The following is a 230,686-nucleotide window of genomic DNA, read 5'->3' as shown; positions in this document are numbered from 1 at the left end:
CGGCCGCACCGCCATCGTGACCGGCGGCTCCACCGGCCTCGGCCTCGCCATCACGCGCTGCCTCGTGGGCGCGGGGGCGCACGTGGCCGTGATCTCCTACGACGAGGAATCGCGCGCCGCGCTGGACGAGTTCGGCGACGCCGCCTCGTTCTACCGCTTCGACATCACGGACACGGACCGCACGCCGGAGGTGACGGAGCGCATCATCGCCGAGCGCGGCCCGGTGACGATCCTGGTGAACAACGCCGGCAACCACTGCAAGAAGCCCATCGAGGAGATGAGCGTGGAGGAGTACGTGGGCGTGCTCAACGTGCATCTGGTGGGCGCGTTCGCGCTGACGAAGGCGCTGTTCGCGCACATGAAGGCCAACGGCGGCGGTTCGGTGATCTTCCAGGCGTCCATGACCAGCTACATCGGCCAGCCCGCCGTGGCCGGGTACGCCACCGCCAAGGCCGGGTATCTGGGGCTCGTGCACACGCTCGCCACCGAGGGCGGTCCGAGCGGCGTGCGCGTGAACGCCATCGCGCCCGGGTGGATCGACACCCCGATGTTCCACAAGGCGACCGACAACGATGCGCCGCGCCTGAACAAGATCCTGGGCCGCATCCCCATGAACCATGTGGGCGACCCGATGGACATCGGCATGGCCGCCGCGTTCCTGTGCTCGGACGCCGCGCGGTACATTACCGGCGTGTGCCTGCCGGTGGACGGCGGCGCGCTGATCGGGTTCTAGCGGGGCGTTCGTTCTTGCGCGGATTGGGCGGAAGTGACTCCGGAGAGGCTGATTTCAGGCTTTCCGAGGTCGCTTCCGCCCAATCGGTGCGGTTTGTGCGTTCGGGCGGAAACGTTTGCGATGCGGCACGGTTGGGCGTCGGTTCCGTTCTCCCGCTTGGGGTGAGGGCGGATGGCGATTGTGGGCGGAATGTGACGCAGGGAACAGTCGAACCCGTTCGATACGGGGTGCTGCGAGGTATGATGGACCGAGCGCGCGGCGGTGCGGCGTGTCGTGGTGGTTTGGCGACACGCTGATCGAACGCGTTCGGCGGGCGGGTGCCCGTAAAACGATTAACATGTGGGATGAAACGTTGCAGAGTGGCTTCCGTTCCGGAGCGGAGGCCTGAGAGGTGTTGCCGACGATGAGCGATCTGACCATGAAGCATCGGGGGGGGTATCCCTTTCTAGGATCCTGACCCGCTGGACCGCAGCAGGCGTGGCGATGGCCGCCGCGCTCACCCTGGCGGTCGGCTCCATCGGCGTCACGTATGCCGCGGGGGACGGCAATACGGGGGATGCTGCGACGCCGGATACCCCGACTCCTGCACCGGTGGCGACCGGATGTGATGCGGTTGTTGATTGGGCTACGCTGAGGGACTGCGTGGAGAAGGGCTCAAGCGTGATGCTGGCCGGCCTGATCGTGGCCGACGGCGATGACGACGTCTCCGGCGAGACGATCACGGTGAAAAGCGGTTCCAACATCGTCATCGGTGTCAAGGACGGTGCGGGCGATAACGCGGCAGGCATCGTCGGAACGAAAAATGGCGACACTGCCGTGCGGATGCGCACAGCTTCGGTATTCACCGTGCCGGGAAGCGCGACATTGACGATTACCGGAGGCACTTACAAGGATCTGAGTGCCGACAAACAGCCGAACGGTACGGATGCCGTTGACGGCACGCTGGTTTATGTGAACGGTTCCGGCAAGTTGCACATCACGGGCGGTACGTTTAGCGGAAACTCCACGCAGTCAGGCAGCGGTGGTGTGCTGAGGGGTGATGGACAATCGACTATCACGTTCGGCAGCACGAATGGCGGCAACGATTCGCCGAAGTTCAAGGACAACACCGCGATCAACGGCGGAGTGATGTACTCTCGCGGTACTGTCGATGTACTTAGTGGCACATTCGACCATAACATCGCAGTTGGCTCGGGGAGCGCGTCTCAAGGCGGCGGAGCGTTGCACGTCAAATATGGATCGCTACTGACAGTTCGTGGGGGACTGTTCAAGAACAATCTCATGACCGGCTCTGGTGGTAGCAACGGTGGCGGAGCGATTTATGCCTTCGATGCAACCGTCCGTGTCTACGGGGGCACGTTCCAAGGGAACGGGCAGGATCCGGCACCCGGGCAGCAGTGCAGAGACAACAACAGCGGTAAGTGTTGGACCTCGGCTTCCGGAGGCGGCGCCATCTACTCGTCGAAAAGCGCTCTGACGGTACAGGGGAATGTCGTATTCGAAGGCAACTATGCCAAGGCGCGTGGATTCAACTCCGGTGGCGGTGCAATCTGGGCTCAGAAGGAACTGTGGATCCGTAATTCCGCCGTCGGCGCAGGCAAGCCGCGGTTCGAGGGCAATTGGGCCTCGATCACGCAGCCTACTGCTGAGACTTCGAACAGCGAGGTGCCAACGATGCTGACGGGTCCCGCTTCGGAGATTGTTGCAGGCGGTGCAGGTGGAGCTGTGTTCCTGAACAACGCGAGTAGTGACAATATGAGCACTAAATCGGTGGCGTACATCACAGGCGGTGAATATATCAATAATGCCTCTGGATATCTGGGTGGTGGTATCTATACCGAAGAGCACACGACGACCTATGTGGGCAAGGCCGTGGCCTTTGATAACACTGCGGGGCATTTTGGCGGTGGCCTGTGGTTCTGTCCATCTGGAGAATCGTCCGCCTCAAAGGGCGGCAATATCGCATTGTTTGAGAATAGCGTCAAGGATTCGTTAGATGCCAATAATCTGAATGATTCGACCCCGGGTACTTCGGACACGATGGCTGGCGATGATCTTGCGATCATGAGCCCGTGGTACAAGAGCCCGTGGGGCATTAGGAACAATACATTCCAGCTCATGGACACGTGGTTCACTGGCCGTTCAGAGAAGACCGTAGATTGGTATTGGGATGGTACGCCGGCCAAGGAGGCTAGTGGCTATAACGATAAGTATCTTGGCGGCAGTCGTGAGGTGTCTGTGCCTGTTCTCACGCAGGCAGGAAGTGATGAGACGAAGTACACGCCGAGATATGAGAATCCCACTGTGTCGGCTGCGAATCGGATCGATATCGATGAGACATCGCATGCGATGATGGTGTGCTCGTACTACACTAGTGGTAGAAATGGTGGTAAGGGTTATGATGCGACAGGAATAGATACTACTGCAGGTTGCAACCAGTATTCAAGCAGTAGTTATGGCAATCAGGGTGTTGCGTTTAAGGCTGTGGTTACGGATAGTGCGGCTATCGGCAAGGCAAAGAACACTGCGCAGATTACCATTTCTGGCAACGGTGCGCGCTTGTCCGGTGGTGGATTTGGCTCTGATGGCCGTGTCATTTTCGATTCTCCGTATTCGATGGAATGGCAGAAGGTTGACGCCGATACCGGTCAGTCGGTGACCACGGCCTCCACATGGACTTTGAGTACCGCCAATAGCAAACTCGACGAGCGAAGCGACGGAGAAGAGAAGTCTCCGTACATGGCATTGGACTTGCGTCCGTCCGAGTGTATCGATCAGCAGGACGCAAAGAACTGCTGGAACAAGCAAATCTCGGGTGATGATGTCACATGGTCGGTGGATATCAGAGATAATGACAAGGATAGGGATAACGACATTCCGACTGACGGTAGCGGCAACGAAATCTTCGGGTCGATCAGCATTGACAACCTTGCACCGGGTACATACACTCTAAAGGAAAAGACCGCACCTACCGGATATGAGCTCAATACCACTGAGTATACTTTCACCATTAAACCAGTGGGTGAAGATGGTAAGCCGCCGACAATGCCGACGCTTTCTCCTACTGCCAATACCGTTGGGAACGATGGGCGCACTATTGGTGACAAGAAGCTCGAAGGCACGCTGGCTTGGTCGAAAACCGGCGTGGGGGGCAATCTGATCTCCGGGGCGACATGGAGTCTCAGCGGTCCTAGTGGATTCACTTCGCTTGAAGTGAAGGATTACTGTACTGTTGATGCCGCGTGTGTGACGCAAGATAAGACAGCCGATGCAGACGATGTTGCCGGCAAATTCGCTCTCGACATCAGAGATACGGGGAAGTTCCCCAACGGGACGTACACACTCACGGAAACCGCTGCTCCTGAAGGGTACTGGCTGCCGGTCAACGTTGCGTACACCGTGACGCTCGGTACGAGTGACACCAACAGTCGTACCGTTACATGGGGGAACGGTGTGCAGAATCTCTCGGTGGCGAACACTCCCGCGCAGGTGTCGTGGACCAAGGTGGAGTCGGGAGGTACTACACCTATCGGCGGTGCTGAGTGGACGTTGACTCAGGTTGGAAGCATCGACTCACGCAACACCATTACGCCGATCGACAAGCAGAAGCAGAAATCTTGGGCTGTCAAGGATTGCGGCATCGATGATTCCGATATCGGCTGCACTGGCAGTGATGTCGATCCTCTCCAATGGGCCGATTCCAACACCTCGAAGGGAGAGTTCCAGCTTACTGGTTTGGCTCCTGGCGAGTACACACTGACGGAGAAGAAGGCTCCTAGCGGATATGTCATGAGTGACAAGACCTATGGCTTTGTCATTCCTTACACCGAGCCGGATTCGGTAAAGATCTGCACGGTCAACGATCAGTTCAGCACCAAGGGTTGTGATTTGAGTGCCGGATACGTCGCCGACAACGCCATTCCGAATGCGAAGGCGATCGCGGTGCTGCCGTTGACGGGCGGGCTGGGCACCGGGTGGGGCCGGCTGCTGTTGGGCGGCGGGTTCGCGGTGGCCGCGGCGCTGGCGGCTGCGGTGACGTACGAGTGGCGTCGCAGGAAGGCGTTCGATGTGTGACGTCGGGTCGTCGCCCGCGGGTCGGATCTCGCCGGAAAGGCGGTCCGGCCCGCGGGGTTGGCGACGCATCAAGGATTTTGCGGATCGCGGGCTGAACGGCCCGGTGGATGCCTAGGCGTTCACGGGCGACGGGCGAGACGGCAGTCGAACCTGGGAAGTCTTCCCTCCGCGGTCGCGCAGGCGACATCAAGGAAACAGAAGGAACACAAGAAAGGATTCATCTCATGAGGATGAAGAAACTATTCGCCGGCCTCGCCGCCGCCGCGACGCTGCTCAGCGGCCTCGCCCTCGGCGCCGCGCCCGCCAGTGCAATCGATAACACGCCGAGTCTTAGTGGCGCATTGCTTGGCATCTATTCTGCGGAAAATGACAAGAATCAGTTCATCATCAACGACAATCCAACTACGCCGCGCGAATTCAAGTATGTGAAGGTTGCTGACTACAAGACGGATACAACCGGTAATCAAACCATAAACAGCAATACATTCCTTATTGTCAATTCAGATACCGGAGTGACTGCTGATGCTGTTCGTACGGCACTGAATGCCGCATTCTCGAATAAGGGAGTTGTAGTTCCGACATCCGGCGATCCAATGACTTGGGTGGGGCAGCTTGATGCAACATCATTTGGTAAGGCCGATTGGAAGGCGTTTAATACAAGCCTGCTTGCTGATGCTTCGGTTCAAACTTGGTTGGGAAACAACAATTCCAATGTTACTCCCACTTTGAATACCACCGGTGACAATGTGTCCTTGGAGTTCAATATGGCAGATAAAGGTGGCGTAGGTCTGTATATTCTTGTTGATCAGAGCGGTGACTATACGGTCGGTGCCACTGGGGAGAATTGTCAGTGGAAGTACGGAAAGATCGATCCAATTCTGATTGGTACCCATCTTGATATGACAACGAACGGTGAAGGCTCCATCGTGATCAAGGGGCTGTCCACTGTCGCGTCCGGCGTGGCCATTCAGAAGCAGACTAAGCAGCCTGACAATTGTACCTCGGGTACGGACATTGAGTTCCAGAAGACTGACTCGAATGGTATCGGTCTGGGCGGTGCTAAGTTCAGGATGTACAAGCAGGGAACCAGTCCTGTGGAATATCTTACCTTCCAGTTTGCTGACGGAAAGTACTCTCACCTAGCCACTACCACAGAGGCCAATGCAGATACTGCCGTCTTGACCTCTTCCGGTACTGATGGAGTTTCTGCTAATGGCAATGGCTCTGTGAAGCTGTCTGGTCTGCCTCTCGGCGAGTATGTTATTGAGGAGATTGCTGCTCCTAGTGGTTACATTGGTGGTATTGGCTCTATGTCGATTCTGCCGAAGTTCAAGCTGACTGTCTCCAATGATAGAACTAGTACTACTGTGACCTACAAGTTCGAGAAGATTGATGGTGGGGATTCTCAGGGTCTTGTCACCATTCCTAATGGTGGTCAGACAGCTACGGTTGTGAATGTGAAGTCCATTACTGAGCTGCCGAAGACCGGTGCTGCCGGTACGGCCATCTTCACGGTGATCGCCGTGCTGATCGCCGGCGCCGCCGTGACGGTCTACCTCAAGTCCCGCGCCACCAAGCGTCAGCTCATGGCGTGAACTGACGTCATTATGTGAATGGGCTTCGGTCGCATCAGGGTTCGATGTGGCCGAAGCTCATTTTCTTAGGGAAGAAACCTCAATGACGGATCTTTACTTGTTGTATGTGCAGAAGAAGTCAGCGTCCCAAGGCGGTTTTCGGCATCAGTTGTCCAGTTATGCCAGCAGCAAGTACGGCGATAATTTAGGTTATGTCCCACCGCAGCAAGGATCTCAAGCTAATCCGAAGTCAAATCCTGAGGCATTGCCGATGCTTTGGCGTCTGCTTGAATTGTATTTCTTGAAGAACTTAAGCTGTGGTAAAGTGTTGGTTTTGGCAGTTGCGTCTGGTTTTCTGGGAAAGACTCTAAAAGCCTTAATTAAGGTGAATAACCAAATTGCATCTCCGGTATTCATCGATAAGGTTGTTGTGTTCAATGCGATGCGTGATGCGAATACTAATCGCCAGGACTATGTGAAGTATCTGCATACAACTCAACAATCAGCTGAGCCAATTAATGGGTCGATCTCAAATATGACGAATTATGATCATAAGAAAATGCTGTTCCTATATGAGAGTGATGCCAATTTCCTTGGGCCATATGACAAGCAACATCTTCTCTCAGGTAATGTCTGCGCAATAGCTCTTGGATCCAGCAACGCCAGCATGAGCACGTATTTCACGATGAATCATGATGAGTCGGATGTGATTCTGTTCACGGATCCGAAGCTTGCCACCTCGTTGCAGCGCTTGATCGATCCGCCGATGAACGGAGTCGTTCTCGCCAAGTCCATGGCACCGGTCAAGGACGACTATCTGCAACAGATCTTCGAGGAGACCGTCAAGTCCTTGGCCTGACAGGTCCTGTACAAGAAACGCATTTTCGGAAGTATCCAGATATCTGGAGGAGGTGAGCCAATGACCAGACGATCGTTCACGGAGACGGAGCGGGCGTATCTGCTGAGTCTGCCGGCGGTGGCCAGCGTGGGGGAGTCGCGGATCACGTATGCGGACGGGTTCGTGCGCGAGAGCCTCACGCGCTATCTGGCGGGGGAGAGTCCGGTCGGGCTGTTCCGCGAGGCGGGGCTGCCTCCGGAGCTGGTGGGACACAAGCGCATCGATCGCGCGTTCGCCCGCTGGAAAGCCGACCGCCTCACCATCCTCGGCCTCGCCGCACCACAGAATACCGCATCCCCGTCCGCCGCCGCATCGGACGCCAGTGCCTCCCCATCGTCGGACGCCTCCGCGTCGTCGCCCTCCGCCCCGCGCGACTCCCGCAACGTCCACGGCTCGCACGGCGTTCGTGACTCGCACGACATCCGCGACCTCATGATCGTGCAGCAGGCGCACTACATCGCCCACCTCGAACGCCGCATCGCCGAACTCGAACGCGAACGCGCCGTCGAACGGACTCGCGCGCAGCAGGAAAGGCCCTCGGTCCCGTCGGCGAGCTGACGCCGGAACCCGCGAATCCTCCAAGCACCTTGCGCATTCGCCCGGCGGTCCGCCTCACCCGTCGCCAACACGCCTGTTTACCTTCCCCGGTCGCATCGGTGGGAACATGGGCGACAGCCGATCGTCACGGACACGGGACGCGGCGGGAGAGCGGACGGAAGACCGGGAGGTACGGGATGAGGACGGTACGGAAGATCACGGCATCGGTGGCGGGCATGTGCATGCTGCTCGGGCTCGCGGCATGCGGCGGCACGAACGGCGCCACGGCAGGAGACGGACAGTCGGCATCGTCGTCCGCCACCTCATCCGCGGGCACGACCACGGCGTCGGGCACGGCGGCGCCGGACGAGCTGGACGGCAACACGCTGGACGAGCCCCTCAAGTGGGACAAGAACGGCGACCTCGCCAAGAAACTCAACTGCCTGACGCGCGACGACTTCGCCGAGAAATACCGAAGCTACGTGGAAGGTCTGACGGGACTATACGCCGACATCAGGTGCGCGGTCGTCATGGACGGCGACTCCGCCACCATCCCCGTCCTCGAACCAGGCAACGGAGACCTCTACTACTACGGCACGGAAACCATCACCGTCACCAGCCTGTCCGCCTCCGCCATCTCCTTCGACGCGGACGCCACGAAATTCAAGGAGATGAAGAACATGGCGCATCCGGACTCGATGGTGGTGCCGAGCACCAAGATCGTCGCCGTCGCCTTCAAGAAGAACCTGACCGTCTCCGAGCAGCACGACTTCACGTACGAGACCGACGGCGCCAAGGTCAAGGCCGGCGAGAAGACGAGCGCCACCCTCCAGCTCATGCCGCAGTACACCGACATGGTGGCGCTGCGCGTCAACACGTACGTGTGGTTGGTCAAGGTGCTGAACTGAGGCGCGTGCGCGTTGCGCGGTGTGTGGTGTGTGTCCGTGCGCGATGTGCGCTTTCGTGCGCGGCGCGGTTCGGCTGTGCGCCGCGCGGCTTGACTGCGCGCAGGGCATGTTGCGCTATATGACGTTCCGTTCCGTGTGGCCGTGCATGGTTCGCGACGAGCGATGCGGGCAGTTATGACCGCTGCGGGCCTGGATGGGCACACTCAGAAGCAGGGACCCAACTTCTGAGTGTCCGTTTCGGGAAGACCGGGGCGAATCTGCTTTCCGTCGATCTCAAGAACGGCGGAATTCCGCGGTTTTCCTGTGGCTCGTCGCGGACGCTTCGGCGTCTCTTCCCGAGGTGGACACTCAGAAGTCGGGTCCCTTGTTCTGAGTGTCCGTCTCGTCCGGTCGTCGGTGCGTGGATAGGGGTCTTGACGGGGTTTCGACGGGGTCTCGACGGGACCTGCGATCGCAGATTGGGCATTTCTGACCATGCGCTTGATGCATCGAAGATGCAGATTTGGCAGAAGTGACCCCGGAGCGCGCTGTAGGACGCTCCCCGGGGTCACTTCTGCCAAATCTGCGTCGCGGCAGGTGAAACGGATGGTCAGTTCTGCCAAATCTACGGAATGCATATAGCACAGTGGTGTGCGGAGGTGTGAGGTGGCATGTGAACAGGTCTGCAGTGGTCCGATGCGGTCCGTTCGTTCCATCCAATCCGCGCTATGCATCGGGGTAGTTGCCGAGGAGGAGATGTTGCTTGTTGCCTTGCTGGGATTCTCGTCGTCCTATGCTGTTTGGGGATTCGTCACTTGTTGTATATGAATTGTGTGCCATAATAATATTGTTTGAATGGTGTTTCGATATTGAATGGTAGGTGAGATCATGGCTACTGCGGTGGTGAACGTTCGCTTGGACGAGCAGACCAAGAAGGACATGACGGCGCTGTGCGATGAGCTTGGACTGAGCATGAGCACCGCGTTCAACATCTTCGCGAAGACGATGGTGCGCGAGCGTCGCATCCCGTTCAGCGTGACCGCCGATCCGTTCTACTCCGCGGAGAACATGCGGCATCTGGAACGTTCGGCGGCGCAGATGGACGCCGGGATGGGCAAGCCTCACGAACTGATCGAGGACTAACGAATGCTCAAGGTATGGACCGACGAGGCGTGGGACGACTATCTGCGCTGGCAGTCCACGGATCGGAAGTTGCTCAAACGCGTCAATCTGCTGATTCGCGACATCGAGCGCAACGGCATGGGTCTTCCCGAGCCGCTGCGGGGTAATCTTTCCGGATACTGGTCTCGCAGGATCGACTCCGCCAACCGGATCGTCTACCGCATTCGGGGCGTCGGCGACGAGCGACGGCTGGAGATCATCTCCTGCCGCACCCATTACGGCGACCGCTGACGGACCGACCGCCCATCTCTCACCGGACTCGGACACAGATTTGGCGGATCTGACCATGCGTTCGGCGTCCGAAAATGCAGATTTGGCAGAAGTGACCCCGGGGAGCGTCCCACAACGCTCCCCGGGGTCACTTCTGCCAAATCTGCGGTGCGGCAGGCAAATCGGATGGTCGGTTTTGCCCAATCTGCGGCACATGGGCGGAGATCTGGAATGGTCTCGATCTTTGGGCGGTCGGGACGCTACTTCAGGATCTGGATAGCGTCGAACGCATCGAACTTGTAGATGACGTATCCTGACTCGTCAGTCAGCTGCGTGTCCTTGAACGAGCTGACGTAAGTCTTCGACTGGTTGGGCATCGGCATGCTGTCGTCATCGTCATCGGGATCGGCACTCCTTCCGGAGGAGGTGCCCTGCTCCGCGTCCTCGTCGAAGAACGCGGTCATCTCGGGGAACTGACCGAACGGCGAACGATCGGTATCGTAGGTGGTGCCGTCGGATGCCTCGGCCTCCTGCTTGGTGGAGATGATGAGAGTCTGCGCCCATTCGCCGTTCGCCTCGTTGTTCGATGACGCAGGTTTGAACGTGTGCGCGACCTTGACGGTCTCCTCGCCCACCCACTTGTCCTTGTGGTCGTACAGCGGGAATGTGAGCGGTTCGCCGTCCTTGAGCAGCACGGCGCACCTGTTTGAGTCCATGTTCTTCACGCGCGTTGCGGCCCTGCTGTTGCCAAGGCTGTCGGCATCCGCGGCGGTGATGCAGTTGCTCTTCATCCAATCTTCGATGGAACCCTTGGCCGCGTCGCCGGCGGAATTGCTGACGTTGCCGGTTCCGGACGCCGCAGCGTTGTTCGACTGGCTCGTCTGACTTCCGCAGGCCGCAACTCCGGCAAGCAGCAGCACGCCGGCGACCGCCGCGGCCGTCTTTTTCCTGATTCCCATGATTTCTCCTCACTGATCGGCCGCCTTCATTCGAGCGGCTGTGGATTGCGTCTGACGGCCAGACGTAGTCTCTCCGCGTCTTTCGGCCGCATCGTATGCAACGTACTCAGCTCACGATAGTTCGGGGGGGGGGAATTGCTCGTCGCTGCAGGGGGTCAGTGCGGATGTGCTGCGGCATCCGACGCTCTGCCGCTATGGGTGATGGGAATGATGGGGCTTCCGCGACGACGAAGCCCCTCGGGACCGCGGGATTCCAACGGTTCCGAGGGGCTTTCTGGTGACCCCGGCCGGGCTCGAACCGGCGACCCTGAGATTAGAAGTCACATGCTCTATCCAGCTGAGCTACGGGGCCAAACCTTGCCTAGTCTAGCGAGCCGGCGGGACGGGCGGAGACGTGCGGGTCGTGCGAATCCTGCAGGTCGTGCGACTCCCGCGGGTCATGCGCGAGTGTGCGGCTCTTGCAGGTCATGCGTGATCATGCCGGGGTCACGCACGATCACGCGGATCCTGTGCGAGCACGCGCCGAGCCTTCTCGATCCGCGCGACGATCGCGTCGCAGGTCAGACCGTAGCGTTCCTCCAGCGCGGCGAGCGGGACGCGATCGGTAAACTCCTTGGCGGCGCCCACGTTGAGGACGATCGGAGCGCGGCCGATGCGTCCGGCGTGACCCGCATCGTCGGCGTGATCCGCGTCGTCAATGCGGCCCGTGTCGGCATCATCGCAATCGTCCCCGTCCCGATGGTTGGCGTAGTACGCGGTGACCTTCTCGCCCCAGCCGCCCTCCAGCTGGCCGTCCTCCAGCGTGACGACGATGCGGTGCGTCGCGCACAGCGACTCCAGCGCGGCCACGTCCAGCGACGAGCACTGACGCGGATCCACGAGCGTGGCGTCGAGACGATCGGCCACGCGACGGCCCAGCGGCAGCGTGTTGCCGAGCGCGAGGATCGCCACGTTGCCGCCGTCCCGATCGGCGTCGGCAAGACGCACGACGGACCAGGTGAGCGGAGCGGTGGTCGGCAGCGGGACCGTCTGAACCCCGGATGTTCCGGACGTCCCGGATGCGGATGCCTCAGAATCCTCGGACGCTCCAGACTCCTTGGCCTCCGAGGATGTCACGCCCGCGGTCCCCGTCTCGTGCATCGCCGCGATGCGCCGCCCGTATGCCGCGCCCGCCTCGAGATCCGGCCCGTCCCCGGCCGAGCCCGCCGCACGCTCGGCCTCAAGGATGCGCTCGCCGGGCATGCGGATCACCACCGGACCGTCCGGGCAACCGGGCGCGCCCGCGGGCATGGTGGCCCACGCCAGATCGTCGAGCATCGCCGCGCCGGACGTGGGGCACAGCATCGTCACGCCGGGGATGTTCGCGAACATCGGCACGTCGTACGCCCCCGAATGCGTGTTGTCCGAACCGGACAGGCCGCCCAGGAAGTCGAGGATCGTCACGCGCGTGCGATTGAGGCTCATCTCCTGGAAGAACTGGTCGTAGGCGCGCTGGAAGAACGACGCCGTGGTGGCCACCACGGGCATGCCGCCCGCCTTGGCGAGCCCGGCCGCATACGCCACCGCGTGCGACTCGGTGATGCCGGTGTCCACGTAGTGCGCACCGGCGCGCTCGCGGAAGTCGTGCGTGATGCCGTTGGATCCGGGCGTGGCGGGCACCACCACGGTGAGTCCCGGTTCGGCGGCGAAGCGCGGTTCGAGCGACGCCATGGCGAGCTTGCCGTAGTACTTGCGCGGATCGTCCGGACGGCCCAGCGCCGCGTCCGGGGTCTGCCAGTGGGACGCCTCGCACTGGCCGGCGTGGGGTGCCGCGTCGGTGAGCGTGCAGTGGTCGGAGTGCCACGGCTCGGCGTGGTCGATGTTGTGGGCGGTGTGATCGTGCGCGGCGTGATCGCGCGCGTCGCGATCGGTGCCCTGCGCGCCGACGCCGTGCGCGTCGCCGTCCTGCGCGGGCTCCGGGAAGCCGAGCCCCTTCATCGTGTGCACGTGCACCACCACGGGATGATCGATGTCCTTCACCGCGCGCAGCGCCTCCACGAGCGCGTTCACGTCGTTGCCGCGCCCCACGTAGCGGTAGTCGAAGCCGAACGCCTCGAACAGGTTGGGCTGCGCGGTGCCGTCCGACGCGCGCAGCCGCGCCAGCGTGGCGTACATGCCGCCGAAGTCGCCGGCGATGGACATCTCGTTGTCGTTCACCACCACGATGAGGTTGCCGCCCTGCTCGGCGGCGTTGTTGAGGCCCTCGAACGCCACGCCGGAGCTGAGCGAGCCGTCGCCGATCACCGCCACCACGTTGCCGATGCCGCTTGCGCCGCCGGCAACGCTTGCTCCGCCTGCAACGCTTGCTCCGCCCGCAACGCTTGCGCCGCCCGCCATGTCGCGCGCCTTGGCGAGCCCGCACGCCAGCGAGATCGACGTGCCGGTGTGGCCCAGCACGAACTGGTCGTGCGCGGACTCGTCCGGGTTCGTGAAGCCCGTCACCTCGCCGAAGCGCGCGGGATCCGTGAACGCGGCGGCGCGACCGGTGAGCATCTTGTGCACGTAGCTCTGGTGCGAGACGTCGAACACGATGCGGTCGCGCGGCGAATCGAACACCGCGTGCAGCGCCACCGTGAGCTCCACCACGCCCAGATTCGAGCCGATGTGCCCGCCGTGCAGATGCCCGTAGCGCAGCAGCGCGCCGCGGATCTCGCCGCACAGCGCGGCGAGCTGGTCGGGGGACAGTCGCTTGAGGTCGTCGGGGGATCCGATCGTGTCCAGCAATCCCAATCCGACGGCCATATGCGGCTCCTTCCCCTCAGCGTTTCTGACTGCACGTCAGTGTAGGCGAAACCGCGCGCCCCGCGACCGAGCCTCGGCAAGCCGTCCCAAAATCTTCGTATCGCCGCGGGGCGTCCGGTCCGCGTCGTCCGGTCCGCGTCGCACGTCGGGGAATGCGGGGACAATGGGAGCCGCGCACGGACGCGCGCGAAGCATACGAACGTGAAGACGAACGTGAAGGAGCGACGATGAAGGCCGTATACGCAGCAGGGGTGAACCGCGAGGATCCGCTGGCGCAGCTCGAGGTGGGGGAGCTGCCCGCGCCGGAGCCGCGCGCCTACTGGTCCCCGATCGAGGTGCGGGCCGTGACGGTCAACCACCACGACCTGTGGAGCCTCATGGGCGTGGGACTCTCCGCCGAGCAGACGCCGATGATCCTGGGTACCGACGCCGCGGGCGTGCTCGCCGAGGACATCCCCGGCAAACACGGGCTCAGGGCCGGCGCCGAGGTGGTGCCGTACACGTTCATCGGTACCGACGGCGCGGGCGTGGCGCCGGGGGAGCGCAGGTCGATCCTCTCCGAGCGCTACCCGGGCACGATGGCCGAGCGCGTGGCAGTGCCGAGCGCCAACGTGTTCCCCAAGCCGGCGAATCTGGACTTCGGCGAGGCCGCGGCGCTCGGCACCAGCTGGCTGACCGCGTACTCGCTGCTGTTCCGCGCGGCGAACGTGCTGCCCGGCGACGCGGTGCTCATCCAGGGCGCGGGCGGCGGCGTGTCCACGGCGGCCATCCAACTGGCGCATGCGGCGGGGCTCGAGGTGTTCGTCACGTCCCGTTCCGAGGCCAAGCGCGAGCGTGCGGTGGCTCTGGGGGCGGATGCGGCGTTCGAGACCGGCGCCCGTCTGCCGCGCAAGGTGGATGCGGTGATCGATTCGGTGGGCGCCGCCACGTGGGGCCATTCGGTGCGGTCCGTGCGCCCCGGCGGCGTGATCGCCACGTGCGGCGCCACGAGCGGCGACCAGCCGGGCGCGGAGCTGACGCGCGTGTTCTTCCAGGACATCCGCGTGCAGGGCGTGACGATGGGCAGCCGCGAGGACTTCGCACGCCTGCTGCGCTTCGTGGAGCACGCCGACCTGCATCCCGCGGTTGATTCGCGCTTCGCGGGGCTCGATGCGGCGCCCGAGGCGTTCGCGCGGCTGGCCGGCGGCGAGGTGTTCGGCAAGGTAGTCGTGGAGCTGTAGCGGGGGCGTGCCGCGTGGCGACGCGGCACGACAATGCGGATGGCCGGATGGACAGATGGCCCGGCACTGTCATTCCTGCCGGTTCCGCCGATCTTGGCGCCGAGTGCGGCGCGTGTGACCGGGAGCATCGTTGTTGCGTCCGTTTTCGTATCGACCAGTACGAAAATGGACGCTGATGGCGTCTGAGCGTCCGTTTTTGTGCCGACCGGTACAGGATCGGACGGTGATGGTGGCTGAGCGTCCGTTTTCGTATCGGATGGTACAGGATCGGACGCTGGACGACCTCGAGCGTCCGCTTTTGTATCGTCTGGTACGGAATCGGACGCTGAGTGGTCACGAGCGTCCATTCTTGTATCGACCAGTACGAAAACGGACGCTGGGCGAGCGTGAGCGTCCGTTTTTGTATCGGCTGGTACAGGATTGGACGCTGGCGGTGGCTGGGCGTCCGCTTTTGTATCGTCTGGTACGGAATCGGACGCGAATGCGGACGGGGGACGGCACCGGCATCCGGTTCGGCCTCGGGACGAGACAACGAACCGCCGGAACCCGCAGCGAGGCGCGTATCGAGCGCTGGGACTACAGTGGTTCTTATTCTCATTAGGTTCTCATCAGTGAGCGGAGGATTGCCGTTATGGCCGAAGACAACAAGCCCGAAGTCGCCGTGATCATGGGGTCGGCGAGCGACTGGGAGACGATGAAGCGCGCGTGCGACGTACTGGATCAGTTCGGCGTCGCCTACCACAAGCAGGTGATCTCCGCGCACCGCACGCCGGAGCTCATGGGCGAATTCGCCCACGCGGCGCGCGGCAACGGCTTCAAGGTCATCATCGCCGGAGCCGGCGGCGCGGCCCACCTGCCCGGCATGGTGGCGGCGCAGACCACGCTGCCCGTGATCGGCGTGCCGGTGCGCTCCCATGCGCTCTCCGGATGGGATTCGCTGCTGTCCATCGTGCAGATGCCCGGCGGCATCCCGGTCGCCACCACCGCCGTGGGCAACTCCGGCGCCACCAACGCCGGTCTGCTCGCCGTGCAGATCCTCTCCACCAACGACGAGCGCCTCGCCAAGGCGCTGCAGGACTACCGTGACGAACTCAAGGAGAAGGTGGCCGAGTCCAATGCCCAGCTTGTCTGAGGAAACCAACGGCGCCGTCACCATGCTGCAGCCGGGCGCCACGATCGGCATCATCGGCGGCGGTCAGCTCGGCCGCATGATGGCGCTGTCCGCCAAGTACATGGGATTCCGCATCGGCGTGCTCGATCCGACTCCCGACTGCCCGACCGCGCAGGTGGCTGACTTCCAGGTCGTCGGCGAATACGACGACAAGACCGCCATCCACGATCTGGCCGAGAAGGCCGACGTGCTCACCTACGAGTTCGAGAACGTGGACGCCGAGGCCATCGACGAGGTGCGTCACCTCGTGGCCGCGCCGCAGGGCACGGATCTGCTGCGCGTGACGCAGGACCGCGTCAACGAGAAGACGTTCATCAACGAGCATGGCACGGCTACCGCGCCGTGGCGTGCCGTCAACAACTTCGACGAGCTGGACGCGGCGATCGACGAACTGCACTACCCGTGCGTGCTCAAGACCCGCTCCGGCGGCTACGACGGCCACGGCCAGCACGTGCTGCGCAACGACTCCGATCTGGAGAAGATCCGCGCGCGCGGCGACCGCGGCGGCGGCTTCCCGTCCTCGATCCTCGAAGGGTTCGTAGACTTCGCGTTCGAGGCGTCCATCCTCGTGTCCGGCAACGGCAAGGACTTCGTGACGTTCCCGATCGTGCGCAACGACCACCGCAACAACATCCTGCACATGACGATCGCCCCCGCCGAGGTGAGCCCCGAGATCGAGCGCGAGGCCCACGAGCTGGCGCTGCGCCTCGCCCGTGGCTTCGAACTGGCGGGCACGCTCGCCATCGAGCTGTTCGTCACCAAGGATGACAAGGTCATCGTCAACGAGCTCGCCCCGCGTCCGCACAATTCCGGCCACTACACCATCGAGGCGTGCTCGATCGACCAGTTCGACGCGCACATCCGCGGCATCGCCGGCTGGCCGCTGCCCCAGCCCAGGCTGCTCAGCCCCGCCGTCATGGTCAACGTCCTCGGCCAGCACGTCATGCCCACGCGCGCGCAGATCGCCACGCACCCCGAGTGGAACGTGCACGACTACGGCAAGGCGCAGGTGCGCCACGACCGCAAGATGGGCCACATCACCGTGCTCACCGACGACACCGCGGCCACCGTGGACGCGCTCGAGGCCACCGGCTGCTGGGACGACCTGAAGAAGTACCGCAGGTAGCGGCCCCATGGCGAACGAACGCATGGAACGCCAGACCAGACAGAAGGAGCACATCCGCGAGGCGCTCAAGGAATGCGACGAGTTCATCTCCGCGCAGGAGCTGCACCGCAAGCTCGAGGACGCCGGACAGCGCATCGGGCTCGCCACCGTGTACCGGCAGCTCAACGCGCTCGCCGACTCGGGCGCGGCGGACACGATCCGTCTGGGCGGGCAGCAGCTGTTCCGCCTGTGCGGCGACGACGTGCACCATCATCATCTGGTGTGCACGCGATGCGGCCACACGGTGGAGATCGAGCCGCCCAGCGAGACGTGGGTGCGCCGGACCGCCTCGAAATACGGGTTCACGGTGTCCAACCACACCGTGGAGGTGTTCGGGCTGTGCCCCGACTGTCAGAAGGCGGAGGAGGGCTCAGCGGGATCGAAGGCCGAATCCGCCGCGTGACTCGGCCTCCCCGCCGTTCCGAGTCGCTTGCTTCCTCGTCAGCTTGGACGGAGGTTGCCGTGGTTGCCTCCTGTCATCCTGGACGGTGTCTGGTGTTTGCCTTCTTGTCGTCCTGAGTGGAGGCGGTTGCGCTTTCCTTCTGTCATCCTGAGCGGAGGCCGTAGGCCGGAGTCGAAGGATCCTTGACGTGCGGTGGTCAGGGGATCCTTCGACTCCGCTGCGCTTCGCTCAGGATGACGGGGGAAGGGCGTTGCGCTCGGGATGGCGGGGGAGAAAAAATGCGCTCCGCTCAGGATGACGGGGGAGGATGCTGCGCTCGGGATGACCGGGGAGGAATGCGCTCCGCTCGGGATGGCGGGACGGCCGCTCGGCTTGCGATTGATGCGCGGGTCGGGCGGCTTTTCGTATTTGCGAAGACCGAAGCACCGCTTTTGCGACACACTAATGATAACCGATATCAATATCATGCTATGGTGGTGTCGCAAGCACAGCAAGGCGGGCGCGGAACGTCCGCCGCAATGGAGAGGAAGCATCCATGTCATCGGGAAACATCATGCGGTTCGTCAGGCGCACCTGCGTGGCGGTCGTGGCCACCGGAATCCTGCTGGTCGCGGGGGCGTGCGGCGCCGCGAACGCGTCGGACGCCGCGAACGCCGCGGGCGCCGCGTCGGGCGCATCGGACGCGGGGAAGATCGAGGCCGTCGCCAGCATCAACCAGTGGGGATCCGTGGCCAAGGACCTCGGCGGCGACCTCGTGGACGTCACCGCCATCATGAGCAACGTCAACGTGGAGGCGCACGACTACGAACCCACCACGCAGGACGTCACGCGATTCGCCGAGGCGCAGGTGGCCGTGGTCAACGGCGCCGACTACGACCCGTGGGCGTCCAAGGCGACAGAAGGCACCAAGGCCACGGTGGTGGATGCCGCCGAGGCCGCGGGGATCAGGGAAGGCGACAATCCGCACGTCTGGTTCTCCGCCAAGGCGCGCGAGGCGACCGCCGACGCCATCACCAAGGCCTACATCGCCGCCGCGCCCTCGCACCAGAGCGAATTCGAGGAACTCAACAAGGCGTGGAAGGACCGCGAGTCGGCGCTGGAGACGAAGATCAGGGACGCCTCCGCCAAGCTCGGGAACCTGCCGTACGCCGCCACCGAATCCGTGGCCAAGTACCTCGCCGACGATCTGGGCATGAAGGACGTCACGCCCACCGGCTACGCGCAGGCCGCCGCCAACGAGAGCGAGCCGACCCCGGCCGACCTCAAGGCGTACACGGGCGCGCTCGCGGCCGGGTCGATCCGCCTGCTGGTGTTCAACACGCAGGAGGCCGATTCCGTCACCGGTCAGATCACCGATGCCGCCAAGGCCGCGAACGTGCCGATCGTGGAGCTGACCGAGCAGATGCCGGCGCAATACGCCGACCTGACCGACTGGATGGACGCGCTCGTGGACCAGTTCGCCGGCGCCGTGCGCTGAGCGGCGTCTGAGTGGGCATCCGAGGGCCGAGTGTCGATCGGATGCCCACGCGAAGGGCCCGCGAACCTTCGCCAGACTACACTGATATGCCATGAAACGCTTCGACTGGAACGAAGGCTGGGAGTTCCGCAGGGTCGCGGACGAGCGGGGCGACCGGGCCGACGGGGCATGGCGGTCGGTGACGCTGCCGCACGACGCGATGGTGCACGAGCGCCGCGATCCGCGCACGCCGAACTCCTACAACACCGGCTACTACCCGGGCGGGGCGTACGAGTACCGGCGGCGGTTCGAGGTTTTCGATGCCACGGTCGGCAATGACTCGAGGAGCGTCGCCGACCCGTGGCTGCTGGAGTTCGAGGGCGTCTATCCGGGGGCGACGGTCGAGGTCAACGGCACGGTCGCGGCCGAGCAGCACTACGGCTACGGCGGGTTCTTCGCGGACGTCGCGCCGCTGCTGCATGCGGGGACGAACGAGATCACGGTGCGCGTGGACAACACGGCCATCCCCAACAGCCGCTGGTATTCCGGCGCCGGCATCTACCGTCCGGTGTGGCTGTGGCGGCGGTGTGCGGGCGTGACGGACGGTGCATCCGACGGTGCATCTGATGGGGCGTCCGACGATGCATCGGGCGGCATCGCATGCCCCGCGGACTGCCCCGTGCTTCGTCCGGCGTCCCGCGCCACAGGTGGCCGTCCGACGGCCCGCCCTGTAACCCGGCCCGTGATTCGCCCCGACGCGGTGCGCATCCGCACGATCGACGTCGCCACGGACGGCACCGCCACGATCGGCGTCGCCGTCGAAGGACTGCCGACCGCCGCCGCGCCCGGCGCCATGCTCGACATCACGGTAACGCCGTGGCGTGCCGACGCGCACGGCCGCGCCGCCGCCCCCATCATCGTCCCGATCACGGCATCCGGCCCCGCCGACCGCGAACTGCGCATCGCCGTGCCGCACGCGCGTCTGTGGTCGCCGGACGCGCCGCACCTGTACGTCGCACGCATCACGCTGCGCGACGCCGCGCCGATCGGAGCGCCGCTGGACACGCACGCGGAACGCTTCGGCATCCGCACGATCGCCTGCGACGCCGCACGCGGATTCACGCTCAACGGACGGCGGATCGTGCTCAACGGCGGCTGCGTGCACCACGACAACGGCATCCTCGCCGCCGCCACGTGGGATCAGGCCGAATTCCGCCGCGCCCGCATCCTCAGGGACGCCGGGTTCAACGCCGTGCGTTCCGCCCACAACCCGCTGTCCAAGGCGTTCCTGGACGCCTGCGACGAGACCGGTCTGCTGGTGATGGACGAGGCGTTCGACATGTGGTGGATGCACAAGACCAGCCACGACTTCGCCGCGCATTTCCGCACCGAATGGGCGCGCGAACTCGGCGCGATGGTGCGCAAGGACCGCAACCACCCGTGCATGGCGCTGTACTCGATCGGCAACGAGATCGCGGACACCAAGTCGCCGCGCGCCGCCGTGCAGGCCCGACGCATGACGCAGACCATCCGCGCGCTCGACGACGCGGTCCCCGTGATCGACTGCGTGAACACCATCTCGCTCATGTTCGCCGCGCGCACCAACGCCGCCCCGGACGAGGCCGATCCCAGGGTGGAGGGTGAGCCGGGACTCAACACCACGCTCGAGCACGCGTCCGGCCCCGCGATGCTCACGCTCATCGACCGGCTCATGCCACTCACGCTGCGCACCGGGATCATGGGCAGGCAGACGCGCCGCGTGTTCGCCGAGACGGACGTGGCCGGACTCAACTACTGCAAGGAAGGGCCCGAGTACTTCCACCGGCGCCACCCGGAGCGCGTGTTCTGCGCGAGCGAGACGTACCCGCAGGACATCATGGCCAACTGGCCGGCGGCGCTGCGGCTGCCGTATCTGATCGGCGACTTCGTGTGGACCGGATGGGACTACATCGGCGAGGCGTCGGTGAGCGCGTGGGCGTACGCAGGCGCGCGCGACGCGGGCGGCTGGCAGCGGCAGTTCGGCGACCGGCTGGGACTCGCTGGCATGCGCACCGCGCCCTACCGCCGCTACCCGGCGCTGCTGGGCGCGAGCGGACTCGTGGACATCACCGGGCGGCCCACCGCGCAGGCGTACTACCGCATGATCGTCACCGGCGCGCGTCGCACGCCGTACGTCACCGTGCGCCCCATGACGCTGCTCTACGGCGGCTCCGTGCGCGGACACAACGTCGTGCAGCGCGCGGTGGACGGCCTGCTCAACACGCTGCGGCTCAGCGGCTACGACCGGCGGCACGGGCTCAACCGGACCATGCGGTTCATCGAGCGTGGGCACGACGGCGTGCACAGCTGGTCGTGGCACGGGTTCGAAGGACGCACCGCGGTGGTGCAGGTGTTCTCCGGCGGGGCACGCGTGCGTCTGGAACTCGACGGCCGGACGGTGGACGAGCAGCCGGTGCGCCGCTGCTGCGCCGAGTTCCTGCTGCCGTACGAGCCGGGGGAGCTGGTCGCCGTGGCGCTGGACCGCGACGGGCGGGAGCTGGGGCGCGACGCGGTCCGATCCGCCGGGGACGACGCGCGACTGGACGTGCGCGTGACGGAACGGCTGGCGTCGCCGTATGGGCGTGACGATGACCGGTTCCGCACGGGGGAGCTGCTCTACGTGGATCTGGCGATCGCCGACGCGCGCGGCGAGGTGCGGTCGGCCGACGATCGCGCGGTGACGGTGACGCTCACCGCGGCGGCGCAGCAGGCGGGCGTGACGCTGGAGGGCGTGGCCAGCGCGAATCCGATCACGCCGGACGAGTTCGCCACCCCGCGATGCACCACGTACTTCGGGCGCGCGCAGGCCGTGTTGCGGGTGCCGTGCGGGACGGCGGCGCTGCCGGCAGACGCGGGGATCACGGTGCGCGCCGACGGACTCGACGCGGTGACCGTTCCGCTGGCAGGCGGGGGTTGTTCCCGGTCATCCTGAGTGGTTTGTTTTCGGTCGGAGTGAGTGGCTTGTCCCCGGTCATCCTGAGCGAAGCGAAGGATCCTTGATGAGCGGTATGCCAAGGATCCTTCGACTCCGCCCTGCGGGCTCCGCTCAGGATGACCGGGGGAGAATGGTCCTGCGATCCGCTCAGGGCGACGGGGGTGTTTTTGGTCATCCTGAGCGAAGCGAAGGATCCTTGATGAGCGGGGAGATCCTTCGACTCCGCCCTGCGGGCTCCGCTCAGGATGACCGGGGAGCTACGCCAGCTTGCCGCGCTCCATGGTGAGCACGCGGCTGGCGTGCGCGAGCACCGCCGGACGATGCGAGACGATCAGGTAGGCGCGACCGTGCTGCTGGTCGATGAGCGCGCGCATCACCTGACCCTCCGTGAGCGCGTCCATGTTGCTGGTCGGCTCGTCGAACAGCATGAACGGCGCGCGGCTCAGGAACGCGCGCGCCACGGCCACGCGCTGCTTCTGCCCGTCGGACAGCTCGGAGCCGTTGCGCTCGAGCATGTGGTCCAGACCGTCCGGGAACTGGTCGATCACCTCGTCCAGGCAGGCGGCGTGCGCGGCGTCCGCGATCTCTTCGCGCGTGGCGTCCGGACGCGCCACGGCGATGTTGCCGGCGAGCGTGTCCGAGAAGATGAACGTGTCCTGGCTCACCAGCGTCTCCGTGGCGCGCAGCGACGGCGTGTTCACGCGGTCGATCGGCTGGTCGGAGACGGTCACCGTGCCGCCGGTCGCGTCGCGGAAGCGCATCAGGATGTCGATGAGCGTGGACTTGCCGGCGCCGTTGTCGCCCTGCACGCCGATCACGTCGCCGGGCGCGATCTCCAGATCCACGCCGCGCAGCACGTTCGTGGAGGTGCCGGGGTAGCGGAAGCACACGTTCGACGCCGTCACTCCGGTGAACTCGCCCAGCTTCACGCCCTCGTCGCCCTCGTGCTCGCGCACGGCCGGCGTCTCGTCCATGAGCGTGAACACGCGGCGCGCCGCGGCGAACGTGGGCTGGATGCCGGAGCCCAGACGCGAGACCGCCACGAGCGGCGGGAAGGAGACCGCGTAGCCGCCGAGCGCCGCCAGCGCGAGCGCCGGATCGGTGATGACGCCGTTGTCCACGAGCAGCCACACGGCGACGGCGAACACCGCGAGGCACGCCAGCACGAGCGTCTCGGTGATGAGCGCGTTCACGCCCGTGACCCTGCGCGTGCGGCGGCGGGCCGACGTCATGGCGCGCGTGTCCGCCTGCAGGCGTTCGCGCGTGTTGGGGCCGGCGCCGAGCGCGATCAGCTCGCGGCGGCCGTCCAGCGCCTCCAGCAGATCGGTGTGCAGACGGCCCTGGCGTTCGCGCTCCTGGAAAGCGGTGCGGAACGTGACGTCCGCGAACGCGAACGGCAGCGCGAGGCCGATGAGCAGATAGGAGACGAACGCGGCGAGCCCCAGCCACGGATCGATGCACGTGAGCACCACGCCGTTGGTCACGCCGCACACCACGGCGATGGCGATGGGGGAGAGCGTGTGCGCGTAGAACAGCTCCAGCAGCTCGATGTCCTCGGTGAGCATCGTCACCAGGTTGCCGCGTCCGCGCTCCTTGAGCTTGGCGGGGGCGAGACGACGCATCGTGTCGAACACCTGCGTGCGGATGTCGCGCAGCAGGCGGAACGCGAGCTCGTGGTTGTTGAACTGTTCGCCGAAAGCGCACGGACCCACCAGCAGCGCGCACACGACCGCCGCCGCGATCCACGCCGCGGCGGGCTCTCCGCGGTACCAGTCCACCGCGCCGACCACGCCCAGCATCACCGCGGCCACGGCGAGCAGATGTCCGAGCGAGCCGCAGACGATGGCCTTGGCCTCCACGCCGGCGAGGGGGCGGATCTGTCGGAACATGCGCGCGATCATCGCGCCGTCCACCTTGGTCTTCGCGTCCATGACGTTCGCCGTGCTCATCGCGCCGCCTCCTCGGTCTCGTTGCGTGCGTCGGTATCGTTCTGCGCGTTCTCGATGCGCTCCTGCTCCTGCCATTCCGCGGCGAACAGGCCGTTGCGCGCCACCAGCGAATAGAAGTCGCCGCGTTCGGCCACGCCGCCGTGGTCCAGGACGATGATCTCGTCCGCGTTGCGGATGCCGGCCAGACGGTGCGTGATGGTGATCACCAGCGCGTTCTGCGCGAGGATGGTCATGAGGTTGGCGAGCGTCTCGTCGTGGTCGCGGTCCACGGCGCTCGTCGCCTCGTCGAAGATGTAGATCGGCGTGTGGCGCAGCAGGCCGCGCGCGATGATGAGCCGCTGCTTCTGGCCACCGGAGAAGTTGCCGCCCTGCGGCGCCACCGGCGCGTCGTAGCCTGCGCGGTCGTCGATCTCGCGGTCCAGGTCCACGCCGCGCAGCACCGTGTCGAACTCCTGCGCGGAGTAGCCGTGCGCCGCCGGATCGAGGTTGTAGCGCAGCGTGCCGCTGAACAGGTGATCGGTGCCCCGGACCACGGTCTCCGCGTCGATGATCTGCGTCTGCGTGAGGTCGCGCAGCTCCACGCCGCCGATCCTCAGGCTGCCGGCGTAGTCGCGGCGCTCGCCGGTGAGCAGGCTCACCAGCGTGCTCTTGCCGGAGCCGGACGGGCCCACCACGGCCACGTGGCCGATCACCGGCAGGTCGAGGTCGATGTCGCTCAGCGCGGTGAAGCCGTTGGGGTAGGTGAAGGTGAGATGCTCGGCCTTGATGCCGTCGTTGATGTTCAGCGTGAGCGGGCGGTCGGCGTCGGTCTGCGCGTCGGCGTTGGCTTCGGCATCGGCGTCCGCGGCGTCGTGCGCGTTCCGGTCGTCGGCCGACGCGATGGCGGCGGCGATGGCCTTGCCCTGCTTCATCGCCACCACGGCCTGATGCGTCAGGTACACGAGCTGGCGTTCAGGCACGAACAGGCGCACGCCGGCCACCAGCACGATCACCGTGACCATGAGCCCCTCCGGACGTCCGGCGCCGGTGAGCGCGGCGGTGACGGCGGCGGCGATCACCGCGAGGTAGATCACCAGATCCGAGGCGATGAGCGAGCGCAGCTGACCGCCCAGCACGGCCATCGTGATGCGGCGGAAGCCTTCGGAATCCTTGTACAGGCGTTCGCTCTCGCGCGCGTCCGCGTCGAAGATCTTCAGCGTGTTCAGGCCGCGCAGCGCCTCCTCGAAGCGCACGCCCACGTGCTCGTACTGCTTGAGCTGCCGGGTCTGCACCGCCACGTCCTTCTTGCGCGAGGCGTTGGCGGCCATCGGCAGCGCGGCCATGCCCACGATGATGATCAGGCCCGCGGCCCAGTTCAGCGGGATCAGCGTGAGCGCGGCCACGAGCATCATGAGCATCGTCTGGACGAAGTTGGGGATGTAGCCGGTGAAGTAGTTGATGATCGCCTTCACGCCCTCCACGGAGAGCATGGCGAGCGACTGGTTGGCCAGCGGCTTCGCCTCGTCGTCGCGCTGCGCGTTGGCGGTCTCGGCGCGGTCGGCGCGGAACATGCCCATGTACATCGCGTCCGCCAGCGCCTTGTTGATGTCGCCGGCCACGGCGGTGGAGATCGCGTTCACGCCGGCGCCCAGCGCGGTGCGCGCCGCGATGAGCAGCAGCATCGCCGCGAACGCCACGCGCACGTCGCCGACCACGGGCAACGTCCATGCGGGGACCGCCAGCCCCAGCAGATCCCCGGCGGTGAGGCACACGACGAACACCATCGCCACCTCGCACAGGGACGCCAGCGCCGCCAGCACGCCCATCCACACCGAACGGCGCATGTCCGCGCCCGGCAAACCCAACAGAACCTTGGAAATCATGCGATACCCGCCTCAAACAACCAGCGATACTCTTCCAGATTCGAAGACTAACAGGGGCGCGAGGCAAGCTCAAGGGTCGGGGACGGCGATTCCGCGCAGGGCGACAGGGCAGGGCGACGCCCGGCCGGACGCGGAACCGCGGGAATTCCGGAGTCCGACCGGGGTTGTTTCCGGTCGGAATGAGTGGGGTTGTTCTCGGGCGCTCTAAGGGGTTGGTCGTTCTCGGTCATCCTGACCAGGTTTGTTCTCAGTCATCCTGACCAGGTTTGTTCTCAGTCATCCTGAGGGGTTGTTTTCGGTCATCCTGAGCGGAGCGAAGGATCCTTGATGAGCGGTATGCCAAGGATCCTTCGACTCCGCCCTGCGGGCTCCGCTCAGGATGACCGAGAGAGCGGTCCTGCGATCCGAGCAGGGCGACAGGGGTTTGTTTCCGGCCAGTATGGGTGGGTTGTTCTCGGGTGCCCTGAGGGGTTGGTTGTTCTCAGCCATCCTGAGTGGTTGTTTTCGGTCATCCTGAGCGGAGCGAAGGATCCTTGATGAGCGGTATGCCAAGGATCCTTCGACTCCGCCCTGCGGGCTCCGCTCAGGATGACGGGGAGGACGACCCTGCGAACTGCTCAGGATGACGGGGAGGACGGCCCTGCGAACTGCTCAGGATGACAGCGGGGCGGCCCTGCGATCCGCGCAGGGCGACGCGCCTACAGGGCGACGTGGGCGGGGCCGGGGACGGTATGGCGTTCGCCGTCGATCTCCACCGTTGCGACGGTGAACGCGGGGACCGTCACCGTGACGGACGTGGCACCGGCGTCGTCTCGGCGCGCCTCGGCGCGGACGGGACCGAACGGCGTGGGCACCGTGGCGGATACCTCGCGCAGGGAACCGAGCTGCGGCGTCACCGCGAACTCGCGGTATCCCGGCTTCGTCGGGCGGATGCCGAGCACGCCCTGCGGCAGCAGGAACGCGGGGGACGCGGCCCACGGGTGCGAGTACGTGGTGTTGCCCTTGATCGAGACGTCCCAGCCTTCGGACGTGCCGCCGGCGCCGGAGCGGATCATGTTCCACCAGCTGCGCGGATGCTCGTGCGAGGCGATCAGACGGTTGGCGAGGTCGCCGAACCCGGCGCGGTACAGACCGTCCAGCAGCACGGCCGCCGCGTAGACGCTGCACGCCATGCCCTTCGCCTCCAGGAACGTGCCGATGCGCCGCACGCGGTCGGCCGGTACCTGGGCGAACGCCAGCGCGAACGCGGAGGCGTGCTCGGAGGCGTGGTTGATGGGGTGGCCGTCCGCGCCCGTGTCCAGACCGTCCAGATACGCGCCCTGGAAGTCGTCGAACAGGCGCTCGTTGATGGCGCGGCGCATGCGCGCGGCCACGTCGGCGAAGCGCGCGGCGTCGTCCGCGCGGCCCAGAGCGTGCGCGAGCTCAGCCATGTCCGCGTAGGCCTGCGAGGCGAGCGCGTTGATCACCGTGTTGACGCGGCCGAACGTGAACCCGTCGCGCTCCGCCGGCGGCCAGTCCACCAGATCGCCGTCCATCACGCTCGAATCGCCCGGATCCTTGACCACGAACCCGGACTCCTCGTCGAGGTAGCGGTCGGGCAGCAGCTCCGTGAGACGGTCGTAGTCGCGGCGCGCCTGCTCGAGCGAGCCGGTGGCCATCCACGCGTCGTGCACGGCGAGGATGAGATACAGCGGCCACTCGGTGGGCCATGTGCGGTTGGCGATGAGATAGTCCACCGAATAGGCGCCAACGCTGGGGGAGTCGTCCAGCGTCAGGTGCGCGCGCCACTGCAGCCAGGCGTCCGCCTCGTAGGCGGCGCGCTCGCGGGTCCAGGAATCGGCGTAGATGGGGCCGTCGAACGCCTCGATGGTGTTGCGGCAGAAGTCCCAGACGCGGTTGAGCGTGGCATCGGAGGACGTGAAGTCGGCGGCGGAGCGGTCGAACGGGTAGACGATCGCGGCGGCGTCCACGGTCTCGGGATGTGCGGCGACGGCGTCCACTGCGGCGCGCGACGCGGCGTCGTCCGCACCGATGAGCTCCACGTAGCGGAACACCTTGAGGCCCCAGGATTCCAGGGCTTGCGCGGATTGCGCGGCCGGGTCCCCCGCGGGGACGTGCCACGTCTCCTCGTACGTGTTGAAGGCGCTCAGCTGGTACTTGACGGTGCCGTCTGGGTTGAGGACCTCGCCGTAGCGGATACGCACGTCGACGTCTTCGCCGCCGTTGTCGCTGATTCCGCCGAGGCTCAGGCGGATGCCGCCCATCCATGCGCGGCCGAAGTCGAGCACCACGTGCCCCTCGCCGATGCGCGTCGCCCTGGCCACGGGCTCGTAGTCCACCGTCACCTTGTCCGCCGGGTTGGGCTCGAGCGCGGCGAACGGCTCGCGCACGGCGGCGGCGGGCCAGCCGGCGCATCCGCCCGCCTCGGCGAGGTCGAACGGGTAGTGCTGCGCCTGCAGGTCCTCGGACGGGGACTCGCAGTACTGGGTGCCGCTGGAGAGGGAGTCGGGGTAGGCGGCGTTGCCGACGATGCCGGTCCAGGAGATCGCCGGGGTGTCCGCGCCGCCGTTGTCGAGGTGCAGCACGCGTCCGTCGGCGAGCCCCAGATCGAGCTGGGCGAGGAAGCGGCGGTCCTCCAGCGTCCACGCGACCACGCCGATCGCGTTGCGCGCGCCGGGGCGGATGAGACCGGTCACGTCGAAGCCGTCGGTGCGCGCCTCGTCGCCGGTGGGGAACGTGGGGCCGAGGCCTACGAACGCGCCGTTGAGCCAGGCGCGGTAGACGAACTGGCGGCCGGGCTTCACGCTGGCGGCGGTCATGTGGAGCGTGGCCCAGAGCACGGGCGCGTCCGGCACGTCGAACTCGCCGTGCAGGAACGCCCAGCCGAGTCCGTTGTGTTCGGTCTGCTTGATGGTGGGACGCTGGAAGAACGCGTCGCCGGCGTCGCTGCTGTCCTCGGTCAGTCCGGGGAACGCGGGGGAGGAGTCGTTCGCGCCGCTGGACGCGGTCGCTTGGTCGGCCCAGATCGGCGTGGCGGTCCAGCCGTCCGCCGCGGGCGCGGTGCCGAAGGTCACGGGTGTGGAGATCGCCGATCCGCCGTCCGCGTCCACGGATTCGACGGCGACCCAGTAGCGTGCGGACGGCGAAGTGACGAGGTTTTCGATCGTCGCGGCGACGCCGTCCACGAGCCCGGAGCGCCACAGCGGCGCCTCGGCGTCGGGACGGTCGGTCACGGTGACGCGGTAGGCGGTCGCGCCCTGCGCCGGCCACCAGCGCACGCGCACCGGCGTTCCCGGAACGAGATCCACCGGTTCGATGCGGTCGTTGATGCGGATGTGCGCCACGGCTTCGGGCGTCTGAACACTCACGGTAATCCCCTTTGATCGGTTCTGTTCATCTTCAATCATTCTACAACCGCGGGGATGGCAGCGCATGGTGTGGGACGGACGCATCTGGGCACATGCCGAACGCGGATACGCGAGGGCCGCCGTCCGATCCAAGTCGGACGGCGGCCCTATGACGCGTTGGCTGCCCGCCGATCACCGAATCCCGGCCACCGGCTGAAGAGCTGACGACGCTCCGCCGATCTACTTCAGGGCCTTGGCGCCGATGTCGTGGCGATAGAACATGCCGGGGATCTCCAGCTTGTCGATGATGCCGTAGACCTTGTCCTGCGCGGCCTTGATGGAGTCGGCGTGCACCTGGACGAAGAGGACGCGGCCGGAGTCGGCGACGAGGGAGCCGGGCTCGGAGCCGGCTTCGACGCCGGCGTAGTAGACGTGGGAGTCCTCGTCGACGGGGATGCTGGGCACATGAGCGCCCTTGATGACGTTGACGGGGTAGCCGTCGGAGGCGAGCACGACGCCGAGCGTGGCGCCCTTGTCGGTCCACGTGAACTCGGGGGTGCGGCCCTCGAGGATGGCGGTGATGCCGGCGTTGAGGTCGGAGGTGAGGCGCGGCAGGACGACCTCGGTCTCCGGGTCGCCGAAGCGGGCGTTGAACTCGATGACCTTGGGGCCGTCGGCGGTGGCGATGAGTCCGGCGTAGAGGATGCCGGTGAACGGCACGCCCTCGGCGACCATGGCCTTGCACATGGGGCGCACGATGGTCTCGATGGCGGTGTCCACCACGTCCTGGCCGATCTGCGGGACCGGGCTGTAGGCGCCCATGCCGCCGGTGTTGGGGCCCTCGTCGTTGTCGTAGGCGCGCTTGTGGTCCTGCGAGATGGGCATGGGCCAGAAGTTCTCGCCGTCCACGAAGCTCATGAGGGAGAATTCCTGACCGTCGAGGAAGTCCTCGATGACGACCTTGGCGCCGGCCGCGCCGAAGCGGTGGTCGACGAAGATGTCCTCGAGCGCCTTGAGCGCGGACTCCACGTCCATGGCGACGGTGACGCCCTTGCCGGCCGCAAGGCCGTCGGCCTTGACGACGATCGGCGCGCCGTGCTCGCGCACGTACGCCTCGGCGGGGGCCAGCTCGTCGAAGGTGCGGTAGGCGGCTGTGGGGATGTCGTACTTCTCCATGAGGCGCTTGGCGAAGTCCTTGGAGCCTTCGATCTGCGCGGCGGCCCTGTTGGGGCCGAACGCCTTGATGCCGGCTGCGGCGAAGTCGTCGACGATGCCTTCCATGAGCGGGACCTCGGGGCCGACGAACACCCAGTCGATGCCGTTGTCCTTGACGTAGTCGTTGAGCGCGGCGTGGTTGGTGACGGACAGCTGCGAGGTCTTGATGCCGTCGCGCTCCATGCCCGGATTGCCGGGGATGACGGTCACTTCGTCCACGGTGGGGGACTTGAGCAGCGTGTAGGCGATGGTGTGCTCGCGCGCGCCGGAACCGATGACCAGAACCTTGGAACCCATTGATTCACGAATCCTTTCCAGATATCCGATGGACGTCACTTGAGGGAGATCTGCGTGCCGTCCGCGTCGGGCACGATGGAGCCGAGCAGGTAGCCCTTCTCGCCGTGCTCCTCGAGCAGGCGCAGCGTCTCGTCGGCGCGGGAGGCGTCCACGGCGAGCACCATGCCGATGCCCATGTTGAAGATGTTGAACATCTCCATGTGGTCGATCTGGCCGGCCTTCTCCAGCACGTCGAAGATCGGCAGCACGGGCCAGGAGCCGAGCTTGATCTCGGCGGCGAGGCCGTCGGGGATCATGCGCGGGATGTTCTCGATGAAGCCGCCGCCGGTGATGTGCGCGACGCCCTTGACCACGCCGGCCGCGAACAGCGGCTTGAGGGTCTTCACGTAGATCTTGGTGGGGGTGAGCAGCACGTCGCCGAGCTTGGCGCCGCCGAGCTCCGGAAGCTCGGTGTCCACGGTGTAGCCGGCCTGCTCGAACAGGGCCTTGCGCACCAGGGAGAAGCCGTTGGAGTGCACGCCGGTGGAGGGCAGGCCGATGAGCGCGTCGCCTTCGGCGATGCCGGAGCCGTCCACGATGGCGGACTTTTCGGCCACGCCCACGGCGAAGCCGGCCAGATCGTACTCGTCCTCGGCGTACATGCCGGGCATCTCGGCGGTCTCGCCGCCGATCAGGCCGGCCTCGGACTCCACGCAGCCGTCGGCCACGCCGGCGACGACCTGCTCGAGCAGCGCCGGGTCGTTCTTGCCGCAGGCGATGTAGTCGAGGAAGAACAGCGGCTGGGCGCCCTGCGCGGCGATGTCGTTGACGCACATGGCGACGCAGTCGATGCCGATGGTGCTGTGCTTGCCGGCCATCTTGGCGACGACGAGCTTGGTGCCCACGCCGTCGGTGCCGGAGATCAGCACCGGCTCCTTGTAGCCGAGGGAGGCGAGGTCGAACAGGCCGCCGAAGCCGCCGATGCCGCCCACCACGCCGGGACGGTTGGTGCGGGCCACGTGCGACTTGATGCGCTTGACGACCTCGTAGCCGGCTTCGACGCTCACGCCGGCGTTCTCATAGGCTTTGGGCATTGATGGATCCTTTCTGGGGGTTCGGTTGACGCGCGGACGCCGGCGCCGCCCTGTCGCGGCACCGGCGGAAACGTCGGAAATTCGGGGATGATGCGGGGTTGGAACGGTCAGTCGGCGTTGTCGGCTTCGCCGGCGGCCTTGCGGACCAGATCTTGCTGGCAGGAGTACTCGTTGCCCTCGTAGCGGCTCTTGTACAGGGCGAACTCGGGCAGGCGCACGCGGTCCTCGGGGGTGAGGGACTTGAGGAAGTCCTGTTCGTAGTCGTCGAGCGCGGTGGGGTAGTCGCCGTTGAAGTAGGCCACGCACAGGCCGCCGTAGGGGGCGTCCGCGTTGAGGCCGATGGACTCCACCAGTCCGTCGAGCGAGAGGAAGGCGAGCGAATCGGCGCCGATGTAGTCGCGGATCTCGTCCACGGTCTTGTATCCGGCGATGAGCTCGCGCGTGGTGGAGATGTCGATGCCGTAGAAGCACGGGTACTTGAGCGGCGGGGAGCTGATGCGCATGTGCACCTCGGCCGCGCCGGCCTCCCTGAGCAGCTGCACGATGCGCTTGGACGTGGTGCCGCGCACGATCGAGTCGTCGATGACGATGACGCGCTTGCCCTTGACCACGCCGCGCACGGCGGACAGCTTCATGCGCACGCCCTGCTCGCGCAGCTCCTGCGTGGGCTGGATGAACGTGCGGGCCACGTACTGGTTCTTGATCAGTCCCATCTCGTTGGGCAGGCCCGCGGCCTCGGCGTAGCCGGACGCAGCGGACAGCGACGAGTTGGGCACGCCGATCACCATGTCCGCGTCCACCGGGGACTCCTTGGCGAGGCGCGCGCCCATGCGCTTGCGTGCCGAGTGCACGTTGACGCCGTAGATGTCCGAGTCGGGGCGGGCGAAGTAGATGAACTCCATCGAGCAGATGGCCAGCTGGGTCTTGTTGGTGTACTGCACGATCTTGTAGCCGTGGTCGCTCACCACCACGATCTCGCCGGGGCGGATGTTGCGCACCAGCTCGGCGCCCACCACGTCGAGCGCGCACGTTTCGGAGGCGAGCACGTAGGCGCCGTTCTTCATCTTGCCGAGGCTCAGGGGGCGGAAGCCGTTCGGGTCGAGCGCGCCGATCATCGCGTCCTCGGTCATGATGAGGTAGGCGAAGCCGCCGTGCACGGTGTTGAGCGACTCCTTGAGCTTGTCCATGAACGTGCGCTGGTTGGAGCGGCGGATGAGGTGCATGAGCACCTCGGTGTCCGAGTTGGAGTGGAAGATGGCGCCCTCGTCCTCGAGGTTGCGGCGCAGCGTGCGGCAGTTCGTGAGGTTGCCGTTGTGGCACAGCGCCATGTCGCCGTCGTGGAAGCGGAAGATGAACGGCTGGATGTTGTCCGTGGAGCCGGAGCCGGCCGTGGCGTAGCGCACGTGGCCGATGGCCCGGTCTCCCTTGAGGCGTTCGATCTCGCGCTCGTCGCCGAACACCTGCGTGAGCAGTCCCAGGCCGCGGTGGCCGATGAGATGCCCGTGGTCGTTGGAGACGATGCCCGCGCCCTCCTGCCCGCGATGCTGCAGCGCATGCAGGCCGAAATACGTCAGGCGGGCGGCATCGGGATGTCCCCATACGCCGAAAACGCCGCACTCCTCATGGATGTCTTCGAGTTCAGCCGACAAGCCAAAGCTCCTTCCAAAACCGCGTAAAACTGGGGGATTTCGCTTACCTGTCAACCTTACCAATCACCGGATACATCGCCGGAGCGCGGTACGACGGGGCGTGCAGGACGCCGGCGTACCGCGCTCCGCACGGATATGATTGCCGGACGTCGCGGGGAGAGGAAGTCCCGCGGCATCCGGCACGTCCGATGCTCTCCGCGTCGGGTCTCGACGCGGAAGAACGTCAGCGCAGCAGCGCGAAGTCGGAATCCACGCGCGTTTCGCTGGTGAAGAGAGTACGACCGTTCCTCACGGAACGCAGGATGCCGGCGCGCTCGTACACCGCGTCGAACACGCTCGAGGCGTCGATCACCACGAAGTTCGCGGGGCGGCCCACCTCCAGGCCGTAGGCGTCGCCCAGATGCATGGTCGTGGCGCCGTTGACGGTGAGGAACTTCAGCGCGTCGTCGATCTCCGGGAAGCTCATCATCTGCGCGAGATGGAGCACGTAGTCGAGGATGATCATCATGTTGCCGTTGCCCAGCGGATACCACGGATCCTGCATGGAGTCCTGTCCCAGCGAGACGTTGACTCCGGCATCGGTGAGCTCCTTGACGCGCGTGATGCCGCGGCGCTTGGGGAACGTGTCCTGACGACCCTGCAGATACAGGTTCTCGGTGGGGGCGCAGGCGAAGTTGATCTTCGCGGCCTTGAGCAGCTTGGTCAGATGGAAGAAGTACGCGTTGTCGGCGGATCCGAGCGAACAGGTGTGGCTGGCGGTGGTCATCTCTCCGATGCCCTCCTGATAGGCGAGGGCGCTGAGCAGTTCCACGAAGCGGGAGTTCGGGTCGTCGGTCTCGTCGCAGTGCACGTCGATGAGCTTGCCGTATTTGGCGGCCAGTTCCACGACCTTGTGCATCGAACGTTCTCCGAACTCGCGGCAGGCTTCGTAGTGGGGGATGCCGCCCACGCAGTCGGCGCCCATGCGGAGGCCCTCCTCCACGAGCTCGTCGCCGCCCTTGTAGGAGTACATGCCCTCCTGGGGGAAGGAGACGATCTGGATGGTGACGATGTCCTTGAGCTCCTCCTTCAGCTCAAGCAGCGCCTTGAGCGAGGTGAGGTTCGGATCGGTCACGTCGGCGTGGGATCGGATGTACTGCACGCCGTGGTGCACCTCCATGGCCACGGCTTTGCGCGCACGTTCCTTGATCTCGTCCACCGTGAGATCGGACTTGGTCTCGCTCCAACGCTGGATGCCCTCGAACAGCGTGCCCGTCTCGTTGACGGCGCCGGGCTTGCGTGCGGTGAAGACGTAGTCGAGGTGCAGGTGCGTGTCGCAGAACGGCGAGCTGACGAGCTTGCCGTTCAGATCCACGGTTTCGAGGTTCGCCACGTCGTATCCCTGCGCAGGCAGGCTCTCGGCGAGGCCCTGTCCGAACGCGGCGAACCTGCCGTCCTCCACGAGGATGTCCTGCGGGGCGTCGCTTCCCGCGAGACGCGCGTTGACGTACAGCGTGGCCTTCTTGGTCTCTTCCTGTGCCATGATGTGCTCCTTTGTTGTTGTCCGAAGTAGTGTCTGAATTGTCGTCCGTATGCCGATCTGCGTCCGTTGCCCGATCGCGTTACCGCTGATCAGTCGCGGATCGGCGCGAGGATCCGTCCGGCGGCGGCGTTGCGCCGTCGCATCCAGTCGGCGCCCTGACGCTGCGCGTCGTCGAGGATCTCCCTCTCGTCCATGCGCGTCAGATGGCCGTGTCGGACCAGCGTTGCGCCGTCGACGATGACCGTGTCGACGAATCCGCCCTGCGTGGCGAACACCAGCGCCCACAGCAGATTCGTTTCGGTGCGGCTCTCGTTCCAGCACACCGGACGCAGGCTTGGATGGTCGAGCGAGATCAGGATGACGTCGGCCTTCTTGCCGGCTTCGAGCGAGCCGATCTCGTGTTCCATGCCCAGCGTGCGCGCGCCGTTGATCGTGGCCATCCGCAGCATCGTCGTCGCATCGAACGCCTTGGCGTCGGCGTAGCGCACCTTCTGCATGAGCGAACCGACCTTCATCTCCTGGAACAGGTCCATGCTGTTGTTGTCGATCGGCCCGTCGCTGCCCAGTGAGACGTTGACGCCGGCTGCCATCATGTCGCGCACGGGTGCGGTGCCGCATCCCAGCTTGGCCGCGGAGATCGGGCAATGACAGATGCTGGCGCCGGCCTCCGCGACGAGATCCATGTCGCTGCGGGAGATCGGCACGCAATGACCGAGCGAGAGGAAGTCGCCCAGGAACCCGCGGCTGCGTAGCAGCTCGATGATCGACATGCCGAAGCGGGAGCGCGCCGTCGCCTCCTCCTCGGCGTGTTCCGGACCGTGGGTGTGGATGCGCACGCCGTAGCGCTCGTGCATGTCCAACGCCCTGCGGTACATGTCCGCGCTGGAGTAGAACACGTCTTCGATGCCGGCCTCCACCTGCACGCGACCGTCGAAGCTGTTGTGCCAGTCGCGGATGAGCCGCTCGTTGGATTCGCTGGTCTCGAAGAAGTCGTACGGCGGCACGTCGGCGGCATACGGAGCCAGAAAGACGCGCAGCCCCATCTCGCCGGCCACCTGCGCGGCCTGGTCCATGAAGCGGTGCATGTCCTGCACGGTGGTGGTGCCGTTGAGCAGGCACTCCATGTAGCCGAGACGGTACGCCTGACGGGCGTCCTCCGGAGTGCAGGTGCGGTGCTCCAGATCGTAGACGGGCAGCCAGTCCACCAGATCGAGGTTCTCGTCCACGCCGCGGATCAGCGAGGAGTGGTTGTGCGTGTCGACGAGTCCCGGCAGCGCGGTGAAGCGTCCCTCGCAGTCGATGACCTCGGCATCGGGCGGCACCGCGACCTCGCCCGTGCGGCCGACGGCCGCGATGCGGTCGCCGTCGATGAGGATCGTCGCGTCGTCGATGACGGTGTTCGCATCGTCCACGGTGAAGACGATGACGTGCTCGATGGCCTGCATGGCGACCTCCTACGATGTGCGATGCCGTATTGTCCGTGGTTCCGACCGCCGCCCCGCATCGGCATCGCGGAACGGCAGCGATCACGGCTGTTAGTATCGGCGTATACGGTTGCGCCCTCGTAACGGAAACGTATGGTCGACACGTATGGAAATGGACGAAATGTCATGTCTGTGACGGTATGGGATGTGTTTCGCGATCCGGTGCTGCGCCAGTGCGACCCGCTGATCGCCGCGGGCAGCCGCGGCATGGACCACGTGGTGCGCTGGGCGTATTCGCACGAACGCTACGACGTGACGCAGTTCCTGTCCGGCGGGGAGCTGCTCATCATCGAGGGCAGCGCCCTGGCGGATCTCGACGACGACGCCCGGCGTGCATACATCGATGCGCTCGCCGAGGCCGGGGTGAGCGGCCTGGCCATTGAGCTGGTGGACTTCTTCCGCAGCACGCCGGACGCCATGGTCCGGCGTGCGGATGAGCGTGCCCTGCCGATCATCGGACTGCGTCGGCGCATGCCGTTCGTGGCGCTGTGTCAGGAGATCAACACGCGGATCGTTCGCGAGCAGATGCTTTCGGGCATGGAAATTGACACAATGTCAACGTCGTTGCGACGAGGCATGACGAAGGCGACCAGTGCCGGGGACGTGGCGGACGTGCTGTTTCGGGTGCTTGGCGAGTCGGTGGTTATCTTCGATGCCGGCGCCGGGGTGGCGGCCCGGGCAGGGCTCGACGGCGTCCCCGCAGAGGCGTGGAAGGCGGAGGCGTTCACGCCCATCCCTGTGCGTGGCGAGGGGACGATCGTGGCGACCGTCGCCATCGGTCAGCGCTTCGGCATCATGGACGCCCCGATGCGTGGCGCGATCGCTGCGGTGCTCGACGCCTGCCTTGCGCCGTTCATGGTGCAGACCATCGAAGGCAAGATCCGGGCGAGACTGCTTTCCGGGGCCGCGGATGGACTGCATGCCGGATCCACCGAGGTAGCCGAGGGTGGCGAGATGATGCGCGCCCTCGGATTCCTCAGAAGCGCGCATGTCTTCGCATTCGCGTTGGTGTTCAATGCGTTGGATGGTTCCGTGCCGCAGGCGGCCGAACGGCTGCGGGGAGTGATGGACCGCAGCGGCGAGTCGGGACGCAGCGGAGTGATCGTCCTGCTCGAAGGCAACGTGCTGTACGGATGCTTTCTGTCGGACGACGCGTTCACTCGCAGCGCCGCGTTCAATGAGGAGTGCCGCACCGCGCTGACCACCTTCCTGTCCATGAACGTGTGGGTGGTGGCCGGCGTCAGCGTGACCGGGGCCTCGGGTTTGCTGGACCATTTCGCCGCGCTGCGCTACGAGGTGGCGCACGGGGAGCCGAACTGGGGGCATATGACGCCGCTGCACGACGGCGCGATCGACCGGATGCTCTCGATTCCCTCCACGTCGGACGCCGTCGATGCGTTCGTCGGCCAGATCGCCGGTGGGCTGCTGCCGGGGGACGCGGATCTCGTGGATACGTTGTGCGCGCTCGCGGAAAGCGCCGGCGGCAAGACCCAGGCATGTGCCCGGCTCGGCATCACACGACAGACGCTGTACAACAGACTTGACAAAGTGACGGAGATCACCGGCATTGAGCAGCAGGACCGGAAGGGTTGGGATTCCTTGCTTATCGCGGCACGAATGATCGTCGCGCGGCGAGGAAGGGGATAGCTGGGGCTGGACGTTCCGTCAAGTTCGTTCATGCTTGGTTTTACCGGCGGTTTATTGGTCCGCAAATCATCGGCGCCACAATCGAGGCCATCCGCGCACGGCAGATGTTGCGCGAACGGACGAAAGGACGGCAACGATGGGCAGTGCAATCGCCATGGGAGAAACGGTCGCGCCGATTCGGCGCGGCGCTTCGGGAGGTCCGGCCCCTTCCGCGACGGATGCCAACTGCGAGGACTTCCTGCAGGCGGTTCCGCAGTCGGCAAAAACCAAGAGCCTGTGGGGCCAGTTCTGGACCTGGTTCGGTGCCAACGTGGCGCCGATCAACTGGCTGCTTGGCGCACTCGGCGTGCAGATGGGATTGGGGCTGTGGGAGACCTTCGCGGTCATCCTCGTCGGCAACGTCATCGGCATGGCGATCTTCGGCTGCATGGTGCTGCTCGGACAGCGCACCGGTCTGAGCGCGATGCTGCTCGGCCGCCGCGTGTTCGGCCGCTACGGCAACTACCTGCCGTCATGCATCCAGGCGATCGTGGTGGTCGGCTGGTGCGCCATCAACACGTGGGTGGTGCTCGACCTCGTCACCGCCCTGCTCATGAAGATCGGCCTGGTGGACTCCATCGAAGGGCACTTCGCCCTCAAGGCCGGCATCGGTGCGGTGGTCATGATCATCCAGGTGGTCGTCTCGCTGTTCGGGTACAAGGCCATCGCCACGTTCGAGAAATGGACCGTGCCGCCCACCGTGGCGATCCTGCTGGCCATGACCATCGCCGCATGGGGCTTCATGGGCATCGACTGGAACTACGCTGGCACCCTGACCGCCGGCGGCACGGACAAGATCGCCGCCATGTCCTCCATCATGACCGCCATCGGCATCGGCTGGGGCTTCACCTGGCTCACCTACGCCTGCGACTACTCGCGCTTCGTCAGCCGCGAGGTGCCCCGCCGCAAGCTCTTCGCCGCCAGCTCGCTGGGGCAGCTCATCCCCGTCGTCTGGCTCGGCCTGCTCGGCGCCACCCTCGCCACCAAGTCCGGCAGCATCGATCCCGGCCAGCTCATCGTGGACAACTTCGGCGCCCTCGCCATCCCGGTCCTGCTGCTCGTGGTGCATGGTCCCATCGCCACGAACATCCTCAACATCTACAGCTTCACCCTGTCCGTGCAGTGCCTCGATCTGAAGATCAACCGCCGCGTCATCAACGTGTTCGTCGGCGTGTTCGCCTGGTTCGGCGTCTGCCTGTTCCTGAGCATCCAGAACATCGGCGACACGCTCGACGGCTGGCTTTCGAGCGTGGCCGGCTGGACCGCGGTGTGGGGCGGCATCATGTTCGTGCACTTCTTCATCCTCGAGCGTCGCCGCGATGACTTCGCCGGCGTGCTCAAGGCCCCCGGCGCCGACGGCGTGCCGGTGGTGCGCTGGCAGCCGCTGGTCGCGTTCTTCGCCGGTCTGTTCATGACCTGGTCCTTCAGCTACGGCAGCCTGCCGTTCTTCCAGGGGCCGTTCGCCGCGGCCATGGGCGGCGTCGATCTCTCCTGGCTGGCGGGCATTCTCACTTCCGGCCTCGTCTATCTGGTGCTGGCCAAGGTCACGGGCATCGATCGCGCGAACGCGGCGCTCGCTTGATGTGACCGCTGGCTGACGTGCCTTCGGGCATGGTTCCTCTTCGTCGGTTCCGGCTTCGGCCACCGATCTTTCGGGATCGGGGGCCGAAGCCGTTCTGCGTCACGGCGTCATGGTGTTCCGTCGTGCAGGGCGTCTTTGGTTGCTTCCGATTTCCGGTGTTTCGAGACAACACGCGCATTCGAACGAATGTTCTAGGGTGCTGGTAGATTGGGGGTTAATCGAACAAGCGTTCTATGCGTGGCGATGGCGAGGAGGTGAGATGCGCGATGGCGGAACGGACATATCTGGCGATCGATCTCAAGTCGTTCTATGCCTCGGCGGAGTGCGCGGCGCTCGGATTGGACCCGCTCACCACCAATCTGGTGGTGGCGGACGTGAACCGGACGGAGAAGACTATCTGTCTGGCGGTTTCGCCGTCGCTCAAGGCGTGCGGACTGCCGGGGCGCGCCCGGCTGTTCGAGGTCGTGGAGCGGATGCGGCTCGTCAACGAGGAACGGCGGCTTCGCGCTCCGGGGCGGCGGCTGTCCGGGACGTCCTGGAACGCCGACGAGCTGGCCGCATCGCCGTCGCTGAAGGCATCGTATCTGGCGGTGAGGCCGCGCATGGCGTACTACATGCAGGTCAGCGCGGACATCTACGGCATCTACCTGCGCTACGCCTCGCCCGAGGACATCCACGTCTATTCGATCGACGAGGTCTTCATCGACGTCACGCGGTACCTGCGCTACTTCGGCGTGACGGCGCACGAGCTGGCGCGCATGATCGTCGGGGAGATTCTGGCGCGGACGGGCATCACCGCCACGGCCGGCATCGGCACCAACCTCTATCTGGCGAAGGTCGCCATGGACATCGTCGCCAAGCACATGCCGGCGGACGCGGACGGCGTGCGCGTCGCCGAACTCGACGAGGAATCCTACAGACGGCTGCTGTGGGCGCATCGGCCGCTCACGGACTTCTGGCGGGTGGGTCGCGGGTACGCGCGCAGGCTGGACGGCTACGGTCTGCGGACGATGGGCGACATCGTCCGATGTTCGCTGGGCGGGGCGAACGACTTCTACAACGCGGACCTGCTGTACCGGCTGTTCGGCGTCAACGCGGAACTGCTCATCGACCACGCGTGGGGGAGGGAACCCTGCACGATGGCAGACATCAAGGCGTACCGGTCCGCCGAGCACTCGGTGAGCTCCGGACAGGTGCTGCACTGCGCCTACCCTCACGCCAAGGCGCGGCTGGTGGTGCGCGAGATGGCCGACGCGTTGGCACTGGATCTGGTGGGACGCGGACTGACCACCGGGCGCATATGCCTGTTCGTAGGGTATGACCGCGATTCGCCGCGCGCGGACGGGGAACCGCGAACGACCGACTGGTACGGGCGCAGCGTGCCCAAACCCGCCGGAGGATACGCGGAGCTGGACACGCGCACCTCCTCCGGGCAGGCCATCGTAGCGGCGACGGCGGCGCTGTACGACCGCATCGTCGATCCGCGCCTGATGGTGCGGCGCATCACCGTGACCGCCGGCGACGTACGCGCCGCGACGGGCATCGGCGAGGACGAAGCCGGGCGATACGAGCAGCCCGACCTGTTCTCCGCCGAAGCCGGAACGGCCGCCGAATCCGACGTCCGCGACGCCGCGCGCGACCACGAGGTGCAGCGGGCCATGCTCGCGGTCAGAGACAAATTCGGCAGGAACGCCGTGCTCAGGGGCATGAACCTCGAGGAGGGCGCCACGGGACGCGACCGCAACGAGCAGATCGGAGGACACGCGGCGGGCGATGCGGGAGACGTGCTCGTGCGTCGCGCCGCGGACGTACGCGACGGGCGCTACCTGCCGGCATGGGTCGACGCGCAACGGCAGATCTGGATGCCGCTGGCGGAACATCCCGGACGTGGGCCGGATCCCGGACGCGGAACGCGGGTGCCGCAAGACCGCGAACCCGCGGATGCGGATCACCCGTCGGGAGAGCCGCCGCGCATCGCAGCGGGAAAACCGCCGTCCGGAACGCTGCATCCGACGGACGACTACCGCGACGTCATGGATGCCGAACGACCACGGACCCCGCGCCATCCACCCATGAGTCGGGACAAGCGGGCCGCGCAGTTCATGCCCTTCGCCGCGCTGACCGGCTACGAATCCGTGCTGGAACGCACCGCGCAGGACGTCGAACGACGGTACCTCGACCAAACGGACCCGATGCGGGATTGAGAACGGGCGGGCCGCGGCCCCACGCGGCGGTGCACAATGCATGAGCGAGCCGGGACACCGGCGGGACACACGGAGAAAGGAACGGAACCATGCTGGAAGCGGGAACGGTCATCGTGTTCTGCGCCGCGCTGTTCGCAAGCGTGATCGTCGGCTGGTCGATCATCCCGGCACTGGGCGCGGGCCTGGTCCTGTTTCTGGGATATGGGCTGGTCAGGCATCGCTCGGCGAAGCGCATGGTCGTCCGGGCGCTGCGCAGCGTCAAAGACGCGGGCGTCATCCTCGTGACGTTCGCACTCATCGGCATCATGACCTCGCTGTGGCGGGCCGGAGGCACCATCGCGTTCATCGTCGTGCACGCCGTGCCGTGGATCCACGGCGCCGCCGTGGTGCCGCTGAGCTTCCTGCTGTGCGCCGGCATGTCGGTGCTGGTCGGATCATCCTTCGCCAGCGCCGCCACGATGGGCACCGTCTGCATGGCGCTCGGCCGGACGATGGGCGCGGACGCGGCGCTGCTCGGCGGCGCGATCCTCGCCGGCGTCTACGTGGGCGACCGCTGCTCGCCGGTCTCCACCAGCGCACTGCTCGTCAAGCAGCTCACCCGCACCAACCTGTTCGACAATCTCGGCCGCATGCTGCGCACCGGGCTGATCCCGTTCGTACTGACCTGCCTGGCGTACGCCGTCGCCGGACTGCCCGGCCTCGGCGTCGGAGCTGGCACGGGAACGGAGGCGGATGCCGCGACGGCCGCGACAGCCGCGCCGCAGGGAACCTCTCCCGGCACGGACGTCGTGACGGCATTCGGCGGGGCCTTCGACCTCCATTGGGCCACCGTGCTGCCGGCCGTATTGGTGATCGTGCTCGCCGCGCTGCGCGTGGACGTGCGCATCACCATGAGCGCGAGCATCATCGCCTCCGCGGCAATATGCGCATGCCTGCAGCACGTGGGATGGCAGGACCTGCTGTCCGTCATGGTCTTCGGCTACGCGTCGTCTGATCCGACGGTCGGCGCGCTGCTCGACGGCGGAGGCATCCTGACCATGGTCACCGTGGGCGCGATCGTATGCATATCCTCCGCATACGCCGGCATCTTCGCCGAAACCGGCATGCTGGCAGGCCTGCAGCAGGGCATCGAAGCCATCGGCGCCCGAGCCGGCGCATACGCCGCCACCCTCGTCACCTCGATCGCCGCGGCGATGGTCGCCTGCAACCAGACGCTCACCATCATGCTCACCCGGCAGCTGTGCGCCGGCGCGTACCGCGAGGAAATCGAAGACGACGCGACGGCGGGGAACGCGACCGGAGAATCCGGGGACGGAAAGGCCGGAACAGACGGAGACAAGACGGGCAGAGGCAGGACGGACAGAGACAAGACGGAAGGGGACGGCCCTGCGAACCGTCGCATGCCTTCGGCGAACGCGCGGCAGGCCATCGATCTGGAGGACTCGGCCGTGATCGTCCCCGCGCTGATCCCATGGTCGATCGCCTGCGCGGTCCCGCTGTCCACCATCGGCGCGCCCGCATCGAGCATCGCCTTCGCATGTTTCCTGTACTTGCTGCCCGTATGCCGTCTCGTCGAGGCCGCGATCCCGCGTCACGCCGGCCGAAGGCACATCGCCCGCGGCGGGAACGGGCGGCGGTGTGACACATCTCATAGCGCCGCGCCGCGTGGCGGACGGGTCGCCGTGCGCACACTGGGGATGTGAACACGGGAGATGTGAACATGCAGGAGAGGGAACACATCGTGAATCAGCACATGAACGACCGGAACGCGAACCAGACCGCGGGCGCGGCGCCCGCAACGGGAACCGGAACCGCCGCATCGTCAGCGCCCGTCGCGGGCGTGGCCGCGGCGCCCGCGCCCGCCATGCACCCGCTGTTCCCCGGACGCACCTTCATCAGCACCGTCCTCGACGCGCTCGACAGCAAGGAGGAGATGACCGGCACGCTGCGCGGCAAGTACATGCAGCGCGCGGTGATGGCCGGATTCTTCGTCGGCATCTTCTTCACCACGTTCTTCGTCATCTCCGCCACCTTCGGCGCCCTCGGCCCGCAGATGGCGCTCGCCGGCAAGGTGCTCGCCTGCCTCACGTTCGGCTGGGCGCTGGTGCTCATCTACTACACCAACTCCGAGCTGCTCACCTCGAACATGATGATCGTGTCCATCGGCGCCTACCACAAGCGCATCGGATGGCTGCACTCGCTGCGCCTGCTCGGTCTGTGCCTGCTCGGCAACCTCGCCGGCGGACTCATCGTCGCCATCCTGCTGCGCTGCTCCAGCATCACCGACGGCGTCACCCTCACCCAGATGATCGCCGCGGCCACCACCAAGACCGCCTACGTCACGCAAGGCGTCGGCGGCATCGCCGACCTGTTCGTGCGCGCCATCTTCTGCAACTTCTGCATCAACATCGGCATGCTCATGGTATACAACGGCAAGCTCGTCAACGACTTCACCAAATGCGTCATCATGGTCGTGGTCGTCTTCGTATTCGCCTACCTCGGCTTCGAGCACTCCATCGCCGACTCCGTCCTGTTCCTCATCGTCGGCCTGCACGGCGCCATCAACCCATGGCTGGCCATCGCCACCATCATCGTCGTGCTGCTCGGCAACTTCGTGGGCGGCGGCCTGCTCATCGGCCTCAACTTCGCCGTCATGAACGACACGCCGCACAACACCCGCCCGCAGGTCTCCGAATTCAACGAGTCCGCGCTCGTCCACCTTGAAGCGCCCCGTCCCGCCGGACTGTGAGCGCGGATTCCCGGAACACCGGTTCCCGGGACACGGGCCCTCACACGCCCGCGCCCGCGGACGGCTTCGACGGGCGCATGGCCGGGGCATCAGGCATCGCGGAGCCGTCCGCCGGACGCCCAGTCCACGGATCGGCCGGCACCAGATCGTACGGCATGCGCCGCGCGAACAGGTAGAACACCGCCAGCGTCAGCACGAACTTGCCCGACCAGCGGACCATGTCCGGGAACGCCACCACCATCAGCGCGCCCGTGCGCAGCGCATAGAACACGGCCCGCCGCCAGCCGGACCGCGGTCGCGTCTCGCAGGTCATATGCGTGAAGCTGCCGCCCAGCGTCGACCCACCGCGACGCGCCGGCACCAGCAGCTCGAACGTCAGCAGCGCCGCCACCGAGATCAGCTGCTGCAGCGGCACGCCGCCCACCATGATCGGCTGCCACGGCGAGCCATCCGGCAGCACGAGCTCGTTGTACGCCAGCGTGGCCAGAATCGACGCCGGCCCCGCCGTGATCGTCACCAGCGTCATGTCGATCACGAACGCGATGAGACGCCGCACCAGCCCCGGATTCATCACCGTCGTCAGATCGGCCTCGCGCACCGGGAACCGGCGGTTGAGCGCCAGCGCCGCAAGGAAGCCGATCACCGCGCCGAGCGTGTTCGTCGCCAGATCATCCACGTCGAACAGCCGGTACGAGCACGGAAACAGCCCCAGCAGACCGGTCAGCTGCATCGTCTCAATCGCCAGACTCGTCAGGAACGCGAACGGCAGCGCCACGCGGAACCGCCAACGGAACACGCGCCCCATGATGAAGCCAAGCGGCAGGAAGAACACGACGTTCAGAGCCAGCTGCATCACCGCGGAAAGGCCGTCCGAACGGATGTCCACCACGAACTGCAGCGGGTCAAGCTGCGGCGAGAAATGATGCGTGGCGCAATAGGCTGCGGGATTCTCCGGCATCGGATACAGCGTGAAGCACACCAGACCGATCGCATACAGCACCGTGCCGTACGCCACCACCGCCTGAGCGAACCGGATGCGGTTGTAGCGGTGATACAGCAGCGCCAGTACCGGCACCGTCAGCGCCGCCGCCGCGAACGGCCACAACGCCAACGCCAGCAGGAACGGCCTGGAAAAATACTCGAGATACCCCATCGCCGCCACTACCTCCCCGAAGATCACGAAACTTCCGAACGCCGGAATACCGGAACGAACGCGGTTCATCCTACCGCCGCAGCCGGCGGCGCGGCATCATTCTCGGGAACGGTTCTGGACGGCTGCGGGACATCCGTCGGAAGGATGCAGGGCATCCGCTGGGAGGAAACGAAACGTCCGGTCCGCGGATCCTGAGATGCGAAAAAGGCATGGATCCGCGAACCGGACATCGTGTCGCGCAGGAGAAGACGCTCAGTCTGCGTGGCTCACAAACCTGCGCGGCTCAACCCGTGCGGCTCAGCCCACGTGGCGCTCGAAGCGCGTGAAGCCGAGAATCGACTCGATCTCGGCCATCGCATCGGCCGGGATCACAAGTCCGGACGCCTTGAGGTTGCTCTCCAGCTGGCTCGGACGGCTCGCGCCGGCGATCACGCAGCTGATCTCCGGATGCTGCAGGATCCATGCCAGCGACAGCACCGCAAGGCTCACGCCCAGCTCGTCGGCCACGGCGCGCAGACGCTCCACCTTGTCGAGGTTCGCGTCGGTGAGCAGGTCGTTGATCTGATGGTCCGACTGCCACGTGGCGCGCGAACCGGCCGGCAGCGGCTGGCCCTTGCGGTACTTGCCGGTGAGCAGGCCCTGCGCCAGCGGCGAGAACGTGGTCAGGCCGATGCCATGGCGGCGGCAGACGCCCATGATCTCATGCTCGATGTAGCGGTCCACCATGTTGTACTGCGGCTGCACCACGGTGATGGGGTAGAGGTTGTAGCGGTCGATGATGCGCTGCGCCTCCTCCAGGCGCGCGCCGCCCCACTCCTCGGACACGCCGTAGTAGAGCACCTTGCCCTGCGCCACGAGGTCGCTCATCGCGCGCAGCGTCTCGGTCAGGTCGCACGACTCGTCGAAGCGGTGGCAGTAGTACAGGTCGACGTAGTCGGTGTCGAGGTTCTTCAGCGTCTGATCGATGCTCTCGAAGATGTGCTTGCGCGACAGGCCACGGTCGTTCACGCCGTCTCCGGTGGGGAAGTACACCTTGCTGGAGATCACGAGCTCGCGGCGCGGGTACTGCTTGAGCACGCGGCCCAGGAACCGCTCGGCGTCGCCGCCCGAGTAGGCGTCGGCGCAGTCGAAGAAGTTGATGCCGGAGTCGAACGCCAGCCGCACGACCTCGGTGGCGCGCTCCACCTGCTCGGCGTCGGTCAGCTGCGTCACCCAGCTGCCCAGCGCGATCTCGCTGACCTTGAGTCCCGACTTGCCTACGTTGCGATACTGCATGCTCCGCTTGCTCCGTTTCCCGCCGCGCGTTGTTCCGCGGCGGTTGTGAAATCGATTTCTTCCGCCCTTACCGTACCGCATTGCGCCGATATGCGCCCGGAAACGCGACTGGCGGGAGAGAACCCCTGAAAGGATCCCCTCCCGCCAGTCAGCGACGGTCAGGCGTCAGACGGATCGCGCGCAGTCGCGCGGCCGCGTCAGGCGGCGAAGTACTCCACGCCAGCCTCGAAGATCGGCTGGACCTTGTCGCCGGGCACGTTCACGTACAGGCCGTTGCCGCTACGCTCCGAGTGGCCCATCTTGCCCAGCACGCGACCGTCGGGGCTGGTGATGCCCTCGATAGCCAGCAGCGAGCCGTTCGGGTTCACGTCGAGATCCAGGCCGGGCACGCCGGCCTCGCTCACGTACTGCGTGGCGATCTGGCCGTTGGCCTTGAGCTGCGCGAGCACGTCGTCGTTGGCCACGAAGCGGCCCTCGCCGTGCGAGATGGCGACCGTGTGGATGTCGCCGACCTCGGTCTTCGCCAGCCACGGCGACAGGTTCGATGCGACGCGCGTGCGCACGAGCCTGCTCTGGTGACGGCCGATCGTGTTGAACGTCAGCGTCGGGCACTCGGCGGTCATCGGCACGATGTCGCCGAACGGCACCAGACCCAGCTTGATGAGCGCCTGGAAGCCGTTGCAGATGCCCAGCATCAGACCGTCGCGGTTCTTGAGCAGGTCACGCACCGCGTCGGTGACCGCGGGAGCGCGGAAGAACGCGGTGATGAACTTCGCGGAGCCGTCCGGCTCGTCGCCGCCGGAGAAGCCGCCGGGGATCATGACGATCTGGCTCCTGCGGATCTCCTCGACCAGCGCCTCGGTGGACCTGGCCACGTCGGCGGGCGTGAGGTTGTTGACGATGAGCGTGGACACGTCCGCGCCGGCGCGCTCGAAGGCGGCGGCCGAATCGTACTCGCAGTTGTTGCCCGGGAACACCGGGATCACCACGTGCGGCTTGGCCACGGGAGCGCCCACGTACACGGTCTTCTTCGCGGCCTCGTAGCTCACCGTCTCCACGACGGCGTCCTTGTCGGCGCCCTTGGAGCGGTACGGGAACACGGACTCGATGCCGGACTCCCAAGCCTCCTGCACGTCGGCGAGGTCCAGGGTCTCGCCGGCCGCCGAGAAGACGTAGTCGGCGGTGGTGGTGCCGATCTCGCTGATCTCGACGCGGTTGGAGACGGCGGGGATCTTCTCGTTGTCCGCGAGCTCCACGATGAACGAACCGTAGGCGGGGGCGAACAGGTCGTCCACGGCGATGCCGTCGTTGAGCGCCACGCCGATGCGGTTGCCCAGCGTCATCTTGAACAGCGATTCGGCGGTGGCACCGTAGCCCGGCGTGGAGACGGCCAGCGCAACGCGGTGCGACGGGTCCGTGAGCTCCTCGATCAGCGAGAACGCTTCGAGCAGCGCATCCTTGTCCGGCGTGATGCCGTCCGCCAGATAGCGCGGCGCAATGCGCACGATGCGGTGGTCGGCGCCCTTGAACTCGGGGGAGGTGGCGCGGCGCATGTCGCCCACGGCCACGGCGAAGGAGATCAGCGTGGGCGGCACGTCGAGATCCTCGAACGAGCCGGACATGGAGTCCTTGCCGCCGATCGCGCCGGCGCCCAGATCGACCTGCGCCATGAGCGCGCCGAGCACGGCGGCCATGGGCTTGCCCCAGCGCTCCGGCTCATCGCGCAGCTTCTCGAAGTACTCCTGGAAGCTCAGATACGCCTTCTCGTGCTCGAAGCCGGCGGCGACGAGCTTGGCGAGCGACTCCACCACCGACAGGTAGGCGCCGGTGAACTGGTTCTTCTCCATGAGGTACGGGTTGAAGCCCCACGCCATGGCGGATGCCGTGGTGGTCTCGCCGAACACCGGCAGCTTGGCCACCATGGCGAGGTTCGGGGTGAGCTGGCGCACACCGCCGAACGGCATGAGCACGGTGCCCGCGCCGATCGTGGAATCGAAGCGTTCGGACAGGCCCTTGTTGGACGCCACGTTGAGGTCGGTGACCAGCGTGTGCATGCGCTCGGCGAGCGTGCCGGACTGCCACGGCGTCTCGTACGTCTGCTGCGCCTCGACGTGCACGGTCTGGTGCTTGGATGCGCCGTTGGAGGCGAGGAACGAGCGCCTGAGGTTCACGATCTCGTCGCCGTTCCACGTCATCACCATGCGCGGGTCCTCGGTCACGGTGGCGATCACCGTGGCTTCGAGGTTCTCCTCGCGGGCGTACCTCATGAACTCGTCCACGTCCTCGGCCGCTACGTCCACGGCCATGCGCTCCTGCGATTCGGAGATGGCCAGCTCGGTGCCGTCAAGGCCCTCGTACTTCTTGGGCACGGTGTTGAGGTCCACGTACAGGCCGTCGGCGAGCTCGCCCACGGCCACGGACACGCCGCCCGCGCCGAAGTCGTTGCAGCGCTTGATCAGACGGCAGGCGTCGCCGCGGCGGAACAGGCGCTGCAGCTTGCGCTCCACGGGCGCGTTGCCCTTCTGCACCTCGGCGCCGTCGAGCTCCAGCGACTCCACGTTGTGCGCCTTGGAGGCGCCGGTGGCGCCGCCGATGCCGTCGCGTCCCGTGCGGCCGCCGAGCAGGATGATCCTGTCGCCGGGAGCCGGGGTCTCGCGGCGCACGTGGTCGGCGGGCGTGGCCGCCACGACGGCGCCCACCTCCATGCGCTTGGCCACGTAGCCGGGGTGGTAGATCTCGTCCACCTGGCCGGTGGCGAGGCCGATCTGGTTGCCGTACGAGCTGTAGCCGGCGGCGGCCGTGGTCACGAGCTTGCGCTGCGGCAGCTTGCCTTCGAGCGTCTGCGAGACCGGCACGGTCGGGTCCGCGGCGCCGGTGACGCGCATGGCCTGGTACACGTAGGAGCGGCCGGACAGGGGGTCGCGGATGCAGCCGCCGATGCAGGTGGCCGCGCCGCCGAACGGCTCGATCTCGGTGGGATGGTTGTGCGTCTCGTTCTTGAACAGGAACAGCCAGTCCTCGTCGTGGCCGTTGACGTCCACCTTCACCTTGACGGTGCAGGCGTTGATCTCCTCGGACTCGTCGAGGTTCTTCAGGATGCCGTTCTTCTTGAGCCACTTCGCGCCGATGGTGCCCATGTCCATCAGGCACACGGGCTTGGCGTCGCGGCCCAGCTCGTGACGGATGGCGAGGTACTTGTCGAACGCGGCCTTCACGGCCTCGTCGTCGATGTGCACGTCGTGCAGCTCGGTGCCGAACGTGGTGTGGCGGCAGTGGTCGGACCAGTAGGTGTCGATCACCTTGATCTCGGTGATCGTGGGCTCGCGGCCCTCCTCGGCGAAGTACTGCTGGCAGAACTTCAGATCGGCGAGGTCCATGGCGAGGCCGCGCTCGTCGATGAAGCGCTGTCCGGCCTCGGCATCCATCTCGTCGAAGCCCGCGATGACCTCCACCTTGCCGGGCGTGGGCACCTGCGCCTTGAGCGTGGTCTTCGGCTCCAGCGAGGCCTCGCGAGCCTCGACCGGGTTGATCACGTAGTGCTTGATCGCCTCCACGTCGGCGTCCGTCAGGTCGCCGTCGAGCGCGTAGAGCTTGGCGGAGCGGACGGTCGGACGTTCGCCCTGCGAGATGAGCTGGATGCATTCGCTGGCCGAGTCGGCGCGCTGGTCGAACTGGCCGGGCAGGAACTCGGTGGCGAGCACCTTCGCGCCGCCGAAGTCAGGCAGGTCGGCGAAGACGTCGTCCACCTGCGGCTCGCTGAACACGGTGGGCGTGGCCTGGCGGAACAGCTCCTCGCTGATGCCTTCCACGTCGTAGCGGTTCACGATGCGCACGGACTTGAGCCCCGCGATGCCGAGGATCGTCCTGAGCTCGCCGGCGAGCTGCTGCGCCTCGACGTCAAAGCCGGGCTTCTTCTCAACATAGATGCGAAAAACCATTGCAGTTTTCCTTTCTCGATTCGTGAGGCTTCCCTCCGGGAAGGGCCTGTCGCCTCTCAATTCGTGAAGCTCCCCTCTAGGAGGGGAGCTGTCGCCACAGGCGACTGAGGGGAGGTCGTCATGATGCAGCGATACCTCCCCTCAGTCAGCTGACACTGACAGCTCCCCTCCCGGAGGGGAGCCACGACCAACGGTTACTTGACCTCGATGCCCTCGGACTTGGCCAGCTCGGCCAGACGGGACTCGATCTCCTCGTAGGCGGGGATGATGGAGCCCAGGCCGCGGCGGAACAGGTCCTTGTCCAGATGCTCGACCTTGCCGGAGTGGTCCTTCTGATCCCACAGGCGGCAGGAGTCGGGGGTGATCTCGTCGGCGAGCAGCAGCGTGCCGTCGGAGGTGCGGCCCATCTCGATCTTGAAGTCGACGAGCTTGACGTCGATCTTCGCGAAGATGTCGATCAGCGCCTCGTTGATGCGGCGGGCCAGCGGGGCGATCTCGGCGAGGTCCTGACGCGTGCACACGCCGAGGGCCACCAGGTCGTCGTCGTTGACGAACGGATCGTGCAGGTCGTCGTTCTTGAGGAAGTACTCGAGCACCGGCTCCTTGAGCGGCAGACCCTCCTCGACGCCGAGGCGCGAGCAGAAGTGGCCGGCGGCGGTGTTGCGCAGCACGATCTCCAGCGGGAACATGTCCATCTTGCGCACCAGCTGAGCGGTGTCGTTCACGCGCTTGACGAGGTGGCTGTCGATGCCGCGCTTCTTGAGCAGATCGAAGATGATGGTGGTGATGAGGTTGTTCAGACGGCCCTTGCCGGTGAAGTCCTCCTTCTTCTCGCCGTCGCCGGCCGTGGCGGTGTTCTTGTACTCGACCCAGAGCACCTCCGGATCGTCGGTCGCGTACAGCTGCTTGGCCTTGCCCTCGTAGAGCTTTTCCAGTTTCTCCATGACTCGCCTTCCAATTGTTCTTGTGGAGTGGAATTCTGGGTGAACTAACGGTAAAAGGCTACCAATCGCCGGCTACAACCGACACTCGTGGCAGCGAGGGGAGCGGCGCCGGCGCCGGCGCGGTGTACGGTGGGACGCGATCGCAGGGGAAGGGGCGCCGCATGGCATCGACGAGCGCATACGAACAGATCGACTCCCGCCCGCTCACCGGGCATCAGCGCAGCGTCATCGCGCTGATGGTGATGAGCAACATCGCCGAGTTCTTCGACATGTTCCTCATCGGGTTCGTCGTCTCCACGCTGACCGCCGCATGGCATCTCACCGGATTCGAGGCCGGCGCCATCCTCGCCTGCTCGGGGCTCGGCACGGTGATCGGGTCCATCGTCTGGGGGCACATGGCCGACCGCTTCGGGCGCAAGCGCGCGCACGCGTGGTGCATCGTGTGCTTCGTCGGATTCACCGTCGTCTCCGTGTTCCTGCCGGACCGCGCATGGCTGCTGCTGGCGCTGCTGCGCGTGGGCGTGGGCATCGGCGTGGGCGGCATGAACATCACGTCCATCCCGTACGTGCAGGAGTTCGTGCCGGCGCGCCACCGCGGCCTGCTGAGCGGACTGGTGTCCGTGTTCATTCCGCTGGGCATGCTGCTCGGCGCTGCGGCGCAGGGCATCGTGGGGGAGAACTGGCGTGCGCTCATGGCGTTCGGCGCGGTTCCCGCGCTGCTGCTGCTCTGGCTGCACGCCGTGCCCGAGTCGCCGCGCTACTGGCAGTCCAAGGGACGCGGCGACAAGGCGCGCGAGGCGCTGGCATGGGCGATGGAGATTCCCGTCGACGAGGTGGGCGCGCTGCCGCCGGCGGAGCGTGCGGCGCAGGTGCGCTACCGCGACGTGATCATGCATCACGGCAGGTCGCTGCTGCTGGTGAGCGTCGGCTCGTTCTGCTTCATGCTCGGCGGATTCGCCGTGCAGTCGTGGGGCCAGACGCTGCTCAAGGACGCCTTCGGCTTCCCGGCGCGCATGGTCGGCGTGCTGTTCATCGGCGTATCGGTCGCGGACATGCTCGGACGCCTCGCCTCGGCATGGCTGGCGGATGCGATCGGCAGACGCGTCACCATGGCCGTCTTCGGCATGATCGGCGCGGCCGGATGCCTGTGGGCGGCGCTGTTCCACGGTTCCGGCTGGGCGTTCTACGCGGCCGTGCTCGTCATCATGACGTTCGGCGACGGCGTGTTCGGCATCCTCAACGCGTTCGGCGGCGAGCAGTTCCCCAACGACGTGCGATCCACCGCGCTGGGGCTCGGCTATGGCATCGGCGCGATCGCCAAGGTCGTGGGTCCCGCGTTCGTGGGCGCGCTCGCCGGCGGCGACTACGTCTCGCAGCACATCAGCCTGAACGTGGTGTCCACGGCGTTCGGGGCCTTCGGCGCCTGCATGGCGCTCGGCGCCGTGGTCTACCTGTTCGCGAAGGAGACGCGCGGCCGTCGGCTCGAATCGCTGTGAGCCGGGCGCGGCGCGCGGTTCTCGCCCATAATGGGAGATGACCATTCGCCACGTCATAAGGAGGTCAACGATGATCGATCATGTGGGACTGTATATGAAGGACGCCGCCGAACGCGCCGGCTTCTACGAGCAGCTGCTGGCGCCGCTGGGCTATGCGAAGAAGCTGGAGTTCCCCGGCGCGATCTGCTTCGAGAACGCTGAGGACGGCAGCAGCATCTGGATCGAATCCCCCAAGAGCGCCGACCAGCGGCTCGTCACGGAGCACATCGCGTTCCGCGCCAAGGACGAGGATGCCGTCAAGGCCTTCCACGCGGCGGGAATCGCCGCCGGCGGCACCGACAACGGCGCGCCGGGACCGCGCCCGAACTACGGGCCGACGTACTACGCGGCGTTCATCCACGATCCCGACGGCAACAACATCGAGGCGATGCTGCAGTAGGGGAGGCCGTTTTCGGTCATCCTGGGCGGAGCCGGCAGACGGAACCGAAGGGTTCCTGGGCCGTGAGTGCGGGGCAAGGATCCTTCGACGCTGGTCAAGGATCCTTCGACTCCGCTGCGCTTCGCTCAGGATGACCGAAAAAAATCTGCTGACGTGGGAAATCAGCGCACGGTGATGGTCAGCGCGTCAGCCACGTGCGCCGCTCTGGCGCGCGCGTCGGATTCGGAGGATCCCACGGCCAGCGCGACCGCCATGCGGCGGTGGCCGTGGACCTCCGGCTTGGCGAAGATGCGCAGGTCGGCGTTCGGATCGGTCAGCGCCTGCGCCACGTTCGTGAACTCGGCCTCGCCGTCGCCTGCCACGACGATGGCATGACTCGCGGCCACCGCGCCCTCCGGGATCGACAGCGCCACGTGCCCCGGCGTGATCGGCAGACCCAGGATCGCGCGCGCATGCAGCGCGAACTCGCTGAAACGCTGCGAGGCCATCGTCACCATACCCGTATCGTGCGGGCGGGGGGAGACCTCGTTGAACAGGATCGAACCGTCCGTGAGCACGAACAGCTCCACACCGAACACGCCCCAGCCGGTCTCGCCGGCGGCGCGCGCCCGGGCCACGAGTCCCTCCACCGCGGCGCGCGCGATGCGGCCCGCCTCCTCCAGCACGCCGCCGGTCGCGGCGGCCGGCTGCCAGGATTCGCGGTAGTCGCCCGACTCCTGACGCTGCCCGATCGGCGCGCACGTGACGATGCCATCCGACGACGAAACGGTGAGCACGGTCAGCTCGTAGTCCAGCGGCGCCAGCGCCTCGACGATCACGCGCGACACGTCGCCCTCGCCGGCGGCGCGGCGGCCCTCCTGCGCTTCCGTCCACGCGGCGTCGATGCCGGACGGATCGCGCACCACGGACTGCCCATGGCCGGACGAGCTCATCACCGGCTTGACGACGCACGGGTAGCCGACCTCCCGGGCGCCGGCGCGCAGCTCGTCGAGCGATCCGGCGAAGCGGTACGGGGTGGTGGGCAGACCAAGATCCTCATGCGCCAGCACGCGCAGCCGCTCGCGATCCATGCAGATGGCGGCGATCTCGGCGCTGGGCACCACCTGAATGCCCTGCGCCGCTGCATCGGCCAGCACCGACGTGGCGATGGCCTCCACCTCCGGCACGACGATGTCCGGCTGCACGTCGTCGAACAGCGCCTTCAGCGCCTCGGCGTCGGCCATGTCCAGCACGCGCGCCTCGTGCGCCACCTGCTGCGCCGGCGCGCCCGCGTAGGAGTCGGCCGCGCACACCCATGCGCCGAGCCGCATCAGCTCGATCGTCACCTCCTTGCCGAGCTCGCCCGCGCCCAGAAACAGCACGCGCGTGGGGCTCTTGCCCAGAGGGGTGCCCAGCGGGCGGTCGCTGGCGGGGAAGGAATGACGTTCGACGGCGCCCGCGTTGGGGGCGGAGGTGCTCTCGGTAGTGCTCATGGGGCCATTGTAACGACCCATAAGGAGCCGCTATAGCCACGCCGTTGTCCGGGAAACGCGGACGTCCTATGGTGGGTATCACCGGACGGGGAACCGGACCGGGCCAACGTACATTTCCAACTGCCAATTGCCAACACCGCTGCCGGCCGACCGCCATACGATCGGCCGGCAGCGTCATGCCTCGGGCCATCCGGGGCACGTCGAACCACACCGAAGAAAGAGGCCGACCCATGACGTCGTCCACATCGCCCATCGCATCGCTCATCTCGAAGAGGGCGCTCGACCTGCCCGGCAACCCGTTCGCCGAGGCCGACGCCCGCGCCGCCGCCGCGATCGCCGCCGGCGAGGACGTCATCGACCTGAGCAAGGGCAACCCGGACGGCGAGCCGCCCGAGTTCATGAAGGACGCGCTCGCCAGGGCCGCCTACGAGCAGATCGACTACCGGTACGCGCCGTTCGACGGCAAGCCGGAGTTCCTGAAGGCCGCCGCCGGCTGGTACGAGCGCCAGCACGGCGTGAAGGTGGACACGGCCACCCAGCTGCTCGCCACGTCGGGCTCCTCGGTGGGCATCTCCATCGTCATCGAGGCGCTCGTCGACGAAGGCGACACCGTGCTCGCCGTGGAACCCTACTACCCGCAGTACGAGGGCTCCACCGCCGTGGCCAAGGGACGGTTCGTCACCATCCCCACCGACGCCGCGCACGGCTTCCTGCCGGACCTCGACGCCGTGGACCCGGCGCTGCTGGACGAGGCGAAGCTGCTCATCCTCAACTATCCGAACAACCCCACCGGGGCCGCCGCCACGCCGGAGCTCTACGCCACGGCCGTGCGGCTCGCGCACGAGCACCACTTCGTGGTGATGAACGACTTCGCCTACGCGGGGCTGGGCTTCGACGAGAACCCCGCGATCAGCCTGCTGGAGACGCCCGGCGCGCTCGACGTGGCCGTGGAGCTGTGCTCGCTGTCCAAGATGTACATGGTGGCCGGCTGGCGCGGCGGGTTCGTGGCGGGCAACGCCGAGGTGCTGGCCGCCGCCAAGGCCGTGCACCGCCAGACCACGGTGCTCGCCTCCACGGTGATCCAGGAGGCCGGCGCCGCCGCGCTCGCGTCCGACCAGTCGTCCGTGCCGCCGCTGGCGCGGCGCTACGCCAGCCGCTACCGCGTGCTGCACGACGGCCTCAACGCGGCCGGATTCCACGTGCTCGACTCGCACGGCGGTCTGTTCGCATGGATGGAGGTGCCGGAGGGCGCCGGCACGTCCGACGAGTTCACCGACCACCTGCTGCACCGGGCCGGCGTGGCCGTGATGCCCGGCTCCTGCTTCGGCGCGTCCGGCGAGGGCTACGTGCGGTTGAGCCTGCTGCGGCCCGAGGAGGATCTGGCCGAGGCGGTGCGGCGCATCGTGGCGGACCGGGACCGCGCCGCCGAGTGACGCCGCGTCACGTGCCGACGTCGTCCCGCCGAGCCCGGCGGTAGCATGGTGCCCATGGCTAAGAACAGGGAGAACGGCGCCGTCGCGGCCGACGGCGGACGCGCGCTGACGATCGTGCTGGTCATGGACACCATCGGCACGCAGGGCAACGGCACCTCCAATTCGGCGCTGCAGTACGCCCGGGAGCTGGAACGCCAGGGACACCGCGTGCGCCTGGTGGGACTGGGCAGCGAGGAGTACCCCGCACGCGAGAACCACGTGCCGCTCGTCTCCTGGGTGGCCGCCAAGCAGCACATGCAGTTCGCCAAGCCGAGCGACACGCTGTTCCGCACCGCGTTCCAGGGCGCGGACGTGGTGCATCTCTACCTGCCGTTCGCGTTCGGGCGCCGCGCATGGAAGGTGGCCCGCGAGATGGGCATCCCCGTGACCGCCGGATTCCACCTGCAGCCCGAGAACGTGAGCTACAACGCCGGGCCCATCAAGGCGATCCCCGGCGTGAACGACTTCATGTACCTGCTGTTCCGGCACTGGCTGTACCGGCACGTCGGGCACATCCACGCGCCCACCGAGATGATCGCCGAACAGCTGCGCGCGCACGGCTACAAGGCCAAGCTGCACGTCATCTCCAACGGATACTCGCCCCGCTTCACGCCCAAGAGCCAGCGCAAGCCCACGGACCGCGAGCCGCTGCCGCTGCGCGTGGTCGCCTCCGGCAGACTCGCTAGGGAGAAGGACCACATCACGCTCATCCGCGCGGTGGCGATGTGCCGCCATGCCGAACGCATCGAACTGCACATCGCCGGCACCGGTCCGCGCCAGCGCTACCTGCGGCGCCGCGCCAAGCGGCTGCTGCCGCGTCCCGCGTCGATCGGATTCCACCGCAACGCCGACATGCCGGCGTTCCTGAAGTCGTGCGACCTGTTCGTGCATCCGTCCATCGTGGACATCGAGTCGCTGAGCGTCATCGAGGGCATGGCGTCCGGACTGGTGCCGGTGATCGCGCAGTCGGAGCTGTCCGCGGCCAGCCAGTTCGCGCTGCTCGACGAATCGCTGTTCCCCGCGCGCGACGCCGCCGCGCTCGCCGAGCGCATCGACTGGTGGCTCGACCACCCGCGCGAGCTCGCCGAATGGGGCGCGCGCTACGCCGAGCACACGCGGGAGCACTATTCGATCGAATCGTGCGTGCGCGCGTTCGTGGCCATGGAGCGGGAGGCCATCGCCGACGCCGCACGGTGAGCGGAACGCCTCCGCACCACGGCTGCCATCGCGATCAGACGGTCGCGATCAGACGGTCGGCGCGGCCTCGTCCCGCGCGAACTCGCGGCGCTTGCGGCGGAGCATGACCGTCACCATCACCATGCAGTACGCCAGCGCGAACGCCCACGCCAGCGGGTTCGCGTAGCAGATCGCCAGATAGCCGAACGCCGCGATCGCCAGCCACGCCCCGAGCGCGCGGCCGGCCAGCTCTCCCACGCCGGAGACGATGGCGTGCGTGGAGTAGCCCATGCCCTGCAGCGTGTTGCGGAAGATCATCAGCGTGCCGTGGATGATGAAGAAGCAGCTGATGAGCCTGAGGTACAACGCCGCGTCGTCCAGGATCGCCGGGTCGGCGTCGCCCAGCACCGTGGCGACCAGCGGGCGGTTGAACAGCGCGATCACCGCGAAGCAGACCACGCAGTACACGCCTTGGATGACCGTGCCGGAAAGCAGGCCGCGCCTGATGCGGTCGAGCCTGCGCGCGCCCAGGTTCTGCCCGGCGTACGTGGCCATCGCCATGCCCACGCTCTCCATCGGCAGCGTGAACAGCTGGCGGATCTTCTCGCCGGCGGTCTGCGCGGTCACGGCGGCCGAGCCGAGCAGGTTGAGCGAGTTCTGCATGAGGATCGCGCCCACGGCGGAGACCGAGTACTCGAACCCCATCGGCAGGCCCACCACGCACAGGCGGCGCACGTGCGGCGCGGAGAGACGCATGTCTGCGCGGGAGGCGGGGGAGAGGGCCTCGCGGAAGATCGGGATGCGCGTGAACGCCCACCAGCAGTTGAGTCCGGCGCTGAGCGTCTGCCCGATCAGGTTGCCCAGCGCGGAGCCCACCACGCCCATGTGGCACACCACGATGAAGAACACGTCGAAGCACACGTTGACGGCGCAGGAGACCATGAGGAAGTAGAACGGGTGTCTGGAGTCGCCCACCGCGCGCAACAGCGCGGCCGAATGGTTGTACAGCACCGCCGAGGGGATGCCCAGGAAGATCGTCACGATGTAGGACCACGCCATGTCCATGAGGTCCGCGGGCGTGTTGATGAGCTCGAGCAGCGGACGGGCGAGCAGCGTGAACGCCACGGTGAAGACCAGGCTCAGCGCCACGCACATCCACGCGCCGTTCCACACGTACCGGCGGAACTCGGCGTGGTCCTTCGCGCCGAACGCCTGCGAGGCGGGGATGGAGAAGCCGATGCACGCGCCCTGCACGAACCCGAGCGTCAGGAAGTTGAGCGAATACGTGGTGCCCACCGCGCCCAGCGCCGCGTCGGAGATGAGGCGTCCCACCACCACCGAGTCGGCGAAGCTGTAGACCTGCTGGAACAGCGTGCCGAGCACGAGCGGGATGGAGAAGAGGAGGATCTGGACGATCGGGCGTCCCGTGGTGAGGTCACGGGTGGAGGCGTCCTTGCCGTTGCCGTGGGTCATGGTCGTGGTGTCCTTACGGTGGGTTTCCGCTGGCGTGCGGGTGGTCGGGTCGGATTGCTGTGGCGCGGACGGCCGGGCTGCGGCGCGCGGCCGCCCGCATGGCGGCGTCTACGCCGCGGCGCCGGCGTCGGTACCGGCGGCATCGGTGTCGACGCCGGCGGTGGAATCGGCGGCGGAGTCGACGTCAGCGTCGGCGTCGCGCGCATCGCCGTTCTCCGCGTCCCCGTCGCCGTCCCTGGCGCCCCGGCGGAAGTTGCGGATGAGGTCGATGGTCCGGCGAGCGCGTTCGGGGAGCCTGCCGCCCTCGCCCATCTCGTCGATGAACTCGTTGATGCGCGCGCGGTAGCGGCGCTGGGAGTCCGGGTCCAGCTTGAGCCCGTACAGCAGGCTCTGGCGGATGATCTCCGGCTCGATGTTGCCTAGGAACATGAGCGTCTGCCACGCCATGAAGCCGATGAGGTCGGGGTGGCGCGTGCTGATGTAGTCGGCGCGGTCGTGCGCGGCCTCCAGCCAGTCGCCCAGCATCTCGGTGTTCCAGCTGCGCATGATCGATCCCGAGCGCAGACGGTAGTGGTAGAGCCTGCGCGGGATGCGCACGATGCGACGCGCCTCGCCGATGACGTTGCAGATGCGCGCCAGATCCTCGATCTTGCGGCCCTCCGGGAACGAGAATCCGTGGTCGCGGTAGATGGGCGTCGCCGCCATGAACGCCCAGAAGTAGCCCTCGATCTCGAACTGCAGCTGCATCCTCAGCGTCTGGTCGCAGGTCAGCTGCTGCACGTCGTCGTACTCGTTCTGGCGGTACTGGGACTTGAGCGGCTGGCCCAGCTCGCCGATCGTGTCGAACTGGAACATCACCAGGTCGGCGCCGTACTCCACGGCGGTGTCCACGCAGGCCTGCACGAGGTCGGGCTCGATCACGTCGTCCGAATCCATGAAGTAGACGAAGTCGCCGGTGGCCGCGGCGAGCCCGGTGTTGCGCGCCGCGGACAGTCCGCCGTTGGGACGGTGGATCACGCGGATGCGGTCGTCCTTCGCCGCCCATGCGTCGCACATCGCGGGGCATCGGTCCTTCGAGCCGTCGTCCACGAGGATGATCTCGATGTTGCGGTAGGTCTGCGCAGTCACGCTGGCGACGGCTTCGTCGAGATAGCGTTCCACGCCGTAGACGGGCAGGATGACGCTGACCACGGGTTCGCTGGAGGAGGTGCTCATGCCCCCGACTCTACGCGATGCGGTCGCCCGCGGAACCGGTCGCGACACACGTGCGACACACGGTGCGACACGCGGATTTTGCTTCCGTGGAAATTCATGTATAGTTTTCACCTGTTGCGCTAAAGCGCCGCAACGATGGTGGATATAGCTCAGCAGGTAGAGCAGCTGATTGTGGTTCAGCAGGTCGCGCGTTCGAGCCGCGTTATCCACCCCATCGCCCCGGGCCGGAAGGTCCGGGGCTTTTTCGTTCCCCGACGCCGTCGGTCGCATGGTGACGCCGCCGCGATAGACTGCACATGACCCATCCGGCTCCACGGCCGCCGTGCCGCGCATCCGACGCTTCACCTGACGAAGGGGCATCATGCTGTCATTCGAGAACGACTACTCCGAAGGCGCGCATCCGCGCATCCTCGCGCGCATCGCCGCCGCGAACATGGACCAGTACCCGGGATACGGCTCGGACGAGGTCTGCGAATCCGCCAAGGCGAGGATCCGCGGGGCCTGCGGTGACGAGGACGCCGAGATCTTCTTCCTCGTGGGCGGCACGCAGACCAATCAGATCGTCATCGATGCGATGACCGCCGAATACGAGGGCGTCGTCGCGGTGGAGACCGGCCACGTCAACGTCCACGAGGCCGGCGCCATCGAGGCGACCGGGCGCAAGGTGCTCGCGCTGCCCGCGCACGACGGCAAGATGGACGCCGACGAGCTGGACGCCTACTGCGCGGCGTTCCTCGCGGACGCCAACCGCGACCACATGGTCTGGCCCGGCATCGTCTATGTCTCGCACCCCACCGAGTACGGCACGCTGTACACGAAGGCCGAGCTCGAGGCGATCTCCGACGTGTGCCGCAGGCGCGGCATCCCGCTGTTCGTGGATGGCGCGCGGCTGGGCTACGGCCTGACCGCGCGCGGCACCGACGTGACGCTGGAGGATCTGGCGCGCCTCGCCGACGTGTTCTACATCGGCGGCACCAAGGTGGGCGCGCTCATGGGCGAGGCCGTGGTCTTCACGCACCGCAACATGCCGAAGCACTTCCTGACCATCGTCAAGCGCCACGGCGCGCTGCTGGCCAAGGGATTCCTGCTGGGACTGCAGTTCGACGAGCTGTTCACCGACGACCTGTACACGCGCATCGCGCGCAACGCCAACGTGCAGGCCGACCGCATCCGCGCGGCGCTCGCCGCCGGCGGCTACGAGATGCCGCTGGTCAACGCCACCAACCAGATCTTCGTCACGCTGCCGAACGCGCGCTACGCACAGCTGAGCCGCAGGGTGAGGCTGAGCTTCTGGGAGCGGGCGGACGCCTCGCACACCACCGTGCGCATCGCCACGAGCTGGGCCACCACCGACGAGCACGTGGACCGGCTCGTCGCGCTGCTGCGCGACACGCTCACCGCCGACGACCTGCTCTAGGCGCGTCCGGACGTGCCGCGGGCGCCGGATGCAGCGCGGTCACTGGTCACAACGCCGGCACCGCGACGATGACGGCGACGAGCATCACGAGACTCGTCGCCAGCTCGCTGGGCGCCGCAGCCAGAGGCGGCAGCTTGCCCCGCGCCACCAGCGCCGGCAGCACGGCCGCACGCGCCAGCAGCACGAGCCCCGCCGCGCCCAGCACCGGATGAAGGACGAATCCGCCCGCCGCCAGCACGGCGCTGAACGCCGTCGAGGCCGCGTACAGGCGCCGCCGCGCGTCGTCCCGCCGGACCATCATGCTCGGCACGAACAGCACCTGCCCGATCTCGAACAGCGCGAAGACCACGCCCACGGTCAGCGCCTCCCGGGAAAGCGGCCGGTCCGGGTAGAAGCGCGACCCCATCGAGACGGTCACCGCGCCGATCGCGCCGGCGGCCAGACACGCCACCGTCTGGCTGGCGAATCCGCGGTCCCGGCGCATCCATGCCAGCGCGAACGACGCCGCGGCCAGCGGCACGTAGACGACCGCCCACCACAGCAGCCCCGGCGTCAGGATCAGCAGCGGCAGGCCGATCGCGCAGGTGATCGCCGCGTACGTCAGAGCCGGGGCGAGATAGCGCCGGCGGCAGTGCGACACGAACCACCGCGCGCCGGCGAACTGCGTGCAGTAGCAGGCGAGCCACGCCGCGGCCACCCAGGCGCCCCGCCACGTGGGACCTCCCACCGCGATGCCGGCGAGCGCCGGCGTGAGCACCATCACCCATGCGCCGGGCTGGTTGGGGATCCACAGGCGCGCACGCGCGGAACGCCGGGAACGAGGTCGGCGGGGATTCGCGGAGCCCGGTGAGCGCGGGGCATCCGTCTCGGGAGAGGCATCGGTCATGGGGATTCAGCTTACGGACGGCCCGTGCGACATGCCAGAGCGTTCCGCGGGCGGACGCGGCACCGCGTCGTGCAGCGCCGCGTCGGTGAGATGGTAGTAGCGCTGCGGCTGCACCTGCACGGTCTCGGATTCCACCAGACCCTTGTTCTTGAGCGCGCGCAGCCCCGTCGCCACCTCGATGGGCGACATGCCGAGCTCCGTCATGAGATCGCGCACCCCGGCCCGCGCATGGCGTTCCAGGAACGTCATGATGCGCTGCGCGAAGTTGCGCTCGCCGGCGTCGTCCGGGCCCGTGCGGCGCCGCGGGATGACGATGGTGAACCGGTCGATGGCGTTGTCGATGCGCGCCGGCTCGCGCCCCTCGCGGCGCAGCGCAGCCTCGATGCTCCGGTAGCCGGTGCCGTCGCTGTCGGTCACCGCGCCGCCGTCCGGATAGGGCGTGGACTGCAGGAGCGCGAACAGGAACGGGTTGCGGGTGGAGGCGTTGGCCGGTCTGGCGAGCGTGCGGCTGGTCACCGCGCCGAACAGGCCGCCCGGGTTGGTCACCTCGATGCGGTCGGTAAACACGCACACCTGCACCGGGGTGCCCTGCGCGTCGGGGGAGTAGTCGCGGTGCATCAGGGCGTTGGCCACGACCTCGCGCAGCACGTCGCACGGATAGTCCGGCTCGGTGTGCGGCGCGCCGGCGGTCCAGTCCGTCAGCGACTCGACCGTGTTGTCGATCATCACCGGGATCGGGCCGGTGATCGTCTCCGCGGTCACCAGCTGCGCGCCCTCGACGAACACCTCCTCGCGCGAGGTGCCGGGGAACACCGCGAGCGTCACCGCCAGCCGGGGATAGAACTTCTGGGGGTACCGGCCGAGGGCCATCAGGCCCGCCAGCGTGGGGCGCAGGACCGGTGCCGCGTCATCGCCGCCGTCGGTGCGGCCGCCCGCGTTCCCACTGTCCGCGTTCCCTCCGTCGGCCGTGTCCGCGTCCTTCGCGCCGCCGTGCGCGTCGGGATGCCGCGCACGCGCCTCGTCCTCGCCGATGAGCACGCGCAGGTCGCGCAGCATGTCCACGTCGCCGCGTCCCTCGAAGACGCGCGGGTGCCGTTCGCGTTCACGTTCGAGCAGTCCGTAGACCAGCGCGGGGTTCAGGTCCTCGATCGTCGCCCCGGGCACGATGCCCAGGTCGTAGTCGGGCTGCCGCTGCTCCTCCATGAGCCGGTCCACCTCGTAGGCGGTCATGCGCCGGTCGCCGTCGCCGGTGCGGATGTAGGAGCCGGCGTAGGGGCCCGCCGCGGTGAGGAAGCACGGCTTGTCGCGCGGCAGCATCTCGTCCACCACGGCGAACACCAGGTTCGTCCCCTCGAACGGGCAGGTCACGATCACCGGGCGCACCACGGGCGTCATCTTCTCGCACGCCTGGCTGAGCGCCTCCTGCATGGAGCGCGCGTTGAAGCCCTCCACCGGCGTGAATCCGCGCTTCTCCGAGAGCCCCAGGATGATGTACCCGCCGTTGCCGTTGGAGAACGCGGACAGCGTGTCCGTGATGGTGGAGCTGATGCGGCGGCCGCATTCCTTGACCTCGCACTGCTGCGTGTCGTTGCCGATCAGGCGCATGAGCTCGATGAGCTCGGTCATCCTGGCCGTGTAGTCGCCGTCGTCCATGATCAGCCGGTCCCGCATCCGTCAGGCGCGGCCGCGGCGCGGCGCGGGGACCGGATCGCGCGGGTCGATGCCGATGCCGGCCTCGTCGTCCTCGTCGTCCTCGTTCCGGTCGGCGTCGTCGGCGTCGAGATCGTCGTCGTACGTCCCGGCGATCCGGTCGTCGTAGAGCGAGAGCAGCAGCCCGTAGGCGTCGGGCAGGGCGGCGACGATGTCGCCGGCGATGACCGGGCGCCCGAGGGGACCCGCGGGGGAGACCCGTTCGTCGGAGAGGGCGGGGAACAGCGTCCGCTCGAACGCGTCGTCGTCCTCGTCGTACACGGCCGGACGGGTCAGCGCGGACTGCAACGAACGGGACACGAGACGTCCTGCGAGACCATGGACGAACGCGCCCGCGGCCACGATGCGCGCCATGTCCTGCGGCAGCGGCACCGCGCCGCCGGCCGAACGCTGGGCGAGCAGGGCGCCGAGCGATCCGGCCAGCACGTCGCCGGAGCCGGCCGTGGACATCCACGCCGGGGCCTCGCCGCAGACCATCACCTGCGGCACGTCCCGCGCGACCGTGCCCACCACGATGGTCACCGCGCCCTTGAGCAGTACCGTCGCGCCGGTCATCTCCCATGCGCACAGCGCCCACTCCAGCGGGTCGCGCGTCACGTCGTCGGCGTCCACGGCCTCGCCGCGCGCACGCAGCAGGCGGGCCAGCTCCCCGGCGTGCGGCGTGATGACCACCTGCGCGGGCACGTGGTCGGGCAGCAGGTCGATCGCCCCGGCGTCCACCACCACCGGCGGCAGCAGTTCCTGTCCGGCGTCGTAGGCGGGGCGCATCAGGTTCATGATGCCCTCCATGGAGTCGGGCAGGTCGTCCGGATCCATGGTCCGCAGATCGTCGGGGGAGGGCCACGCGGCGGGCGAGGACACGGCGTACGGCGCCAGCAGCCGGCGGATCGCCTCGCGCTGCGGGTCGTCCTCGGCGGCATGATCGCCGTCCGGCACGCCGGAACCCACCACCCAGGCCTGACAGCGGCCCTCGCCGAGCACGGCCTCGGGCAGGGCGTTGAGCACCATGTCCTGCGCGCGTGCGGGACCCACGTAGCGCACCATGCCCACGTTGGCGCGCGCGGCCGCCGTGGCGGACAGGACCGCGGCGCCGGGATAGGAGTCCGATCCGGTGACGAGCCCCACCACGCCGCGCGCGTACTTGTCGTCCGTCACGCGGGGCGCGCGCACCGCGCGGGCGGCGTCCTGCAGCAGCGTCGATTCGACGGCGGGGACCGCGCCGTCCGCGTCGAACCCGAAGTCCACGAGCACCGTGCGGCCGCAGGCGTGCGCGGCCGGCGGCAGCAGAGCGCAGGGCTTGAGCGCGCCGAACGTCACGGTCACGTCCGCGGGGAGATACGCGCCGGGCAGCGTGCCGTCGTCCACCGAGACGCCGGACGGCACGTCCACGGCCAGCACCAGCGGGTACGCGCCGGTCGTCTCGCCGGCCGGGCGTGCGATGCCGCGCGGTGCCGTCCCGTTGGCGCCCACCTCCTCGGCGATGCGCGCGGCGATGCCGCGCAGGGCGCCATCCGCGCCGATGCCGGTCATCGCGTCGATGACGAGCTCGCTCGTGTCGTACAGGTCGATGACGTGGTAGAACGCGTCGTCGGCGTCATCGTCGTCGGCGGGCGCGGGGGCTCCGGGGATGTCCGCGGCCGGGTCGAGCGCCATCACCTTGCCGCCGGCTTCGAGGAACGCCTTCAGCCCCTCCTCGTGCAGCGAGCGTCCGACCGCCGCGCACACCACCTGCGCGCCCTGCCGCGCCAGATCGGCCGCGGCGAACAGGCCGTCGCCGCCGTTGTCGCCCGCGCCGGCGAGCAGCAGCACGTGCGCCTCGTCCACGTCCATCTCGTCCGGGGTGCCGCGCAGCATGGCCGCCGCGACGTGCGCCGCCGCGGCCGCGGCCTGACGCATCAGCGGCACGCCCCGCTCCAGCAGGGGGCGCTCCATCGCGCGCACCTGATCCGCCGGGTACGCGCAGGTGAGGAAGCGCTCCGCGGCCATGTGGTCCTCGTCAAACAGCATCGACATCATCGTCCCGTCCCCTTCCCGTGCACGTCAGGCGGTGTACTGCCTCTCACTGTACCCGATCCGCGCCGGATCGAGCCGGCGATTCGGCTTGCGCCCGCATGCGGGGGGAAGATAATCGAACAAAGAGGATCCGGGGATCGGGGGCGTCGATGATGACGGTGGAACGCGATGCGAGGTGGTACCGGCCCGCGCTGGTGCTGGGCGTGCTCAACGTGGTGCAGTGGGCGGCGTCGTACGCCCTGCTCGGCTCCGGTCGTGACCTGCGCTCCACCGTGACGCTGGCGGCCATGCTCGTGGTCAACGTGGCGATGGCGGCGTGCGCGTGGCGCATGGCGGCCAGCGTGACGCGCTGCAAGGTGGTGACGGCGTGCTGCGCCGTCGACATGGCGGTGCTGCTGGTCTCCCTGGCCGCGGGGCTGTTCGCCGGCATCGATTGGCGCCGCGCGCTGGGATACGTGCCCGGTCTGGCGTGGTACGGGGTGCTGGTCGCCGTCTATTGCAGCGTCATCGGACACGTGCGGGACTACCGGACGTACTTCCTGCCCTGACCGTTTCCCTCGGCCGTCACCATTGCGGGATCGTCCCCTCTCCCGGAGCGTCATCCCGGGATGCCGCGGCGTAGGGATGTCACGGTACGCCGGGATGTGCGGTTCGTGGTAGAGGTCACATCCTCCGTGCGGTTCCGTTCGGATTCGCCGATGCCGATGAGCGTTACTGATCATTGGGATTCGCGCCACGCCGCCGCGGCGGCGATGTTCGTTTTCGGGTATACTGCAGGTGAAGGTCAAGAGGTATTGAGTGACCTTCGCCACACAATCGAAGACGGTACCCGAAGTCAGAGGAACGACGTCCCGCCGCACGGCGGCGGACGGACCCGAGGAACGTCGCGACGACGCGACATACGACCCGCGGGAGACAAGAAGACGAACGGCGGCCCGGAGTGACATGGTCTCCTCCGGGCCGTCTGTTGTTTCGGGGGACATGCGCCGTTCGGAGGATCGCCGTTGCCCGCGGTACGCACGTCATACGTCGTACGGAGGGCCGTTTCCCGCGGGACGGTCGCCGCGCGGTCCGGTTCGGCCGGCGTGTCGCGCAGAGCGTGTCTTGTCCGGGCATGGGATAAACTAGTAACTCGTGTGTGCCAGCGGCATGCCTTATGTGACAGGCGTGCGGGCTGGGATATCCCGAGGTTCGCATGGATCGCGCGCAGCAATGCGGCGGCGAGAGAACCGAGGGCCATCGGGCCGGTGGGCTGGGCTGTCTTTTCCGATTGCGGACGCTTGGGCGTGCGCGGGTTCGGGGGAGTGGGGCGCAGTGCGGCGGCCTCACGAGGAATAAGAACCATTGAATCGGAGAATTCAAGTTGCCTACTATTGAACAGCTCGTCCGCAAGGGACGTCAGGCCAAGCCGAAGAAGTCGAAGACTTTGGCCCTGAAGGGCAGCCCGCTGCGCCGCGGCGTGTGCACCCGTGTCTACACCACCACCCCGAAGAAGCCGAACTCGGCTCTGCGTAAGGTCGCCCGTGTGCGCCTGTCCTCCGGCATCGAAGTCACCGCCTACATCCCGGGCGAGGGCCACAACCTGCAGGAGCACTCCATCGTGCTCGTGCGTGGCGGCCGTGTGAAGGATCTGCCGGGCGTGCGCTACCACATCGTGCGCGGCGCACTCGATACCCAGGGCGTCAAGGACCGCAAGCAGGGTCGTTCCCTGTACGGAGCAAAGAAGGCGAAGTAATAGATTATGTCTCGTAAAGGACCCTCCAAGAAGCACACCCTGCTGCCCGATCCGATCTACGGTTCCACCGTCGTCGCGCAGCTGATCAACAAGATCCTCCTCGATGGCAAGAAGTCCATCGCCGAGGACATCGTCTACTCCGCCCTCGATATGGTCAAGGCCAAGAGCGAGCAGGAGCCGGTGGCCGTGCTCAAGCGCGCCCTGGACAACATCCGCCCGTCCCTCGAGGTCCGCTCCCGCCGCGTCGGCGGCGCCACCTACCAGGTCCCGGTCGAGGTCAAGCCGGCCCGCGCGAACACCCTGTCCCTGCGCTGGCTGACCGACTTCTCCCGCGCCCGTCGCGAGAAGACCATGGCCGAGCGTCTGGCCAACGAGATCCTGGACGCCTCCAACGGCCTCGGCGCTTCTGTCAAGCGTCGCGAGGATACTCATAAGATGGCAGAGGCCAACAAGGCCTTCGCTCATTACCGCTGGTAATCCGATCGAGTTCGAGAGCTAAGGAAAACTCATGGCACTTGACGTGCTCACTGATCTTCATCAGATCCGCAACATCGGCATCATGGCTCACATCGATGCCGGCAAGACCACCACCACCGAGCGCATCCTCTTCTACACCGGCAAGAACTACAAGATCGGCGAGACCCACGACGGCGCCTCGACGATGGACTTCATGGCGCAGGAGCAGGAGCGCGGCATCACCATCCAGTCCGCCGCCACCACCTGCTTCTGGAACCGTCAGTCCCACGACACCGACCAGAAGTTCCAGATCAACATCATCGACACCCCCGGCCACGTGGACTTCACGGCCGAGGTGGAGCGCTCCCTGCGCGTGCTCGATGGCGCCGTGGCCGTGTTCGACGGCAAGGAGGGCGTGGAGCCGCAGTCCGAGACCGTGTGGCGTCAGGCCGACAAGTACGGCGTGCCGCGCATCTGCTTCATCAACAAGATGGACAAGCTCGGCGCGAACTTCTACTACTCCGTCGACACCATCAAGGAGAAGCTCGGCGCCAAGCCGCTCGTCGTCCAGCTGCCGATCGGCGCCGAGAACGACTTCGTCGGCGTCGTCGACCTGATCCGCATGAAGGCGTACGTCTGGAACGACGTCTCCACCGACCAGGGCGCCCACTACGACACCGTGGACATCCCGGAAGACCTGCAGGACAAGGCCGAGCAGTACCGTTCCGAGCTGCTCGACTCCGTCGCCGAGTCCGACGAGGCCCTGCTCGAGAAGTACCTCGAGTCCGGCGAGCTCACCGAGGACGAGATCCGCTCCGGCATCCGCAAGCTCACCATCAGCCGCGAGGCCTACCCGGTGCTCTGCGGCTCCGCGTTCAAGGACAAGGGCGTGCAGCCCATGCTCGACGCGGTGGTCGACTACCTGCCGAGCCCGGAGGACGTGCCGTCCATCAAGGGCTTCGACCCGAAGGACGAGTCCGTCGAGATCGACCGCAAGCCGCTGACCTCCGATCCGTTCGCGGCCCTGGTCTTCAAGATCTCCACCCACCCCTTCTACGGCAAGCTCGTGTTCGTGCGCGTGTACTCCGGCTCCGTCAAGCCCGGCGACACCGTGCTCGACTCCACGAAGTCCAAGAAGGAGCGCATCGGCAAGATCTTCCAGATGCACGCCGACAAGGAGAACCCGGTGGATGCCGCCGAGGCCGGCAACATCTACACCTTCGTGGGCCTGAAGAACGTGACCACCGGCGACACCCTGTGCGCCGAGTCCGCTCCGATCTCCCTCGAGTCCATGACCTTCCCTGATCCGGTGATCCAGGTGGCCGTGGAGCCGAAGACCAAGGCCGACCAGGAGAAGATGGGCATCGCCCTCGCCAAGCTCTCCGACGAGGATCCGACCTTCCAGGTCACCTCCGACGAGGAGTCCGGCCAGACCCTGATCGCCGGCATGGGCGAGCTCCAGCTCGACATCATCGTCGACCGCATGCGTCGCGAGTTCAAGGTGGAGTGCACCCAGGGCAAGCCGCAGGTCGCCTACCGCGAGACCATCCGCAAGGCCGTCATGGACCAGGGCTACACCCACAAGAAGCAGACCGGTGGTTCCGGCCAGTTCGCAAAGGTCCTCATGAACTTCGAGCCGCTGGAGACCACCGACGGCAAGACCTTCGAGTTCGAGAACGCCGTCACCGGCGGTCACATCTCGCAGGAGTTCATCCCGTCCATCGAGGCGGGCGTCAAGGAGGCCATGGAGTCCGGCATCCTCGCCGGCTTCCCGGTCGTGGGCGTCAAGGCCACCGTCACCGACGGCCAGATGCACCCGGTCGATTCCTCCGAGATGGCGTTCAAGCTCGCCGGCTCCATGTGCTTCAAGGAGGCCGCTCCCAAGGCGAAGCCGGTCATCCTCGAGCCCATCATGGCCGTCGAGGTCCGTACTCCGGAGGAGTACATGGGCGACGTCATCGGCGATCTGAACCAGCGTCGTGGCAACATCCAGTCCATGACCGACGCCACCGGCGTCAAGGTCATCGACGCCAAGGTCCCGCTGTCCGAGATGTTCGGCTACATCGGCGACCTGCGTTCCAAGACCCAGGGCCGCGCCATGTTCACCATGCAGATGGACTCCTACGCCGAGGTGCCGAAGAGCGTCGCGGACGAGATCATCAAGGCCCAGCGCGGCGAGTGACACGCGCCCGTGTCGAAGTGGCATCTGTCCCCAGTCAGCGCTAAACTCGTGTAGCGTTGACTGGGTTCAGGGCTCGCAGAGGCACAAACCCAGAAACCCAGTAAATAGGTAGCGAAAGTTCGGCGCACTGCTAGGCGTCGCAACGAACTACAAGAGTCCAGGAGGACCAACACACATGGCAAAGGAAAAGTACGAGCGTACTAAGCCGCACGTTAACATCGGTACCATCGGCCACGTCGATCACGGCAAGACGACCCTGACCGCCGCCATCTCCAAGGTTCTGCACGAGGAGTTCCCGGATGTGAACCCGGAGTACGACTTCAACCAGATCGACTCCGCTCCGGAAGAGGCCGCCCGCGGTATCACCATCAACATCGCCCACATCGAGTACCAGACCGCGAAGCGTCACTACGCTCACGTGGACTGCCCGGGCCACGCCGACTTCGTGAAGAACATGATCACCGGCGCCGCTCAGATGGATGGCGCCATCCTCGTGGTCGCCGCGACCGACGGCCCGATGGCTCAGACCCGCGAGCACGTGCTGCTCGCCCGTCAGGTGGGCGTCCCGAAGATCCTCGTCGCCCTGAACAAGTGCGACATGGTCGACGACGACGAGCTCATCGAGCTCGTCGAGGAAGAGGTCCGCGACCTCCTCGACGAGAACGGCTTCGACCGTGACTGCCCGATCATCCGCGTGTCCGCCTACGGCGCTCTGCACGACGACGCTCCGGATCACGAGAAGTGGGTCGAGCAGATCAAGAAGCTCATGGACGCCGTCGACGAGTACATCCCGACCCCGGTCCACGACCTCGACAAGCCGTTCCTGATGCCGATCGAGGACGTCTTCACCATCTCCGGCCGTGGCACCGTGGTGACCGGTCGTGTGGAGCGTGGCCAGCTGGCCGTCAACTCCCCGGTCGAGATCGTCGGCATCCGTCCGACCCAGTCCACCACCGTGACCTCCATCGAGACCTTCCACAAGACGATGGACGCCTGCGAGGCTGGCGACAACACCGGTCTGCTGCTCCGCGGCATCAACCGTACGGACGTCGAGCGTGGCCAGGTTCTGGCCAAGCCGGGCTCCGTCACCCCGCACACCAAGTTCGAGGGTGAGGTCTACGTCCTGACCAAGGACGAGGGTGGCCGTCACTCGCCGTTCTTCTCCAACTACCGTCCGCAGTTCTACTTCCGCACGACCGACGTCACCGGCGTCATCGAGCTGCCGGAAGGCGTCGAGATGGTGCAGCCTGGCGATCACGCCACCTTCACCGTCGAGCTGATCCAGCCGATCGCTATGGAGGAGGGCCTGACCTTCGCCGTGCGTGAGGGTGGCCACACCGTCGGCTCCGGTCGAGTCACCAAGATTCTCGCCTGATTTCGGTCAAGCAAGATCTAGTGCGCTTGAACTAGCGACATAGCGAACATCCCTTCGGACTTCGGTCCGGAGGGATGTTCGCGTATTCGGAGGGATGTTCGCATACTCGCGCCCTCCCGTTTGTCTGGAAGACTCTCTTTCTCGTCGCCGGGGGAGTTTCCGCCCGTCGTCCTGAGCTCATGCTTTCCGTCGTCCTGAGCGGGTTCCTTTTTCGCCATCCCGAGCGAAGCACCTCTCTGTCATCCTGAGCGGGGTCCCCTCCCGTCATCCTGAGCGAAGGCGGAACGCCGGAGTCGAAGGATCTTTGACATCCCGTGAAGTGTCCAAGGATCCTTCGACTCCGCTACGCTCCGCTCAGGATGACGGGAGGGGCGGTGCTCGGGATGGCGGAGGGGCGGCGTGACGGAGGGGCGGTGCTCGGGATGATGGGAGGGGACTCCGCTCGGGATGATGGGAGGGGACTCCGCTCAGGATGACGCCATCCCGCCGCCGCATGCGGGCTACCATGAGGGCATGGGCAACATCACCGACGACATCCGCACGCGCTTCGCGGACTTCGATGCCTTTCCGTTCAACGAGGTCGACGCCCTCGCCCTCGCCCAGCTCGCCTACGTGCATATGCCGGAGTGCGTGCCGAGGCATCCGTCGCGCGCGACGGTTCCGCTCGCCGCGCTGCTGCGCGCCGAGGACTATGACGACATGTGCGGTTCGATATGGTCGCCGGCGATGAACGTGGAGCTGATCCGTGCCATGGCCGAGAGCCCGCGCTGGCGCGGCGTCCGCGCGGGCGGGTATGCGGACGTCACCGATGAGGGTGACGCCCTGCAGTTCTCCGCTGGCGTGTTCGATCTGGGCAACGGCGTGCTGGTCGTGGCGTTCCGCGGCACGGACAGCACGATCGTCGGCTGGAAGGAGGACTTCATGATGGCCTTCCGTCGGCCCGTCGCCGCGCAACGCTCCGCCGCCCGGTATCTGCATGAGGTCGCCTCCTGGTGGCGTGGACTCATGATCGTCGTGGGGCATTCCAAGGGCGGCAACCTCGCCGTCTACGCCGCGGCCGAGGCGCCCGCCGACGTGCAGGACCGCATTGTCGCCGTGCATTCGTTCGACGGTCCGGGCTTCGACGACGCGTATCTCGCCTCCGCCGGCTTCCGCCGCATCGCCGACCGCGTACACAAGACCGTGCCCGAGGGATCGATCATCGGCATGCTGTTCGAGGGGAGCGGAGCCGGGAAGGCTGTCTCCTGCGCATCCGATGCCGGCGCCGGCGCCGACGACACCCCGGCAGATCGTCCCGGGCTCGACGTGATTGGCAGCGCCGGCATGGGCGTGATGCAGCACTTCGCGCTCAACTGGCAGGTCGCCGATGGACGGTTCGTGCGGGCCGACGGGCTCAGCGCCAGCGCGCAGTACGCGTCCGGAGTCATCAACGGCTGGATGAACAGGTATGACGACGAGCGCCGGCGCGTGTTCATCGAGAACCTGTTCGCCATTCTCGAGTCCGCCGGCTACCGTACCTTCGGCGAGCTCGCCGCGCATTGGACGCAGGCGATGCCCGCCATGATTCAGGCGGCGCGCGGCGTCGACGCCGAGGAACGCGACGTCATGATCGCCGTGCTCGGCGGTCTGCTTTCCTCGGCGCTGAAGCCGGGAACGGCATCGGCGGGCGAACCGGCCTCCACGGACACGGCGCACCGGCTCGCGCGTTGACTTCGAGCGCTCGAAGTTTCTAGCGTGGGATGCATCGGAACCCCATGACGACAAAGGAGCATGACATGAGCGAAACGATGAAGGCCGCGATCTTCGTGAAGCCGGGGGAGATGACCGTCGAAGAGGTGCCGAAGGCGCGCGTCGAGGAGCCGACCGACGCCATGATCCGCGTGGTGCGCACCTGCGTATGCGGATCCGACCTGTGGTACTTCCGCGGACTGAGCGGGCATGCGGAGCACAGCCAGATCGGTCATGAGGCGATCGGCGTGATCGAGGAGGTCGGTTCGGCCGTCGAGTCGTTCCACGTGGGCGACTTCGTGGTGGTGCCGTTCCCGTACAGCTGCGGCACCTGCCCGGTGTGCAAGGCCGGGGTCGAGTCCTGTTGCCCGCATGGCGGGTACTTCGGGGCCAACCAGGCCGAATACGTGCGCGTCCCGGAGGCCGACGGCACGCTGGTCAAGGTCCCCGGTTCCCCGGAGGACTACGACGACGCCACGCTCGCCTCGCTGCTCACCATCTCCGACGTGATGTCGACCGGCTACCACGCGGCCGTGTCCGCCGAGGTCAAGGCCGGCGACACCGCCGTGGTGATGGGCGACGGCGCCGTGGGCCTGTGCGGCGTGATCGCGGCGAAGATGCTGGGCGCCACGCGTATCATCGCCATGAGCCGCCACGAGGATCGCGCCGCCCTCGCCCGCGAGTTTGGCGCCACGGACGTGGTGGCCGAACGCGATCAGGAGGCCGTCGACAAGGTGCTCGCCATGACCGGCGGCTACGGCGCGGACGCGGTGCTGGAATGCGTCGGATCGAAGCAGTCGTTCGACACCGCCGTGGGCCTTGCCCGCGCCGGCGCGGTGATCGGCCGCGTGGGACTGCCCCACGACGTGACGATCAGCGCCGAGGGATCGTTCTACCGCAACCTGGGCATCAAGGGCGGTCCCGCCCCCGTCCGTCACTACGATCTGGGCGGTCTGCTGGACGCGGTGCTGAACCATGAGATCGACCCCGGCCGGGTGTTCACCGCCGAATATGATCTCGACCATATTCAGGATGCGTACGAGGACATGGATCAGCGGCGCGTCATCAAATCGATCATCAGGTTCTGACGGGACTTCCGGATTCCGCGCGGCCCGGCATGCGTTGCGTGCCGGGCCGCACGCGGTCGCGGCGTCTCACCGCTCCGTCATGCCGCCGCAGGTGGGGCATACCCCGAGCGGAACGCACCGCCCGTGGCGTTCGCCCGCCGGCTCGGGGATCGGCGGCATCGCCTGCGCCGCGGGGACGGGCCTCGGGAACGCAGCCGGCCGAACGGGCGTCACGCCGGTCGGATGCGGATCCGGCACGGCGTCCGTGCGCGGCAGGTCCGCGTACCCTTCGGGCAGAGGGAGCCCGTCGTAGTCATCGCAGCAGCCGAAGCCGCAATCGAGGCCGAAGTCGTCGAACGGGAAGGGTGCGGCGAGCATCGGGGAAACGTCGCATGGACAACCGGCGTGCGGCGAGGGGAGATTGATGTTCAGCGTGACGGCGGGGGACGGCGCGGAAGCGCAATGGGGCATGAAGGGGAACATGATGGGCCTTTCCGTGGTGGTGATGGTGGATGTGTCGTGGATGGTGAAGGAGTGGTATGTGGTGTCACTAGTGATACCATAAGATATAGCACAATGTTCGTACAAGTGTTCGAACAGTGAGGGTCGGCGTGTCGCGTAGAATGATCGTCGGACGTCGAATCGAAGGAGGCTGGCATGGTCGACGGCGAAGGACGCGCCACGGAGGACAGATACATGTACCGCGTGCATTGGTCCGATGCCGAGGGCGGGTTCGTGTGCACGGTGGCCGAGCTGCCGGACCTGCGGTTCACGGCGCAGTCCTCGGTCGACGCGCTGATGGGGCTGCATGTGCTGGTGCGCCGGCATCTCGGCGCGCTGGCGGATGCGGGGCAGGAGATCCCCCAGCCGTTCGAGGACCGGCACTATTCCGGACACTTCATGGTGCGCGTCCCCCCGGAGGTGCATCGGCGTCTGGCCATCGAGGCCGCCGAGCAGGGGGTCTCGATCAACCGTCTGGTGCAGTCGCGTCTGGCCTGAGGTCCTCCGCGTACCGTCGGCGTCCGGCGGGGTAGGATGTCCAATCGTGATTCAGGTTCATGCGCATCAGATCAGGCGGACGGACGCCGACGCCAAATACCGGCAGATGACCGGCAGTCCGGTCAGACCGCTGATCCTGAGGCTCTGCCTGCCGGCGGTGGTCTCGAACCTGGTGACGACCGCGTACAACCTCACGGACACGTTCTTCATCGGCCAGCTCGGCACGGCGCAGTCCGGCGCCATCGGCATCGCGTTCTCGGTGATGACCGTGCTGCAGGCGCTGGGCTTCTTCTTCGGCAACGGCGCCGGCAACTCCATGAGCCGCGAGCTGGGCAAGCAGCACAACGACCGGGCGTCCAGACTGCTCGCCATCGGGTTCGTCGGCGCCGTGCTGTCCGGTCTGGTCGTGGCCTGTTGCGGACTGGCCACGCTGCGCGTCCTGGTGACGGGACTCGGCGCCACGGACACCATCGCCCCCTACGCCGTGCAGTACCTGACGCCGATCCTCGTCGCCGCGCCGTGCGTGTGCGGATCGTTCGCGCTCAACGGCCTGCTGCGCTATCAGGGGCAGTCGGCGTTCGGCATGATCGGACTGGTCTCCGGCGCGCTGCTCAACTTCGCGCTGGCGCCGCTGTTCATCTTCGTGCTCCGCATGGGCATCTTCGGCGCGGGGCTCGCCACCGGCATCTGCCAGACGCTGAGCTTCGCGATCCTGACGACCATGAGCGCGCGCTTCGGCGTGCTGCGGCTTTCCTTGCGGCAATGCCGCCCCGACGTGCTGCTGGTGCGCGAGATCATCGGCGGCGGCCTGCCGTCGCTGGTGCGTCAGGCGGCCGGGTCCATAGCGGTGACCTGCGTGAACATCGCCGCCAATCCGTTCGGCGACGCGGCCATCGCCGGCATGGCCATCGTGATGCGCATCATGCTCGGCGCCAATTCCGTGATCATCGGACTGGGGCAGGGATTCCAGCCGGTGTGCGGCTACAACTACGGCGCGGGGCTGAACGGCCGCGTCCGGGAGGCGTACTGGTTCTGCGTGACGCTGTCTACGGCGGTGCTGGCGGCGCTCGGCGTGGCGATCTGGTGCACGGCCCCGCAGCTGGTGGAGGTGTTCCGGTCGGATCCGGCCGTGGTGCAGGTGGGCGTCGCCGCGCTGCACATCCAGTGCTTCACCATGGTGCTCAACGGCGTGAACATGATGGGCAACATGATGAGCCAGACCATGGGCAAGACCGGCGTCGCCTCGTTCCTTGCCGTATGCCGCATGGGGCTGTTCCTGGCCCCGACCGTCCTGGTGCTGCCGCATGTCATCGGCGTGCTCGGCGTGGAGGCGGCGCAGTCGGTCAGCGACGTCCTGTCGTTCCTCGTCACCGTGCCGTTCCAGCGCAGGCTGCTCGAGGGACTGCGCTGACGTTTCCGCCTGTCCCTCCCTCCGTCTGTTCTGTTCCTCTGCCCGTTCATCGACGGGAAGGCCCGTGCGTCTCGCGGGGAATGCGAGGCGCACGGGCCTTCGTCTGCGCATGGGGTCCGCCGTACGGCGTGCGATCTAGCGCACGACCTTGTAGCCGGCGGTCCACGGGGTCTGCTCGGTCACGCCGAGGATGATCTGCAGCGCGCCCATGCCCTCGAGGTACTGCGCACGCTTGAGCGGACCGGCGTCCACGGTCTTCAGGCCGCCCTGCTCCACGAGGTCGCGCACGGCCTTCTTGGCGGCATCGTCGTCGGCGGCCACCTGCACCACGGTCGGCGCGCCGTCGTTCACGCCGGAGGCCAGCGTGGCGGCGAAGGTGGTGTTGAACGCCTTGACCACCGTGGTGTTCGGCAGCTTGGCGGCCAGCTCCTCGGCGGCGGACGCCGTGCCCTGCGGCAGCGCGAGATCGAACGTGGTGAAGTCGATCGGGTTGGACGGGTCGACCAGGACCTTGCCGGCGAGCTGGTCGCCGTAGGCGGCGAGCACGTCGGCGTACGCCGGGTAGGGGAGGGCGGTCACGACGATGTCGCCGGTGACCGGCTCGCCCCAGGCGGCGGCGGTCGCGCCGGACACGGCGGCGGCCTTCTGCGCGTCGCGGTCGATGACCTGCACGTTCGCTCCGGCCTTGACGGCGATGGCGGCGACGGCCGATCCGATGTTGCCGGCTCCGATGACGGTGACGTTGCTCATGATGGTTCCTTTCGGTGTGGTTGCTGCGGTGTGGTTGCGTTTCCGCGTTGATGACCACGATATGACTTCTGCTGAGATATTTCAACTCGAGATATCTCAGATCCGAGTGATTGCGCATGCGGCAATGTCGCGGCATCGGCGGAACGGCGCGGTTTTGTCGACCGGTCACGTCGTTTTGCGATCGGCGTGTCGTCTTGAGATATTTCAGATTGAATTATCGATAACCCATGCGTCACGACGAGGCGGACGTGTGCGAATCCTGCGCCGTGCGCGTTGCGCCGACGGGAAACCACGCGAAGAAATATGTCGAAATGAGGTATGGTGAAGGGTATGAACGTAGTGGAGATCATGACCCTGGGATTCCTGACGGAGGGATCGACCTGCGGCTACCGCCTGCGCAAGAAGATGGAGCGCCTCAACGGCTTCGCGCGCCCCTTCAGCGACGGCACGCTGCACACCGTCACCGGCAGGTTCGTCAAGGCGGGCTACATCGGGGAGACCTTCGAGGTCGTCAACGGGCGTCGCCTGCGCCAGTTCCACATCGAGCCGGCGGGACGCGAGAAGCTCATCGAGGAGCTCAAGGGCGCGGACGGCTACATGGTCAGCGACATCACCAAATGGTCGATCGTCATGTCGTTCCTCTCCGTCATCCCGGACAGGGCCGACCGCGACGCCGTGCTGCGCCGTCGCCTCGCCGTGCTCGACTCGGACGTGCGACGCATGTACAGCGACGGCATGGAGCCGATCGACAACGATCTGATCACCGACAAGTACCGTCGTGCCGTCATCGCCGTGCATGACGCGGAGATCGAGGCCGAACGCGCATGGCTCATGGGCGAGCTGGGCGCCGGCGCCGCGAAGAACGCCGAATCCGCATCGGGCGTCGAGGCCTAGGCGGACGTGAATGCGGACATGGCGGCGGAACGCGCCGCGCCGCGCGGGGTGAACGTGGGCGCGCCGCCGTCCGCGCGTGAGATCGAGACGCTGTACGCCGACATGCTGCGCGCGATCGGCCCCACGGGATGGTGGCCCGCCGAGACGAGGTTCGAGATCATGGTCGGCGCCGTGCTGACGCAGAACACGGCATGGGGCAACGTCGCGCGGTCGCTCGAGGCGCTCCGCGGCGCCGACGCGCTGACGCCGCGCGCGCTGCTGCGCATGGACGAGGAACGGCTGCGCAACCTCATCAGACCGTCCGGCTTCCAGCGCAACAAGGCGCGGGCGCTGCGCGACCTGAGCCGATGGTTCGTGGATCGGTGCGACGCGGATCCGGGACGGTTGGCGCACGTGGACGACGTGGCGCTGCGCGGCGAACTCCTCTCACTGTTCGGCGTCGGGGGAGAGACCGCCGACGACCTGATGCTCTACGTGTTCGACCGCCGGGCTTTCGTGGCCGACGCCTACGCGCGCCGCCTGCTCGCGTTCTGCGGGTGGACGCCTCCGCGCGGATACGCCGCGTTCCATGACGCGATGATCGGCCCCGTGCTCGCGACGTCGCTGGGCGTGCCGGAGCTGCAGGAGCTCCACGGGCTCATCGATGAGTTCGGCAAGGTATGGCGCGACGACGACGCCAAGACGCGATCGCCGCTGGCCGCGTGGCGCGGCGCTCTGTCGGGGCGATAGGGCGTCCCGCACCCGGCAGGCGAAGACCCGGGTTTTCGTGCGATCGACGGAATGACGGGACTTGATTCGGGAATCCTCCTCTTCCCTTGCTTTGGACGATGTCCGATCGGCAAGCGAACGGCCGGGTTTTTCCCGGTTCGGCGGAATGACGCGGACTTGCTTGGAAACCTGCCTCTTCGTTTGCCGAAGATGATGTCCTGTGAGCAAGCGAACGGCCGGGTTTTTCCCGGATCGGCGGAATGGCGGGGCCCGGTTCGGAAACCTGCCCGTTCGTTTGCCGAGGGCGGACCCTTCGCGCGCCGGCGAGAGCCCGCACCCTGCACCGAAATTCCGCCATGCGGACCGCGGTCCGTGATTCGGCCAATCGCCGGAGCGCCGCACCCGTGCGCGTTACCGTGGGCCCCATGGTTCAGTGGGATTCGGAACAGTACCTGCGATTCGCGGCAGAGCGCACGCAGCCGTCTCGCGATCTTGCGGCGCAGCTGCCGCCCGACGACGGCACGGTGACGCGCGTGCTCGACATCGGCTGCGGCCCGGGCAACAGCACCGCCGTGCTGCGCGAACGCTATCCGCAGGCGCGCATCATCGGCGTCGACAGCTCGCGCGAGATGATCGAGGCGGCACGCGAGGCGCATCCGGACATCGAGTTCGCGCTGTGCGACGTGTCCGACGCGAAGCGCGTCGCCAGACTCCCCAGAGACTTCGACGTGGTGTTCTCCAACGCCTGCATCCAATGGGTGCCGGACCACACCACGCTGATCCCGCGTCTGATGCACCGGCTGCGCAAGGGCGGCACGCTCGCCGTGCAGACGCCGATGAACTACGACGAGCCCATCCATCGCATCATCGCCTCCGTGGTGCACGGCCCGCGCTTCGGCGCCATCCTGCCGCAGCAACGAGAGTTCTACAACCTCGAACCGGACGAGTACTGGGAGCTGCTGCGCAAACACAGCTCGGGGTTCCGCATGTGGATGACCACGTACCTGCACACGCTGCCCTCGCACGAGGCGATCATGGAGTGGTATCGCGGCACCGGTCTGCGCCCGTACCTGCAGGCGCTCGAGGGCATGGACGCGCAGGCGGAGTTCGAGGAGGAGATCTTCTCGCGTCTGCGCGCCGCATACCCCGTGCAGTCCGACGGCAGCGTCATCTTCCCGTTCCCGCGCTTCTTCTTCCTCGCCACCAGATGACGGGCCGTACAATGGCCGCATGAATTCCGCCGACATCCAGCATTCCGTCCAACGGCAGCGCCCGAGCGCCATCGAAGTGCGCGGTGCGCGCGTGCATAACCTGAAGAACGTCGACATCGACGTGCCGCTGGGCGAACTCGTCGGCGTGGCCGGCGTCTCCGGCTCCGGCAAGTCGTCGCTGGCGCTCGGCGTGCTGTACGCCGAAGGATCGCGGCGCTACCTGGAGGCGCTGTCCACCTACACGCGTCGGCGGCTCACGCAGGCGGGACGCGCGCAGGTGGACGCCGTGCTGCACGTGCCCGCCGCGCTCGCGCTGCACCAGCGTCCCGCCGTGCCCGGCGTGCGATCCACGTTCGGCACGATGACCGAGCTGCTCAACAGCCTGCGCCTCCTGTTCTCCCGCTGCGGCGCGCACGTCTGCCCGCATTGCGGCGCGCGCAACGAGCCGAGCCTCAACGTGGCCGCCGACCTGCCGATCGTCTGCTCCGGGTGCGGCAGGGCATTCCACGGCCCCGGCGCGGAGGACCTCGCCTTCAACTCGCGCGGCGCCTGCCCGCAATGCTCCGGCACCGGCGTGGTGCGCGAAGTGAACCGCGCGGCGCTCGTGCCCGACGAGAGCAAATCCATCGACGACGGCGCCGTGCTGCCGTGGGGATCGCTGATGTGGGATCTCATGAAGCAGGTGTGCGGCGCGATGGGCGTGCGCACGAACGTGCCGTTCCGGGACCTGACCGCCAAGGAACGCGACATCGTCTTCAACGGTCCGGCCGTCAAGAAGCACATCCTCTACCGGTCGAAGAAATCTGACGACTTCGCCGAACTCGACTTCACGTACTACAACGCCGTGTACACCGTGGAGAACGCGCTCGCCAAGGCCAAGGACGAGAAGGGGCTGAAGCGCGTGGCGCGGTTCCTCGTGGAACGCCCGTGCCGCGACTGCGCCGGGACGCGGCTGAGCGCGGCCGCACGCGCTCCGCAGGTGAACGGCACCGATCTGGCGCAGGCCGCCGCCATGACGCTCGACGACGCGACGGACTGGGTGCGCGACGTGCCGGACACGCTGCCCGAAGCCATGCGACGCATGGCGCGGAACATCGGCGAATCGTTCCTCGACGTCGCCCGCCGCCTGCGCGAACTGGGGCTGGGATACCTGTCGCTCGACCGCGCGGGCTCGACTCTCTCCACCGGCGAACGGCAGCGCGTGCAACTGGCGCGCGCGGTGCGCAACCGCACCACCGGCGTGCTCTACGTGCTGGACGAGCCGTCGATCGGCCTGCATCCGGCGAACGTGGACGGCCTGCTCGGCGTCATGCACGATCTCGTGGCGGACGGCAACTCCGTGGTCGTCGTCGACCATGACGTGCGCGTGCTCAAGGCGGCGGACCATCTCATCGAAATGGGACCGGTCGCCGGCGCCGAAGGCGGCCACGTGATCGCGCAAGGCACCGTGAGCGAGATCGAGCACACGTCAGACAGCCGCATCGCGCCGTTCCTGCGCGACGAAGCTCCCGAACGCGTGCGTGCGACCGTGGACGCGGCGCACATGTTCGAGCACGGCCGCATTGCGCTGCGCACCGGTCCGCTGCACACCGTCAGGCCGCTCGCCGTGGACATTCCGCGCGGACGCCTCGTGGCGGTGACCGGAGTCTCCGGCTCAGGCAAGACCACGCTCGTGCTGGAGACGCTGATCCCGGCGCTGCGCTCCCTCTACGATGCCGATGCGGCGAGACCGAGCCATGTGCTCGACATCGCAGCGGACGGCGTCCGGCGCGCGAACCTCATCGACGCGACGCCGATCGGCGCGAACGTGCGCTCCACCGTCGCCACCTACTGCGGCGTGCACGACGACCTGCGCCGTGCCTTCGCCCGATGCGACGCCGCCAAGAGCGCCGGATTCAAGGCCGGCGACTTCTCGTACAACACCGGACGTCTGCGCTGCCCCACCTGCGACGGCACCGGATCGATCTCGCTGGACGTGCAGTTCCTGCCCGACGTGGACATCGAATGTCCCGACTGTCGCGGATCGCGGTACGCTGCCGGTGCCTGGGACATCCGCCGAACCGGCAAGGACGGCATTGCGCGCTCGCTGCCCGAGCTCATGGCGATGAGCGTGGACGAGGCGCGCGCGGCGCTCGCCGACCTGCGCAGGACGCGCGAGCGGCTGGACGTGCTGCACGGTCTGGGACTTGGCTACCTGACGCTGGGGGAGCCGACGCCCGCGCTGTCCGGCGGCGAGGCGCAGCGGCTCAAGCTGGCCAGCGAAATGGGGCGTGCGCAGTCCGACGCGGTGTTCGTGTTCGACGAGCCGACCATCGGCCTGCACCCGCTGGACGTGCGCGTGCTTCTGGGCGTCTTCGACCGGCTGGTCGACGCCGGCGCCACGGTGGTGGTCATCGAGCATGATCTGGACGTGATCGCCAACGCCGATTATGTGATCGACATGGGGCCGGGCGGCGGCGCGAACGGCGGGCGCGTCGTGGCGACGGGCACGCCCGACGACATCGCCGCGAATCCCGATAGCGTCACCGGGCGGTATCTGCGCTGAGGCTCGGCAGGGTAGGCGTCTGGCGACGCGGCGCCGGCTGCCCTGCCGTGCTTATGCGGTCACTCGGCTGTGCTGATGCGGTCACTCGACCGTGGGATCGTTCTTGGCCGGCGCCACGTGATCGAACGTCTTCATGCTCCCGCCCGGCCAGTAGGTGAGCTGTAGCTGCCGGTCCTTCTGCCCTCCGGTGATCCGCAGGATCTCGTCCTTGACCGCCTGCGACTGGCTGACGGGCACAGCGACGGTGATCCTGTCGCCGAACCCGCCTCCGGTCTGCTGGAACATCAGGAACTCGTACCCGCTGCCCACCTTGAAGCCATTGATGTCCGAGGTCGTCACGATGGTCTCGGTGTGGGGCCCTTCGACGATCGCCGTGGCCGGGTTGCGGATGCAGGCGCCTCCGACGGCAAACAGGGTGAGCAGCAGCGCCAGACCGCGGCGCAGATCGACGCCGACGACGCCCGTGCCGTCGTAGCCTTCGCCATCGTCTGTGCCGTTTTCGCCGTTCTCGTCCGCCCGGCGGCGCAACGTCGTCTGGGACACGAGGAGCATGATCAGCACGATCGCCGCCGCGGCGAATGCGGCGATGCCGCCGGTCATCTTCCCGATGATCAGCTGCAGCCCGACGGCGTCGGGGATTCGCGCCATCAGCACCAAGCCGGTCACCGTGATCGCGATGGCCACCAGCGCGACGATCGAGGCGACGCGGGCCGCGGCGAACCGATGCCGTGCCGCCGACGCGATGGCCTCTTTCTCGGCGTCGGTGTATGCGGCGGAACGGGCGCCCTCCGCTGCGGCGGCCCGGACTGCGGCGATCATGTCGGCGTCCAGCGTTGCCTCGGCGTCCTCGCGGGCGTCGTCGGAGGACGGCGCATCGGCCTGCGTCCACGGCTGCAGCAGTCGGATCGCGCGGCATTCCTCCGACTCGGGGTACCAGTCGAGGATCACGCGCGTGCCCTCGTGCTTCAGCGCCTCGTCCAGCTCATGGTCGCGGTAGGCCCGCCACGGGATGCGAGTGAACGTCAGCGCATGGCCGTCATCGGTGCGGAAGCTCCATGTCGTGGTCGCATCGCCGTCCGAATCCTCGTGGTAGGAATACTCCGTGAGCGTGGCCGGCGCGGTCATGCTGCCCTGCCGCACCTGCGCGGCGTAGTGCAGCAGCAGCCTGAGGCAGACGTAGAGGGCCAGTGCGCTGAGAACCATCATCAGCACGTTCAGCGGAGTGCCGCCGAGGGATCGCATCATGCGGGGGATGGTCATCTCCTCGCCGCCGCCGATCAGGAACAGGCCGGCCAGCAGCCCCACCATCGCGCATCCGATCATTCTGCCGCCGAACTGCCACATGCCGCCCTCCCCAAGGGAACGAAAATGGGAACGAAAACCGCTTCACGTCCATTGTGCGGCGGGGAATGGCGGTGCGGCGCCGCTGCGGCGATAAGTTCGTCTGCCGTTCATGTTGCGCGGGTCGCGGGACGCTGTGCGCTCGGCGTGGCGTCGGCTCCGCTGCTGCCGGCATCGATGGCGCTCATCAACGAGGCGAACCCCGATCCGCGCCGGCATGCATGGGCGTTGGCGCCGTGGGGCGCGGGCGGAGCCGCGGCCTCCGCGGTGGGACCGCTGCTGGCCGCGGGCCTCGCGGCGCTGCTCGCGTTCGTGGTCTCGCAGGCCGAGGTCGCGTCTCCGATGATGCTGCTCGGGCTGTTCCGCGTGCGCGGCATGCAGGTGGCGCTGCAGATCGGCTTCATCATGATCTTCAACTGGCACGGCATGGTGTTCATCTGCACGATGTTCCTGTGGGACGGCTCGGCATGGGCGCGTTTGCCGCGGGGTCGTGATCGTGCCATCGCGTTCGTGCGGTGCTTGTCGGCGAGCGGGACTAGGGTCGGAAGCCATGTGTTCCATGTTGTTGGCCGCGTGCCCGCAGACCGGCGGTCTGCCCGGCAGAGCGGGGAACTGAGACCCGTCGTCGGGTCTCGGGGCGGAGCCCTGCCCGTGCGCGGCCCCGTCCGGATCGTCGTCACAACAACCGCTGCAGACCGCCACGTGCCGCCGTCCGCCCACGTCCGCGGACGTGGATCTCCATCGCGGGCGCAGCGACATACGAGACATCGAGGAAATCGGGGGAATCTGCGAAGGGTTCCGGAAAGCCGACGAACCTCGAGGAACAGGAACACCCATATGTCTTCCACATCCCAACACGGCCGACCCGCGTCGGCTCGATCCTCATCGTCCCCCGCGCTCGGAAACGGTGTCGCGGATCCCCGGGAACACGGCTGGCGTTCGCGCGTCACGCTGCTGCTCGTCGGGCAGGCCTTCTCCCTGCTCGGCTCCAACATCGTCCAGTACGCCCTGTGGTGGTGGATCGTGCTGCAGGAGCAGAGCGGCTGGGCCATGCTGCTCACCACCCTGTTCGGCGTGGTGCCGCAGGGCGTCGTGTCGATCTTCGGCGGCTCCATGGCCGACCGGTACCCCCGCAAACGGCTCGTCATGCTGCCGGACCTCATCATCGCCGGCGTCACGGTCCTCCTGTCCGTGAGCTTCGCGATGGGATGGGCGAGTCTGTCCGTCATCTTCGTCGTGCTGTTCATCCGGTCCGCCGGCGGCGGCGTGCAGACCCCGGCCGTCCAGTCGTTCATCCCGGACGTGGTACCGGCCGGCGGACTGCTGCGCATCAATGCGATCTACGGCATGATCAACTCGGCGAACATGCTCGTCGCGCCCGCCGTGGCCGCCGTGCTCATCAACGTGATGCCCCTGTGGTCGATCCTGCTCATCGACGTGACCACCGCGGTGATCGGCGTCGGATTCGTGGCGCTCATCCGCGTGCCGCACGGCGGGCGCACATCGGCCGGCATGCCGACGCGCATGCGCGACGACGGCGTCGAAACTCCCGAAGGCGGCGCTCCCGTCTCCGGCATCCGTCGCGCATTCGCCGATCTGCGAGCGGGACTGGCGTACACGATGCGCCATCCGCGTCTTCGCGGCGTGGTGCTGGGCGACGCGCTCGCCAACTTCGTGGCCGTCGCGCCGATGAACCTCACCCTGCTGCTCATGACCCGCGAATACGAAGGGCGGGACCTGGACCTCGGGTTCGTGCACCTCGTCACCGCATCCGACAAGCTCGCCGCCAACGAGCTGAGCTGGAGCGTGGGCATGCTGCTGGGCGGTCTTGTCATGTCCACGATCGGCGTGAGGATGATCCGCAACGCCATGCGTGTGGGCGCGCTCGCCATCGGGGCGGTCGGCCTGACGATCGTCGGGCTCGGCATCGCGCCGGGGCTGCTGAGCTACATGGTCATCAACGTGCTGTGCGGCGTCGCCTGGGGCGTCTGCGCCGGACCGATGCGCACCGTCATCCAGACCGAATCCGACGAGGCGATGATCGGACGCGTGTTCGGCGTCGACACCACGCTCGCCACGTTCGGCATGCCGCTGGGCATGCTCGTGTTCGCGCCGCTCGCCGACGTGATCCCGATCTCCTGGGTGTTCGTCGCGGGAGGTCTGCTCGCCCTGCCGGTCTCCTGGTACGTGCTCGCCCTGTCCCGCGAGGACGCCGATCCGCATTCACGACAGACGACCGGAGGAACACGGCGATGACGACGGGCACATGCATGAATGATCCCGTGACGCTGCGGCCGCTGCGCCGCGACGACTATCCGGCGCTCGCCGGGATGCTGCGGCGCATGTGGTACGCCGATCCCGCGACGAGCGAAGCGTGCGCGCGGCGGCTGGCGACCATCGACCTGCATCACTGCCTGTCCTGCTCGACCATCGCAACGGTCGCGGAGTGTGGCGGCGAGGTCGTGGGCATGATCCTGGCGCGCGTGGACGCGGACGCCTCGTTCGGACGTTCGACACCGCTCAACCGGCATGTGCGCAGAGTGATGTACGAAGCGCTGCCGCTGCCGTTCTCGGCTGAAGGACGGCGCGGCATCCGCGACGCGCTGAACATGGTCGCCGTTGACGCGCGTCTGATGCGAGGGCTCACAGGGCGCTACGATGCCGAGATCGTGCTGTTCCTCGTCGACGAGCGGCAGCGCGGCCGAGGCGTGGGACGCGCGCTGTTCGACCATGTGATGCGGCGGTTCCGCGCCGGCGGCGTGCGACGCTACTTCCTGTTCACCGACACCACCTGCGACGTCGGCTTCTACGACCATCGCGGACTGACGCGGGTTCGTGAGGAAGCCACGTCCCATGTCGACGGCACGTCGGACACGTACTACCTAGTTGAAGGCGAAGCGCAGAAGAGACGGACGCGCCTGGAAGACGCGGACGGACGTCGTCGCAGACGCTCGTCAGGAGAGTATGATCATGCCCTTGGCCGGCGATTGCCGGCTCGTACATGTGACCCATATCGAAGGGAATGCTGATAACCACTCAATCATTGCCAACGCATACGTCCCAAGACTCCTCGAAGGAGCCGATCGCATCGGATCCGCTCGAAAACGGCTGGAAGCGCCGTGCCGCATTGCTGCTCACGGGCCAGGCGTTCTCGCTGCTCGGCTCCAGCGTCGTGCAGTTCGCCATCTGGTGGTGGATCGTCATGCAGACGCGCACCGGATCGGCCATGCTGATGGCCACGCTGTTCGCCGTGCTGCCACAGTCGCTCGTCGCCGTGTTCGGCGGACCCATGGCCGACCGGTACAATCGCAAGGCGCTGATCGTCCTGCCGGATCTCATCATCGCAGGCGTCACCGTGGCGCTGTCGGCGAGTTTCGCGACCGGATGGGCGAACCTGTCGCTGATCTTCGTGGCGCTGCTCATTCGATCGGCCGGATCGGGCATTCAGGAGCCGGCGGTGCAGTCGTTCATCCCCGACGTGGTGCCGGCCGACAAGCTGCTGCGCGTCAACTCGATATTCGGCGTCATCGGTTCGGCGAACCGCATCGCCGCGCCGGCGCTCGCCGCGGTGCTCGTCAATCTGGTGCCGCTGTGGGCGATTCTGCTGGTCGACGTGACCACTGCGGTCATCGGCGTGGGATTCGTCGTCATGATCCGCTTGCCCATGAAGGATGCCTCCATGCGGCGGGCTCCCGCTGACGCCGACGGCACGGCGATGAGCGAAGCTGGGATGCGGCCCCGCGCCGAAGCCGAATCCGCTGGGCTGGTGGCCGTTCTGCGCCGCACCTTCGCGGACCTCAAGGCCGGCATGGCGTACACGATGCGCCATCCGCATCTCAAGGGCGTCGTGCTGGGCGACGCGCTCACCTGCTTCATCGCGGTCGCGCCGATGAACCTGACCCTGCTGCTCATGGCGCGCGAATACGAAGGCATCGACCTGAACCTCGGATTCGTGAACCTGACCACCGCGTCCGACAAGCTCGCCGCCAACGAGCTCGGGCTGAGCGTCGGCCTGCTGCTCGGCGGCGCGCTGATGTCGGCGCTCGGTCCACGCCTGCTGCGCGGCAGCCTCGCCCGGATGCGCGCGATCGCCTGCGGCATCGCCATGGTCGGCATCACCGTCATCGGGCTGGGAATCGCGCCGAACCTGCTGGCCTATCTCGTCATCGACGTGCTCAACGGCGTGGCCTCGGCCATCTGCGTCGGCCCGATGCACACCGTCCTGCAATCCGAATCGGACGAATCGATGACCGGGCGCGTGTTCGGGCTCGACACCATGCTCTGCACGCTCGGCGAGCCGCTGGGCATGCTCGTGTTCGCGCCGCTGGCCGACGTGATCCCGATCGCATGGGTGTTCATCTCCGGCGGCCTGCTCACCCTGCCGGTGGCGTGGTACGTGCTCGTGCTTGCCGGGCGTCAGCCGGCCAGCAGCGCATCCGCGTAGCGGGCGGCCGATGTGGCGAGCTCGGCGTCCGTGAGCTCCATGGACCTGAAGACGACGAACGGCTCCAGCCACGCGGCGCGCGTGTAGCGGGCCATCATCCGGTACGGCGAGAGCACTTCGCCGATCGTGGCGCCGTTGTCTTCGGTCTGGTATTCGGATGCTGGGCCGCCTGCCGTGGTGGCGACCATGATCTCCTTGCCCTTCAGCGCTTCGCCGCCCGGGCCGTACGCCCAGCCGTATGCCAGCACCTCGTCCTCCCACTGCTTGAGCAGTGCGGGGGAGGAGTACCAGTAGAGCGGGAACTGCAGCACGATGCGGTCGTGCTGCTCGATGAGCCGCTGCTCCGCGGCGACGTCGATTGTGCCGTCGGGGCAGAGCGCATACTCGTCGCGCACGGTGACGGCGTCGGACGGCAGCTTCCGCGCTGCTGCCATGAGCGCCGCGTTGGCGCGTGACTTCGCCATGTCGGGGTGGAATACCAGAACCAGGGTCTTCATTGTCTGCCTCCTGTCTCCAGGGCCGTCGCGGCCATTGGGATCGTGCATCCATTGTCGACGTCGGCGGCGACCGGCGGGGCGGCGCCTGCCGGCTCGGCGAAGTCGATGACCAGTTCGCGGCCCATGCCTCGGGCCAGCGCTTCGAGCGTGCGGAACGACGGGTTGATGTGCGCCTGTTCGATGCGGCCGATCGTGATGCGGGAGATGCCGGAGCGTTCCGCCAGCTGATCCTGCGTCAGGCCGCATTGCCGGCGCGCGTGGGCCAGCGCCTCGCCGATCTGGGGATAGACGTCATTGCGGGCGTCGGCGCCCGAGTTATATGACTTGGTGGACATGGGCCCATTGTGTCATTCACGGCGTACCGCGGTGCCGTGGTGCGCCGCGAATCGGCCGCGCAGACGCGCGCACCATGCGCGAAGGCGGCCTCCCGGTGTGGAAGGCCGCCTTCATGCGAACGGGATGGCCCTGCCGTTGGCAGAGGGCCCGCGTTACTCGGCGAGGAACGCCTTGTATGCCCTGACCTGCTCGGCCAGCGCCTCGTCGGAGATGCCGAAGGAGCCGAACGTCACGAACGGTTTGACCCACGTGGCGTTGATGTGGTTGGCCGTGCCCTGGAACGGGACGAGCACCTGGTCGATGGTGAACTTGTTGTCGCCCTCCGGCTGGTACTTCGACTCGGGGGATCCGGTGGACACGGCGACGGCGAACTCCTTGCCTTCGAACGCGTGGCCATCGGAGCCGTACGCCCAGCCGTGCTCCAGTACGTCGTCCTCCCACTGCTTGAGCAGCGCGGGGGAGGAGAACCAGTACAGCGGGAACTGGAAGACGACGCGGTCGGCGGCGTCCACGGCGGCCTGCTCGGCCTTGACGTCGATCCTGCCGTCCGGGTACAGCGCGTACTCGTCGCGCACGGTGACGTTCTCCAGCTCGCCGGCGGCATTGGCGAGCGCCTTGTTGACGTTGGACTGGCCGTTGAGGGACGGGTGGAACACGAGCACGAGGGTCTTCATGATGGTCTCCTTGATCGTTGTCGTTCGATTCTGCATGAGATATCTCAGATCGAGATATCCATTCCTGTATCACTGTTGCAGACGACGCACCGGCGGGGAAGGCGATTATGCTGCGGGCGAACGGTGGCTCGAGCGGAGCTCGGGCGGGACGATGGATGGACGCGCGACATGCGGGATGGACGCGACATGCGGGCCGAAACGGACGAAATCCCGAATTCGCAGCGCGAAAGGGACGCTGCTGCGGGGGTTTGGCGCTTGGAATAGCGGATTTCGTCCTTTTCGGCCCGTAAGCTCGAATGTCCCGGGCGCTCGAAGCGGCAGGCGGATCCAGCTAGCGGGCCTTGCGTGCCGGCCCGGCCGCCGACGCGAACCGGACGTGCCGGTTGAGGAGGTTCACGATCTGCCCGGTGATGGCCGCGGCGACGACGGTGCCGACGCCGAGGCCGTCGAGCCGCCCGAAGAACACGAACGACAGCGCGGCGGCGATGACGATCAGCGACACGTCGAAGCACACCTTGAGCGTGCCGAACCGCGCCTTGGTGACGATCTGCAGGGCTCGCACCGCGCCTTCGCCGGGCACCATGATGAGCCCCGGCGCCACCTCCATGCAGATGCCGAGCGCCAGGATGACGCAGCCGAGCAGCAGTCCGGCGCCGCGCGCCCACCAGGAGACCGGCGAGAACCAGGCCAGCAGCGCCATGCCGGCGTCGAGCGTGGCGCTGAACCAGAACGTGACCGCCAGCTGCAGGAACTGCACGGGCTGGAAGTCGCGGCGCAGCAGCAGGATCTCCATGACTACGAACGCCGCGTTCATGACGAACGTGGTCACGCCGAAGCTGATCTGCGGGAATCGCAGCGCGAATACCCATGCGATGCTGGAGATCGGCGAGGTGCCGAGGTTGCTCTTGGTGATGAGCGCGATGCCGAAGGATTCGACGGCGAGTCCGACGAGCAGCGACAGGACGCGCTTGACGATGTAGGGCATGCGAATCGTGCGCGGCATGTCACTCGGCCTCCGTCGCGTCAGGGCGTGCGGTGCGCGGCATGTCACTCGGCCTCTGCTGCGTCAGGGCGTGCGGTGCGCGGCGTAGCGGATTCCTGCGCGTCCGCCTCCCGCAGGTTCGCGATGACGCGCCTGAGTGCCTCGTTGAGATCTTGCCGCTCGGCCGTGGTCATGCCGGCCGTGGCCGTGGCATCGGCGGCGGCCATGATGGCGCCGATCCGGGGCAGCAGAGCGCGTCCGGCGTCGGTGAGGAACACGCGGGCGGAGCGTCGGTCGGTCTCATTGGCTTCGCGGCGGACGAGCCCGCGCCGTTCCATGCGCGTGAGCAGGCCGGTCATCGTGGACTTGTCGAGGATGCATTCCTCGCAGATCTCCTTGGCGGTGCGTCCGTCGCGCTCGTTCAGGCATTCGAGGATCTTCGGCTGTCCGGGCAGCAGTCCGATGCGTCGGATCGCCTCGTCGATGCGCCGATTGGAATGATTGAAGGCCCGCAGCAGCAGGAAGTGCAGTTCGTCGTCCAGCATGATGCCTCGATTCCCGCGGCGACGTTCCGTCGTCGTGCGTCGCGGCCATGCTACCACCGTTTAGTTTGCATGCAAACTATCCTGTGGCGGGGTGGGGGCGGATTCGTTCGGAGCGCGCAGCGAATCGACCATCTGCGCGACGATCTGCGGCATCTGCGACCGGCGCAGCGCTGCGACGGTCTCCGGGGTGAACGTCGCGGCTCCCGTGCCGATTGCGCCCAGGATGCCGCTCGCAGCGAATTCCAGGATGATCCGCTGGGCCGGGTCGAGCGCCGCGCGGTCGACGCCCAGCAGTCCGAGCCAGATGCCGACGATGAAGTCCTTGAGCTGTCGGGCCAGTCCGGCCGATCCGTGCGGCCCGGCGATCAGCGCGATGCGTCCCATCATGTTCCGGTACCTGTCGCTGGCGGCGAAGCGCTCGGCGCGGTCGAACAGCGCGTTGTCGCCGGGCGAGCGGATCATGCCGGCGATGAACGCGATGACGGTCGGATCGTCGTAGATCGAGGCGATCGCATCGTCGGCCAGCTCGGGGATACTGGTGTAATGGTAGTAGAAGGCGCTGCGGTTGAGGCCGCTTTCGCGCGTGACGTCGCTGACCGTGATGCGTGCGTAGGGCTTCGCCTCAAGTAGCCGCCAGAAGGCGTTCTGCATCCGCTGCGGTGCTGATGCGTCGCCCGACTTGGGTCGTCCCATGTCCTCGTGTCCTTTCGTCGTGCCGATGGTCACACTGTAAACCCGACATCGCGTATGATTCCCGCCTGCGCGTGGAAACCCGACGGAATGTCGGATATTGCGGATTTTTATCCGACACCGTGATGAATACGATCGGGCATCGCCTGAGGCAGACAACCCATAACGGATACGAAGGGACCATCATGGCATTTCTCGAATTTCATGACGTCGTACGGCAATACGGCACGGGGGAATCCGCCGTGCTCGCGCTCGACCACGCGACGTTCGACATCGAGCAGGGCGAGCTCGCCGTCATTCTCGGCGCATCCGGCGCCGGCAAGTCGACGGCGCTCAACATCCTCGGTGGCATGGACCGCGCCACATCCGGCACCGTGCGCCTCGGCGGCCGTGACGTCACCAAGGCGAGCGAGGCCGAGCTCACCGACTACCGCCGCTTCGACGTGGGCTTCGTGTTCCAGTTCTACAACCTCGTGCCCAACCTGACCGCGCTGGAGAACGTGGAACTCGCCAGCCAGATCTGCCCGGACGCCCTCGACGCCCGCGAGACGCTGGAAAAGGTCGGCCTCGGCGGCCGACTGAACAACTTCCCGGCGCAGCTTTCCGGCGGCGAGCAGCAGCGCGTCTCCATCGCCCGGGCCCTCGCCAAGAACCCCAAGCTGCTGCTGTGCGACGAGCCGACCGGCGCGCTCGACTACAACACCGGCAAGCAGATCCTGCAACTGCTGCAGGATTCCTGCCACGAGCACGGCATCACCGTGGCGCTCGTCACCCACAACTCGGCCCTCGCGCCCATGGGCGACCGCCTGATCCGCTTCCGCTCGGGCAAGGTCACCGAAATCGCCGTCAACGAGCATCCGACGCCCATCGCGGACATCGAATGGTAGGAGGCGCTTCCATGGCTCGGAACACAAGGAAAACCGCCCTGTGGAAGGACGCATGGCGCGCCGTCTCCGGCAACGGGAAGCGCTTCGCCGCGATCGTGGTGATCTGCGCAGTCGGCGTGATGATGATGTGCGGCCTCAACTCGGTCGGGCGCGACATCCGCGGCGGTCTCGACGACTTCTTCGACGAGACGGACATGCACGACATTGCGATCGTCTCGACCCTCGGCCTCGACGACGCCGACATCAGCGCCCTGCGCGATGTGAGCGGCGTGGCCGATGCGGCAGGCGAGCGCACGGCGAGCGCGACCACCAAGGTGGATGGCCGGCAGGCATCCGCCACGGTGACCGCCTTGAACGACCGCGGCATCGACCGCCCGTACCTTGTCGAAGGACGCCTGCCCGAATCGGCGCATGAGATCGCCGTCACCCGGCAGTACCTCGATGACGCCGGCAAGCGGCTCGGCGATGCGCTGACGTTCGACGAGGACACCGTGGAAGGAACGTCGCCCGCGTTCGCGGACGGCGACTACACGATCGTCGGCGTCGTCATCGACCCGAACGACATCGTGAACCCGTCCGGCCCGCTCGCCCTCGTCTCCGGCGCCAAGACCGTCTACCCGATGGTCGTCGCCGAAGCCGCCGCGGCCGATGTTGACGCGCCCTACGCGTCCGCTGTCGTCACGGTCTCCGGCGCCGCCGCGCTGGGCACGTACGACGACGACTACCTGAGTCTCATCGATGCCGCGAAGCACAGCATCGAGGCGATCCAAGCCGACCGCGAGCGGGCGCGCACCGACGCCGTGCACGACGCCGCCTACGACAAGGCGATGGAATCTGTCAACGAACAGAAGGCGAAGGCGGATGCGCTGCCCGACGGCCTGCCTGCCAAGGCGGCCGCCGAGGCGAAGATCGCCGACGCCGAAGCGGCGATCCGCGAGAAGGTCGACGCGCTGCCGAGCGCGAAGTGGATCGTGCGCGACCGCACCGCCGTCACCAGCTACGCCGACGTGAAGACCCAGAGCGACATGGTCTCCCGCCTCGGCACGCTGTTCCCCGCGCTGTTCCTCGTCATCGCCCTGCTCGTGAGCCTCACGGCCGTGGCGCGCATGGTGGAGGAGGACCGTCAGCTCATCGGCACGTACAAGGCGCTCGGCTACACGCGCCGCGAAACGATGCTCAAGTACGTGCTGTACGCGTCCGTCGCCAGCCTGACAGGCGGCCTGATCGGCGACCTGCTGGGGCTTGTGGGACTGCCGTTCGTGTTCACGCGTCGGCTCATCAGCCGCATCTACGTGCTGCCGAGCTATCCGCTGCTCGTGGACTGGAGGCTCGCGGTCGGCGGCGTGCTGCTGTTCGTCGTGGCCGTCACCGGCTGCGCGACGGCCGCCTGCATCGGCTCGCTGCGCCTTGCGCCGGCGGAGCTCATGCGGCCCAAGGCGCCGAAGGCCGGGCGGACGATCCTGCTCCAGCGCGTCGGCTTCGTATGGAACCGCCTGAGCTTCCTCGGCAAGGTCACCGCGCGCAATCTGCTGCGCTACAAGAGCCGCGCGCTCATGGTGATCGTCGGCGTGCTCGGCTGCACCGCGCTCATGACCGCCGGATTCGGCATGGGCACCTCCGCGCTGACGCTCATGCCCCGCCAGCACGACGAGATCGCCACGTACGACGTGATGGCCGTCACCAAGCCCGCCGATCATGACGCGGCCCAGCGCGAGCTCGACGGGGACGCCGCCGTGCGCTCCTCGCTGCCGCTGCAGCTCGGCTCCGCCACGCTGTCCGCGGCGAACGACGGCGACGGCGAGAAGGTCAGCGCGCAGCTCATGGTCATCCCCGACGGACGCTCTCTTGACGGGTACGTCGACCTGCATGCGGACGACGGCACGCCGATCGCGCTGGACGAAGACAACGACGGCGCGGTGGTGACCGCGAACGCCGCCAAGACGCTGGGGCTTGCGGACGGCAGTGCGCTGGACGTGACGGACGCGCTCGCCAACGCGGCAAGCGTCACGGTCTCCGGCGTGGCGCAGTACTACACCGGCAACGTGGTGTTCATGACGCAGTTGGCGTACGAGCAGGCGTTCGACGCGGAGTTCGCGCCCAACGCCGACCTGATCGACGTACAGGGCGACGACGACGCGCAGATCGCGATCGCCGACCGGCTCGCCGGCGATGACGCGTATCTCACGGTGATGAGCTCCGCCAAGCAGGAGCGCGACTTCGCGAAGAGCTTCATGATTTTCTTCGTCATGATCGGCTTCATCGTGGTCATGGCCGCCATCCTCGCCGTGGTGGTGCTCTACACGCTCGCCAGCACGAACATCTCCGAACGCGAACGCGAGCTCGCCACCATCAAGGTGCTCGGCTTCCGCCGCCGCGAGGTGCACGGGTACGTGAACAAGGAGATCCTGCTGCTCTCCGCGATCGGCGTCGCACTGGGCCTGCCGTGCGGGCGCGCGCTGCTGGGCTTCCTCGTGAGCAGGCTCGACCTGCCGGGCATGAACATCGTGCCGAACGTGGAATGGTACTGCTACGTGGCCGCCGCCGCGCTGGCGTTCCTGTTCACGTGGCTGGTGAGCCGCGCCACCAACCGCACGCTCGACCGCATCGACATGGTCGGCGCGCTCAAGAGCCCGGAGTGAGCGCGGCCGCGCTGACGCAGGGCCGCTCGCGTCGGGCGCTGGCTTGCGCCAGTGCCCGTCAGCGGTTCGTGAGCGCTTCCTGCGTAGGTTGGGCGCCGTGCCGTCGTCCTGAGCGAGGGCCGTCAGGCCGGAGTCGAAGGATCCCCGGTCATTAACGGGGAATGACCAAGGATCTTTCGACTCCGCGCTACGCGTTCCGCTCAGGATGACGGGTAGCGGGTTCCGTCCGCCCGCCACATCATGCCGATGTGGGGGATACCGTCCTCCAGGAACTCGTCGGACACCTGCGTGAACCCGAGGCCTTCGTAGAGTCCTCGCGCATAGGTCTGCGCCTCGATGTGCACGGCGTCGGCGCCCATGCGCTCGCGGGCCACCGCGAGCCCCTCGCGCACGATCCGCGTGCCGAGCCCCTGTCGTCGCCGGGTGGCCAGCACGCGGCCGATCGAGGCCTCCGGGAACGTGACGCCCGGGTCGATCACGCGGCAGTACGCGGCGATGCCATCGTCGTCGCGCAGCGCCACGTGCCAGCACCGCCGGTCCGCATCGTCCACCTCCTGATAGGCGCACCGCTGCTCCACCACGAACACCGCCACGCGCACCCGGTAGATGTCGTAGAGCTCCGCTGCGGTCAGCTCTTCGAACCGCTTCGCCGTCAACTGCATGGGATCAGTGTATAGGCTCAGACGTGCCCGATGACGCGGGCGGGAGAGCCGGCGACGATCGCCCCGGCAGGCACGTCGTGCGTGACGACGGCGCCCGCGCCGGAGCGGTCCCGCTCGCGGATGTCCTCCATGGTCGGCCTCCTCGTTGCATCCTGATTGCGGCCCAGTCCATCGCGGGGAAGGAGAGCCGCCGCCGGTATAGTGAACGGCAACGGCTCCGAGCGAGGAACGGGAGGAAAACCGATGACGAGGATCCTGGTCGTGGAGGACGAGAAGGCGCTCAACGACATTACCTGCGACACGCTGCGCGACGCCGGCTACGAGGCGACCGGATGCCTCAGCGCCAGCCGTGCGTTCGACGAGCTGCACGCCAGATCGTACGATCTGGTGGTCTCCGACATCATGATGCCCGGAACCGATGGCTATGGGCTGACGGAACGCATCCGGGCGGTGGACGCCGACATGCCGATCATCGTCATGACCGCGCGCGACGACATCATGTCCAAGCGCCGCGGGTTCCGCGCGGGCGTCGACGACTACATGGTCAAGCCGGTCGATCTGGACGAGCTCGTGCTGCGCATCGAGGCGCTCCTGCGCCGCACGCGCATCGCCGAGGAGCGACGGATCGCGGTCGGCGGATTCGCCATGGACGCCGACCGGATGACCGCCGAACTCGACGGCACGGAGATTCCGCTGACCGTGCGCGAGTTCCGCATGCTCTACCGCATGTTGGAGTCGCCCGGGCAGGTGTTCTCCCGCGCGCAGCTCATGGACGAGTTCTGGGAGGGTGTCGTCGACGGCAGCCTCAGGGCCGTGGACGTGTACGTGACCAAGCTGCGGCACAAACTCGCCGGCTGCGACGACTTCGCCATCGTCACCGTGCGCGGCATCGGCTACAAGGCGGTGCCGCGGTGAACGGGCGCGCGGACCGGGGCGTGCGCGGCGCTTCGACCGACGGAAAACGATCCGCGCTGGGCAAGGTGTCCGGCCGCGTGGTGCTGTGGTCGTTCGTGACGTTCGTGCTGGCCGCCGCCGGGCAGACGAGCCTCATCGTCTGGCTGCCCCGCGTGTTGCCCGGGACCGACAGGGGGTATCTGGCCGTCATCATCCTCGCGTACTGGCTGGTGCTCGCCGTGGCGTTCTCCGTGATCGTCGGACGGCAGATCAACGACCGGCTGGAGCGGCCCATGCGCGAGCTGGGGGAGGCGGCCGGGCGCGTGGCGCGCGGCGACTTCTCCGTGTACGTCCCGCCGCGCCACGTCGAGGGCGGCCGCACATGGGACGCGACCGACCGGATGTTCGCCGACTTCAACACCATGGTGGCCGAGCTCGGCAGCATCGAGACGATGAAGAGCGACTTCGTGTCCAACGTGAGCCACGACATCAGGAACCCGCTGGCGATCATCGAGACGCATGCCAGGGCGCTCGCCCGGCCGAACGTGTCCGAGGAACGCCGCATCGCCTATGCGCGGACCATCGCCGAGGCGGCCGGACGGCTCGACGCACTGGTCTCCAACACCCTGAAGCTCACCAAGCTGGAGAGTCAGGGCATTGTGCCCGAGGCGCGGGACTACGATCTGTCCCGCCAACTCACCGACGCGGCACTCGCGCTGATCGACATGTTCGAGGCGAAGGGCGTCACGCTGGACGTGGACGTGGCGGACCATGCGATCGTGCACGCCGATCCGGGCATCCTCGACATCGCATGGTCGAACATTCTCGGCAACGCGCTCAAATACACGGAACCCGGCGGGCACGTGACGCTGCACCAGTGGACGAAAGTGGGCGCCGACGGGCCGCTGCTCGCCGTGGAGGTCATGGACGACGGATGCGGCATGGGCGAAACCGAAGTCGCGCACGTGTTCGACAAGTTCTACCAGGGCGACACGCCGCATGCCGGCGAGGGCAACGGGCTCGGCATGGCCATGGTCAAGCGGGCCGTGGAGCTGAGCCACGGCAGGGTGACCGTGACGAGCGTGAAGCGCGCGGGCACCGTGGTCGCCGTCACCCTGCCGGCCGTGTCGTGATGCCCGTTTGTAACACAAGACCAACAATTCTCCAACAGCGGACCAACACAACGTCCGTACGGTGGTCGTCATCAGCCAAACGAATCCACTGCAAGGAGCATGATGATGACCGCCCGCACCAACGACCACGCCGCCTACGACTACGTGGGCTACGAGTACCTGACCGTCAACGCCGCCGCCGACCGCCAATCCATGCTCGCCGACGGCTACCGCGCCTTCGGTTGGCAGCTGCTGGACGCCGACGCCCGCACGCTGCGCTTCCGCCGCGAGCGCGCCATCGCCAACAAAACCGAGGTGTCACGTCTGCAGCGGCAGTACGAGGCGCAGGTCGCCCAGCTCGACGACCTCGCCGCCGCTCCGGCGCGTAACGGGCGCATCGCCGGACTGAGCCTCGGACTCGTGGGCTGCGCGTTCCTCGCCGGCGCCACGTTCTCCTACCTCGCCGGCCTGGTCGCGCTCATGGTCGTGCTCGCCGTGCCCGGCTTCGCCTGCTGGATCGCCGCGTACCCCGCAGCGCGCAAGGTCGCGTCCGCCGCCGCCCGTCGTGCGGGCGCGCTGAGCGAGCGCCTGTACGACGCCAACGACGACGTGTGCCGCAGGGCCGCCGCCCTGCTGGCATAGGGAAGGCGAGGGGCGAGGCTACGCTACTGCGCGGGTCCGGCTCCGGAACGGGGAGAGCAAGCAATCGAAGGGACGCGGATGAACGACGAACTGACCATCACCGACCGCCGGCGCACGGCGATCTTCGTGGTGCTGCTTGCAGCGTGCATCGCGGGCGCGTTCGCGCAGACGTCGCTCACGACCGCGCTGCCGGCCATCATGGGCGATCTCGGCATCTCCGCGGTGCTCGGCAACTGGCTCACCAGCGGATTCTCGCTCGCCATGGGCGTCACCATCCCGGCCACCGCGTTCATGATGAAGCGCTTCCCGACCCGACCGCTGTTCCTCACCGGCCTCGCCCTGTTCTCCGCAGGGCTCCTGCTCGCCGGCGCCGCACACTCCTTCCCGCTGCTCATGGCCGCGCGCGTCGTGCAGGCGCTCGGCAGCGGCATCTCGCTGTCGATGACGCAGGTCATCATTCTCGCCCTGTACGCCAAGTCCGGCGTCGGCACGGCCATGGGCTTCTACGGGCTGGCCGTGTCCGCCGCGCCCGTGATCGCGCCCACGATCTCGGACATCATGGTGGACCGCTGGGGCTGGCAGTCGATCTTCTGGACCGCCGGCGGCATTTCCGCGGCCGTGCTGCTGCTCGCGTTCCCGGTGATGCGCGACGTGCTGGAGGCCTCGGCGTCCGCACGGCTCGACGTGCCGTCGTTCCTGCTGAGCGCGTTCGGATTCGTGGGACTCCAGCTCGGATTCAGCAACCTCGGCGTGAAGCCGTTCCTGAGCGTTGACGCGGCCGGAGCGCTCGCGGTCGGTCTGGTCTGCCTCGCGCTGTTCGCCGTCCGCCAGTTCCGTATCGACAAGCCGTTTCTGGAGCTGCGCATCTTCGCCGAGCGCGACTTCGCCGTGGCCGTGATCCTCAGCATGGCGCTGTACGCGGTGCTCATCGCCGCATCCACCATCCTGCCCATCTACCTGCAGCGCATGGCCGGTGTCTCGGTCACCGTCTCCGCGCTGGTCATGATGCCCGGCTCGCTCGTCATGGCGCTGGCAAGCCCCGTGACCGGCCGCATGTTCGACCGGTTCGGCATCCGCCCGCTGGCGCTCGGCGGCATGGCGGTTCTGCTCGCCACCACGCTGGCGTTCGGGTTCCTCACGGCGTCCACGCCGCTGTGGTACGTCACAGCCGTGTTCGCCGTGCGATCCGTGGGCGTCTCGATGGTCATGATGCCCGCCGCCACATGGGGGCTCGCTTCGGTGGAGCGTCGGTACGCCAGCGATGCGAGCGCCTTGCTCACCTCGCTGCGCACAATCGCCGGCGCGCTCGGATCGGCCGTGTTCGTGGCTCTCATGGTGGCGTGCGGCGACGATCCGGTTGGGGTATCGATCGCGTTCCTCGCCATGGCCGGCGTGGCCGCGGCCGGACTGGCGCTGGCGGCCGTCTGCTGCCGTCGACGCGCGGATTGACTTCAAGCGCTCGAAGTTCGTAGCGTCGGAATCGAATCCTCGCAGCATGAAGGAAGGAACGATCATGGACAATCCGAGCGCATTCCCGCTGGGGCGGCCGAACGACGCCTACGCCCAGTACTTCGAAGGCCAGAGCTATCTGGCTCCCTTGGCCGCCGACGATCAGGTGAGCGTGGCCAACGTCACCTTCGAGCCGGGCTGCACGAACCACTGGCACATCCACCATGGCGTCTGCCAGATCCTGCTCGCTGTGGGCGGACGCGGCTACTACCAGATCGAAGGCCATGAGCCCGTGGAGCTCAACCCCGGCGACGTCGCCTACATTCCGCCCGAGACCAAGCACTGGCACGGCGCTGCGCCCACCGAGGCGTTCGCGCACGTGGCGATCATGCCCAAGGCCGAGGGCGCCAGCAACGAATGGTTCGAGCCGGTAGACGAGGGCGCCTACCGGGCGCTGGCCTGGCGCAGCCGGAAAGGCGCGTCTCATTCCTCCGCTTGCTGTCCCGAGCGTAGCCCGGCGACCCTCCTCCCGTCATCCTGAGCGGAGCATGACGAGTGTCTCCTCCCGTCATCCTGAGCGGAGTCCGGCGAATGCCTTCTTCTCGTCATCCTGAGCGGAGCCTGACGAGTGCGCCCCCACCGTCATCCTGAGCGGAGCCCGGAGGGCGGAGTCGAAGGATCTTTGACCTGTGTTTTTCGATTCGGTCTGGGATACCGGGGGATCCTTCGACTCCGCTGCGCTTCGCTCAGGATGACGAGGAAGGCGGCGCTCGTTCAGGATGACGAGGAAGGCGGCGCTTGCCCGGGATGACGAGGAAGGCGGCGCTCGTTCAGGATGACGAGGAAGGCGGCGCTTGCCCGGGATGACGAGGAAGGCGGCGCTTGCCCGGGATGACGAGAGGAACAATGCTCGTGCGGGACGGCCGGAGGGAACGAGTGTGTCAGTCGGTCTCGTTGTCCTGAGCAAAGCCTGACGAACGCCCGTCCCGTCGTCCTGAGTGAGCGGATGTCCTCTTCCTGTCATCCTGAGCGGAGCCTGACGAGTGCCCCCACCGTCATCCTGAGCGGAGCCCGGAGGGCGGAGTCGAAGGATCTTTGACCTGTGTTTTTCGATTCGGTCTGGGATACCGGGGGATCCTTCGACTCCGCTGCGCTTCGCTCAGGATGACGAGAGGAACAATGCTCGTGCGGGACGGCCGGAGGAAGCGGCGCTCGCTCAGGATGATGGGGGAGGCAGCGCTCGCTCAGGGTGACGGGGAAGGCAACGCTTGCGCAGGATGGCTGCAGGGAATGCCGTTCGCCGCTGCGGGCTGCGCCGTCAGTCCCACACGTCGAGGCGACGGCGCTTGAAGTAGTACTCGCGATCCTTCTCGCCGATCGGCCTCGCCACCTCGCAGGGCGAACCGTACGCCACCGAATCGGCGGGGATGCTGTGGCTGACGACCGATCCCGCGCCGATCACGCAGTTGTCGCCGATCGTGACGCCCGGCAGGATCGTCACGTTGGCGCCCACCCACACGTTGCGTCCGATCGTCACCGGAATCGCGTACACGTAGTGGTGCTCGCGCAGCACGGGCAGCACCGGATGCCCGGCGGTGGCGATCACCACGTTCGGACCGAACATGCAGTAGTCGCCGATCGTGATGTCGCCGTCGTCCACGCACGTGAAGTTCGAATTGCAGTAGACGCCCTTGCCCATGCGCACGTGGCGGAATCCCCAGTTCGCGTGCGCGGGCGTCTCCACGTGACATCCTTCGCCGATCTCGGCGAACATGGCCCTGAGCAGTCGCTCCTTGCCGGCAACGTCGGTCGGATGCGTCTGGTTGAACTGCCAGAGCAGCTCCTGGTATTCGAGCTGGCCGTCCATGATGCTCGGATCGTCATAGTGGTAGGGCAGTCCCTGAGCCCGTCGCGCTGCGTTGTCCATGTCGGTCTCCTTCGTCGGTTCCTCGCCGCGTCACGATGGTTGCGTTGCCATTCCCCATTGTATTGCCGATGTTCGCTTCGGGGCGCCGATGCATGGCGGCGGTCGCGATGACGTGCGGTGCGATGCGTCGAAGCCGGAAGCGCGATGATCGTTGCCGGCGGTGTCAGGGATCCTTCGACTCGCTTCGCTCGCTCAGGATGACGGGGGAATGCCGTTCGCTCAGGATGACAAGGGGAAACAATGCTCGTGCGGGACGGCCGGAGGGAACGAGTGTCTCTTCTCGTCATCCTGAGCGGAGCCTGACGAATGTCTCCTCCCGTCATCCTGAGCGGAGCCCGGAGGGCGGAGTCGAAGGATCTTTGACCGGTGTTCTTCGACTCGGTCTGGGATACCGGGGGATCCTTCGACTCCGCTGCGCTTCGCTCAGGATGACGGGGGAGGTGGCGCTTCGCTCAGGATGACGAGGAAGGTGATGCTTCGCTCAGGATGACGAGGAAGGTGACGCTTCGCTCAGGATGACGGGGAAAGGCGGGGCGCCCGGGACGACGGGAGGACCGGTTCGCGCCGGGCGGCGGGAATGATCGGTCTCGGTCCGCGGTCAGGCGCGGTCGCGCACGAGGAACGACAGCGCGAAGGCGATGAGCGAGGCGATCGTGGACGTGAGGAACACGGCATCGACGCCGTGCGCGAGCCCCGCCGCTGCGGAGCCGGCGACCTCGGCCGGCGTGGTGTTCGAGGTCATGATCGTGAAGCAGATCGCGATGCCGATGGCCGCGCAGGTCTGGCGCAGCGTGTTGTTCATCGCCGTGCCGTGCGGGATGAGCGGTCCGGTCAGTTGGTTGAGCGCCGTGGTGGTTAGCGGCATCAGGCAGAACGCCACGCCGGTCATCATCAGCGTGAACAGCGCGGCGGGCACCCATGCGGGCGTGTCCGCGTCCATGCGCGACATGCCGAACGCGGAGATCGCCACCACCGCGATCGCAGGCGGGGCAAGCCGGCGGATGCCCAGCCGGTCGAACAGGCGGCCGGCGATCGGGTTGAACACGCCTTCCGCAATGCCGCCGCCCATGAGCAGCAGGCCGGACTGCAGGGCGGTCATCCCCAGCGAGTTCTGGATGAACATCGGCATGATGTTCATCGTCGATATGAACGTGACGAACACCAGCACCACCACGATCATCGGCAGCGTGAACATCGGCTTGGCGAAGACACGGAAGTCGAGCATCGGGCGCGGCAGATGCAGCTGGCGGTGGATGAACGCCGCAAGCGAGATCGCGCCCACGGCCAGTGCGGCGATCGTGTCGCGCGAAGCCCAGCCGCTCTGGCCGGCGAGGCTGAAGCCGAGCAGCAGTCCGCCGAATCCAAGCGTCGACAGCGCCACGGACGGCAGGTCGATGGCGGGATTCGTCTGCTTGGTGACGTTGCGCACGGTGGGAACGGCGGCGGCGAGCACGGCCGTGGCGATGACGATGAGCGGCACGAACAGGAAGCGCCACGGCAGGAAGTCGATGATCAGGCCCGAAAGCGTGGGGCCCAGCGCGGGCGCGAACGCGATCACCAGTCCGAACCATCCCATGGCGGCGCCGCGCTTGTTCGGCGGGAACGTGATGAACAGCACGGTCTGCAGCAGCGGCATGAGAATGCCGGCGCCCGTGGCCTGCAGCACGCGTCCGGCGAGCAGCACCCAGAAGCCGGGGGCGAACGTGCACACCAGCGTGCCGAACAGGAACATGCCGATCGCGTAGAGGAACAGCTGACGCGTGGTGAACCGCTGGATGAGGAACGCGGTGACGGGGATCATGATGCCGTTGGTGAGCATGAACCCCGTGCTCAGCCACTGGGCGACGTTGCTGGTGACGCCGAATTCGCGCATGAGATGCGGCAGGGCGGACGTCATGAGCGTTTGGTTGAGGATGGCGGTGAACGAGCCGACCATCATGATGACGATCGGAACGTAGGCGCGTCTGGACGACGGCGCGGACGGTGTGGACGGCGCGGATGACGCGGATGACGGCGTGGACGATTGCGCGGAAGAAGACATGGTGCCCCCGGTGTTGCGACGAGATGTGATCCAGCTGATTCCGATCGGCGTGCAAGCGCGCCGTAGCCCCTGCCGGTTTGCCGCGATTCAGTCTATCGCCGCGCGGGACAATGCCCCTGCCATTCTGACGCTCTGTCGTCCTGCCGCCGGCTCAATGAGCCAGCCCGTGCCGGTCGGCCTCGGTGATCGGTCGGATCACGCGGGCCGGCACGCCGCCGACCAGCGAATCCGCAGGCATGTCATCGATCACCACGGCTCCGGCGGCGATCACGCTGTTCGCGCCGATCGTCACGCCGGCGGTGATCGTCACGCCGCCGCACACCCACACGTTGTCGCCGATCGTCACCGGCAGGCTGCGCTCCCATCCGGCGGTGCGCTCGGCCGCGTCGAGGGAGTGCTCGGGCGTGTAGATGCCCACGTTCGGCCCGAACCACACGTTGTTCCCGATGGTGACGCGCGCGCAGTCGAGGATGCAGCAGCCGGCGTTGGCGTAGAAGTCGTCGCCGACCGAGATGTTGGCGCCGTAGTCGCAGTTGAACGGCGATTCGATCCAGCAGTTCGCGCCCACGTGACCGAAGAACCCGCGGATGAGCGCCTCTCGTTCGGCGCGCCTGGTGGGGCGGATGGCGTTGAAGTCGAAGAGCGCGTCCTTGGCGCGCTCGCGCTCGGCGGTGAGTTCGGGGTCGGAGCTGACGTAGTACTTGCCGGCGAGCATGAGCTCCTTCATGGTCGCGGCGTCCCTGGTGCTTGCGGTTCCCGTCATGAGTACGAGTGTACATGGCGGGTTGGTACGGACGTACGCATCTGTACGCGTCGGCGCGTATGATGGCCGCCCATGACCGAGGACCAGACGGCGCAGACGCCGACCAGACGATACGACCCGGACCGCAGGCAGCGGATCATCGACGCCTGCCTGACCATCATCGCCGAGCGCGGCGTGGCCGGCACCTCGCACCGCGTGGTGGCCGCCGCGGCCGGAGTGCCGCTCGGTTCGATGACCTACCACTTCGCCGGCATGGGCGATCTGCTGCATCAGGCGTTCGACCAGTTCGCCCGCGCGTCCGCCGCGCGCTTCGTCGGACGCCTGCGCGCCGCAAAGTCCGCCGAGGGGGCGCGCGAGGCGATCGTCGCATACGTCGAGGGGGATCTGTTCGCCACGCCGCGCGACCTCGGCCTCACGCTCGAGCTCTACACCCTGGCCGCGCGGGACCCGGCGTACCGTGACATCACCGAACTGTGGATGACCGCCAGCCGCGCCGAACTCAAGCGGTTCTTCGACCCCGCGACGTCGCGGATGCTCGATGCGCTCATCGAGGGGCTCGCCCTGCACCGCGCGCTGGGCGGCGATGCGGGAGATGACGCCCGGCGCGACATCCGCGAGGCCGTGCGGCGCATCGCTCAAGCGTAGAACGATTGACGCCTGCCGTGGCGACACGGGCTTTCGATTCGTGTGGTGGTCGGAGCGCGGATCGCCGGATATCAATGGCGGAATATCGCCGGAATCGCAACGGCTCTACCCGCCGGACCGCAGGAAAACCACCACACGAATCGAAAAACCGTCGCCCGGGATGCAGGCCTGCCCCGATCCGGGCCCGAATCAGCCGCGGGGAGCGCTCGGATACGCGGCGAGTCCGGCGACCATCCGGCGCAGGCCCTCGCGCATCGTGGCGCGCGGGCAGGCCACGTTGATGCGCAGGCAGTCGCCGCCGTCGCCGCGGTACTGCGAGCCTGGGGAGACCATGACGCGCTGGTCGCGCACGAGCTGCTCGCACAGCGCATCCGTCGTCTCGCCGGATGCGAGCAGCGCCGAGCAGTCCAGCCACATCAGGTACGTGGCCGCGCCCTGGCAGAGCGTCACGCGACGTTCCGGCGCGGCCGAGACGTTGTAGTCGTCGATGATCCTCTCGGCCTCGCGCTTGTTGGCGGCGACGTAGTCGCGCAGCGCGTCGAGCCATGGCCCGCCCTGCGTGAAGGCGGCGATCGCGGCGTCAACGGCGAACGCGTTCGGCTCGGCCACCTCGTCGGTGTTGAGCCCCCGCCAGATGCGGTGGCGCAGGAACGGGTCGTCGGCCATCACGGCGGCCGTGTGCAGACCGGCGATGTTGAACGCCTTGGTGGGCGCCATGCAGGTGGCCGAGATGCGCCGGCAGGTCTCGCTCGCCGCGGCGAACGGCACATAGTCCACGCCCGGATCGGTCAGGTCGCAGTGGATCTCGTCGCTGATCACGGTGACGCGGTGCGCCGCGCACAGTTCGCCGATGCGCGCCAGCGTCTCCTGGTCCCAGACCATGCCCGTGGGATTGTGCGGGTTGCACAGGATCATCAGCGTCGTCTGCGGGTCGGCGAGCTTCGATTCCAGATCCTCCCAGTCGATCGCGTAGCCGCCGCGCCCGTCGCGGACCAGCGGCGAGGCGAGCGCGTTGCGGCCGTTGTTGAGGATCGAGTTGAAGAAGATGTTGTAGACCGGCGTCATGACGAGCACGTTCTCGGCGGGCGTGGTGAGCTTGCGGACCATGCTGGAGATGGCGGGAATCACGCCGGTGGCGAAGACCAGCGCGTCGGGGTCGATCGTCAGACCGTGCCGCTCCCGCCACCAGTGCGCGTAGGCGTCGTTCCAGGCGCGCGGAATGCCCGAATAGCCGAAGACGCCGTTGTCGAGACGCCGCTGCAGCGCCTCACGGATCGCCGGCGCGGCGCGGAATTCCATGTCGGCCACCCACATGGGCAGCGCGCCGCGGGCCTCGTCCCATTTGATCGCGTTCGTGTTCGAACGGTCGACGGCCTCGTCGAAGTCGAAGTCGGCGGTCCCGGTCATGCGTGCTCCTCCTTGGTCTCGATGCGCGTGGCGGACGGATCGATGCGAGCCGGGTCCATCGTAAGCTCGCCGATGCCGAAGGAGCGGATCGTGCCGCTGGACGGGTTGATGACGCTGTCGATCGTCGAATCGACGTCCGCGTCCACGGTCGAGTATTCGAAGGCGAGCGTCGTGTTGACCAGACGGCAGTGCCTCAGCGTCAGGTTGCGCGCGTAGCACAGGCCCTGCAGGCTCTCGATCGTGCAGTCCACCAGCGTCAGGTTCTCGGAGTTCCACCCCAGATACTCGCCGCAGATGAACGAATGCTCCACCGTCACGTTCCGCGTGTTCCAGAACGCGTCCTTGGAGACGAGACGGGAGTCGCGGATCGTCACGTCCTTCGCGCCGTCGAACGGGTAGTTGCCCACGAGCCGGAAGTTCGACGCGTCGATGCGCTCGCAGTTCATGCCGAAGTAGTCGCCGCGCGCCACCACGTTCTCCATCGTCACGTCGGTGCAGCTCCACAGCGTCTCGTCGGCGTGCGTGAGGTCCACGTTGTGCAGCGTCACGTCGCGGCAGCGGCGGAAGTTCTTGGGAGCCTCGATCGTGGAGTCCTCCACGGCGATGCGGTTCGTGTACCACACGCCGGCGCGGGCCATCTCGAGCCAGGTGGAGCGGCGCACCGTGACGTCGTCGCAGTACCACAGCGGGTACTTCCACTGGAACCAGCATTCGTCGAGATCGATGCCGCTGGCGTGTTTGAGCGGGGATTCACCGTCGGCGAACGTGACGTCGGTGAACGCGGTGCGTTCGGCGAAGAACGCCGCGCGCTCACCGGTGAGCCTTCGCTGGCGCACCTCGGCGTGCTCGCCGTCGTGCGCCGAGGTATGCGGGGATTGGGCTGAGGATCGTGCTGCGGACTGTGACATGGGATCGGCTCCTGATCGCTCGTTCATGGTTCCGCAGCAAAGTCATACCGACTTCGAGCACTTGAAGTCAAGCGATCGAAGCCGGTATGGAGCGGGGCGTTCGGGCCGGACGGCGGCCCGGCGCGTCACATGGTCAGGGTGTCGGCGTCCTGTCCTGCGGAGTCGGCGCCGGTGGAGGAGTTCGTGCCGGTGGAGCCGCCGTTGCCGGTGGAGCCGTTGGTGGAACCGCCGGGCGCGCCGGGCATGCCGTTGCCGGTGCTTCCGGAGTTGCCGGAGCCGTTGCCCGAGTTGGTGCCGGAGCTGCTGCCAGATCCGTCGTTCGACGTGCCGTTCGAGCCGGAGCCGCCGTTGGAGTTGCCGTTGGAATTGCCGTTGGACGAGCCGCTGCCGCCCATGCCGCCGCTCGGGGGCTGGCCCATGCCGCCGCCGTTGGAGTTGCCGTCCGATCCGCCGGGCATCTGCATCTGCTGCGAGGTGCCGCCGGTCGAGTCGCTGCCGCCGACCGCCGAGACCACCGTCGCGCCGATCACGCCGCCGATCAGACCGCAGACCAGCGAGACGCCGGCGACGGCCGCCCACAGCCTGCCGCTGGGCTTGCCTCCGGGAGTGGGCTGGGCGTTCTGCGGAGGCACGGGCGCCACCGGCGGCAGGCCCTGCGCCCATGCCGCGTTCGCCGCGGGCTGCGGGACGGGAGCTTCGGCCCCGGGCGCGGAGGTCGCGGAGCCGGAGGCGGCGGCCGGGAAGGCGGGGGAGAGCGGCTGCGTGGCGGCGGTCTGCGTGGCGGTGTTCGTCTGCTGTGCGGCGTTCGCGCCGGAGCCGGCGGAGGGGACGGAATCGGACGCGGTGCCGGGAATGAGGGGGTTGGTCATGATGGGTTCCTTTCTGAAACGATGAGGACGGGAATGGGTGCGTCGAAGGGGAAGAAAGAGGAGGATCGAAGGGGAGGAAGGACGCGGACCGGCGTCGCTACGCCATCGTCCACGAGGTGCTGGTGGAGAACCGTTCGTCGTAGGCGCTGCGGTCGATGGTCTCGTCGGCGAGCTCGGTGTCCTCGCCGGCCTCCACGGTGGTCGAGTAGGAGCCGGTCACCGTGACGGTCACGGATCCGGTGCCCTCCACCACGGTCCTGCCGTCCGCCACGATGGTCGCGGTCCTGCCGGAGGCGTCCGTCACCTTGCCGCCGACGGCCACGTTCAGCGCCGAGATCGTCGTGTCGCCGGTCACCACCCACGTGGAGGTGTCGTCCACGTTCACCGTGATCGGCGCGTCCGACATGGAACCGTCGCTCGCCGAGGCGTTCTCGGTGATCGACGCCGAGCCGGTCCACGTGGAGTCGTCGAGCAGATACAGATCCACGGAGGAGATGGTGTCCGCGGTCACGTCGCCGGCGAGCGTCTGGTTCCGGCCGGTGAAGGTGACGGTCGCGCCGTTGGATCCGGCGGAGCCCCAGTTGTTGGAGTCGTTGCCGGAGGCGTTGATGAGCGTGGCCTTCGTCGTGTCGAAGTCGAGCGTGGTGTTCTGGAGCACCACGTCGGCGGTGGTGTTGGTGAAGTAGAACATCGAACCGGATTCGATGGCCGAGCTCAGCGTGGAGTCCACGGCCTGGAACGTGGCGTGCTCGCCGGTGGAGGATTCCGCGTCGCCGGAGGTGGACTGGTAGATGATCACGCCGTTGGCGATCGGATCGGACCCGGTGCGCCCGGTGTTGGTGCTCGTGAGCGTGGAGTCGGAGATGAGGATGGTGTTGGTGCCCTCCATGCCGGCGATCTGGCTGCCGGTGGCGGTGCCGGTCACGTCGTGCACCTGCACGTCGCCGGTGGAGTACAGCAGCGGGGAGCCGGAGCCTGCCGTGGACAGTTCGGAGGAGACCACGGAGACCGTGCCGCCGCCGCGGTCGGTGGCGACGGTGGCGCTGTGGTCGCCCGCGGTGTCCGCGGTGACGTCGCCCGCGAGGATCGTGCCGGAGTAGGTGGCGTCGAGGCCGCGCGAGTTGTCCGCGGTGGTGGAGATCGTCGCGCCGCGCACCAGCGCCGTGCCCGAGTCGGTGGCGAAGACGCCGTTCGAGCCGGATCCGGATGCGGTGAGCGTACCGCCGTCGAGCACGAGCGTCGATCCTTCGCCCACGGCCAGCGCGATGGAGTTCGTGCCGTAGAAGTTGCTGTCGTCGTCGCTGGAGCCGTCGCCGGACTTGGTCAGCATGCCGTCCGTGATGGCGAGCGTGCCGCCGTTCTGCACGAGCGCGGCGTTCTGGTCGGCGCTGGACGCGGCGATGGTCTCGCCCTGCGAGGTCCGTGTGGTCCCGTCGGCGGTCAGCGCGCCCGAGTAGGAGCCCGTGTAGTCGTACGTCATGGTGTTCGCGCCGCCCATGCCGCCGGGGGCGCCGCCCATGGTCATGCCTGCGTTTTGCGCCGATGCGGCGGATGCGCCGTTCGATGCTCCGGACGCGTTGACCATGGCCATGCCGCCCGCGCCCGCCGCGGCGCCCGCGGCCAGCGAGACCGCCGCGGCGATGACGACGAGGCGTCTGGTGGCGAGCGTCCGGGTGACGGGACGGGCCGCCGTGATGGGATCCGTGCTGGCGTTCATGTCTGCCGTCCTTTCGTTTGTCGGGTCGTGACGATGTCGATGACCTCATTGAACGGCGCGTTCCGCCATGCGCACTGCGTGTTCGCGAAAGGGCTCCTAGGCGCCTCGGCAAGAGGCTCTGTGGGTTTCCTGAACGTCGGCTGGAAACGCATGGCCGCGCGTGGGCTTCGTAACCCGGCCGCCGCGCGTCCGCGCGAGCGGGGGCGGTACGATCGAAGCCGGCGCTACGCCAAGGATCAGGGAAAACGGTTCACGAGAGAGAAGGACAAGGTATGTCCGCCAATGACAGGTTCGCGCTGGAGATCATCGAACCCTCCGAGCGCAAGTCATCCAACTGGGACATGTTCGCCACGTGGGTCGCGGCGAACGCGAACAACGGCACGTGGTTCATCGGCGGCGTGATCGCCGCATGCGGCTTCGGCGGGGCGGTGGCGCACCTCACCTGGTCGTCCGTGGTCGCCTACCTCACGCTGGCCGGCATCGGATACATCGGCTACAAGGTGGGCGCCACCACCATGGGCGCGGCCCGCGCGTCGTTCGGCATCCGCGGCAGCTGGGTGCCCAGCGTGATGAACATGGTCATGTACATCGGCTGGACGGCCGTGAACACGTTCATCGCCGCCACGTCGGTGAGCATCCTGCTCAACGAGCTGCTCGGATGGCCGGTGTGGGGCCAGCCCGGCGGCGAGAAGGGCATCGTCGTGGGCATCATCGTCATGAGCGTGCTGCATCTGCTGTCCGTGTCCACCGGCGCGAACTCGGTGCGCGTCATCGAGCGCGTGGGCGTGGTACTCGTCTTCGTGTTCGCCATCTGGGAGACGATCGCGGTCTTCCAGCAGGTCTCGTTCTCCGAGATCCTCGCGTGGACGCCGCCGGCGGACGACGCGATGGCCTCTGGCGTGGCCGTGGACAAGCTCGCCGCGTTCAACCTCGGCTGGGTCACCTGCGCCGCCGACTTCACGCGCTTCGCGAAGCGCCCCGAAGGCTCCCACGTCATCCCGTTCGTCGGCGCGTTCGTGGGCGTCTTCTGGTTCGCGATGGTGGGCCTCGTCGCCACCATCAGCATCGCCATCACCTCCGGCACCTACGATGCGAACAACTCCGACCCGTCCACGATCGCCAGCAAGCTGGGCCTCGGCGCCGTGGCGCTCATCGTGGTGATCCTCACGTCCATGACCGCCAACGCCGTGAACCTCATGGCCGCCGGCTCCTCCCTGACCAACATCGCCACCAGACTCAGGCTCACGCCCGCCCTGTGGATCGTCACGCTGGCCGCGTGCCTCGTGACCTTCGTGCCGCTGGTCATCGGCAGCTTCCTCGACTCGTTCACCCTGTTCCTCGACTACATCGGCTGCGCGCTCGGCCCGGTCACGGCGATCATGCTCACCGACTTCTTCCTGCGCAACCACGCCGAATACTCGCGTGGGGACCTCACCGCCGAGGGAGGGCGCTTCTGGTACCGCTCCGGCGTCAACTGGATCGCGCTCGGCTGCTGGCTGCTGGGCGTGGCGCTCTACGTGGCGCTCGGCAGGGTGCCGTTCCTCACGGCCACCGTGGGCGCCACCTTCCCGAACATGCTCGTCATCGCGGCCGTCTACTACGCGCTCATGCGCGCGGTGCACGGCGCGCCCGCGCAGGCGTAGGCGTCCGGTCGACGGGCGATCGGGACAACGGACAACCAAGGAAAGGACAAGACCATGCTCATCAGCAACGTCAACGTCGACAACGCCGGCGACCTGAAGGACGTGCGCATCGAGAACGGCACGTTCGCCGCCATCGAGCCGGCCGGGACGCTCGCGGCGAACCCCGGCGAGGAGACCATCGACGGCGAAGGCCGCCTGCTGCTGCCGCCGTTCGTGGACCCGCACATCCACCTCGACTCCACCGGCACCGCCGGCGACCCGGAGTGGAACGAGACCGGCACGCTGTTCGACGGCATCCGCATCTGGGCCGAGCGCAAGAAGTCGCTCACCGTCCGGGACGTCAAGGACCGCGCCCGCGCCACCATCCGCCGCCAGGTGGAGCAGGGCATCCAGTGCATCCGCACGCACGCCGACGTCACCGACTCCACGCTCACCGGCCTGCACGCGCTGCTCGAGCTGCGCGACGAGCTGAGGGACGTGGTGGACCTGCAGGTGGTGGCCTTCCCGCAGGACGGCATCCTCTCGTTCCCGCACGGCAGGGAGCTCATGGAGCAGGCCGTGAAGGACGGCGCGGACGTGGTGGGCGGCATCCCGCACTTCGAGTTCACCCGCCAGTACGGCGTGGAGTCCGTGCACTTCCTCATGGACCTCGCCGAAAAGTACGACAAGCTCGTGGACGTGCACTGCGACGAGATCGACGACCCCCAGTCGCGCAACCTCGAGGTGCTCGCCACGCTGGCGCTCGAGCGGGGCATGGGCGACCGCGTCACCGCCAGCCACACCACCGCCATGGGCTCCTACAACGACGCCTACGCGTACAAGCTCATGCGCCTGCTGAAGATGAGCGGCATCAGCTTCGTGTCGAACCCGCTGGTCAACGTGCATCTGGGCGGTCGCTTCGACACGTACCCCAAGCGCCGCGGCGTGACGCGCATCCACGAGCTGGCCGCCAACGGCATCAACGTGGCCCTGGGCGAGGACGACGTGCGCGACCCGTGGAACCCGCTCGGCGACGGCAACATGCTCGACGTGGCGATGATGGGCGTGTACATCGAGCACATGATGGGCTACGGGCAGATCCAGAACGCCTTCCGCTTCGTCACCTACAACGGCGCGAAGGCCATGCACATCACGGACCGCTACGGCATCGAGGTCGGCAAGCCGGGCAACTGCATCCTGCTGGACGCGCCCGACTTCTACACGGCGCTCAACACGCACGCCCCGGTGCTCGCCAACGTGCGCGCCGGCCGCGTGATCGTGCGCCGCCCGGCCGTGCGCCCCGAGGTGGACGCCGGCGGTCTGCTGTAGGCGGCCGTGGCCCCGCCGCGGCCGGGCTCCGGGCCCGCGGCGGGGCCGCCTTTGCGCTGTATGCACGTCGTGGCATAATAGCCAAGGCAATTTTCGGGTTTCCCCCAACGCTAGTTTGAAATAGGTGAATAACGTGGCACAGACTACCAACGACATCAAGAACGGATCCGTCCTGAACCTTGACGGCAAGCTCTGGACCGTCATCAAGTTCCAGCACGTCAAGCCCGGCAAGGGCCCGGCCTTCGTGCGCACCACCATCAAGGACGTCCTTTCCGGCAAGATCGTGGACAAGACGTTCAACGCCGGCATGAAGGTGCAGTTCGAGACCGTGGACAACCGCAACCTCCAGTACTCCTACGAGGACGGCGACAACTTCGTCTTCATGGACATGCAGACCTACGACCAGACCTACATCCCCAAGGCGCTGGTGGGCGATCAGGCCCGCTTCCTGCTCGAGGGCACCGACTGCATCGTCTCCTTCCACGACAACAACCCGCTGAACGTCGAGCTGCCGGCCTCCGTGATCCTCACGGTCACCCACACCGAGCCCGGCCTGCAGGGCTCCCGCTCCACCGCCGGCACCAAGCCCGCCACCGTGGAGACCGGCGCCGAGATCCAGGTCCCGCTGTTCATCAACGAGGGCGACAAGGTGAAGGTCGACACCCGCGACGGCTCCTACATCGGCCGCGAGAACTGAGCCGAACGGGACTTCAAGGAGAATAGCTTCACATGGCACGTTCCACCGCTCGCAAGAGGGCGCTGAATACGTTGTACGAAGCGGACGAGAAGGGACAGGACATCCTGTCCCTTCTTGCTGAACGCATCGAGCATCCCGGCGCCCAGACCCCGCTGCCCGACTACGCCATCGAGATCGTGCGGGGCGTGGCAGACCATCGCGCCGACATCGACGGCGTGCTCAACCTCAGGTCCACCAGCTGGAAGGTCAACCGCATGGCCGTCGTGGACCGCAACATCCTGCGCATCGGCGCGTGGGAGATTCTCTTCAACGACGAGGTCCCCGACAAGGTGGCCATCGACGAGGCGCTGACGCTCGCCAAGGCGTTCAGCGACCCCGACGCCCCCGGATTCATCCACGGCCTGCTGTCCGCGGTGTGCTCCGAGGAGAAGCCGCTGCGCGAGGCCCGCAGGGCCCGCGAGGAGGCCGAGGCCCGGCAGGGCGAATCCGACGGCGGCGACGAGTCCGCCGAGACCGCGGAACCCGCCGGATCCGACAGGTCCGAGGAGACCGCCGAACCCGCGGAATCCGACGAGGACCGCGCCGCCTGAGCGTCCGCGCCGGCGATTATGGTAATTGAGAATATCCTGAATACAAGGGGGTTGTGGTGAACCTGAGCTTTTCCCCGGAAGACGCCGTCCTCGTGCTCGAGGACGGTCAGGTCTATGTCGGCGAGCCCTACGGCGCGTCGGGATCGACCACTGGAGAGATCGTGTTCGCGACCGGCATGACCGGATACCAGGAGACGCTGACCGATCCGAGCTACGATCGCCAGATCGTCGTTCAGACGTTCCCGCACATCGGCGACACCGGCGTCAATCATGAGGATCCCGAGTCGGGCCGCATCTGGGTCGCCGGCTACGTGGTGCGCGATCCCAGCCCGATCGTGAGCAACTGGCGCGCCGACGGCAGCCTGGACGACGATCTGGCCGGGGATGGCATCGTCGGCATCAGCGGCATCGACACGCGCAAGCTCGTGCGCCACCTGCGCTCCGCGGGCGTGATGCGCGCCGGCATCTTCTCCGGGGACGCGCTGCTCGCCGAGGACGGCGGCGTGAAGTCCGTCGACGCGCTGCTCGATCAGGTCAAGGCCACGCCGCAGATGCAGGGATTGAGCCTGTACGACGAGGTCAGCACCAAGGAGACCTACACGGTCGAGCCGTGCGGCGAGTTCGAAGGCAGGGAGCCGCTGTTCACCGTCGCCGCCGTGGACCTCGGCATCAAGGGCATGACCCCGCACCGCATGGCCGAGCGCGGCGTGCGCGTGCACGTCGTGCCGTCCACCACCACGTTCGAGCAGATCGAGGCGCTCAACCCCGACGGCGTGTTCTTCTCCAACGGCCCCGGCGACCCGGGCGAAGCCGACCAGATCGTTGCCCTGCTGCGCCAGGTGCTCGACGCCGGCTACCCGTTCTTCGGCATCTGCTTCGGCAACCAGATCCTCGGCCGCGCGCTCGGATTCGGCACGTACAAGCTCAAGTTCGGCCACCGCGGCATCAACCAGCCGGTCATGGACCTGACCACCGGCAAGGTGGAGGTCACCGCGCACAACCACGGCTTCGCCGTCGACGCGCCCAAGGGCGAGCCGGTGGACGCGCCGTACGAGAACGGCAAGTACGGCAAGGTCCGAGTCAGCCACATCGATCTCAACGACGACGTGGTCGAAGGCCTGCAGTGCCTCGACATCCCCGCGTTCTCCGTGCAGTACCACCCTGAGGCGGCCGCCGGCCCGCACGACGCCGCCTATCTGTTCGATCGTTTCGTCGAGCTGATGAAGAGCTCCAAGGAAGGTAAGTGACATGCCCAAGCGCACAGACATCAAGTCCGTGATGGTCATCGGCTCCGGCCCGATCGTCATCGGTCAGGCCGCCGAGTTCGACTACTCCGGCACCCAGGCCTGCCGCGTGCTGCGCGAGGAGGGCATCCGCGTCATCCTCGTGAACTCCAACCCGGCCACCATCATGACCGATCCGGAGATGGCCGACGCCACCTACATCGAGCCGATCGCCACGCCGATCCTCGAGCAGATCATCGCCAAGGAGCGCCCCGACGCGCTGCTGCCCACGCTGGGCGGCCAGACGGCCCTCAACGCCGCCATGGCGCTCGGCGAGGCCGGCGTGCTCAAGAAGTACGGCGTCGAGCTCATCGGCGCCTCGCTGGACGCCATCGACCGCGGCGAGGACCGCGAGCTGTTCAAGAAGGTCGTCGAGCAGGCCGGCGCCGAATCCGCGCGCAGCGACATCGCGCACTCCATCGAGGAGGTCGACCGCATCGCGGAGCGCTTCGGCTACCCGCTGGTCGTGCGCCCGAGCTTCACCATGGGCGGCCTCGGCTCCGGCATCGCGCACAACGAGGAGGAGCTGCACCGCATCGCCGGCGCCGGCATCCACTACTCGCCCACGGACGAGGTGCTCATCGAGGAGGGCATCGAGGGCTGGAAGGAATTCGAGCTCGAGCTCATGCGCGACCGCAACGACAACGTCGTGGTCGTCTGCCCGATCGAGAACGTCGACCCGGTCGGTGTGCACACCGGCGACTCCATCACCGTGGCGCCGTGCTTCACGCTCACCGACCGCGAGTACCAGAAGCTGCGCGACATCGGCATCGCCATCATCCGCGGCGTGGGCGTGGACACCGGCGGCTGCAACATCCAGTTCGCCGTGCACCCCGAGACCGGCCGCATCATCGTCATCGAGATGAACCCGCGCGTCTCCCGCTCGTCCGCCCTCGCCTCCAAGGCCACCGGCTTCCCGATCGCCAAGATCGCCACGAAGCTGGCCCTCGGCTACACGCTCGACGAGATCCGCAACGACATCACGCAGTCCACGCCGGCCTCGTTCGAGCCGACCATCGACTACGTGGTCACCAAGGTGCCGCGCTTCGCGTTCGAGAAGTTCCCCGGCGCGGACCCGACCCTGACCACGTCCATGAAGTCCGTGGGCGAGGCCATGGCGCTCGGCGGCAACTTCCAGGAGTCGCTCGGCAAGGCCATGCGCTCCATCGACAAGCGCCACATGGGCTTCAGCTGGGACGGCGAGAAGCCGGACCAGGCCGAGGTGGAGGAGCTGCTCAGGGCCATCCACACGCCCACTGAGCACCGCTACCTGCAGATCCAGCGCGCCATGTGGGGCGGCGCCACGCCGAAGCAGATCTTCGACGCCACGAAGATCGACCCGTGGTTCATCGAGCAGCTGCGTCGCATCAACGAGACCGCGCTGCAGGTGCAGGCCGCCGAGACCCTCACCCCGAAGCTGCTGAAGAAGGCCAAGCTCGCAGGTCTGTCCGATCTGCAGATCGCCCACCTGCGCCACCTCGGCGACGAGGGCGAGAACACCGTGCGCGAGCTGCGCTGGAGCTTTGGCCTGCGTCCGGTCTACAAGACCGTGGACACCTGCGCCGCCGAGTTCGACGCGGTCACGCCGTACTACTACAGCTGCTACGCCGACGAGACCGAGCTGCGCCCGCGCGATCGCGAGGCCGTGATCATCCTCGGCTCCGGCCCGAACCGCATCGGCCAGGGCATCGAGTTCGACTACACGTGCGTGCACGCCGTGCAGGAGCTCGGCAAGGACTACGACACGATCATGGTCAACTGCAACCCCGAGACCGTGTCCACCGACTACGACATGTCCGACCGCCTGTACTTCGAGCCGCTCACGTTCGAGGACGTGCTGGAGATCTACGAGGCCGAGAAGAAGATGGGCCCCGTCAAGGGCGTCATCGTGCAGCTCGGCGGCCAGACCCCGCTCTCGCTCGCTGCGCGACTCAAGGCCGCCGGCGTGCCGATCCTCGGCACCACGCCCGAGTCGATCGACCTTGCGGAGAACCGCGAGCTGTTCGGCGAGGTGCTGGCCCGCGAGCACATGAACGCGCCGCGCTACGGCACCGCCCTGAGCCTCGAGGAGGCCCGCGAGGCCGCGCACAACATCGGCTACCCGGTGCTCGTGCGTCCGAGCTACGTGCTCGGCGGCCGCGGCATGGAGATTGTGTACGACGACGCGCAGCTGACCAAGTACGTCAACCGCGCGCTCGACGAGGCCAAGGCCGACACGGTCGTCTCCGGCAGGCTCCCCAGCCCGCTGCTCATCGACAAGTTCCTGCAGGACGCCATCGAGATCGACGTCGACGCCCTGTTCGACGGCGAGGAGCTGTACATCGGCGGCATCATGGAGCACATCGAGGAGGCCGGCGTCCACTCCGGCGACGCCGCCTGCACGCTGCCCCCGTGCACGCTGTCCGACGACCAGATCCGCCGCCTCAGGGAGGGCACGTACGCCATCGCCAAGGGCTGCGGCGTCAAGGGCCTGATCAACGTCCAGTACGCATTCATGGCCAACACGCTGTACGTCATCGAGGCCAACCCGCGCGCCTCCCGCACCGTGCCGTTCGCCTCCAAGGCGACCGGCGTGCCGCTGGCCAAGGCCGCCGCGCGCATCATGGCGGGGGAGACCATCGCCGACCAGCGCGCCAACGGCCTGCTGCTGCCCAAGGGCGACGGCGGCATCATCCGCCCCGGCCAGCAGGTGGCCGTCAAGGAGTCCGTGCTGCCGTTCAAGCGCTTCCGCACGCCGGTGGGCAAGACCGTCGACATCCTCCTCGGACCCGAGATGCGCTCGACCGGCGAGGTCATGGGCTTCGACCGCGACTTCCCGCACGCGTTCGCCAAGAGCCAGCTCGCCGCGTACGACGGCGGTCTGCCGACCAAGGGCAACGTGTTCATCTCGGTGAACGACGCCGACAAGAAGCAGCTGCCGCTCATGGCCGTGCGCCTCGTGGAGCTCGGATTCACGATCTGGGCCACCGAGGGCACCGCCTCCGTGCTCAGCCGCTACGGCATCGAATCGAAGATCGTGGACAAGATCAGCACCCGCGTCGACTCCGACCCGGAGGCTCCGGTCAAGATCCAGCACGCCAAGGGCTCGGTGGGCAAGAACGTCGTCCAGCTCATCGAGGAGGGCAAGATCGACATGATCCTCAACACGCCCAACTCCCGCGGCTCCCGCTCGGACGGCTACTCCATCCGCGCGGCCGCCATCGCGGCCGACCTGCCCCAGTTCACGACGATGACCGAATTCTCCGCCGTGCTGCTGGCTATCGAGGCCGTGCGCCATAATGACTATCAGATCCTGAGCATTCAGGAGCATTCCAAGCAGCTCTTCGAGCTAGAAAGCCGGGACTTCTGATGGACATGAGCGGTGGGAACCAGATGGATGTGCAGAGGTCGGACTTCGGCCTGAGGCTCAAGACGTGCATGGACAAGTACGGTCCGCTGTGCGTCGGCATCGATCCCCACCGCAAGATCCTCACCGACTGGGGATACAACGTGGACGCGGAGGGAGCCGAGCTCTTCTCCATGCGCATGCTGCAGGCGGCCCACGGCCGGGCCGCCGCGGTCAAGTTCCAGACGCCCATGTTCGAGCGCTACGGATCCAAGGGATTCGCGGCGCTCGAGCGCGTCCTCTACGCGGCGCGCCAGATGGGCATCATCACCATCGTGGACTGCCTACACGGCGGACTGTCCACCACCATCTCGGCCATCGCCGACGCCTACTTCAAGCCGGGCGCCCCGCTGCTGGCCGACGCCATCACGCTGCTGCCGTACTACGGCGCGCGGTCCCTGTCCGGCCTCATCGACGAAGCGCTCGACAACGGGCGCGGCGTGTTCATCGCCTCCCTCACCTCCAACGAGGAGGGCGCCAGCCTGCAGACCGCCATCCGCCAGAGCGGCGACTACAAGGGCAGGACCGTCGCCTACGGCATCGCCAGCACCGCGCAGAAGCACAACGAGGGCATCGAGGGCATGGGATCCGTGGGCCTCATCATCGGCGCCACCATCGGCCAGTGGATCAGCGACTCCGGCGTGGACCCGGCGCAGTTCACCGGACCGATCCTCTCCCCGGGCTACGGCTGGCAGGGCGCCGAGGCCAAGGACCTCAAGACCGTGTTCAAGGGCACCAAGGGCAACGTGCTCGTCACCGTGTCCCGCTTCATCGCCGCGCACGGGCCGGACATCGCCATGCTCTCCCAGGCCACCGAGTCGATCGCGCTCGACGTGCGTCAGGCGCTGCTCGAGGCCACCGAGGAACCGTCCGACGAGACTCCCTCGGGCATCGTGTCCATGCCCAAGAAGGCCACGGAGACCGCCACGCCGCTCACCTTCGCGGCCACCGGCGAATCCGCCGCCGCATCCTCCGGCGCGGCCGACGCCGTCCCCGACGTGGACGACCCGACCGAATCCGCCCCGCAGACCGACGAATCGGCGTCCGTCCCCGCCCCCGCCGTCCGTTCTTCCTTCGATCCATCCAAGACCACGGGGGATTCCGCCCCCGCCGCCGCATCCTCCAAGGAGCCTCGCCAGTGACCTCGCCCGTCCAGTCATCCGCATCCCCGTCCGGCCGCCTGCTCGTCCTCTCCGGTCCCACCGCCGTCGGCAAGGGCACCGTCGAGGCCGCGCTGCGCGCCGCGCACCCCGAGGTCTGGGTGTCCGTCTCCGCCACCACCCGCGCCCCGCGCCCCGGCGAGATCAACGGCGTCAACTACTGGTTCATGACCGACGACGAGTTCCTCGCCAAGGAGCGCGCGGGGGAGTTCCTCGAGACCGCCGTCGTCCACGGCATGGCGCACTACGGCACCCCGCTCGCCCCCGTCCAGGAGCACCTCGCCGCCGGCGTCCCCACCATCCTCGAGATCGACCTCCAGGGCGCCCGCCGCGTCCGCCAGCGCGCCGCCGAGCTCGGCCTCGAGGTCCTCTTCGTCTTCATCGCCCCGCCCAGCTTCGACGAGCTCAGGCGCCGCCTCATCGGACGCGGCACCGAAACCCCCGAGCAGCAGGCCCGCCGCCTCGAAACCGCCAAGGTCGAACTCGCCGCCGAATCCGAATTCGACGTCACCATCGTCAACGCCACGGTCGACGAGGCGGCGGAGGAGCTGTGGCGCCTCATCGCGCAGGAGTACGGCATCGCGGAATAACGGAGCGCCATCTGCGCTGAGCCGTTAAGCGGGAAGCCCGGTGGGCTTCCCGTAGGCGAGGGGAGCGGCCGCGAAGGCCGCGACGGCTGCGCGTCAGCGCAGCGCCTCAGTCGACGTACCTTCGTACGTCTTCCTTCGGTACGCCTTGATGTCGCACGCGTTATTCCGCGAGACCCGGATGTCCGTCGGGAGAGAGCACGAATCCGGCTAAGGATGTTCCGGTGCCGATATGGGAATGCCCCGCATCGTAGGATGCGGGGCATTCCCTCGTATGGGGACAGTGCGTCCGAAACGCGGATCAGGCGAGGCCGGAGAGACGGTTGATCAGCTCCGGATCTCGCGTAGCGCCCTTGTCCGCGGAGCGGGCGAACGCGGCGTAGGCCTTGAGGGCCTGCGACACCTTGCGGTCGCGGTGCGCCACGTAGCCGTCGCCGGCCTCGAGCTCGGCGCGGCGCTCGGCGAGCTGCTCGTCCGTGAGCTCCACGTTCACGGTGCGCGCCTCGATGTCGATGCTGATGATGTCGCCGTTCTTGATGAGCGCGATCGGACCCTTGTTGGCGGCCTCGGGCGCGATGTGGCCGATGGCCAGGCCGGAGGAGCCGCCGGAGTAGCGGCCGTCGGTGAGCATGGCCACCTGCTTGCCGATGCCCTTGCCCTTGACGAACGACGTCGGGTAAAGCATCTCCTGCATGCCGGGGCCGCCCTTCGGACCCTCGTAGCGGATGACGAGCGCCATGCCGGGCTTGAGCGTGTCGTCGAGGATGACCTTGATGGCCTCCTCCTGCGACTCCACCACGAGCGCCGGGCCGCGGAACTTCCAGATCTCCTGCGGCACGCCGGCGGTCTTCACCACGCAGCCGTCGGGCGCGAGGTTGCCGCGCAGCACGGCGAGGCCGCCCTCGTGGATCTCCGGGTGGTCGATGTCGTGGATGGCGCCGTTGACGCGGTCCGTGTCGAGCGAGTCGAACAGGGTCTCATGCGTCCACGGATCGGGGGAGATGATGTGGCCGGGGGCCGCATGGTACATGGTCTTGGCCTCCTCGGTGCAGGTGGGGCGCATGATGTCCCACGCGTCCAGCTTCGCCTCGAGGCTCGGGTAGTCGATGGAGTGCACGTCGCGGTGCAGCTTGCCGGCGCGGTCGAGCTCACCGAGGATGCCGGTGATGCCGCCGGCGCGATGCACGTCGGAGATCTCCCACTTGCCGGACGGGCTGGCCTTGCAGATGCACGGCACGGTGTGGCTGATGCGCTCGATGTCGTCCAGCGTGAAGTCCACGTCGGCGCTCTGCGCCATGGCGAGGATGTGCAGCACGGTGTTCGTGGAGCCGCCCATGGCCACGTCCATGGTCATGGCGTTCTCGAACGCGTGCTTGGTGGCGATGGAGCGCGGCAGCACGGAGTCGTCGGAGTCGCGGTAGTACTGGTTCGCGATCTTCACGACCTGCTGCGCGGCGCGCACGAACAGGTCCTTGCGGTACTTGTGCGAGGCGAGGATGGTGCCGTTGCCGGGCAGGGCCAGACCGATCGCCTCGGTGAGGCAGTTCATCGAGTTGGCGGTGAACATGCCGGCGCAGGAGCCGCACGTCGGGCACACGGTCTTCTCGTAGTTGAGCAGATCCTCCTCGGAGACGTTGTCGTCGGCGGAGGCGTACATCACGGAGATGAGGTCGGTGTTCTTCTTGACGGTGCCGTCCGCCAGCACCGTGGTGCCGGCCTCCATCGGGCCGCCGGAGACGAACACGGTCGGGATGTTGAGGCGCAGCGCCGCCATGAGCATGCCGGGGACGACCTTGTCGCAGTTCGGAATGCAGATCAGGGCGTCGGCGCAGTGCGCGTTGCACTGGTACTCGACCGTGTCGGCGATGATGTCGCGGCTCGGCAGCGAGTACAGCATGCCGGTGTGGCCCATGGCGATGCCGTCGTCGACGGCCATGGTGTTGAACTCGCGGGGGATGCCGCCGGCCTCCTTGATAGCCTCGGACACGATGCGTCCCACCTTGTTGAGGTGGACGTGGCCGGGCAGGAACTCGTCGAAGGAGTTCGCGATGGCGATGATGGGCTTCTTGCCCATGTCGTCGCCGCTGACGCCAGCGGCACGATACAGGGCGCGCGCGCCTGCGAAGACGCGGCCGGACATGAGTTTTGCAGATCGCATTTCGGTCATACGACCATTCAAGTCCTTGCAAGGGACAGCGGTTTTGTCAAGACTCACAATGTGGAATTCACGAGGATGTTACTTTCGGGGATCTGCGCGGGACTTCGTCGCCGTCCCCGTGTGAGGCTATACTTGCCTCGATTGAGACAAATCGTCCATTGTCTGGAGATAACGCATATGGCTTTCGGTACCGAACCCACCCCGTCCGGTCTGGCGAACCCGCCCATCGACGATCTGATGGAGCACGCCGACTCCAAGTACGCGCTCGCGATCTTCGCCGCCAAGCGCGCGCGTCAGATCAACTCCTATTTCACCCAGCTCAACGAGGGCCTGCTGCAGAACGTCGGCCCGCTCGTCGAGTACCAGAACCAGGAGAAGCCGCTGTCCATCGCGTTCCGCGAGATCAACGACGGCCTGCTCGAGGAGACGCTCGGCGAGGACGACGTCAACGAGGGCAACTGATCCTTCGATCCTCCCGATTCCCGTGCGACGGATGCGTGACGTCCGTCGCATTTGCGCCGACACGCTTGCCGTCGGCCGGAGTCTCGGGTAGAACTGGTCACCGGTGGCGAACGTAACGTCCTTAGGCTCGCGCCGACCGCGGAAGCGGTCTGGCACGGGCCTTTTTCGTAGGCGGACGCGGCCGCAACAACAGAAGAAAAAACCGTATCATTGTGCCTCGCGCGTCCTCGCGCGGGGCGATAAGTCCGAAAGAGGGATGATATGACACAGGAGCGCAAGCTCATCAGCGCCGAGTCCGTGACCGAGGGGCATCCGGACAAGGTCTGCGATCTGATTTCTGATTCCATCCTTGACGACCTGCTGGCGCAGGACCCGCAGTCGCACGTGGCGGTGGAGACCTCCGCGGCGACCGGCGTGTTCCTCGTCTTCGGCGAGGTCACGTCCTCCGGCTACTGCGACGTGCAGTCCAAGGTGCGCGAAGTGCTGCACGAGATCGGCTACACCAGCTCCCAGGTGGGGCTCGACGCCGATTCCTGCGGCGTCATGGTGGCCATCACCGGCCAGAGCGCCGAGATCAACCAGGGCGTCGCCCGCCTCGACGCCGCCGAGGAGTCCAAGGCCACGCGCGAGGAGCGCTACGAGGCCCAGGGCGCCGGCGACCAGGGCGTCATGTTCGGCTACGCCACCGACGAGACCAAGGCGCTCATGCCGCTGCCGATCCATCTGGCACACAAGCTCGCCTACCGTCTCGCCCAGGTGCGCAAGCAGGGCATCGTGCCGCATCTGCGCCCGGACGGCAAGACCCAAGTCACCATCGAATACGACGAGAACGACCGTCCGCTGCGCGTCGACACCGTGCTCATCTCCACGCAGCACGATCCCGAAGCGACCCACGAGTGGCTTGAGGCGCAGCTGAAGGAGCACGTCATCGACCCGGTCCTGAACGAGGAGCTGGGCGACGACGTCAGGCACGACGACTACCGTCAGCTCGTCAACCCCACCGGCTCGTTCATCCTCGGCGGTCCGGCCGCCGACGCGGGCCTGACCGGCCGCAAGATCATCGTCGACACGTACGGCGGCGCCGCGCACCACGGCGGCGGCGCGTTCTCCGGCAAGGATCCGAGCAAGGTGGATCGCTCCGCCGCGTACGCGACCCGCTGGGTGGCCAAGAACATCGTCGCCGCCGGCCTCGCGCACAAGGTCGAGGTGCAGGTGGCCTACGCCATCGGCGTCGCCGACCCGGTGAGCGTCAACGTGGAGACCTACGGCACGGAGGAGGGCGTCACCCGCGCCCAGATCGCCGCGGCAGTGCGCAAGGTGTTCGACCTGCGCCCCGCCGCCATCATCGACGAGCTGGACCTCAAGCGCCCGATCTACAAGAAGACCGCCGCATACGGCCACTTCGGCCGCGACGACGCCGACTTCACGTGGGAGCGCACCGACAAGGTGGACGAGCTCAAGGCCGCCATCGCGTCCCTGTGAGCCGCCGGACGGCACGTTCCGCCTATTCGGACCTTCGGCCCCGTGTCCGCATTGCGCGGCACGGGGCCGTCCCGTCACTAAGATGACCCCTATGACCACACAGGACGCCGAACAGCTGACGCTCGACGGGCTCGCCCCGCGACGACGCCGTCGCGCGCCCGCGCAGCGGCGTCCGGCCGCCGTCGATCCGATCGCGCAGGTGGTGCTCGACGTGCAGGCCACCCATCTGGGGCGCACGTTCGACTATCTCGTGCAGGACAGGGACGACGAGGCCGCACGCCCCGGCGTGCAGGTGCGCGTGCGGTTCGGCGGGCAGCGGCTCACCGGCGTCATCTGGAATCGCACGGCGACGAGCCCCACGCCGTCCTCGTCGCTGCGGTACCTCGAACGGGTGCTCAGCCCGGTCGAGGTGGTGGGCGAGGAGATGCGCGGGGACATCGAAGCCGTGGCCGACTGGTACGGCGGCACGCGAGCCAACATCCTGCGGGTCGCGGTGCCCGCGCGCGTGGCCCGCGTGGAGCGGGAGCAGGAGCTGGCCGCGGGCGGCGAGGGCTTCGCCGGGTCCGCCGCGGAACGACTCATGGGAGTCGTGAACGCGCTGGGGGAGCGCGAATGGAAGCGCGTCGCCGCATGTTACGACCGTTCTTCGGAATGGCGGGACGCCCTGACGGGCCGCGGGTTCGCCGAAGTGGTGGCCGACGCGCTGCCCGGTCCGCTGGTCTGGGCGCGCGACGCGGCGTGGATGATCGCCGAGGCGATGGGGGCCGGCAGGTCCGCGGTGACCGTGCTGCCGGACATGCGCCGCGTCGAGGATCTCGCCGAGGTGCTCGAGGAGGCGGGTCTGCGCCGGTTCGCGCCGTCCGCGGCGCAGCACGGCGGCTGGATCGGCGACTTCGTGGTGCTCGGCGCGGCGCTGCCGCCCGCCGAACGCTACCGCGCCTATCTCGCCGTGGCCGCCGGACAGGTGCGCTGCGTGATCGGCACCCGCGCCGCGATGTACGCGCCGGTGCGCGGGGCGGCGCTGTTCGCCATCGTGGACGACGTCGCCTACCAGAACGCCGACGGCTTCATGCCGTATGCCCAGGCGCGCGGCGTGCTGCGTCTGCGCGCCCGCCGGCGGGGCGGCGCGTTCGTGGCGCTCGCGCACGCGCGCAGTCCGATCAGCGAGGCGTCCGGCGCGACCAAGGTCCATGCGCTGCCCACGGTCACCAAGGAGTCGCTGCCGTGGGTCCGCTGGCTCAACCGCGAGACGCTCGCCTCGCTCGGGGATCCGACCGCCGGTGCGCGTGTGCCGCACACCGCGGTGCGTGCGCTGTCCGCGGCGCTGCAGGCGGGGCCGGTACTCATGTCCATCCCCGCCGAAGGCGTGGGCGAGACGCTCAGCTGCGCCTCCTGCCACCGGCAGGCACGGTGTCCCAGATGCACCGGTCCGTTGGCGCTGCGCCGCGACGAGGGCGCTCCGCGGTGCATGTGGTGCGGGGCCGCCGCCGTGGGCTGGCATTGCGCGGAATGCGGCAGGGACCGCATGCGTGTGGTGCGCGTGGGCGCCGCCGGCACCGCGGCCGAGCTCGAGGGCCTGTTCCGCGGCGTTCCCGTGGTCGTCTCGTCCCCTCGTCAGCCCGGCGGGGTGGTGGAGTCCGTGGCCGACCGTCCCCAGCTCGTCATCGCCACGCCGGGCGCCGAGCCGCGCGTCAGACCCGTCGGCGGCGGGGGACGGAAGCAGGTCGGCTATCAGGCCGTGGCGATCCTCGACGCGTGGACCAGCCTGTACGCGATGGGCGTGGACGCCCGTACCGACACGCTGACCGCATGGATGCGCGCGGTGGCGCTGTGCCGGCCGCGGACCATGGGCGGGCAGGCGCTGCTGCTGGGGGAGACCGATCCGGTGCTTGCGCAGTCGCTCATGCTGTGGAACGCGCCGATGCTGGCCTCGCGCGAGGTTGCCGAACGTCGGGAGACCGGCCTGCCTCCGGCGGTCGCGGCCGCCTGCGTGTGGGGGCGGCGCGACGCGGTGATGTGGCTGCTGGAGGAGATCGGCGCCCTGACCGGGGACTGGACCGTGCTGGACATGCCGTCCGGCGAGGCGCAGCCCGGCGTGCTGGGGCCGGTGCCGATCGCGCAGCCGGCCACCATCAGCGCGCGCGAGCTGGAGGAGACCGCCGACCGGGTCAAGGCCGTGGTGCGCGTGACGACCGACCGCCGCGCCGAGCTCGCGCTGCGGCTCAGGACCGGCGTCGCGAAGCGCGTCGCCTCGCGCATGCCCGGCGAACTGCGGTTCCAGGTGGATCCCAAGGACCTCATCTAGGAGTCACAAGATTTCGGCAGGCTCATCTTGTGCGTCAGGCCATGTGCGCATGAAACGCGGCTTTCGGCGGAATGACGCCATTGCGGCATTTCGGTTGCGTGCGGGAGTGTGCGGTTCGCGTCGCACAAGATGAGCCTGCCGAAATCTTGTGCGACGGCCGGTCGTCGCGCTGCCGTGATTCGATGAAACCGCAGAGACAATCGGCAGCAGGAAAGGACGTGCATCATGGCAAAGGGATGGCCGGGAGAGCCCGAGATGGCGGCGGACGTGCTGGTCGCGGACGGCAATGCGGCAGCGGCGGCAGGCAAGCCGATCACGGACGTGATCTTCGACTTCGGCAACGTGCTGGTCTACTGGGACCCGGGCAACGCGATGGTGGGCCGCTACTCGCGCGAGAGCATCGACTGGTTCCTCGACGACGCGAACTCCGGCCTGTACTCGGCGTCCGACCTCATGGACGGCGGCGCGAGCTGCGCGGAGGCCGAGGCGTGGGTGCTCGCCAACCGCGGCGAACGCGCGGCCGAGATGATCCGCTACTACGATGCGAACTTCGTGGACTCTCTGGGCGGTGCGGTGCCCGGCGCCCGCAAGCTCATCGAGGACCTCAGGGCCGCCGGCGTGGGCGTGTGGGGCCTGTCGAACTGGTCCGCCGAGCTGTTCCCGATCGCGTGGGAGGGCTACCCGATCCTGCACACGCTCGACGGCAAGGTGGTCTCCGGGCCGATCGGCCTGCGCAAGCCGCACACGGACATCTACGAGTACGCCCTGAAGGAGTTCGGCATCGAGGCGTCCGGCGCGGTGTTCGTGGACGACAAGGCGATGAACATCGTGGGTGCGAATTCGGCCGGCATCCGCGGCGTCAGGTTCACCGACCCGTACAGGCTGCGCGCGCTGCTCATCGATGCGGGCGTGGGCATTCCCGCCGTCAGGTAGGCGTTGCACTGGGCTGTCCGGCAGCGTGGCTGCCGGACAGCCCAGCGGCATGCGCGCGGGGCGCATGCGTTATGGTGGAGGAATGCTGAAGATTCTGTTTGCAGGTTCCCCCGAGGTCGCCGTGCCTTCGCTCAAGGCGCTGGCCGCGGATGCGGAGCATTTCAAAGTCGTCGCCGTGCTCACCCGACCCGACGCCCCCACCGGCCGCGGCCGGCGTCTCGTGGCCAATCCGGTCAAGCGCGCGGCCGTCGAGCTTGGCATTCCGGTCATCGAGTCCGATCCGGCAGCACCCGAGTTCGTTGACGAGCTCAAGAACACCGGCGCCGAGGCGGCCGCCGTGGTCGCCTACGGCAAGATCCTCAGGCAGCGCGTGCTGGACGCGCTGCCGCTCGGCTGGTACAACCTGCACTTCTCGCTGCTGCCGCAGTGGCGCGGCGCGGCTCCCGTGCAGCGCGCGATCTGGGCCGGCGACGAAGTGACCGGCGCGACCGTGTTCCGCATCACCCGCCAGATGGACGCCGGTCCCATCCTCGCCCAGTCCACGGTGGAGATCGGCGCTCACGAGACCAGCGGCGAACTGCTCATGCGGCTGGCCGAGGACGGCTCCCACGTGCTCGCCGCCGCGCTCGAGGCGATGGCCGAGGGCCGCATCGCGCCGGTGGATCAGCAGCCCGGCGCCTTCGAGGTGGCCGCCAAGATCAGCGTGGAGGACGCGCACATCCGCTTTGACGTGCCCGTGTTCGCCGCCGACCGGCAGATCCGCGCCTGCACGCCCAATCCCGGCGCATGGTGCGAACTGTACGCCGAGGGAAAAACGGAGGGCGCCGAGCCGGCCACGCTGCACGTGCTCGAGGCGCGTCCGGTCGTGCCTGCCGAGCAGCCGCATGCGCCTACGGACCTGAAGCCCGGCGAGCTGAAGGCCGGCAAGCGCAACGTGTGGGTGGGCACGGCCACCGATCCGCTGGAGCTGCTGCAGGTCAAGGCGCAGGGCAAGAAGGCCATGCGCGCCGCCGACTGGGCTCGCGGCGCACGCCTGACGGCCGAGGCCCGTCTCGCCTGAGCCCGTCCGCCGCATCATGACCGGTGATGTTCCGCAGGACGGGCTGATCCCGTTCCTAGTTGCGGCGAAACGCGCCACCTACGGCGCCGAGGACGCGGGTGCCGCGGCCGAGGCGGTTCCGGCGCTCGACGGTTCGCGTCAGCTGGAATACCGCGAGGGACCGTGGCTGTATCGTGACGTGTACTTCGGCTCGCGGCGGTTCGCCGGTCAGGAAACCGTTCTATTCGAAGGAGCGCCGGTGTGGTCGATGGTCTATGCCGGCGGCATGGCGGACCCGGGGAAGGAACCAGGGAAGGGCATTGACGATTCCCGGCGTGTCTACGCGTTCCTCCGTCGGGCGCTGCGCCTGTGCGACGCATCGCATCCGTTCCGCGGCCCGGCGCGCTATGAGGCCGACGGCCTCGTTTACGTCAACGATCAGTCCGGTTTCCCGGGACCATGGTGTCCTGAGTCATTCCACGGACGCGAACGCATTCTGACGGCCGATGAGGACGGCGCGCATGGGCGATGCGTATACACGCTGGACTATGCCGGCACCCGTCTGGTGGCGTGAGTGTCCGGCATGATTGATCGCCCGATGTGGGCGGCGTTGATCCGGCGGGCCTAGGACAGGAAGTCGAGCACCTTCGTCAGGTCGCGCTCGTTGATCGCCTCGGGCGCGGCCAGTTGGGTCTTCGGCTTGGCGCAGAACGCGATGCCGAGACCCGCGGCCTGGATCATCGGAATGTCGTTGGCGCCGTCGCCCACGGCCACGGTCTGGTCCATGGGGATGCCGTCGCGCTTCGCCCACTGCTGCAGCGCGTGCAGCTTGACGGTCTTGCACACGATGTCGCCCAGCACCTCGCCGGTGAGCGCGCCGTCGGCCACGCCCAGCCGGTTCGCCAGCCAGTAGTCGATGCGCGCGTCGGCGGCGAGCCGGTCCACCACCTCGTGGAATCCGCCCGAGACCACGCCCACCTTCCAGCCGTGCGCGTGCAGCTCGTCGATCAGCGCGAGCGCGCCGTTCGTGAAATGCAAATGTTCATAGACCGTATCGAATACTGAGACGGGGAGGCCCTTCAGCAGCGCGACGCGGGCGCGCAGCGCATCGCAGAACTCCAGTTCGCCGCGCATCGCGCGCTCGGTCACCTCGGCGATCCGCTCGCCGCAGCCGGCGGCCTCGCCGAGCTCGTCGATGACCTCCTCGTCGATGAGCGTGGAGTCCACGTCCATCACCAGCAGTCCCGGCCGGGACAGCGTCGGCGCGTTCGCCGCGGGCGTAGAGGTTTCAAGGGCTTGCAAAGTTTCGTCGGACATGACCCCGATTGTCGGAAAACCTTGGGACAATGGCCGGATGCATGAAGTTTGCTCCACCGGCACCGGTCTCATCGCCTCCGTCACCGACTGGCTCGTCTGGCTCATGGAACAGGTCGGCGGCCTCGGCGTGGGACTCGCCATCGCCCTCGAATCCATCTTCCCGCCCATTCCCAGCGAGGTGATCCTGCCGCTGGCCGGGTTCAGCGCCTCGCGGGGGCTGTTCCCGCTGGTCTCCGCCATCGTCTGGGCCACGGCCGGCTCCGTGGCCGGCGCATGGGCGCTGTACGGCATCGCGCGGTGGGTGGGCCTGCACCGCATCCAGCGCGCCGCGGACGTGATCCCCGGCGTGAGCAGGCATGACATCGCCAGGGCGGACGGCTGGTTCACCAGGTACGGCACGTGGTCGGTGCTCGTGGGACGCGTGATTCCCGTGGTCCGCTCGCTCATCTCCATTCCCGCTGGCCTCAACGGCATGGGCTTTGCCCGCTTCACCGGATGGACCGCGCTCGGCTCGGCCGTGTGGAACACCGTCCTCATCTCCGTGGGCTACGGGCTCGGCTCGCGGTGGTGCGCCATCCAGGGCGCGCTCGGCGTGTTCGAGGACGTGGTGATCGCCGCCGTGGTCGTGGTCATCGCGGTGTGGATCGGACGCAAAGTGCGTAGTGTGGTCATCGGACGCCGCAACGGCGCCGCGAACGACGGCGACGACGCGTGACGGCGGAACGGATGACGCGAACGGACTATACGAAGGGCGGAACAGGACGATGGGCGACGTCGGCTTCGACGATGCATCCCGCGGTGGATCCCATGCGGACGGCACGACCGTGGACGAGCTTGCCGAGCAGCTGGACCGGCTGCGGGACAAGAACCACGCGCTGGCGCGGGCGCTGACACGCGCCAGCCAGGAGCTCGGCAAGGCCAAGACGCAGCTCGCCCAGCTGGCGCAGCCGCCCAAGACGTTCGCCACGATGGTGCGGGTCGATCAGGTCACCGTGGACGACGACGGCGTGCAGCACGCCAGCGCCGAGGTGATCAACGGCTCCCGGCACATGATCGTGCCGGTGGCCCCCACGGTCAACGCCGCGCGCCTCGCGTGTGGACAGAGCGTGCTGCTCAACGAGAACCTGGTGCTCGTGGAGGCGCGCGAAACCCCCGCGACCGGCCCGGTGCGCGTGGTGGACCAGCCGCTGGACGCCGCGCGGCTCATCGTGCGCGACCAGTCGGGGACGCTGAGCATCGTGCGTCGCTCCTCGGCGCTGACCACCGCGGCCGTGCGCCGCGGCGACCGGGTGACCGTGGACGCCGGCAACCTCATGGCGCTCGAGCTGCTGCCGCCGGAGAACGACGCGGATCTGGTGCTCGAGGAGACGCCGGACGTCACGTTCGACGACATCGGCGGCCTCGCCGAGCAGATCGGACGCATCCGCGACGCCGTGCAGCTGCCGTTCCGCCACCGCGCGCTGTTCCGCCGCTACGACCTGCGCCCGCCCAAGGGCGTGCTGCTGTACGGTCCGCCCGGCAACGGCAAGACCATGATCGCCAAGGCCGTGGCGCACAGCCTGTCGGACGCGGAGCCCGGCGTGGACGGCGTGTTCCTGTCCGTCAAGGGGCCGGAGCTGCTCAACAAGTACGTGGGCGAGTCCGAGCGCCTGATCCGCCTCATCTTCGCCCGCGCCCGCGAGCGCGCCGCGGACGGCCGTCCCGTCATCGTGTTCATCGACGAGATGGACTCGCTGCTGCGCACCCGCGGCACCGGCGTCTCGTCCGACGTGGAGACCACGATCGTGCCGCAGTTCCTCGCCGAGCTCGACGGCGTGGAGAGTCTCGACAACGTCATCGTGATCGGCGCCTCGAACCGCGTGGACATGATCGACCCGGCGGTGCTGCGTCCCGGACGCCTCGACGTGAAGATCCGCATCGACCGGCCGGACGCCGCCCAGGCCGCCTCGATCCTGTGCCACTACGTGACCGAGGACCTGCCGCTCGCCGACGGCCTCGACCGCGCCTCGCTCGTGGATGCCGTGACGCGCGACGTGTTCGCGCGCGAGGAGCGCCGCCACGTGTGCGACGTGCGGCAGGAGAACGGCGACTGGAACGCCGTGTACTTCGCCGACGTGGTCTCCGGCGCCACGCTGAGGAACATCGTCGACCGCGCCAAGACGCGCGCGGTCAAGTCGTCCATCGCCTCCGGCCGGGACGTGGCGCTCGACGCCGCGCTGTTCGCCGACGCGACGGACGAGGAGTTCCGCGAAACCGCCGACGCCGTCTCGAGCACCGACCCGGCGCAGTGGTCGCGCATCACCGGCATCGAGGGCGGGCGCGTCACGCGCATCGTGCCGGTCAGACGGTAACACCGGGACGGCACGGGCCGTCTCGCGGGCGCGAGACGAACGAAGAGGACGAAGAGGACAAGGACATGCGGGACGAAGGCGCACGAGGAAGGGAGACGCGACGATGAGCGTGAAGCGGATCATGGGCACCGAGACCGAGTACGGAGTGTCGCTGGCGGGGGCGGACCGGTTCAACCCGGTCAGGCTGTCCTACGACGTGGTGGACGGCGCCTCCACGCCCGCCACGCGCCACATTCGCTGGGACTACCGGCAGGAGGACCCCGTCAACGACATGCGCGGGCACCGGCTCGAACGCGCCGCGGCCCGGCCGGACATGCTCACCGATGCGCCGCAGCTCAACATCACCAACGTCATCGCCGCCAACGGCGCCCGCGTCTACGTGGACCACGCGCACCCCGAGTACTCGGCGCCCGAGACGCGCGATCCGTTCGACGCCGTGGCGTGGGACCATGCCGGCGACCGGATCATGCAGGCCGCCGCCGAGCGGGCGAGCGCGGCCACGGGCACGCCCATCGCGCTGCATCGCAACAACGTGGACGGCAAGGGCGCCTGCTGGGGCACCCACGAGAACTACCTCATGGAGCGGTCCGTGCCGTTCGACCGCGTGGTCCGTCTCATGACCGCGCACTTCGTGAGCCGCCAGATCTACGCTGGCTCCGGACGCGTGGGGCTGGGGGAGCGCAGCGAGACCGCCGGATTCCAGCTGAGCCAGCGCGCCGACTACATCCATGCCCGGGTGGGCCTGCAGACCACGTTCGAACGCCCGATCATCAACACGCGCGACGAGCCGCACGCCGTCTCGGAGCGCTTCCGCCGCCTGCACGTCATCGTGGGCGACGCCAACCGCATGGAGACCCCGCAGGTGCTCAAGCTCGGCACGACCAGCATGCTGCTGTGGCTGCTCGAGCACGCCGACGGGGTCGGGTTCGACGTGGACGCCCTGTGCGACTCGCTCGAGCTCGCCGACCCGGTGGACGCCATGCACCTCGTCTCGCACGACCTGACGCTGGAGACGCCGCTGGCGCTCGCCGCGGGCGGCACGACCACGGCATGGATGATGCAGGTGCGTCTGCGCGCCGCCGTCTACGAGGCCGCGGCCGCGACGTACGGCACCGACACGCGCGGCGAGCCCGCATGGCCGGACCGCTCCACGACGTCCGTGATGGCGATGTGGGGGCAGGCGCTCGCCGACGTGGCCGCCATCCGCCACGCCGACGACGCCGAACGGCTCGCCGGGCTGGAGCGCGAGGCCGGACGCATCGAATGGTTCGCCAAGTGGCGGCTGCTGGAACGGCTGCGCTCCCGGCGCGGTCTGGCATGGGACGACGCGCGACTCAGGGCGCTGGACCTCGGCTGGGCGGCGCTGGACCCGCGTGCCTCGCTGTTCTCCAGGATGGAGCGTCTGACCGAGCATGTGCTGGATCCCGGGCGCGTGGACCACGCCGTGGTCGAGCCGCCCGAGGACACGCGCGCCTGGCTGCGCGCGCAGGTCGTGCGCCGGTTCCCCGCCGAGACGATCGCCGCGTCGTGGACGCATCTGACCGTGCGCGACGCGCAGGGCGGGCCGTTCACCTTCGACATGTCCGACCCCGCCGCGTTCGGCCGGGAGGCGTGCGCCGACGCGCTGAGCCACGCCGGGACGGCCGTGGAGATGCTGGGCATGCTACATTCGTGAACTTCGGCCGCGCGGGCCCCGAGCGTATGATGTGCTCAAGGAACGCGTCCGGCGCAGGAGGACGGGCGTCGCACGGACAAGGCGCAAGGCGCATGACGCGGCGCGACGGGCATCGAGGCTACGACGATGGAGGAGTGAACACCATGGAATGCCGAGCACTGGCGTTGAAGGCGGCGGACGTCGCCATCGAGGCGGGCAAGCACGCCCTGCAGGAGCAGATGAACCCGCATGACCTCAAGATGATGTACCGTCCCAAGGACCGCTCCCAGTTCACCTCCGAGGTGGACGATCTGCTCATCCGGTTCATCCGCAACCGTCTCATCCACGTGGACCCGTTCGACGGCTTCTGGGAGGACGCCGGCGGCGATCTGCGCCCCGGGGCGCGCTACTGGTGCGTGGGCCACGTCGACGGCGTCATCAACTACGTGCGCAACATGGCCGAGTGGACCGTGACGATCTCGCTGTTCGAGGTGAACGCCGAGGGCGAGCCGCGGCCGATCGTGGGCGTCGTGCACGCCCCGGCGCTCGGCGTCACCTACGTGGCCGCGCGCGGCAACGGCGCGATCCGCATCCGCAAGACGCCCATCGGCGAGAAGCGCGAGAAGGCCATGCCGTCCATCACGCCCACGCTGGACGGCTCGGTGGTGAGCTTCGGCATGTCGTACTTCCCCAAGGAGTCCGTGCACGCGCTCGAGACCGTGAGCGCCATGGCCGGCAGGCCCGCGGACGTCAAGCGCGTGGGGCCCGCCTCGCTCGACCTGTGCAAGGTGGCGGACGGCACCTACGACGCCTACTTCGAGCCGAAGCTGCATTCGTGGGACATTCCCGCGGTGGCCGCCGGCGCGGTGGTCGTCTGGGAGGCGCAGGGGCGTCTGAGCCAGTGGAACGGCGAGGAGATCCACTGGAACCGCGACAACGACGTGGTCGCCTCGAACGGGCTGATCACCGAGGAACTCAAGCAGTATCTCGTCTGAGCCCGGGGCGCCCGGAACGCGGGCGCGGGCATCGTCAGGCATCACAATCTAGGGAGGCATGCATGCCGCAGGAACAGGATCGGATCACGAGCCAGACCGGCCCCGAGGAGGAATCCCAGGGCCTCGGGCGCGTCGACGCCGACGTCACCGGCCAGATGGACGATCTGGACGCGGTGCTGGACGACATCGAATCCACGCTGGAGACCAACGCCGAGGAATACGTCAACCGGTTCGTCCAAAAGGGCGGCGAGTGATGCCGCAGCTGCGGCAGGAGCGCGTCGCCGGCGCGGAGGACGATCCCTCGCACGGCGCGCACGACCACGACTTCTCGCGCATCTTCGGCATCGAGACCGAGTACGGCGTGTCCGTCACCGGCACCGCCAGGCCCTGCGACGCCGGACAGGTGGCGATGACGATGTTCCGCCCGGTCATCTCCCGCGCGCGGTCCACCAACACGTATCTGGCCAACGGGGCGCGCCTGTATCTGGACGTCGGGTCCCACCCCGAATACGCCACGGCCGAGGCCCGCGACCCCATGGACGCGCTGGCGCAGGACGCCGCGGGGGAGCGCGTGATGGCGCGGCTCGCCATGGACGCCCAGCGCACGCTGCGCGAGACCCACGGCCCCGACGCGACGGTGCACGTGTTCAAGAACAACGTCGACTCCGAGGGCCACTCGTTCGGCTGCCACGAGAACTATCTGGTGCGCCGCGCCGTCCCGCTCGACGTCATCGAACGCGAGCTCATCCCGTTCCTCGTCACCCGGCCGCTGTTCTCCGGGGCCGGGCGCGTCACGCGCGACGGCTTCCAGATCACGCAGCGCGCCGACTTCCTCGACGACGCCGTCTCCAGCGCCACCACGAGGTCGCGCCCCATGGTCAACACGCGCGACGAGCCGCACGCGGACGCCGAGCGCTTCCGTCGTCTGCACGTGATCGTGGGCGACTCCAACCGTTCTCAGGTGGCCACGTGGATGAAGCTCGCCACCACGCATCTGGTGCTGTGCATCATCGAGGAGCATCGGCGCACGGGCGGCATGTCGCCGTTCGCCGGCTGCGCGCTGGCCGATCCCGGCGCGGCCATCAAGGCGGTGAGCCGCGACCCGTCCGGGCGGGCGCGTCTGGCGTTGGCCGACGACGTGCCGGTGTGCCGCGATCGCACGGCGCTCGACGTCCAGCGCATCTACCTCGCCGCCGCGCAGCGGTTCGTGGCCGACCATGCCGCGGCCGCGGAGACGATCCTGCCGGGCGCCGCGCAGGTGCTGGAGCTGTGGGAGTCCGCGCTCGAGGCGATCGCGTGCGGCGACTGGATGAGCCTCGCCGGATGGGTGGACTGGGCCGCCAAGCGGCGGTTCGTGGAGGCGATGACCCGCCGGCACCCGGACATCGGATTCGCACGGCTCGAACAGCTCGATCTGGCGTATCACGACATCGCCAACGGCAACGTGGTGCCGTCGCTGGAGCGCCACGGGTCGCTGCGCCGTCTCATCGACGACGCCGGCGTGACGCGGGCCGTGGACGAGCCCCCGCAGGACACGCGCGCCGCGCTGCGCGGAGCGTTCGTGGCCAGGGCGCTGCGCGCCGGCGCCCAGTGGAGCTGCGACTGGACTCACGTCGCGCTCACCGCGCCGCACCGCGTGGAGTGCGAGCTGCTCGACCCGTTCGACGCGACGCCGACCGACGACTACCGGAACGTCATGGCCGCGCTGGACTGAGATGCGCCGCGGTCCGGGCACCGACCGGTCCGCGGCACGGCACGACCGGTACGGACCGCAGGCCGAAGCGCATACGGAAATGCCCCCGACGCTGTTGTCGGGGGCATTCGTTTCGTTCCCGGGACCGGTCTTACTTGGTGACGGCCTTCTTCAGCAGGGAGCCGGCGGTGATGCGCACGCCGTAGGACGCCGGGATCTTGATGGTCTCGCCGGTGCGCGGGTTGCGGCCGGTGCGGGCGGCGCGCTTGACGCGCTCGGCGGAGAACAGGCCCGTGAGCTTGAGACCCTCGCCGGACTGCAGCGCCTCGACGAAGACGTCCTGGAAGGCGTTGACGGCGGCCTCGGCCTGGGCCTTGGTCAGGTTGGACTTCTGGGCGATCTTGGAAACGAGATCAGACTTGTTGTATGCCATGGTTCAAGCATTCCTTCTGTCGGGGGCTCCCTCTTTGACGCGGGAACCCATCGGTCAACTAACGATATTAGCGCAAACCCTTGTGAATCGGCGCATTTTCAACGTTTTTTCCCCTTTGTTTTGGCGGACGCGGAGAGGTTCCGGACCCGTTCGCGTCCGCCCGGGGACGGTCAGACCAGATGACGGCGGTCGAGCCACTGCATGGCGAGCGCGCCGAGGGGGATGCGCAGCCAGTAGGTGGCCACGCGGTAGACGAGCGTGGCGCTCAGCGCGATGGCCGAGGGGACGCCGGCGGCGCCGAAGCCGGCCATGAGCGCGGCCTCCACGGCTCCCAGACCGCCCGGGGTGGGCACCGCGGAGCCGAGCGTGTTCGCCAGCAGGAAGACGAAGGTGGTCTCGAAGACGTTGGTGCGCCAGCCGAAGGCCATGAGCGCCGACCAGAACGCCAGACCGAACGCGAACGTCTGGATGAGCGCGCCCAGGGTGCCGACCGCGAGCTGGCGGGGACGGGTGAGCAGGTCGGCCAGCTGGCGCGCGTAGGTGGCGACGATCGGCAGCAGACGGTCCACCACGACGCGGCGCAGGCGGGGGATGGCCATGGCGGCCACGACGAGGACGACGAGGGCGCTGCCGATCATCACGAGCGCGTTGGTGGGGATCGTGCCGGAGAACGTGCCGCTGCCGGTGAACAGGCCGATGACGACCACCAGCACCACCGTGGCCACCGCCTGCAGCGCGAGCACCGCGCTCATGACGGCCGTGGCGAGCGAGTTCGAGTAGCCGATGTGCCGCAGATACTGCAGATTCACGAAGGCCGGTCCCACGCCCGCCGGCATGGAGACCGAGGTGAAGCTCGAGGCCGCCTGAGACATGAGGATGCCCACCGGGTCGCGCCGGTCGCGATCGATGAACGCCCCGAGCGAGATGCCGGAGCCCACCCACGTGAGCGTGCCGCACAGGAAGCACAGCACCGCCATCCACGGGTTGGCGCCGCGCATCGCCGCGATCACCTGCTCCATGTTGAGCTGCGTGACGATGACGAGCAGCGCCACCACGAGCAGCGCGATGGCCAGGAACGAGCGCACCGAGAACCGGGTCAGCGTCACCTCGGGCATGCTCGCGGTCACGTCCTGCGGCACTAGGGCGCCCAGCGCGTCGCGCAGGTCGCGGTGCATCCGCTTGCCGAAGCCGGGCAGCGAGCGCGTGGCGCGCGGCACGGCCACCTGCTGGACGAACGGGACGAGGGCCGCGAGCGTGCGGTCGTCCCAGACGCGGCGCGCGGCCCCGATGGCGCGTTCCACGCCGGCGAGGGCGGCGAGCAGCGTGAGCATCTGCATGCGGTCGATGGCGACGTTCGCCGGGGAGCTGGCCACGTCGCCGTTCTGCCATCCGCAGATCATCGGCGTGCCGTCGGCCATGCGCGCCAGACACTCCGGCGCGATGTTGTGGTGGGTGATGCCGCGCCGGTGGGCGGCGTCGAGATAGCGCAGGTATGCGGTCAGATCGTCGTCGGACAGCCTCGTGTCCCCGCCGTCCGCCTCGTCCGCCCGCAGCGCGGGCACGGCCGCCGGCTCGGCGTCGAGCACCAGGATCGCCGACTCGCCCTGTTCGCAGATCGCGTACGGGCGCATCGCGGCCAGGCCGGCGTCGCGGAGCGTGAGCAGCATCGTCTGGTGGTGGCGCACCGCGTCGCGCACGGTGCGGTCGTGCCGCACGGAGACGCCGGACAGCTTGATCCACTGCCACAGCTGCGCCATGTAGCCGGAGGTGTGCGCCTGGGCGTCGAGCACCGAGACGACGTATCGCGCGCCGTCGGCGGCCTCGGCGTCGTAGATGCGCGAGGAGACGGACAGGTCGTCGGCGATGTTCGCGGACAGCGCGTTGGGATCGTGCGGATCCGCGTCGCGTCGCGTGAGCGAGGCCGTCTCGATGCCGACGTCGGCCAGCGCATGCGCCACGGCCGGCCCCCACGCGCCCTTGTTCTGCGTGCCGACGGCGAGCCGCGCGGCGAGTCCCACCGCGCGGCCCAGCGCCAGCGACACCAGCACGCCGCCCAACGAATTCGTGGAGCATACGATGAGGACCACCGCCGTGGTCCACAGGGCGTTCCATCCCCAACGGACCGTGGGTCGCAGCCTGCGCGGGCCCGCCGCGGACAGGAAGGCGCCGAGTCCCGCGTAGACGTCCGGCAGCAGGACGCCGTTCTCGCCGCCGGCCACCGACCACAGTCCGCGGACCAGCGCCTCGGGCCCCACGGCGGAGATCAGCGACGAGACGCCCCACGCCGCCGCGTAGCCCGCCATGAGCGCGATGAGCGAGCTCGCGGTCTGTCTCCATTCACGGTTCCACAGCATCTGCACGGTCACGGAGCACAGGACGAACAGGGTGACCGCCTGCGTCAGCAGCAGGGTGGGCAGGTCGCCCAGCCATGCCGCCAGCGCGCTGACCTGATGGACGTCGCTCTCCACGCCGCTGGTCAGCCCCCGCATGAACACGCAGGCCAGCATCACCGCCACGGCCATGAGCAGCGCCGCGACGAGTCTGGCGAGATCCACGAAATCCCTGACGCGGCGCGGCGGGGTGTCGTGGATCCGCGCCTGTGCGTCGTTCGTCGGCATGGGACCGGGCCCGTCCGCGCTCAGCGGTCGAAGTCCACAAGACGGTCCGCCACGCCGGTGTAGGAGGCCGGCGTGAGGGCTTTGAGCCGCGCGGCGGTCTCGGGATCGAAGGCCTGCTGGTCGATGAACGCCTCGACGGCCTCCTTGCTGATCTCGTGGCCGCGCATGAGCTCCTTGACCTTCTCGTACGGCTTGTCCATGCCCGGCAGGCCGCGCAGCTCGCAGGCGCGCATGGCGGTCTGGATGGGCTCGCCGAGCACCTCCCAGTTCTCGTCCAGCTCGCGCGCGATGACGACGTCGTTCGGATGGATCGACTCGAGGCCGCCCTTGAGGTTGTGCAGGGCGAGCAGGCTGTAGCCCAGCGCGGAGCCGATGTTGCGCTGCGTGGTGGAGTCGGTCAGGTCACGCTGCCAGCGGGACTCCACCAGCGTGGCGGAGAGGGTGTCGAGCAGCGAGCAGCTGAGCTCGAAGTTCGCCTCGGCGTTCTCGAAGCGGATGGGGTTGACCTTGTGCGGCATCGTGGAGGAGCCGGTGGCGCCCTTGACCGGCACCTGCGCGAACACGCCGCGGGAGATGTACATCCACACGTCCACGCACAGGTTGTGCATGATGCGGTTGGCGTGCGACACCGTGGAGTACAGCTCTGCCTGCCAGTCGTGGCTCTCGATCTGCGTGGTCAGCGGGTTCCAGGTGAGGCCCATGCGGTTGGTCACGAACTCGCGGGAGACCGCGATCCAGTCCACGTCCGGGCAGGCGGCCAGATGCGCGCCGAACGTGCCGGTGGCGCCGTTGATCTTGCCCAGGTACTCCTGCGATGCCAGATGCCTGAGCTGGCGGTTCAGGCGGTACACGTAGACGGCGAGCTCCTTGCCCAGCGTGGTGGGGGTGGCGGGCTGGCCGTGGGTGAGGGACAGCAGCGGCTTGGCGCGGTACTCGTCCGCCTTGGCGGCGAGATGGTCGATGATGGCGGTGAAGGCCGGGGTCCACACCTGCTCCATCGCGTTCTTCACGCAGCGAGCGATCGACAGGTTGTTGATGTCCTCGGACGTGCAGGCGAAGTGCACGAGCGTCTTGAGACGGTCGTTGATGTTGGACAGCTCGGCCGGCGCGGCGTCGATCTGGTCGTCGATGTAGTACTCCACGGCCTTCACGTCGTGGTGGGTGACGGCCTCGTGGGCGGCGTGCCGGGCGATGCCCTCGGCGCCGAAGTCCTCGGGGATGGAACGCAGGAACGCGATCTCGGCGTCGGTGAACGGCGTGACGCCGTCGACGACGGGCCTGTTGCCGTTGCCCTCGAAGCCGTTGGCCAGCAGGATCATCCACTCGACCTCCACGCGCATGCGCTCGCGGTTGAGCGCAGGCTCGCTGAGGAATTCCACGAGGGGGGCGGTGGCCTTGTGGTAGCGGCCGTCGAGGGGAGTCAGGGCGATTGCGGGGGTGATGTCGGTAAGTTTCATGGCCTCAAGCCTACTTCCTGCCGTGAACCGAGACGTCGCCGCGCTCCCCGGGCGCGACCGCGGCGGTGCGGCTCATCCTGCCGCGCCAGTACGTGGTCTCCTCCAGCGTGCCGTCCACCACGGCGGAGAAATGCCGTTCGTGCGACTGCAGCGCGGACGAGCCGAGTCCGGAGGCGTTGCGGTACGCCGCCCTGAGGTAGTTCATGCCGTGGCTGAGCTCCTTGCCGCCGTTCGCGCCCTCCACGGTGGCCGAGCTGAACGGCCTGTCGGCGTTCGCGGCGCCGGGCCTCACCGTGCCGCGCACCGTCACCCACGTGGGGCGCGAGGGGTTGCGCGCGCCGTCCAGGTTGGAGACGAGCTCGTCGTCGTTCTCCACGCTGGTCACCCATGTGGAGGACGGGATCGGATGGTTGGCCACCGGCGAGCCGCAGGTCACCACATGGCTGAAGCGATACCGGTCCGCCAGGTCGGCGGCCAGCGTGGCGGCGACGATGCCGCCCTGCGAATGGCCGATGAGCGCCACCTCCTCGTGCTCGCCGATGCCGGCGCGCCGCATCGCCTCGGCCACCATGCGGGCGCTGTCCGCGGCCATGCGCTGCTCGGGGTCGTCGCTCATGAGCTCCACGTTCTGCGGCCATCCGAACGGCGAATCGAGCTTGCCGTCGGTGCCGGGGATCGTGACCAGCCAGCTGACGGTGCCGTCCGCGTGGGAGAACCGCTGGATCGCGATCGTGCCGTAGTCCAGCCCGGTGCCGCCCTCGCCCCTGCCGAGCCGCTCCATGCCGAGTCGCTCGAGGTTGGCCATCGCGTCCGCTATGGAGCGGGGCGCCTCGAGGAACGGCCGGTTCGGCTCCACCCGCGTCACCTGCAGCGCGTTGCCCTGGAACAGGTCGTAGGCCTTCGAGGTGAGCTTGGCCACGGTGCCGGCGCCCATGTTGAGCTCGTTCGTGGCGCCGAATCCCAGCAGCGGGACCTCGCGTCCCTTGCCGCCCACGATCGCGCCCAGACCGCTCATCAGCCCCTCCTGGGCCCACGAGGTACCGGTGATCATGTGGATCGGGTTGACGCGGCCCTCCCTGACGCTGCCCACGATCCCGGCGACCACCGACACGCCCGCGGCCGCGGCCGCGGTCTGCCCGGGGAACACCGAGGTCCCCAGCTGGATGAGTTCGGTGACGACGCGGCTGGCCGTGGCGTCCGCCTCGGAATACAGCGACTGGGCGCGCATCAGCAGGTCGCCGGTGGAGCGGAACCGTCCGGCCAGCGCCTCGAACGACGCGACCGTGTCCGAGGCGCTCTCCGTCAGCGCGGGGTAAAGGATCGCCTCATGTCCCGGTTCCGCGGTGCCGCGCGCGGCCGGGCACCACGGCAGGCACGCGCGGTGGTGGTCGATCTCCATGCCTCCGACGCGCCATGCGGAGGCGGCCGATTCGAGGTCCTGCGCGGCCCTCTCGAGGACGACCGCGAAGTGGTTGAACTCCTCGAGTTCGGCGGCGGTGCGCGCCTCGCCGCCGGTGATCGTGGAGGAGACCTGCCATGCCATGGCTCACCCCCATGCCAGACGACGGGTGGCGGACAGGCCCTCGCGGACGCCGGCGGCCTGCGCGTGCGCGGCGGAGAGCGTGTCCCGGTAGTGTTCGGCGGCGCTGCCGCTCCATGTGACGGTCCGCGCGTGGGATGCGGCGGTCTGCGCATGGTCGAGCGCCTCCTCGCTTCGCGCGATCAGACGTTCGACGAGCTGGCGGGTGGTGGGTGCCGTGTCGTGGCAGCGGCAACGTTGCGGATCGAGGTGCGTGGTGTTCATGGCACCATCGCACCTCGTCGGCGCGCGCGGGTCCAATCGCGTCCGGCCCGTGGTCGAATGTGCGTCAGGCGCGCCGCGACGCGGAATCACCAGGGCTTGACGCCGGATTGTTCGCTCGGGGCTGAAGTCGGATCCGCGCTTTGCGTCGACATGGCGGTGGGCGACGACGTGGCGAGCTGGCGGTTGCCCTCGAGCAGCTCGTCCACCTGCCGGCGCTGCTCCTCGCTCAGTCCCTGCTCGGTCTGCGTGCCGTCGTTCCCCGACTGGTCGTCGCCTTGGCTCTCGGACGATGACGATCCTCCCCGCTGCTCGGCCAGGGCCGCGTCGATCAGGGCGCTGAGCCGGCGCGAGACGTCGGCGTTCGCCGCCAGCGGGCCGGACACGGAGGACGGCATCACGGCGCTCAGGGACCGCGCCTGTTCGAACAGGGCGTCCGTGCGTCGCTGCGCCGCCGCGAGGCGGTCCAGATCGGCGTCGTCCTTCGACGCGGCCTCGAGGTTGGCGGAGAGACTCGCCGTCGCCTCGTCGTACCGGTGCGCGGTGAGGACCACGAGGCCGGACCATGCGGCGCCGGCCAGCGCCGCCGCGGCCAGCACGGCGACGAGGACGCACACGCCCAGCGGCGCGCGCGGCGGGGTATGCGGTCGGCGGTTCACAGCAGCCTCCTTGACGTGACGATCCAGGACGCGGCCTCCCACGTCAGCAGGGCCAGCAGCACCGCGTAGCATGGCCAGACCACGGGCGCGGTGCGCGTGCGCTCCTTGTCGGATACGGTCAGCCGGTACTTCCCGGACGCCTTCGAGGATGCGCCGGAGGCCACGGTGTGGGTGTCGTCGACGTGCTCGTAGGTGCCGGACAGCTCGTCCGCCACCGCGGTGAGCGCGGCCTCGTCGAGCTTCGAGACGCCTGGCTGGCCGGTGGACGGGTCGATCACCCAGCCGTCGTCCGCGTTCGCGCCGGAGGCGGCGGAGTCGGCCGTGCGCGGGATCATGCCGCCCTGCGCGGAGCCCACGCCGACGACGAACGCGTCGTCCACGTAGGCGCGCAGCGAGGAGTAGGTGCGGCGCGTTCCCTGGCTGGTCTGCTCGCCGTCCGAGATGACGTACAGGATCACGGCGTCGTCGGGATGGCGTTCTGCTGCGGCCTTCATGGCGAGCAGCAGGCGGTCGATCGGCGCGTCGAGGCTGGATCCGGTGGACACCGACGTCGATTCGGTCGTCAGCGTGTCCGCCCAGTTGCCGAGCGCGGCGCCGTCCGGGGTCAGCGGCACATCGAGGCTGCCGCCGACGCCGAAGCTCACGCCGGCGAAGCTGGCATCGGGGTACATGCGCACGATGTCGCGGATCACCCGACGCGCCGCGTCGAGGCGGCTGATGGTCTCGGGGGATCCGTACGCGGCGTCACGCACGGCCATCGACCCGGTGACGTCCACGGCCACGAACACGTCCGTGGCGTTCACCGCGCGGCTCGTGGTGGCGACCGTCGTGGACGGCGTCATCGTCAGCGTCGCCAGCGTCACGGCGATCAGGACGCGCCTGACGCAGTCGGCCGCCGTGGCGTCGGTGCCGTCCCGGTGCCGCGCGAACCACACGGCGTACGCGACGCCGAGCGCCAGCACGGCCACGGCCGCGATCGGGCCGGCGATCCAGCCCAGTGCGGGGGAGAAGGTCAATCCGTTCATCGCCTGAGCCTCCAGACCACGACGAGATAGCCGGCGAACAGCACGCACAGGATGAGCGTCGGCCAGCCCGGGGCGTCGACGAGCGCGGAGCGTCCGTCCTGCTCCGTCTCGGCCGAACGCCGGCTTTCGATGCGGCGCACCAGCGCGTCGACGGACTCGCCGGAGCGCTGCGTGAGGAAGACGCCGTCATGGGATTCCACGAGCGAGCGCATCTCCGCGGCCGCGGCGTCGCCGGCGCTCTGCGCGGGGCCGGAGTACAGCCCGTCCACGGTGATGCCCGCGGCCGAGGTCAGGTCCAGCGCCGCGGCGAGCGTGTACGTGGACGTGCCCGAGACCACGTTGTCCGTGGCGAGCACGATGGATTCGCTGCGGTCCGCCGCCTGCGCGCGCGAGGCCGATCCCGCGGCGGCGAACCCCGGCAGCATGGCCGCGCAGCCGATCAGGCCGTCGCCGATCAGCGACGTCGCCTGCCTGCGGTTCTGCGTGCCGGACAGCCAGTCGGACACCTTCTGGTAGTCGGCGTCGCTCATCGCGTCGATGTCGTCCTGCGACTGCACGCCGCGCAGCAGGTCGTTCGCCTCGGACAGCTGCGAGCGCACCAGATCGTAGTCGTCGGTGAGCGGGAAGACCGTGCGCGACGTCGAGTTGAAGATGCTCAGCCCGATGCGCTCGCCGCGGAACCTGCCCACCAGATCCAGATACGTCGCGATCACCTCGCGGTCGTAGGGCAGCGTGGAGCCCGAGACGTCCAGACACAGCACGATGTCGCGGCTCTCGCCGCGTTCGGCGCCGGCGTCCACCGTCGAGGGGCGTCCCATGAGCGCGGTCGCCGCGATCAGCGACACGACCGCCAGCACGGTTCCCGCGCGGCCGAGCGCGCGCCAGACGCGGAAGGCGCGGGAGGCCTCCTCGCCGGCCAGATCGGCGTCCAGACTCCACACGTCGATGCCGTCGCCGTCCGCGCGGTCGCGGCGGTCGCGGCGCGCGCAGACCCATGCCGCGACGCCGATCGCCAGCGCCGCCAGCGCGGCCGCGGCGGGGACGGCCCATGGCCATTGCCACTGCAGCGTGCCCATCATCGCCACCTTTCCACCAGATTGCGCACCCATTCCGCCGCCTGCGCCACGTCGGTTCCGCGGGCCTGCGCGTTGGTCAGCGCGTCCGCGAACTCCGGCGGGTAGAGCGCGGCGACGGTGTGGCGCAGCAGATCGATGCCGTCGCCGGAACGCGGCATCACGGCGATGTCGGCGAGCGTGCTGGCGCGCATGTCGGTGCCCGTGGTCTCGGACGCGAACGCGCGCACCAGCGCGGCCAGTTCGGCGAACGCCTGACGGTCCGTGATGTCGCCGGCCTCGTACCGGGCCGTCACGTCGTCGATGCGCGCGCGCCACGCCTCGCGCGAACCGGCCGAGGCATGCACACCGCGCGGTTCGGTCCTGCGCCCGGCGCGCGGGCGCGACAGCCGGACCGCGAGCGCCGCGAGCGCGACGGCCGCGAGCAGCAGCGCGGCGATCGCGGCGAGATAGGGGACCGGGGCGCCCATCGCGGGGGAGACGTCCAGTCCGGATACGTCGAGGGCCCGGATCATCGCCCGCCTCCCGTCGCCGAGCCCAGCGGGGCGCGTCCGGCCGCGCCGGACACCAGCGCCACGAAGGCGTCGAACATGCCGGCGCTCGAATCGGCGCGGATCATGGTCGAACCGCACAGCGCGAGCTCGCGCTCCATCGCGGCGGCCACGTACTCGCGGTGCGTGGCCACCTCTCCGGCCGCCTCGGCGTTCGCCAGGAACGCCGGGAGGCGCCGGCCGTCGGGAGCGTCGAACACCGCCCTGCCGTCTCGACGCGCGGCGAACGGATTGGCCACCGCCACGTCCACCACCACCAGCGGGTGCGACTGCGCCAGCAGGCGGATCGCGTCCAGATGCGACTTCGCCAGCGCGGTCTCGTCCGTGGCCAGCACGATCAGCGAGGCGCGGTCGCGGATGCGGCGGGCGTAGTCGAGCAGCGCGTCGATGTTGCGCGGCTGGTCCCATCGGCGCTCCAGCGCGCGGTCCAGGGTGTACTCGAAGCGCGCGAACCCGCCGTTGAACGGCACGCGCGTGATGGAACGGGAGTCGCCGAACACCAAGGAGATGTCGTCGGAGCGGCGCAGCGAGAGCGCGGCGAACATGCGCAGGGCGTTCGCGGCCACCGCCCAGGCGCGCTCCCCGCCGGGGCAGCCGCCGGTCATCTCGCGGCCCACGTCCATGAGCATCCACACGCGGCTGGTCGCGCGACGCTGCTTGTCCACCACCATGGGACGGGCGCAGCGGGCGCTGGTCTTCCAGTCGATCATGCGCGCCTCGTCTCCGGGCTGCCAGGCGCGCACGTCGATGAACTCGTCGGTGCCGTGCCGTCTGCGGGACGGATGCTCTCCCTCCAGGACGCCCAGCGCGCGCGCCACCGTGGGCAGCGAGAGCTTGGATCCCAGCGATTCGATCCTTCTGCGGACCGGATCGTCGGCGTTCGCGTGTCCGGTCGCGGGGATCATGGGACGGGAACCGTCCTGACGACGTCGTCGATGACCTGGTCGGCGGTCACGCCGTCGGCCATGGCCTCGAAGGTGAGCATGATGCGGTGGCGCAGCACCTCGTGGGCGTAGCGCTTGAGATCCTCCGGCACCACGTAGTCGCGGCCCGCCAGCAGCGCCCCGGCCTGCCCGACGCGCACCAGCGCGATCGACGCGCGCGGCGAGGCGCCGAGACGCACCAGCGAGGACAGGCCCTGCAGCGGATGCGTGCCGGCGCCGCGGGTGGTGGCGGCCAGATCCACCGCGTAGCCCATGATCGCCTCGGAGACGTGGACCCGCCGGGCCGCGGCGCGCAGGAACTCCACGTCGCGCACCGAGATGCGCTCCTGGTCCAGCGCGTCCATGTCGGCGGTGTCGGACCCGCGCTCGGTGAGCAGGCGCAGCACGCCGGCCTCCTCCTCGGCGCTGGGATAGGTCATCACGGCCTTCATCGTGAAGCGGTCCATCTGCGCCTCCGGAAGGTTGTACGTGCCCTCCTCCTCGATGGGGTTCTGCGTGGCGATGACCATGAACGGGCGGGGCAGCGGGATGCGCTCGCCTCCGATGGTGGTGGCGCCCTCGGCCATGGCCTCGAGCATCGCGGACTGCGTCTTCGCGTTGGAGCGGTTGATCTCGTCCAGCAGCACGAAGTTGGCGTGGATGGGGCCGATCTGCGTGGCGAACTTCTGCGTGGCGAAGTCGAACACCTGCGTGCCTACCAGATCGGACGGCATGAGGTCCGGGGTGCACTGCACGCGCTTGAACGTGCCGGAGACCGACGTGGCGAGCGTCTGCGCGGCCGTGGTCTTGGCCAGGCCCGGCACCGATTCGATGAGGATGTGGCCGCCGGCCGTCATCGTGACGATGAGCGACTCGCGCAGCGCCTCCTGACCCACGAGCGTGTGGGCGAAGCGTGCGCGGATGCGCCCGGCGAGCGCCACGGCGCGCCGGACGTCGTCGCCGGTCAGCGCGGCCCGGGAGGCGGCGGCCGACGACGCGGGGATCGGCGGTACGGGAACGGATGAAGGCTGGTTCGCAAATAACGACATGGACACCACTGTAGCCATGCGAACTGACGCGGGGCCCTCCGAACGGCTTCGGAGGGCCCCGGGCGACCCCGCGCGGTCAGTGCGTCAGATCCCAGTCCACCGGTTCGGCGCCCATGGCGGCCAGCGCCTCGTTCGCCTTGGAGAAAGGTCTGGATCCGAAGAATCCGTAGCGCGCGGACATCGGGCTGGGGTGCGCGGATTCGATGACCGTCGCGTGCGTGAGCAGCGGCTTGAGGGTCTGCGCCTTACGCCCCCAGAGAATCGCGACGAGCGGACGGGGATCGCCGTGCTCGTCCACGCGCGCGTCGAGCTGCCGGATCGCCTCGTCGGTGACGGTCTCCCACCCCTTGCCCGCGTGGCTGTTGGGGCGTCCGACGCCGACGGTGAGGCACCTGTTGAGCAGCATGACGCCGCGGCGCGTCCACGGCGTCAGGTCGCCGTTGGGCGGCATCGGCACGCCGAGGTCGTCGACCAGCTCGCGGTAGATGTTGACCAGGCTGGGCGGCAGCGGCCTGACGTCCGGCGCCACGCAGAAGCTCAGGCCCACGGGGTTGCCCGGGGTGGGGTAGGGGTCCTGGCCGACGATGAGGACCTTGATCGAGTCGAAGGGTATGGTGAACGCGCGCAGGATGTTGCGGCTCGCCGGCAGGTACGGACGTCCGGCGGCGATCTCGCCGCGCAGGAAGTCGCCCATGCGGTGGATGTCCGGTTCCACGCCGGCGAGGGCCCGCGCCCAGCCCGGCTCCACGAGTTCGCTCAGGGGTTTGATCATGCGCCCCACTGTAATCGCGGGATCGCACAACGGGAAGCCGTGGGTACGCCGGGGGCGGGATGCCGCTAGACTGGCCAATAGTCCCGAACTGGAGGAGCATCACCATGTCCAACGAGAACCTCACGCCCGATGAATTCGACAACCCGCCCGCGGGCCCCGTGGGCGTGCACCGCGGCCCCAAGTCGGTCGGCGCGCGCATGCTGCCGTATCTGGTGGTGCTGCTGGTGGCGGCGGTGTGCGGACTGGGCGTGTGGACGCTGACCTCCGGCCTGCTCGAGGGCGGGCGCATGCCCTGGCAGAGCGACGCGGGCGCCACGACGTCGCTCGCCGCGCCGTCCGCGGCCTCCTCGTCGTCCTCGGCCGCCGCATCGTCCGCGGCCTCGTCCGAGGCGACGTCGGGCACGTCGGCCTCGCCGTCCGCCACGGCGTCCTCCTCCTCCGCGGCGGCGTCATCGTCCGCATCCTCCGCGTCGCCTTCGTCGACTGCCTCGTCGTCCTCGTCGTCGGCCGCGGCGACCGTGGACAAGTCCAGCTCGGTGCTGGTGCTCAACGGCACCGGACGCAGCGGATACGCCGCGCAGAAGGTGAGCGTGCTCGAATCCGCGGGATACACCAACGCCACCGCGGGCAATCCGCGCAACCGCAGCACCCTGCCCGACTCGTCCGCCGTGTGGTACCAGAGCGAGGCCGACAAGGCCACCGCCGAGGACGTCGCCAGGCAGCTGGGCATCGACGCGGTGTCCCAGATCTCCGGTGCGAGCGCCCCGGTCGTCGTCGTCCTGATGAAGTAGCCGCCTGAGCGGCGCCTCCCCGCCGACCGCCGCGCCGAGCGGAGGTCGGTGTTTCTTTCCTTCGCCCATCTACAATGATGATGCCGAACGTGGGCGTAGGGAGGTAGTTGGAACCCATCGCCTGATCACATTTTCATGGGGAAAGAAGTTGATATGGCGCAGGGCACCGTCAAGTTTTTCAGCGCTGGCAAGGGTTATGGTTTCATCACACCGGACGGGGGAGGGGACGACGTCTTCGTGCATTTCTCCGTCATCCAGGCCGAGGGGTTCCGCAGCCTCGACGAGGGCGACCGCGTGGAATACGAGGCCGAGCGGACGCCCAAGGGCATGCAGGCCACCAAGGTGGTGAAGATCGGCTGACGCCCCTTGCGGCGCAGCGGAACGAGGCTCCCCGCGGGGAGCCTTTTCCATGCCCGGCCGCCGTCCGCGTCCGCGCCGGTTCATGCCCAGAGCGCAAACGCCGACGCCGATGTTGGCACTCGGCGGCGGAGAGTGCTAATGTCGCAGTTAGCACTCGGGGAGCGAGAGTGATAACCGCGACGCAGCTGACGGCGCCGCGGACGCGCGCTTCCCGCGGTGGAACATCATTCAACGGCCATGTTGGAGGAAAGCAAAATGGCAAAGATCATTGCGTACGACGAGGAAGCTCGCCAGGGAATGCTCGCGGGTCTGGACAAGCTCGCGAACACCGTCAAGGTCACGCTGGGCCCGAAGGGCCGCAACGTCGTGCTCGACAAGACCTACGGCGCGCCGACCATCACCAACGACGGCGTGTCCATCGCCAAGGAGATCGACCTCGACGATCCGTACGAGCGCATCGGCGCCGAGCTGGTCAAGGAAGTCGCCAAGAAGACCGACGACGTCGCGGGCGACGGCACCACCACCGCCACCGTGCTGGCCCAGTCCCTCGTGCATGAGGGCCTGAAGAACGTGGTCGCCGGCTCCAACCCGATCGCGCTGCGCCGCGGCATCGAGAAGGCCACCGAGGTCATCGTCAAGGAGCTCGTCGCCGCCGCCAAGGACGTCGAGACCAAGGACCAGATCGCCGCCACTGCCACCATCTCCGCCGCCGATCCCGAGGTCGGCGAGAAGATCGCCGAGGCGCTCGACAAGGTCGGCCAGGACGGCGTCGTGACCGTCGAGGACAACAACCGCTTCGGCCTGGACCTCGACTTCACCGAGGGCATGCGCTTCGACAAGGGCTACATCGCCCCGTACTTCGTCACCAACGCCGACGACCAGACCGCCGTGCTGGAGGATCCGTACATCCTCCTGACCTCCGGCAAGGTCTCCAGCCAGCAGGACGTCGTGCACATCGCCGAGCTGGTCATGAAGACCGGCAAGCCGCTGCTGATCATCGCCGAGGACGTCGACGGCGAGGCGCTGCCGACCCTGATCCTCAACAACATCCGCGGCACCTTCAAGTCCTGCGCCGTCAAGGCCCCGGGCTTCGGCGACCGCCGCAAGGCCATGCTGCAGGACATGGCCATCCTCACCGGCGCCCAGGTCGTCTCCGACGAGCTCGGCCTCAAGCTGGACTCCGTCGACGTGTCCGTGCTCGGCCACGCCAAGAAGGTCATCGTCTCCAAGGACGAGACCACCATCGTGCAGGGCGCCGGCTCCAAGGAGGACATCGACGCCCGCGTGGCCCAGATCCGCGCCGAGATCGAGAACACCGACTCCGACTACGACCGCGAGAAGCTGCAGGAGCGTCTGGCCAAGCTGGCCGGCGGCGTCGCGGTGATCAAGGTCGGCGCCGCCACCGAGGTGGAGGCCAAGGAGCGCAAGCACCGCATCGAGGACGCCGTGCGCAACGCCAAGGCCGCCATCGAGGAAGGCCTGCTGCCCGGCGGCGGCGTGGCCCTCGTCCAGGCCGCGGCCAAGGCCGAGTCCGACGAGGCTGTCACCTCGCTGACCGGCGAGGAGGCCACCGGCGCCGCCATCGTGTTCCGCGCCATCGAGGCCCCGATCAAGCAGATCGCCGAGAACGCCGGCGTCTCCGGCGACGTGGTGATCAGCAAGGTTCGTTCGCTGCCCGACGGCGAGGGTTTCAACGCCGCCACCGACACGTACGAGAACCTGCTGGCCGCCGGCGTGACCGACCCGGTGAAGGTGACCCGTTCCGCTCTGCAGAACGCCGCCTCCATCGCCGGCCTGTTCCTGACCACCGAGGCCGTCGTGGCCAACAAGCCGGAGCCGAAGACCGCCGCTCCGGCCCAGGGCGCCGACATGGGCTACTGATCGACGGACCGAGGAATCGGAACGCGACGTGAGCATGGACCGGGACATCCGGTCCGCTGATCGTCGATGATCGACGGGGCCGCCGTCCGACCGCAGTCATCCGCATGATGACCGCCGCCGGACGGCGGCCCCGTCTTCGCGTATCCGGGCGTATCCGGGCATGCCGAGGCGCGAACGGCGGACGGGTGCCGTCAGCCGGCGGCGAACAGACGCGCCGCCTGCATCTCGGCCTCGGAGTACACCACGGAGGCCTGCGCCAGCGCGTGCTGGATGGCCTCCAGCGACTGCTCCATCTGCTGCTGGGCGGCCTGCCACTGCTGCGCCACCGCGTTGAACTGCGTGGCCGCGCCGCCGCGCCACACGCCCTGCAGGGCCCCCAGGTTGGCGACCATGCCGCTCACCGCCTGCCGGATCTGCGTGACCGAGGCCTGCACGGCGGCGCTGGAGGACTGAATCTGTTCGGAATCCACTTGGTACTGTGGCATCGCTGTTTCCTTTCGTCGAGGGTGATGGGGAAGGCGACGGTCCGGACAGCCGCTATGGTTGAGGGTATGTCACAGCGAGCCTTCAGCACCCCGAAAACGAGCAATGTGGTCGAATGTGCCCCCATCGGCGCCGGCATGGCGTGTCGCGGCGCACGTTCGACCACAGGCGTCCCCTCCGGACGTCTCGCGGCCCTGATCGGCGCGCTGCTGGCGACGGTCCTCGTCCTGGGGATGCCGGCCGGCGCGGCGTTCGCCGACGACCCCACGCCGGCCGCGACGACGTCGGCCGCGGCGGACACCTCGGCATCCGCGTCGGCGTCGTCCGACGGCGGCCAGACCGAGATCACCGTCACCGATTCGATCACCGACACCGAGAACCTGCTCGGCGGCGACGTCGCGGCCGTGACCGACGCCATCGACGCGACCAGGCGGGACACCGGCGTCATCGTCAAGCTCATGTACCTGCCGAAGTTCATGGAGGGCGTGGACCCGGAGCAGTGGGCGAGCCAGGCGCTGGAGTCGACCCAGCCCGAGCCGAACACCGTGCTGCTCGCCGTGGCCACGCAGGACGGCAACCTCGTGGTGGCGGTCTCGTCGAACTCCGACGAATGGCTGAGGAAGAAGTCCACCGTGGACAAGCTGTCCGAAGCCGCGGTGGGGCCGATTCTGGCGAACCAGTCCGACCCCGACTGGGCCGGCTCCGCGCAGGGCATGATGCAGGCCATCGCCACCGCCAAGAAGACATCCGTCTCGTCCACGGCCACCACCATCGGCGTCGTCGCCGTGGGCGCCGGCCTCGTCGTGGTGATCGGCGTGTGCGTGGCGGTCTACGTCATCCACCGCAGGCGCGGCCGCAGGCACGCGGGCAGGCGGGCCGGGCTGCGCGGCAGGGGCCGGGGAACGTCCGCGTCCGCGCGCAGGACGGGCGCGTCGTCCGGCTCGGGACGCCATCGCCGCCATGCGTCCGCCCCGGCGTCGCGGAGGCGTTCGGCGCAACCCACGAAGACTCCAGACGACATTCAGGAAACCTCCAGTCTGGGGGACCACTCTGGAAATCATGAGCAAGCCAATTGAAGCGAAGATCGTTGTTGTCGATGACGAGCCCTCCATCCGCGAGCTGCTCGTCGCATCCCTGCATTTCGCCGGCTTCGAAGTCGCGACCGCCGCGTCGGGCTCCGAGGCCATCGAAGTGATCGAGAAGAACCAGCCGGACCTCGTCGTGCTCGACGTCATGCTGCCGGACATCGACGGATTCACCGTCACCCGTCGCATCCGCCAGGAGGGGATCGACGCCCCGGTGCTGTTCCTCACCGCCCGTGACGACACGCAGGACAAGGTCATGGGCCTGACCGTCGGCGGCGACGACTACGTCACCAAGCCGTTCAGCCTCGAGGAGGTCGTGGCCCGCATCCGCGCCATCCTGCGCCGCACGCGCGAGCAGGTGGAGGACGATCCGATCATCCGCGTCGCCGATCTGGAGATCAACGAGGACTCCCATGACGTGACGCGCGCCGGCCAGCCCATCGAGCTGAGCCCCACCGAGTACAAGCTGCTGCGCTACCTCATGGACAACGAGGGACGCGTGCTCTCCAAGGCGCAGATCCTGGACCACGTCTGGCAGTACGACTGGGGCGGCGATGCGGCGATCGTCGAATCGTACATCTCGTACCTGCGCAAGAAGGTCGACGGACTGGAGGTCACCGACGAGGACGGCACCAGGCACAAGGTGGCGCCGCTCATCCAGACCAAGCGCGGCATCGGCTACATGATCCGCGAGCCCAAGGCCGCGTAGCGCCGGCGCGCCGGCAGACGTTGCACGTGGTGATGGGAAGGAGTCCGCGCGCCATGGCGAAGGCCATTCGTCCGAACGGTCATTTCGACCGCATTCCGCTGAGCACGAAGCTCGTCGTCATCATCTTCGCCCTGCTGTTCGTGGGATGCGGGACCATGACGTTCGCCATCCGCCAGATGGTGGCGGGGTATCTGGTCGACCGCCTGGACAACCAGCTGACCAGCCAGATGCAGATGGTGCTGTCCAACGCCGACAAGCTCAGCCAGCAGGTGCCGGCCAACTCGCTGGGCGCCTCGAGCTTCTTCGTGCAGATGCGCGACGCCAACAACGAGATCCTCACCGCGACCGGCTCCAACAACGAGTCGGTGCCGGTGGAGTCCATCCCGCTGCTCAAGTACGACATCGTCTCCACGCCGCTGCTGCCCGCGTCCGGGCAGATGGGCAACGTCACGCTGAACAGGCCGTTCAGCGCCCCCGCCTACGTCGACATGCCCGAGTCGCTGCGCAACGCCGGCAAGGACACGCTCACCAACGAGCAGCGCGAGGTCATCGCCAGCGCGCAGGCCCCGTGGCGCGTGGTGGCGGGCAAGTGGAAGAACGACGCGGCCGGCACCTCCGGCATCTTCTACATCGGACTGTCGATGGGCGACCAGATCTCCACCGTCCAGACCATCACCGAATACTGCCTGATGATGAGCGTGGCGATCATCGTGCTCGGCGTCAGCGCCGGCTCGCTGGTGGTGCAGCACACGTTCAAGCCGCTCAAGCACATCGAGAAGACCGCGGCCAAGATCGCCGCCGGCGACCTGAGCCAGCGCGTGCCCGACCTCCCGGAGAACACCGAGGTCGGCTCGCTGTCCGCCTCGCTCAACGCCATGCTCTCGCGCATCGAATCGAGCTTCCACGAGCAGGAGGCGACCACGGAGAAGATGAAGCGGTTCGTCTCCGACGCGAGCCACGAGCTGCGCACGCCGCTCGCCGCCATCCACGGCTACGCCGAGCTGTACAAGATGCAGCGCGACTATCCCGGCGCCGTGGAGCGCGCCGACGAGGCCATCGAGCACATCGAGAAGTCGTCCACCCGCATGACCGTGCTCGTCGAGGACCTGCTCTCGCTCGCCAGACTCGACGAGGGACGCGGCATCGATCTGACGCAGCAGGTCAACCTCACGTCCGTGGTGGCGGACGCCACCGAGGACCTCCACGCGCTCGATCCGGAGCGCACGATCATGACCGGCGGCGTGACGCTGGCCATGATGACGCCGCACGGCGGAGACGCGGACGCGCCCAAGGTGGCGTGCCTCGCCTTCACGCGCGGCCCCCTGCCCGAGGTCCGCCTGACCGGCGACTCCTCGCGCATCCGCCAGGTCATCACGAACATCGTCGGCAACCTCCACCGTTATACGCCCGCCGACTCCCCGGTGCAGGTGGCCGTGGGCAGGTGCACGGCGGCGATCACGCCGCAGGCGCTGGCCAAGATGCCGTCCTCCGACGCCTCGCTGTCGCGGTTCATCGAGGCGCTGCAGATCTCGCAGGGCACGAACTCCGGCACCGACTACGCCGTCGTGCAGGTCGTCGACCACGGTCCGGGCGTGCCGGCGGACAAGCGTCCGCAGATCTTCGAGCGCTTCTACACGTCCGACCCCTCGCGCGCCCGGCAGAAGGGCGGCACCGGTCTGGGCCTGGCCATCGCGCAGTCCGTGGTCAAGGCGCACCGCGGCCTCATCTGCGCCACCGAGACGCCGGGCGGCGGCCTGACGTTCACGATCGTGCTGCCCACCGGTACCGTGTCCGAACCGCCGGCGGACCTCACCCAACCGATGCGCAAGAAGTCCGGCTGGTCGCTCAGCGGCGACCGGCAGCGCTCCCGCCAGCAGCGGCAGGGGCATTCCGCTGAGCGCGGCCACGACGGGCGCGTCCGCGAGCTTCCGCCCGCGGCGGGCGGAACGGCCGAGACGACGGGGACGGCCGGGACGGCGAACGCGGAGTCCGGCGCGGGCGCCGAATCCTGACGGCCGCGCGGCCGATCCGCCCGCCCGGGGTCTGTCAGCGCCCGTGATGTATACTGGATAGCCGGTTTTGATAGGAGCAGGCAGGGGCTTGCACGGGTGACGAGTGGAGGTTAGCGATGCCCAGCGGTCGTGTGCGTTGGTACGATGCCAACAAGGGATATGGATTCATTGCCGAGGACTCCGGCGCGGACGTGTTCCTGCCGTCGGCGGCCCTGCCCGCGGGCGTCACCACGCTGCGCAAGGGCACCAAGGTGGAGTTCTCCGTGGTGGACGGCCGCAAGGGCCCTCAGGCCATGGGCGTGAGCGTGGCGGCCTCGGTGCCGTCGCTCGTCAAGGCCACCCGTCCGAAGCCGGACGACATGGCCGCCATCTGCGAGGACCTCATCAAGCTGCTCGACTCGGCCGGCAACACGCTGCGCCGCCACCGCTATCCGTCGCAGGTCGAGTCGAAGAAGCTGGCCACGCTGCTGCGTGCCGTGGCCGACAACTTCGACGTGCAGGAATAGTCGTCCTTGGCGGCGCGGAGGATGGCGATGGAAGCAACGGAACGTGAAGGTGGGCTGATGCCGGATACGACGCTCGATCCCCAGGCGATCGCACAGGCGGTCGCGTTCGAGACCGCGGAGAACGAGTCCGAGGTCGGCGACTTCGTCGGCGGCATCGAGCTGGGCGACGGGGTCACCGACTTCCGCTTCGTCTCGAAGGTGCGCGGCTACGAGGGCTGGCAGTGGTCGGTGACGCTGTACCACGACGAGGAGCTCGACCATTGGACGGTCAACGAATCCACGCTCGTGCCCACCGACGCCGCCCTGATGCCGCCCAAGTGGGTGCCATGGAAGGACCGTCTGGAACCCACCGATCTTTCGGTGACGGATTCGATCGGCACCGATCCGGACGATCCGCGCATGGAACCGGGCGTCACCGATTCGCAGATGCGCGACGTCGTCGACGCTGCGCAGGCCGAACGCGATGCCGCGCAGGCCGAACGCGACGTTGCCGGGACGGACGGCGGTTCCCCCGAGACGGATCCCGATGCCGTTCCCTCCGCCGACGAGACCGCCGCGGATGCGGATACCGATGGCGGAGCCGGGGCCGATGCGGTGGACGCCGCGTCGACGTCGTCCCCCGAGGACATGGCCGAGGCGATCAGCGAGTTTGATCTGTCCCGTCGCCACGTGCTCAGCCCGCTGGGCCGTTCCCAGACCGCCAAGCGCTGGTACGAGGGCCCGCACGGCCCGAAGGCGCTCTCCACCAAGACCGCGGGGGGACTCGCCTGCGAATCCTGCGGGTTCTTCATCCCGCTCAAGGGCGAACTCAACCTCATGTTCGGCGTGTGCGCCAACAAGTGGAGTCCGGACGACGGCCGCGTGGTCTCGCTCGACCACGGCTGCGGCGAGCACTCCGAGATCGATCCGCCCGAGCCGAGCCGGCTGTGGGTGCAGTCCAAGCCCGCCTTCGACGACCTGCACATCGACGTGGTGGCGCAGCGTCCCCGCGACGAGCATGGCGAGATCGAGCTGCTCGAAAGACTGGGCGAGGGCAACCAGCTCGCCCGCATGGACGGCGATCCCGAGCCCGAGACGGAGCCCACGGACGGGACCGGCGACGAGGACAACGGCGGCACGGGGCTCGACGGCGTCGGGCACGGCGACGCCGAGCCGGTCCGCGACGGATCCGAGGCGCCGGACGGGGAGACGTCCGCTCCGGCCGAAGCGGACGCGGGGGATGTCTCCGGGGTCGACGCGGCAACCTCCGATGCGGCCGGCGGCGACGCCGCGACGGATCCCGGCGAGGGTTCCGTCGGGACCGCCGGAACCGACGGGGACGTGGCGCCCGCGGGGACGGACGACGACGGCACGGACGATGCCGAAGAGGACGACGTGGCCACGGACGCGGACATCGACGCGCAGACGGTGCCCGACGAGGACGCCTCCGACGAGGAGATCGCCGAGCACGCGGCCGTTCCGGACTCCCCGGAGCTGGAGACCGTCGTCGATCTGACCGAGACCGCGCCCGAACCGGGCGAGGCGGACGATGCGGAGGACGCGGACGCATCCGCCGACGAGGATGAGACCGCCGGCGACGAACCCGCCGATGATGCCGGACGCGGATCGGAGGAGTAGCGCCGCACGGCGGAACGAACGGACATATGGATGGGCCCTTCCCGGAACTGATCCGGGAAGGGCCCATCCGCGTCACGGGCGTGCGGAACGCGCCGCCACACCCGTGCGCACGGCTCAGTGCACGACGGTGACCGTGCACTCCGCGAAGTTCACGATCTGCTTGGAAACCGAGCCCAGGAAGTGCGCATCGAGCCCGGACAGACCGCGCGAGCCGACCACCAGCCAGCTCGCGTAGCGGGACGCGCTGATCAGTCCCTTGGACGCCGGGATGTGGAAGGCGTGCGTCTCGACGGCGACGTCGTCGGGGATCGGCACCTGCTCCACGGTCCGGCGCACGATCTCCTCGGCGCGGCGCTGCCCGGCGTCGATCGGCGCGATCGCGTTCTCGTATCCCGGCACCGTGCCCAGATCCTTGAGCTGCCAGCAGAACATCACGTGCAGCGGACGGCGGTGCACGTGCGCCTCGTGCGCCGCGAACGCCAGCGCATGGCGACTGGTGGGGGACCCGTCCACGCCCACCACCACCGGACGACGGTCCGGACGGACCGTCTGGCGGTGATGTTCGGCGGGATGCTCGTCGGCGGGCGCCAGCGCGTCCGCGATGCTGTCCTCGACGTTCAGCGTTTCGTCGTCCACGATGCGGACCACGGTGACCGGCGACTTGGAGGCCTCGGCCAGCGACGCCGACAGCGACCCCAGGAACCAGCGGGCCACGCGCCCCAGGGAACGGCGTCCCACCACGATCTGCTGGGCGTCGCTGCCGATCTGCAGCAGCGCGGACGTGCCCGTGGCCTTGACGGAGGTCAGCTCCAGGTTGTCCGGGTCGAAGTCGATGCCCTCGCTCGCGCGCTCGACCCACGAACGCAGCGCCGCGGCGATGTCGCGCCGCATCGCGTTCCACGCCTCGTCGCTGTCAGGCTCCGCGCCCATGTCCCATGAATGCGTCCATCCGAAGACGGCGTTCACCTTCTGGCCGGTGATGCCGGCCTCCTTCAATGCGAATCGCAACGCCGCGAAGGACTCGTCGGAACCGTCCACGCCGACCACGATGTCGGCCAGACGGTTCGCAGTGTGCTCGTACTGCGTCATCGTCCACCTCCCTTAGATGTGTGACAGTTCCAAGCATATCGGTCTTTTTCCCGCTGTGAGCGCAATCACACGGACGCGGCGAATAAACGTCACCGAGCATCGGTAGAGTATTGAGGAGTTTCACAGGAAGGACAAGCATGTTCGAACGGTTTACCGACCGTGCGCGGCGCGTCATCGTGCTCGCGCAGGAGGAGGCCCGAGCCCTTCAGCACAACTACATCGGCACCGAGCATCTGCTGCTCGGTCTGATCCGCGAGGGCGAGGGCGTCGCCGCCAAGGCGCTGGCCTCCAAGGGGGTGGAGCTCGACGCCACCCGCAAGCAGGTCGAGGAGATGATCGGCAAGGGCAACGCGGCTCCGAACGGCCACATTCCCTTCACGCCGCACGCCAAGCAGGTGCTCGAGCTGAGCCTGAGGGAGGCGCTGCAGCTGGGCCACAGCTACATCGGCACCGAGCACATCCTGCTCGGCCTCATCCGCGAGGGCGAGGGCGTGGGCACGCAGGTGCTCATCAAGATGGGCGTGGATCTGGGCGAGCTGCGCACCGCGACGATCGACATGATCCGCGGCAACGCCGGCTCCGGCTCCGAATCCGGCAAGGGCGATCTCGCCAACGCCGGCGGCGTGCAGAACAAGGCGAGCCAGACCGGCTCCGCCATCCTCGACCAGTTCGGTCGCAACCTGACCGCCGAGGCGGCGGCGGGCAAGCTCGACCCGGTCATCGGCCGCTCGGAGGAGATCGAGCGCGTCATGGTCGTGCTGTCGCGCCGCACCAAGAACAACCCGGTGCTCATCGGCGAGCCCGGCGTCGGCAAGACCGCCGTCGTGGAGGGGCTCGCGCAGAAGATCAACGCCGGCGACGTGCCGGAGACCCTCAAGGGCAAGCAGGTCTACTCGCTGGACCTCGGCTCCATGGTGGCCGGCTCCCGCTACCGCGGCGACTTCGAGGAGCGCCTCAAGAAGGTGCTCAAGGAGATCAAGACGCGCGGCGACATCGTGCTGTTCATCGACGAGATCCACACCATCGTGGGCGCGGGCTCCGCGGACGGCGCGCTGGGCGCCTCCGACATGCTCAAGCCCATGCTGGCGCGCGGCGAGCTCCAGACCATCGGCGCCACCACCACGGACGAGTACCGCAAGTACATCGAGAAGGACGCGGCCCTCGAACGCCGCTTCCAGCCGATCCAGGTGCACGAGCCGACGATCGCCGAGACCATCGAGATCCTCAAGGGTCTGCGCGAGCGCTACGAGAACCATCACCACGTCACCATCACGGACGGCGCCCTGCAGTCCGCGGCGGAGCTGTCGGCCCGCTACATCCAGGACCGCAACCTGCCGGACAAGGCCATCGACCTGATCGACGAGGCCGGTGCGCGCCTGCGCATCAAGCGCCTCACCGCCCCGCCCGAGCTCAAGGAGCTCGACTCCAAGATCGCCAAGGTCTCGGACGACAAGGACAAGGCGATCAAGGACCAGGACTTCGAGAAGGCCGCCGAGCTGCGCGACAGGCAGGAGAAGCTGGAGGCCGAGCGCAAGGAGAAGGAATCCTCCTGGCGCGAAGGCGAGTCCGACGTCAAGATGGTCGTGGACGAGGACGTGATCGCGCAGGTGATCAGCTCCACCACGGGCATTCCGGTGTTCAAGCTCACGCAGGCCGAATCCAAGAAGCTCATGGGCATGGAGGCCGCGCTGCACAAGCGCATCATCGGCCAGGACGAGGCCGTGGCCGCGCTGTCGCGCTCCATCCGCCGCGCCCGCGTGGGCCTCAAGGACCCGAAGCGCCCCACCGGCTCGTTCATCTTCGCCGGCCCTACCGGCGTGGGCAAGACCGAGCTGGCCAAGACGCTCGCCGAGTTCCTGTTCGACGACGAGGATGCGCTGATCCGCGTGGACATGTCCGAGTTCTCCGAGAAGTACCAGGCGTCGCGCCTCTTCGGCGCGCCTCCGGGATACGTCGGCTACGAGGAGGGCGGCGAGCTCACCGAGAAGGTGCGCCGCAAGCCGTTCTCCGTGGTGCTGTTCGACGAGATCGAGAAGGCCCACCCGGACATCTTCAACACGCTGCTGCAGGTGCTGGACGACGGCCACCTGACCGACGGCCAGGGCCGCAAGGTGGACTTCAAGAACACCATCATCATCCTCACCACGAACCTCGGCTCCAAGGACATCGCCAAGTCGGCCACCACCGGCTTCTCGCTGGGCAGCAACACCGAGTCGAGCTACCAGCGCATGAAGGATCAGGTGAGCGCCGAACTCAAGCAGCAGTTCCGCCCCGAGTTCCTCAACCGTCTGGACGACATCATCGTGTTCCGTCAGCTCACCGAGCCGCAGGTGCGCCAGATCGTCGACCTCGACGTGTCGCTGCTCAACAAGCGCCTGTTCGACCGCCACATGGCGCTCGAGCTCACGGACAAGGCCAAGGACCTGCTCGCGGAGAAGGGCTTCGACCCGCTGCTGGGCGCCCGTCCGCTGCGTCGCGTGATCCAGCGCGACATCGAGGACGCCATTTCGGAGAAGATCCTCATGGGCGAGCTCAAGGACGGCGAGAAGGTCGTCGTGGACGCCGAGGGCGAGGGCATTCTGGGCGAGTTCACCTTCAGGGGCGAGCAGTTCGATGAGGCTGCCGCCGGTGACGGCAAGACCGCTGCCGAAGGCGACGCGAACGCCGACGCCAAGCCCGAGCTGGTGGGCGCCGATGCGTCCGCGTCGTCCTCCACGGATGGCGGCGAGACACCGCAGCCCGCAGGCGAGTGACGTCGCGCTGACGACGCCGTGATCAGGGGCCGGTTCCGCAAGGAGCCGGCCCCTTTCGCATGCCCGGGGACGCCGGCACGAGCGCGACACGCCGTGCAACTATCCATGCACGAGCCACGAATACTTCACTGGAGACGGCAAACCGGTCCGGCACCGAGTGCGACGGCGCATGGCGACACGGACCGGCCGGCATGGCGAAGGAGGTGACATGTTCGGCTCCGCATCGGACGCACGACGACGCGATCGAGACGCGGCCAGGATCCGTCGGATCCTGCGCGGTTCCACGCGAGCCGCCGACGCGCTGGTGCGGGAGCACTACGATGGCCTGTTCGCCTTCGTCTGGCGGCAGGTGGGCGACCGCGAGGAGACCATGAACCTCGTGCAGGAGTCGTTCATCGCGGCCCTCAGGTCGTTGCCCTCCTACGATCCCGATCGCGCGTCCTTCACGACGTGGCTGTACCGCATCGCGGCGCACAAGGTGATCGACATGCGCCGTCGCGCACGGCCGGCCGCGGTGTCGCTGGACACCGGCGGTCCCGGAGGGCCCGACGACGGCGAAGCGTTCGCTGCGGGAATCGACTTGCCGGACGTGCGCATCCCGGACATGGCCGATCTCGCCATCAGCCGCGACCTGCTTGCACGGATCGAGGAACGCGTGGCGCAGTGCGATCCGGCCGTGCAGGAGACGTTCCGGCTCCATCTCTACGCGGGGCAGAGCTTCGCGCAGATCGCCGCCGCGGCGGGGGAGAGCGAATCCACCGTCAAGGCGCGCTACTACCGGCTGACGGCACTGCTGAGAAAGGAGTTCGGCGATGAAGCATAGTGACGACGATATGCCGGGCGGACGCATTCCCTATCCGAGCGCGTCCGAACGGGACGCCAGCATCGCCATGATCGTGGCGCGCGGCATGCCGACCCGAACGCGCCTCGCCGACGTCGTGATCGCGCTCGTCCGTTCCGTGGGCCTGCGCGACCTGTTCTTCGGCGTATGGGACTGCGTGTTTCTGGGAATCATGGCCGCAGCATGCCTCTGGGGCCTGCTGGTCGCAGGCGCAGGCGGATTCCTCGCCGCCGCGGACGGGGCCGGCGAGGGGCGTCTGGCCGTGCTCATGTTCCTGATCTCCCCGTTCCTGTACGAGATCGTGCATCTGCTCGTCATGCTCAAGGAGCGCGAACGTCGCACGCTCGACCTGTGGCGCGTCTGCCGCTGGTCGTTCCGCCGCCTCGCCGCGGTGCGCATGCTGGCGTTCGGCACGATATCCGTGCTTGCCAACACCGCGGGCGCCCTGGCCGTCGACGCCGCGAGCGGCAGACGACTGCCCCTGATCACCATGCTGGGCGTCTCGTTCGCTTCGCTGTTCCTGTTCGCGCTCGGCCAGCTCGCCGCGGACGTCCGCTGCGCATGGTCGGCAAGAGCGGCGGTCATGCCCGCGGCATGGCTGGCGCTGTCCGGCATCGGCTGGACGTGCGGCGGACCGGTGACGGCCCTGCTGGAACGTCTGCCCGCCGCGGTGAGTCTGGGCGTGGCCGTCGGACTCGCCGTGCTGTTCGTCGCCGCGTTGCGGCGCCAGATGAACGTTCCCGCCGTCCGCCTCGCAAGGGCGCGCGCCTAGCGGCCATCCAGCCGCGTCATCCAGTCATCGTGTCATCCAACCGTGAAGAAAGGGCCGATCATGCTCACCGTCGAACATGTCACCAAGACGTTTTCCGGCACCGCCGTGCTCAAGGACGTCAATCTCACCTTCGAGCAGGGCGTGTACGGTCTGCTTGCGCCCAACGGCGCGGGCAAGACCACGCTCATGAAGATGCTCGCCACGCTGCTGTTCCCCACGGACGGGTCGATCCGATGGAACGGCGAGGACATCATCGCCATGGATGACCGGTACCGCGGCCTGCTCGGCTATCTGCCGCAGGAGTTCGGCTACTATCCGAACTACACGCCCCGCCAGTTCCTGCGCTACATCGCCGCGCTGCAGGGCGTGCGGCGCGCCCGCGCGGACAAGCGCATCGAACGGCTGCTCGGCCTCGTGGGGCTCTCCGACGCGGCGGACAGGAAGATGAAGACGTTCTCCGGCGGCATGATCCAGCGCGTCGGCATCGCGCAGGCGCTCATCGCCGAGCCGCAGCTGCTCATCCTCGACGAGCCCACCGCAGGCCTCGATCCCAAGGAACGCGTACGATTCCGCAACATCATCCACGATCTTGCCACGGACCGCATCGTCATCCTCTCCACGCACATCGTCTCCGATCTGGAGACGATCGCCGGGAAGATCATCATGCTCAAGGATGCTCGGGTGCTGCGCTGCGATACGCCCGCCACGATCTGCGGCGAACTCGAAGGGCACGTGTGGGAGGTGCCCAGCGGCATGCCGCTCGGCGACGGGCAGCGGCTGCTGAGCGAAGTGCAGTACGGGGCCGAAACGCGGCAGCGCATCTGGTCGTCCGCGCCGCTCGCCGCCGGCGACGCGATCACGCCCGTCGCGCCCAACCTCGAGGACGCGTTCCTCATGACCTACGGGGAGTGATCGCCATGGCACGGCACATCTCTGCGGGCGGGAAGCCCGGCAAGCCGCCGCCCCGCGCGGCGTCGCAGGGACGGTTCATGGCGCCGCGCCGCGAATCAGGGCGCTCATGGCCTGTCGCCGTCTGGGAACTGCGCAGGATCGTGCGATTCCCCGCGCTCTGGGGATTCCTGGCGGTCTGCCTGCTGCTCAACTCGTGGGCGCTGCTCGCCTCCGTCAGCGGCTGGCGCGCCGACGTGGACTACGCCATCGAGGTGACGCAGCGGCTCGGCACCACCGTCGACGACCGGTTCGTCGCACGGCTCGAAGCGGAGCCGGCCTCCGTCGAGCGCGACGAGCTCATGCAGTACGTCCAGTCCGCGCTCGGCCCGGGATACGAGGGCTGGGATCCCATCGCCGCAGGAGACCGCTACGCGGCGAAGCTCAACGAACAGGGGCATCCGCATCTCGCCCTGCAGATGCAGCTCAAGGCCCGGTGGGTCCAATCGCGCGCGCGGCATCTGACCGCCGTCGGAGCCGACGATGACTTTCTGGCCGGGCGGATCAGCACGGTGCTGCACGGGGCCGCCGCGACGCTGATGCAGACGATCCTGCTGGAAAGCATGATCCTCGGCTCGCTCATCGTGCTCCATGCCGTGGGCGGCGACTGGTTCCACCGCATGACGCCGCTGATCTGCGCCAGCCGCACCGGCAGAAGGACCGTGACGTGCAGACTCGCCGTCGGCATCGGATGCGCGCTCGCCGCCTACGCTGTGCTCGGCGCGGGATTCCTGGCCGTCTGGGTGCTCGCCTTCCGCATCCCCGGACTATGGGGCGCCAACGTGTCCAGCCGCATGTTCGGCGTCACCACGGACGCCGGCCTGCAGCCGTTCATCACCTGGGCGGACTTCAGCGTGGGCGGCTACCTGTGTGCCTCGCTCGGACTCGGGATGCTGTTCGTCCTCGCGTTCGCGCTGTTCGCCGGCACGCTCGGCCTGCTCCTGCGCAGCGTGCTCGCCGCGTTCGGCGGCGTCATGGCGTTCGGCGCCGCCGGACTCGTCGCCATGATGTTCGTCCATGACGCGCTGGCCTACCAGCTGCTCGGCATCCAGCCGATGTACGCGCTCGCCAACGCCAATCTGTGGTTCTCCGACATGCACATGCACGCCGTCGTCCCATGGCAGGAGACCATCGTGATGCTCATCTCCACGGCATATTGCGCCATCGCGCTCGTCGTCGCGCGCAGGGCGTATTCGAGAAAGGACCTGACATGACCCGCACAGATCACAGATACGCAAGACGCGGCAACGCATCCCGCAGCAACGCCGCCCGGTCCGCCGCATGGAGGGTCTTCGGTATGGAGATGCGCAAGATATGGCGGCCGCTGCCGGTGCTGGCCGCGCTGATCGTGCTGCTTGTCGGCTCGTTCTTCATCGTCAACTTCACGTACCTCAACAACGGCGGAGCGGACGTGGTGGCGGAAAGCGCCGAATTCGGCCCCGTCTACGATGCCCGCGCGCGAGAGCGCATTCGATCCGAGATCGACAAGGCCAAGCAGGCGTTCGCGGCGGACATGGCGGCCGACCCGCAGGCGCGGGAGCAGGGCGTGACCGACTATGACACCTACCAGGCATGGTCGGAGCGCATGACGGCCGGCAAGGATGCGCCGGCGATCGACGCATACCGGCTCGCCTCCTACCAGCGGATCAACGCCCTCGAACTCATCCAGAGCCAGGCCGACATCGGCGCCGACGAGCTGCGCGCCCGACTGCTGGATCAGGCCTGCTATACCCTCCATGAGGCGTGGGACGGCTATCCGTGCGGCGCGCTGCCCGCAACGGTGAGCGCGCGCATCGACGCCTTGACTGCGCAGTACGACAGCAGAAGCATGCTGCAGTACAACGTGAACCTCACGCTGCAGGACAGCGGCAAGTGGATGCTCATGACGGCGACACTGTGCGCCATGATCCTCACGTCCTTCCCGCTGACGCGCGACCGGCAGCTGCATGTGACGGCGCTGCAGTGGTCGTCCCGCACGGGCCGGCGCATCCGGTCATTGCAGATGTGCGCGATCGGCTGCTCCGCCGCGCTCGCGGGCCTGTTCGTCGGCGGTCTGTGGGCCGTGTGGCTGGGCGTGCGGATGCGCCCGATTCTGGGATTCGGCATCGACTCGGCGCTCTATCGGGACATCGCATGGTTCGACGGCACGGTGCTGCAATGGCTGGCGGCGTACGCGCTGACGGCCGGACTCGCCGCCGCCGCGTTCGCGCTGCTGTCCGCCGGCATCGTCGGAGCGCAGAGCAACGGCATCCGCATGCTGCTGATCGTCATCCCCATCGCCGTCGCCTCCGCCTGCTGCGTCAACTTCGTGATCGGGAAGTATCTGTATTACCTCGGCAATCCACTCAACCGCGTCCTCGCCGTGCCCGGCGTGGAGGCGATCGCGCTGACGGCGATGCTCATGCTCGCCGTGGGGCTGTGGCTGTTCATCGTGCGCCGGCTGCGGCGCCGGGAACTGACGGACTAGCGTCCGTGCGGCCGTCTGTGCGGTCCGGCGCGACGTTCTACCGCACGAAGGCGAGGGCGACGAGCGCCGCCAGATAGCAGGCCGTGACGAGCATGGCGGCGACGTCGCGCGCGCCCACGGCCATCACCCGGTAGTGCGTGCGGCCGGCGCCGCCCTCGTAGCAGCGGGCGTCCAGCGCGCGGGAGAGATTGTCGGCATGCCGCAGCGTGCCGGCGAACACCGGCACCACGATCGCGCCCATCGCGCGGGCGCGCTGCATGAGCGAGCCGGTTTCGATGTCGCCGCCGCGCGCCGCCTGTGCGTCCGCGATCGCGCGCGCCTCGCCGGTGAGCGTGGGAATGAACCGCAGCGCCAGCGACATGACCAGCGACAGCTCATGCGTATGCACGCCGACGCGGGCGAGCGGCGACAGCAGCGCCTCGAACGCATCGGTCATCTGCGTGGGTGTGGTGCGTTCAAGGAACACCGCGCCCAGCAGGATCACCATCGCGAAGCGCAGGATGTAGATCGCCATGGTCCACAGGCCGTCGTCGGTGATCGTCACCGGGCCGATCGTCCACACCGGCGTGCCCGTGCGCACGAAGAACATGTTCACTGCGCCCGTCACGGCGAACAGCGCCAGGAACGGGTGCACGGTGCCCAGCAGGCGCAACGGGCTGATGCGCGCCGCGGCGATCGCCGCCGTCACCAGCACGGCTCCCGCAAGCAGCTGCCACACGCTGCCGATCGCGAACGCCGAGAACATGAGCAGCAGCGTCAGCGTCATCTTGACGCGCGGATCCATGCGGGACATCGCATCAGTGCGGTGCACCGATTTCGCATCGCCGCGAGACCTCGCGCCAGGCACGTCGGCATGGGACGCATCGGCAGGGGAAGCGCTGCCACGGGATGCATCGGCGATGCTCGCGCCGGCGTCCGTCCTCGCCATGCCCGAACCATGCGACAGATCGACCACGCGGTCCGCCAGCGTCAGCTCCCCGCGCGCATGCGTGATGAGCACGATCGTGACGCCCCGGTCGTGCAGCGTGCGGACAAGCCCGCGAATGCGCGCCGCGGCCGCCACGTCCAGGCTTGCGGTCGGCTCGTCCATCACCAGCACGTCCGGGCGGCAGGCGATCACGCCCGCGATGGCCGCAAGCCGCTGCTGGCCGCCGGACAGGTCGAACGGGGAGCGGTCGGCCAGATGCGCAATGCCGAGCAGCTCCAGCGCCTCGTCCACGCGCCGATTCACCTCATCCTCGTCCAGCTCCTGATTGCGCGGGCCGTATGCCACGTCCTCGCGCACCGTGTCGGCGAACAGCTGACGCTCCGGGTGCTGCATCACGTAGCCCACGCGCCGCCGCAGCGCCTTGCGTTCGCGCTTGGACGCGTGCGCCACATCGACGCCGCACACCGTGACGCTGCCCGCCTGCGGCCTGCCGAGCGCGCAGATCAGCCGAGCCAGCGTGGACTTGCCGGCGCCGTTGCGGCCGATGAGCGCAACCGTCTCGCCGGCGCGGACATCCAGATCGAATCCGCTGAGCACCGGACGACCGGGGGAGTAGGCGAACGACAGGCCTCGGATCGCGATGACGGGGGATTGCGATCCGCCGTCCTGAACGGAGTGCGCCGGAGGCTGCCTTCCGTCATCCTGAGCGGAGTGCATCGGACGTTGTTCTCCGTCATCCTGAGCGGAGCGCAGCGGAGTCGAAGGATCCCTGACGCCGGGGAAGGCCGGGGTTCCTTCGACTCCGGCTGCGTCTTCGCCCAGGACGGCGGGGAAGGGCCGCCGGCGGTCGGCACCGCCGTCCCCCGCCTCGTCAGCGCGTATCCGACCGCGGTTGAGCTCCACGATGCGCGTGCCGCGGCGCGCCTCGTCGGGGCTGTGCGTGATGTGCACGATCGTGGTGCCGCGCGCGTGCAGCTCGTCGAGGATGCGCATGATGTCCGCGCGGGCGGCTTCGTCCAACATGGCGGTCGGCTCGTCGAGGATGAGCAGCCGCGGGTTCATGGCGAGCATGCCGGCGATCGCCGTGCGCTGCTGCTGGCCGCCGGACATGCTCGTCGGATCGTCGGTCGCATGATCGGCCATGTCCACGGCGTCGAGCGCCGCATCCACGTGACGGACGATGTCCGGGCGCGCCATGCCGAGGTTCTCCGGGCCGAACGCCACATCGTCTGCAAGCACCGTGGTGACGATCTGGTCTTCGGGATTCTGGAACACCATGCCGATGCCGTGTCTCGCCGCGCGGTAGGCGTCCGGGTCGGCGCCGCGCTCGTCGTCGAAGACGCGACTGCCGAGCAGCGTCACCGTGCCCGAGTCCGGCGCGGCAAGCCCCGCCATGATGAGCGCCAGCGTGGACTTGCCGGAGCCGTTCGGTCCGACGATGCACACGTATTCGCCGTGCCGGATCGTCAGATCCACGCCGTCCAGCACCCACGAGGCGACGTCGTGGTAGCGGAAGCGCACGTCGCGCAGCCGGACGGCGACGGGATCGGAATCGGGAGCGGATGCGGTCATGGCGGCGGTCATGATTCCTTCCTGAGACGATGCTGACGATGATGCGAACGGTGCGACGACGGTGACGCAATACGCGCGTGGGGCACGGCCTTGTGGGAAGGTCATGCCCCACGGGAGCGGACGAACGGAGTGCTAGGCGCGCTTGTCCAGCAGGTTCGAGACCGGCTTGTAGACGAGGAACGTGATCACGCCGTGGATCGCCATCTTGATGATGTTGAACGGCAGCAGGATCGGCACGATCATCGGCAGCACGGCGGAGACCGGCATGTTGAAGTAGAACGGCGAGACGATGAGGTTGCCGCCGATGGCCGCCACGATGGCCACGACAGCGCCCACGACGATGCCGATCACCGCGCCCTTGCGCGTGCGGTTGCGCTTGTAGACGAGGGCGGCGGGCAGGCTCAGCGCCAGCGATACGAGGATCGCCATCGCGGCGCCCCACGGGTCGGTGAACACGTGCGGCACGAAGCCCAGCACGGACACGATCGCCGCGGCGGCCGGACCGTAGGCGAATCCGGCGACGAGCGCCACGATGCCGGACGGATCGTACTTGAGCCACTGCACGCCCGGCAGGATGGGGAACTCGACGAAGCTGAGCACGATGGTCAGCGCGACGAACAGCGCGTAGACCGCGATGCGCTTGGTGGACCAGCGTCCGGAATCCGAGACGCCGGTGGAATGATTGGCGGTAGGCGAAGACACGCTCATGAGAGCACTCCGTTTCTTCCATCCGGACTTTGACCGTTGGCCCCGGAATCACACCGGATCAGCCGCATGCGCGGGTCGCGGGCTTCGGAGCGCGCCGTTATGAACCCCGGTCGCCCCGTCACCGCCAGTAAGGAATTGCACCTTCCCTGAAACTTGCAGACGCCACTATACACCGTTCCTGGACGTCCCCGAACGCCGTTCGCCACGGGCGTCGCCGCGCATGGGTGCGGGCAGTGCAAGAATGGACCCCATGACTGAGAACCGTGCTGAGAAGAACGCCGTCGAGAAGAACTCCATCGAGAAGCTCGCCATCGTCATCGTCACCTACAAGCGCCAGCGGCTGCTGGCCACGCTGTTCGATTCGATCAGGCAGCTGACGCGCGCCCCGTGGCGCATCGTCGTGGTGGACAACGAGCACTCCGACGAGACCCGCGGCATGGTCGAGCAGCTCGCCGCGGACGTCCGCGGACTGTGGGGGAGCACCGATCCCGACGCGGAAGGCAACGCGGAACGCGTGGTGTACGCCCCGCAGGCCGACAACCTCGGCGGCTCCGGCGGCTTCTCCGCCGGCGTGCGCAGGGCGTACGAGCTGGGCGCCGAATGGTTCTGGGTGATGGACGACGACGTCGCCGTGGAGCCCGACGGCATCGAGAAGCTCGCGCCGTGGACGCTCCGCCACGACGTGGTGCAGGGCAGCCGTTACGACTACGACGGCGGCCCGTTCTACTGGCAGTATCATTTCATCGTGCCGTTGGGCATCCCGAACCCGATCGCGCCCGCCGCGTTCGGCCCGGCGCGCCACCGCGTCATGAACACCATGTGCTTCGAGGGCGGCCTGTTCCGCCGCAGCGTCGTGGAGCGGATCGGATTCCCCGACCCGAGGTTCTTCATCTACTGGGACGACACGATCTACGGCTATCTGGCCAGCAAGGTCACCGAGCCGATCGTCGTGGAGGACGTGGTGCTGCGCCGCACCCGCGAGATTGACAACTGGAACATCGCCGGCCTGCGCCAGCTCAACTCCACGTCGGACATGAACCGCTACCACATCATGCGCAACCGCGGCTACATGGCGCGCTACTTCAAGGTGCACGGCGACTACAACCCGCTGCTGTTCGGTCTGGGCACGCTGGCCACCGCGGCCAAGGAGACGATCCGTCTGGTGATGGTGGACCGCGGCCACCTGCGCACCGGCATGGCGCAGATCGTCAGGGGATGGCGCGACTCGCACAAGCTGCTGCGCGATCCCGAATGGAAGCCGATGCCGCCGCTGAAGTGAGCGGAGCGGCCGGAGAAACCGACGTCGAACGCCGACGGCGGCCGATCCGGCGCCGCGGAACCGATCCGCGGCGTCCGACCGACCGCCGTCATCGCTCATGCCCGGTCCTGCGCCCGGTGCGCGGCGCGCGTCACTTCTTGATGAACATCGCGCCGTTGCCCCAGCCCCATTCGCCGGTGCCGGCGCCAAGCTGGAAGTGCAGCTTCGCGATGCCGAGATCGTTGAGCGCGTACGGGCCGTCGAGCTCCGGGTCGATGGAGGCGACGACGGTGCCGGTCTCGGGATCCCACGAGAACAGGATCGGCTGCGTGTTGCGCGCGCTCGGCGCCTTGGCCACGGCCGCCATGCCGTCGCGGAACCACTGCGGGGCGGCGGCGCGCGCCTCGTCGGACATGGTTCGGGTGAGCTCCTCGAACGACTTCGTGGGGCGGTGCGTGCGCTGGATCTCGGTGAGCTCCTCGAACTTCTTCGCCGTGTACGTCAGGTGGTTCTGCGGGTGGCCGATGACCACGCCGGCGTAGATCTCCTGGCTGTTGGTGACGCGGCAGTGGCGCGCCGCCTCGGCCTTGTCCCAGCTGCCCACGACCCAGCCGGTGCCGAGGCCGTACAGCGTGGCGGCGAGCACGACGCGTTCGGCGTAGAAGCCGCCGCGCTCCCTGGCCTCGTCGTCGTTCCTGGGGCCGACGATGGCGAGATAGTTCGCCGCGTTCGTGTAGTGGCCGGATGCGTTCGCCTCGGCGAAGACCTTCGGCTGGTTGCGCACGAGCTGGATGTTCAGGTCGGCGAGCATGTTCACGGCGTCGAGCGTCATGCTCAGCTGGCGGGCCTGATCGTCCTCGATCTTGTCCGGGTCGTACGCGCGGATCGTGGTGCGGATGTCGATTGCGTCAATGAGTTGCGTATGTTCTGCCATGCCCTCCATTATCGCCTTGCCGCGTGGCCGCGCGGACATGCGGCGCGCGAGGTGTGACGAATGTCTCACAACGGCGTGCGGCGGCGCCGGGTCGCGGCGGCTCGGCGGTACAATCGTCGTACCGGTTCGATGCCCTCGGGCATCATGCAAGCTCAAGCTAAGGAGATCAAGGATGATTGAGACGGCACAGGCCTTCGGCGTGGACATCGGCGGGTCGGGCATCAAGGGCGCGCCCGTGGATCTCGGCAAGGGCGACTTCGCCGAGCCTCGACTGAAGATCCTCACCCCGGAGCACTCCACCCCCGAGGCGGTGGGCGGCATCGTCCGTCAGCTGCTCGACCATTTCGAGGTGCCCGACGACGCCCCGGTGGGCATCGCGTTCCCGGCGCCGATCAAGCCCGGCAAGCCGCTCGACTTCATGGCGAACCTCGACCAGTCGTGGATCGGCGTGGACGTGCAGCGCTGCTTCTCCGAGGCGTGCGGCCGCCCGATCACCGTGGTCAACGACGCCGACGCGGCGGGTCTCGCCGAGGTGCAGTACGGCGCTGCCAAGGGCCAGAGCGGCCTGGTCATCGCCACCACGCTCGGCACCGGCATCGGCACCGCGCTCATCTACGACGGCGTGCTCATCCCGAACTCCGAACTGGGCCACCTCGAGCTGCCCAACGGCAAGGGCGACGCGGAGAAGTACGCGGCGTCGTCCATCCGCGAGCAGCAGGAGCTCAGCTACAAGAAGTGGGCCAAGCGCCTGACCAAGTACTACGGGCTGGTGGAGCACTACTTCAACCCCGACCTGTTCGTCGTGGGCGGCGGCGTGAGCAAGGTGAGCGAGAAGTTCCTGCCGTACGTGGACATCAAGACGCCCATCGTGCCGGCCAAGCTGCGCAACTCCGCGGGCATCGTCGGCGCCGCGTACTACGCCAGCACCAGGAACTGACGTCTTTTCGGCGCCAACCCTCCGACTCCATCCGAACATCCCGGTCGCGTTCCCGAGGCCGGGATGTTCGCGCATCCGCGCTAGGGTGGGGCGCATGACCGTACATTTCTCGGACCGCGTAGGCTCCCGCACGCTCAACCCCATCGCCGTCGCCGAACGCGAGGCGAGGGCGCAGGGGCGCACGCTCGCCAGACTCAACGACTCGAACCCGACGCGCCACGGGCTGAGCTCCGCCGAGGTGCCGTGGACGTACTCCGCGGAGCCGCGCGGGCCCCGCCACGCGCGCGAATCGCTGGCCTCGTACCTGACCGGACTGCACGGCATGGAGGCGGGACGGGTGCGGGACGCCGCGCCCGTGGACCCGGACGACCTGTACCTGCTGAGCTCCACGTCCGAGGCGTACTCGTGGCTCGTCAAGCTACTGTGCGACGCGGGCGACGCGGTGCTGGCGCCGAAGCCCGGCTACCCGCTCATCGAGTCCATCTGCGGCCTCGAATGCGTGGACGCGATCGAATACCAGCTGCCGTTCGACGGCTCGTGGATGATCGACGTGGCCGGCGTTGAGGCGCTGCTCGAAGGGCCCGACGGCGGGCGCATCCGCGCGCTGGTGGTCATCAACCCCAACAACCCGTCCGGCTCGTACGTCAAGCCCGGGGAGCGCACGCGGCTGGTGGAACTGTGCCGCGACCACGGCATCGCACTCATCGCCGACGAGGTGTTCTTCGACTACGCGCTGGAGCCGTTCGACGGCAACGCGAGGCTCGCGGGGGAGCGCGGCGTGCTCACGTTCGCGCTCGACGGCTTCTCCAAGATGCTGGCGGCGCCGAACGCGAAGGTCGGCTGGATCCAGGTCTCCGGTCCCGAGGAGGACGTCGACGAGGCCAAGCGCCGCCTCGACGTGATCGCGGACGACTACCTGCCGATGAGCGACATCATCGCCAGCCGCATGGATGCGCTGCTGGCCGTGGCGGGCGAGCAGACCGCGCTGGTTCTCGAACGCGTTCGAGACAATCTGCGGCGTCTGCACGAGCTGCTGGACGCCGACGAGCACGGCCTCGTCTCGGTGCTGCGCGCCGAGGGCGGCTGGAACGTGCTGCTGCGATTCCCGAGCGTCATCGACGAGAACGAGCTCGTGCTGCGGCTCATCGCCGACCACGGCCTGACCGGGCAGCCCGGATACTTCTTCGACATGCCGTCCGACGGCTATCTGGCGATCTCGCTGCTCCCCGAGCCGGACGTGTTCGAGACGCAGGTGCGCGCCGTGCTCGACGTCGTCGCCGCGATGATCGGATAGCGTCCGGCGTCGATGGCCTCGACGCCGTCGATGGCTTCGGCCGCGCTCAGCCGCGCAGCGCCGCCATCCTGCGGCGGATCAGATCGTCGTAGAACGCCACGGCGTCTCCCGGCGCGCCGTCGAACGCGATGCGGTGGTCGTCCAGCACCAGCACGCGTCCGATCGCGTACTCCGGACGCGTGAGCATGGCGGTGTCGTGCGTGGCGAAGACCACCTGCCGGTCGTAGCCGAACAGCGCGGCCGCCACGTGCGCGGTCCCCACCTCGTCGAGCCCCTTGGTGGGCTCGTCCGCCACGACCGCCGAGGGGTTGCAGACCAGCGCGGCGGCGATGGCCAGCAGGTGTCGCTTCTCCGAATCGAGCTCGGAGGCGTTGCGGCGCGCGCTGTCCGCCAGCCTGAAGTGCGCGAGCAGATTGCCCACGATCGCGTTGCACGTGCCCTCGTCCACCTTGCGCTTCCTGAGCGTCTGCGTCAGCGCCTCGCCGATGTCCTTGGCCTGATAGAACGCGTTCGGGATCTCCTCGCGGCGCACGCGTCCCACGAGCTGCCCGATGCGTTTCGCGTCGCGCTTCGATGCGGGGTCGAGACGCTCGTCGCCCGCGGCCACGGTCGCGGAGCCCCGCGTGGGGACGAGCGTGCCGTCGAGCAGCTGCAGCAGCGTCGTCTTGCCGGAGCCGTTGAGGCCGATGACGGCCACGCGGCGGTCATCGGGCGTGATGCGCAGCGTGGCCGTCAGCAGGCCCGTCCCGCCGTCGTCGTAGACGTAGCCCGCTCCCTCCAGCGTGAACGTGGCCCCGTTTGGATGCCGTGCGACGTCGTCCCCGCCGCCCCTGCCGAAACCGAAGATCATGATTCCCCCTGCCGTTGCGTTGCCGTCGTGCGGTCCGCGGCGCGGACCGTCATCTCGGGTCTACCACAGTTTGAACCAGGAGCCGAACGAGCTCCACAGGTCCGGCACCAGACGGTACATCGAATCCTGGCGTCCCACCACGAACACCGAGAGGAACGTGACCGCCGCGGTCAGCACCATCAGCGCCACGACGACCAGCGCCATGCGCCGCTGCGCCGCGGACACGGCGCGCTCCGTGCGTCCGTCCGCCGCGTCCAGCGCGTCGCGCGAGGGCGTGGAGTCCATGAACGTCAGGACGCAGCACAGCACCGCCAGCGTGACGAGCCAGCTGAAGTCGGTCATGTACCGCCAGCCGAATCCGGCCTTCTGCGCGTCGAACAGCATGACGAGCGCGGCGAGGACCAGCGACGTGCACGCCATGCCCCACAGATGCCGCCCGTGCAGGCGCCGGCGCAGGAACGGCAGCATGACGACGAGCGTCAGCACCGGGATGGCCACGAAGAGCCCGCCGATCGACGGCTCCATGTACTGCCATTCGACGTACGGCGATGGGCTGATGGCGATGAACGGGAACACGTCGATGAAGCGAGGCGGCAGGAACAGGAAGTACAGGATGGTCAGCGGCAGGTCGCCGAGCGGCGCCTTGTAGCTCGTCAGGTCGATGACCGTCATCTGGTAGTCGTTGCCGAAGTCAAGGAACGAACCGAACCGCCAGTGGTTGTACCACAGCAGCGGCAGCGCCACCGCCACGGCCGGCAGCACCATGGCGGCGACCGGCCTGACGATGGCGTCGATGCCGAGGGTCCTCGCGCGGATGCCGGCCAGGATCCGCCGGATGTCCTGCCAGAAGATCGGGAAGGCGAGCAGCGCCGCGAACACGTACATCGTGCGGCATCCGAGGTTCGCCGCGATGCACAGCGAGCCGAACGCGATGCGCGCCATCGACAGCCGCCCGTCGGGACGCTTCGCGCCGAGCCACAGCCACAGGCCCAGCGTGGTCACCAGCAGCGACGAGGTCATCGGCACCGCGTAGAAGTTGCTGCGGTAGATGAGGTACGGGATGTTCGCGCCGCACACGAACAGCGCGATCGACAATCCCGTGGCGCCCAGCGACGCGCCGGGGAAGTACCGGCGGATGATGCGCACCACCAGCAGCGCGCCGAAGACCAGCGCGCCGAACATCATCCACGCGAGCGCGGTGGCCGTGGGCAGCATGGCGCCGGTGGCGAGCTGGTAGGGCATGTAGAGCAGCAGCGCGGGGATGGGGCCGAAGTACGAGTACCAGTGGCCTTCGAAGAACACGTAGTCCCAGTACACCGGGTGCACGCCGGACTGCACGAGCGCGTTGCGCGTGGCGATGTCGAGCGGGTTGGCGGCCGCGGCGAGCTCGGGCGGCACCGGCAGATCGAGCCATGGCGTGCCCTTGATGAACGAATCGGCCAGATGCGCGTACTGGTCGAAGTCGTAGGTGAACTGGCCCGGATGGTGGTAGACGCCGGGGGAGAAGAGCCACAGGTTGCCCAGCGTCACCGAAAGCGCCGCCAGCGCCGCCGGGGTGAGCAGCCCGATCATCGCCCAGCGCTGGGCGCGCGAATGCGTGTTCAGCGGGATGCGCCACAGCGGCGACGAGGGGCGGAACGCGAGGACGAACGCGGCGGTCAGCGCCATCACCAGGACGCGGATCCAGTTGACGTTCAGCGGCACGCGCGCGTTGGCGGAGAACGAGGTGAAGCGGATCTTGCTGCCGGCGGCCTCCTGAAACCACAGGCGCACCGCGGAGGCCCTGCCCTCCACGCGGTTGCGCAGGTAGTTCGCCTCCTCGATGTTCGCGTTGTAGTAGTCGGCCGTGTTGGCGCGCCACGTGCCGTCCACGAGCACGTCCAGACGCACGTTGGTCATCGACAGCGTCTCGTTGGCCGTGTCGTAGGTGTCGTCGAGCAGCGCCAGCGACTGCGAGTCGTGGGGACGGGCGTCCTGGTTCTGGCTGCGCGCCGACTGCAGCATCTCGTCCCACGAGCCGGCCGCGTCCACGTGGACGTAGCCGACCGTCGAGTCGAAGGAGTTGATCTCCACATACGCCTGCGTGGGATCCACGATCTCGTACGCGCCTTTGCCGCGCACCACCAGTCCGGCGCCGATGTCGAAGTGCGAGTCGTCCGTGATCACGGCCTCCTGGCCGAGCGAACGCCAATGCGCCATGTTGAACACGAAGAGCTCCACCAGGATCACCGCCAGTACCGCGAGCCAGAGGGGACGGGTGCGTCGGGTGAACGGGTGCATCATGGGTGTGGTCCTCGCTTCCGGTGGGGCTGCGGATGGCTTCCGACGCCGCCGGACGCCCGGTTATTCTCTGGGCGTCATGTCTGGCTGGGTTGGGACAATCGGGAGCATGTCTCAGAAGCCTAAGTATAAGAACCATGCCGGATTGCGGCGAATCGTGGATTCCTTACGAGGGCTGGTCGGACGGGACGGCGGCCCCGGCGCCGACGTCTTCGCCGATGCGCTCGACGCGGTCGCGAGGGAACGCGAGGCCGGCGGCACGCCGGACATGGTGCGCGAGCTGGCCGGCAGGTCGCATCCGCTTGGGCCGCTCGTCAAGCGCCGCATCTTCGACGAGGGCATCGCGGGCGTGCCCGAGGGGCTGAAGCTCGGCTGGGCGCAGCTGCCGGCCACGCGCGGACGCGGCTTCTCCCTCGGCGTCTTCTCCGGGCGCGACCGCTTCGCGCAGGTGGCCTTCGCCGACGACCAGGGGCGCGTCTTCGTCACGTCCGACCCCAAGGCCGACGTCCACGGCATGGAGCCTCGCTTCCTGTTCGGCAAGGAGGGCACCGTCACGCTGCCGGACGGCCGCAGGCTCGGCAGGGCGGACGGCGGCGCGAAGGACGTGGAGGCCGTGGTCGGCGGGATCGCCGGACGCGACGGCGCCGGCCGCATGAACTGGCTGGCCTCGTGGCTCAAGACCGGCAACCGGTACACGCTCGAGCAGCTGCGGCCCGATCTGCCCGAGTCGCTGCGCACGGACCTCGAATACCGCGACGCCATTGCCGTGGCATTCTTCGCCGCCTACATGCTGCCGCAGATCCATGGCCTGCTCATCGGATTCGGCTCGGGCAACATCTTCCGCAGGCTCAACCGCGAGGCGCCCATGGGCGCGATCCGCCGCAGCGTGCGCGACACGCTCGAGGCGCGGTCCAAGGGCATGCGCGCCTCCGGGCTGGAGGACCACTTCGCCGACCTCATGCGCGAGGCCGGCGCGCTGGGCGACGCCGCCGAGCTCGGCCCGGTGCACGGCGCCGAGCCGCTGCACCTGTACACCTCCAGCTACTCCGGCAGCTACTTCTTCGGCTGGGACTCCTCGCTGCCGTTCCCGGCCGCGCTGCGATCGCTCGCCATCGAGGGCAACCTCAACCGCTTCGCCGCCGTGAGCGCCTGGCTGGAGCGCAACGCCTCCGTGGGCGCGTTCCCCACCGAGGACACCGTCACGCGCGCCGAGGCCGCGCAGATCGACCAGGCGCTGCTGTCCAACCCGGCGCTGCTGGCGCTCGGCACCGAGGGCTACGCGCGCGACTTCGACCCGGTGCACGACGACGGGACGTGGGCCGCATGGCATCTGGTGGAGACGGCGCGCAGGGCCGCGGCGGACATGCGCGGCGGCGCCGGCCATGCCGGAGAGACCGGACGCGCCGGGCGCGACGGCGGCGGGGCCGACGCCGGGGGCTCGGAGTGGGTGTACCGCCAGACGCTGGCCTCGCTGGTGCGCCGGGTGCGCGTGCCGTACCGGTTCGACGCCGAGTTCCGCTCCAACCTCGCCGAGGGGCGCGTGGCGATGGGCTTCACCACCGCCGGGACCGCGATGATGCCCGCCAGCCGCTACGACGAGGCGCACCGGCAGTGGGTGAGCCTGTCCGACGCCGTGCGCGCGCAGATCGGCACCGCGTACAACCTGCGCGTGGGCCTGATCATGGCGGCGCTCGCGTTCGGCGCCGACGAACGCGTGCGCACCGTATGCCTGCGCGTCGATTCGATCGGCCTCGAGGAGGCGGTGGCCGAACAGGATTCCGCCATCAGCCGCATCATGAGCCGCACGCTGGCCGCCTTCGAGCGCATGCGTGCCGGATCGCTGGGATCCACCAGCGCCAAGGCGGCGCCCAAGGACGGCGACATCCACGGCGATCCCACCCATCCCACGTCGGAGGGGGACGAGATCGGCGACGATCAGGTCAACGACGAGTTCCGCAGCCTCATGCAGGGCGTGGATCTGGACGAGACGATGTTCGCCGACTCCGCCGCGCCGTCCGACGTCCGCTCCGCCTCCGCCTCCGCGGACGCGGGAGCCGGAGCCGCCATGCTCGGCGAGGACGACGCCTCCGACGCCGACCGCGAGGCCGATTCCGCCGCGGACGAATCCGATCCGATGGCCGTGCTGCGCCGCAGCCCGTCCGTGCGCAACCTCGTGAGCGTCACGTTCACGCGCGAGCGGTTCCTCGAGCAGCTCAGGCTCGAGGGCCTCGCCCACCCGCTCGACTTCTACCGCCTGTTCGACGCCGCCATGGACGTGGACGCGCGCGGCGAGCTGCGTCCGATCCCCTCCGGCTTCGACCTGAGCGACGAACGGTTCGCCCCGCATGGCTCGCAGGAGGAGCCGGAGCTCGCCGACGCCGTCTTCGACGACGCCTGCGTGGAGGCGCTCGGATGCTCGGATTCGACCGGACTGGCCATCCAGCGCGAGGACCTGCTGCAGCGCGCGGTCAACGACTTCCACCGCATCGCCGCGGACGACTCCCTCGCCTCGGTCGCCAAGGCGCAGCACGCCATGGGCATCGTCAACCGGATCGCGGACCCGGAGCTCACCTCCCTGGCCACGCAGGTGACCAGCGCGCTGATCGACGGCAGCGACACCCCGGAGCTGACGTTCTCCCTGGCCCAGGGGCTCGACCGCGACCGTCTCAAGGCCCGCGACCAGCTGTTCTCCGGCGGCGCCGAGCAGGCCGTCGAGACGCTCGAGGCCGCGGTGGCGCGTCTGGACGACATGTTCGCCGCCCAGGGCGTGCCGCGCTACTTCAACTCCTACGCCGAGCGCGTGGTCTACAACCGCCTGTTCGCCACCCCCGGCGAGACCACGGTGCTCATCCCGGACAACCTGTTCTACGCGCACATGGAGCTGGCCGATGTCCTCTCGCAGCTCAAGGACGCCGACGCGGCCCTGCCGCACCTCAACCGCATGGTCGCCTACGCGCCGGCGTACCCGCTGTCGCACATGAAGCTCGCCATGCAGCTGGCGCGCAAGGAGGACTGGGACTCCGCCCGCGCCGCCTGCCTGAACGCGCTGCGCGTGGCGCTCGACCGCGACGACGCCGCCTTCGCCTACTATCGGTTCGCCTACGCCGCGTGGATGCGCGACGAGTTCGACGTGGCCGCCGCCGCGTACCTCATGAGCGACCACATCGCCCCCGGGCAGATCGACGCCCTCGAGGGGGAGCTGCGCGAGCTCGTCGCCCGCGCCGACTCGCAGTGCATCCCCGTGCCGCGCGACGTGCCCGAGGCGCAGCGCACGCTCGCCCTGCACGAGCTGCCGGTCTGGCCCCACATCGAGGTCGCCTCCATCGTGCGCCATGCGGCGCGCGTGAGCGTGGACCGCGGCATGTTCGTGCCCGCGCGCACCCTCTCGGTGGCGGCGGCGCGCATGAACGACGGCGACGACCGCGGCATCGACGTGGTGCAGGCCCAGTTCCTGCGTTCGCTCAACGCCTGAGCGGGCGGACGCTACGATGGGACCCATGACCAACGACGATTCGGCACAGCTTGCATGGGACTTCGACGAGACGACGCCAACGACCGATCCGGTCGAGGACGACGGGGCCGCGGCGTACGCGCCCGGCAGCCCGCGGTGGATCGCCGCGCTGCGCGCCACCGACGCGGACGCGCTGAGGCTCGACGCCCTAGACGTGGACGCGATGGACGGCGACGCCGCGGCGCGCCTGTGGGCCAAGGTCGCCGCGTGGGTGGAGTCCGACCAGATCGCCTACTACATCGACGACTCGCCCGTGAGCTCCGACGCCGCCTACGACGCGCGCATGCGGTGCCTGCAGCGGCTGGAGGCCGCGTTCCCTGCGCTCGACTCGCCGCAGTCGCCCACCCGCCGCGTGGGCGGCGCGTTCTCCAACGACTTCGCCTCGGTGCGCCACCCCAGCCGCATGATGAGCCTTGACGACGTGTTCTCCGTCGAGGAGCTGCGCGACTGGTACGATTCGGTGCGCCGCGACCTCGACTGGCCGGACGGCAGGCCGCTGCCCATGAGCTGCGAGGTGAAGATCGACGGACTCGCCCTCAACCTCATCTACCGCAACGGCGTGCTCGAACAGGGACTGACGCGCGGCGACGGCGTGACCGGCGAGGACATCACGATGAACGTGCGCACCATCGGCACGATCCCCGCGAACCTGGGCGGCGACAAGGCGGACGTCCCCGACTTCGTGGAGATCCGCGGCGAGGTGTTCATGCGCTGGGACGATTTCCGCGCCCTCAACGAGGAGCAGGAGGACGTCGGGCGCGCCCCCTTCGCCAATCCGCGCAACGCCGCGGCCGGATCCCTGCGGCAGAAGGATCCGCGCATCACCGCCACGAGGCGCCTGAGCTTCTACGCGCACGGCATCGGACGGCTCGAATGGGGACCAGACCATCCCGGCGGCACCCACGACGCGGTGCGTGAGCAGTCCGACGCCTACGCCCTGTACGCCAAGTGGGGCGTGCCCGTCTCGCCGCACAACCGGTCCGTGGCCACGTTCGGCGAGATCCTCGCCATGATCGACTACTACGGCGAGCACCGCGGCGACATCGAGCACGCGCTCGACGGCATCGTCGTCAAGGTGGACGACCTGGCCCTGCAGCGTTCGCTCGGCGCCACGTCGCGCGCGCCGCGCTGGGCCATCGCCTACAAATACCCGCCCGAGGAGGTCAACACCGAGCTGCTCGACATCACCGTGCAGGTGGGACGCACCGGACGCGTCACCCCGGTGGCCGTGCTCAGGCCCGTGTACGTGGCCGGCTCCACCGTGGCGCGCACCACGCTGCACAACCCCTCGGAGGTGAAGCGCAAGGGCGTGCTCATCGGCGACACGGTGGTGGTGCGCAAGGCCGGTGACGTGATCCCCGAGCTCGTCGGCCCCGTGGTGGAGCGTCGCAGGGGGCGCGAGGGGAGGCTTCGCGAGTTCGTCATGCCGGAGCGGTGCCCGTCGTGCGGAGCGAAGCTGGCGCCGGCGAAGGAAGGCGACAAGGACATCCGCTGCCCGAACGTGGAGAGCTGCCCGGCGCAGCTGACCGAACGCGTGATCTCGCTCGCCTCGCGCAAGGCGTTCGACATCGAGCATCTGGGGGAGCAGTCCGCAGTGGCGCTCACCAACCCGGAGGAGAACCGTCCCGATTCGGTGGCCACCTACGCGCCGGACGTCACGGAGATCGTGGTCGAACCCGGACAGGAGCCGGAGCCGTACGAGCCCGTGGAGGGTCTGGAGCTGCCGCCCGCGCAGACGCCGGTGCTCGACTCCGAGGCCGGGCTGTTCGCGCTCACCGCCGCCGACCTCAGGGACGTGCGCGTCTGGCGCGAGGCGCCGATCGTGGAGATCCGCGAGACGACGGGTGCGAACGGAAGGCCCCGGAAGACGCGTAGACGCGTGGGCGGTTCCGGCCTGTGGCATCAGGTGCCGGCCTTCTGGACCGCGCCCATGGCGGCGAAGCGGCTCAACGCGCAGCGGCTCGCCGCGCGGTCCGCATCCGGGGCCTCGGACGCCGTCGTGACCGCCTACCCCGACTACGACGTGCCCGCCGACGCGGTCGTCGTGCGCGTCGAGCGCCGCAGGACGCGCGCCGGCGAGACCGAGGTGCCGGTGTACGTGCGGCCCGGCGAGAACACGCGCAAGATGTTCGACGAGATGGACAAGGCGCGCCACGCCGACCTGTGGCGCGTGCTCGTCGCGCTGTCGATCCGCCGCCTCGGCCCGCCCACGGCCCGTCTCATCGCTTCGGCGCTCGGCTCGCTGGACGCCATCGCCGCGGCCGACGAGGAGACGCTCACCCGGATCGACGGCGTGGGGCCGGAGATCGCCGAATCGGTGGTGAGCTGGTTCGCCGCGGCGCGGGAGCCCGGCGACTGGCGCGGCCGGACGCTGCGGGCATGGCGGGACGCCGGCGTGGGCATCGCCTCCGCCGAAGGCAGCACGCTGCCGCAGACGCTGACCGGCAGGACGGTCGTCGTGACCGGATCGCTGGAGGGCTTCTCGCGCGACTCCGCCAAGGAGGCGATCGTCGAACGCGGCGGCAAGGCCGCCGGGTCGGTGAGCAGGAAGACCGACTGGGTGGTCGTCGGCGCGAACGCCGGGTCCAAGGCCGCGAAGGCCGAGGAGCTCGGCATCCCCGTGCTCGACGAGGCCGGGTTCGTCACGCTGCTCGAGACCGGATCGCCCGACGGCGCGCCCGCGGTCGAAACCGAGGCGGTCCCCGGCTCCGGGACCGTGGATTCGGACGGTTCCGTGGATTCCGCCGCCGGCGAAGCCTGACCTCCTCTGGCACGCCGCGACGCTTCACGCTAGTGTGGTGGGCGGCCGAAACGAAGGAGGACGGACGCATGAGCGACACCCCGCAGATCGAAGCGAGCATCTACGACCGACTGAGCCGGGTCATCGACCCCGAACTCGGTAGGTCGGTCACCGATCTGGGCATGATCACCGCCATCGACGTGACGCCGAGACACGGCGACGGCGACACGGCCGCGTCCGATGCGACCGGCGCCGAAGGAACCGCCGCCCGTCCGGCGTTCGACGTGACCGTGCACGTGGAGCTCACCGTGCCCGGCTGCCCGCTGTCCGAGACCATCACCGAGCGGATCAACGAGGCCATCGCCTCCTATCCGGACGCCGACCTGACCCCGCGCATCGAGGTGGGCGCCATGAGCCACGACAAGCTCGACACGCTCGTCGCGGACCTCAAGGCCGAGCGCCGCCAGAACCCGTTCACCAGGCCGGGCGTTAGGACCCGCATCTTCGCCATCGCATCCGGCAAGGGCGGCGTGGGCAAGTCGTCGGTGACCGCCAACCTCGCCGCCACGTTCGCGGCGCTCGGCTACGACACCGCCGCCATCGACGCGGACATCTACGGCTTCTCGCTGCCGCGCCTGTTCGGCGTGCACACCCAGCCCACGAACCTCAACGGCATGCTCATGCCCGTCACCGCGTGGGGCGTCAAGCTCATCTCCATCGGCATGTTCGCCGGCGCCGACCGCGCGATCCTGTGGCGCGGCCCGCGCCTGCAGCGCTCGCTGGAGCAGTTCCTGTCCGACGTGTGGTGGGGCGAGCCGGACGTGCTGCTGCTCGATCTGGCGCCCGGCACCGGAGACATGGCCATCTCGGTGGCCCAGACGCTGCCGAACGCCGAGCTGGTGGTCGTCACCACGCCGCAACCGTCCGCGTCCGACGTGGCCGTGCGCTCCGGACTCGTGGCGCTGCAGGTGCCGATGAAGGTGCGCGGCGTGGTGGAGAACATGAGCTACTACGAGCATCGCGGCGAGAGGCTGCGCATCTTCGGCGAGGGCGGCGGCCGGAGGGTCAGCGAGCAGCTCACCGCGGCGCTCGGCTACGACGTGCCGCTCATGGCCACGCTGCCGCTGGTGCCCGAGGTGCGCGAGGTGGGGGAGTCCGGCCGTCCCGCCGTGCTCGCCCCGGACGGGAGGCTCGCCGATTCGCCGGTCTCGGCCGAGTTCGCCGCCCTGGCGAAGCGGCTCATGGCGGCGTGATGGCCGAAACGGTCACGAATACATAGTTCCAGGCCAACGACACGCCGGGAATTAGCAGGCGTTGCGCGCGCCGGCCTCCTATCATCGGGAACCATCGACCGGATCAACGATGATTGGAGGCTTCTCATGATCAACTTCGGTGCGCGCGGACACGACGTCACGTGGGCGGACACCCCCGAGCTGCTGGCGCAGGGCCTTGCCGGCTACGGCGTGCACAACGTGCAGCTCGCCCTGCCCAAGTCCTTCCCGGACCTGGCCTGCGGGGCGGGGGAGATCAACCCCGGCATGGGCTCCTACGTGCGCCGCACGCTGGCCGGCCGCGGCGTGGACATCGCGGTGATGGGCTGCTACATCAACATGACGCACCCGGATCCGGAGACCCGCGAGGCCGCGCTGCGGCGCTTCGAGGCGTATCTGGCCAACGCGCGGTTCTTCGGCGCGCCCGTGGTGGCGTCCGAGACCGGATCGGTCGACCCCGAGCCGGGCCGGTTCACCGAGGAGAACTTCACCGAGGGGATGTACCGGGAGGCGCTGGGCGTCATCAGGCGTCTCGTCGCCGTGGGCGAACGCTTCGGCACCATCGTGGGCATCGAGCCGGGCGCCAACCACCCCATCCACGACATCGAGTCGACGGTCCGTCTGATCGAGGACGTCGACTCGCCGTATCTGGGCATCGTGTTCGATCCGACCGCCTACACCACGCCGAACGGGCTGACCTGCGACGGCTCCGATCAGGTGACCTTCACGCGCAACGCCTTCGACGCGTTCGGCGACCGCGTGGTGGCCGTGCACATCGACGACTTCACCACCGACGAGACCGGCATCCACCGGTGCAACGTGGACGAGGGCACCATGGACGTGGCCGGGATCCTCCGCATCGTCAACGAACGCCGTCCGTGGGTGCCGGTCATCCTCGAACAGACCACCGACGAGGCGATCGCGCGCGCCGTGCGGCACTACGGGAATCTCTGAGAGCCGGTGCTGGGGTCACAAGATCGGAAGGCCCTCATCTTGTGACCCCGGCGTCTGTTCATATGAACAGACGTTTCCGTGGAATGACACCGTTTCTGGGTTGAGTTGCTGTGCGCTTGTGCGCGCTTTCGGAGTCACCAGATGAGCCGGTCGAAATCTTGTGACCCGTCATCCAGCAGCAGCGCATCGTGGGTCGCCACGATCACCGCGCCGGGGAAGCTCCGAAGCATGCGCGCCAAGGCCTTTCGGGAGTCGATGTCCAGATGGTTGGTCGGCTCGTCCATCACGATGAGCTGCACGCCGCGGGCTGCGCCGAGCGCCAGCATGAGCTTGCGCAGCTCGCCCGGCGAGAGAACCCCGCCGGTCTCGCCGCCGGTGTTCCCGGCGCTTCTGGCATTCCCGTTTCCCGCGGCGACCAGCCTGTCAGGATCGGCGTTGAGCCGCGCGTAGGCGGCCAGAGCGAGGGACCTGCGCTCGCGGCTCAGCCCGGCGAGCTCGGTCATCGCTCTGCGCTCGGCGTCGGCGCCCGCTCGCTGACCGATCGCCAGCATGGGCACGTCGGCGCCCGCAGCGCTTCGGCTGGTACCGAGACCGGCGCCGGCGCCGTTCAGCATGGCGCGGATGAGCGTGGACTTGCCCAGCCCGTTCGGACCGGTGATCACGATGTGGTCGCGCGGCCCCACGCTGAGCTCCGGCACGAGCAGACCGTCGCCGTTCGGATCGGTCTCCTCGAGAGTCCAGACGCCATGCGGCCCGACTGCGAGCGTGGCTCGTGGCGGCACAGCGACGACGCCGGAGGATGCGGCCGCGTCGCGTGCGGACGCCAAGCCCGTCGCCGAGTCTTCGCCGTACCGGATCACGCCGGCCGCCACATGGATCAGCTCCCGGCGATGGCTCGGCTCCGCGCCCATCCAGATGTCCCCGTCGTACCGCTTCGCCGCGACGGACAGCGATTCCTCCGCCCGCCGCGCGGCGCTCAGCCGCCCGTCGAGCTGCGCGGTCGCACGGGATGCGGCCGTGCCCAGCGTCGGCTTGCCGTACTTCAGCAGATTGCGCGCGTCATGGTCGTTTGGGTCGACGCGCAGGCCCCGGCGCTTGCGCGCGTCGAGTTCGCGCGCATGTTCGGCCCTGCGCGTCCGTTCCGCCGCGAGCCGACGCGCGGTGCGCCGCGCCGCGTTCAGCGCGGCATCGTCGCGCAGGTCGTCGGCCTGCCGCTGCGCCGACGCCTGAGCGTAGCCGCCCTGATAGGTCGCGGCCACGGTGACGTTGCGTCCGCGCACATGCCGACGCTCCAGCATCACGCAGCGCGCGCAGGTCGCGTCGATGAGCGCCGCGTCATGCGACACCACGATGCCGACGCCATCGAACAGGCGCATCGCCATGGCGATCGCGTCGCGCGCCGCCGCGTCCACGTGGTTCGTGGGCTCGTCCAGCACCAGCACGTCGGGCCGGGCCGCGAACGCGCAGGCCAGCTGCAGCCGTTTCGCCTCTCCGCCGGAGAGGGTGCTCCATCGCCAGCACCAGTCGTCGCCGATGCCGAGCGCGCTGCGGACGGCCATTGCTTCCGGCGACCAGTCCGAGGCGAAGTCGGCGAGGTTCGTCGGCGGTTCGTCGATCCGCTGCGCGCAGTATGCGGCGGCGTAGGTGCGGCGTGCGGGACGGACGGATCCCGCGTCGGGCCGGATGTCTCCCAGGGCGAGACGGACCAGCGTGGTCTTGCCGATGCCGTTGCCGCCGAGCAGCGCGGTCCAGCCGCGCGCGAATCGTGCGGAGACGTCCTCGAACAGCGGCTCCGCCGCGGACGGATACGTGAAATCGATATGGTTGAGATCCAATGCGGGTATCATGCGAACTCGTTTCGCCGGTGGCGCACTGCCGGACTCCACGCGTGCGATGCGTGGCGATGCTCGGACGACGGCGGACGGATGCGGCAGTGCGCCCTCGAGCGCACGGTCCATGTCGTCCGTCACCTCACCAAGATCGCGTCACGTCCTTTCGTCTCGTCGCATTGACATCGGCACTATAGCACAGGGCTCCGGCCCATGGTCTGGGGCTGCAGGATGCTGCGCGGTGGACTGGCGCGGTGGGCTGGCATGCGGGCCGTTATGCGGCGGATGGGCCGCCGCATAACGCACAAGATTTCGGAGCCGTCATCTTGTGAGCCGTCCGCCTGTTCGTATGAACAGGCAGACCGTTGGAATTCCGCCGTTTCCGTGACGGCTCCATGTTCGGGTTTGTGCGGGTCGCGGGTCACAAGATGAGCCGGCCGAAATCTTGTGACCCGGCCAAATGCGGGTGCATGACGGTCCCGCCTGCGCCGGTCGTTTGCCGGCGACCTCTGCGACGAAACAGGAAGACCCCTCCGACGATGTGCGTCGAAGGGGTCTTCATCATCCGCAACGGCTGCCATTGGCTACCCTTGCAGGCGGAATCGGTCTAATTCCAACGATTCCGAGCAGCAGAACTCAGATGTGGAATCTGATTTATTGTTTTGCCTTTTTGGCTTCGTTATGCCAAAAACGTTGAAATTAAGCCATTTTATTGGTTGTACTTTGCGGCCATGAGTGGTCATAGGTGGCCATAGTTGGCTCGCTCTGTATCCCATTTTGTATCCCACTGGGGTACGATGGGGCCATGCGTCAATATGCTTGCTGTGCCGATGGCAAAGGATTTCGCGCCGTGTATGATCTTCCTCCGGATCCGGTTTCGGGGAAGCGCCGTGTGCTGAAGCGGCGGGGCAAGACCAAGGCCCTTGCTCGTGCTCGGCTGGACGAGGCCGTGAAGCAGTATGAGCGTTCGGGGAAGCTGCCATCCACGGCAGCTCCTCTGTTGGGCGATTGGCTGGATCGGTGGCTGCGGGAGTTCGTGAAACCGCGTTTGCGCCCGAGGACGTGGAAGACGTATGTCAGTGTGATCGAGTCGAACATCAAGCCGGCGATCGGGGGAGTACGTCTGGACCGGTTGCAGCCTCGGCATTTTCGCCTGCTGGAGCAGTGGATCACGAAGGGAGATCCCAACGCGGTCCCTCCTCGGCGTCCGAAATCGTCGGGCACGGCCGGCAGTGCGTGGCGCACTTTGCACAAGGCTCTGGAAGATGCGGTCAAAGAGGGGTTGATCGATCGCAATCCGTGTGATCTCGCAGATGCTCCTCGTGTGGTGTTGAGGAAGCGTCAGACGTTGACCGCTGCTCAGGCGCGTTCGTTGATCGATGCCGAGCGGGATCCGTTGTGGCATCTCATGTGGCGTCTGGCTTTCGAACTGGGGATGCGGCAGGGGGAGCGTCTGGGGCTGACGCTCTCCGAGATCCGTGAGATAGACGGTGTTCTCTGCATCGAGATCCGGCAGCAATTGCAGGAGTTCTCTCCCGATGAGCGTGATTTTCCGGCGGATATGGTTGTCCGGCATCTCGAGGATTCGGCCTATCTGGTGCCGCCCAAGACCAATTCGGGCTACCGTGCGATTCCGCTTCCTCGTTCTCTGGCGATCGAATTGATGGCCTTCGTCAAGGCTCGCGGCATCTCCGGACCGGAGGATTTGGTGTTCGTGGGCGAGGATGGCAAGCACCTGCGTCGGCAGGCGGACGAGGAGCCGAGATTTGCCGAAGCGTTGCGTGCTGCCGGCATCGAGGGTCATTTCGTCCCTCATTCCGCGCGGCACACGGCAGCGACCGCGATGATGCGCTTGGGTCTGACTGACGCGGTCCGCAAATCCATTATGGGCCATGCCTCCATCGACGTGACCGACAACGTGTATACGCATGTCTCCACTTCGGATATGGCGCAGGCGACCGCGCAGATCGAGGCGATGCTGTCTGCGGGCTGACGGGCGTCTGTGTCTCCCCTCACGATCCAATAGACTGGAAGGAATCGTATGGTGGGAGGGTGACCATGGCAGCATCGGTGCTTGAACAGGCGGCGCAGCGGTTCATTGATGACTGGGCTGGCCACGGTGACGAAAAACAGGAAACGCAACGTTTCTGGATCGACCTGTTGCAACGTGTCATGGGCCGTTCGGATGCCGTGAAAAATGTTTTGTTTGAGTACCGGACCGTTGGCGGCGGGTTCATTGACGCGCTGTGCCCTGATGCTCGGCTGCTGATCGAGCAGAAGGGTCGCGGTGTCGATTTGGATAAGCCGGAGGTGCGGCAGGGCACGCCGGTCACGCCGGTGCAGCAGGCGTTGCGCTATGCTGACGCGCTGCCGTTCTCGCTCAAGCCTGCGGTGCTGTGCACGTGCAATTTCGACACGTTCCGGTTCTATGATCTGGAGCGGGATCCGAGGGCCACGGGCGCGCCGGCGGACGAGTTCCGGCTGGCCGATCTGGGCGACCATCTGGACACGCTGCGGCGCATCTTCAGCGACGAGCATTCCCGTCTGGTGGTCCAGCAGAAGCTCAGCGAGCACGCGGGCGTGCTGGTCGCGGATCTGCATAATGCGCTGGCCAAGCAGTACGCGGACCCGGACAATCCGGCGTCCCACCATGCGCTGGCGACGCTGACGGTGCGCATGGTGTTCGCTTTGTACGCCGAGGACGCGGGCCTGTTTCCCGCGGACAGTTTCAGCGACTACGTGAAGTCGTATGACGCGGCCCATTTGCGGCGCGCCGTGCTGGACCTGTTCGACGTGTTGGACACCAAGGAGTCGGAACGCGACCCGTACCTCGAGGACGAGCTGAGGCGTTTCCCGTACGTCAACGGCGGGTTGTTCCACGGGCGCATCGAGGTGCCGCAGTTCACGGAGGAGATTCGTCGGGCGATCATCCACGCGGGCGAGCGGTTCACGTGGAAGGACATCAGCCCGGTCATCTTCGGTTCCCTGATGGAGGAGACGCTTTCGCACGACCAGCGGCGCAGGGGCGGCATGCACTACACGACGGTGAAGAACATCCACCGCGTGATAGACCCTCTGTTCTTGGACGGGCTGAAGGCGGAGCTGGACGCGATCGAACGTGATCCGGGCACCGGGGAACGGGCTCGGGACAACCGGCTGGCGAAGTATCAGGACAAGCTCGCGTCGCTCAGGTTCCTCGACCCGGCGTGTGGTTCGGGCAACTTCCTGACCGAGACGTTCCTGCAACTGCGTTCGCTGGAGAACCGGGTGATTGCTGACCGCTTGCATGGTCAAGGTGTCATGGATTTCGGTCAGGATTCGGACGCCGGCTCGCTGGTGAAAGTTCGCATCGATCAGTTCCATGGGATCGAAATCAACGATTTTGCTGTATCTGTTGCAAGAACCGCGCTGTGGATTGCTGAGCAGCAGGCTTTGGATGATACCGAGGCTATTGCTGAACAGGCTTTGCCTCACCTTCCTCTGCATGACTCCGGCAATATCGTGCAAGCCAATGCCTTGCGTATGAACTGGAATGATCTTTTATCTGCCGATCAATGCTCTTATATCATGGGTAATCCGCCGTTTATCGGGCATCAGTGGCGCACTGATGTGCAACAGAGTGACATGGATCTTGTGTTTGAGGGTTATAAGTCATACGGAAAACTGGATTATGTATGTGCGTGGTTCGCTAAAGCGGTTGACTACATAGGTGGTCGTGGTATTCATTGTGCATTCGTTGCCACAAACTCGATCTGTCAAGGTGAGTCGGTAACGATCCTTTGGCAACAACTAGCCCAAAAGAACATTGTCATCGAATATGCCCGCAAAACTTTCGTTTGGGATAGCCAGACCACGGATGAAGCGCACGTGCATGTCGTGATCGTCGGGTTTACGTCATCTGCTCATGCCGCTTCGTCGCGCTTACTATTCGATTCGGATGATCAATGCCGTAAGGTGCCGTATATCAATGGATATCTTGTGGACTTTAAAGACGTGTTCATTCGCAACCGGTCGAAGTCAGTGAACAAGAACGCTCCTGAGATGACCAAAGGCAGTCAGCCTACTGACGGCGGGTATCTTGTTCTCGATGAGGATGAGAAAAACAAGCTGCTGGGTAAGTACCCTGACTTGTCGCGAGTTGTTCGCTTGTATGTTGGTGGTCGTGAGTTCCTGCACAAGCGCAACCGCTGGTGTCTGTGGTTCAAGGATGCCGTCTTGGCTGATTATGCCTACCCGGAGATCCGTGATCGTCTGAATGCCGTTGCTGAATACCGTGCGAAAAGTCCGACCGCGTCCGTAAGGCGTGATGCAGACACTCCGGCATTGTTCACACAAATTCGACAACCGGATACAGCCTACCTTGGCGTGCCTGAAGTCTCTTCCAGTAGACGTGAGTATTTACCTGTTGGCTACATGCCTGCCAATGTGATCGCGAGTAACAAATTGCGTTTCATTCCCACCGATAGTCTTTTTATTTTTGGGTTGTTATCGTCACATATCCATATGGTTTGGATACGAACGGTGGCTGGACGACTTAAGAGTGATTTCAGTTATTCGCCCGCCGTCTATGACAGCTTCGTCTTCCCGGATTCAAATAAGGAAGGCATAATCGAAGCAGCGCAAGCTGTTCTCGATGCACGAAAGCCATATGAAGATAAAGACTTGGGTGATTTGTACAATCCGGACAACAGATTTTTCTATCCAGATCTGATGAATGCTCACCGAAGGCTCGACCATGCTGTTTCTCGAGCTTATGGTCTTTGTGCGGATGCGTCCGATGATGTTGTACTAAAAACTCTATTCGATCTGTATCTCAAGGCTGTTTAGCTGCTGCTCGCATAGCCATGTGACGAGGCCGGATGGTCCGGCCCGTTTGATCACAGGATGGTGATGGTCATGGCTATGACTCCCGTGGATGTGCAGCGTTTCGGTTCCCTCTCCGTGGTGGCGGTGATGCCCGACGAGCGCGACGGACAGCAGAAGACGGACAAACGGAGCGGTCTGCCGCGGTGGCGCGTGCAGGCGTTGCGTCAGCCCGTCGATGGTGCGCGCGCCCAGCTGATCTACATCAGCGTGCCCTCCGCCACGCCCCCGTCGTTTCCTCCGATGACCCTGATCGACCCGGTCGGTCTGGTCGCGATCGACTGGGCCATGAACGGGTCGCACGGCCTGTCGTACATGGCCGACGCGGTGCGTGAGGCCTGACGGATGCGGATCGCGTGCGCGGTGCCGGAGGCGTTGCGACGCCGTCGGCACCGCGCACGCGTGTCGAGGAGGGATCGATCATGAATGAGCAAACTGTCGCCGGCGCTGATTCGGTCGCGTCGGTGTTGCTGGGGCTGGCGTGGCGGCTGGTCCGTGCCTGCGCGGGCACGTTGTGCTGGATCGCGGGCGTCGTGCTGCTGTTCCGTGTGATGGACTGGCCGTACGCGTGCGTGGTGACGGTGGCGTGCCTGTACTCGGTGCTGGCGGTCTGGACCGTGGGTTCCCTGTGCCGTGGCGGTCGCGTGCGCCGGGTGGGCGTGTTCCTGGCTCCGGTCGCCGGTGACGTGATGCGCTACCGGCGTCGGCGCGCCCGCAGGCGCGGCAACCAATGGCTGCGAGAATCCGGTCTGGTGCATGACTCCCGTGACTATTCCGTGTTCCTGTGGTCTGGCGTGCTCGACGTGCGCGGGCTGCGCGTCGTGGGCGTCACCGAGGAGCGTCTGCGCGACGCGGTGGAGAGGTCGCTGGACGCGTGGGACGTCGAGGACTACGAGATGACGCGTCGCGGCCCGGGCTCGTGGCTGGTGCGCCTGTACGCCGAGAACCGTCTGAACGCGCTGAAGACAGTGAGAAAGATCTACGCGTACCCGCAGGTGGAGTGCGGTCCGGGACGTCTGCGCGTGACGGTCGGCCGTTCGGTCCACGGCGACGTGCGGCTCGATCTGGCGGACGTGGCGTCCATGCTGTTCGCAGGCATCCCCGGCACGGGCAAGACCGCGGGCGCGACGGTGATCGTGGCGGGACTGCTGTCCCGTCCCGATCTCGTGGACGTGCACGTGTTCGACGGCAAAGGAAGCTCCGGCTGGTCGTGGTGCGAGGGGCGTGCCGTCACGTACTCGCGTGACGACTCGTACGGGACGGTGCTGCCGTTCCTGCGCGACCTGCACGCGTTGATGCGCGAGCGGCTGGCGTCCGGCCCCGTGGGCGGGTTCTGGCGCGGATTCGCCTCCGATGGGGACGGGCGCGCGGTGTGCGTCGTCTTGGACGAGATCCAGACATGGACCGCCCCCGCGGGCCGGGACAAGCGGGACCACGCGGACGCGGACGAGTTTGTCCGTCTGGCGACCGACATCGCCAAAAAGGGCCGCGAGGCCGGGATCATCATGCTCGCGATCACGCAGAAACCCACCACGGACGCGTTGCCGAGCGCGTTGCGCGACATGTGCGCGGTGCGCTGCTGCTGCTACGTGCCCACCGAGGACATGGCCCGCGCCGCGCTGGGCGCCATCCCGGAGCATGACCCGTCCCCGACATGCCTATCGTTCGAGGACCGGGGCATGGCCGTGATGACCCGACCGGACGGCGGCACCATGATCGTGCGGTTCGACTACCTGTCGCCCGACGTGCTGACGGAGATGTCCGCCGGCTGGCGGTGATTGTTTCCGGGATCGGCGTTCGGGGAGGCGGATGCCGGGGTGATGCAGGAGTGATCGGCAAGGCCCGTCCGGACGGGACGACACGGTTTCGCGTCAGCGAAACTGCCGCCGTGGCGGCACCCCGTGGCGTGGCGGCCCGCCCGGACGGACCACGCCGATATGCTCAAGCGTCCCCGGTATCCGATCCTCATGGTTCTTTTGGCGCGTCGGTCCGTTTTGTGCGTGGGGGAGGGCGGGGACTGTGACATTGCCCCCGCCCTCCTCTTTTCGTTTTTTGGACCGTGATCCCTACTCTCCGTAGGGAGATCCGTCGTTTCGGAATGTGAAACCCCGACCATTTTGCACATCGCGACACGCCGATGTGTGCGTGCCCGCATAGAGGGTCCGCGCGTTGGGAGGCGAACGTCCTCCCCGTAGGAGATTCTGCGATGGTTACTGCACTGTCCGACGGCGAGATCGAACGCCGTGCCAGAGGCATCGAAGCCAGACAAAAACTCCAGCGTGATCAGCGCGTGAACACCTGGCTGGTCACCCTGAACAACCCCGGCGAGCATGTGCCCGAGTGCGCCGGGCTGGACCCCGAGCAGACCTGCCGTATGCTGCTGAGCCTGTTCCTGACGAACCGGAAAGGGGAGCGTCGGAAGAGCAGGGGCGCAGCCGTGTGCTATGAGCGTGGCCTCAAGGAAGGCACCGACCACGTCCACATGCTGATCTCGTTCACCGGCAGGGGCGGCGCTCCCGCGTCCACGCTCGTCCGCCTGTTCCCCGACGCCACGATCGAGCCCATGCGCGGCACCGTGGACGAGGCCATGGCATACCTGTCCAAGACCGGCAAACACGCGAGCAAAGAGGAGACGACCGTGGTGCCTCCCATCGTGGACGGTGATCCGATCAGGGAAAATCCGAAGAGCGTCCGCGGTCGTGGCGGTGACGAGGATCCGACCCCGTTGGACCTGATGCGCGACGCGATCATGAGCGGCACCCCGCTCGAGGAGATCCGCAGCGACCCGCGACTGGGCCGGGTCTACGCGAGCCACATCAAATACGTGCACGAGTTGAGGAGCGACTACGAGCATAAGCGTGCCAAAGGGGACCGAGAGGTGACCTGCTGGTACGTGTGGGGAGGCTCGCGCCTCGGCAAAACGCATGCGGCGCTTGATTACTGGAGGAGCGTGCGGGGCAGGGATGACGTCTACCGAGTCACCGACTGGCTGAACCCGTTCGACGGATACAAAGGTGAAAGCGTTTTGATCTGCGACGAGTTCAACGGCCAGCTGCCGTGTACCGCGCTGAACCCCATCTGTGAGGGTTATGAGGGCACGCAGGCGCATGCTCGGTACCAGAACGCGGTTCCGGCGTGGGACACGGTTGTTTTCATCTCCAACCGGGATCTCGACGATCTGTATGTGGGTGAGGCGGTTAGTGTGCGGAATGCGTTCCGTCAGCGTTTCGGGGACCGTGTGCGGCACGTCACCCGATCGTGGCGCGATCCGGGGTATGAGAATCCGTGGCCCGCGTGGGTTGCGGGCGAAACCAGTCAGCCCGAGACGGATGAGCCGCCCTTGGTCATCAGGATCCCCGCGTCCGGTGATGGCCCGAATATCACGCTGGTCCTCCACCACCCTAAGAAGCTCGTGCAGTTCATCGCAACTCAGCGTTTCGCCACGCTGTCCCGGCTCCAACGCGAGCTGCTGGCATACCTCTATGAGCTCATGCGCGCCTCGGGATGGGGCAGGTGATCCCCATGGCGGTGATGGACGTTCCCATCTGGGAAAAACTCGCGTTGTCTCCCGACGAGGTCTCCGCGCTGACGGGTATCCCAGTGAAACGCATCCGTGCGGAGATCGCGTCCGGCAATCTGACCGCTCGCTATGTCGGTTGTCAGACGATCCACGTCCTGCGCAAGGATCTGGTCGATTGGTTGCAGGTGCTCCCCACTGAGTGGAAGTGACCAATCTGGGAGCACTGAAAAAGCTCTCCGATGCGATGCATCGGAGAGCTTTTTCATATCGACTTTGTATCCCACTTGTATCCCAGTGAGCTGAGAAACGTTGAAATTAAGCCGATTTTAAGGGGTAGAACTCAGATGTGGAAGTAGAGCTCGTACTCCAGCGGGGTCGGGGCCAGACGGGCCTGATCGATCTCGCCGCGCTTGAGGTCCAGCCAGGTCTCGATGAGGTCGTCGGTGAACACGTCGCCGGCGGTGAGGAAGTCGTGATCCTCCTCGAGGGCGTCCATGGCCTCGGCCAGGGAGGCGGGCACCTGCTTGATGCCGGCGTGCTCCTCGGGCGGCAGCTCGTAGAGGTCCTTGTCGACCGGCTCCGGGGGCTCGATGTGGTTCAGGATGCCGTCAAGGCCGGCCATGAGCTGGGCGGAGAAGGCGAGGAACGGGTTGCAGGACGGATCCGGGGCGCGGAACTCGATGCGCTTCGCGGCCGGGGAAGTGCCGGCCAGCGGGATGCGGATGGCGGCGGAACGGTTGCGGGCGGAGTACACCAGGTTGACCGGGGCCTCGAAGCCGGGGACCAGACGGTGGTAGGAGTTCAGCGACGGGTTGGTGAAGGCCAGCACGGAGGAGGAGTGCTTGATCAGGCCGCCGATGTACCAGCGGGCGATGTCGGACAGGCCGGCGTAGCCCTTCTCGTCGTAGAACAGCGGCTTGCCGTCCTTCCACAGGGACTGGTGGCAGTGCATGCCGGTGCCGTTGTCGCCTGCGATCGGCTTCGGCATGAAGGTGACGGCCTTGCCGGCGAGGGCGGCGGTCTCGTGGACGACGTACTTGTACTTCATCAGGTCGTCGCCGGCGTGCTGCAGCGTGTTGTAGCGGTAGTTGATCTCCTGCTGGCCGGCGCCCGCCACCTCGTGGTGGGAACGCTCGAGGATCAGGCCGACCTTCTGCAGGTTGGCGACCATGTCGTCGCGCAGGTCCTGGGTGTGGTCGATCGGCGGAACCGGGAAGTAGCCCTTCTTGACGCGGTTCTTGAAGCCGATGTTCGGGGTGCCGTCCTCTTCGGTGTCCACGCCGGAGTTCCACGGGGCCTCGACGGAGTCGACCTCGTAGAAGGAGCGCTGCATGGAGTTCTCGAAGCGCACCTTGTCGAAGATGAAGAACTCGGCCTCGGGGGCGAAGGAGGCGGTGTCCGCGATGCCGGTGGACTTGAGGTAGGCCTCGGCCTTGCCGGCGACCTGACGCGGGTCACGGGAGTAGGGCTCGTCGGTCAGCGGGTCCACGATGGAGAAGGCCACGTCGAGGGTCTTGTGCTTGCGGAACGGATCGATGAAGGCCGTGGTGACGTCCGGCACGAGCTTCATGTCGGACTCGTTGATGGCCTGGAAGCCCTGAACGGAGGAGCCATCGAACGGCATGCCGTCGGTGAAGGCGTCCTTCAGGAATTCGCTGGCAGGCACGGTGAAGTGCTGCTGAACGCCGATCAGATCGGTGAAACGGACGGAGACATACTCGATGCCTTCCTGATTGATAAGGGCCTCGGCGTCTTCCTTGGACTTGAGTTCGGTCACGGGACCGCTCCTTTCATGAGAACTTACGAGTGACAAGTGTAGGTTTCGTGGTTTCGCCTACGTGCTGTTTGGGTTACGAACGTGTTACTTGACAGGTGCCGGAATAACGACGAACCCCGGAATCATGCGGATTCCGGGGTTCGTTCATTGATGGGGGAGCCGTCGTGTGGCGTCCGAATGGCGTCAGCGGCCGCGCATGGCGCGACGCGAGACCCGCTGCGGGCGCGTGGGGTCGATGCCCTTCGGGATGCCGAAGGTGCTGGTCTGGCGCTGCAGCGTGCGGATGCGGTTGTTGAGCTCCTCGAGTTCCGCCTTGGTGAGCTTGACCTTCTGGCGCATGACCTTCTTCTGCAGGTCGCGCAGCTTGACCTGGTTCGGGCCGTCGCCCACGGAGAACTTGTAGATCGGGATGGCGGATCCGCGGGTGATGTGCCGAATCTTGCCCTCCTCGCGGTCCATGGCGCGCATCACGCGGGAGTAGTCGCCCTCGCCCACCAGATACACGCCGGTGCGGCCGGAGCCGCGCCACACCGCGTCCCTGGTCTTGGCGTCGACCCACACGGGCTCCTGCGGGAAGTAGAAGCCGCCGCGCTTGATGCTGCTCAGGATCGCGCCGGTGGCGCCAGGACGGCCCTCCATGCGCAGGTAGCCCACCTTGTCCGCGCGGCGCGTGAGCATCCACGTGGCGGCGAGCAGACCGCCCAGCACGCCGGTGATCATCCACATGATCCATCCGACCACGCCCATGCGGGCCACCAGGCAGATGATCACGAAGACGGCGACCGGCACCAGGAACGATCCGAGCAGGATCCACGGGAGGTTCTTGTCGTCGGCGACGGTGAACGCGTAGATCTGCCTGATCTGCTTGATGGTGCTCTGCCTCTTCGGCTTCTTGGCCTTCTCCTTGGCCTTCTCGTTCTTCTCAGCCATGCCAATCCTTTATGTAGAGGGGACGAAAACGCGACTGTTGGGATAGTCTAGCGGCGCGGTCGGACGCGCGCGCCGGGCTCAGCGTGTGTGCAGCGGCCGGCCGTCGGCCTTGAGCAGCGCCTCGCCGAGCGCCTCGGACACCGTGGGATGCGGATGGACGAGACGCGCCGCGCGATGCACGGGCACCCGGTTGCCCACCAGCTGCTCCGCCTCGGCGATGATCTCGGAGACGTTCGGCCCCACCATGTGCACGCCCAGCACCACCGGCGTGTCCGGGTCGGCGGCGGTGCATCCGGACACCAGCGACAGCGCGCCGTTGCCGCCGGACATGAGGATGCGCGAGTTGGAGAGCATCGGATACTGCGTCTCCTGCACGGACACGTAGGCGGGGTCCGCCTCCGCCCGCTCGAGCGTGAGACCCACGCAGGCCGCCTCGGGATGGCTGAACACCACCTGCGGGATCGTGGCGTCGTCCACGGGGGAGGGCGCGGGCTCCACGCCGGCGATCGACTCGGCCACGACGATGCCCTGCTCGAAGGCGCGGTGCGCGAGCTGCGGGCCGGCGGTGATGTCGCCCACCGCCCACACGCCGGGGACGGACGTCCCGCCGTGCGCGTCCGTGACGACGAAGCCGTGATCGTCCAGCGTCACGCCCGCGTCGCGGATCCACGCGGCGCCGGTGTTCGGGTCGCGTCCGATGGCCACGAGCGTCAGCTCGGTCTCCATCGCCTTCTCCTGCGGATCGTCGCCGACCGTGTAGCGCACGCGGGTGCCCAGATTGGCGCCGACGTCGATGCCCGTGACCGCCGAATGCGCGATCACCTTCACGCCCTGCCGCCTGAGCTCGCGGGTGAGCGTCATGCCGGTGCGCCGGTTCCAGCCGGAGAGCACGCGGTCCCTGCGCATCAGCAGCGTCACGTCGCAGCCGGCGGAATGCCAGATGCTCGCGAACTCCAGCGCCACCGCGCCGGAGCCGATGACCGTGGCCGACGAGGGGAACTCGTCCAGCGACAGCGCCGCGGTCGAGTCGATGACGGCCTGACTGAACGGGGCGGACGGCAGGGGGCGCGCGTGGGCGCCGGTGGCGAGCACCACGTCGCGGGCCGCGAGCCTGCGGACGGAGCCGTCCGGCGCCGTGACGTCCACGACGTGCAGCCCCGCCTCGTCCATGCCGGGGCGCAGGCTCGCCTCGCCGCGCACCACGTCCACGCCGCGGTGTGCGAGCAGTCCGCCGAGCCCCTTGACCATCGTCTCCACGATGCGGTTCTTGTAGTCGAGCAGACGGCCGTAGTCGATGCCGGCGAGCTCCAGATCGACGCCGAGCTCGCGTGACCGGCGCGCCATGTCCAGCGTGTGGCACGCCGTGACGAGCGCCTTCGTGGGGATGCAGCCGCGGTTGAGGCAGGTGCCGCCCACGGTCGCGTCGCGCTCCACGAGCGCCGTCGAGCGTCCCAGCTCCGCGGCGCGCAGGGCGGTCGAGTATCCTCCCGGACCCGCGCCGATGATGATCACGTCAAACTGGTCGGTCATGACCGCAGCCTCCCCGGGCGCGATCGACGCGCCCCGTCATGCGCGGACGGCATGGTCCGCGCGCCTTGCCGAAGCATCCCCTCGAGCGGCGGATGCGACTCCCTCGAATATGGTAAAGGCCGCCCCGGGCAGGGCGGCCTGCATGCGCGCTGGGCGTAGGATCACTTGGGCCATTCGCCGCGCTTGGGCGTGCGCGGCTTCGGCATGCGCCAGCGGCGCATCGACATGGCGCGGCTGCACGCGTAGGAGCAGGAGCGCATGCCCTTGGCCACGGCGCGCTCGCCGTATTTCTCGACCAGCTTCACCTTGAGCTTGCGCCACATGAACCACAGGTCGATGCACGCCACGATGATGTAGCCGTACATGAGCACGAACATCGCCAGCGAGACGTACGTGGAGTAGGGGGAGTTCTGGAACGCGGACGTGATGGTGAGCGAGAGCACCATGAGCACCAGCGCCGCGGGGATGAACCATTCGGCCACGTTGCGGCGGGCGTCGACGTAGTCGCGGATGTAGATGCGCCACGGCAGCTGCTCGGTCTTGGGCATGTTGCGGATGTCGCCCTTCTGCATCGCCTCGTACTCGGCGTCCTGCTTGGCGCGCATCTTGGCCTTGGCGGCCTTGTTGGCGGCCTTGCGGTCGGCGGGAACGATGGGGCGCAGGTTGGCGGCCTCGGCCTGGCGGCGCTTGGGGGTGGGGCGTCCCTTGCCCTGTCCCGGGGCCCTGTCGGGGGCGACCTGCGCCGGCTCCTCTTCGGTCTTCTTCTTGAACGGGTTCCATGTCATACGAGCAGGTTACGGTGACGCCTAGACGCTGCGCCGGACGCGCGGCGGCGCGCACATCGTTGCAATGGCGCGGAAAACACCGGTCCGGGACGTCGCGATCCTCGCGGATCGTCGGCGGTCGGGGCCGTCCGCGCCGCACGGCGCCCGAAGGTCCGCAGGAACGATATTAAAAGGAGTGACATGGCCACTGTTGACGTCGAAACCATCCGCGAACGCGTGAATGCCGACTGGGACCGCATCGTCGAGGTCCTCTCGCGCAAGATCGCGCTCAGAGCCGTCTCCGCCGAGGGCATCACCGGCGAACACATGAAGCGCTCGGCGCAGTTCGTGGCCGACGAGCTCGCCAAGGTGGGCGTGGACGCCCGCGTCGTGCAGTCCAGCAACCCGGACGGCACGCCCGGCGCGTGGGAGGTCGTCGGCTCGCGCATCGTCGACCCGTCCGCGCCCACCGTGCTCCTGTACGCCCACCACGACGTGCAGCCCGTGCCCGACCCCGCCGACTGGGACACCGACCCGTGGACCGCCACCGAGATCGACGGACGCCTCTACGGCCGCGGCAGCGCCGACGACGGCGGCGGCCTCGCCATGCACTCCGGCGCCCTCAAGGCGCTCGGCGACGACCTGAAGGTCAACGTCAGGGTGTTCATCGAAGGCGAGGAGGAAATGGGCTCACCGAGCTTCATCCCGTTCATCGAGGCGCACCGCGACGAATTCGCCTCCGACGTGATCATCGTGGCCGACTCCGGCAACTGGGCGCCCACCATCCCGTCCCTCACCACGTCCCTCAGGGGCAACACCTGCCTCGACGTGACCGTGCGCGTGCTCGACCACCCCGTCCACTCCGGCCAGTACGGCGGCCCCATCCTCGACGCGAACACGCTCGCCGCCATGCTCATCGCCTCCCTGTACGACGAGAACGGCGACGTGGCGGTGCCCGGCGTCAGGGCCGACGAGCCGATCGGCGGCCTGCAGCGCGACCTCGACGAGACGCAGATGCGCGCCGACGCCGGCATCGTGGACGGCTACCGTCTCGCCGGCACCGGCTCCATCGCCTCGCGCATGTGGACCAAGCCGTCCGTCACCGTCATCGGCTTCGACGCGCAGCCGATCGAAGGCTCGTTCAACGTCATCGACCACGAGGCCACGTTCCGCCTGTCCATGCGCACCGCGCCCACCCAGCGGCCGGAGGAGGCACAGCGGGCGCTCGCCGACTTCCTCGTCGCGCATGCGCCGTTCGGCGCGCAGGTGACGGTCACGCCGCTGGAGAACGGCATGGGCTGGGCCATGGACCCGGACGCGGTCGCCACCAGGGACGCGCTGGAGGCCATGGAGGAGGCGTTCGGCGTCGCGCCGATCAACCAGGGTCAGGGCGGCTCCATCCCGTTCATCCCCGAACTGCAGCGTCTGTTCCCGTCCGCGCAGGTGCTCGTCACCGGTCCGGAGGACCCCAAGGCGAACGCGCACAGCCCCAACGAGTCCGTGAGCGTCGAGGGCCTGCGCGACAACGTGATCGCCGAGGCGCTGCTGCTCGCCAAGCTGGGGGAGTGACGCCGGTCCGGATGCGGGGTCTTGCAAAATGCCGCGCATCCGATACACTCGTGCGACGACACGGGAGCTGCGCCCGCACGTCTGCGTTCCCCGCGGACGGCGCGCGCGGCTGAGAGGAGGCAGATCGCCTCGACCGATAGAACGTCCCCGGGCAATGCCGGGGACGGACGTCGTTCGTTCCCGTGCCTTCGAGAAGTGATAGAAAGGCACCATCATGTCCGCTCCTACCACCAACGTCAGGCCGAACCTCAGGTGGCGCGTCGTCGACATCGCCGTCGCCTCGGTGATCGGCGTGGCCAGCGCGATCATCTACTTCGGCGCCGCCCTGCTGTGGGGCGTCGTCGGCGAGGCCATGGAGGTCGTCCTGCCGGGCCTGACCGGCCTGCTCAACGGCCTGTGGCTGTTCGCCGCCCCGCTTGCCGCGCTCATCGTGCGCAAGCCCGGCGCCGCCCTGTACGCCGAGGTCGTGGCCGCCGTGCTCGAGGCGCTCATCGGCACCACGTGGGGCATCGAGACCCTGTTCATCGGCATCGTGCAGGGCCTGTTCGCCGAGATCGCCTTCGCGATCTTCGCCTACAAGGTCTGGAACCTCGGCGTCGCGTCGCTGTCCGGCCTGCTCACCGGCATCTCCTGCTGGGGCTACTCGTTCTTCGCCCACCTGCAGGCCATCAACTGGGGCGGCCCCTACGGCGTGACGAACCTCGTCACCACCATCGTCTCCGGCGTGCTCATCGCCGGCGTGGCCATGTGGTATCTCTACGTCGCCATCGCGAAGACCGGCGCGCTCGACAAGTTCGCGTCCGGCCGCGCGGTGCGCAACGCCGCGTGACGGCGTGACGCGATCCCCGCGACGTGCGGGATCCGGAAGATCATGAGACGGAACGGCGTGGCTCCCCGTGCCCATGTGATGGGCGGGGAGCCGCGTCCGTCATGCGAGGCCGCGCGCAGGACGCGGCACATACGGGAAGAGAACGGGAAATCGGGGGAACGCCACATGGAACGGCCTACGGAACAGCTGGAGGACAACGCCTCGCTGACGTTCGAGGGATGGGGATACCGGCACGCCTCGCGACGGCACTTCGCCGTGCGCGACCTGAACCTCACGATCGAGGCCGGCCAACGCGTGCTGCTCATCGGTGCCTCGGGCATCGGCAAGTCCACGATCCTCGAGGGAGCGGCCGGGCTGCTGGGCGACGGCGCGACGGGCGACGGGACCGACGGCGGCGACGCGCAGGGCGAGGACGCGGAGGGCGGCGTCACCGAGGGACGCATCCTCGTCGACGGCGTCCCCGTGCACCGGGCCGTCGGACGCGTGGGGCTCGTCCTGCAGGACCCGGACGCGCAGGCCGTCTTCCAGCGGTTGGGCGACAACGTGGCGTTCGGCCCGGAGAACCTCGACGTGCCGCGCGACGAGATCTGGCGGCGCGTGCGCGAATCCCTCGCCGCGGTGGGGCTCGACGGCGTGCAGCTGCACCGCTCCACCATGCACCTGTCCGGCGGGCAGATGCAGCGGCTCGCATTGGCGGGCGCCCTGGCCATGCGCCCCGGCGTGCTGCTGCTCGACGAGCCCACCGCCAACCTCGACCCGGACGGCGTCACGCAGATCGTCGGCGCGGTGCGCGACGTGCTCGCCGCGCACCGGTCCACGATGGTGCTCGTGGAGCACCGCGCCGGCCCGTGGATCGACCTCATCGACCGCGTGGTGGTGCTGGGCCTGGAGACCGACGACCAGATGGCCGCACGCGTGGAACGGCGGGGACTGGACGACGAGGTGGACCGTTCCGGGTTCCGCCGCACCGTCGTGGTGGCCGACGGCACGCCGGACGAGGTGTTCGGCGACGCGTCCCTCGATTTCGCCTCGCTGGGCATCTGGGTGCCGGAACGCTACCGCCGCGCGGACGACGCGATCCGACGCATCCGCGTGGACGGCGAGCCCGACTCGGACCCGGCCGTCGGCACCGGGGAGACCGTGCTCTCCTGCCGCGACCTCGCCATCGGACGCGGCGGCAAGGCCATCGCCGAACACATCGACCTCGACTTCGCGGCCGGGCAGATCACGGCGCTCGTCGGCGCGAACGGCGCCGGCAAGTCCACGCTTTCGCTCACGCTGTCCGGACTGCTCGAACCCGTCGCCGGCAGGGTCGTCGCCTCGCCGCGCCTCGCCGAAGGCGCGGACGGGGACGAGCCGATCCGCTGGAAGTCCACCGACCTGGCGTCGCGCATCTCCTACGTGTTCCAGAACCCCGAGCACCAGTTCGCGCGCGGCAGCGTGCTCGAGGAGGTCATGCTCGCGCCGCTGCGCTGCGGCATGGGGCGAGAGGAGGCCGAGTCGCGCGCGCGGACGCTGCTGCGGCGCTTCTCGCTCTCCCAGTACGCCAACGCCAACCCGTACACGCTCTCCGGCGGCGAGAAGCGCCGTCTCACCGTGGCGTCCGCCCTGGCCGCCGCACCGCGCGTGCTGCTGCTCGACGAGCCCACGTTCGGCCAGGACCGGCGCACGTGGGGCCAGATCGTGGAGCTCATCGGCACGCTGCGCGGCGACGACGTGAGCGTCATCGTCGTCACGCACGACCGCGAGCTCGTCACGGCGTTGGGCGCCCGGCTGGTGGAGCTCGTCCCCGCGCACGCCGCGGGGGAGTGGGACGTGCGGGACGGAGCCGATCCGTCGGGCGCCGCGGCCGTTCCGGACGCCTCGGGAGACGCCGATGCCTCGGAGGCGCACGGCCCGCGCGTCATCGCCGTCAGCGAGGTCAACGCGCGCGAGGAGCCGCCGCGGCAGTCGAGCCGGTCGCGCTTCCTCGCCTCGCTCAACCCCGCGATCCGTCTGATCGGCGCGTTCGCCGCGTCCATCCCCATGCTGTTCAGCCTCGACTGGGTGTCCGCGTCCGTGGCGGTGGCGCTCGAGTTCGCGCTGCTCATGGCGGCCGGGTTCTCGCCGCTGCGCATCGTGAAGTCCACGTGGCCCGTGTGGGTGGGCGCGCCCACGTCGGCGCTCGCCGTGCTGCTGTACGGCAAGGCGGGCGGCAGCACCTGGTGGCAGTGGGGGCTCATCCACGTCACCGACCGGTCCGCGGAGCTCGCCGTGGCCACGTCGGTCAGGATCCTCGCCATCGGCATCCCCGCCATCATCACCGTGCTCGGCATCGACGCCACGGACCTGGCCGACTCGTTCAGCCAGATCCTCCATCTGCCCGACCGGTTCGTGTACGGCGGACTCGCCGGCATGCGCCTGTTCTCCGTGCTGCAGGACGACTGGACCGCGCTGACCGCGTCCCGCCGCTCGCGCGGGCTCGGCGACGAGAGCCGCGTGCGCGCCTTCGCGCCCCAGGCGTTCGCGCTGCTGGTGCTGTCGATCCGACGCTCCACCACGCTCGCCACGGCCATGCAGTCGCGTGGATTCGGCGGCGACGGGCCGCGCAGCCACGCGCGCGTGAGCGAGGTGCACGTGCGCGACTGGGCGTTCGTCGCGGTCTGCCTCGCCGTGCCCGCGGCGGCGCTCACGTCCGCCTGGCAGGCCGGCACCTTCTCGTTCATGGGCGGCTGAGCCGCTAAGCTAGGGTCACATGCCCATCAACACCGCTCTCATCGACAATCCGAAATCGGACCGCGTGCGCCACGTCGCGGATCTCGCGTCGCGCAGGACGCGCGAACGCACCGGACGGTTCCTCATCGAGGGGCCCCAGTCCGTGCGCGAGGCCGTGCGCTGGCGTCCCGACGTCGTCCAGGACCTGTACGTGGAAGTCACGGAATCCGTGCGCGGGGCCCGTCCCATCTCGCTGACCGTGCAGGCCATCGAGGACGAGTCGCAGGACTCCACGATCTACGTCCATCACGTGACCGGGGACGTCATGCGGCGCATCAGCAAGGATGCGCAGGGCATCGCGGCCGTGGGCAACGCGGCGGCGATGCGGACGAGACCTGCGGACGTGCGCCTCAAGCCCGGCGACCTCGTCGCGGCGTTCTGGCAGGTGCGCGACCCGGGCAACGCGGGCACGGTGATCCGAGCCGCCGACGCCGCCGGATGCGCGGCCGTGATCTTCGTCGACGACTGCGTCGACCGGCTCAATCCCAAGGTGATCCGCTCCACGGCCGGATCGCTGTTCCACATTCCCGTACTCGCCATGGGCACCGACGAGTTCTTCGCGTTCTGCCATGACCGCGGCGCCGAAGTGTGGGCCGCGGACGTCTACGGCACCGCCGACCGCAAGCCGGAGTCGCTGCCGGACGCGCTCGCGGGCCGCGGCGGCGAACCGGGCAGGCCCACGGCCGTGCTCTTCGGCAACGAGGCGCGCGGACTGGATGCGGCCGAGCTCGTCCGGACGGACCGCATCGTGTCGATCCCGATCTACGGCAAGGCCGAGTCGCTGAACCTCGGCACGAGCGCGGCGATCATGCTCATGAGCATGGCTATGTCGAGTCATGCTGGGACAATTTGGGCGGTTTGACGGCAATAACGAAAGGGTTCTTGTGGCAGAAGCAGTGCTCTTCGACGCCGCAGCGGTGACGGCGCAAGTCACCGAAGGCATCGAGAAGATCCAACAGGCCTCCAGCACGGAGGAATTGAAGGCGCTCAGGTCGCAGTACGCCGGCGCGGATTCGGCGATGACGAAGGCGAGCAAGGCCATCGGCTCGCTGCCGAACGATCAGAAGAAGGAAGCCGGCAAGGTCATGGGCAAGCTGCGCGCCGATTTCGGCCGCGCGTTCGCCGCCCGCGAGGAGCAGGTCAAGGCCGCCGAGGAGCAGGCCGCGCTGGCAGCCGAGACCGTGGACATGACCCAGCCGGTCACGCGCCGTCCGCTCGGCGCCCGCCACCCGCTGGCCAAGCTCATGGAGGACGTGCAGGACTTCTTCACGTCCATGGGCTGGATCATCGCGGACGGCCCCGAGGTGGAGACCGAATGGTACAACTTCGACGCGCTGAACTTCGGTCCCGACCATCCGGCCCGCCAGATGCAGGACACGTTCTACGTCAAGGGCGACAAGGCGCACGACGCCGCCGGCTTCGTCGGCTCCAACATGGTCATGCGCACGCAGACCTCGTCCGACCAGGTCCGTTCGCTCATCACGCACGGCGTGCCGCTGTACCTGGCGTGCACGGGCCGCGTGTTCCGCACCGACGAGCTCGACGCCACGCATTCGCCGGTGTTCCACCAGTGCGAGGCGCTGGCCGTGGACAAGAACCTCACCATGGCTGACCTCAAGGGCGTGCTGGACAAGCTCGCGGTCGCGATGTTCGGCGAGGGCGCGAAGACCCGTCTGCGTCCGAGCTACTTCCCGTTCACCGAGCCGAGCGCCGAGATGGATCTGTGGTTCCCGGACAAGAAGGGCGGTCCCGGCTGGATCGAGTGGGGCGGCTGCGGCATGGTCAACCCGAACGTGCTCAAGTCCGCGGGCCTCGACCCGAAGGTCTACTCCGGCTTCGCGTTCGGCGTGGGCATCGAGCGCACGCTGCTGCTGCGCCACGACATCAACGACATGCACGACCTCGTGGAGGGCGACGTGCGATTCAGCGAACAGTTTGTGATGGGGGAGTGATCCGACATGCCCATGGTAGATATCGATTGGCTCAAGGAGCATGTTGAGGTCCCCGAGGGCCTGACGTACGACCAGCTCGCCAAGGATCTGGTCAGGGTCGGACTCGAGGAGGAGGAGATCCACCGCTCCACCGTGACCGGACCGATCGTGGTGGGCTACGTGGTCGACTGCGTGAAGGAGCCGCAGAAGAACGGCAAGGTCATCAGCTGGACGCACGTGGACGTCGGCGACGAGTACAACGCCACCGACGAGAACGGCAACAAGGTGCCGCGCGGCATCGTGTGCGGCGCGCCGAACATGGCCGCCGGCGAGAAGGTCGTCGTGACGCTGCCGGGCGCCGTACTGCCGGGCGACTTCCGCATCGAGCCGCGCAAGACCTACGGCCACGTCTCCGACGGCATGTGCGCCTCGGAGCGCGAGCTGGGCCTCGGCGACAACCACGACGGCATCATCCTGCTGCGCAACTACGGCTTCACCACCGAGCAGTACGAGGCCCTCAAGCCCGGCGACGACGCGATGAGCCTGCTGCATCTCGACCAGCCGATCCTGGAGATCAACATCACCCCGGACCGCGGCTACGCGTTCTCGTACCGCGGCGTGGCCCGGGAATTCCACCACTCCACCGGCGCCGCCTACACCGATCCGGTGACCGAGCTCAACGCGCACGTGCCGGATCTCGCCGCCACCGCGGTGGACGCCTCCGTGCCCAGCGACGTCGAGGTGTTCGTGGAGGACAACAACCCGATCCACGGCGTGGTGGGCTGCGACCGCTACTACGCGCGTGCCATCCACGGCTTCGATCCGTCCGCGCGCACGCCGAACTGGATGCGTCGCCGCCTCACCCGAGCCGGCATGCGCTCCATCTCCCTGGCGGTGGACGTTACCAACTACGTGATGATGGATCTCGGCCAGCCGATGCACGCCTACGATCTGGACAAGCTCGAGGGTCCGATCGTCGTGCGCCGCGCCAACCCCGGCGAGCATCTGGTCACGCTGGACGGCAAGGACCACGAGCTGAGCCCTGAAGACCTGCTCATCACCGATTCGCCGAACGGCCAGCGCGCCTCGCGCATCATCGGCCTTGCCGGCGTGATGGGCGGCCTGTACGGCGAGGTCACCAGCGAGACGAAGAACATCCTGCTGGAGGCCGCGCACTTCGACCAGGTGTCCATCGCCCGCTCCGCGCGCCGCCACAAGACCCCGTCCGAGGCGTCCCGCCGCTTCGAGCGCGGCGTCGACCCGCAGCTGCAGCCGGCCGCCGCGCAGATGGCCGCCGAACTGCTCACCCGCTACGGCAACGGCGTCGCCTCCGCGCATCCGGCCGACCTCAACACCGTGCCGCGCCGCAAGTCCATCCACTTCAAGGCGAGCGAGGTCAAGCGCCTCACCGGCCTGGATCTGGGCCTCAACACGATCAGCGACGTCCTGAGCGACATCGGCTGTACGCTGGGCGGCGGCGGCAACGGCGAGTTCCTCGTCTCCCCGCCGAGCTGGCGTCCGGACCTCGGCGAGCCGTGCGACCTGGTGGAGGAGGTCGCCCGTCTGATCGGCTACGACCAGATCCCGGTGCGCGTGCCCCCGGCGGCCATCATGATGGACGGCGGTCTGACCGCGAACCAGCAGCGCCGCCGCTGGGTCGCCGACACGCTGGCCGAGTACGGTCTCGTGGAGACGCTGAGCTACCCGTTCGTGGGCGACGAGGACTACAAGGTCTTCGGCTACGACGCGGACGAGACCAAGGCGCACAGCGTGGAGCTGGTCAACTCCCTGTACGGCGACCGCAAGTTCCTGCGCCGCTCCCTGCTGCTCACCCTCGCGCAGACCGTGCAGCGCAACCTGCGCCGCGGTCTGGAGGACGTGAGCCTGTACGAGATCGGCCACGTCTATCTGCTCGATCCGAACGCGCCGGCCATCCCCGCGCTGCCCGGCGCGGTGCGTCCGTCCGATGAGGACCTCGCCGCGCTCGACGCCGGCCTGCCGGCGCAGCCCGACCATGTGGCCGCCATTTTCACCGGCAACGCCACGGATGACGGCTGGCTCAAGGACCGCCGTCCCGTGGACTGGACGGACGCCGTGGAGGCGGTGCGCCGCATCGTCGACCGTCTGGGCGCGCATGTGTCGCTGGTCCAGCCGGCCGCCGCCGACGCTCCGGCGCAGTGGCATCCCGGCCGCGTGGCGTTCGTCGAGTTGGCGGACGGCACCGTGATCGGCACCGTCGGCGAGCTGCATCCGCACGTCGACGAGGCGCTGGGCTTCCCGACGCACACGTCGGCGTTCGAGCTGAACCTGACCGCGCTGTTCGCCTCGCTGGACGACAAGCCGTTCCAGGCGAAGCCGATCTCCACGTTCCCGCCCGTCAAGCAGGACCTCGCGTTCACCGTGTCCGACGACGTGACCGCCGCCCAGCTCGAGGACGCGATCCGCGCCGCCGCCGGCGACGTGCTGGAATCCATCAGCCTCTTCGACGTGTTCACCGGCGACCAGATCGGCGAGCACCAGAAGTCGCTGGCCTACGCGGTCACCTTCCGCGCCGCCGACCGTACGCTCACGGCCGACGACAGCGAGGCCATCCGCAGGGCCATCGTGGACGAGGCCGCCAAGATCGGCGCGCAGCTGCGCGCCTGACGGCCCGACCGACATCCGACGAAGGGGCGACATGAACGATTCGGAGCGACGCGGCGAAGGCCGGCCGGCGTACGGCGCGATGCGCAGCGACTACCCGGCGTATGACCCGTACCTGTACGGCGCTCCGGATCCGTCCCCGTCGTCCCCCTCGGCCGGTCCGGCGGCGCCCAGCGGGGCACGCCTGCAGCCGCAGCCGCAGTCCGGTCCGCGGCGGAATCCGGCGCGACGCGGCAGGTCGTCGCACCGCTACGGGGTCGATCTCGACGATCCGCGGCAGAATCCGCTGTACGGGCACTGGGATCCGTACGCGGTCATCTCGCTCGTCTTCGCCATCCTCTTCGCCAACATGCCGCTGCTGCCCGCGGTGGTGGGCGTTCTGGCCATGTGGCGCACCCGCACCTTCCGCATGAAGGGGTTCGGGCTCGCGCTGGCGGCCGTGATCATCAACGTGCTGACGTCGCTCGTGGTGCTGTGGGCCGCCTACAACGGGATGAGCCTGCAGGACATGATTCTGGACATGTACGGGATCGGCTCGGGCTCGAACGGCTCCGGCGGGGGAACCGTGCAGGCGATCGTCTGAGCAGGCCGTCCCGGAGACGATTCCACGAACGAACGGATGCGCCCGCCGTCATGCGGCGGGCGCATCCGTTCGTTCGTATCCCGGCCCGGTGCCGGGTCCGCGCAACACGCCACTGCATAGTTATGCATCAGTCTGCATAGAAGCGTATACTCGGCCGGGTACGTTGCGTAAGTGAAGGACGTGATATGGCGAAGTATACGGTTGCGGTGGCCGGTGCCACCGGCTATGCGGGAGGCGAGGCGCTGCGCATTCTGGCGGCGCATCCCGAATTCGAGGTCACGTGCGTGGCCGGTCATTCCTCGGTGGGGGAGAAGCTGGGCAGGCACATGCCCCACATTCCCCAGCTCGCCGATCTGACGGTCGAGGACACGACGCCCGAGGTCCTCAACGGCCACGACGTCATCATTCTCGCGCTGCCGCACGGCGCTTCCGGCAGGCTCGCCGCGCAGCTCGACCCCGACGCCGTCGTCGTGGATCTGGGCGCCGACCATCGCCTCGAGGAGCAGTCGGCATGGGACGCCTTCTACGGCGGCGACTTCTACGAGCACTGGACCTACGGCATGCCCGAACTCATCCTCGGCAGGGACGCGAACGGCGACTACGTGCGCCAGCGCGGGCGGCTGCACGGCGTCAAGCGCATCGCGGGCCCCGGCTGCAACGTGACGGCGACGACGCTGGCGTTCCAGCCCGCCGTGGCCGAAGGGCTGGTGGAGCCGACGGACATCGTGGCCGATCTGGTCGTGGGCTACTCCGGCGCCGGCAAGAGCCTCAAGCGCACCAATCTGCTGGCCTCCGAGGCGCTCGGATCCGCGCTGCCGTACGGCGTGGGCGGCACGCACCGCCACATCCCCGAGATCCTGCAGAACCTCGCGCACGCCGCCGGACTCGACGCCGCGCACGCTGACGACTTCACGCTGGGCTTCACACCGGTGCTGGCGCCCATGGCGCGCGGCATCCTCGCCTGCGTGTCCGCCAAGATGACCGACAAGGGCCTGGCGCTGAGCGACGCCGAGATCCGCGCGATCTGGGAGCGCGCCTACGCGGGGCAGGACTTCATGGTGCTGCTGCCCGAGGGCACGCTGCCGGCCACCGGCAACGTCATCGGCTCGAACGCGGCGCACCTGCAGGTCGTCACCGACCGCAACGCCGGCCGTCTCATCGCCTTCGCGGCCATCGACAACCTCAACCGCGGCACCGCCGGACAGGCCGTGCAGTCGCTCAACATCGCACTGGGACTCCCCGAGGATCAGGGACTGACGAAGATTGGAGTAGCACCGTGAGCGTCACGTTCGCACAAGGATTTTCCGCAGCCGGAGTCTCCGCCGGCATTTCGGCCGTCGAAGGCAAGAAGGATCTCGCGCTGGTCGTCAACGACGGCCCGCTGGACGTCGCCGCCGGCGTCTTCACGCCGAACCGCTTCTGCGCGGCTCCCGTGCAGTGGTCGCGCAAGGTCGTGGCCGACGGCCATCTCAAGGCCGTGATCCTCAATTCCGGCGGCGCGAACGCGTGCACCGGCGCTGCCGGCTACCAGCAGTCGGTCGACACCGCCGAGAAGGTGGCTTCGCTGCTCGGCACCGAGGCGCAGTCGATCGCCGTGTGCTCCACCGGCCTCATCGGCGAGCTGCTGCCGCTCGACCGCGTGCTCGCCGGCGCCGAGGCCGCCTTCGCGGCGCTCGACGACGGCGAACAGGCCGGCGCCGACGCGTCGCACGCCATCATGACCACCGACACCAAGCCCAAGACCGTCGAGCTCGAAGGCACGGGCTACCGCATCGGCGGCATGGTCAAGGGCTCAGGCATGATCGCTCCGCAGCTGGCCACCATGCTGTGCGTCATCACCACGGACGCCGACGTGACGCCCGAGCTGGCGCGCGAGGCGCTGTCGGCCGGCACGTCTGTGACGTTCAACCGCATCGACGTCGACGGATGCCAGTCCACCAACGACACGGTACTGCTGCTTGCCTCCGGCGCGTCCGGCGTGAAGGCCGACCCGGAGGAGTTCAAGGCGCTGGTCGCCAAGGCATGCGCGTCGCTGGCGCGCCAGATCATCGGCGACGGCGAGGGCGCGAGCCATGACATCCGCATCACCGTGACCGGCGCCGCGAGCGAGGACGCCGCGCTGGCATGCGGCCGCGCCGTGGCCGCCTCCAACCTGCTCAAGTGCGCGATCAGCGGCAACGATCCGAACTGGGGCCGCATCGTGAGCTCGCTGGGCACGGTGCCGCCGGACGTGGCGCCGTACGACGCCGAGCAGGTGACCGTGGACGTCAACGGCGTGCGCATCTGCGAGCACGGCGGCGCCGGCCGCGACCGCTCCGAGGTGGACATGACGCCGCGTGAGGTGCACATCGACATCGACCTCAACGCGGGCGACGCCGAGGCCACCGTCTGGACCGACGACCTCACCCACGAATACGTGCACATCAACGCGGACTATGAAAGCTGATCGGCCCTGCGGGACCGAAACGGGAAAGGATAGCGAATTGGCAGAGGTCAAGGGACCCGGTTTCCACTTCGACGTGCATACCGACCTGCGGGCCGACCAGAAGGCGGAGGTGCTCATCGAGGCGCTCCCGTGGCTCGAGGAGTTCGCCGGGCAGCGCATCGTCGTCAAGTACGGCGGCAACGCCATGGTGGACGAGCATCTCAAGCAGTGCTTCGCCGAGGACATGGTGTTCCTGCGTCAGGTTGGTCTGCACCCGATCGTCGTGCACGGCGGCGGACCGCAGATCTCGCGGATGCTCAAGGCGCTCAACATCGAGTCCGAGTTCAAGGGCGGCCTGCGCGTCACCACGCCGGAGGCCATGGACGTGGTGCGCATGGTGCTCACCGGCAAGGTGTCGCGCGAGCTGGTGGGGCTCATCAACGCGCACGGCCCCATGGCGGTCGGCCTGTCCGGCGAGGACGGAGGCCTGTTCTCCGCCATGCAGCGCAAGCCCGTCATCGACGGCAAGCCCACGGACATCGGTCTGGTGGGCGACGTGGTGAGCGTGGACGCCTCCGCCGTGGAGGACCTCGTCGCGGCCGGCCGCATCCCGGTCGTCTCCTCCGTGGCGCCCAACGAGGACGACGCCACCGAGGTGCTCAACGTGAACGCCGATTCGGCCGCCGCCGCGCTGGCCGCCGCCGTGGGCGCGCGCAAGCTCGTCATCCTCACGGACGTGGACGGCCTGTACGCCGACTGGCCGGACAGGAACTCCCTGATCGGACGCATCGGCGTGGAGAACCTGCGCGACATGCTGCCTGACCTCGAATCCGGCATGAGGCCCAAGATGGAGGCGTGCGTGCGCGCCATCGACGGCGGCGTGCCGCAGGCGCACATCATCGACGGGCGCAAGCCCCATTCCATCCTGAACGAGATCTTTACCTCCGCGGGCATCGGCACCATGGTCGTTCCCGAGGACGGCATCGAGATGAGGAGCTCCTATGGCTACGGCAACTGAGACACTCGGACCCGAGGACAGCAAGTGGATCGGCGAGTACCGTGACGTGCACATGAACGTGTTCGGCACGCCGCTGCGCGTCATGGACCACGGCAGGGGCGCGCACATCTGGGACGTCGACGGCAACGAATACCTCGACTTCCTCGGCGGCATCGCCGTGAACGCGCTCGGCTACGCGCACCCCAAGTGGGTCGAGGCGGTGTCCGCGCAGGCCGCCAAGGTGGCGCACACCAGCAACTACTTCGCCACCGAGCCGCAGATCGAGCTCGCCGCGAAGCTCGTGAGGCTGGCGGGCGCGCCCGAGGGCTCGCACGTGTACTTCGGCAACTCCGGCGCTGAGGGCAACGAGGCGGCGCTCAAGCTCGCCAAGCTGTACGGCCGCACCCTGCCGGGCGCCCTGCCGGCCATCGGCGGCAAGCCCGCGCGCATCATCGCCCTGACGCACGGCTTCCACGGCCGCACGCTCGGCGCGCTGTCCGCCACGTGGAAGCCCGCCATCCGCAAGCCCTTCGAGCCGCTCGTGCCCGCCATCGAGTTCGTGGAGTCCGGGGACATCCAGGCCATGCGCGACGCCTTCGCCGCCACCGGCGTGGGCGAGTTCGGCAAGGGGCCCGTCGCCGCCGTCATCATGGAGCTCATCCAGGGCGAAGCCGGCGTGCGTCCGCTCGGCGCGGAGTACGTGCGTCAGGTGCGCGCGCTGTGCGACAGGCATCAGGCGCTGCTCATCATCGACGAGGTGCAGACCGGCATCGGCCGCACCGGCAAGTGGTTCGCCTTCCAGCGCGAGGACCTCTCCGGCGGCATCACGCCGGACGCCGTCACGTTTGCCAAGGGCGTGGCCGGCGGCTTCCCGATGGGCGGCCTCATCGCCTTCGGCTCCAGACTCTCCTCCCTGTTCACGCCGGGCTCGCACGGCTCCACGTTCGCCGGCAATCCGCTCGGCGCCGCCGCGGCACTGGCCACGCTGGGCGCGATCGAGGACGAGAACCTGCTCGCCAACGCCGAGGAGCGCGGCCGTCAGCTGCGCGAGGGACTCATGGAGACCGGCAACCCGCTGTACGTCTCCACGCGAGGCCGCGGTCTGCTCGACGCCGTCGAACTGGCGCACCCGTGCTCGCACGCGCTGGCGAACTGGGCGCTCGAACGCGGCCTGATCGTCAACGCCGTGGCCCCCGATGCGCTGCGCTTCGCCCCGCCGCTGATCGTCACCGAGCAGGACGTGGACCAGCTCGTCGCCGTCCTCGCCAAGGCGCCCACCGATCTGCCCGACGACTGACCGGCGACCGGCTCGGGGACCGTTCCGCCCCGCCGGCACCTTTCCACTCATCAACCACATCCACCCATCCAACATAAGGAGAACGTGACATGACCGGACAACTGCGCCACATGCTGCGCGACGACGACGTGAACCACGAGGAGCAGAAGCAGATCCTCGAACTGGGCATGCGCTTCCGCGAGAACCGTTTCTACTCCCGTCCGTTCGAGGGCCCGCAGGCCGTGGCCGTGCTGTTCGACAAGCCCAGCACCCGCACCCGCTCCAGCTTCTCGATCGGCGTGGCCGAGCTCGGCGGCTACCCGCTCGTCATCGACAAGTCCAGCTCCCAGCTGGGCCGCGGCGAACCGGTGGCCGACACCGCGCGCGTGCTCACCCACATGGCCTACGGCATCGTCTGGCGCACCTTCGGTCAGGACCGCGTGGAGGAGATGGCCAAGTACGCCACCTGCCCCGTCGTCAACGCGTTGACCGACCAGTTCCACCCGTGCCAGATCCTCGCGGACTTCCTCACCATCGCGCAGTTCCGTGGCGGCGTGGACGCCCTCAAGGGCAAGACCATCGCCTACGTGGGCGACGCGGCCAACAACATGTCCAACTCGTACCTGCTCGGCGGCGCCGTCGCCGGCATGCACGTGCGCGTGGCCGGCCCGTACGGCTACCTGCCGGATCCGGCCATCGTGGCGGACGCCGAGCGCATCGCGGCCGAGAACGGCGGCTCCGTCCTCGTGACCACCGACGCCAGGGAGGCGGTCAGGGACGCCGACTGCGTCTTCACCGACACGTGGGTCTCCATGGGCGAGGAAGCCGAGTACGCCATCCGCTCCAAGCCGTTCTGGAACTACCAGGTCAACGACGAGCTCATGGCCCTCGCCAAGCCGGACGCGCTGTTCCAGCACTGCCTGCCGGCCTACCGCGGCAAGGAGGTCACCGCCTCGGTGATCGACGGTCCGCAGTCCGTGGTGTGGGACGAGGCCGAGAACCGCCTGCACGCCCAGAAGGCGCTGCTCACCTGGCTCATCGCCCAGCAGCGCGACGACATGAGCCTGCTCGGGGACGTCGCCTGAGGCGGCTCATGGGCGAAGCCGAATCATCCAACCCGCTGCAGCGCCCCAGCTCGCGCGCGGCGCGGCACAGCGCGATCGAGGACGCGCTGGCGAGGTATGTGATCACCTCCCAGCAGCAGCTCTCCGAGGTGCTGGCCAAGGAGGGCATCGAGGCCACGCAGGCCACGCTGAGCCGTGACCTCGACGAGATCCACGCCGCCAAGGTGCGCCGCCCCGACGGCACCACCGCGTACGCCACCCCGAGCATGCTCGAGGCGGCGGCGCAGGGCATGGTGGGGGAGGCCCGGGCCGGTCAGCAGATCGGTCGCATCCTCAGCGGCCTCATCACGTCGGTGGCGGCGGCGAGGAACCTCATCGTCGTGCACACGCCGTCCGGCGCGGCGCAGTACGTCGCCTCGGTGATCGACCGCCAGCCCATCGCCGGCGTGCTCGGCACCATCGCCGGCGACGACACGGTCATGGTCATCGCGGAAAGCGACGACGTGGCGCGCAAGCGCGCCGACTGGCTGCTGGCCGTGGCCTCGAAGTGAGCCTTGTGGTCCCCGTCCGCCGGAACGCGGGCGGGGACCACATTCCGACACGCCGTGCATAATTATACGTACCTATGCATATACTCATGCTCAACGCATTCGTGAGAAAGGCATTCCATGGCAGACAACAATCGTCTCGTTCTGGCGTACTCCGGCGGTCTTGACACGTCGGTCGCCATCTCGTACCTCAAGGAGCGCACCGGCAAGGACGTCGTCGCGGTGTCCCTCGACGTCGGCCAGGGCGGCGAGAGCCTCGAGACCATCAAGAACCGCGCGCTGGCGTGCGGCGCCGTCGAGGCATACGTCGTGGACGCCCGCGACGAGTTCGCCAACGAGTACTGCATGAAGGCCCTCAAGGCCAACGCCATGTACGAGGGCGTGTACCCGCTGGTCTCCGCCATCTCCCGCCCGCTCATCAGCAAGCACCTGGTGCGCGCCGCCCACCAGTTCGGCGCCGACACCATCTCCCACGGCTGCACCGGCAAGGGCAACGATCAGGTGCGCTTCGAGGTGTCCATCGCCTCCATCGACCCGAAGCTCAAGGCCATTAGCCCGATCCGCGACCTGTCGCTGACCCGCGACGTGGAGATCGCGTTCGCCAAGGAGCACAAGCTGCCCATCGAGCAGACCGAGAAGAGCCCGTACTCCATCGACCAGAACGTGTGGGGCCGCGCCATCGAGACCGGCTTCCTCGAGGATCCGTGGAACGCGCCCACCAAGGACTGCTACTCCTACACCGACGATCCGGCGTTCCCGCCCGTCGAGGACGAGGTCGTCATCGAGTTCAAGGAAGGCATCCCGGTCAAGATCGACGGCCGCGACGTCACCCCGCTGCAGGCCATCGAAGAGATGAACCGCCGCGCCGGCGCGCAGGGCATCGGCCGCATCGACCTCATCGAGGACCGTCTCGTGGGCATCAAGTCCCGCGAGCTGTACGAGGCCCCGGGCGCCGTGGCGCTCATCACCGCGCATCAGGAGCTGGAGAACTGCTGCCTGGAGCGCGAGCAGCACCGCATCAAGCGCGACATCGACAAGCGCTGGGCCGAGCTGGTCTACGACGCGCAGTGGTTCTCCCCGGCCACGCAGTCGCTGAACGCGTTCATCGAGGACACGCAGAAGTACGTGTCCGGCGAGATCCGCATGGTGCTGCACGGCGGCCGCGCCGTCGTCACCGGCCGTCGCTCCGACGCGTCCCTGTACGACTACAAGCTGGCCACCTACGATTCCGGCGACACCTTCGACCAGAAGTCCTCCAACGGCTTCATCGACATCTACGGCCTGCCGAGCCGCGTGGCCGCCGCCCGCGACATCAAGTTCGGCAACGCCATCGACGTTCCCGAGAACACCGTCGAGTGAGCGTCGCAGAGTGAGCGTCGCAGCGGCTGCATAGCCGAATAGGCGAATAGCTGCATAGCTGAATGGCTGAATAGACGGGGACTGGTCCATGCGGGCCGGTCCCCGTTGTGCATATCGTCTGCGATTGGAGCGATTGGGATTCGCTGGGGGATCGTAGTTCACCAATGATTGCGGTTCGCTGAGGATTGCGGTTCATCGACGATTGCGGTTCGGTGGCGATCATGGTCCTCGACGATCGCAGCGCACCCAGTATCAGTGCGCTCATCGATGGGAGAGATGGGGAAGAGAGGCAGTCAGCGCCTACCGGTGCGCGTTGATCCAGAGGATGGCGAGCTGCGTGCGGTTGGTCAGCCCGAGCTTGTCGAGCATGCCGCTGATCCGGTTGCGCACGGTGCCCTCGCTCAGGTACAGCCGATGCGCGATGTCGCGGTTGTCGAGCCCTTCGGCCACCAGCGCGGCGACATCCTTCTCCTTGTCGCCGAGCAGCGCATCCAGCGATGCCGCATCCGCCGCCGAATCCTGCATCTGCACGGCTGCGGACTGGGCTCCCGCAGCATCCGGGCCGCTGCCGGTGAGCTTGCCGAGCACGTCCTCGCCCAGCACCACCTGACCGGCCATGACCGACTGGATCGCCGGACCCACCGCCGCAACGTCCTGCTTGATCAGATACCCTTTGGCGCCCAGCGCCATCGCCGTCGTGATGTACGCGCGGTCCGCAAACGTGGTGAGGAACAGGATGCGCGCCGCAGGATCCCTGCGCAGAATCTCCCGGGACGCGTCGATGCCGTCACGGCCCGGCATCTGAATGTCGATGAGCAGCACATCCGGGCGGCTGGACGGCGCCGCGAAATATCGTTCGACCGCCTCGTCGCCGTCGTTCGCCGTCCACAGCACCTTGGCCGCGCCGGTCGCAGTCAGAATCGTCTCCAGCGACTGGCAGACGATCGGGTCGTCATCCACGATCGCAATGGTCATCCCCGCTCCTTCCGTTCCATCCGGCCGACTGTTCCATGTCGTCCGTTCCATGTCGTCCGTCCCTCCGCATTCCCTCGGACTCGCTCCAGCGCGCCTTGGGCACGGCGGCGAACACGCGCCACCCCGCGCCATAGGGGCCGCATGACGCCGTGCCGCCCAGCGCGCGCACCCGAGCCTCGATGTCCGCGATTCCCATGCCGCGCGCCGGGTCGCCTCCCATGCCGTCCTGGCCGTGTCGCGCACCGTCCGCGGCGCTCGCGCCAGCGGTCGAGGCCGGTCCGGGATCATAGACGACCAGCTGCCAGAACGCCGGAAAGTCGCGCAGCGTCACCGTCGCCTCGCGCGCCTCGCTGTGGTGCACCACATTGGCCAGCGCTTCGCGGATCACCGTGGCCAGGCATCGCGCAACGGGTGCCGGCGCCGACGCGACGTCGTTCTCCAGATGCACGGCAAGCCTGCCGCCCACGTCGGCGAACGCGCGGGACGCGTCGGCGATCTGCGCCGCGAAGTCAACGCCGTCATCCTCCAGATCGTGCACCGACCGGCGCACCATCGTCATCGCATCATCCAAGGTGCCGCCCAGTGCGGCGAATCCGCCGGCGGCCGTGGCGTCCCCGGTCGCTTCGGCCACGGCGCGTCCGGCCTGCGTTTGCATGATCGCACGCGTCAGCAGATGCCCCACGTTGTCGTGAATGTCGCGGGCGATGCGCGACCGTTCGCCAAGCGTGGCCATGCGCACCGACTGGGCGCGTTCCTCGGCCACATCCGCCAGCCTGACGCGAATCGACCGCGACGACTCGCGAAGCCGGTCATCCGACCGGCGCAGCAGCGTGCGCAGCGTCGCCGTCCGTCGCGCATCCGCTCCCAGCGCGAAGCCGATCGCCGCAGCCGGCACGAGCAGCGCCGCAGCCGCAGCCTGCGCGGGGCCGGAACGCGCATCAAGCAGCAAGCAGGCCAGCGGCAGCGCCCACAGCCAGCGCGCCGCCGTCGCAGCGCGCGCCAGCCATGGCGTCGACGACCAGGCGGCAGCCTGAGCCAGCCGCGCCGACATCGCCGAGCGCATGAGCGGAGCAATCCGCGCCGCATCGAATGCGGCAAGCGGCAGGAACATGCGACAATCCCCGTCGAACACGGCTAGCAGCGCGAACGCGGCAGGAGGCGCCCATGCCGCCCGGCTCGCGGCAAGCCATTCGGCTGCGCCCGAAGCGGCCACCGCCGTCAGCAGCGCCACGACCAGCGACGCATCCACGACGGCTGCCGCCGCGCTCGCCATGCTGCCGGCATCGCCAACAGCGCCAACGGCGGACGCTGCGGCGACGCGGACGATCAGAGCGCACGCCATGCACAGCGCCAGCAGCAGTCCCTTCTCGGCCATGATCCGCACGGCATCCTCCGATGCTCATCGTCACCCTTTGCCTCCAGCCTACCCGCATGCAGGCGACCCGTCCGCAGGCGACCCGCTCGTGCACGACCCGCACGGAACCGGTGACAAATGTCACCGTCCAGCGCGGCAAACGTGACGTTCGCAGGTGGCAGGGCACGCGTCCCGCATGCGACGATGAAGCCATCCACAGGAAAGGAGCGGACATGGCGAACAGCAACACCGTCCTCGGGACTCGCGCCCAGGAAGCCGCAACGCCGGCCATCAGCGTCTCGAAGCTCGTCAAACGCTACGGCGACATGGTGGCGCTCGACCACTTCGACCTCGAGGTGCGCCGAGGCGAGATCTTCGGTCTGCTGGGCCCCAACGGCTCCGGCAAGACCACGGCGATCAACTGCATCCTGGCGCTGCTCACCTACGATTCGGGCACGATCCGCGTCTTCGGCGAGCCGATGACGCCCGCCAGCTACGCGCTCAAGCGGCGCATCGGCCTCGTGCCGCAGAACGTGGCCGTGCTCAACGAGCTGACCGTCGAAGAGAACATCGACTACTTCTGCTCGCTCTACGTGCCAAGGAAGGCGGACCGCACTCCGCTCGTCGAGGAGGCGATCGAATTCGCCGGACTCGGCGACTTCCGCAGGTTCCGTCCCGGCAAGCTCTCCGGCGGCCTGCTGCGGCGCCTCAACATCGCCTGCGGCATCGCGCACAGGCCCGACCTCGTCTTCTTCGACGAGCCGACCGTGGCCGTGGACCCGCAGAGTCGCAACGCGATCCTCGAAGGCATCAGGCGTCTCAACGAGGCGGGCGCGACCGTGGTGTACACCAGCCACTACATGGAGGAGGTCGAGGAGATCTGCGACCGCATCCTCATCATGGATCACGGCAGGCATCTGGCGCTCGGCACCGCCGACGAGCTCAAGACCATGATCGACGCGGGCGAACGCATCACCGTCGAATCGCCGGACGTCGCCGACGAGACGCTCGCCGCCGTGCGCGCGCTCGGATTCGTCGTAGAGGCCTCCTACGACGGCCGCGAGCTCGATGTGCGCTGCCGCCGCGGCGAGCACAACCTCGTGGATCTGCTCGGCGTGCTGCGCGCCGCCGGCGTGAACATCGGACACCTCACCAGCCGCCCGCCGACGCTCAACGACGTGTTCCTGGAGCTCACCGGCAAGGCGCTGCGCGACTGACCGGAAAGGAGACAGCCATGTGGTCCACATTCGTCATGACCCTCAAGGCGAACCTGCGCAACCGGCAGGCGCTGTTCTGGCTCATCGTCTTCCCGCTGGCGCTGGCCACCCTGTTCAACGGCATGCTCGGCGATCTGGCGAAGGGCTATGAGGTCAGGGCGCTGCCGCTCGCAGTGGTCGAGGACGCGAACTGGGATCAGGCGCCCGGCGCGCAGGCGTTCATCGGCGCGATGTCCGGGCAGGCGACTGCGTCAGGGCAGGCGGCGGAATCCGGGAACGCCGCGGAATCCGAGCAGGACGCCACTGAGTACGCCACGGTCGAGCGGCTCGTGGACGCCACTCCGGCCGAGTCCATCGACGGCGCCCGCGCCGCGCTTGCGGACGGCAGCGCGAAGGGCTACCTGCGCGTGGACGGCGACGGGCGCATCGCGCTGGCGCTGTCGCCGTCCGCCGCGGAGGCGATGGGCGGCATCTCGCCCACCGACACGAACGGCGCGGTCGCGGTCGCCGTGCTCAACAGCATGATCGGCCTGTACAACCGCACCGACGCGACCGTGCGCGACCTGCTCGCCGCCCACCCCGAAGCGGCGTCGAGCCAGGCGTTCTGGTCGTCCGTGGGCAACACCGCGGGAGCGGCGCGCGAGGTTTCGCTCACGAACGTCAAACCGGACATGACGGCCCGGTACTTCTATGCGCTGCTCGGCATGGCCTGCCTCATGGCCATGGGATATGCGATCTCGGCGGTCACCTACGCGCAGGCGAACCTGTCGCCGCTGGGCATCCGCCGCACGGTGGCGCCGCTCGGGCGCGGCCGCCAGCTGCTGGCCGGATTCCTCGCCGGCTGGCTGTGCTCCGGCGTGAGCCTCACCATCGCGCTTGCCTACATTCGCTACGTGTGCGACGTGCCGCTGGGCGGACGCGAGCCGGCCGCCGTGGCGGCCGTGGCGGTGGCCTCGTTCATGGCATGCGCGCTCGGCACGATGATCGGCGCGATACCGCGGCTGCGGCACAGCGTGAAGGTGGGCCTGACGAGCGCGATCCCATGCGCCCTGTCGCTGTTCTCCGGCCTGTACGGCCAGTTCGCGATGGACCTGAGCGACTGGATCGCGCGCCATGCGCCCGTTCTTGCGCTCATCAACCCCGCGCAGCAGGTGACGAACCTGTTCTACGACATCCTCTACTACGACAGCTACCGTCCGTTCATCGGAACCTGCGGCGTTCTGCTTGCCATGAGCGCCGTGTTCCTCGCCGCCGGCGCGGCCATGCTCAAGGAGCAGCGCTATGAACACCTGTAAGGCAACGGTGCGCGTGCTCATCGCGCACAAGCTCTACATCATCATCTACCTGATCGTCATCGGCATCATGATGCTCGCCATCACGGGCTCGACGCTGACGAGCGGCAAGGACACCGCGGGCGACGCCTACGATCCCGGCAGGGCGACCGTCGCCATCGTGGACCGCGACGGCAACCGCGGCAGCATCGCCGCATCGCTGCGCGCGTATCTGGCCGCCGACGCCGACATGACGGATCTCGCCGACGATCCCGAGACCCTGCAGCAGGCGGTCGCTTCGAACTGGGTCGATCTGATCGTCATCATCCCGTCGGGCTACGCGGACGAGCTGCTCGCCTCTGCGAAGGACGGCGGGCAGGCTCCGGTCGTCGAGACCGTCACCAGCTACACGTCCGGCGTGGGCGCGACCGCGTCCATTGCCGCCAGCGGATTCCTGTCGCTGACGCGCACGGAGCTGATCGGCGCGAGCGCAGCGCAGTCCTCGTCGGCATCCCCGGACCTTGCCGCGCTGGACGCTGCTGCGCAGACGGTGCGGGACGTCGCCGCAGACGGGGATGCGAACCGCACGATCGCAGTCGACCGCTCCGGCGCTGCGGCTGAAGGCGCGACGTCCGCCGCGGAGCAGGCCGCGTCCGGCTTCGGCGACATGATCAAGGCGGCGCTCTACCCGCTGTTCCTTGCGATGACCGTCTGCACGTCGCTCGTGTCCGGCGTGTTCAACGACGGCGAGACCAGGCGCCGCCTGTTCGCCTCGCCGCAGCGTTCCGCGACGATGGGCATGCAGCGCATGGCCACCCTGTGCGCGTTCGCGCTGATCGTAGTGGCCGGCTACCTGCTCGCCGCCGTGGCGCTCATGATCGCGGGCGGACTGAATCCGACGGACCTGCCACCGGTCGGCACGCTCAGGGCGATCGCATCGGCCTGCGTCTATGCGCTGATGACCGTGGCCTGCGGCTTCCTGCTCGGCGAGGCCGGGACCAGCGACACGCTGGCCAACGGATTCGCCAACGTGTTCGGCCTGCTGCTCCTGTTCACCTCGGGCGCCACGTTCCCGCTCGACATGATCCCCGCGCCGATGCTCGCCATCGGTCGCATGCTGCCCGGCTGGTGGTACAGCGCGGCCATCGACGACGCGCTCGGCATCGGCACGGCCGCATCCGGGGGAGCGGACGTGGCCGGATGGGCCGTCTCCACCGGCATCGTGGCGCTGTTCGCCGTGGCGTTCGTCTTCCTAGGTCTGGCCGCCGGCCGCATCCGCCGCTCCCGTCCCACGGCGGTCGCCCCGGCCGTCACGCAGCTCGCCGAGGCGTGAGCCGAACCGTTCGTTCCAACCTGCGGGGTGCTTGGCGCAGGTTGGAACGATCGTGCCATCGGCTGGTCATCGGCCAGCACAGACTGAGCGGATTGAGTCTCTGCCATCGCACAATGAGCAAATCCAGTTCCGTAGGGCGCTGATTCGGCCTCTACGGAACTGGATCCGCTCACTTTGCATATGCCAGAACTGGATTTGCTCACTTTGCGCGTGCCGGAACTACATCTGCTCAGTTTGTGCGTGCTAAGACTGCATCCGCTCACTGTGCGCATGCCGGAACTGGATCCGCTCACTGTGCGCGAAGCACATCGACGGCGCGTCCGGCGCGATGTAGCCGCGCGCTGATAGGCTGGCATGCGATCTGAATCGGACAGAACAACCTTGTCGCAAGGAGCACACGCATGGCCGACAACAACGAACACCTCGCCCTGTGGGGCGGCCGCTTCACCTCCGGTCCGTCGCCGGAGCTGGCGCGCCTGAGCAAGTCCACCCAGTTCGACTGGCGTCTCGCCGACGACGACATCGCCGGCTCCCGCGCCCACGCCCGCGCGCTCGGCCGCGCCGGCCTCCTGAGCGCCGACGAGCTCAAGCGCATGGAGGACGCGCTCGACGAGCTGCAGCGCCGCGTGGACGACGGCAGCTTCGCGCCCATCGAGGACGACGAGGACGAGGCCACCGCGCTGGAACGCGGCCTCATCGACATCGCCGGCGACGAACTCGGCGGCAAGCTGCGCGCCGGCCGCTCCCGCAACGACCAGATCGCCTGCCTGATCCGCATGTGGCTGCGCCGCCACGCGCGCGTCATCGCCGGCCAGCTGCTCGGCCTCGCCAACGCGCTGATCGCGCAGAGCGAGAAGGCCGGCAAGACCGTCATGCCCGGCCGCACGCACATGCAGCACGCCCAGCCCGTGCTGCTCGCCCACCAGCTCATGGCGCATGCGTGGCCGCTGCTGCGCGACGTGCAGCGCCTCATCGACTGGGACCGCCGCATCAACGCATCGCCCTACGGTTCCGGCGCGCTCGCCGGCAACACGCTCGGCCTCGACCCGGAGGCCGTGGCGCGCGAGCTCGGCTTCTCCCGCGTCACCGACAACTCCATCGACGGCACGGCCAGCCGCGATCTCGTGGCCGAGTTCGCGTTCGTGGCCGCCATGGCCGGCGTCGACATCTCCCGCCTGAGCGAGGAGATCATCATCTGGAACACGCAGGAGTTCGCGTTCGTCAAGCTCGACGACGGCTACTCCACCGGCTCCTCGATCATGCCGCAGAAGAAGAACCCGGACATCGCCGAGCTGGCGCGCGGCAAGTCCGGCCGTCTCATCGGCGACCTGACCGGCCTTCTGGCCACGCTCAAGGGCCTGCCCACCGCGTACGCGCGCGATCTGCAGGAAGACAAGGAAGCCGTGTTCGACCAGGTCGACACGCTCGAAGTGCTGCTGCCCGCGTTCACCGGCATGGTCGCCACCATGCGCTTCGACGCCGACCGTCTCGAAGCCGAGGCGCCCACCGGTTTCGCCCTCGCCACCGACATCGCCGAATGGCTGGTCAAGAACGGCGTGCCGTTCCGCCACGCGCACGAGCTTTCCGGCGCCTGCGTCAAGATCGCCGAAGGCCGCGGCCAGGAGCTGTGGGATCTCACCGACGACGACTTCATCGGCGCATTCAACGGCTTCCTGCCCGCCGACAAGGCCCCGCAGGTGCGCGAAGTGCTCTCCAGCCACGGCTCGGTCAACTCCCGCAACGGCAAGGGCGGCACCGCCTACGGCCGCGTGCGCGAGCAGATCGTCGACGCCAAGGCCGAGGTCGAAGAGCTCAAGCTGTTCGCCGACTCCACGTCCGACGGCCCCGCCTACAAGGCGCCCGGCAGCTTCTGATCGGCGACCGATCCGCCGCGATCCTTCCTTCGGGGCTCCCCGTCCACGCCGTCGGGGAGCCCCGAATCGTTCCGACGGACGATGCCGCGTGCCGTCTTGCCGTCTAGAATGCATCACAGCAAGGGAAAGTGACGGGTTAACGCCGTCGGACGCATGAGGATGGGACCAGTGGGACGTCTATTGACACGCAACGAGATCCGCGCGCTGGTGCAGCGGCACGGCGCGGACATCATCGGACACCGGCACATGGCCATCGAGCGCCGCTGCTACCAGCACGGCGCCGTCACCACGTTCTCCCACTCCATCCGCGTGGCGTGTCTGGCCGTATGGCTCGCCGACCGACTCCACCTGTGGCGCCGCGTGCACCTCGCCTCGCTGATCCGCGCTGCGCTGCTGCACGACTACTTCCTCTACGACTGGCACGACGACGACAACGGCGCGCACCGCCTGCACGGCTTCACGC

The 230,686-nt window shown here is 67.9% G+C and carries 176 protein-coding genes, 2 tRNA genes, 4 pseudogenes and 2 riboswitches (2 of these 184 running past the window's edge); of the genes and pseudogenes, 115 read left to right on the top strand and 67 right to left on the bottom strand.

What is annotated here, in order from left to right; all coding sequences use genetic code 11:
• The 8 genes from G1C96_RS03265 to G1C96_RS03230 form a co-directional block, all read left to right on the top strand.
• Positions 1–733, top strand: partial view of an SDR family NAD(P)-dependent oxidoreductase gene (locus tag G1C96_RS03265; protein WP_169275177.1) — the 3' portion only. It extends 32 nt beyond the left edge of the window; 733 of the gene's 765 nt are visible here — the last part of the coding sequence; the start codon falls outside the window, past its left edge; the stop codon is at positions 731–733.
• Positions 734–1,216: 483 nt separating this feature from the next.
• On the top strand, positions 1,217–4,807 hold the full coding sequence (locus G1C96_RS03260; protein ID WP_169275176.1) for an MSCRAMM family protein: 3,591 nt from the start codon (positions 1,217–1,219) through the stop codon (positions 4,805–4,807).
• Between the two features lie 224 nt (positions 4,808–5,031).
• Positions 5,032–6,402, top strand: a complete 1,371-nt coding sequence (locus G1C96_RS03255) for a SpaA isopeptide-forming pilin-related protein (RefSeq protein ID WP_169275175.1) — start codon at positions 5,032–5,034, stop codon at positions 6,400–6,402.
• 82 nt (positions 6,403–6,484) lie between these two features.
• On the top strand, positions 6,485–7,240 hold the full coding sequence (locus G1C96_RS03250) for a hypothetical protein (protein WP_169275174.1): 756 nt from the start codon (positions 6,485–6,487) through the stop codon (positions 7,238–7,240).
• A gap of 60 nt (positions 7,241–7,300) precedes the next feature.
• Positions 7,301–7,837 carry a hypothetical protein gene (locus G1C96_RS03245; RefSeq protein ID WP_169275173.1) on the top strand — a complete coding sequence of 179 codons (537 nt, stop codon included), beginning with the start codon at positions 7,301–7,303 and terminating at the stop codon, positions 7,835–7,837.
• Between the two features lie 176 nt (positions 7,838–8,013).
• On the top strand, positions 8,014–8,724 hold the full coding sequence (locus G1C96_RS03240; RefSeq protein WP_169275172.1) for a hypothetical protein: 711 nt from the start codon (positions 8,014–8,016) through the stop codon (positions 8,722–8,724).
• 867 nt (positions 8,725–9,591) lie between these two features.
• The gene (locus G1C96_RS03235) at positions 9,592–9,846 is read left to right on the top strand and encodes a type II toxin-antitoxin system RelB/DinJ family antitoxin (RefSeq protein ID WP_169275171.1); all 255 of its coding nucleotides are present in this window, start codon (positions 9,592–9,594) and stop codon (positions 9,844–9,846) included.
• Between the two features lie 3 nt (positions 9,847–9,849).
• A complete protein-coding gene (locus G1C96_RS03230; RefSeq protein ID WP_169275170.1) occupies positions 9,850–10,116 on the top strand; it encodes a Txe/YoeB family addiction module toxin in 267 nt (88 codons plus the stop codon).
• Positions 10,117–10,355: 239 nt separating this feature from the next.
• Here the strand turns inward: G1C96_RS03230 and G1C96_RS03225 are convergent, their stop codons facing one another.
• The 3 genes from G1C96_RS03225 to G1C96_RS03215 form a co-directional block, all read right to left on the bottom strand.
• A complete protein-coding gene (locus G1C96_RS03225; RefSeq protein ID WP_169275169.1) occupies positions 10,356–11,054 on the bottom strand; it encodes a hypothetical protein in 699 nt (232 codons plus the stop codon).
• Between the two features lie 275 nt (positions 11,055–11,329).
• A tRNA-Arg gene (locus G1C96_RS03220) sits at positions 11,330–11,406 on the bottom strand.
• Between the two features lie 134 nt (positions 11,407–11,540).
• Positions 11,541–13,835 (bottom strand): 1-deoxy-D-xylulose-5-phosphate synthase, encoded by a 2,295-nt coding sequence (locus G1C96_RS03215; protein WP_169275168.1) that lies wholly within the window; start codon positions 13,833–13,835, stop codon positions 11,541–11,543.
• Positions 13,836–14,062: 227 nt separating this feature from the next.
• Between G1C96_RS03215 and G1C96_RS03210 the strand changes: the two genes are divergently transcribed.
• The 6 genes from G1C96_RS03210 (at position 14,063) to G1C96_RS03185 (ending at position 22,221) form a co-directional block, all read left to right on the top strand.
• Positions 14,063–15,055, top strand: coding sequence for a zinc-binding dehydrogenase (locus G1C96_RS03210; protein ID WP_169275167.1), 993 nt, complete (start codon positions 14,063–14,065; stop codon positions 15,053–15,055).
• A 631-nt stretch (positions 15,056–15,686) separates the two neighbouring features.
• Positions 15,687–16,187, top strand: coding sequence for a 5-(carboxyamino)imidazole ribonucleotide mutase (purE, locus tag G1C96_RS03205; RefSeq protein WP_169275166.1), 501 nt, complete (start codon positions 15,687–15,689; stop codon positions 16,185–16,187).
• Positions 16,171–17,352 carry a 5-(carboxyamino)imidazole ribonucleotide synthase gene (purK, locus tag G1C96_RS03200; RefSeq protein WP_169275165.1) on the top strand — a complete coding sequence of 394 codons (1,182 nt, stop codon included), beginning with the start codon at positions 16,171–16,173 and terminating at the stop codon, positions 17,350–17,352. Before purE ends, purK begins: the two co-directional genes overlap by 17 nt.
• Positions 17,353–17,359: 7 nt before the next feature.
• Positions 17,360–17,794 carry a Fur family transcriptional regulator gene (locus tag G1C96_RS03195; RefSeq protein ID WP_169275164.1) on the top strand — a complete coding sequence of 145 codons (435 nt, stop codon included), beginning with the start codon at positions 17,360–17,362 and terminating at the stop codon, positions 17,792–17,794.
• Between the two features lie 535 nt (positions 17,795–18,329).
• On the top strand, positions 18,330–19,271 hold the full coding sequence (locus tag G1C96_RS03190; protein WP_240945058.1) for a metal ABC transporter solute-binding protein, Zn/Mn family: 942 nt from the start codon (positions 18,330–18,332) through the stop codon (positions 19,269–19,271).
• A gap of 91 nt (positions 19,272–19,362) precedes the next feature.
• The gene (locus G1C96_RS03185) at positions 19,363–22,221 is read left to right on the top strand and encodes a glycoside hydrolase family 2 TIM barrel-domain containing protein (RefSeq protein WP_169275163.1); all 2,859 of its coding nucleotides are present in this window, start codon (positions 19,363–19,365) and stop codon (positions 22,219–22,221) included.
• Positions 22,222–22,481: 260 nt separating this feature from the next.
• Here G1C96_RS03185 and G1C96_RS03180 read toward each other — a convergent pair whose 3' ends face one another.
• The 8 genes from G1C96_RS03180 to G1C96_RS03145 form a co-directional block, all read right to left on the bottom strand.
• A complete protein-coding gene (locus tag G1C96_RS03180; RefSeq protein WP_169275162.1) occupies positions 22,482–24,173 on the bottom strand; it encodes an amino acid ABC transporter ATP-binding/permease protein in 1,692 nt (563 codons plus the stop codon).
• Entirely contained in the window at positions 24,170–26,035 is a 1,866-nt protein-coding gene (locus tag G1C96_RS03175; RefSeq protein ID WP_169275161.1) for an ATP-binding cassette domain-containing protein, read from the bottom strand. The genes G1C96_RS03180 and G1C96_RS03175 overlap by 4 nt, the downstream gene beginning before the upstream one ends.
• A gap of 698 nt (positions 26,036–26,733) precedes the next feature.
• The gene (locus G1C96_RS10195; RefSeq protein WP_169275160.1) at positions 26,734–29,403 is read right to left on the bottom strand and encodes a family 78 glycoside hydrolase catalytic domain; all 2,670 of its coding nucleotides are present in this window, start codon (positions 29,401–29,403) and stop codon (positions 26,734–26,736) included.
• 219 nt (positions 29,404–29,622) lie between these two features.
• Positions 29,623–30,894 carry a phosphoribosylamine--glycine ligase gene (gene purD / locus G1C96_RS03165; protein ID WP_169275159.1) on the bottom strand — a complete coding sequence of 424 codons (1,272 nt, stop codon included), beginning with the start codon at positions 30,892–30,894 and terminating at the stop codon, positions 29,623–29,625.
• 35 nt (positions 30,895–30,929) lie between these two features.
• Entirely contained in the window at positions 30,930–31,967 is a 1,038-nt protein-coding gene (purM, locus tag G1C96_RS03160) for a phosphoribosylformylglycinamidine cyclo-ligase (RefSeq protein WP_169275158.1), read from the bottom strand.
• A 107-nt stretch (positions 31,968–32,074) separates the two neighbouring features.
• The gene (purF, locus tag G1C96_RS03155) at positions 32,075–33,616 is read right to left on the bottom strand and encodes an amidophosphoribosyltransferase (protein WP_169275157.1); all 1,542 of its coding nucleotides are present in this window, start codon (positions 33,614–33,616) and stop codon (positions 32,075–32,077) included.
• 223 nt (positions 33,617–33,839) lie between these two features.
• Positions 33,840–35,138, bottom strand: coding sequence for an amidohydrolase family protein (locus G1C96_RS03150; protein ID WP_169275156.1), 1,299 nt, complete (start codon positions 35,136–35,138; stop codon positions 33,840–33,842).
• Between the two features lie 89 nt (positions 35,139–35,227).
• Positions 35,228–36,583, bottom strand: a complete 1,356-nt coding sequence (locus G1C96_RS03145) for an amidohydrolase family protein (protein ID WP_169275155.1) — start codon at positions 36,581–36,583, stop codon at positions 35,228–35,230.
• A 132-nt stretch (positions 36,584–36,715) separates the two neighbouring features.
• Between G1C96_RS03145 and G1C96_RS03140 the strand changes: the two genes are divergently transcribed.
• The 5 genes and pseudogenes from G1C96_RS03140 (at position 36,716) to G1C96_RS03120 (ending at position 44,843) form a co-directional block, all read left to right on the top strand.
• Positions 36,716–38,269, top strand: coding sequence for a PucR family transcriptional regulator (locus G1C96_RS03140; protein ID WP_169275154.1), 1,554 nt, complete (start codon positions 36,716–36,718; stop codon positions 38,267–38,269).
• 136 nt (positions 38,270–38,405) lie between these two features.
• Complete coding sequence (locus G1C96_RS03135) at positions 38,406–39,890, top strand: purine-cytosine permease family protein (protein WP_205832002.1); 1,485 nt, start codon at positions 38,406–38,408, stop codon at positions 39,888–39,890.
• A gap of 233 nt (positions 39,891–40,123) precedes the next feature.
• Positions 40,124–41,659: pseudogene (locus tag G1C96_RS03130) on the top strand (Y-family DNA polymerase); the annotation flags it as partial.
• Positions 41,660–42,183: 524 nt separating this feature from the next.
• Positions 42,184–43,797: a Na+/H+ antiporter NhaC family protein gene (locus tag G1C96_RS03125; protein WP_240945057.1), complete on the top strand. Its 1,614-nt coding sequence runs from the start codon at positions 42,184–42,186 to the stop codon at positions 43,795–43,797.
• A gap of 38 nt (positions 43,798–43,835) precedes the next feature.
• Positions 43,836–44,843 carry a formate/nitrite transporter family protein gene (locus tag G1C96_RS03120; RefSeq protein WP_335341909.1) on the top strand — a complete coding sequence of 336 codons (1,008 nt, stop codon included), beginning with the start codon at positions 43,836–43,838 and terminating at the stop codon, positions 44,841–44,843.
• Positions 44,844–44,883: 40 nt separating this feature from the next.
• Here the strand turns inward: G1C96_RS03120 and G1C96_RS03115 are convergent, their stop codons facing one another.
• The 4 genes from G1C96_RS03115 to purC form a co-directional block, all read right to left on the bottom strand.
• The gene (locus G1C96_RS03115) at positions 44,884–45,996 is read right to left on the bottom strand and encodes a VanZ family protein (protein ID WP_169275243.1); all 1,113 of its coding nucleotides are present in this window, start codon (positions 45,994–45,996) and stop codon (positions 44,884–44,886) included.
• A 297-nt stretch (positions 45,997–46,293) separates the two neighbouring features.
• Entirely contained in the window at positions 46,294–47,271 is a 978-nt protein-coding gene (locus G1C96_RS03110) for an aldo/keto reductase family protein (protein ID WP_169275153.1), read from the bottom strand.
• A gap of 197 nt (positions 47,272–47,468) precedes the next feature.
• On the bottom strand, positions 47,469–51,209 hold the full coding sequence (locus G1C96_RS03105) for a phosphoribosylformylglycinamidine synthase (protein WP_169275152.1): 3,741 nt from the start codon (positions 51,207–51,209) through the stop codon (positions 47,469–47,471).
• A 194-nt stretch (positions 51,210–51,403) separates the two neighbouring features.
• On the bottom strand, positions 51,404–52,153 hold the full coding sequence (gene purC / locus G1C96_RS03100) for a phosphoribosylaminoimidazolesuccinocarboxamide synthase (protein WP_169275151.1): 750 nt from the start codon (positions 52,151–52,153) through the stop codon (positions 51,404–51,406).
• Positions 52,154–52,314: 161 nt separating this feature from the next.
• On the opposite strand from purC, the gene G1C96_RS03095 reads away from it, so the two are divergent.
• Entirely contained in the window at positions 52,315–53,649 is a 1,335-nt protein-coding gene (locus G1C96_RS03095) for an MFS transporter (RefSeq protein ID WP_169275150.1), read from the top strand.
• Between the two features lie 70 nt (positions 53,650–53,719).
• Complete coding sequence (locus G1C96_RS03090) at positions 53,720–54,088, top strand: VOC family protein (protein WP_169275149.1); 369 nt, start codon at positions 53,720–53,722, stop codon at positions 54,086–54,088.
• A gap of 161 nt (positions 54,089–54,249) precedes the next feature.
• On the opposite strand, the gene purT is transcribed toward G1C96_RS03090, so the two are convergent.
• Positions 54,250–55,560, bottom strand: coding sequence for a formate-dependent phosphoribosylglycinamide formyltransferase (gene purT / locus G1C96_RS03085; RefSeq protein ID WP_169275148.1), 1,311 nt, complete (start codon positions 55,558–55,560; stop codon positions 54,250–54,252).
• 230 nt (positions 55,561–55,790) lie between these two features.
• Here purT and G1C96_RS03080 point away from each other — a divergent pair, with 230 nt between their 5' ends.
• Positions 55,791–56,993 (top strand): pyridoxal phosphate-dependent aminotransferase, encoded by a 1,203-nt coding sequence (locus G1C96_RS03080; protein WP_169275147.1) that lies wholly within the window; start codon positions 55,791–55,793, stop codon positions 56,991–56,993.
• A gap of 54 nt (positions 56,994–57,047) precedes the next feature.
• Positions 57,048–58,229: a glycosyltransferase gene (locus G1C96_RS03075; RefSeq protein ID WP_169275146.1), complete on the top strand. Its 1,182-nt coding sequence runs from the start codon at positions 57,048–57,050 to the stop codon at positions 58,227–58,229.
• A 48-nt stretch (positions 58,230–58,277) separates the two neighbouring features.
• On the opposite strand, the gene G1C96_RS03070 is transcribed toward G1C96_RS03075, so the two are convergent.
• Positions 58,278–59,681 carry an MATE family efflux transporter gene (locus tag G1C96_RS03070; RefSeq protein WP_169275145.1) on the bottom strand — a complete coding sequence of 468 codons (1,404 nt, stop codon included), beginning with the start codon at positions 59,679–59,681 and terminating at the stop codon, positions 58,278–58,280.
• 108 nt (positions 59,682–59,789) lie between these two features.
• On the bottom strand, positions 59,790–60,896 hold the full coding sequence (locus tag G1C96_RS03065) for a glycosyltransferase family 2 protein (RefSeq protein ID WP_169275144.1): 1,107 nt from the start codon (positions 60,894–60,896) through the stop codon (positions 59,790–59,792).
• A gap of 138 nt (positions 60,897–61,034) precedes the next feature.
• Between G1C96_RS03065 and G1C96_RS03060 the strand changes: the two genes are divergently transcribed.
• Positions 61,035–61,110, top strand: a tRNA-His gene (locus G1C96_RS03060).
• A gap of 147 nt (positions 61,111–61,257) precedes the next feature.
• Positions 61,258–62,313 (top strand): threonine aldolase family protein, encoded by a 1,056-nt coding sequence (locus G1C96_RS03055; RefSeq protein ID WP_169275143.1) that lies wholly within the window; start codon positions 61,258–61,260, stop codon positions 62,311–62,313.
• Between the two features lie 46 nt (positions 62,314–62,359).
• Here G1C96_RS03055 and G1C96_RS03050 read toward each other — a convergent pair whose 3' ends face one another.
• Genes G1C96_RS03050 through G1C96_RS03040 form a run of 3 tightly spaced genes read right to left on the bottom strand, consistent with a single transcriptional unit; the run spans position 62,360 to position 66,922 of the window.
• Positions 62,360–63,199 (bottom strand): YwiC-like family protein, encoded by an 840-nt coding sequence (locus G1C96_RS03050; protein WP_169275142.1) that lies wholly within the window; start codon positions 63,197–63,199, stop codon positions 62,360–62,362.
• A gap of 6 nt (positions 63,200–63,205) precedes the next feature.
• Positions 63,206–64,852 (bottom strand): ATP-binding protein, encoded by a 1,647-nt coding sequence (locus tag G1C96_RS03045; RefSeq protein WP_169275141.1) that lies wholly within the window; start codon positions 64,850–64,852, stop codon positions 63,206–63,208.
• Positions 64,853–64,873: 21 nt separating this feature from the next.
• Positions 64,874–66,922, bottom strand: a complete 2,049-nt coding sequence (locus G1C96_RS03040; RefSeq protein WP_417852163.1) for a bifunctional ADP-dependent NAD(P)H-hydrate dehydratase/NAD(P)H-hydrate epimerase — start codon at positions 66,920–66,922, stop codon at positions 64,874–64,876.
• A gap of 149 nt (positions 66,923–67,071) precedes the next feature.
• On the opposite strand from G1C96_RS03040, the gene G1C96_RS03035 reads away from it, so the two are divergent.
• From G1C96_RS03035 to G1C96_RS03005, 7 genes are all read left to right on the top strand, one after another.
• Positions 67,072–67,470: a hypothetical protein gene (locus G1C96_RS03035; RefSeq protein ID WP_169275140.1), complete on the top strand. Its 399-nt coding sequence runs from the start codon at positions 67,072–67,074 to the stop codon at positions 67,468–67,470.
• Positions 67,471–68,285: 815 nt separating this feature from the next.
• Positions 68,286–68,657, top strand: coding sequence for a 30S ribosomal protein S12 (rpsL, locus tag G1C96_RS03030; protein ID WP_003813881.1), 372 nt, complete (start codon positions 68,286–68,288; stop codon positions 68,655–68,657).
• Between the two features lie 6 nt (positions 68,658–68,663).
• The gene (gene rpsG, locus G1C96_RS03025; RefSeq protein WP_152350495.1) at positions 68,664–69,134 is read left to right on the top strand and encodes a 30S ribosomal protein S7; all 471 of its coding nucleotides are present in this window, start codon (positions 68,664–68,666) and stop codon (positions 69,132–69,134) included.
• Between the two features lie 31 nt (positions 69,135–69,165).
• A complete protein-coding gene (gene fusA / locus G1C96_RS03020) occupies positions 69,166–71,295 on the top strand; it encodes an elongation factor G (protein ID WP_169275139.1) in 2,130 nt (709 codons plus the stop codon).
• 175 nt (positions 71,296–71,470) lie between these two features.
• Positions 71,471–72,670, top strand: coding sequence for an elongation factor Tu (gene tuf, locus G1C96_RS03015; RefSeq protein WP_169275138.1), 1,200 nt, complete (start codon positions 71,471–71,473; stop codon positions 72,668–72,670).
• 513 nt (positions 72,671–73,183) lie between these two features.
• A complete protein-coding gene (locus tag G1C96_RS03010) occupies positions 73,184–74,380 on the top strand; it encodes an Mbeg1-like protein (protein ID WP_169275137.1) in 1,197 nt (398 codons plus the stop codon).
• 65 nt (positions 74,381–74,445) lie between these two features.
• The gene (locus G1C96_RS03005; RefSeq protein ID WP_169275136.1) at positions 74,446–75,486 is read left to right on the top strand and encodes a zinc-dependent alcohol dehydrogenase family protein; all 1,041 of its coding nucleotides are present in this window, start codon (positions 74,446–74,448) and stop codon (positions 75,484–75,486) included.
• Positions 75,487–75,552: 66 nt separating this feature from the next.
• Here G1C96_RS03005 and G1C96_RS03000 read toward each other — a convergent pair whose 3' ends face one another.
• Positions 75,553–75,948: a hypothetical protein gene (locus tag G1C96_RS03000; protein ID WP_169275135.1), complete on the bottom strand. Its 396-nt coding sequence runs from the start codon at positions 75,946–75,948 to the stop codon at positions 75,553–75,555.
• Between the two features lie 174 nt (positions 75,949–76,122).
• Between G1C96_RS03000 and G1C96_RS02995 the strand changes: the two genes are divergently transcribed.
• Positions 76,123–76,464 (top strand): type II toxin-antitoxin system HicB family antitoxin, encoded by a 342-nt coding sequence (locus G1C96_RS02995; RefSeq protein ID WP_169275134.1) that lies wholly within the window; start codon positions 76,123–76,125, stop codon positions 76,462–76,464.
• 106 nt (positions 76,465–76,570) lie between these two features.
• The gene (locus tag G1C96_RS02990) at positions 76,571–77,875 is read left to right on the top strand and encodes an MATE family efflux transporter (RefSeq protein WP_169275241.1); all 1,305 of its coding nucleotides are present in this window, start codon (positions 76,571–76,573) and stop codon (positions 77,873–77,875) included.
• A gap of 135 nt (positions 77,876–78,010) precedes the next feature.
• Here the strand turns inward: G1C96_RS02990 and G1C96_RS02985 are convergent, their stop codons facing one another.
• Positions 78,011–78,688, bottom strand: coding sequence for an NADPH-dependent F420 reductase (locus G1C96_RS02985; protein ID WP_417852162.1), 678 nt, complete (start codon positions 78,686–78,688; stop codon positions 78,011–78,013).
• Positions 78,689–78,955: 267 nt separating this feature from the next.
• Between G1C96_RS02985 and G1C96_RS02980 the strand changes: the two genes are divergently transcribed.
• The 4 genes from G1C96_RS02980 (at position 78,956) to G1C96_RS02965 (ending at position 83,983) form a co-directional block, all read left to right on the top strand.
• On the top strand, positions 78,956–79,519 hold the full coding sequence (locus G1C96_RS02980; RefSeq protein ID WP_169275132.1) for a PadR family transcriptional regulator: 564 nt from the start codon (positions 78,956–78,958) through the stop codon (positions 79,517–79,519).
• Between the two features lie 18 nt (positions 79,520–79,537).
• Positions 79,538–80,248: an endonuclease III domain-containing protein gene (locus G1C96_RS02975; protein WP_169275131.1), complete on the top strand. Its 711-nt coding sequence runs from the start codon at positions 79,538–79,540 to the stop codon at positions 80,246–80,248.
• A gap of 404 nt (positions 80,249–80,652) precedes the next feature.
• A complete protein-coding gene (locus G1C96_RS02970; protein WP_169275130.1) occupies positions 80,653–81,438 on the top strand; it encodes a methyltransferase domain-containing protein in 786 nt (261 codons plus the stop codon).
• 19 nt (positions 81,439–81,457) lie between these two features.
• The gene (locus G1C96_RS02965; RefSeq protein WP_169275129.1) at positions 81,458–83,983 is read left to right on the top strand and encodes an excinuclease ABC subunit UvrA; all 2,526 of its coding nucleotides are present in this window, start codon (positions 81,458–81,460) and stop codon (positions 83,981–83,983) included.
• 81 nt (positions 83,984–84,064) lie between these two features.
• On the opposite strand, the gene G1C96_RS02960 is transcribed toward G1C96_RS02965, so the two are convergent.
• Both G1C96_RS02960 and G1C96_RS02955 read right to left on the bottom strand, forming a co-directional pair.
• Entirely contained in the window at positions 84,065–85,327 is a 1,263-nt protein-coding gene (locus tag G1C96_RS02960; RefSeq protein ID WP_169275128.1) for a hypothetical protein, read from the bottom strand.
• Between the two features lie 107 nt (positions 85,328–85,434).
• Entirely contained in the window at positions 85,435–85,767 is a 333-nt protein-coding gene (locus G1C96_RS02955) for a hypothetical protein (RefSeq protein WP_169275127.1), read from the bottom strand.
• Between the two features lie 394 nt (positions 85,768–86,161).
• On the opposite strand from G1C96_RS02955, the gene G1C96_RS02950 reads away from it, so the two are divergent.
• The 3 genes from G1C96_RS02950 to G1C96_RS02940 are packed head-to-tail and all read left to right on the top strand — an operon-like array spanning position 86,162 to position 89,768.
• Complete coding sequence (locus G1C96_RS02950; RefSeq protein WP_169275126.1) at positions 86,162–87,580, top strand: MFS transporter; 1,419 nt, start codon at positions 86,162–86,164, stop codon at positions 87,578–87,580.
• Positions 87,577–88,353: a GNAT family N-acetyltransferase gene (locus G1C96_RS02945; RefSeq protein WP_169275125.1), complete on the top strand. Its 777-nt coding sequence runs from the start codon at positions 87,577–87,579 to the stop codon at positions 88,351–88,353. The genes G1C96_RS02950 and G1C96_RS02945 overlap by 4 nt, the downstream gene beginning before the upstream one ends.
• 53 nt (positions 88,354–88,406) lie before the next feature.
• Positions 88,407–89,768 carry an MFS transporter gene (locus G1C96_RS02940; RefSeq protein WP_335341913.1) on the top strand — a complete coding sequence of 454 codons (1,362 nt, stop codon included), beginning with the start codon at positions 88,407–88,409 and terminating at the stop codon, positions 89,766–89,768.
• On the opposite strand, the gene G1C96_RS02935 is transcribed toward G1C96_RS02940, so the two are convergent.
• The 6 genes from G1C96_RS02935 to G1C96_RS02910 all read right to left on the bottom strand — a co-directional run bounded on the left by G1C96_RS02935 (position 89,741) and on the right by G1C96_RS02910 (position 93,495).
• Positions 89,741–90,265: an NAD(P)H-dependent oxidoreductase gene (locus tag G1C96_RS02935; RefSeq protein ID WP_169275123.1), complete on the bottom strand. Its 525-nt coding sequence runs from the start codon at positions 90,263–90,265 to the stop codon at positions 89,741–89,743. The two genes, G1C96_RS02940 and G1C96_RS02935, sit on opposite strands and share 28 nt — an antisense overlap.
• Entirely contained in the window at positions 90,262–90,600 is a 339-nt protein-coding gene (locus tag G1C96_RS02930; protein ID WP_169275122.1) for a helix-turn-helix domain-containing protein, read from the bottom strand. The genes G1C96_RS02935 and G1C96_RS02930 overlap by 4 nt, the downstream gene beginning before the upstream one ends.
• Before the next feature lie 153 nt (positions 90,601–90,753).
• Positions 90,754–91,275: an NAD(P)H-dependent oxidoreductase gene (locus G1C96_RS02925; protein WP_169275121.1), complete on the bottom strand. Its 522-nt coding sequence runs from the start codon at positions 91,273–91,275 to the stop codon at positions 90,754–90,756.
• A gap of 331 nt (positions 91,276–91,606) precedes the next feature.
• A complete protein-coding gene (locus G1C96_RS02920) occupies positions 91,607–92,278 on the bottom strand; it encodes a YczE/YyaS/YitT family protein (RefSeq protein WP_240945055.1) in 672 nt (223 codons plus the stop codon).
• 44 nt (positions 92,279–92,322) lie between these two features.
• Positions 92,323–92,802: a MarR family winged helix-turn-helix transcriptional regulator gene (locus tag G1C96_RS02915; protein WP_169275120.1), complete on the bottom strand. Its 480-nt coding sequence runs from the start codon at positions 92,800–92,802 to the stop codon at positions 92,323–92,325.
• A gap of 60 nt (positions 92,803–92,862) precedes the next feature.
• On the bottom strand, positions 92,863–93,495 hold the full coding sequence (locus G1C96_RS02910; RefSeq protein ID WP_169275119.1) for a TetR/AcrR family transcriptional regulator: 633 nt from the start codon (positions 93,493–93,495) through the stop codon (positions 92,863–92,865).
• A 182-nt stretch (positions 93,496–93,677) separates the two neighbouring features.
• Between G1C96_RS02910 and G1C96_RS02905 the strand changes: the two genes are divergently transcribed.
• On the top strand, positions 93,678–94,379 hold the full coding sequence (locus tag G1C96_RS02905; RefSeq protein WP_169275118.1) for an ABC transporter ATP-binding protein: 702 nt from the start codon (positions 93,678–93,680) through the stop codon (positions 94,377–94,379).
• An 11-nt stretch (positions 94,380–94,390) separates the two neighbouring features.
• Positions 94,391–97,018 (top strand): ABC transporter permease, encoded by a 2,628-nt coding sequence (locus G1C96_RS02900; RefSeq protein ID WP_169275117.1) that lies wholly within the window; start codon positions 94,391–94,393, stop codon positions 97,016–97,018.
• A gap of 200 nt (positions 97,019–97,218) precedes the next feature.
• Here G1C96_RS02900 and G1C96_RS02895 read toward each other — a convergent pair whose 3' ends face one another.
• Positions 97,219–97,680, bottom strand: coding sequence for a GNAT family N-acetyltransferase (locus G1C96_RS02895; RefSeq protein WP_169275116.1), 462 nt, complete (start codon positions 97,678–97,680; stop codon positions 97,219–97,221).
• Positions 97,681–97,923: 243 nt separating this feature from the next.
• Between G1C96_RS02895 and G1C96_RS02885 the strand changes: the two genes are divergently transcribed.
• From G1C96_RS02885 to G1C96_RS02865, 5 genes are all read left to right on the top strand, one after another.
• Positions 97,924–98,595 (top strand): response regulator transcription factor, encoded by a 672-nt coding sequence (locus G1C96_RS02885; protein ID WP_169275115.1) that lies wholly within the window; start codon positions 97,924–97,926, stop codon positions 98,593–98,595.
• Positions 98,592–99,707 carry a sensor histidine kinase gene (locus G1C96_RS10400; protein ID WP_335341908.1) on the top strand — a complete coding sequence of 372 codons (1,116 nt, stop codon included), beginning with the start codon at positions 98,592–98,594 and terminating at the stop codon, positions 99,705–99,707. The genes G1C96_RS02885 and G1C96_RS10400 overlap by 4 nt, the downstream gene beginning before the upstream one ends.
• Positions 99,708–99,806: 99 nt before the next feature.
• Entirely contained in the window at positions 99,807–100,328 is a 522-nt protein-coding gene (locus tag G1C96_RS02875) for a hypothetical protein (protein WP_169275114.1), read from the top strand.
• A gap of 78 nt (positions 100,329–100,406) precedes the next feature.
• Positions 100,407–101,777: a DHA2 family efflux MFS transporter permease subunit gene (locus G1C96_RS02870; protein WP_169275113.1), complete on the top strand. Its 1,371-nt coding sequence runs from the start codon at positions 100,407–100,409 to the stop codon at positions 101,775–101,777.
• A gap of 64 nt (positions 101,778–101,841) precedes the next feature.
• Positions 101,842–102,318 (top strand): cupin domain-containing protein, encoded by a 477-nt coding sequence (locus tag G1C96_RS02865; RefSeq protein WP_169275112.1) that lies wholly within the window; start codon positions 101,842–101,844, stop codon positions 102,316–102,318.
• Positions 102,319–103,095: 777 nt separating this feature from the next.
• Here G1C96_RS02865 and G1C96_RS02860 read toward each other — a convergent pair.
• The 3 genes from G1C96_RS02860 to G1C96_RS02850 form a co-directional block, all read right to left on the bottom strand.
• Positions 103,096–103,704 (bottom strand): sugar O-acetyltransferase, encoded by a 609-nt coding sequence (locus G1C96_RS02860; protein ID WP_169275111.1) that lies wholly within the window; start codon positions 103,702–103,704, stop codon positions 103,096–103,098.
• Between the two features lie 598 nt (positions 103,705–104,302).
• On the bottom strand, positions 104,303–105,745 hold the full coding sequence (locus G1C96_RS02855) for an MDR family MFS transporter (RefSeq protein ID WP_169275110.1): 1,443 nt from the start codon (positions 105,743–105,745) through the stop codon (positions 104,303–104,305).
• 151 nt (positions 105,746–105,896) lie between these two features.
• On the bottom strand, positions 105,897–106,508 hold the full coding sequence (locus tag G1C96_RS02850; RefSeq protein WP_169275109.1) for a sugar O-acetyltransferase: 612 nt from the start codon (positions 106,506–106,508) through the stop codon (positions 105,897–105,899).
• A gap of 72 nt (positions 106,509–106,580) precedes the next feature.
• Between G1C96_RS02850 and G1C96_RS02845 the strand changes: the two genes are divergently transcribed.
• Positions 106,581–107,153 (top strand): TetR/AcrR family transcriptional regulator, encoded by a 573-nt coding sequence (locus G1C96_RS02845; protein ID WP_169275108.1) that lies wholly within the window; start codon positions 106,581–106,583, stop codon positions 107,151–107,153.
• A 189-nt stretch (positions 107,154–107,342) separates the two neighbouring features.
• Here the strand turns inward: G1C96_RS02845 and G1C96_RS02840 are convergent, their stop codons facing one another.
• The 4 genes from G1C96_RS02840 to G1C96_RS02825 all read right to left on the bottom strand — a co-directional run bounded on the left by G1C96_RS02840 (position 107,343) and on the right by G1C96_RS02825 (position 112,054).
• Positions 107,343–108,560, bottom strand: coding sequence for a MalY/PatB family protein (locus G1C96_RS02840; RefSeq protein ID WP_169275107.1), 1,218 nt, complete (start codon positions 108,558–108,560; stop codon positions 107,343–107,345).
• Complete coding sequence (locus G1C96_RS02835; protein WP_169275106.1) at positions 108,557–109,468, bottom strand: DUF3737 family protein; 912 nt, start codon at positions 109,466–109,468, stop codon at positions 108,557–108,559. The genes G1C96_RS02840 and G1C96_RS02835 overlap by 4 nt, the downstream gene beginning before the upstream one ends.
• A 125-nt stretch (positions 109,469–109,593) precedes the next feature.
• Positions 109,594–110,337 (bottom strand): hypothetical protein, encoded by a 744-nt coding sequence (locus G1C96_RS02830; RefSeq protein ID WP_169275105.1) that lies wholly within the window; start codon positions 110,335–110,337, stop codon positions 109,594–109,596.
• 97 nt (positions 110,338–110,434) lie between these two features.
• The gene (locus tag G1C96_RS02825; RefSeq protein WP_240945054.1) at positions 110,435–112,054 is read right to left on the bottom strand and encodes an adhesin; all 1,620 of its coding nucleotides are present in this window, start codon (positions 112,052–112,054) and stop codon (positions 110,435–110,437) included.
• A 272-nt stretch (positions 112,055–112,326) separates the two neighbouring features.
• Here G1C96_RS02825 and G1C96_RS02820 point away from each other — a divergent pair, with 272 nt between their 5' ends.
• From G1C96_RS02820 to gmk, 8 genes and pseudogenes are all read left to right on the top strand, one after another.
• Positions 112,327–113,697, top strand: coding sequence for a cytosine permease (locus G1C96_RS02820; protein ID WP_169275104.1), 1,371 nt, complete (start codon positions 112,327–112,329; stop codon positions 113,695–113,697).
• Between the two features lie 54 nt (positions 113,698–113,751).
• Complete coding sequence (gene codA / locus G1C96_RS02815; protein WP_169275103.1) at positions 113,752–115,005, top strand: cytosine deaminase; 1,254 nt, start codon at positions 113,752–113,754, stop codon at positions 115,003–115,005.
• 133 nt (positions 115,006–115,138) lie between these two features.
• Positions 115,139–115,702 carry an elongation factor P gene (gene efp, locus G1C96_RS02810; protein WP_169275102.1) on the top strand — a complete coding sequence of 188 codons (564 nt, stop codon included), beginning with the start codon at positions 115,139–115,141 and terminating at the stop codon, positions 115,700–115,702.
• A gap of 32 nt (positions 115,703–115,734) precedes the next feature.
• A complete protein-coding gene (gene nusB, locus G1C96_RS02805) occupies positions 115,735–116,292 on the top strand; it encodes a transcription antitermination factor NusB (protein ID WP_169275101.1) in 558 nt (185 codons plus the stop codon).
• Positions 116,293–116,348: 56 nt separating this feature from the next.
• The gene (gene carA / locus G1C96_RS02800) at positions 116,349–117,539 is read left to right on the top strand and encodes a glutamine-hydrolyzing carbamoyl-phosphate synthase small subunit (protein WP_335341907.1); all 1,191 of its coding nucleotides are present in this window, start codon (positions 116,349–116,351) and stop codon (positions 117,537–117,539) included.
• 1 nt (position 117,540) lies between these two features.
• On the top strand, positions 117,541–120,924 hold the full coding sequence (gene carB / locus G1C96_RS02795; RefSeq protein ID WP_169275099.1) for a carbamoyl-phosphate synthase large subunit: 3,384 nt from the start codon (positions 117,541–117,543) through the stop codon (positions 120,922–120,924).
• A 23-nt stretch (positions 120,925–120,947) separates the two neighbouring features.
• Positions 120,948–121,835, top strand: a pseudogene (gene pyrF / locus G1C96_RS02790) (orotidine-5'-phosphate decarboxylase); the annotation flags it as partial.
• A gap of 263 nt (positions 121,836–122,098) precedes the next feature.
• Entirely contained in the window at positions 122,099–122,710 is a 612-nt protein-coding gene (gene gmk / locus G1C96_RS02785; RefSeq protein ID WP_169275098.1) for a guanylate kinase, read from the top strand.
• Between the two features lie 298 nt (positions 122,711–123,008).
• On the opposite strand, the gene ilvD is transcribed toward gmk, so the two are convergent.
• Entirely contained in the window at positions 123,009–124,874 is a 1,866-nt protein-coding gene (gene ilvD / locus G1C96_RS02780) for a dihydroxy-acid dehydratase (RefSeq protein ID WP_169275097.1), read from the bottom strand.
• A 168-nt stretch (positions 124,875–125,042) separates the two neighbouring features.
• On the opposite strand from ilvD, the gene rpoZ reads away from it, so the two are divergent.
• The 6 genes from rpoZ to G1C96_RS02750 all read left to right on the top strand — a co-directional run bounded on the left by rpoZ (position 125,043) and on the right by G1C96_RS02750 (position 131,660).
• Positions 125,043–125,327, top strand: a complete 285-nt coding sequence (gene rpoZ, locus G1C96_RS02775; RefSeq protein WP_169275096.1) for a DNA-directed RNA polymerase subunit omega — start codon at positions 125,043–125,045, stop codon at positions 125,325–125,327.
• A 203-nt stretch (positions 125,328–125,530) separates the two neighbouring features.
• A riboswitch (SAM riboswitch) is annotated at positions 125,531–125,593 on the top strand.
• Positions 125,589–126,809 carry a methionine adenosyltransferase gene (metK, locus tag G1C96_RS02770; protein ID WP_169275095.1) on the top strand — a complete coding sequence of 407 codons (1,221 nt, stop codon included), beginning with the start codon at positions 125,589–125,591 and terminating at the stop codon, positions 126,807–126,809. Its footprint overlaps the riboswitch before it by 5 nt.
• A 91-nt stretch (positions 126,810–126,900) precedes the next feature.
• A complete protein-coding gene (locus G1C96_RS02765; RefSeq protein ID WP_169275094.1) occupies positions 126,901–129,114 on the top strand; it encodes a primosomal protein N' family DNA-binding protein in 2,214 nt (737 codons plus the stop codon).
• Between the two features lie 225 nt (positions 129,115–129,339).
• On the top strand, positions 129,340–130,047 hold the full coding sequence (locus G1C96_RS02760) for an HAD family hydrolase (RefSeq protein WP_169275093.1): 708 nt from the start codon (positions 129,340–129,342) through the stop codon (positions 130,045–130,047).
• Between the two features lie 82 nt (positions 130,048–130,129).
• Entirely contained in the window at positions 130,130–131,107 is a 978-nt protein-coding gene (gene fmt, locus G1C96_RS02755) for a methionyl-tRNA formyltransferase (RefSeq protein WP_169275092.1), read from the top strand.
• Positions 131,108–131,123: 16 nt separating this feature from the next.
• Positions 131,124–131,660 carry a DUF5680 domain-containing protein gene (locus G1C96_RS02750; protein WP_169275091.1) on the top strand — a complete coding sequence of 179 codons (537 nt, stop codon included), beginning with the start codon at positions 131,124–131,126 and terminating at the stop codon, positions 131,658–131,660.
• A 50-nt stretch (positions 131,661–131,710) separates the two neighbouring features.
• On the opposite strand, the gene serB is transcribed toward G1C96_RS02750, so the two are convergent.
• On the bottom strand, positions 131,711–132,403 hold the full coding sequence (gene serB / locus G1C96_RS02745) for a phosphoserine phosphatase SerB (RefSeq protein ID WP_169275090.1): 693 nt from the start codon (positions 132,401–132,403) through the stop codon (positions 131,711–131,713).
• A 37-nt stretch (positions 132,404–132,440) separates the two neighbouring features.
• Between serB and G1C96_RS02740 the strand changes: the two genes are divergently transcribed.
• The 6 genes from G1C96_RS02740 to pafA all read left to right on the top strand — a co-directional run bounded on the left by G1C96_RS02740 (position 132,441) and on the right by pafA (position 139,117).
• Positions 132,441–133,118: a DedA family protein gene (locus G1C96_RS02740; protein WP_417852159.1), complete on the top strand. Its 678-nt coding sequence runs from the start codon at positions 132,441–132,443 to the stop codon at positions 133,116–133,118.
• Positions 133,119–133,167: 49 nt separating this feature from the next.
• Entirely contained in the window at positions 133,168–134,754 is a 1,587-nt protein-coding gene (gene arc / locus G1C96_RS02735; protein WP_169275088.1) for a proteasome ATPase, read from the top strand.
• Positions 134,755–134,857: 103 nt separating this feature from the next.
• Positions 134,858–136,429, top strand: a complete 1,572-nt coding sequence (gene dop, locus G1C96_RS02730) for a depupylase/deamidase Dop (protein ID WP_169275087.1) — start codon at positions 134,858–134,860, stop codon at positions 136,427–136,429.
• A 143-nt stretch (positions 136,430–136,572) separates the two neighbouring features.
• Positions 136,573–137,403 carry an inositol monophosphatase family protein gene (locus G1C96_RS02725; RefSeq protein WP_169275086.1) on the top strand — a complete coding sequence of 277 codons (831 nt, stop codon included), beginning with the start codon at positions 136,573–136,575 and terminating at the stop codon, positions 137,401–137,403.
• A gap of 62 nt (positions 137,404–137,465) precedes the next feature.
• A complete protein-coding gene (locus G1C96_RS02720; protein WP_169275085.1) occupies positions 137,466–137,657 on the top strand; it encodes a ubiquitin-like protein Pup in 192 nt (63 codons plus the stop codon).
• A complete protein-coding gene (pafA, locus tag G1C96_RS02715; protein ID WP_169275084.1) occupies positions 137,657–139,117 on the top strand; it encodes a Pup--protein ligase in 1,461 nt (486 codons plus the stop codon). Before G1C96_RS02720 ends, pafA begins: the two co-directional genes overlap by 1 nt.
• Before the next feature lie 130 nt (positions 139,118–139,247).
• On the opposite strand, the gene G1C96_RS02710 is transcribed toward pafA, so the two are convergent.
• From G1C96_RS02710 to G1C96_RS02655, 12 genes are all read right to left on the bottom strand, one after another.
• Positions 139,248–139,529 (bottom strand): HU family DNA-binding protein, encoded by a 282-nt coding sequence (locus G1C96_RS02710; protein ID WP_169275083.1) that lies wholly within the window; start codon positions 139,527–139,529, stop codon positions 139,248–139,250.
• A gap of 170 nt (positions 139,530–139,699) precedes the next feature.
• The gene (locus tag G1C96_RS02705; protein ID WP_169275082.1) at positions 139,700–142,147 is read right to left on the bottom strand and encodes a lysylphosphatidylglycerol synthase transmembrane domain-containing protein; all 2,448 of its coding nucleotides are present in this window, start codon (positions 142,145–142,147) and stop codon (positions 139,700–139,702) included.
• 20 nt (positions 142,148–142,167) lie between these two features.
• On the bottom strand, positions 142,168–143,604 hold the full coding sequence (purB, locus tag G1C96_RS02700; protein WP_169275081.1) for an adenylosuccinate lyase: 1,437 nt from the start codon (positions 143,602–143,604) through the stop codon (positions 142,168–142,170).
• A gap of 10 nt (positions 143,605–143,614) precedes the next feature.
• Positions 143,615–145,147, bottom strand: coding sequence for a PGAP1-like alpha/beta domain-containing protein (locus G1C96_RS02695; RefSeq protein WP_169275080.1), 1,533 nt, complete (start codon positions 145,145–145,147; stop codon positions 143,615–143,617).
• Positions 145,148–145,150: 3 nt separating this feature from the next.
• A complete protein-coding gene (locus G1C96_RS02690) occupies positions 145,151–145,408 on the bottom strand; it encodes a hypothetical protein (RefSeq protein WP_169275079.1) in 258 nt (85 codons plus the stop codon).
• A gap of 86 nt (positions 145,409–145,494) precedes the next feature.
• Positions 145,495–146,064, bottom strand: a complete 570-nt coding sequence (locus G1C96_RS02685) for a DUF6466 family protein (protein WP_169275078.1) — start codon at positions 146,062–146,064, stop codon at positions 145,495–145,497.
• Complete coding sequence (locus tag G1C96_RS02680) at positions 146,061–147,089, bottom strand: vWA domain-containing protein (RefSeq protein WP_169275077.1); 1,029 nt, start codon at positions 147,087–147,089, stop codon at positions 146,061–146,063. Before G1C96_RS02680 ends, G1C96_RS02685 begins: the two co-directional genes overlap by 4 nt.
• Positions 147,086–148,168 (bottom strand): vWA domain-containing protein, encoded by a 1,083-nt coding sequence (locus tag G1C96_RS02675; protein ID WP_169275076.1) that lies wholly within the window; start codon positions 148,166–148,168, stop codon positions 147,086–147,088. The genes G1C96_RS02680 and G1C96_RS02675 overlap by 4 nt, the downstream gene beginning before the upstream one ends.
• A complete protein-coding gene (locus G1C96_RS02670) occupies positions 148,165–148,677 on the bottom strand; it encodes a hypothetical protein (RefSeq protein WP_169275075.1) in 513 nt (170 codons plus the stop codon). Before G1C96_RS02670 ends, G1C96_RS02675 begins: the two co-directional genes overlap by 4 nt.
• Entirely contained in the window at positions 148,674–149,618 is a 945-nt protein-coding gene (locus G1C96_RS02665) for a DUF58 domain-containing protein (RefSeq protein WP_169275074.1), read from the bottom strand. Before G1C96_RS02665 ends, G1C96_RS02670 begins: the two co-directional genes overlap by 4 nt.
• Complete coding sequence (locus G1C96_RS02660; protein WP_169275073.1) at positions 149,615–150,685, bottom strand: AAA family ATPase; 1,071 nt, start codon at positions 150,683–150,685, stop codon at positions 149,615–149,617. Before G1C96_RS02660 ends, G1C96_RS02665 begins: the two co-directional genes overlap by 4 nt.
• A gap of 76 nt (positions 150,686–150,761) precedes the next feature.
• On the bottom strand, positions 150,762–151,457 hold the full coding sequence (locus G1C96_RS02655; RefSeq protein WP_169275072.1) for a uracil-DNA glycosylase: 696 nt from the start codon (positions 151,455–151,457) through the stop codon (positions 150,762–150,764).
• 104 nt (positions 151,458–151,561) lie between these two features.
• Between G1C96_RS02655 and G1C96_RS02650 the strand changes: the two genes are divergently transcribed.
• The 3 genes from G1C96_RS02650 to groL all read left to right on the top strand — a co-directional run bounded on the left by G1C96_RS02650 (position 151,562) and on the right by groL (position 154,489).
• Entirely contained in the window at positions 151,562–152,248 is a 687-nt protein-coding gene (locus tag G1C96_RS02650) for a LytR C-terminal domain-containing protein (protein WP_169275071.1), read from the top strand.
• Positions 152,249–152,401: 153 nt separating this feature from the next.
• Entirely contained in the window at positions 152,402–152,608 is a 207-nt protein-coding gene (locus G1C96_RS02645; protein WP_169275070.1) for a cold-shock protein, read from the top strand.
• 255 nt (positions 152,609–152,863) lie between these two features.
• Complete coding sequence (gene groL, locus G1C96_RS02640) at positions 152,864–154,489, top strand: chaperonin GroEL (protein ID WP_169275069.1); 1,626 nt, start codon at positions 152,864–152,866, stop codon at positions 154,487–154,489.
• A gap of 191 nt (positions 154,490–154,680) precedes the next feature.
• Here groL and G1C96_RS02635 read toward each other — a convergent pair whose 3' ends face one another.
• Entirely contained in the window at positions 154,681–154,974 is a 294-nt protein-coding gene (locus G1C96_RS02635; RefSeq protein WP_169275068.1) for a WXG100 family type VII secretion target, read from the bottom strand.
• 105 nt (positions 154,975–155,079) lie between these two features.
• On the opposite strand from G1C96_RS02635, the gene G1C96_RS02630 reads away from it, so the two are divergent.
• The 5 genes and pseudogenes from G1C96_RS02630 to G1C96_RS10435 form a co-directional block, all read left to right on the top strand.
• On the top strand, positions 155,080–156,048 hold the full coding sequence (locus G1C96_RS02630) for a TPM domain-containing protein (protein WP_169275067.1): 969 nt from the start codon (positions 155,080–155,082) through the stop codon (positions 156,046–156,048).
• Positions 156,032–156,766: a response regulator transcription factor gene (locus G1C96_RS02625; protein WP_169275066.1), complete on the top strand. Its 735-nt coding sequence runs from the start codon at positions 156,032–156,034 to the stop codon at positions 156,764–156,766. The genes G1C96_RS02630 and G1C96_RS02625 overlap by 17 nt, the downstream gene beginning before the upstream one ends.
• A gap of 53 nt (positions 156,767–156,819) precedes the next feature.
• Positions 156,820–158,778, top strand: a complete 1,959-nt coding sequence (locus G1C96_RS02620) for a sensor histidine kinase (RefSeq protein WP_169275065.1) — start codon at positions 156,820–156,822, stop codon at positions 158,776–158,778.
• Positions 158,779–158,894: 116 nt separating this feature from the next.
• The gene (locus G1C96_RS02615; protein WP_169275064.1) at positions 158,895–159,284 is read left to right on the top strand and encodes a cold-shock protein; all 390 of its coding nucleotides are present in this window, start codon (positions 158,895–158,897) and stop codon (positions 159,282–159,284) included.
• 57 nt (positions 159,285–159,341) lie between these two features.
• A pseudogene (locus G1C96_RS10435) lies at positions 159,342–160,278 on the top strand (DUF3027 domain-containing protein); the annotation flags it as partial.
• Positions 160,279–161,015: 737 nt separating this feature from the next.
• Here the strand turns inward: G1C96_RS10435 and G1C96_RS02605 are convergent.
• Positions 161,016–161,990, bottom strand: a complete 975-nt coding sequence (locus tag G1C96_RS02605; RefSeq protein WP_169275062.1) for a universal stress protein — start codon at positions 161,988–161,990, stop codon at positions 161,016–161,018.
• A gap of 137 nt (positions 161,991–162,127) precedes the next feature.
• Here G1C96_RS02605 and G1C96_RS02600 point away from each other — a divergent pair, with 137 nt between their 5' ends.
• The 6 genes from G1C96_RS02600 (at position 162,128) to G1C96_RS02575 (ending at position 169,771) form a co-directional block, all read left to right on the top strand.
• A complete protein-coding gene (locus G1C96_RS02600; RefSeq protein ID WP_169275061.1) occupies positions 162,128–164,743 on the top strand; it encodes an ATP-dependent Clp protease ATP-binding subunit in 2,616 nt (871 codons plus the stop codon).
• A gap of 208 nt (positions 164,744–164,951) precedes the next feature.
• Complete coding sequence (locus G1C96_RS02595; RefSeq protein ID WP_169275060.1) at positions 164,952–165,566, top strand: RNA polymerase sigma factor; 615 nt, start codon at positions 164,952–164,954, stop codon at positions 165,564–165,566.
• The gene (locus G1C96_RS02590; protein WP_169275059.1) at positions 165,556–166,356 is read left to right on the top strand and encodes a hypothetical protein; all 801 of its coding nucleotides are present in this window, start codon (positions 165,556–165,558) and stop codon (positions 166,354–166,356) included. Before G1C96_RS02595 ends, G1C96_RS02590 begins: the two co-directional genes overlap by 11 nt.
• Positions 166,357–166,416: 60 nt before the next feature.
• A complete protein-coding gene (locus tag G1C96_RS02585) occupies positions 166,417–167,268 on the top strand; it encodes an ABC transporter ATP-binding protein (RefSeq protein ID WP_169275058.1) in 852 nt (283 codons plus the stop codon).
• Positions 167,269–167,273: 5 nt separating this feature from the next.
• Positions 167,274–168,518 carry a hypothetical protein gene (locus G1C96_RS02580; RefSeq protein ID WP_169275057.1) on the top strand — a complete coding sequence of 415 codons (1,245 nt, stop codon included), beginning with the start codon at positions 167,274–167,276 and terminating at the stop codon, positions 168,516–168,518.
• Positions 168,519–168,601: 83 nt separating this feature from the next.
• On the top strand, positions 168,602–169,771 hold the full coding sequence (locus G1C96_RS02575; protein WP_169275056.1) for a hypothetical protein: 1,170 nt from the start codon (positions 168,602–168,604) through the stop codon (positions 169,769–169,771).
• A 37-nt stretch (positions 169,772–169,808) separates the two neighbouring features.
• On the opposite strand, the gene G1C96_RS02570 is transcribed toward G1C96_RS02575, so the two are convergent.
• Positions 169,809–172,283, bottom strand: coding sequence for an energy-coupling factor transporter ATPase (locus G1C96_RS02570; RefSeq protein ID WP_205832001.1), 2,475 nt, complete (start codon positions 172,281–172,283; stop codon positions 169,809–169,811).
• Positions 172,284–172,403: 120 nt separating this feature from the next.
• Positions 172,404–172,979 carry an ECF transporter S component gene (locus G1C96_RS02565; RefSeq protein ID WP_169275055.1) on the bottom strand — a complete coding sequence of 192 codons (576 nt, stop codon included), beginning with the start codon at positions 172,977–172,979 and terminating at the stop codon, positions 172,404–172,406.
• Positions 172,980–172,985: 6 nt separating this feature from the next.
• A riboswitch (FMN riboswitch) is annotated at positions 172,986–173,137 on the bottom strand.
• A gap of 83 nt (positions 173,138–173,220) precedes the next feature.
• On the opposite strand from G1C96_RS02565, the gene G1C96_RS02560 reads away from it, so the two are divergent.
• Positions 173,221–174,258 carry a glycosyltransferase family 2 protein gene (locus G1C96_RS02560; protein ID WP_417852158.1) on the top strand — a complete coding sequence of 346 codons (1,038 nt, stop codon included), beginning with the start codon at positions 173,221–173,223 and terminating at the stop codon, positions 174,256–174,258.
• A 130-nt stretch (positions 174,259–174,388) separates the two neighbouring features.
• Here the strand turns inward: G1C96_RS02560 and G1C96_RS02555 are convergent, their stop codons facing one another.
• Entirely contained in the window at positions 174,389–175,171 is a 783-nt protein-coding gene (locus G1C96_RS02555) for a nitroreductase family protein (RefSeq protein ID WP_169275053.1), read from the bottom strand.
• A gap of 172 nt (positions 175,172–175,343) precedes the next feature.
• Between G1C96_RS02555 and ppgK the strand changes: the two genes are divergently transcribed.
• Positions 175,344–176,108 (top strand): polyphosphate--glucose phosphotransferase, encoded by a 765-nt coding sequence (gene ppgK, locus G1C96_RS02550; protein ID WP_169275052.1) that lies wholly within the window; start codon positions 175,344–175,346, stop codon positions 176,106–176,108.
• 94 nt (positions 176,109–176,202) lie between these two features.
• Complete coding sequence (locus tag G1C96_RS02545; protein ID WP_169275051.1) at positions 176,203–177,402, top strand: pyridoxal phosphate-dependent aminotransferase; 1,200 nt, start codon at positions 176,203–176,205, stop codon at positions 177,400–177,402.
• 46 nt (positions 177,403–177,448) lie between these two features.
• Here the strand turns inward: G1C96_RS02545 and G1C96_RS02540 are convergent, their stop codons facing one another.
• Both G1C96_RS02540 and G1C96_RS02535 read right to left on the bottom strand, forming a co-directional pair.
• Positions 177,449–178,252: an ATP-binding cassette domain-containing protein gene (locus G1C96_RS02540; protein WP_169275050.1), complete on the bottom strand. Its 804-nt coding sequence runs from the start codon at positions 178,250–178,252 to the stop codon at positions 177,449–177,451.
• Between the two features lie 60 nt (positions 178,253–178,312).
• On the bottom strand, positions 178,313–180,535 hold the full coding sequence (locus G1C96_RS02535; RefSeq protein ID WP_169275049.1) for a hypothetical protein: 2,223 nt from the start codon (positions 180,533–180,535) through the stop codon (positions 178,313–178,315).
• A gap of 106 nt (positions 180,536–180,641) precedes the next feature.
• Between G1C96_RS02535 and G1C96_RS02530 the strand changes: the two genes are divergently transcribed.
• From G1C96_RS02530 to G1C96_RS02515, 4 genes are all read left to right on the top strand, one after another.
• Positions 180,642–184,004 (top strand): tetratricopeptide repeat protein, encoded by a 3,363-nt coding sequence (locus tag G1C96_RS02530; protein WP_240945052.1) that lies wholly within the window; start codon positions 180,642–180,644, stop codon positions 184,002–184,004.
• Positions 184,005–184,020: 16 nt separating this feature from the next.
• Entirely contained in the window at positions 184,021–186,804 is a 2,784-nt protein-coding gene (gene ligA / locus G1C96_RS02525) for an NAD-dependent DNA ligase LigA (RefSeq protein ID WP_417852157.1), read from the top strand.
• 68 nt (positions 186,805–186,872) lie between these two features.
• On the top strand, positions 186,873–188,036 hold the full coding sequence (locus tag G1C96_RS02520; protein WP_169275047.1) for an Mrp/NBP35 family ATP-binding protein: 1,164 nt from the start codon (positions 186,873–186,875) through the stop codon (positions 188,034–188,036).
• A 126-nt stretch (positions 188,037–188,162) separates the two neighbouring features.
• Positions 188,163–189,008 (top strand): sugar phosphate isomerase/epimerase family protein, encoded by an 846-nt coding sequence (locus G1C96_RS02515; protein ID WP_169275046.1) that lies wholly within the window; start codon positions 188,163–188,165, stop codon positions 189,006–189,008.
• Positions 189,009–189,142: 134 nt separating this feature from the next.
• Here the strand turns inward: G1C96_RS02515 and G1C96_RS02510 are convergent, their stop codons facing one another.
• Positions 189,143–190,855 (bottom strand): ATP-binding cassette domain-containing protein, encoded by a 1,713-nt coding sequence (locus tag G1C96_RS02510; protein ID WP_169275045.1) that lies wholly within the window; start codon positions 190,853–190,855, stop codon positions 189,143–189,145.
• A gap of 832 nt (positions 190,856–191,687) precedes the next feature.
• On the opposite strand from G1C96_RS02510, the gene G1C96_RS02505 reads away from it, so the two are divergent.
• The 6 genes from G1C96_RS02505 to G1C96_RS02480 all read left to right on the top strand — a co-directional run bounded on the left by G1C96_RS02505 (position 191,688) and on the right by G1C96_RS02480 (position 199,429).
• Positions 191,688–192,830: a tyrosine-type recombinase/integrase gene (locus G1C96_RS02505; RefSeq protein ID WP_335341906.1), complete on the top strand. Its 1,143-nt coding sequence runs from the start codon at positions 191,688–191,690 to the stop codon at positions 192,828–192,830.
• A gap of 65 nt (positions 192,831–192,895) precedes the next feature.
• Entirely contained in the window at positions 192,896–195,664 is a 2,769-nt protein-coding gene (locus G1C96_RS02500; RefSeq protein ID WP_335341912.1) for a class I SAM-dependent DNA methyltransferase, read from the top strand.
• A gap of 69 nt (positions 195,665–195,733) precedes the next feature.
• On the top strand, positions 195,734–196,042 hold the full coding sequence (locus G1C96_RS02495; RefSeq protein ID WP_169275042.1) for a hypothetical protein: 309 nt from the start codon (positions 195,734–195,736) through the stop codon (positions 196,040–196,042).
• 80 nt (positions 196,043–196,122) lie between these two features.
• Positions 196,123–197,478 carry a hypothetical protein gene (locus G1C96_RS02490; RefSeq protein ID WP_169275041.1) on the top strand — a complete coding sequence of 452 codons (1,356 nt, stop codon included), beginning with the start codon at positions 196,123–196,125 and terminating at the stop codon, positions 197,476–197,478.
• Between the two features lie 428 nt (positions 197,479–197,906).
• Positions 197,907–199,217 carry a P-loop NTPase family protein gene (locus tag G1C96_RS02485; RefSeq protein WP_169275040.1) on the top strand — a complete coding sequence of 437 codons (1,311 nt, stop codon included), beginning with the start codon at positions 197,907–197,909 and terminating at the stop codon, positions 199,215–199,217.
• 5 nt (positions 199,218–199,222) lie between these two features.
• Positions 199,223–199,429: a DNA-binding protein gene (locus G1C96_RS02480; protein ID WP_169275039.1), complete on the top strand. Its 207-nt coding sequence runs from the start codon at positions 199,223–199,225 to the stop codon at positions 199,427–199,429.
• 131 nt (positions 199,430–199,560) lie between these two features.
• Here the strand turns inward: G1C96_RS02480 and glnA are convergent, their stop codons facing one another.
• The 4 genes from glnA to G1C96_RS02460 form a co-directional block, all read right to left on the bottom strand.
• Entirely contained in the window at positions 199,561–200,997 is a 1,437-nt protein-coding gene (glnA, locus tag G1C96_RS02475; RefSeq protein ID WP_169275038.1) for a type I glutamate--ammonia ligase, read from the bottom strand.
• A gap of 183 nt (positions 200,998–201,180) precedes the next feature.
• Positions 201,181–201,927: a DUF4191 domain-containing protein gene (locus G1C96_RS02470; protein WP_169275037.1), complete on the bottom strand. Its 747-nt coding sequence runs from the start codon at positions 201,925–201,927 to the stop codon at positions 201,181–201,183.
• Between the two features lie 78 nt (positions 201,928–202,005).
• A complete protein-coding gene (locus G1C96_RS02465; RefSeq protein WP_169275036.1) occupies positions 202,006–203,457 on the bottom strand; it encodes an FAD-dependent oxidoreductase in 1,452 nt (483 codons plus the stop codon).
• A gap of 161 nt (positions 203,458–203,618) precedes the next feature.
• Positions 203,619–204,242, bottom strand: coding sequence for a DUF3043 domain-containing protein (locus G1C96_RS02460; RefSeq protein ID WP_169275035.1), 624 nt, complete (start codon positions 204,240–204,242; stop codon positions 203,619–203,621).
• Between the two features lie 180 nt (positions 204,243–204,422).
• On the opposite strand from G1C96_RS02460, the gene G1C96_RS02455 reads away from it, so the two are divergent.
• The 14 genes and pseudogenes from G1C96_RS02455 (at position 204,423) to G1C96_RS02390 (ending at position 222,199) form a co-directional block, all read left to right on the top strand.
• Positions 204,423–205,790, top strand: a complete 1,368-nt coding sequence (locus tag G1C96_RS02455) for a dipeptidase (protein WP_169275034.1) — start codon at positions 204,423–204,425, stop codon at positions 205,788–205,790.
• 214 nt (positions 205,791–206,004) lie between these two features.
• Positions 206,005–206,619: an ECF transporter S component gene (locus tag G1C96_RS02450; RefSeq protein WP_169275033.1), complete on the top strand. Its 615-nt coding sequence runs from the start codon at positions 206,005–206,007 to the stop codon at positions 206,617–206,619.
• A gap of 195 nt (positions 206,620–206,814) precedes the next feature.
• Positions 206,815–209,334, top strand: a pseudogene (locus G1C96_RS02445) (ATP-binding cassette domain-containing protein); the annotation flags it as partial.
• 19 nt (positions 209,335–209,353) lie between these two features.
• Positions 209,354–210,235 (top strand): TrmH family RNA methyltransferase, encoded by an 882-nt coding sequence (locus G1C96_RS02440; RefSeq protein ID WP_169275031.1) that lies wholly within the window; start codon positions 209,354–209,356, stop codon positions 210,233–210,235.
• Between the two features lie 22 nt (positions 210,236–210,257).
• Positions 210,258–211,325 (top strand): phenylalanine--tRNA ligase subunit alpha, encoded by a 1,068-nt coding sequence (gene pheS / locus G1C96_RS02435; RefSeq protein WP_169275030.1) that lies wholly within the window; start codon positions 210,258–210,260, stop codon positions 211,323–211,325.
• 6 nt (positions 211,326–211,331) lie between these two features.
• Positions 211,332–213,950, top strand: a complete 2,619-nt coding sequence (gene pheT, locus G1C96_RS02430; RefSeq protein ID WP_205831998.1) for a phenylalanine--tRNA ligase subunit beta — start codon at positions 211,332–211,334, stop codon at positions 213,948–213,950.
• A gap of 31 nt (positions 213,951–213,981) precedes the next feature.
• Positions 213,982–214,530 (top strand): DUF4190 domain-containing protein, encoded by a 549-nt coding sequence (locus G1C96_RS02425; RefSeq protein ID WP_169275028.1) that lies wholly within the window; start codon positions 213,982–213,984, stop codon positions 214,528–214,530.
• Positions 214,531–214,715: 185 nt separating this feature from the next.
• The gene (argC, locus tag G1C96_RS02420) at positions 214,716–215,810 is read left to right on the top strand and encodes an N-acetyl-gamma-glutamyl-phosphate reductase (protein ID WP_169275027.1); all 1,095 of its coding nucleotides are present in this window, start codon (positions 214,716–214,718) and stop codon (positions 215,808–215,810) included.
• Positions 215,807–216,976, top strand: coding sequence for a bifunctional glutamate N-acetyltransferase/amino-acid acetyltransferase ArgJ (argJ, locus tag G1C96_RS02415; RefSeq protein WP_169275026.1), 1,170 nt, complete (start codon positions 215,807–215,809; stop codon positions 216,974–216,976). Before argC ends, argJ begins: the two co-directional genes overlap by 4 nt.
• 73 nt (positions 216,977–217,049) lie before the next feature.
• Positions 217,050–217,973, top strand: a complete 924-nt coding sequence (argB, locus tag G1C96_RS02410; RefSeq protein ID WP_470286886.1) for an acetylglutamate kinase — start codon at positions 217,050–217,052, stop codon at positions 217,971–217,973.
• Positions 217,957–219,249, top strand: coding sequence for an acetylornithine transaminase (locus G1C96_RS02405; protein ID WP_169275024.1), 1,293 nt, complete (start codon positions 217,957–217,959; stop codon positions 219,247–219,249). Before argB ends, G1C96_RS02405 begins: the two co-directional genes overlap by 17 nt.
• 89 nt (positions 219,250–219,338) lie before the next feature.
• A complete protein-coding gene (gene argF, locus G1C96_RS02400; RefSeq protein WP_169275023.1) occupies positions 219,339–220,313 on the top strand; it encodes an ornithine carbamoyltransferase in 975 nt (324 codons plus the stop codon).
• Between the two features lie 8 nt (positions 220,314–220,321).
• Positions 220,322–220,843, top strand: coding sequence for an arginine repressor (locus G1C96_RS02395; protein ID WP_169275022.1), 522 nt, complete (start codon positions 220,322–220,324; stop codon positions 220,841–220,843).
• Between the two features lie 117 nt (positions 220,844–220,960).
• Entirely contained in the window at positions 220,961–222,199 is a 1,239-nt protein-coding gene (locus G1C96_RS02390) for an argininosuccinate synthase (RefSeq protein ID WP_169275021.1), read from the top strand.
• Between the two features lie 300 nt (positions 222,200–222,499).
• On the opposite strand, the gene G1C96_RS02385 is transcribed toward G1C96_RS02390, so the two are convergent.
• Both G1C96_RS02385 and G1C96_RS02380 read right to left on the bottom strand, forming a co-directional pair.
• Positions 222,500–223,174: a response regulator transcription factor gene (locus tag G1C96_RS02385; protein ID WP_169275020.1), complete on the bottom strand. Its 675-nt coding sequence runs from the start codon at positions 223,172–223,174 to the stop codon at positions 222,500–222,502.
• A complete protein-coding gene (locus G1C96_RS02380; protein WP_335341905.1) occupies positions 223,152–224,558 on the bottom strand; it encodes a sensor histidine kinase in 1,407 nt (468 codons plus the stop codon). The genes G1C96_RS02385 and G1C96_RS02380 overlap by 23 nt, the downstream gene beginning before the upstream one ends.
• A 203-nt stretch (positions 224,559–224,761) precedes the next feature.
• Between G1C96_RS02380 and G1C96_RS02375 the strand changes: the two genes are divergently transcribed.
• From G1C96_RS02375 to G1C96_RS02355, 5 genes are all read left to right on the top strand, one after another.
• Complete coding sequence (locus tag G1C96_RS02375; RefSeq protein ID WP_169275019.1) at positions 224,762–225,745, top strand: ABC transporter ATP-binding protein; 984 nt, start codon at positions 224,762–224,764, stop codon at positions 225,743–225,745.
• A gap of 17 nt (positions 225,746–225,762) precedes the next feature.
• Positions 225,763–227,040, top strand: a complete 1,278-nt coding sequence (locus G1C96_RS02370) for an ABC transporter permease (protein WP_169275018.1) — start codon at positions 225,763–225,765, stop codon at positions 227,038–227,040.
• Positions 227,027–228,349: an ABC transporter permease gene (locus G1C96_RS02365; RefSeq protein ID WP_169275017.1), complete on the top strand. Its 1,323-nt coding sequence runs from the start codon at positions 227,027–227,029 to the stop codon at positions 228,347–228,349. Before G1C96_RS02370 ends, G1C96_RS02365 begins: the two co-directional genes overlap by 14 nt.
• Positions 228,350–228,750: 401 nt before the next feature.
• Positions 228,751–230,223, top strand: coding sequence for an argininosuccinate lyase (gene argH / locus G1C96_RS02360; protein WP_169275016.1), 1,473 nt, complete (start codon positions 228,751–228,753; stop codon positions 230,221–230,223).
• Positions 230,224–230,382: 159 nt separating this feature from the next.
• On the top strand, positions 230,383–230,686 hold the 5' portion of the coding sequence (locus G1C96_RS02355; RefSeq protein WP_169275234.1) for an HD domain-containing protein. The gene runs 206 nt beyond the window's last position; the window shows 304 of its 510 coding nt (coding positions 1–304); it begins with the start codon at positions 230,383–230,385; its stop codon lies beyond the right edge, outside the window.

The sequence above is a fragment of the Bifidobacterium moraviense genome (genome assembly GCF_012932365.1).
Classification (GTDB): domain Bacteria; phylum Actinomycetota; class Actinomycetes; order Actinomycetales; family Bifidobacteriaceae; genus Bifidobacterium; species Bifidobacterium moraviense.
The sequence above is the reverse complement of the archived record's forward strand: the minus strand, read 5'-3'. Positions and strand labels throughout refer to the sequence as shown.

What these genes read in the sequence shown, in the direction of transcription:
- G1C96_RS03260 (WP_169275176.1), top strand. Translation starts at nt 1,217, where the DNA reads ATGGCCGCCGCGCTCACCCTGGCGGTCGGCTCCATCGGCGTCACGTAT.
- G1C96_RS03255 (WP_169275175.1), top strand. Translation starts at nt 5,032, where the DNA reads ATGAGGATGAAGAAACTATTCGCCGGCCTCGCCGCCGCCGCGACGCTG.
- G1C96_RS03250 (WP_169275174.1), top strand. Translation starts at nt 6,485, where the DNA reads ATGACGGATCTTTACTTGTTGTATGTGCAGAAGAAGTCAGCGTCCCAA.
- G1C96_RS03245 (WP_169275173.1), top strand. Translation starts at nt 7,301, where the DNA reads ATGACCAGACGATCGTTCACGGAGACGGAGCGGGCGTATCTGCTGAGT.
- G1C96_RS03240 (WP_169275172.1), top strand. Translation starts at nt 8,014, where the DNA reads ATGAGGACGGTACGGAAGATCACGGCATCGGTGGCGGGCATGTGCATG.
- G1C96_RS03235 (WP_169275171.1), top strand. Translation starts at nt 9,592, where the DNA reads ATGGCTACTGCGGTGGTGAACGTTCGCTTGGACGAGCAGACCAAGAAG.
- G1C96_RS03230 (WP_169275170.1), top strand. Translation starts at nt 9,850, where the DNA reads ATGCTCAAGGTATGGACCGACGAGGCGTGGGACGACTATCTGCGCTGG.
- G1C96_RS03225 (WP_169275169.1), bottom strand. Translation starts at nt 11,054, where the DNA reads ATGGGAATCAGGAAAAAGACGGCCGCGGCGGTCGCCGGCGTGCTGCTG.
- G1C96_RS03215 (WP_169275168.1), bottom strand. Translation starts at nt 13,835, where the DNA reads ATGGCCGTCGGATTGGGATTGCTGGACACGATCGGATCCCCCGACGAC.
- G1C96_RS03210 (WP_169275167.1), top strand. Translation starts at nt 14,063, where the DNA reads ATGAAGGCCGTATACGCAGCAGGGGTGAACCGCGAGGATCCGCTGGCG.
- purE (WP_169275166.1), top strand. Translation starts at nt 15,687, where the DNA reads ATGGCCGAAGACAACAAGCCCGAAGTCGCCGTGATCATGGGGTCGGCG.
- purK (WP_169275165.1), top strand. Translation starts at nt 16,171, where the DNA reads ATGCCCAGCTTGTCTGAGGAAACCAACGGCGCCGTCACCATGCTGCAG.
- G1C96_RS03195 (WP_169275164.1), top strand. Translation starts at nt 17,360, where the DNA reads ATGGCGAACGAACGCATGGAACGCCAGACCAGACAGAAGGAGCACATC.
- G1C96_RS03190 (WP_240945058.1), top strand. Translation starts at nt 18,330, where the DNA reads ATGTCATCGGGAAACATCATGCGGTTCGTCAGGCGCACCTGCGTGGCG.
- G1C96_RS03185 (WP_169275163.1), top strand. Translation starts at nt 19,363, where the DNA reads ATGAAACGCTTCGACTGGAACGAAGGCTGGGAGTTCCGCAGGGTCGCG.
- G1C96_RS03180 (WP_169275162.1), bottom strand. Translation starts at nt 24,173, where the DNA reads ATGAGCACGGCGAACGTCATGGACGCGAAGACCAAGGTGGACGGCGCG.
- G1C96_RS03175 (WP_169275161.1), bottom strand. Translation starts at nt 26,035, where the DNA reads ATGATTTCCAAGGTTCTGTTGGGTTTGCCGGGCGCGGACATGCGCCGT.
- purD (WP_169275159.1), bottom strand. Translation starts at nt 30,894, where the DNA reads ATGGGTTCCAAGGTTCTGGTCATCGGTTCCGGCGCGCGCGAGCACACC.
- purM (WP_169275158.1), bottom strand. Translation starts at nt 31,967, where the DNA reads ATGCCCAAAGCCTATGAGAACGCCGGCGTGAGCGTCGAAGCCGGCTAC.
- G1C96_RS03150 (WP_169275156.1), bottom strand. Translation starts at nt 35,138, where the DNA reads ATGGCACAGGAAGAGACCAAGAAGGCCACGCTGTACGTCAACGCGCGT.
- G1C96_RS03145 (WP_169275155.1), bottom strand. Translation starts at nt 36,583, where the DNA reads ATGCAGGCCATCGAGCACGTCATCGTCTTCACCGTGGACGATGCGAAC.
- G1C96_RS03140 (WP_169275154.1), top strand. Translation starts at nt 36,716, where the DNA reads ATGGTCGACACGTATGGAAATGGACGAAATGTCATGTCTGTGACGGTA.
- G1C96_RS03135 (WP_205832002.1), top strand. Translation starts at nt 38,406, where the DNA reads ATGGGCAGTGCAATCGCCATGGGAGAAACGGTCGCGCCGATTCGGCGC.
- G1C96_RS03125 (WP_240945057.1), top strand. Translation starts at nt 42,184, where the DNA reads ATGCTGGAAGCGGGAACGGTCATCGTGTTCTGCGCCGCGCTGTTCGCA.
- G1C96_RS03115 (WP_169275243.1), bottom strand. Translation starts at nt 45,996, where the DNA reads ATGGGGTATCTCGAGTATTTTTCCAGGCCGTTCCTGCTGGCGTTGGCG.
- G1C96_RS03110 (WP_169275153.1), bottom strand. Translation starts at nt 47,271, where the DNA reads ATGCAGTATCGCAACGTAGGCAAGTCGGGACTCAAGGTCAGCGAGATC.
- G1C96_RS03105 (WP_169275152.1), bottom strand. Translation starts at nt 51,209, where the DNA reads ATGGTTTTTCGCATCTATGTTGAGAAGAAGCCCGGCTTTGACGTCGAG.
- purC (WP_169275151.1), bottom strand. Translation starts at nt 52,153, where the DNA reads ATGGAGAAACTGGAAAAGCTCTACGAGGGCAAGGCCAAGCAGCTGTAC.
- G1C96_RS03095 (WP_169275150.1), top strand. Translation starts at nt 52,315, where the DNA reads ATGGCATCGACGAGCGCATACGAACAGATCGACTCCCGCCCGCTCACC.
- G1C96_RS03090 (WP_169275149.1), top strand. Translation starts at nt 53,720, where the DNA reads ATGATCGATCATGTGGGACTGTATATGAAGGACGCCGCCGAACGCGCC.
- purT (WP_169275148.1), bottom strand. Translation starts at nt 55,560, where the DNA reads ATGAGCACTACCGAGAGCACCTCCGCCCCCAACGCGGGCGCCGTCGAA.
- G1C96_RS03080 (WP_169275147.1), top strand. Translation starts at nt 55,791, where the DNA reads ATGACGTCGTCCACATCGCCCATCGCATCGCTCATCTCGAAGAGGGCG.
- G1C96_RS03075 (WP_169275146.1), top strand. Translation starts at nt 57,048, where the DNA reads ATGGCTAAGAACAGGGAGAACGGCGCCGTCGCGGCCGACGGCGGACGC.
- G1C96_RS03070 (WP_169275145.1), bottom strand. Translation starts at nt 59,681, where the DNA reads ATGACCCACGGCAACGGCAAGGACGCCTCCACCCGTGACCTCACCACG.
- G1C96_RS03065 (WP_169275144.1), bottom strand. Translation starts at nt 60,896, where the DNA reads ATGAGCACCTCCTCCAGCGAACCCGTGGTCAGCGTCATCCTGCCCGTC.
- G1C96_RS03055 (WP_169275143.1), top strand. Translation starts at nt 61,258, where the DNA reads ATGCTGTCATTCGAGAACGACTACTCCGAAGGCGCGCATCCGCGCATC.
- G1C96_RS03050 (WP_169275142.1), bottom strand. Translation starts at nt 63,199, where the DNA reads ATGACCGATGCCTCTCCCGAGACGGATGCCCCGCGCTCACCGGGCTCC.
- G1C96_RS03045 (WP_169275141.1), bottom strand. Translation starts at nt 64,852, where the DNA reads ATGGACGACGGCGACTACACGGCCAGGATGACCGAGCTCATCGAGCTC.
- G1C96_RS03040 (WP_417852163.1), bottom strand. Translation starts at nt 66,922, where the DNA reads ATGTCGATGCTGTTTGACGAGGACCACATGGCCGCGGAGCGCTTCCTC.
- G1C96_RS03035 (WP_169275140.1), top strand. Translation starts at nt 67,072, where the DNA reads ATGATGACGGTGGAACGCGATGCGAGGTGGTACCGGCCCGCGCTGGTG.
- rpsG (WP_152350495.1), top strand. Translation starts at nt 68,664, where the DNA reads ATGTCTCGTAAAGGACCCTCCAAGAAGCACACCCTGCTGCCCGATCCG.
- fusA (WP_169275139.1), top strand. Translation starts at nt 69,166, where the DNA reads ATGGCACTTGACGTGCTCACTGATCTTCATCAGATCCGCAACATCGGC.
- tuf (WP_169275138.1), top strand. Translation starts at nt 71,471, where the DNA reads ATGGCAAAGGAAAAGTACGAGCGTACTAAGCCGCACGTTAACATCGGT.
- G1C96_RS03010 (WP_169275137.1), top strand. Translation starts at nt 73,184, where the DNA reads ATGGGCAACATCACCGACGACATCCGCACGCGCTTCGCGGACTTCGAT.
- G1C96_RS03005 (WP_169275136.1), top strand. Translation starts at nt 74,446, where the DNA reads ATGAGCGAAACGATGAAGGCCGCGATCTTCGTGAAGCCGGGGGAGATG.
- G1C96_RS03000 (WP_169275135.1), bottom strand. Translation starts at nt 75,948, where the DNA reads ATGTTCCCCTTCATGCCCCATTGCGCTTCCGCGCCGTCCCCCGCCGTC.
- G1C96_RS02995 (WP_169275134.1), top strand. Translation starts at nt 76,123, where the DNA reads ATGGTCGACGGCGAAGGACGCGCCACGGAGGACAGATACATGTACCGC.
- G1C96_RS02990 (WP_169275241.1), top strand. Translation starts at nt 76,571, where the DNA reads ATGACCGGCAGTCCGGTCAGACCGCTGATCCTGAGGCTCTGCCTGCCG.
- G1C96_RS02980 (WP_169275132.1), top strand. Translation starts at nt 78,956, where the DNA reads ATGAACGTAGTGGAGATCATGACCCTGGGATTCCTGACGGAGGGATCG.
- G1C96_RS02975 (WP_169275131.1), top strand. Translation starts at nt 79,538, where the DNA reads ATGGCGGCGGAACGCGCCGCGCCGCGCGGGGTGAACGTGGGCGCGCCG.
- G1C96_RS02970 (WP_169275130.1), top strand. Translation starts at nt 80,653, where the DNA reads ATGGTTCAGTGGGATTCGGAACAGTACCTGCGATTCGCGGCAGAGCGC.
- G1C96_RS02965 (WP_169275129.1), top strand. Translation starts at nt 81,458, where the DNA reads ATGAATTCCGCCGACATCCAGCATTCCGTCCAACGGCAGCGCCCGAGC.
- G1C96_RS02960 (WP_169275128.1), bottom strand. Translation starts at nt 85,327, where the DNA reads ATGTGGCAGTTCGGCGGCAGAATGATCGGATGCGCGATGGTGGGGCTG.
- G1C96_RS02950 (WP_169275126.1), top strand. Translation starts at nt 86,162, where the DNA reads ATGTCTTCCACATCCCAACACGGCCGACCCGCGTCGGCTCGATCCTCA.
- G1C96_RS02945 (WP_169275125.1), top strand. Translation starts at nt 87,577, where the DNA reads ATGACGACGGGCACATGCATGAATGATCCCGTGACGCTGCGGCCGCTG.
- G1C96_RS02935 (WP_169275123.1), bottom strand. Translation starts at nt 90,265, where the DNA reads ATGAAGACCCTGGTTCTGGTATTCCACCCCGACATGGCGAAGTCACGC.
- G1C96_RS02930 (WP_169275122.1), bottom strand. Translation starts at nt 90,600, where the DNA reads ATGTCCACCAAGTCATATAACTCGGGCGCCGACGCCCGCAATGACGTC.
- G1C96_RS02925 (WP_169275121.1), bottom strand. Translation starts at nt 91,275, where the DNA reads ATGAAGACCCTCGTGCTCGTGTTCCACCCGTCCCTCAACGGCCAGTCC.
- G1C96_RS02920 (WP_240945055.1), bottom strand. Translation starts at nt 92,278, where the DNA reads ATGCCGCGCACGATTCGCATGCCCTACATCGTCAAGCGCGTCCTGTCG.
- G1C96_RS02915 (WP_169275120.1), bottom strand. Translation starts at nt 92,802, where the DNA reads ATGCTGGACGACGAACTGCACTTCCTGCTGCTGCGGGCCTTCAATCAT.
- G1C96_RS02910 (WP_169275119.1), bottom strand. Translation starts at nt 93,495, where the DNA reads ATGGGACGACCCAAGTCGGGCGACGCATCAGCACCGCAGCGGATGCAG.
- G1C96_RS02905 (WP_169275118.1), top strand. Translation starts at nt 93,678, where the DNA reads ATGGCATTTCTCGAATTTCATGACGTCGTACGGCAATACGGCACGGGG.
- G1C96_RS02900 (WP_169275117.1), top strand. Translation starts at nt 94,391, where the DNA reads ATGGCTCGGAACACAAGGAAAACCGCCCTGTGGAAGGACGCATGGCGC.
- G1C96_RS02895 (WP_169275116.1), bottom strand. Translation starts at nt 97,680, where the DNA reads ATGCAGTTGACGGCGAAGCGGTTCGAAGAGCTGACCGCAGCGGAGCTC.
- G1C96_RS02885 (WP_169275115.1), top strand. Translation starts at nt 97,924, where the DNA reads ATGACGAGGATCCTGGTCGTGGAGGACGAGAAGGCGCTCAACGACATT.
- G1C96_RS02875 (WP_169275114.1), top strand. Translation starts at nt 99,807, where the DNA reads ATGATGATGACCGCCCGCACCAACGACCACGCCGCCTACGACTACGTG.
- G1C96_RS02870 (WP_169275113.1), top strand. Translation starts at nt 100,407, where the DNA reads ATGAACGACGAACTGACCATCACCGACCGCCGGCGCACGGCGATCTTC.
- G1C96_RS02865 (WP_169275112.1), top strand. Translation starts at nt 101,842, where the DNA reads ATGGACAATCCGAGCGCATTCCCGCTGGGGCGGCCGAACGACGCCTAC.
- G1C96_RS02860 (WP_169275111.1), bottom strand. Translation starts at nt 103,704, where the DNA reads ATGGACAACGCAGCGCGACGGGCTCAGGGACTGCCCTACCACTATGAC.
- G1C96_RS02855 (WP_169275110.1), bottom strand. Translation starts at nt 105,745, where the DNA reads ATGTCTTCTTCCGCGCAATCGTCCACGCCGTCATCCGCGTCATCCGCG.
- G1C96_RS02850 (WP_169275109.1), bottom strand. Translation starts at nt 106,508, where the DNA reads ATGACGGGAACCGCAAGCACCAGGGACGCCGCGACCATGAAGGAGCTC.
- G1C96_RS02845 (WP_169275108.1), top strand. Translation starts at nt 106,581, where the DNA reads ATGACCGAGGACCAGACGGCGCAGACGCCGACCAGACGATACGACCCG.
- G1C96_RS02840 (WP_169275107.1), bottom strand. Translation starts at nt 108,560, where the DNA reads ATGACCGGGACCGCCGACTTCGACTTCGACGAGGCCGTCGACCGTTCG.
- G1C96_RS02835 (WP_169275106.1), bottom strand. Translation starts at nt 109,468, where the DNA reads ATGTCACAGTCCGCAGCACGATCCTCAGCCCAATCCCCGCATACCTCG.
- G1C96_RS02830 (WP_169275105.1), bottom strand. Translation starts at nt 110,337, where the DNA reads ATGACCAACCCCCTCATTCCCGGCACCGCGTCCGATTCCGTCCCCTCC.
- G1C96_RS02825 (WP_240945054.1), bottom strand. Translation starts at nt 112,054, where the DNA reads ATGAACGCCAGCACGGATCCCATCACGGCGGCCCGTCCCGTCACCCGG.
- G1C96_RS02820 (WP_169275104.1), top strand. Translation starts at nt 112,327, where the DNA reads ATGTCCGCCAATGACAGGTTCGCGCTGGAGATCATCGAACCCTCCGAG.
- codA (WP_169275103.1), top strand. Translation starts at nt 113,752, where the DNA reads ATGCTCATCAGCAACGTCAACGTCGACAACGCCGGCGACCTGAAGGAC.
- nusB (WP_169275101.1), top strand. Translation starts at nt 115,735, where the DNA reads ATGGCACGTTCCACCGCTCGCAAGAGGGCGCTGAATACGTTGTACGAA.
- carB (WP_169275099.1), top strand. Translation starts at nt 117,541, where the DNA reads ATGCCCAAGCGCACAGACATCAAGTCCGTGATGGTCATCGGCTCCGGC.
- ilvD (WP_169275097.1), bottom strand. Translation starts at nt 124,874, where the DNA reads ATGACCGAAATGCGATCTGCAAAACTCATGTCCGGCCGCGTCTTCGCA.
- rpoZ (WP_169275096.1), top strand. Translation starts at nt 125,043, where the DNA reads ATGGCTTTCGGTACCGAACCCACCCCGTCCGGTCTGGCGAACCCGCCC.
- metK (WP_169275095.1), top strand. Translation starts at nt 125,589, where the DNA reads ATGACACAGGAGCGCAAGCTCATCAGCGCCGAGTCCGTGACCGAGGGG.
- G1C96_RS02765 (WP_169275094.1), top strand. Translation starts at nt 126,901, where the DNA reads ATGACCACACAGGACGCCGAACAGCTGACGCTCGACGGGCTCGCCCCG.
- G1C96_RS02760 (WP_169275093.1), top strand. Translation starts at nt 129,340, where the DNA reads ATGGCAAAGGGATGGCCGGGAGAGCCCGAGATGGCGGCGGACGTGCTG.
- fmt (WP_169275092.1), top strand. Translation starts at nt 130,130, where the DNA reads ATGCTGAAGATTCTGTTTGCAGGTTCCCCCGAGGTCGCCGTGCCTTCG.
- G1C96_RS02750 (WP_169275091.1), top strand. Translation starts at nt 131,124, where the DNA reads ATGACCGGTGATGTTCCGCAGGACGGGCTGATCCCGTTCCTAGTTGCG.
- serB (WP_169275090.1), bottom strand. Translation starts at nt 132,403, where the DNA reads ATGTCCGACGAAACTTTGCAAGCCCTTGAAACCTCTACGCCCGCGGCG.
- G1C96_RS02740 (WP_417852159.1), top strand. Translation starts at nt 132,441, where the DNA reads ATGCATGAAGTTTGCTCCACCGGCACCGGTCTCATCGCCTCCGTCACC.
- arc (WP_169275088.1), top strand. Translation starts at nt 133,168, where the DNA reads ATGGGCGACGTCGGCTTCGACGATGCATCCCGCGGTGGATCCCATGCG.
- dop (WP_169275087.1), top strand. Translation starts at nt 134,858, where the DNA reads ATGAGCGTGAAGCGGATCATGGGCACCGAGACCGAGTACGGAGTGTCG.
- G1C96_RS02725 (WP_169275086.1), top strand. Translation starts at nt 136,573, where the DNA reads ATGGAATGCCGAGCACTGGCGTTGAAGGCGGCGGACGTCGCCATCGAG.
- G1C96_RS02720 (WP_169275085.1), top strand. Translation starts at nt 137,466, where the DNA reads ATGCCGCAGGAACAGGATCGGATCACGAGCCAGACCGGCCCCGAGGAG.
- pafA (WP_169275084.1), top strand. Translation starts at nt 137,657, where the DNA reads ATGCCGCAGCTGCGGCAGGAGCGCGTCGCCGGCGCGGAGGACGATCCC.
- G1C96_RS02710 (WP_169275083.1), bottom strand. Translation starts at nt 139,529, where the DNA reads ATGGCATACAACAAGTCTGATCTCGTTTCCAAGATCGCCCAGAAGTCC.
- G1C96_RS02705 (WP_169275082.1), bottom strand. Translation starts at nt 142,147, where the DNA reads ATGCCGACGAACGACGCACAGGCGCGGATCCACGACACCCCGCCGCGC.
- purB (WP_169275081.1), bottom strand. Translation starts at nt 143,604, where the DNA reads ATGAAACTTACCGACATCACCCCCGCAATCGCCCTGACTCCCCTCGAC.
- G1C96_RS02695 (WP_169275080.1), bottom strand. Translation starts at nt 145,147, where the DNA reads ATGGCATGGCAGGTCTCCTCCACGATCACCGGCGGCGAGGCGCGCACC.
- G1C96_RS02690 (WP_169275079.1), bottom strand. Translation starts at nt 145,408, where the DNA reads ATGAACACCACGCACCTCGATCCGCAACGTTGCCGCTGCCACGACACG.
- G1C96_RS02680 (WP_169275077.1), bottom strand. Translation starts at nt 147,089, where the DNA reads ATGAACGGATTGACCTTCTCCCCCGCACTGGGCTGGATCGCCGGCCCG.
- G1C96_RS02675 (WP_169275076.1), bottom strand. Translation starts at nt 148,168, where the DNA reads ATGATGGGCACGCTGCAGTGGCAATGGCCATGGGCCGTCCCCGCCGCG.
- G1C96_RS02670 (WP_169275075.1), bottom strand. Translation starts at nt 148,677, where the DNA reads ATGATCCGGGCCCTCGACGTATCCGGACTGGACGTCTCCCCCGCGATG.
- G1C96_RS02665 (WP_169275074.1), bottom strand. Translation starts at nt 149,618, where the DNA reads ATGATCCCCGCGACCGGACACGCGAACGCCGACGATCCGGTCCGCAGA.
- G1C96_RS02660 (WP_169275073.1), bottom strand. Translation starts at nt 150,685, where the DNA reads ATGTCGTTATTTGCGAACCAGCCTTCATCCGTTCCCGTACCGCCGATC.
- G1C96_RS02655 (WP_169275072.1), bottom strand. Translation starts at nt 151,457, where the DNA reads ATGATCAAACCCCTGAGCGAACTCGTGGAGCCGGGCTGGGCGCGGGCC.
- G1C96_RS02650 (WP_169275071.1), top strand. Translation starts at nt 151,562, where the DNA reads ATGTCCAACGAGAACCTCACGCCCGATGAATTCGACAACCCGCCCGCG.
- G1C96_RS02645 (WP_169275070.1), top strand. Translation starts at nt 152,402, where the DNA reads ATGGCGCAGGGCACCGTCAAGTTTTTCAGCGCTGGCAAGGGTTATGGT.
- groL (WP_169275069.1), top strand. Translation starts at nt 152,864, where the DNA reads ATGGCAAAGATCATTGCGTACGACGAGGAAGCTCGCCAGGGAATGCTC.
- G1C96_RS02635 (WP_169275068.1), bottom strand. Translation starts at nt 154,974, where the DNA reads ATGCCACAGTACCAAGTGGATTCCGAACAGATTCAGTCCTCCAGCGCC.
- G1C96_RS02625 (WP_169275066.1), top strand. Translation starts at nt 156,032, where the DNA reads ATGAGCAAGCCAATTGAAGCGAAGATCGTTGTTGTCGATGACGAGCCC.
- G1C96_RS02620 (WP_169275065.1), top strand. Translation starts at nt 156,820, where the DNA reads ATGGCGAAGGCCATTCGTCCGAACGGTCATTTCGACCGCATTCCGCTG.
- G1C96_RS02615 (WP_169275064.1), top strand. Translation starts at nt 158,895, where the DNA reads ATGCCCAGCGGTCGTGTGCGTTGGTACGATGCCAACAAGGGATATGGA.
- G1C96_RS02605 (WP_169275062.1), bottom strand. Translation starts at nt 161,990, where the DNA reads ATGACGCAGTACGAGCACACTGCGAACCGTCTGGCCGACATCGTGGTC.
- G1C96_RS02600 (WP_169275061.1), top strand. Translation starts at nt 162,128, where the DNA reads ATGTTCGAACGGTTTACCGACCGTGCGCGGCGCGTCATCGTGCTCGCG.
- G1C96_RS02595 (WP_169275060.1), top strand. Translation starts at nt 164,952, where the DNA reads ATGTTCGGCTCCGCATCGGACGCACGACGACGCGATCGAGACGCGGCC.
- G1C96_RS02590 (WP_169275059.1), top strand. Translation starts at nt 165,556, where the DNA reads ATGAAGCATAGTGACGACGATATGCCGGGCGGACGCATTCCCTATCCG.
- G1C96_RS02585 (WP_169275058.1), top strand. Translation starts at nt 166,417, where the DNA reads ATGCTCACCGTCGAACATGTCACCAAGACGTTTTCCGGCACCGCCGTG.
- G1C96_RS02580 (WP_169275057.1), top strand. Translation starts at nt 167,274, where the DNA reads ATGGCACGGCACATCTCTGCGGGCGGGAAGCCCGGCAAGCCGCCGCCC.
- G1C96_RS02575 (WP_169275056.1), top strand. Translation starts at nt 168,602, where the DNA reads ATGGAGATGCGCAAGATATGGCGGCCGCTGCCGGTGCTGGCCGCGCTG.
- G1C96_RS02570 (WP_205832001.1), bottom strand. Translation starts at nt 172,283, where the DNA reads ATGACCGCCGCCATGACCGCATCCGCTCCCGATTCCGATCCCGTCGCC.
- G1C96_RS02565 (WP_169275055.1), bottom strand. Translation starts at nt 172,979, where the DNA reads ATGAGCGTGTCTTCGCCTACCGCCAATCATTCCACCGGCGTCTCGGAT.
- G1C96_RS02560 (WP_417852158.1), top strand. Translation starts at nt 173,221, where the DNA reads ATGGACCCCATGACTGAGAACCGTGCTGAGAAGAACGCCGTCGAGAAG.
- G1C96_RS02555 (WP_169275053.1), bottom strand. Translation starts at nt 175,171, where the DNA reads ATGGCAGAACATACGCAACTCATTGACGCAATCGACATCCGCACCACG.
- ppgK (WP_169275052.1), top strand. Translation starts at nt 175,344, where the DNA reads ATGATTGAGACGGCACAGGCCTTCGGCGTGGACATCGGCGGGTCGGGC.
- G1C96_RS02545 (WP_169275051.1), top strand. Translation starts at nt 176,203, where the DNA reads ATGACCGTACATTTCTCGGACCGCGTAGGCTCCCGCACGCTCAACCCC.
- G1C96_RS02540 (WP_169275050.1), bottom strand. Translation starts at nt 178,252, where the DNA reads ATGATCTTCGGTTTCGGCAGGGGCGGCGGGGACGACGTCGCACGGCAT.
- G1C96_RS02535 (WP_169275049.1), bottom strand. Translation starts at nt 180,535, where the DNA reads ATGATGCACCCGTTCACCCGACGCACCCGTCCCCTCTGGCTCGCGGTA.
- G1C96_RS02530 (WP_240945052.1), top strand. Translation starts at nt 180,642, where the DNA reads ATGTCTCAGAAGCCTAAGTATAAGAACCATGCCGGATTGCGGCGAATC.
- ligA (WP_417852157.1), top strand. Translation starts at nt 184,021, where the DNA reads ATGGGACCCATGACCAACGACGATTCGGCACAGCTTGCATGGGACTTC.
- G1C96_RS02520 (WP_169275047.1), top strand. Translation starts at nt 186,873, where the DNA reads ATGAGCGACACCCCGCAGATCGAAGCGAGCATCTACGACCGACTGAGC.
- G1C96_RS02515 (WP_169275046.1), top strand. Translation starts at nt 188,163, where the DNA reads ATGATCAACTTCGGTGCGCGCGGACACGACGTCACGTGGGCGGACACC.
- G1C96_RS02510 (WP_169275045.1), bottom strand. Translation starts at nt 190,855, where the DNA reads ATGATACCCGCATTGGATCTCAACCATATCGATTTCACGTATCCGTCC.
- G1C96_RS02500 (WP_335341912.1), top strand. Translation starts at nt 192,896, where the DNA reads ATGGCAGCATCGGTGCTTGAACAGGCGGCGCAGCGGTTCATTGATGAC.
- G1C96_RS02495 (WP_169275042.1), top strand. Translation starts at nt 195,734, where the DNA reads ATGGCTATGACTCCCGTGGATGTGCAGCGTTTCGGTTCCCTCTCCGTG.
- G1C96_RS02490 (WP_169275041.1), top strand. Translation starts at nt 196,123, where the DNA reads ATGAATGAGCAAACTGTCGCCGGCGCTGATTCGGTCGCGTCGGTGTTG.
- G1C96_RS02485 (WP_169275040.1), top strand. Translation starts at nt 197,907, where the DNA reads ATGGTTACTGCACTGTCCGACGGCGAGATCGAACGCCGTGCCAGAGGC.
- G1C96_RS02480 (WP_169275039.1), top strand. Translation starts at nt 199,223, where the DNA reads ATGGCGGTGATGGACGTTCCCATCTGGGAAAAACTCGCGTTGTCTCCC.
- G1C96_RS02470 (WP_169275037.1), bottom strand. Translation starts at nt 201,927, where the DNA reads ATGGCTGAGAAGAACGAGAAGGCCAAGGAGAAGGCCAAGAAGCCGAAG.
- G1C96_RS02465 (WP_169275036.1), bottom strand. Translation starts at nt 203,457, where the DNA reads ATGACCGACCAGTTTGACGTGATCATCATCGGCGCGGGTCCGGGAGGA.
- G1C96_RS02460 (WP_169275035.1), bottom strand. Translation starts at nt 204,242, where the DNA reads ATGACATGGAACCCGTTCAAGAAGAAGACCGAAGAGGAGCCGGCGCAG.
- G1C96_RS02455 (WP_169275034.1), top strand. Translation starts at nt 204,423, where the DNA reads ATGGCCACTGTTGACGTCGAAACCATCCGCGAACGCGTGAATGCCGAC.
- G1C96_RS02450 (WP_169275033.1), top strand. Translation starts at nt 206,005, where the DNA reads ATGTCCGCTCCTACCACCAACGTCAGGCCGAACCTCAGGTGGCGCGTC.
- G1C96_RS02440 (WP_169275031.1), top strand. Translation starts at nt 209,354, where the DNA reads ATGCCCATCAACACCGCTCTCATCGACAATCCGAAATCGGACCGCGTG.
- pheT (WP_205831998.1), top strand. Translation starts at nt 211,332, where the DNA reads ATGCCCATGGTAGATATCGATTGGCTCAAGGAGCATGTTGAGGTCCCC.
- G1C96_RS02425 (WP_169275028.1), top strand. Translation starts at nt 213,982, where the DNA reads ATGAACGATTCGGAGCGACGCGGCGAAGGCCGGCCGGCGTACGGCGCG.
- argC (WP_169275027.1), top strand. Translation starts at nt 214,716, where the DNA reads ATGGCGAAGTATACGGTTGCGGTGGCCGGTGCCACCGGCTATGCGGGA.
- G1C96_RS02405 (WP_169275024.1), top strand. Translation starts at nt 217,957, where the DNA reads ATGGCTACGGCAACTGAGACACTCGGACCCGAGGACAGCAAGTGGATC.
- argF (WP_169275023.1), top strand. Translation starts at nt 219,339, where the DNA reads ATGACCGGACAACTGCGCCACATGCTGCGCGACGACGACGTGAACCAC.
- G1C96_RS02395 (WP_169275022.1), top strand. Translation starts at nt 220,322, where the DNA reads ATGGGCGAAGCCGAATCATCCAACCCGCTGCAGCGCCCCAGCTCGCGC.
- G1C96_RS02390 (WP_169275021.1), top strand. Translation starts at nt 220,961, where the DNA reads ATGGCAGACAACAATCGTCTCGTTCTGGCGTACTCCGGCGGTCTTGAC.
- G1C96_RS02385 (WP_169275020.1), bottom strand. Translation starts at nt 223,174, where the DNA reads ATGACCATTGCGATCGTGGATGACGACCCGATCGTCTGCCAGTCGCTG.
- G1C96_RS02375 (WP_169275019.1), top strand. Translation starts at nt 224,762, where the DNA reads ATGGCGAACAGCAACACCGTCCTCGGGACTCGCGCCCAGGAAGCCGCA.
- G1C96_RS02370 (WP_169275018.1), top strand. Translation starts at nt 225,763, where the DNA reads ATGTGGTCCACATTCGTCATGACCCTCAAGGCGAACCTGCGCAACCGG.
- G1C96_RS02365 (WP_169275017.1), top strand. Translation starts at nt 227,027, where the DNA reads ATGAACACCTGTAAGGCAACGGTGCGCGTGCTCATCGCGCACAAGCTC.
- argH (WP_169275016.1), top strand. Translation starts at nt 228,751, where the DNA reads ATGGCCGACAACAACGAACACCTCGCCCTGTGGGGCGGCCGCTTCACC.